Below are 230,686 nucleotides of genomic sequence, written 5' to 3'. Positions count from 1 at the left end.
GATATGCATTAGCTTTATCTCCTAACCCAACGCGATCAAGTAAAGCTTGTCCGATTTTCTTAGCTTCATCACTAGAAGTTTTACGAACCTTAGTTTGAGCTAATGTTAAATTTTCCATTACAGTCATATGTGGGAAAAGATTAAAGTTTTGGAATACCATCCCTACTTCAGCACGAACTTCATTGAGTTTAGACTTATCAGAAAGATCCATACCATCTACAATTACCTTACCAGATGTAGGCTCTTCTAAGTAGTTCATAGTACGCAATACTGTACTTTTACCAGAACCAGATGGACCAATTATAACGACAACTTGACCTTTTTCTATATGTAAATCAATGCCCTTTAATACTTCATTTTTACCAAAGGATTTATGTACATTTTCTAATTTAATCATTTAATGCTATATTTCCTTTCAAGGTAACCAACTAATTGTGAAATTGTTACTGTCATAATAAGGTAAATAACAGCAACTGTACCCCAGATTTCAAAGGATGCATACGTTTTAGCAATGATTAATTGACCACGACGTGTCAATTCTTCGAAACCAATTACAGAAACCAATGAGGAGTCTTTCAACATAGCAATAAATTCATTACCCAATGGTGGGATAATTGCTTTGAAAGCTTGAGGCATGATGATATAACGCATAGTTTGACCCCAAGTTAAACCAAGAGATCGACCTGCTTCCATTTGACCTTTATCGATAGACTGGATACCAGCACGGAAGATCTCAGACACATATGCACCAGAGTTAATACTACATGCGGTAACAGCTGCAATAAATGGATCAATACGTTGTCCTGTAATCATTGGCAAAGCAAAATAAATCAAGAAGATTTGTACCAATAACGGTGTACCACGAATGATATCTACATAACATTTTGCTAATAATCTAACTACAGTAAATTTAGATAAATTTGCTAAGGCTACTAATAAACCGATAAAGAAACCACAGCCAACAGACATAGCTGTAATTTCTACGGTTACAAGTGCACCTTGTAATAAGAGCGGTAAATTATCCGCAATTAACCCCCAATTAAAACTCATGATCTCTCCTATTATTTAAATTCTACCACTACTGGCATATCAGCAGGTGCATCTACATTAAACCATTTTTTATATAATGTATTAAATTCACCATCAGCCTTCATATCTGCAATTGCTTTATTGATTTGTTCTTGTAAATCTTTATTATCTTTATTAATTGCTAAGCCCAAATATTCTTTTGTATTTGGATATGCCATAAATTTAATATGTTGATCTGGATGTTTAGTACTGTAATATTGAGCCACTGGCAAATCAATAACAGTTGCATCAGCACCACCATTTTGTAATTCTAACAAAGCTTCATTACTATGGTCAAACTCTTTTACAGTAGTACCTTCGATTTTATGGGCTAAATCTGCACCAGTAGTACCTAGTTGAGCAGCAATTTTCTTGCCTTTAAGATCGTCAAGAGATGTGATATTTGCGCCATCTTTATATACTACAGCAAGGGCATTTTCATAATATGGAGAAGAGAATAATACCTTTTCACTTCTAGCTTTGGTAATCGTCATACCAGATGCAGCTACATCAATATCATGTGTATTTAAAGCTGGAATCAAAGCATCAAAAGCAACATTCTTAAGCTCTACATCTTTATTGATACGTTTACCAATGGCACGAATTAAATCAATATCAAAGCCTGTGTAGTCTTGAGTTTTTTCATCTTTAAATTCAAATGGTACAAATGTGGCATTAGTACCAACAATGAGTTTATTAGAAGTTGTTTGTGTAGAAGATCCACAACCGCCAATTACAGTACCGGCCATTACTAACATACAACCACCAATGATTAATTTTTTTAACTTGCTATTTAACATCGAATCATCCTCATTTACTAAACTAACTATTTTTATTCCACTAGTATACCACTTAGTATAATTATGTCAATAATTTTGTATAGAATCATCCTAAATATCAATTAATCACTATATTTATATTTTATTTTTATACACTGATTGTATATTTATAACAATAATGTATAAAAACTTTCCCATAAGAATCGGTATTTTCACCATTTTTAAATATACAGATGTATAAAAAGAAAAAAGCACATGAGAAAAGCCTCATGTGCCCGCATACGGCTGACCTGGTCTTTGCCCCCACACTCGCCTGCTGGAGGGTTCGCTCATAAGTCCGAGACTCCCCACTACTACCCCTCTCGGTTTTACCGGCAGGACTTACACCTAAGCCGCACCATGCTCACAACCCCTTGGGTTGCTTATGTGGATCGTTTCGCCTGCGACTGGCATCGACTTTCAACCACAGACCCGTATAGACGTATTATAAAGAATAACACTATACATGTCTAGATTTATAATTATATATACATTCTTAAAATAAATAAGGCCTAACGATTAAATTATATTTCCGAACATAGCATCGTTCAGTTCTCATTGAAATGAGAATAAATTTTGCAACCCCTTTTTTGGTATGTATAGAAAATTGTCATAGAAAACCTAAAATATTCTTCATATTATTTTAATATTTATAAAATTAGTTTTTCTAGGTACTATATTTAGTACATTCTTAAAATGTCAATTATTTTTAGTATGCCAAATATGAATACAACATGTATAATAGAACATACGTATCATACACAAAATATTATTTATGGTGTATAATTTGTATACTATTAAATAAGAACGGCCTAAAGTTGTACGATATGAACATAAGTACGAGGGGTTGTACCATATGTTCTACATGTTAGTTAAAGGGGTTTATTATGTTTATGTTATCATTAATGCAACCATCTGGGTTGTACGAACTGGAGAAGGACAGTTTAGAAGCCATTAGCGCTCAGCTTTTGCAGATGATACAAATGAAAAGCTATCATCTGTACACTCATTCTATCCAAGTTTCAAACTATGCAGTTAGTATTGCTGCTAAAATGGGTTTACCATTAAATGAAATTGAACAAATTCGCCATGCAGCATTACTTCATGACGTAGGATTATTAATGGTACCTAATGCATTAATCCAAAAATCTCCATATCTTAATAAACAAGAAATGTCCAAGTATAAGCAACATGCTGCAAGTGGTGCGAATATGATCGAAAACTACCCTTGCTGCCAACAAATCTTGCCTTATATTCGTTACCACCATGAAAAATGGGATGGCTCTGGTTACCCTAAACATTTGCGTGGTGCTAACATCCCATTAGGAGCTAGAATCATTGCTGTTGCAGATTATTATGATACAACAGTTAATCCTTCTACAGAATTTTGGGCAAAAACAAAAGCTAAAGCAAAAGAAGAACTCTTTAGTGCATCCGGCTCTCTCTTTGATCCAGATGTAGTAAAAGCATTTATCGATGTTCTAGGCTAATATAATGATTAAGCGTTCACCATTCGGTGAACGCTTTTTTTGTAAATATTTAAAAACTTCCGCTGGCTAGTGTTAAAGCATCGAGTCTACTAGGATTATATGACCTAAGAACCTTTGCTACGGCTTCGATTGTTGCTCCTGTAGTATAAATGTCATCTACAATTAAAATACGCTTTGTGGAAAAATCAGTGTCTTTATACTCTGCGTTGATTACAAAAGCATTATCTATATTTTGATGTCGTTCTTTATGTGTTAAGGACCACATATCACTAGAAGTTTCAAACTTATATATACAATCTAGCCATACAAAATATCGTTTATCTATGTTCTCTAACGAGTATGCCCAATTCTTAAAAAATAAATCAACCTGATTATAGCCTCTCTTTTTCTTCTTAGTCTCACTTGAAGGTACGGGAACTATATAATCATATACAGTTTTACAATTGCCATTTAGAATATTAAACTCATCATATTTCATGTAAAAGTTGTACGATGCTAAAAAAGGAGCAGCCCCCTTGGACTGCTCCTTTTTTTCATTAAATTTTACATCGTAAATCATAGACTTTAGACCACCACAATAGTCTGCTAGCACACATACATCATCTACATAATGTAAAAATTTATGTGGTACATGACGAATATGTAATAGATCATTAAAACAAGTTTCACACCAATCCCCTTGTGTTGCTACAGAGGCACCACAATGAGGACATACAGGTGGAAATAGGAAATCCCAAAGACTCATTACGAATCACATCTCCCTTGTAGTCTTTCTTTAAACAATGTATATCGTTCATCTGCATTTACAGTACGTACAGCACGTTCTATAGCGCTTGTAGTACCCACAATGATAACCTTCCGTTTTGCTCTTGTAACAGCTGTATACAACAAATTACGCTGCAACATACCACCATAACGTGGTACAAATGGAATGATAACTACACCATACTCGCTACCTTGACTCTTATGAACTGTAATCGCATAAGCAGGCATAATCATATGAGCTTCATCAATAGGTAGACGAACATCTTTATGGATAAATCGGATACAAATATCGCTTCGTGTAATGGCGTAAATGACACCAATTTCACCATTAAAGACCTCTAACTCATAGTCGTTAAGAATTTGAATAACCTTATCGCCAACACGGTAGGTAATACCATTTACACGAGCTTCCCCTTTTAAGCTATCCGGTGGATTAACAGCTTGCTGTACATATTGAGAAATTAATGTACTACCTGCTTCACCACGGCGCATAGGAGAAATAATTTGAATATCTAATTCATCGTCTACATGCTCTTGTTCTCGTTTATACACATCAATGATAGCTTTCATCATCATGTCATAAGACTTAACAGGAATAAAAGAAAACTCTTCACTTACGCTATCCAAATTCGGCATTTCACCACGGTTAATAGCATAGGCGCTTTCAACAATAATATTACCAGAGCTTTGACGATAAATCTGGTTGAGCCGTGTGTAAGGAACACAATCACTATCGAGTAAGTCTTTTAATACAAAACCAGCACCAATAGGCGGTAATTGATCTACGTCGCCAACGATAATGACATGGGCTTCTTTAGGAATAGCTGCCATTAAGGAATAGAATAAACGAACATTGAGCATAGATGCTTCATCAATGATAATAACATCAATATCTAATGGATCATCCTCATTCTTAGTAAAATCATAGGAATCACTACCTTGAACAGGTACTAATAATCTATGAATCGTAGTCGCTTCAAACTCCGTCGCCTCTGTAAGTCGTTTTGCAGCACGTCCTGTAGGAGCGCTAAGAATAATACGTCCTAGTCCACTAAGTTGGAAGCCTTTTACTAAAGCCTTAATAATCGTCGTCTTACCAGTACCAGGGCCACCAGTTATAAGGGAAAACTTTTCAAAGAAGGATAGCTGTATAGCCTCTTTTTGGGCATCCCCAAATGTAATATGATTATCAGCTTCAAACTTTTCTATAAAGCTAGGAATATCAAGAGATATCGGATCTGCTTCTAATAAGAAATCTTTTGTATAATGAACGCTTTCCACTTCAGACACGTACATTTCTGGAGGGTAAATATATAGGATATCTTCATAATATGTACTATATAAAGCACCTTGCTCCAATAGGCTTTCAATAAAGTTAGCAATATCATCTACATCAGTTTGTAATAAATCGTCTAAACGACCGATAAGTTGATCCACAGGCAAACACGTATGCCCTTGATTATCCAAACTGCGTAGAATCCATTCCAATCCCGCTTCTAAACGGCGTGTATCACTACCTGTAATACCCAAGTGTTCTGCTAGCGTATCAGCGGTGCCAAAAAGCATATCTGGAGCCACACGTAACAAGGTATAAGGATTATCCTCGATAACAGCAATAGACTGAACACCATAATAGGTGTATACGATACGACTCCATTTAGAAGAAATATGATGGCTTTCAAAAAAGTGATTTAAATCAGATAAAATACCTTCACCAAGTAAGGTATTAAATAATTCGTCCTTAACACTTTTACGAAGTCCAGGAACATCCTTAATTTCTTCGGGACGTTCCTCCCGTAAAACTTCTAAAATACGGATACCAAAATACTCAAGAACCTTTTCTACGGACTTTTCACCAAAACCTTTAATACCTAAATTCAATAAGTAGGTCTTAGCAGCCCCCATGTTATCAGGTTTAAGTTTTTCTACACTAGTAGCATCAAATTGACGACCGTATTTTTCATGTTCTACATAACGGCCTCGAACTTCAATATCTTCTCCTTCTTTAGGAGATTCAAACTTACCAGTACAAGTAATGTATTCCTCATTATAATCCTTAAGGACAAACACGCAATACGTACGTTGTGTATTCTCATATATAGTTCGGTATACAAATCCTCGTATGGCGTCCATTATTTCTCCGTATTAGGCAAAGCTTCAATAATTTCTTGTACCGCATCGGTAATGCTACCTTCATTACCAATTTTGATATGTGCCACTTCTTCGTATAAAGGGTATCGTTCTTCATATACATTGAAGATATATTCAATACTTTCTTTTACAAGTGGACGAATTTCAAGATCCAAATCATCTAAGATATGATTCACATCACGATTAACAAATACAACAAGGCCATTATTGCGCATTAGCTTAACTGTTTTATCATAAGTAACAGTACCACCACCGGTAGCAATAACAGATGGTTTATTATGAATTAATTCCTTAATCGTGTTATATTCATATTCACTAAAAGCATCTTTACCATCATAAATAAAGATTTTTTGAACAGATTTCCCAACCTTATCTTGAATCGTTTGATCTAGATCGTAAAAATCTCGGCCTAATTCTTTAGCTAGCATTTTGCCAACTGTTGTCTTACCGGCACCTGGCATGCCAATGAGGAAAATATGCTTATGCATATGCTCTTTTAAAAACTCATTGCTCATAGACACAACAGTTTTTATATAATTTTCAATATAAGGTGCCAATGTTTTATCTTTGCAGTTTTCAGTATGCAACGCAATAATACTTTCATCACGTTCTTCATCAATGAGTGGTAAATGATGTTCATCTTTATATTTACCAATCTCTTTAATCAATGTAAGACGCTTTTCAAACTCTGTAACAAGTACGGAGTCAATACTATCTATTTGTTTGCGAGCTTCTTTAATATCCATGAGAACCCCCTTATTATGCTTTAGCTAAAACAGCTAAAGCCTGTTCTTCATCTACCTTCATTTGATCAATAAGATCTTGTAAGTTATTAAATTTTACTTCCCCTCTAAGATAGGAAATAAATTGTACAATTACTTCTTTTCCATATATATCTTGGTCAAAGTTAAATACATGTACTTCGCATCTATGGTACTGATTCTTAAATGTAGGATTATCCCCAATATTACCTACCCCATCATACCAAGTACCATCGATACACACGCGATTAGCGTATACACCATCTGGAGGTGTAGCCATTTCATTAGGAAGCAACAAATTCAATGTTGGGAACCCTAATGTGCGTCCTCGTTGATCACCTTTAATTACAGTCCCTTTAAATTGGAATGGTCTTCCAAGCCAATGAGTAGCATCTTCTAAACGCCCTTCGCGAATGGCCTTTCTAATCTCCGTACTTGAAATAGGAGTACTAAGTCCATCACAAGGCAATAAGGGCTGCACTAAAACTTGTATATTTTTATCCGCTAATACTTGTTTCATATAATCTGGATTACCAAGACCTTTAGCACCAAATGTAAAGTTTTCTCCAATTACAATAGCAGCTACATTCATATCTGTACAAAGAGCGCCCAAAAAATCGTCAGCACTCATTTTTAGTAACTCTTCAGTCATAGGCAACCGTAAAATATAGTCTACATTCAAATCTTCAAGAACGGAATCCATAATCTCTTCTTGAATGACCCGTTTAGGCACTCGCTCTGGATGTAGTATAGTTAGTGGATGATGTTCAAAGGTAATGATTATACTAACACCATTAACTGCCATTGCCTCATCAACGGCCTTGCGTATAACTCGTTGATGACCTCGATGAATACCATCAAAGGTACCTAGGGCATATACTTTTGTATCTTTGATTTGACGCAGTTCATCAAACGAATGTATTTGCTTCATACTTATCCTTCAATAAAAATATTTTTTTCCACCTTCAAAGAGTGGTTAGTTCGTTTCATAATCCCTATAAATCCATGAGGACCATAGGCTCTATAATAATGTTCTGGTTCAGTATAAGAAAATTCGTTACCAATAGGCAATTCCTTACCTTGCACAATCATCTTTAATTGTACACTATTTACCATCACTTTTGAAAGATGAGAAACGGCTGTATCCGTTGGTAACAATAGGCTTTCACCATGAAGCATCAACTCTTCAGCCATTTTAGCAGAATCAATATCAAATGGTCCTACTTGAGTACGTGCCAAGGATGTCATGGTTCCTGGTATACCTAATGAAACACAGATATCACGCAATAATGAACGAATATAAGTACCTCCAGAACAAGTTACACGAACTGTAAAATAAGGAAAACCATACGCTATCAGCTCAATATGTTTAATATGAATTTGACGTAATGGTAATTCTACAGGAATCCCTTTACGAGCATATTCATAAGCACGTATACCATTTATCTTTATAGCAGAATATTTTGATGGCCTCTGGTTTTGTGCACCAATAAAGGTATTTAGTGTATTAACTAATTCATCAAAAGTAGGTTTAAGCATAGCATCGGAAAGTTCTGAACTTTGAATGTATTCATTCAATAGAACGCCGTCTCGCAATACCATATCTTTATCAGGTAATACCGGTTGACCAGAACTATCTTCAGTATCGGTAAAAGTACCAAATTTACATTCTGCTACATAGGTTTTATCAAACCCCTCTGTATACTCAATAAGACGCGTAGCCTTACCAAGAAAAACGGGCAACACGCCATAGGCCATAGGATCTAAAGTACCACTATGACCAATGCGCTTTTCTTTTAAAATGCGACGACAAATAGCAACAGCATCATGGCTTGTTATACCAGGAGGTTTTAAAAATGGTAAAATGCCATCCATTATTTAATCACCTCAATGAGAGCCTGTTTCGCTTCTTGTAATGGTAGATTAATCGTACAACCGGAAGCTCGAATATGACCGCCACCGCCAAAATTGCTAGCAATAGCATTCACGTCGGTACCTTTAGATCGTAAACTTACCCGTGTTCTGTCATCAGCTTCAGCTTTCAATAAAATAGCTATATCAACAGTATCTACATTTCTAATAATATCCACAAAGCCATCTGTATCATCGCCGAGAATGTTCATAGCCTCGCGATTCATCTCGATGGTAGCTACTGTATTATTCTTGTAGAACTCAATAGTTTGCATAACTTGTTTTGTTAATTCCAGACGACTTGCAGACACAGCCTCAATCGTTTCAGAAATAACATTAGGTCTAGCACCGGCTGCTACACATTTAGCAGCCATTTCTAACGTATTGGCAGTTGTATTGCTAAATTTAAAGAAACCACAGTCAGTAGCAATAGCCATATATAAAGCAGTACCCATAGACTCGGTGATAGGCCAATTCCATTTTGTACATAAATCGGTAACGATTTCACCAGTAGCAGCAAAGTCAGGCTTCAAATATAGATGATCAGCAAATTCCGTATTAGAAATATGGTGGTCTATATTAAAAATAGGTGCACTCCATAGTGCACCTACTTTGCCAATTCGCTCATACGTGCTAGCATCCAATACCATTAGCATATCAATATCAACAGGGTTTGTTTCAAAATACGCTACATCATGGATGTGGTCCGTATATCGTAAGAATGAGTACTTCTCAGGAACTACATCATCCACTACCATATATACAGTTTTACCTTGCCCTACAAGGGCTTCGTAAAAGGCCACCATGGACCCGATAGCATCGCCATCAGGTCTGACATGGACGGTTAGCATAATAGAATTAGCTTCACACAGAGCCATATGTAATTGATTAATAGTAATCTTACTCATGTTCTGTATCCTTTGTGTTAATTTTTTTCTTCGTCCTTTTTGATTTCATTCAAAAGGGATTCAATATGCATGCTATAGTCTAAAGACGTATCCTTATCGAATGTGATAGAAGGAATATGGCGCAATTTAAGTACTTTGCCAAGCTCAGTACGAATATGACCTGCTGCATGCTTTAAAGCGATAAGTGTATCTTCTTTTTCCTTATCGGAACCAAACAAGGAGACATAAATCGTAGCTTCACGCAAATCACCTGTTACATGAACATCAGTAATAGTAGTGAAGCCGATGCGTGGATCTTTCAATCCGCGCATCAACATTTGACTTACCTCTTGTTTGATAAATTCTTGTAATTTTCTGACACGAACGTCACTCATATAAACCTCCTAAATTTGAGGTGCAATTTCTTCCATCAAGTACGCTTCGATTACGTCGCCTTCCTTGATGTCGCGGTAACCTTCTAAGGAAATACCACATTCGAAGGATGTTTTAACTTCTTTCACTTCGTCTTTGAATCGACGTAAAGAGTCAACCTTACCTTCAAATACGACAATACCATCACGGATCAAACGAACTTCAGAGTCGTTAGTAATACGACCTTCTGTTACATAAGAACCGGCAACGATAGCTTTAGGTGTAGAGATGACTTGGCGCACCTCTGCACGACCAACGACAACCTCTTTGAATTGAGGAGCCAACATACCACGCATCGCGGACTCAACGTCATTGATAGCATCATAAATTACGCGATATGTACGAAGGTCAACTTTTTCATTTTCCGCAGCGCGGCGAACATTAGCATCTGGACGTACGTTGAAGCCCATTACGATTGCATTAGATGCAGAAGCCAACATGATATCGGATTCATTAATAGCACCTACTGCAGCATGAACGATTACGATACGTACTTCAGGATTTTTAATACCTTCTAAGGATTGACGCAATGCTTCTACAGAACCTTGAACGTCAGCTTTAATGATGATGTTAAGGTCTTTTAACTCACCTTGTTGAATTTGGTTGAAGATATCATCCAATGTAACCTTGTGAGTTGCTTGCAATTCTTGAACACGTTGTTTGGCAATACGTTTTTCAGCAATTGCACGTGCTTCGTTGTCATCCATACCATTGATGATTTCACCCGCTTGAGGAACTTCAGAGAAGCCCAAGATTTCTACTGGCATAGAAGGACGAGCTACTTTAACTTTTTCACCGCGTTCATTTGTCATAGCACGTACTTTACCGTATGCTGTACCAGCAAGTACAGTATCACCTACACGGAGGGAGCCTTTTTGTACTAGTACTGTACATACAGCACCACGACCTTTATCAAGTTGAGCCTCGATAACTACGCCGTATGCTTTACGGTTAGGATTAGCTTTCAATTCCATAACTTCTGCTACAAGCAAGATATTTTCGAGCAAATCGTCGATACCTTGTTTTTGTTTAGCAGATACTGGAACCATGATTACATCGCCGCCCCATTCTTCTGGTAAAAGTCCATGTTCAGCCAATTGTTGTTTAACATGGTCTGGGTTAGCACCTGGTTTATCCATTTTGTTGATAGCAACAATAATTGGTACATCAGCAGATTTAGCATGGTTTATGGCTTCAATAGTTTGAGGCATTACACCATCATCAGCAGCTACAACAAGAACTGCGATATCTGTAGATTTAGCACCGCGAAGACGCATAGCTGTAAACGCTTCATGGCCAGGAGTATCAAGGAATGTAATTTTATTGTCGTTATAACGAACTTGGTAAGCACCGATATGTTGAGTAATACCACCTGCTTCGCCAGCTGTTACATTAGTTTGACGAATTACGTCCAACAAGGATGTTTTACCATGGTCAACGTGACCCATGATAGTAACAACTGGAGGACGAGGTTTTAATGTTTCTGGTGCATCTTCAATCTCGATGATATCAGTAGGATCTTCTTCAGGTTCTACTTCTGTTACAGTTACACCAAATTCTTCAGCTACGATTGTAGCAGTATCAACGTCAACCTCTTGGTTAATGCTAGCCATAACACCTAAGAGCATCAACTTTTTGATAATTTCAGATACTTCGCGGCCCATTTTTTCGGCTAATTCTTTAACTGTTAAAGGACCGGATAATTCGATTTCCGTAGCAATCGCTGCTTCAGCCTTACGTTCAGCTTCAGCTTTTTGTTGTAAGTACTGTTCATTACGATGTTTTACGCGATTCTTTTTCTTTTGCATAGATGTAGATAACAAGGATTGAGGACGGTTGTTACCACCTTTTTTATTTTTCTTGTTACGACGATCATTGTTATTAGAATTGCGGTTATCATTGTTTCGATTGTCGTTATTGCGATTATCATTATTACGCGCATCATTAGGACGACCATTGTTATTGCGGTTGTCATTATTGCGGTTATTATTGTTAGGGCGGTTGTTAGCGCGGTCACCAGATTGTTGGTTACCTTCAGATTTACGTGTAGGTTCAGAGATTTGTACATGACGTACATTGCCCTTTTTATGGTCATTTTGTTTAGATTGATCGTCTTGTTTTTGACCACCTTGTTTACGATTATCCTTTTTCTGTTCGTTAGAACGATTTGGATGTTGTTGTTTATGTGGCGCAGCTTCTTGTTTATGAGCTGCAGTTGGAGCAGATTTTTGTTCTACTTTTTGTTCTGTTTTTTGTGCTACTTTAGATGCTTCAGATTTCTTACTCAATTGTTTTTTTACAATTTCATAACCGGAATCATCTACAGAATTAACTGCTTTCGTAACATTTACATTATGTTGTTGCAAGATAGAAATGACCTGCTTACTTTCTACGCCGAACTCTTTGGCGATTTCATGGACGCGCTTTTTGGACATCTACATACCCCCTTATTATCGATCAATCTCTTTTAGTAACGCCTTTGCAAATCCATCATCTAGTACTGCGACCACTACCCGAACCTCTTTACCAATAGCAGTTCCTAAAGTTTCTTTAGTACCAATGCTACGAAGTGGGATATGATGTGTTTCTGCTAATTGATTATATTTCTTTTCATTATTGGATGCACAATCGCCAGCGAGAAGGACTAGTTTAGGTTCCTTTCTCTTCATGGCTTTTTCTACGATAAAGTCTCCAGAAATAACCTTGCCAGCTCGTTGTGCTAATCCTAAGAGATTTAAAATTTTATCTTCATTCATGTATATCGGTGATTACTCATTCTCTTGTAAATCACGTTGTAATGCTTCGTATATATCTTTCGATACACTATGCTTTAATGACCGTTCTAATCGCTTAGCCTTATAGGCTTGCTCAAAGCATGACATGGATTCGCATAAATATGCGCCACGTCCCGGTGCTTTTCCAGTGCGGTCAATACTGATATTGCCATCTGGACTTAAGGCTACGCGAATCAATTCACGTTTTGCCTTAGGCTCACCACATCCTACGCATGTGCGCATAGGTTGGGATTTCGGTTTCATGACTATTCACCGGCCTCAGCATTGCCAAAACCTGCAAAAGGTTCTTCAGCTGCTTGAGTTTCACTCTTAATATCGATTTTCCAGTTAGTTAATTTAGCTGCCAATCGAGCATTTTGGCCTGCTTTACCAATTGCCAAGGATAATTGATAATCAGGAACTACAACGTAAGAGGATTTTTCTTCTTCACTTACATCAACAGAAACAACTTTAGCTGGACTCAAAGAGTTAGCGATATAAATTGCTGGATCTTCATCCCATTTAACGATATCAATCTTTTCATCGTGCAATTCATCAACGATATGTTGTACACGTTGACCTTTAGGACCTACGCAAGCACCTACTGGATCAACATTTTCATCGCGACTATATACAGCAATTTTGGAACGCATACCAGGCTCACGAGCTACGGATTTAAGCTCTACTACACCTTCATAAATTTCTGGCACCTCTAATTCAAAGAGGCGTTTCAATAAGCCAGGATGTGTACGGGAAATCATGATTTGAGGGCCCTTCGTAGTTTTCTTAACCTCTACGATGTAGCATTTAATGCGATCCCCTTCATGATATGTTTCGCTAGCAATTTGTTCTGTAGGAGGTAAAATAGCTTCTGTTTTACCTAAGTCGATAAACACATTTTTACCTTCTACACGTGTAATAACGCCAGTGATGATATCGCCTTCACGACTATAGTATTCTTCATATACTACGCTGCGTTCAGCCTCTTTCAAACGTTGAATAAGCATTTGTTTTGCAGTATGGGCAGCACTACGGCCAAAGTTAGCTGGAGTAACATCAACTTCTACTACGTCACCAATTTCAAAACGTTTGTCAATTTTGCGAGCTTCTAACAAGCTAATTTCTGTTTCTGGCAATTCTACAGTTTCTACCACTTGTTTCTTAGCCATAACTTTATAAACGCCTGTTTCACGATCGATCACAACGTAAGCATCTGGATTAGATGTTGGTTCTTTGCGATATGCTTGCAACAATGCAGCCTCTAAGGATTCAAAAATAACCTCAGGAGCAAAACCTTTTTGCTTTGTAAGCACCATTACCGCTTGAATTAATTCTTGACTCACTCGTATGCCTCCATATATTAAAAATCAAGATGTAATCGAATTTGTGCAATGGCAGACCGTTCGAATGTCATACTTTCACCATTGATAGTAAAATCGATAGTTGTGTCTGTAAAACCTTCTAATGCACCAGTAAATTGTTTACTGCCATTAATCGGTTTAAATAGCTGAATATCAACATCACGACCATTATAGCGAATCAAGTCCTTATCCTTCTTAAGAACTCGATCTAGGCCTGGAGAAGATACTTCCAATAAATAGTTTTCCGTAATTGGATCCTTTTCGTCGAGGACAGCACTTAGTTTTTCGCTAACCATCTGACAATCATCCAAATCTACACCACCTGGTTTATCAAGGTAGACACGCAAATACCAATCGCGTTCACGAACGTAATCTACATCGACTAGTTCCATTTCGGTGCCGGCTATAATACCTTCAACTACAGAGGATACAAATTCCTCTACTGCTTCTCTCTTCATAGCCATCGCCTCCTTCATTACTACATCTTGTATATATCTCTTTTTTTCAAATACCTTAATTAGGCTAATCATAAATGAAAGAGTGGACATAAGCCCACTCTTTTAAAAGATTTATATAAAAGTCATATATAGTATATCACATTTGCTGTGTATATACAAATTCTACGCTTTCTTATGGGCTTTAACCAAACATTCCCACTTAGATTATTTCATATGAATATAAAATAACTCAAAAAATAGCATAGTCATATATAATGATTATCCTTAGTCGACGCGTTCATTTAATCCTTTTAATATAGGACCCAAATGTTCACGTAGAACTGTAGTTAAATCATCTAAATTTTTAGCATCTAGGTGATGGTCTATTTCAGGATAATTTTTATAACGAAGTTCTGCAAAGTATTCATCTCGCAATTCGTTATAATATAGCAATAATCCTGTACATTCGTCCATCTTACGATACTCACCGATAATAAAAGAACCATTAATCATCCGGATTGCATGAGCTGGATCAATATCACATACAAAGCCTTCCAGTTCTTTAGGCATAACCTCGGAAAAATCCCATTCAGGAATGCCTCGACGACGATAGGTAAAGGTAAAGTTATTCGCTGGCTCTATTAACATATTAGTTAACCCTTTGACACAGCGATCTTGTAATCCTTGCCAAAACGACTCTAAATCAGCACGCACAAAAGAAATATCAACAAAGGAAAATAGTGGCATTTCAATATGTACTGTATAATCCTCTACCTCTTTATCATATAAGGCAGACCATCGCCACCCCAAATCATTTTGATAATGGAAAATAGGTACCTTTAATACCTCTTCACCTGCTGAAATACGCTCAAGGAGTGCCGTATAATCAGCTTCATTTGACGCCACTAAGGTAAATCCCTCAATTTGCTGAGGCAACCATGAATAATCTAATGCTTTACAAGCTTCAATAATCGTTTCCATATAATGCCTCGTACTTTTCTTGATACTGTAAGACAGATTTTACATAGCTACGCGTTTCAGGAAAAGGTATGGTATCAACCATGCCATTCCATTTATTCTCATTGAGCCAAGATTCAACATGACCACGTCCCGCATTGTACGCAGCTAACGCTTGTACCTCATCACCATTAAATTCTTTTAACAAATGACCTAGATACCATGTCCCTAACTCAATGTTAGTTTCAGGCTCTTTTAACTGGCGATCTGTATAATTGCCATGTCCAACTTGTTGAGCTACCCATCGCGCTGTATCTGGCATAAGTTGCATCAATCCAAGGGCGCCTGTTTCAGATTCGGCAGTATTCTTATATTTACTTTCAGCTAAGATAACGCTAGCCACCAAAGAGGGTGGTACTTGTTCCTTATCAGCTGCAGCCATCACTACATCTCTATAGTTAAAGGGGTACGCCACTTGACGCGCTATAGGATCATCTAAATGAGTAAAATAAAACCACCCAAGTACGACGCACGATAGCGCCGTTGCCGTTGCACGTTTCATATATCCCCCTTTCCTTACACAATCTTTATCCGATTTTGATATCGGTACAATATAGTAATACACCTAATGGTAGGTTACTATTATATAAAATTTTATGGGCTTATTATACCATTTAATACTAATTTTTATATACCAATTTTAGTACATAATAGGTAATTATTTTGATTCTTGTAAAACTGTCTCTATACGCTCATTCCAAATAGTATTCAACTGTACTGTTAAATCATGAGGCGTACCATTATTATCAATGATTATATCTGCATAGGCACATTTATCATCAAGTCGCATTTGACTATTAATACGAGCAAGGGCATCCTCTCGCGTATATCCATTACGACTCATTAAACGTTCGATTTGAGTCATTTCATTCACATATACGAGCCACACCTCATCCATCATGGTATACCATTCCCCTTCGATGAGTAATGGAATATCATAGATTAAAATTGGTGTATTACCTTGTTCATATTGAGATGTCAATTCCATAATACGATTGCGTATATGTGTTTTTAGACAGCTATTTAATAATTGTCGTTTTTCTTCATTGTGAAAGACTATAGCACCAAGCGCTTCACGATTGAGTGTGCCGTCAGCATGTAAAACATTAGAACCAAAGGTCTCTACAATAGCTTGTAAGCCCTCAGTCCCCGGCTCCACTACTTCGCGAGCTACAATATCAGCGTCGATGTAAGGTATTCCTTTGTCCTTAAAATAGGTAAGGACTGTACTCTTGCCCGATGCAATACCACCAGTTAATCCTATTTTAAACATATATACCTTCTATTTTTAATAAACTAATATTAAGAAACTATTATTTAACTAACGCCCAATTTTCCGCATGATGTACATCTACAATAAGAGGTACTTGTAACTCCACAACAGATTGCATAGTAGTACGTAATAATTCTTCTACTGCTTCTAATTCAGAATTCACCACTTCTAATACAAGTTCGTCATGTACTTGTAATAAAAGTCGAGATTTGAAGTTTCCTTCCTCTAGCTTTTGCTCAACTTGGTTCATTGCTAACTTGATAATATCTGCAGCAGTACCTTGAATTGGTGTATTCATTGCCGTACGTTCAGCAAAGGAACGACGGTTAAAGTTGCGGCTATTAATATCAGGAAGTTCGCGTTGACGGCCGAACATAGTGCGAACCTTACCAGTTTCATGGGCCTCCTGAACCATACAATCCATGTACTCTTTAACCTTAGGATAACGGCTAAAGTATAAATCAATATAGTTTTTAGCTTCTCCCCGTGTGATACCAAGGTCGCGAGATAAGCCAAAGTCAGAAATACCATAAATAATACCGAAGTTAATAGCTTTTGCATGAGAACGCTCTTCGCTTGTTACATCCTCTTGGGCTTTACCTAGTACCTCTGCCGCAGTAAAACGGTGAATATCCTTACCATCAACAAAGGCTTTAATCAAAGCTTCATCACCAGAAAGATGCGCTAAAATACGCAACTCAATTTGAGAATAATCGGCACTCACTAATGTGTCATACCCTGCACCAGGATAGAATAAAGCACGAATTTCACGGCCTTTTTCTGTACGAACAGGAATATTTTGTAAGTTAGGATCAGAGGAACTAAGACGTCCTGTAGCTGTAACCATTTGATTAAATGTAGTGTGAATACGTTTAGTCTTATCATTAATAAGGACTGCTAAGCCTTCACAATAGGTAGATACTAATTTTGCTACAGAACGGTAGGCCAAGATTTTTTCAACGATTGGGCTTTCATTACGCAACATATCGAGTACTTCAGCATCTGTGGAGTATCCAGTCTTAGTTTTCTTAATAACTGGCAAGTTCATCTTTTCGAATAAAATAACACCTAGCTGTTTAGGAGAGTTAATATTGAAAGTTTCACCTGCCAAATCATAAATCTCTTGTTGTACTTGGGCTAATTCATCTTTAAAGCGAGCTGTCGTTTCAGCCAGCTTATTTGTATCAATATATATACCATTTTTCTCCATTACTACTAATGTATGAATCAATGGTAACTCAATAGTTTCATATAAAGACCATAACTCTTCACGTCGAGCAGATTCACAAGCTAAATCATTCATAGCAAGTAAAGCTTTCACCATAGATACGCACTCTACATCTACGCTACCGCTGGCAATGCTAGGCACAGAGAAACGTTCCGTTAAATATAGATAACCATAGTTAGTACGTGTTGGATCTAACAAGTATGCTAGAAGAGACATATCATGGATACGTGCAGTGTTATCATTATTAAACAAAGAGATTTCAGCTGGTGACTCGTCACCTAATGCTTCTATTAGTTCTTTTGTTTGAGTAGTAACAATGGCCTTAGCCCCTTGTAATACTGCTAGAACAGCCTTTGTATCATTTGTTTTAACGACAGTATCACCATTAGAAAGATAGGCAGTCTCGATAGTTCTAAATGGAGTTTTGCCATCAAGCACAACATGTACTGCTACTGTTTTATCTGTATAGAAATCAGGGGTTAGCGCCTTAGCATCAGCTAAATCGTCTAAAGAAATTTCCTCTTGTGGTGCAAAAAGAGAGCCTGGTTCACCAAAAGCTGCTTCCTCTCCGCCCATTACTTGAACGATACGAGGTGTTAATTTAGTAAAGCCTAAAGTTTCAAATAAAGGCTGTACCTCAGAGGCATGGAAATTTTGCACAAAGTCTTCTACCTTGTAAGATAAGTCCATATCCGTTTTGATGGTAGCTAACTCACGAGATAAGAACGCTAAGTCTTTATTTTCAACGAGTCGCTCTTTTAATTTCTTACCAGAAATATCTTCAATGTGGTCATATACAGACTCAAGATTACCGTATTCTGTAATCAATTTAAGAGCCGTTTTTTCACCTACACCTGGTACACCTGGAATATTATCGGAAGAATCCCCCATAAGAGCTTTCATTTCAATAACCTTATCAGGACCATAACCATAAAGTTCCTCCATGTTATCAAGAGTAACCTCTAACATGTCAGAAATGCCTTTTTTAGTTAGGAATACATGACTATGTTCTGTTACGAGTTGAAGGTTATCGCGGTCACCAGTAATAATTTTAACAGCCATTTCTGGTGTACCAAATTTCTTACTCAAAGATCCTAGGATATCGTCCCCTTCAAAACCTTCTTCTTCGATAACACAAATACCCAACGCTTTTAACACATCTTGAATAAGGCTAAATTGAGGTCGTAAATCCTCTGGTGCATCTGGGCGATTACCTTTATATTCGCTGTACATTTCTGTACGGAATGTCTGACGACCTTTATCAAAGGCTACTGCAATATAATCAGGATTAATTTCTTCATATAATTTAATGAGCATTGTTAAGAAACCGTACACTGCATTCGTCGGAGTCCCCAAAGCAGACTTCAACGGTGGTAATGCAAAGAATGCACGGAATAACAAACTACTGCCATCTATAATCATTAATTTTTTCATAAGACACCTCACTTAATTCTATCTTTTATTATAACATAAGGGAGCTAACTAACTTTTAAAATCTACATAATTAACTAATTAGAACACTAGTCAATATATTAATAATCTTGATTTCATAAAATAGGCTTATATGGTATAGTTAATTATTAGTAGAAGATCTTTTATCTTGCATACCAACAAGGAAAATATTGGGCTGAAAAGTCCTTGCGTATCAATATGTGGTATGATATAATCATTCAGGTATAAGAAACGATTTTTAAGGAGGTGACTCAATTGCCAAACATTAAATCCAGTATTAGAAGCGTAAAAACGGATGCTGAACGTCGTGCGAAAAACGCCGCTGTAAAATCTCAAATCCGTACAGCAAGTCGTAAAACCGTAGAAGCTGTTCAAGCAGGCGCAGTAGAAGAAGCAAAACAAGCACTTGTTCATGCTACTAGCGTAATTGATAAAGCAGCCTCCAAAGGTGTACTTCATAAAAACACTGCAGCTCGCAAAAAATCTAACCTTGCAGCTAAAGTAAACGCTTTATAATTTTAAAGCAAGTAAGACAGTCTCTCGGATAACCGTTGAGACTGTTTTTTTATGCCCTTTTTTTATTTTCAATAATGATCTTATCGTTTTTTATACAGTTATATTTTATTACGCCCTATGGGCAGATTAGAGGACTATTACTATGAGAACACTATTATTAATGCGTGGTGCTCCTGCTAGTGGTAAGTCTCAGTGGATTCGTGATAACAATCTTGAGGCTTACACCTTAGAAGCCGATCATTTCCGTATGCTATTACGCAGCCCTTCTCTTGGTGAAGACGGCTGGTATATTTCACAAGAGGATAATGGTCCGGCTTGGGAGCTCCTCCTAGATTGCTTAGAAAAACGAATGAGCAATGGCGACTTTGTCGTTTTAGATGCTACCCACACTACATCTAAAGCTGTTAATGCATATAAAGATTTGCTTAACAAATATAAATATACTGTATATTACTACGAACCAGATACATCTTTAGAGGAATGCTTGGCTCGTAATGCAGGACGTACAGATTACAAACGAGTACCAGAGCAAGTCATTCACCGTATGCACAAGGTAATTAAGACAACTCCATTACCAAAGTTTTGTAGAAAAATCAATTCTATCGATGAAATCAACAATTACTTTACCGTAGATTTGACGAATCGATATGAACGAGTGCGTATCATTGGTGATATTCACGGTTGTTACACGGCATTGCAACAAGCTATCTTACCTTGGGATGAAAAAATACTTTACATCTTTTGTGGTGACTATTTGGAACGCGGTATTGAAAATAAAGAAATGATGTACGAAATGATGCGTCTTAGTACATTGCCTAATACGATTATGTTAGAAGGTAATCACGAACGACATATCGCAAACTTTGCTTTCAATACAAATTTAGATCGTTCAAAACGATTTATGAAAGAAGTTGTAGCACCTATTGTTAAGGATATGACGAAAAAAGAAGTAGAATCTCTTCAACGAGAGTTACGCCTCTTTTATAAATCACTTCGTCAATGCTACCCTTTCATTTTTCATGGCAAAAAATATTTAGTTTCCCATGGTGGTCTCTCCTATGTACCTAACATGACCTTTATAGCTACGTCTACCTTTATTAATGGGTTCGGAGCTTACGAAACAGATATTGCTAAAATATATGATACTAATTACGAAAAAGGATTGTGTCAGGACTTTATTCAAATTCATGGTCACCGCGGTGTTCCCGATGGTAAGTACTCCTTCTGTTTAGAAGGCGAAGTTGAATTTGGTGGCGAGCTTAAATATATTGATATCACTGCAGATTCTTTCACTAAACATGGAATAAAAAACGATGTGTACGATAAAGATTACATGCGCCATGAATATCAAAATATGACACAACATGTTATCTTCACACAAAATGAAGATATTAATATTTTAGGTAATTCTAAATTAGTAAAAGTAAAAAAATGCTCCCCTAACCTATACTCCTTGAATTTTACCTCTCGTGTATTCCATAAACGACTATGGAATGAAAGTACCGTACAAGCGCGAGGATTATTTGTAGATCGCTTAACAGGAGATGTGAAACTACGTAGTTATAATAAATTCTTTAATCTCAATGAGAGGCCAGAAACAGAGTTAAATAATTTAGCTAACACACTCTTCTTCCCTGTTGAAATTCGAACTAAAGAAAATGGATACCTTGCTATCCTTAGTGTTATCAAGGATGAACTAGTTTTTGCATCTAAATCTACTACAGAAGGTATGCATGTAGATTTGTTTAAAGATTTATTCCAAAAATTACCTGAAGTCTTACAAGAAGAAATTAAAGAACTATTAAAGCGTAATAACTGCTCTATGATGTTCGAAGTCATTAGCCAAGAGGATACTCATATTATTAAATACGACCAAGATCATCTTTATGTACTTGATATGATTCAAAATACATTAGATGTAAATGGTAAGCATATTGATGTATCTTTTTCTAGGGAACGACTAGCAGAACTAGACTCCATCCTTAAGAAATATGACATACCATTGATATCTATTGTGAAAACAATTCAACTAGTTAATACTATGGACGAACTAGAAACCATCATGAATGAGGAACTTAATTCATTTCATGAGTCTGAAGGCTTTGTATTAGTCGATAGCAATGGCTTTATGACAAAATTTAAAGTTCCTTATTACAATACGTGGAAGCACCGACGAAATCGGATTCTAGAACCATATCAACAAAATGGTAAGATACCTTATGAAAACTGTAAAAATGAAGATGATAAAAAATTTGCAGATTTCTTAAGTACACTAGAATATGATGTAGTTTGTAAATCTACTTTACTAAATATTAAAGAAATGATGGAAAGTAAAGGATTGCTATAATTAAATAAGAAATATACTTCTATAAAGAAAAAAAAGACCAACTTATGATGTACATAAGTTGGTCTTTTTATGATTTAACTATCTATTTTAAAGATACTACCAGTTAAAACTATTTATTTTTAACTGGTAGTATCTCATATATAGCATATTATATTTATTATTTCGAAATTATGTTATTGTCGTACATAAGTAGCAATATAGTATTCTAAACCTAAATATACTAAAAACATATGAGAAAATTATTTACTAAGTTTCTCTAAAAACGATGTTCCAATGCCCCATTGTTTTAAACCAAAGTTTTCTAAAACTGTTTCCCCAATGTCTGCAAAACTTTTTCTATCTCCAAGATTTATAGGTCCATTCATTCGTGGACTATATACAAGAATAGGTACTAATTCACGGGTATGATCTGTTCCCTTCCAGGTTGGATCATTACCATGGTCCGCAGTAATAAGCAATAAATCGTCATCATTGAGCATTGGTATTAAACCACCAAGTTGGTAATCAAAATCTTCAATAGCTCGTTTATAGCCTTCTACATTTCTGCGATGACCGTAAAGGCTATCAAACTCAACAAGATTAACCATCATAAGACCGTAATCAAATGTAGCCCCTAATAGATATGGAACCATATTCATGCCATGAGCATTAGATTTTGTAGGATAACTTTCATCCCAACCAACATGGGCATAAATATCTCCAATTTTACCGACTGCTACAGTTGGAACATCCGCATCTTGTAACTCTTGTTGTACCATTTTTTTCTCCGGCATGCGACTATAGTCATGACGGTTAGATGTGCGTACAAAACTACCAAGTTCACCTACAAATGGACGTGCTATGATACGGCCTACATAGTAATCTCCAACGCAAACCTTATCACGGGTAATTTGGCATATACGATATAGCTCATCTAAAGGAATCACATCCTCATGGGCTGCAATTTGAAATACAGAATCTGCCGAGGTATATACAATAGGTTTTCCCGTTTTAATATGCTCCGCACCTAGCCGTTCAATAATTTCTGTACCAGATGCAACTTCATTACCTAAATAACCATAGCCCGTTTCCTTTGTGAAAGTATCCATTAATTCTTTTGGAAAACCTTCGTAAAAGGTTGGGAATGGAACGGTAACAGGATGCCCCATCATCTCCCAATGACCACTTGTTGTATCTTTACCAGTGCTGAGCTCCGCCATACGACCAAAAGCACCGTTAATGCTTTCACCGGTATCTGCAATATCGGCAATATGTCCTAGTCCTAAAGATTTCAAATTTGGGCAATGAATTTTACCTGCTGTTGATTCAATATGACCTAATGTATTAGAGCCTTCATCACCAAATTTTGCAGCATCCACGGCATGACCAATACCAACAGAGTCCATAACTAATAGGATAATTCGTTTAAACATATATCCTCCTATTACGTAATATTATTTGAGGTACGGCATTGCAAGCATAAGGGCTGCCAAAGATTTGCTATCCTTAATTTGCTCCGCCTTGATAGCCTCTAATAATTCAGGTAAAGTAAAATACTCAAGTTCCACATATTCGTCTGGATCCCAATTAGTTTCGCCCATAGTAAGATCTTTTGCTAAATATAAATGTAATACTTCGTTACAGAAACCAGGACTTGTAGCAATTGTGCCCAACGGAATCCATTGGTTCGCACGATAACCTGTTTCCTCTGCTAACTCACGTTTCGCACAGTTAAGAGGCTCTTCATTAGGATCTAGTTTACCTGCTGGAATTTCAAGCAAAGGCTGTTGCAAAGCATAACGGAACTGACGTTCCATTACAATTTTATTATCTTCCGTAACAACCACAATAGCTGTAGCACCAGGATGATGAACAACCTCACGCCACGCTTCATTACCATTTACATCAGCTATATCATAAGTAACTTTAATTAGTTTACCATCAAACTTCATTTCGCTAGATTTTTGTATCTCTTTGCTAATTGCCATAATAGCCTCCTTAATGTTTATAACTATTATGATACCACACAGAGAAATAAATATATATAATTCATAACTTAATATAATTATAACTAAATATAATTATAAAAAGCCGCCCAACGTCAGTTGAGCGGCTTTCACCATTCTATTCAGAATTGTATGTAATTTACATAGCACCAGTGCTACCGATACCACCTGTACGTACACCTGTGGCATCGTCATCGTTTGTGAGTAAGTATTTAGAGAATATACCTTGCGCAACACGTTCTCCTTTTTCAAGGGAAACGGTTTCTTTACCATAGTTATAGAGGGCGATCATAATATGACCTTCGTTGTCCTCATTATTGTAGTAATCGCTATCGATAATACCTGTACTATTCACAAGTGCAAGATGGCGTTTAATAGCCATGCTAGAACGGATATGAATAGCAAGATATTCGTCGTACGCCATGAAAGCTTTAAGCCCTGTTGGAACGAGTACTACTTGACCTGGTTCTAATGTAACAGCTTCAGCGCATTCAATATCATAGCCTGCGCTTTCTGTTGTTTTACGGGTTGGTAAATTGATATCTTGTTCTTCAAAAGCAGAAACTACTTCAAAGCCACGAATATCCATGTAACACCTCTTATTTTAAACAATCTTTACGGGACAAGTTGATACGGCCTTGTTTATCGATTTCGATAACTTTTACCATAATCTCATCGCCTACATTTACTACGTCTTCTACATTTTCAACGCGTTCTTTCGCAAGTTTGGAAATATGTACAAGACCTTCTTTACCTGGTAATACTTCTACAAAAGCACCGAATGCCATCAAACGAGTTACTTTACCAAGGTATACTTCACCTACTTCAACCTCTTTAGTAAGGTTTTCAATGATTTGTTGTGCTTTAGCAGCACCATCTTGATCTACAGAAGCGATGAATACTGTGCCATCATCTTCGATGTCGATTTTTGCACCTGTTTCGTCAATAATACCACGAATTACTTTACCGCCAGAACCAATTACATCACGAATCTTATCTGGATCAATTTTCATTGTAATAATACGTGGAGCGTATTGAGACATTTGTTGACGTGGTTCAGCAATTGTATCAAGCATGATACCCATGATATGCATACGGCCTTTATGAGCTTGTTCTAATGCTTCATGAAGGATTTCACGGGATAAGCCGGAAATTTTGATATCCATTTGAATTGCTGTTACACCTTTTGCTGTACCAGCCACTTTAAAGTCCATGTCACCAAGAGCATCTTCCATGCCTTGGATATCAGTTAAGATTGTGTAGTGTTCGCCTTGAGTTACGAGACCCATAGCGATACCAGCTACAGGAGCTTTAATAGGTACACCAGCATCCATCAAGGATAATGTGGAGCCACAAACGGATGCCATGGAGCTAGAACCGTTAGATTCCAACACTTCAGATACTAAACGCAATGCATATGGGAATTCTTCTTCACTAGGAATTACAGGTACCAATGCACGTTCAGCCAACGCACCATGACCAATTTCACGGCGACCAGGACCACGGGAGGAACGAGTTTCACCTACGGAGAAGGATGGGAAATTATAGTGGTGAATGTAACGTTTTTCTGTTTCTAAACCAATGCCATCAATTGTTTGAGTTTCAGACAATGGAGCTACAGTAGCAACGTTCAATACTTGAGTTTGACCACGAGTAAATAAGCCAGAACCATGTGTACGAGGTAATACACCTGTACGGCAAGAGATTGGACGAACTTCATCAAGTTTACGTCCATCTGGACGGATTTTTTCAACAGTAATCATATGACGCACGATTTCTTTTGTCATTGCGTCAAATGCTTTATTTACATCCGCCAAGTTATCTGGGTAGATTTCTTCAAAGTGAGCTAATACATCGGCACGTACTTCGCTTTCTTGCGCATCACGTTGTTGTTTATCTGCACAACGAACTGCTGCATCAAGTTTATCATGACCATACGCACGAACTGCATCAGCGATTTCAGCTAGCACATCTTTACTTTCAAATATGCGTTTTTCCTTGCCCACTTTTGCTTTCATATCTTCTTGGAAAGCTACGATTTTTTTGATTTCTTCATGAGCTGCCATGATGACTTCAAGAATAGTTTCTTCTGGAACCTCTTGAGCACCACCTTCAACCATGAGGATAGCATCTTTTGTACCAGCTACAACGATATTAAGATCTGTTGCTTCTAATTGTTCTTTTGTTGGGTTCACAACAAATTCACCGTTGATACGCCCCATACGAACGCCTGCAATAGGACCATTCCAAGGAATATCAGAAATGGATAAAGCAGCTGAAGCGCCAATCATACCACAGATTGCTGGATCACAATCTTGATCAACGGACATAACAGTTGCCACTACGTGTACTTCATTACGTACACCTTTATCAAATAATGGACGAATAGGACGGTCAATCAAACGGCTATTCAAAATCGCAGATTCAGGTGGACGTGCTTCACGTTTAATGAAGCCACCTGGTAAACGACCAACAGCGTACATTTTTTCTTCATAGTCTACTGTAAGTGGGAAGAAATCGATATCCTTCGCCTCTTTAGAACCTGTAGCGGTAACGAGTACACGAGTATCACCGTAACCAACCATTACGGCACCGCCAGCTTGTTTTGCAAGTTCCCCAGTCTCGATCGTAAGCGTACGACCAGCTAGGTCCATTTGGAATTGTTCCATTCCTATTCCTCCTAAAAATCTTCTTATATGTATACCTTCTTATTATATATCATCAGTTAAAAATAAGCTATTTTTAACTTATTATAATATACGTTAGTTCATTTTATTATGATATACTTATCACGTTGCTAACTCCTAATCTGGCAACAGAGAGGAGGTGTTTTCGTGATAGATTATTTTGTTTCCCTTATTATCACTATCATAGGTGGTGTAACTTGCCATTACATCATCAAGTGGCTAGATAGTAGATTTAAATAGCAACTAGCACAACAAAAAGGACAGAGTTGCCGCTCTGTCCTTTTTTCGTGTTTCCACAATAGATTATCGGCATTCGTTTCCCTTTGCCTAACGTTATTATAACATAGAGAAATAAAATAAAAAAGCCGTCCTATAGGACGGCTAATTTTATTATTTACGAAGACCAAGACGTTCGATAAGGGAACGGTAACGTTCGATATCTTTACGACGAAGGTAGTCAAGCATGTTACGGCGTTGACCAACTAATTTCAACAAACCACGACGGGAATGATGGTCTTTTTTGTGTTCTTTCAAGTGATCTGTTAAGTATTGGATGCGGCTTGTTAAAATCGCAACTTGTACTTCTGGAGAACCAGTGTCACCTTCATGAGTAGCGTATTCTTTAATTACTGCTAATTTAGCTTCTGTAGTTAACATTAATGTTACCTCCTAAAAAAATAAATAATCCCGATAAGCTTAAGTAACCGTTGGAGATTCGAATACTTCGCTTACGATATGTCTTACGACCTTATTTAGTATACAGTATCTTCCTTAACTTGTAAAGGTATGTCATAAATAAAAGAGGGCTTATGCCCTCTTCTATTATTTCGCACCTAGCACCATGCGGTCGCTCAATGCATTTTCCCCAGCTACTTCAAATTTTTGTAATAAATCGGCAACTGTTAATTTTTTCTTTTCTTCCCCTTTTACATCATAGATAATGCGGCCAGCATCCATCATGATGAGGCGATTACCAAAGCGCAATGCATCACGCATGTTGTGGGTAATCATGAGAGTCGTTAAGTTATGTTCAGCCACAAGTTTATCAGTCAATTGCAAAACATTTTCTGCCGTCTTAGGGTCAAGAGCCGCTGTATGTTCGTCAAGTAATAAAAGTTCAGGACGAAGCATAGTAGCCATCAACAATGTAATGGATTGGCGTTGACCACCAGATAACAATCCCATACGAGCAGATAAGCGGTCTTCAAGGCCTAAACCTAATAGTGCAAGGCGTTCTTTGAAGAATGCTTGTTCGCTATCTTTGAAAGCCCATTTAAGACCTAAGTTTTTACCACGGCGCATAGCAAGGATCAAGTTTTCCTCAATTTGCATATTGCCTGCAGTACCAACCATAGGATCTTGGAATACACGACCAATGTATTTAGCACGTTTGTATTCAGGCATTTTTGTGACATCAATATCATTGATTGTAATGGAACCTTCATCTACTGGGAATACACCAGCGATGGAGTTTAGCAACGTACTTTTACCAGCACCATTACCACCGATTACAGTACAGAAATCGCCTTCTTCTAAACGAAGATCAATACCTTGAAGAGCAGTTTTTTCATTGATTGTGCCCTTAAAGAAGGTTTTTACCATATTTTTTACTTCTAACATAGTGTCCTCCTTAGCGAGCCAACCATTTTGCTTTCAATGTAGGCAAGGAAAGCGCGATGGCAACAAGAATAGCAGTGAATAATTTCAAGTCGTTTGGTGGCATACCCATATAGAGTACAGCCGCAATAACGATACGATATACGATAGAACCAAGTACTACAGCGATGAGGCTACGTACAAAGGATTTTGTACCAAATACTACCTCACCGATAATTACGGACGCCAAGCCGATTACGATAGTACCAATACCCATACCTACGTCGGCAAAGCCTTGGAATTGACCAATCAATGCACCAGACATACCAACAAAACCGTTGGAAATCAAAAGACCAAGAACGATCATGTTGTCAGTATTTACACCTTGGGCACGAATCATTTGAGGGTTAACACCTGTTGCACGTAATGCTGTACCAATTTCAGTACCGAAGAACCAGAATAGTAATAAGCAAACTACAACAGCTACGATGATACCTACGATAGCTGCAGACCACATATTTGCTGTATGAAGTACACTACCGATAATTGTATAAATTGTATCCATACGAAGCAAAGATACATTAGCTTTACCCATAATATGAAGATTAATGGAGTATAAAGCAATCATTGTTAAGATACCAGCTAGCAATGCAGGGATCTTCAATTTAGTATGAATCCAACCTGTTACAGCACCTGCGGCCATACCGCCAATGCCGGCAATCAAGATAGATAGGATTGGGTTCATACCACTTGTAATTAAAATTGCAGAAATGGCCGCCCCCATTGGAAACGTACCTTCTACGGTTAAGTCAGCCACATCTAATACACGGAAGGTGATGAAAACACCAACCGCTAACAAAGACCATAAAAGGCCAGTTGTTATGGTGCCTACCACTAAATCTAACATCAAAATCTCCTCTATTGTTTCATATCTTTACGAAGTGCTTCAGGAATTGTGATACCTAATTTTTTAGCACGTTCTTCATTAACAGTTAACTTAATATCTTTTTGTGTTTCAATGGCTAAATCAGAAATTTTAGCTTCACCAGAAAGCACTTTTGCAGCCATTAAACCAGTTTGATAACCTAATTTATAGTAGTCAACAGAATATGTTGCCACACCACCAGTCATTGTCATGCCTTCATCGGCAGCAAATACTGGAATTTTAGCAGCATCAGTAATTTGAGCTAAGTTAGCCATAGCAGATGCCAATACATTATCAGTTGGTGTATAAATAGCTTGTACATCTTGGTTTACAAGATTAGTAGCTGCTTGTTGGATATCATTTACGTTAGAAACAGTTGCTTCTACAACAGTGATACCTTTAGTAGCTGCATAAGCTTTCATTTTTTCAACTTGAAGTTGGGAGTTGATTTCAGAAGATGTGTAAATTGCACCAATACGTTTTACATTTGGTACTAATGCAATAATAAGGTCAACCTCTTTTTCTACAGGTGTCATATCAGATGTACCAGATACATTACCACCTGGATGTTCGTTAGATTGAACGAGTTTCGCTGTAACGTAGTCTGTAATAGCAGTACCCATGATAGGAATATCATGAGATGCATTTGCCATCGTTTGTGCTGCTGGCGTTGCAATGGCTAATACTAAATCTTTTTTATCAGATACAAAGCGTTGAGCAATACTATTCAAATTAGATTGGTCAGCTTGAGCATTTTGTTGGTCTAATTTGATGTTTTCCCCATCTTTATAACCTTTAGATGCAAGGCCATCAACAAAGCCTTTATTAGCGGCATCAAGAGATGGATGTTCTACCAATTGAATAACTCCGATTTTCTTTTGATCATTAGTTGCTGTATTGGAACCGCAACCAGCTACCATTGCCATAATAGAGATAGCACTAAGTGCTACTGCAATACCTTTTTTCCAGTTCATATGTAACTCCTTACCAGTTGTGTATTAAATCATAGTTGCTTTGTTCATCAATTCTTCTGGTAATGTGATGCCCAATTTTTGTAATTTATCTTTACTTACAACTAATTTAAATTCTTTTTGCATTTCAATAGGCATATCTTCAACTTTAGCTTCACCAGTTAAAATTTTAGCTGCCATTAAACCTGTTTGGTATCCAAGTTTGTAGTAATCTACGGACAAGGACATTACAGCACCACCTTTTACGTGGTTATCTTCGCCGCCAAACACAGGAATTTTTGCTGGGTCGGTAATTGCTACAAGATTGCTCATCGCAGAAGCTACTACATTATCTGTTGGCACATAAATTGCGTCTACACGTTGAGACACAAGATTTTGTGCTGCTTGTTGAATATCGTTTACGTTAGAAACGGTAACTTCTTCAACCTTAACACCTTTTGTAGCTGCGTAAGCTTTCATTTTCTCAACTTGTATTTGAGAGTTTACTTCACTAGAGCTATAAATAGTACCAATTGTCTTAGCATTTGGTAATACTTGTAAAATTAAATCAACTTGTTGTTCTACTGGGTTCATATCAGATGTACCAGATACATTACCACCTGGTTTTTCATTAGATTTAACAAGTTTTGCTGCTTCGTAATCAGTAATAGCAGTCCCCAAGATTGGGATATCATGAGTTGCATTCGCCATAGATTGAGCTGCCGGTGTTGCAATCGCTAAGATTAAGTTTTTACGATCAGATACAAAACGCTGTGCAATACTGTTCAAATTAGATTGATCAGCTTGTGCATTTTGTTGGTCAAAGGTAATTTTATCTGCCAAGCCTTTTTCTTTTAAAGCATCAACAAAACCTTTGTTTGCTGCATCAAGTGCAGGATGTTCAACCAGTTGTACTACGCCAACCTTGTATTCACCATTAGATGTTGTTCCATTTGAGCCACAGCCTGTAAATGCCATCAATGCTGCCGCCGTGAGCGCTAGGGCAATACCTTTTTTTAAATTCATGGGGATTTCCTTCCTATCTGCAATGACTATAATACATCTATTATAAACAAATTTCTTTACTACATCAATGTAGCAGATTAAAGTATTTTACATTTGTCCATTTATAGGACACATAAAAATGTGAAATCCTCTTATTTTTCAAGAGATGTTAACATGTCTTCTGTTAGCTCATTGGCCGCTAAAATATAGTCTTTAAGGGTCCCTTTATCAAGAGCTACCTTCATAACGGGCACTTCAAATGGATCGAGGATGACACACATTAAAATTTCACCCGTTACATAATAACCAACTATAGCCTCCCCTTCTTCAGGATCTAAAGTTTCACGCTTTACCGTTACACAGTAAGGCTTCATTACCTGTGTTGCAGCTTCTGCTACTTCTTCACGATTAGAAATATATTCTTTAGCCTTTGTTTCAGGAATATCAAAAATATCGACTTTTACAGTCTTAACCTCTGTTGCCTCTCCCTTCGCTGCCTCTATGGCTGCGCCTAAATCTGTTTGATTCATATATACCTCACATAGAATGGACTTTCACCATTGGTGAAAGCCCCATAATTTTAGATTGATTCATCAGCTGCATTTAAGAATGCCACATAGCATTGTTTAGCCTCGTAAATATCCGCCTTGGATGTAACCTCCCATGGAGCATGCATACTAAGCACAGCCACGCCACAGTCGATAACATTCATACCGTATAAGGCCATGATATAAGCAATGGTACCACCACCGCCGAGATCAACCTTGCCAAGCTCTGCAGTTTGATATGTTACATTGTTAGATTCCATGACACGACGAATAAAGCCCATATATTCAGCATTGGCATCATTAGAACCAGATTTACCACGAGAGCCTGTAAATTTATTGAATACAACACCCATACCTAGGTAAGATGCATTTTTCTTTTCGAATGCAGATGCATATAAAGGATCATAGCCAGCACTAACATCGGAAGATAACATACGAGAATTTTCCAAGGTCCGTCGTACACTTACAGAATTAGGTTTACCCATAAGTGTGAGAACTTCTGCTACTGCATTTTCAAAGAAACGAGATTGCATACCAGTGGCGCCTACAGAACCGATTTCTTCTTTATCTACAAGCAAGCAACAAGTAGTACGTTTAACATTGTCTACTTCAAGCATAGCTACTAAGGATGTATACGCACATACGCGATCATCTTGTCCATAGGCCATAACCATGGAGCGGTCAAAGCCCATATCACGAGCCTTGCCTGCTGGTACGATTTCGAGTTCCGCAGATAATAAATCACGTTCTACAAAGCCATATTCTTTTTCAAGAAGGTTGTTAATAAATTTAGTAACCCCTTCTTTTTCTTCATCTTTTACAGGACGACTGCCTATGAGTAAATCAAGGGCTTCCCCTTCAATTACCTTAGCTGCATTCTTTTGCATTTGCTCTTGTCCCAAATGCGGTAACAAGTCTGTAATGCAGAATACAGGATCATTTTCGTTATCCCCAATATTGATGTTGATACGAGTACCATCTGTTTTTACTACAACGCCATGAATAGCAAGAGGCATCGCAACCCAATGGTATTTTTTAATGCCTCCATAGTAATGAGTATCCCAAAATACAAGATTGCTATCTTCATATTGTGGGTTTTGTTTTACATCGATACGTGGAGAGTCAATATGAGCACCTAAGATATTCATACCCAATTCAATATCATCAGTACCAATATTAAATAAAGCAATGGATTTATCCATATGTGTGTAATAAAGCTTGTCTCCTGCTTTAATTGGCGTATTGGATTTAATAATATCTTTTAAATTTACATATCCTTTTGCTTCTGCAAATTCAACGGCCTGTACAACACATTCACGTTCTGTTTTACCATTATCTAAAAATTGACGATATGTATCACTTAAGGCATATACCTTTTCCATAGTGGCATCGTCGTAATTATGCCATGCATATTTGCGTTCCATAATCTATCCTTTCTAAATGCTCACAAGCTAATAATTAAGAAACTATAGATGTGAACAGGAATTAATAAAATTATTTTTGGCGGTCCTTTTCAAGTTCCGCCCGGCGAAATTCCAAATATTTTCGCTCTTTCTCTCGATTAATTTCAGACTTCTGAGTATATAGAGAACGAATTTCGTCCGTACAATGCGTTAATACCTTTGTAACGTAGAATTTAGTACTACCGGACTTAATCGTATATTTTCCAACTTTAAGTTGCACTGCAAAATCGCCATGTTTAGGACAAACGCCTATAGCGAGATGCTTATCACCTTGCAATCGTTCTGGTCGCGTCATTTCCAAGCGGGTCTGACAATACGGGCAGAATGATAATCGAACCCTTCTATCATGAACAATGCGCTTCTTTTCAGGAAAGTTCTCATACATAAAGAACGTTAAAATTGGTGGATATAAGAAAGGATTACTACTTTCCTTTCGAATTAGATCATAATGTAAAATACCTTGTTGTATATCTAGCTTTTGACATATATGAGCCGTAAATACAGCATCATGTAATGCATTATGAGCAGATAAATGCTCCGTAGATATATTTAGGTCCTCCATGGCATGAGCCACAGAATACTGTTGACTCGTACCATATCGCTGATACGCATAAATCATCTGTGCATCTACCCATTGATCATAAGATAAAGCTTTCATCCTATGAAGCATTAGATTTTCACGCAATATGAGAATATCATCAGACCCCCAAGATAACAACATATACTCATCACCACACCAATTTTGAAAGTACTGCATAGCCGTCTTAAAGGGCACACCATGATCGAGTTCTCGTGATGTAATACCTGTCAATTCACGGACATGTTTATGCATCCGTGGCAGGTATTGTGGTTTGATGAACATTGTAAAATGATCTACAATGTCCATCTTTTCATTCAGTTTTACCGCTCCGATTTGAATGATTTCCCCAGTTAGTGGCATTTTTGTGCGCTTCATAAAGCTAATGTCATTGCTATAGGGTTGATTCCACTCTAAATCAAATACAATATAGTTCATATGTTTATTTCGATTCTGAAAGCAACGTTTCCGCTGCTTTAATGACCTGTTCTTCAGAAATTACGGACAAACCTTTGTAATTTCCTTCTTTAATAATCTTCTTCATGCTTTTACCAACCTCATAGGAGTCCATCGTTTCAAGAACGATAGCATGAGCTTGGTACGGACCATAAAAGAATGGGTTTGATGGACCGTAAAGCGCCACAATTGGCACCTTTTGGCTGATGGCCACATGCATAGGACCAGAGTCATTTGTAATCAATAGATTACAGCGGCTCATTGCCGCCGCCAATGGTCCTAACTGGAATTTTCCAGTAGCCACAATCGGTTTCGTTTCCATTTGTTCCACTACAGGTTGCACCATTTCGAGATCCATAGGGCCACCAAAGAATACCGTCTTATACCCTAAACGACCGAAATGATCAGCTACATGAGCAAATCGTTCAGCAGGCCAGCGCTTCTCAGGAACAGCACTACCAATATTAAAACCGATGAGTGTATCACTATCTGTTAAACCATGACTAGCATAGAACTCCTGAGCCTCACGGCGCCAGGCCTCACAAGTTTCAATGTGTAAACCAGAGTTAGAAATATCCGTTACACCTAATTGCTCCAGTACATTGATGTACATATCTGCAGCGTGGCGTGTTTTACGGTCTAGACGGGTGTATTTTGTCATAAATGGTCTAAATAAAAAATGACTCATACCAGTCGTAATGGGCGCATGAATCTTCCAGGCTAAATAGGAAGTACGTTCATTGGGGTGTAAATTGATAACGATATCAGGTTTACCCTTTGCATTAATCTCTCGAGCTATCTCATTGAGCCCAGAAATACTATTATGACGCCCCTTTTTATCTACAACGATAAGTTCATCAATATTTGGATTATATTGCATCACTTGTTGCAGTTTTTCATCTATTACATATGTAATATGACTATGTGGAGCCGCTTTACGTAGCACCTCTAAGAATGGAGTCGTTAAAATAACATCACCTAAGTGCATGAGAAAGGTGACCACAATGCGTTTATAATCAAGTTCCATTATAGTTCCTTTCCAATTACTTGCTCATATACAGACCACACAGCATCTACAGGAATTTGAGCCATACAATCAGGATCATCTACTAATGGCTGTTCAGGTGTAGCCTTTGATGTAGGTGAAATAATAAGATGTACATGACTCCCTCCATATGGACCAGTTCGTTTTGGAGATGTGGTTCCAAATAATGCAATCAAAGGCCGCTTCAGAGCATTAGCAATATGCAAAGGGCCCGTATCAGCACTGATGAAAATTTCACAGTGTCGAATCAACTCAATTAGCTCTGGCATGGATGTAGATCCCACTAGGTTAATGAGATTCTTATTTTTCACATAATTTTCTATGAAAGCTCCTTTTTCTGCATCATCTGGAGCACCAGCAATAACTACTTTTTTACCTGATTCACATAAGCGGATACATAGCTCACCAAAGTTAAGAAGTGGCCATTCCTTAACAATCCAGCGAGCACCTGGTACAACGACTACATATTCATCTTCTACACCATGAGATTGTAACTTATGCTTAACGGACTTTTCCGCCTCCACATAAGCAGGCATAGGAAACTCTACGCCTTCTACATCGCCTCCAAGAGCACGTACGGTATCGAGGTATCGTTCGATAACATGATCGTATTTATGTTCACCAACAAGTGCTTTATTGACTAAATTACTACCTTCACGAAGCTCCCAGTAGCCGTATTTTTCAGGCGCACCAGATAATAATGATACAATGGCGCTCTTTGCAATACATTGAAGGTCTAAAGTCATATCAAAATGACGGCTATGTAAATCCTTACGTAACTGCCATAAATAAGCAGGCTTTTTAAGTTGTTTCTTGTCGATAATGATTACATCATCTACCCATGGTTTACCTGGTAGGAGACTCTCAAATTGTTCATGAATAGCCCATGTAATATGCGCATTAGGCCAATTTTTACGCACTGCATACAAGGTAGGCAATGCATGAATTACATCACCTAAAGAACTCATCTTAATGATGAGTATATTCTTGTAATCTTTCATATAGCCTCCCAGAATACAACACAACAACTAAAAAGCCTCATAACACCGTTGAATCTAATTTAATCTAAAGTAAACATAAAATAAATAATGGACTAAATAATAGTCTTAATAAAATCTAACAAATTTGTACCTGTAAATAGATAGCCTTTTACACCAGCCGCTTCTGCTGCATCAACATCGCGCTGACTATCGCCAATAAGAAAGCTACTTTTAGGGTCTACATCATAATCCTTAATAGCTTGATTAATCATACCAGGCTTTGGCTTTCTACATTCACAATCGACAGCATAAAGAGGTATGGCCCCTTCTTTATGATGAGGGCAGTAATAGAAGTGCAAAATAGGTGCCCCACTGCGGTCTAGTTCATGAGCCATATGGTCATGAAGAATCTGTACATCAGACTCTTTGTAATAACCACGGGCCACTCCACTTTGATTAGTCACCACAATGAGGTCATACCCTTTACTGTAGGCATAAGCTAAGGCCTCTTTTGCACCGTCTACCCATTCTAAATCGCTGATTTTATATAAATAGCTAACATCTTTATTGATAACACCATCGCGATCTAAAAATAATACCTTGCGCATTAACGTAAATACCCTTCGTTATTATCGAGTAGTTCACAATATTCATTAACAGCATCTTCCATTTTATGGAACCCTTTATCATAACCAGCAGCCAACAATTTAGTCGTATCAGCCTCTGTAAAGCTTTGATATTTGCCTTTTAATACCTCTGGGAACGGAATGTATTCAATTTTGCCTTTGCCATTATAGTCGATAACAGCTTGCATAAATTGATTAAAGCTATGAGCATTACCTGTACCACAGTTAAAAGTACCAGAAATTTCAGGGTGTTCCCAGAAATAGAAGTTTACATTAACTACGTCTTTAACATAAATAAAGTCACGTGTTTGACCACCGTCTTCGTAGCCATCTGTACCTTCAAATAGATTGATAATACCAGTTTCTTTATTTTTGTAGAACATTTGACGAACTAAGGAAGCCATTTTATCTTTATGAGCCTCATTAGGACCATATACGTTAAAGTAACGTAAGCCTACTACTTGAGCTGTATATTCACCTTCATATTTACGCACATAACGGTCAAACAACAATTTGGAGTACGCATATGGATTGAGGGCTTCCTCAGCTTCTGGTTTTTCTACGAAACCATTTGTACCATTACCATATGTAGATGCAGAGGATGCATAAATGAATGGAATACGACGGTCTTGGCAATAGTGGAATAGATTTTTAGAACCTTCATAGTTGTTCTTCATCATGTATTTGCCGTTATATTCCATTGTGTCCGCACAAGCACCTTCGTGGAACACTACTTCGATAGGACCTACATCAAATGTACCATCAGCAATAGCACAATCAAAATCATCACAATCGATATAATCCAAGAATTCTAAATTTTGAATATTTCGGATTTTACGACCATCAGTAAGGTCATCAACAATAAGAATATCTGTACGACCACGGTCATTTAATGCTTTCACAATATTACTGCCGATAAAACCAGCACCGCCTGTAACGATAATCATAATTTACCCTCCTTAGCCATAGTAGCTATTTTCCCTACGATATCTGATGTAGAGTAACCTTCTTTAAATGAAAGCACCTCTACATGATCTACGGACTCACGTCCAATAATATCTTCTATCTTATAATCGCCGCCCTTAACTAGCGTATTAGGACGCAAATAAGCTAATAGTTCAGCTGGTGTATCCTCTTCGAATAAAACCACACCATCTATACAGCGCAACGCACTTAATAATGCTGCTCTATCCTCTTCACTTACGATGGGACGTGTTTCACCCTTTAGGCGTCTAACAGAAGCATCGGAATTTAAACCAATAATTAGATGATCACCTAACTGAGCAGCCTCTTGTAGATACGTAATATGCCCACGATGAAGAATGTCAAAACAACCATTTGTAAACACAACAGTTTCACCCTTATTTTGCCATTGTGTAATAAGCTGCTTCATCTCTTCCTTTGTGTATAAAGGCTTCGATTGAACACTATGCTTATAAGAATGCCATAAATCCAGTAATTCAGAACGATGAATTGGATATGTTCCAACCTTAGATACGACGATGCCTGCAGCGCCATTAGCAATATGTAAGGCTAAACGCATAGATAGGCCACTGGCAAGGCATGTCATCATCATGGATACAACAGTATCGCCTGCACCACTTACATCAAAGACCTCTTGTTGTGTGGCCGGATTATGCCATGTACGGCCGTCCTTTGCGATAACAGTAATCCCCTTAGCAGACCGTGTAGCCACAATGTACTCTAAATCAACATTAGCCAGTACTGACTTAGCAGCTTCAACAATAGTGGTATCATCATTTTCTAATTTACGGCCTACACATTCACCTAGCTCTTTTACATTCGGTGTAATACATGTGGCTCCATTATATTTAGACCAATCAGAACCCTTAGGGTCTACGATTGTTTGTACGCCATACTCCTTAGCTAAACTAAAGATCTTTTTTAGCAATGTCGGTGTACAAACACCTTTACCATAGTCAGAAACAACAATGCCATCGATACCCGCTTTACAGAGATTTTCCAACCATGTAGATAGTTTCTGTTCTTCATGGATTGTCAAATCTGTTATGGTTTCAAAATCTAAGCGCATCATCTGCTGACGATCACCTAAGATGCGCATCTTAGTAATAGTAGATCGATCGTCGCTCGTCAATAAACCTGTTGTATCAATCTTATCTGCATCAAGTAACTGTTGTAATAAACGACCATGGTCATCATTACCGGCAATAGCACCAAGATATACTGTGCAATCTAAATTTGATAAGTTCGACGCAACATTACCAGCACCGCCAAGCACTTCTTTCATCTTTGCCACGCGGTTAACAGGAACCGGTGCCTCTGGAGAAATACGACTTACATCACCAAAAACATAACGATCTACCATAACATCACCTATAACGGCAATCTTTAAATTTGGTAGTTGCTTTGTTAAAAATTGATTAATGGTAGCATTTATCATAATCCACCTATTCCTTACCACAATATACATGCATAACGACTTACATAAAATACTTGGCATCAAACATGTATCTATTTATACATAAGACCGTAACGGTTAATAATCTTCTTCAATAATTTCACACATGATATGACCAGCCAAAATGTGCATCTCTTGAATACGAGCTGTTACATTACTTGGAATGGCTAATGTAATATCACATAATTCAGCTAGCTTACCACCGCCTTCTCCGGTGAAAGCAATGGTATGCATACCAATAGAACGGGCCATTTCTGCAGCTTTCACAACATTCTTAGAGTTCCCAGATGTAGAAATACCAATAAGAACATCACCTGTACGGCCTAGTCCCTCTACTTGACGTGCAAAAACAGATTCAAAATCATAGTCATTGGCAATCGCTGTTAATGCAGATGTATCAGTAGTTAATGCAATCCCTGCAAGAGAGCGTCGTTCCTTTTTAAAGCGACAAATCAATTCCGCCGCTAAATGTTGAGAATCTGCAGCAGAACCACCATTACCACAGAATAAAATCTTATTGCCATTTTCTAAAGCAGCCTTACAGCGATAGGCAATCTCTTGAATGGTATCCATATGCTCCATCGTTCTACCAAAAACCTCAAGATGCTCGGTAAAACGATCTGCAATGATTGGATTTAAATCAGTCATTATAAAATCTCCTTTAATAGTCTATCTGCATTTTTCCAGAACAATTTCTCACATTGCTCCACAGATAAACCGGCCTCTTTAAATGCATCATATAATCGATGCATTTCAGAAGCATCTTTAATTTCTGTATCTGGCTTAATACCATCAAAGTCGGTTCCTAATGCCACAACATCTTCCCCGCCTTTATCGATGAGATATAAGCCGTGTTTTACGATATCTTCAATCCGACTTATGGGTGATGTACCTAAAAATGATTGAGCGAAATTAAGGCCTATAACGCCACCCTTATTAGCAATCAGCTTGATTAAATGATCTGGTAAGTTTCTTGTATGGGCTGTAACTTCACGTGCATTGGAGTGAGATGCTATAAAAGGTACATCTAAAATATCTCCTAATTGCTCAGTACCAGCATCATTTAAATGAGAGCAATCAACGATAATGCCTAAATCCTGCATAGCCTCCACAAATTCAACACCTTTCGATGTTAATTTTTTATGCTGCTCACCACAATGGGGCTCACCCAATCCATTTGGATAATTCCAAGTAAGCGTAATAAGTCGAACCCCATCTTGATAAGCTTGTTTTAATTTATCTAAATCGCCGCCTAGTACGCCGCCTTCCTCAATAGACATAAGAGCCCCAATCTTACCGGACACATACACGGACTCTATATCTTGATAAGAGAGCACATGTTGTATGTGCTCTCCATAATGCTGAATTTGTGATGTACATAAATTACGCATCGCTTCATAACGACCATAAGGGTCATTTGTTTCACCAAGATTGATAAAAAGTGCGAAATCTTGCACCTTGCTGTGAGCCTTTTGCAACTTTTCTATATCGATTTTCCAAGTATTACGATACAGATCCCCACTACTAGGATGGTCTATTAATTTCATTATCGTATCGCAGTGTAAATCTATCATAAAGCCTCACATATAGTATCAGTAATTAATTGCGTTTTGGTTTTTTAGCATCTAGTTTCTTTAATGCTTTCAGTTCTTCCATAAAGCTATCAATATTATCAAACTTACGATATACGCTAGCAAAACGAACATATGCAACTTGGTCAATATCTTTTAATTGTTGCAATACAAGTTCACCAATGCGATCCGTAGTTACCTCTTGATTGATTTCATTTCGAATATCGCGCTCTACATCGTTAACCACTTGTTCCATCACGGACATTGGTACGGTACGTTTATCACAAGAACGCAATAAGCCATTTAATAATTTACCGCGATCAAATAGTTCACGACGTCCGTTTTTCTTTAATACCATAAGTGGTACTTCTTCTATAATTTCATAGGTAGTAAAGCGACGGCCACAATTGATACATTCGCGGCGACGGCGAATACTATTACCTTCATCAGTCGTTCTAGAGTCTGTTACCTTCGTGTCTGTGTGTTGGCAATAAGGACATCTCATCTGTTACTACTCCTTTTTCTAATAATCACTCTAAAATAGTGCATAATACGCCCATTTTCTTTACTATATATAGTACCATGAAACCCCTTAAAATACAAAGAATCCCTAGGATTTCCTAGGGATTCTTCCATTATTCTACAGTATTTTATGTTATGAAATACTTTAGAAATAATATTTTTAATTTTACCTACAATTATAACTATCGTTTAGGAGCATCTTGGACGCGAAGCAAGCAGTCGCCAGATTCGATACGGCTACCTTCACGAACTAGAATTTCTTCTACGATACCATCGATAGGAGCTGTAATTGTTGTTTCCATCTTCATCGCTTCTGTAACGATTAATGGTTCACCTTTAACTACAGATTGACCATTCTTAACGAGGATCTTAACAACAGAACCAGACAATGTAGCACCGATTTCGCCAGGGTTGGATTCGTCTGCTTTACGACGAACAACACCAGTAGTCTTAGCATGTTTATCATGAACTTTAATGCCACGAGGTTGACCGTTGAACTCGAACAATACGATACGGTTACCATCTTCATCAGGATCAGATACACCATTCATCTTAATGATCAATGTTTTACCTTTTTCGATAGTTACTTGGATTTCTTCGCCCCGTTTCATACCGAAGAAGAATGTTGGAGTATCAAGTACAGATACATCACCAAAATCTTTTACAAATTTATTGTAATCTTGGTACACCTTAGGATATAAGCAGTATGCACTAATATCTTCATCAGTTGTATTAGCACCCATTTCACTTAATTCATGACGAACATGTTCGAAGTCTGTTGGAGGTAATACTGCACCAGGACGAACTGTAATAGGTTTAGCTCCTTTTAAGATGATTTTTTGTAACTCTTCAGGGAAACCTTGGTATGGAGTGCCAAGACGACCTTCAAAGAATTCTACTACAGATTGAGGGAAGTCTAATACATCGCCTTTTTCGTAAATATCTTTTTCAGTCAAATTATTTTGTACCATGTACAATGTCATGTCACCTACAACTTTAGAGGATGGTGTTACTTTAATGATATCGCCAAACATCATATTTACTTGATGATATACTTTTTTGATATCATTCCAACGATCACCAAGGCCTACCATCTTAGCTTGTTGTTGCAAGTTGGAGTATTGGCCACCTGGCATTTCATGTTGATATACTTCAGTGTTAGGATATGCTTCTGCTTTATCCACACCTTTGTAGTATGGACGAATGCTGCCAAAGTAATGAGACATTTCTTCCATGTAGTCAATGTTCATATCAGGTTGACGGTCATGGCCACTCAAAGCATAGTACATAGAGTTCATGCTAGGTTGAGATGTGCCATTAGCAAATGCAGAGTATGCCAAGTCAATAACGTCTACACCAGCATCTACAGCACGACCATAAGAGTAGATAGCATTGCCAGAACCTTCATGAGTATGTAAATGAATTGGCACTGTTACAGCATCTTTTAATGCAGATACAAGATTATAAGCAGCTTGAGGTTTCAATAAACCAGCCATATCTTTGATAGCAATAATATTAGCACCCGCTTTTTCAAGCTCTTTAGCCATATTTACATAGTAGTCTAAATTGTATTTAGGACGGTTGCTATCAAGAATATCCCCTGTATAGCACAATGCTACTTCAGCAATTTTGTTTTGTGCACGAACTTCATCAATAGCTACATGCATATTATCAAGGCTATTTAAGCTATCGAATACACGGAATACATCAATACCATTAGCAGCAGCACGTTGGATAAATTGACGAACTACATTATCTGGATAAGATGTGTAACCTACAGCATTAGCGCCACGAATCAACATTTGAAGCAATGTATTTGGTACTTCACGACGGAACATGCGTAAGCGTTCCCATGGATCTTCATGTAAGAAGCGATAGGATACGTCAAATGTAGCACCGCCCCAGCACTCTAATGAGAATAAGTTAGGAACACCTTTCGCAGCATGACCAGCTACGCGTGCCATATCAATTGTACGTAAACGTGTAGCAAACAAGGATTGATGAGCATCACGCCATGTAGTATCTGTAAAGAATACTTGTTTTTGGTCAGATAACCATTTACTGAAGCCTTCTGGACCTAATTCATCAAATTTTTGTTTTGTACCAGCTGCAGGAGATACATCTAAATTAGATGGCATTTGAATTGGTTCAAAATCAGGTACTTCTTGAGGGCCTGCACCAGAGTAACCATTGATTGTTACGTCTGCAATGTAACGCAATAATTTAGTACCGCGGTCACGGTCAGGTTTCAATTCGAATAATTCTGGATGATCTTCGATGAAGTTAACAGTGTAGTTACCGCTTTGGAATTCAGGATGTTCAAGAACGTTAATCAAGAAGTGAATATTTGTTTTAACGCCACGAATACGGAATTCTTTCAAGCAACGAAGCATTTTACGAATAGTTTCTTCATTGTTAGGACCAAATGCAGTTGCTTTTACAAGTAAGGAATCATAGTAAGGTGTTACTACGGCACCTGTGAAAGCATTACCAGAGTCTAAGCGGATACCAAAGCCACCGGAGCTACGATATGCCAAGATTTTACCTGTATCAGGCATGAAGTTATTTTTAGGATTTTCTGTAGTGATACGACATTGAATTGCAGTACCTTTACAAGGAACTTCATCTTGTGCAGGAATGCCTACTTCTGGGCTATGTAAGTCATAACCTTCAGCAATACGGATTTGAGAATGAACAATATCAATATCTGTAATCATTTCTGTTACAGTATGTTCTACTTGGATACGAGGGTTAACTTCGATGAAATAGAAGGAACCATCAGCAGTTACCAAGAACTCTACAGTACCAGCATTAACATAGCCTACATTTTTCATGATTTTAACGGCTGCATCACATACGGCTTTACGAGTTTCTAATGGCAATGCAAAAGCTGGCGCCATTTCAACAACTTTTTGGTGACGACGTTGTACAGAGCAATCACGTTCATGTAAATGAACTACATTACCATGTTCATCACCAAGGATTTGTACTTCAATATGTTTAGGTTCAACGATAAGTTTTTCTACATATACATCATCATCGCCAAAAGCAGCTTTTGCTTCAGATTTAGCGCGATCATATGCATCACGAAGATCTTCTTTGCGATGAACCTCACGCATACCACGGCCGCCACCGCCATTTACGGCTTTAATCATCAATGGGAAACCATGAGTATTTGCAAATTCTTCTAATTGTTCAAAATCACGCAAAGCCCCATCTGAACCAGGGATCATTGGGATATCTGCCAATTTAGCTTGTGCACGAGCATTAACCTTATCACCGAACATATTTAAATGTTCTACATGAGGTCCGATAAAGATGATACCTTCTTCACCGCAACGACGAGCGAACTCTTCGTTTTCAGATAAGAAGCCATAGCCTGGATGAATAGCATCAATATCATGTTCTTTTGCAATACGGATAATATCTTCAATATCAAGATATGCCTCAACTGGTTTTTTACCTTCCCCTACGAGATAGGCTTCGTCAGCTTGGTTGCGATGCAAGGATAATGTATCCTCTTTGGAATAAATGGCTACAGTTTTAATACCCATTTCATTACATGCACGGAACACGCGGATCGCAATTTCACCACGGTTGGCAACCAATACGGATTTAATTTTTCTCATGTATTGCCTCCTACTAGCTTCCACTAATGTGAACTATCAGCTTTCATTTTTATTAATATATGAATATTTCCTATACTTATAGTCAAAACAATATATTTGGAAAACTCATCAAAATTTATGATGAGTACAATATTCATAATTACATATAACTATTATACAATATTTTCCACATATTTAAAGGATTATATTAATTACGAAATCATAAAATACATTATTCGCTGTTCATGAGTAAAACTCATATGTCTTTTATCGATGTACATCGAACTAGTTCTATATACTATATAATTAATCACCTAAGAAATGATTCATTAATCGGTTGAGTTGTTCTTGGTCATTGGCCCCCATCAACTCACGTGCAGAATGCATTGCCAATAATGGTAACCCTACATCCATAGTTCTCATCGGCAACATAGCAGATGAAATAGAGCCAACTGTAGAGCCCCCTGGTATATCAGAACGATTTACATAAATTTGGTAGTTTGCCTCAGCTTCATCACACAAACCTTTAACAATAGCAATGGCTCTGGCATCACCTGCATAAGATTGGCTACATGCGATTTTTAAGGCTACCCCTTTATTAAGTGTAGGAATATTAGTGATATCATTTTTCTCAGGATAATTTGGATGTAAACCATGGGCTACATCAGAGGAAACCATAAATCCTTTTGAAATGAAACTTTCCATCTCTTGATTGGAATATCCCAATGCATCATATACACGTTTAATAAGGTTTGGTAAAAGCATACCTGCCCCACCTTGTTTTGTACGACTCCCTACCTCTTCATTATCAAAGAGAATCGCACAGCGTACACCATTAGCATTATGTTTACGAGCTTGAATAATCCCGGAAAGTACACCAAAACAAGATGTTAAATTGTCTAAACGCGGTGCACTAATAAAATCTCCTTCTGTGCCCAAGACACAACCTTGTTCTGTTGGATATAATGTCATTTCATAGGACAAAATTTCAGATGGATCACAATTGACTTCATCAGCTAAGAACGTAGTCCACTCATCATATTGAGTATCAGACTCTGGGAATAAACTTGGATTATTACTATCATGTAAAGATTTTGTAGATTGTTCCTCATCCTTACGCTCCATCATTAATATAGGAAGCATTTCCTTTTGGCGATTTAATTTAACCCCATCATTAACGGAACGATTCATATGTATAGCTAAATTTGGAACGATCGCAATAGGACGTTTTGTATCAACCAATACGGAATCAACATCAAAGGCATTATCACCTTTTAATACAACAGTACCAGCTGCTCCTAGAGGACGATCAAGCCATGTATTTTCAATGAGACCACCATACATTTCTACATTCAGTTTAGTGTACCCTTTTACAGAGGTAATAGGATTGGGTTTAACACGGATCGCAGGAAAATCCGTATGCGCCGAGGCAATACGTAATGTATCTTCTGGTTTTTTACCTATATGAAAGGCAAATAATGTAGTACCAAATACATTAACAACATAAGAACCAGAGTCTAATTGCCACTCATCATCCAAATTAAGTTCTGTAAATCCTGAGTCCAATAACATTTGCAAACTTGTATCTACCGTATGGTACGGAGATGTACAAGCACCAATATATTTCAATAACTGTTCATTATCAAATTTCATAGATTCCTCCTATGTAAAATAATGATGCTATTCGTATATAAACAATGAATAGTTCATTTGCGTATAATTTTACAACATATACATTAATAATATATTAACTGCTCTTATTTTATCACAAAAAAGCCGCCCCAAAGGGGACGGCTTTTCGTATATTTTGTAACCACACTATAATCAAACTATGACATATATAGTTTTTAATGTATTACAAGTATATAAAATTCTGGATATCTGGTCTTACCACATACCGATTGCTTTCATCCATACGGAACCAAGGCCCATAAAGATAATTAAGTTGATTACGGATGCGAAGAAACCTAGTTTCCACCATGTATTTTGAGGAACATAACCAGTATTGAAGATTACAGGAGATGGACCTGCAGCATAGTGAGTCAAAGACATACACAAGTTAGATGTGAATGCAATCATCAACAATGTCAACATTGGTGGTGCACCTGCAGAGATAGCAATTGCAGAGAATGCTACGAACATTGCAGAAATATGTGCAGTTAAAGATGCGAATACATAGTGGGAATATGTATTAATAAGTACAGCTATAACGAAGGCAATAATCCAAGATCCTTCTGGAATATAACCGCCTACAAGTACTGTTGCCCATTTGATGAAGCCCAATTTGGACAAGAAACCGGCAAAGCCCATTAATGTACCCATCCAAACTAATGTATCCCAAGCACCTTTTTCACTTTTAACATCGTCCCATACAAGAACACTTGTAGCAAGCAAAATAGAAATACCTAAGAATGCAACAGTTGTAGCATCAATTTTAGTAAATTGAGAAGTAGCCCATAAAACTAAAGCCAAAACAAATACGCCTAGCATAACCCATTCTTGGAAAGACATTTTACCAAGGCCTTTTAACTCTTCTTTAATCATTTGTTGTGCTTCGCGGGCATCTGTAATTTCAGGTGGATATACTTTGTAAATAAAGTACGGCATAATGATCAATGCAATAATACCTGGCACGATGGCAGCCATAGCCCAATCACCCCATGTGATACCAATACCAAAAGATTGAAGCGCCAATGCTGCAACCAATGTGTTACCAGCCATGGATGTTTGGAACATAGCAGATGTAATTGTATTAACTTGATAAATAGATTGCATCAAGAAGGAACCAATTTTACGAGGACCATCTTGAGGTTCAGAACCGAACGCTTTTGCCAAGCTAGTAGTAATCGGCATAATAACACCACCTACACGAGCTGTGTTGGATGGAGTTGCTGGAGCCAAAATTAGATCAGATAAAGCTAATGCATAAGCTAAACGTAAGGAGCTACTACCAAAAGCAGCAATCAAATTATATGCAATACGTTTCCCCAAACCAGTTTTAATAAAGCCACGAGAGAATAAGAACGCACCTACGATTAGCCAAATAGCAGAGTTAGCAAAACCCGAGATAGCTTCACCGATTTTCAAAGTACCAGTCAAAGCTGCCACAGTAATCACAACGATGGATACGCCACCAATCGGTAATGGCTGAGTAATAAAGCCTACGATTGTAGCCACAAAGATGGCGAATAAATGCCAAGATTGAGGTGTTAACCCCTCTGGTGTCGGAATAAACCATAGGCCTATACCAAAGACCGCTGGAATAATCCAGTTTAACAGTTTTTTCATACACATACCTCCTACATAGGAAAAAACTAAAATATATAACCGCTGAAATACCAAGGCATCGCAAGGTGACTATAAACACACAGTAGCCCCCTATCCTACGGTGTCTTCAGTATATATCAGTAGTATGTGAAGTGAGATATATAATTATTTCTTCTTATAATAAATATAATATATTACATCATAAAAAGAAATGAAAAAAAGCTGTGCATCACGAGGTATGCACAGCTTTCATTAACATATAAATCCTATTCTGGTAAAGATACGTTTTCTAAGTTTGTTTTCTCGATAGCTTCAATATCACCTTTATCACAAAGATTTGCAATAGTTGGATCAATTGGCAAACGATTCAACAATAATAGACCGTATTTTTGAAGGATTTCTTCAATGTGGCTTTCACCAAAGATTTGATAATCCTTACCATTATCTGGGCAATGGAAGTAAGAGTAGTTTTCCACTACACCAATAATAGGCACTTGCATTAAATCAGCCATCTTAACTGCTTTTTCAACAATCATGGATACCAAGTCTTGAGGAGATGTAACAATGATAATACCATCCAATTTCAAAGATTGATATACAGTAATTGCTACGTCACCTGTTCCTGGCGGCATATCAACGAATAAATAATCGATGTCTTTCCAAATAACATCACTATAGAATTGTTTTACCACATTGCCTAAAATAGGACCACGCCATAAAACAGGATCTGTATCGTTTTCCAAAAGGAGGTTAACAGACATAACGTCAATGCCGCCTTTAGATTTTACAGGATACATACCAATTTCGTCAGCATATGCTTTTTCCTTGATACCAAACATTTTAGGAATAGAAGGACCTGTAATATCTGCATCGAGGATACCAACTTTGTAACCTTTACGCGCCATAGTAATAGCCATTAAGCTTGTAACGGAGGATTTACCTACGCCACCTTTACCGGATACTACGCCGATTACATGTTTAACAGAACTAAGCTCGTGTAATGGAGCTGTAAGATCTTGAGGTTGTTGAGGAGCGCCGCCACCGCAACCAGAAGATTTAGATGGGCATCCGCCACAATCACTGCTGCTACCGCAACCCATAGTAAACACCTACTTTCTTTGAGGAACTACCTCACATCTATATGTAAAACTTTTATTCTATATGGTAGATACACTGTATCTACTGTTACATTGTATCATGTCATATCAAACTTTATCAATATATTACTCGCCACAGAACTCTTTGGTTAAGGCACCGAGAATTTCCATGCCCTTTGTGATTTCTTCTACTGTTGGTACTGTATAGCTTAAGCGGAATGCATGACCTTCCCCTGCTCCATCAGCCGCAAAGGCACCACACTTAATAATCCCTACGTTACGGTTCATACATGCTTCGAAGAATTCGTCACAGTCTACATCCTCAGGCATCGTCATCCATACAAACATGCCACCTGTAGGCTGTGTTAACTTAACCTTAGAACTTGCGTACTTATTAAATGCATTAAGCAAAGCTTCACATTTAGTCTTATATACTTTACGTACATTTTCTAAATGCGAATCATAATCGATTGTATCAAGAACTTTAGCTACCACCTTTTGTGTAACTAATGGCATTTGACCAGCTGTATTATTCTTTAAAGCTTGGATAGCTTCGATTACCTTTGCTGGGCCAAATAGGAAACCTACGCGTAAGCCTGCAGATAATGTCTTCGAATACGAACCTGCATATAGAACACGATTTTCAGTATCAAAAGATTTAAATGTTGGAATGTATTCACCAGCGAAACGAATTTCACCATATGGATCATCTTCATAGATGAATAAATCATATTTAGAAGCAATGGCATAAATTTCTTTACGGCGTTCCAATGGCATTGTAATACCTGTAGGATTTTGGAAATTAGGAATTAGATAAATATATTTACCCTTACCAGACTGAGCGGCTTTTTCTAATTCACTAGGAATCATGCCGTACTCATCAGTCTTAATACCTAATGCTTTACCGCCCATGTTGCGTACAGAATTGATAGCACTTGTGAAAGTAAATTCATCCATGTATACTTCGTCGCCAGGTTCCAATACAGTAATTGGCACAAGACCTAATAATTGACCTGCACCATTAGAAATAATAAGGCCTTGTCCTTCTGGATTCATCTTATGTGCTTTTACAAGACGATCTAATGTTAATTCTGCTAAACGTGCATCACCTTGCATTGGGCCATATTGTAATAAGCTCATTGGATTGGAATGAACTACTTCATCGAATGCCTTTTCAATGATTTCCACAGGAATCGCTTCTGGCGCTGGATTGCCAATACCAAAGCTGATAAAACCTTCTACGCCTACACCACGTTCAAATACTTCGCGAATAAAATTTGGACCTTTTAAAGTGACACGTTCAGGAAGAGAAAAACTCATACAATCGCCTCTTTCATATATACTAAGTTAAAAATATTACTACGTTAAAAAATTACGCATTAGGATCATGTTCTTGTTCAGCATTCTTCTTATTAATATAGTTCTTATATACTTTCCAAAGAATGAAGTATACAACACCTGCAACAAGAACAATAATTCCTAATCGCCCCATATTCTCTTGGAAGTTTACAATATCTGTACCAATAGCAACTTCAAGAGCTGTAGATGGGAATTTACCAATTAAATTTGCTAAGATGTAGTCTCTCGGTTTAATCTTACTAATAGCACCTAATGCTGTAATAACACCAGATGGAAAATATGGTAAGGATCGTGCAAATAACATGACCACAAAACCGTTTTTACCAGAGAAATCATCTACTTTCATCAATACCGTACTCTTAGCAATCAACTTATCTGCTGTATCACGCAAGAAGTAACGCATAATATAAAAGCTAATGACTACACCAATTGTTTCTGCAAGCCAAGAAATAATTATGCCTGGCCACATACCAAATACTAAACCATTTGCGGTAGATATAAATATGGATGGTAAGAAACCAACAGCATTAACAAAAATATCGAGAAGCATACTTACGACCATGGCCATAGGGCCAAAGCCTTGAATATACTCTGCTATTTCATCCATGGATCCACTCGTCGCTAAATGCCACATAGTTGGATAAAATGTAGGGTCTACTATATTGATGGCAATTAATAGAATGACAAAACCAAGGCCTGCTATTAACTGTACCCAACCTTCACCAGAAGGCTTTAATTTTCTTGTACTCATATATACCTCGTTTTATAAAAAACTAGTTCCATTATATCACGGATTCTATAGAACTGTTATAAGTAAGAATCTAAACATTCTATTTATCTAATTACTACCAATCAAAAATATTATCATTAGAACTTTCATATGTTATTTTTTAATTACTACCCGTTAAAATATTACCATTCATACTTTTTATTACCATTCATACTTTTATATGCTATTTTTCAATTACCACCAGTTAAAAATATTAGGATTATAAGTTATATAGGCTAGTTTTATAGATACTACCAGTTAAAAATAATTACTTTTAACTGGTAGTATCTATAAAATATGTATAATAGCATTAGCATAAAAATTATCGAAAGATGTATAATACTATTATAACGAGAATATTCTTAATGAAAGAAGGTATATTATGGTATCAGCAGGTCAAACAGCTACAGCGACTGTAACAGTTACAGAATCTAATATTGCTAAAACAATGAAATCCGGTTCTTTAGAGGTCTTTGCCACACCAGCTATGTGTGCATTAATGGAAGAAGCAGCACAAGCAGCAGTACAACCATATTTAGAAGATGGCGAAGGCACTGTAGGTATCGCTCTATCCATTACTCATGAAGCCCCTACTCCACTTGGTGCAACAGTAACTGCTAAAGCTACAGTTAGTGCTGTAGAAGGACGTAAAATAACCTTTGATATTGAAGCATCTGACGGCGTTGGTATCATTGGTCGTGGAACTCATGAACGATTTGTTATTAATAACGAAAAATTCATGGCTAAAGTAGTAAGTCGTGCAAAATCTAACTAATAACTAGTTTTAATAATAGTCTATAACTAATTTTACAATACCCTAATCTCTAATTTAATATAACAAAATAAGACAAAAATGGCATCTATCCAACGATAGATGCCATTTCTATTTACGTGATAAATTATATAATCTACTACATTAATCTATTAAAAGATTAGCAAATTTTAACTACCCAGCCTTCAGGAGCTTCAATTTCACCATGTTGAATGCCAAGTAATGTATCATATAATTTTTTAGTGATAGGACCCATATCATCCATACCAGCCGGTACATTAATCGTGCCTTCTAGAGTATCAATTTGACCTACTGGAGAAATAACAGCTGCTGTACCACAAAGACCCATTTCAGCAAAGTCTTTTAATTCATCTTTATGAACAGGGCGATGCTCTACAGTCATACCAAGGTAATGTTCTGCTACATACATCAAAGAACGACGTGTAATGGATGGCAAAATACTATCGGATTTAGGCGTTACTAATTTACCATCTTTAGTGATGAAGATAAAGTTCGCACCACCAGTTTCTTCTACATGTGTACGAGTAGCCGCATCAAGGTACATGTTTTCTGCATAACCTTTGTTATGAGCATCAGTGATAGCATACAAACTCATAGCATAATTCAAACCAGCTTTAATATGACCAGTACCATGAGGAGCTGCACGATCAAAATCAGTGATACGAATTTTGATTGGTTTAGCGCCACCTTTGAAGTAAGGGCCTACTGGTGTAGTAAATACACGGAATTGATATTCATCTGCAGGTTTTACACCGATAACGGAGTTTGTACCCATCATGTATGGACGAATATAAAGGCTTGCACCATAACCATAAGGAGGAACAAAGTCTTTGTTTGCTTTTACAACTTCTTTTACAGCTTCAAGGAAACGACCTTCAGGTAATGTAGGCATTACAAGGCGTTCACAAGATTGATTCAAACGAACTGCATTCAAATCTGGACGGAAGCATACGATGTGACCATCTTTAGTGTAGTATGCTTTCAAACCTTCAAAGACAGTTTGAGCGTATTGGAATACACCAGCACATTCATTAAGAACAACGTTAGCATCAGTAATTAATCCGCCTTCGTCCCATTTACCATCTTTATATGTAGTTAAATAACGGTAGTCGGTTTCTACATAACCAAAACCGAGATTATCCCAATCGATATTCTTGCTCATAACAATAACCTCCATGCTTATTAATATACTTATAATCTTAACACTATGAGCAAGTTATTTCAACATATTCTATAGAGAACAAAAATTAGACATGTAATAAGTTAAGTATACTTAAGTACAAAATATAGAATACCATTTATATTGATACCTTATAAATCATATAGATCATCAAATCTATAACAATTGGTATCATAAATAATCTCTATGTCTTTATCTATAATAAATTTTGTTCGTTTCAAATCATAAGGTACGTCGTAACGCGTATGATATGAAATAGATTCTACACGACCAGTACGAACCGCATTATCGAATCCAAACGGAACTTTTACAATATCTCCTTCATATATATCATTTCTATCAGTACGATAATAAAATTCCTGGTTTATCTTAAAAATATATACTGAACAATACGTATAAATCCTCCTATCAGATGTATGATTTGATTGTAAAAACTCTTGTAAAGATTTATCTCTTGTATGAGCATGTATAAAATTAATTAGATTTTTATACCAAGTGGGCACATACTGATCAGTTACATTCCCTATAAACAATGTATCTTCTTTATGCGCCCATTTAATACGTACTGTTACTATACCACCACGAGCAGGGTCTCTATCAAGGTCATGACTTTCACTAAGACTAAAAGAATCTAGACTATATAGCGTTTCGCCAATGTGAAAGTCAATATCTTGCTTCAATTGATGAATTATTTGATTATCTACATACTCGCTATGACTATGACTAGAGTGACCAAATTGCTTACTATTACAATCAATGGAAATAGACGGCTCATTCCAATTAAAATTCAATGTATTTACGTCACCATATTCTTGGTACATATTTTTTTGCACTTCAATATAAATCTCTTGAATTCTATCTTTTTCTCGATTTCCATCAAATAAAAGTAATGTAGACATACCTAGAATTTTTCTGAATAGTATAGACATGGCCCTCAGGGTATTATTAAAAGGAAATTCATATATAAATTCCTGATTCTCAGTGTTGATGAGCTGCACTTGGACAGCACACTCAGCCTCATCATATAGGTCAATTTCATCGGAAAATCTACGCCCCATAAGCTCTAATAGATATTGTTTTTTAGATTCGTCAATTGAGTACTCCTTAGTAGTTAAGGATTCTATTTTCCCCTCTACAGGTTTTGAAATATGCTCCCATTTAATGCCATAGGTAACACTTATGGCTTCCTTAATAGAAATATGTTGTATCTCTTTAATATAGTAATCTTTACGATTTAATTTCACTTCCTTTGGAACGCCATCTGGTAAATCACCATACCAGCTACCCGTACTTATAATGTCACAAGATGCTACGGTACCTATAAATTTATCTGTCACATTTCTATGCATATACATAGGGACTCCTCCTTTTATTACTTTGTTTAAGTTTAACAAACAGGATGTGACAAAAATGCCTCTATATAATTATTTCGGCAAAATATTCTTTACATACCGATTTATATTATAATTAACTTACAATATATGTATCTCATCTCTTAAGGAGGTATCTCTCATGATAGAATCTACTAACCGTACCCTAATTACTAATCCCAAAAACATTATCTGTATCGGTTTAAACTATGCAGACCATATAGAGGAAACTAGTCTTGCTAGACATGATTTTCCAGAAATCTTTATGAAAACATCTAATGCATTGGCGTCACATCAAGATATAGTTCCCATTCAAGATGAAAACCTTCATTATGATTACGAAGGAGAACTGGTTATCGTCATTGGTAAGGCTGGTAAAAATATATCTCGTGAACAGGCCAGAGACCATATATTAGGCTATACCATTGGAAATGATGTTTCAGCTCGTAGCTTGCAGTTTAGAGGATCCCAATGGATTCTAGGTAAATCCTTAGACAACTTTGCCCCTATTGGTCCTACTATTGTTGCACCTAATGATTTTGACTTTGAAAGTGCCACTATTACGACAACAGTCAATGGTGAAATACGTCAACAAGCAAAACTAGAACAAATGATTTTTAAACCTTATGATATTATTGCCTTTTTATCATCTTATATGACACTCCAGGAAGGTGACATCATATTTACAGGTACACCTAGTGGTGTAGTATTGGGTAAAAATGAAAGCAAATACTCTTGGTTAAAACCAGGGGATACAGTTACTGTTTCAATAAGCGGTATAGGAACCTTAGAAAACAAATTTATTTAAAATAGATACTTTATTAAAGTATTATATTTGTTCCTATTATATTTGTCCGTATTCTGATTATTACGATATCTATTTACATAACCATACCTAGTTACATTACAACTAAATAAAATAGACACAAAAAAGAGATTACCTATATGTATATCTAACTATACATAGGAGTAATCTCTTTTGTTATTATCAATATTTTATATTTACTATTACTTTATTTATGCTTTGCCTCTAAGTCTAGCATATATTGTTTTCGTTCAATGCCCCCTGCATAGCCAGTTAGTTTACCATTGCTACCGATAACACGATGACAAGGAATAATGATCGAAATAGGATTATGACCTACAGCACCTCCTACTGCTTGGGCAGACATCGTTTCTTTTCCTTGGTGCTTTGCAATCTCCTTACCGATATCACCATAAGTAGTAGTTACTCCATAAGGGATTGTTTGTAACACGGCCCATACAGATTTACGGAACTCAGTACCTTCTAGTTGTATCGGTGGCGTAATAAATGGTTTTTGTCCTTTAAAATATTGATCTAGCCACATAATAGTCACTTCAAATGGTCCTGTTAGTTGCTCAATATACTCCGCATCATCATAACTTGGTGCATAATCTTCATCGATAAAAAACAAATCTGTTAAGTATGATAATGTACCAAGCATAATCATAGTTCCTAATGGGCTTTCATAGGTGTATTTATAATTCATAGTACATTATCTCCTTCTTAAACTAACAAATCATTTATAACCTTTTGTATGTCATTATTAAATAATACAGTATTTTTATGAATTTCAAAAGGAGTATATTATTTATCCCAATAATTTATTATAGATGTCATAATCTATGTCCTTAAATACATTAAATACCACTTGGATTTTACTATTACTTTCTTCCAAATAGTTTCTCACAGTATCGACTGCAATTCGGGCAGCCTCTTCATTAGGGAATCTAAATTCACCAGTGGAGATACAGCAGAATGCAATAGAGTGTAAGTTATAAGCATTGGCTAATTGTAAACAGGATCGATAACACGAAGCTAGTTCACGTCGCTCTTTATCTGTTACAGCCTCATAAATAATAGGTCCCACTGTGTGAATTACATGCTTTGCGGGCAAATTATACCCATAGGTCATACGAGCCACACCCGTTTTTTCAGGCATTTCCATATACTCAGTCATTCTAGCACATTCCATGCGAAGCTCTATACCAGCAAAGGTATGGATTTCATTATCGATACACTTATGATTTGGAGCAAAACATCCGAGCAATTTATTATTGGCTGCATTTACAATTGCATCTACAGATAATCGAGTAATATCTCCTTGCCACAAATAAATCTGAGGCTCTCGCTCTTCCATATCACTAATCGTTACGATTCCCTTTTCATGGGACAATATATTTAAATATTCAGACTCTATCTTCATCCATTCAAGAGGCATTCCACCAGCAGGACGAATATTACATAAAGATCTAAAGAGAGTAAATTGCTCTTCTTCATTCATAGGGATCTCTATATGTTCGTTATGTCTCTCATTGTATTCTGCTACTAAGCCTTCAACCAAATAGCGTAACCGTTCTTGCTGTGTCATATGTAACTCCTTTTTTTATAGACTATACGTTCACCTAATATATAACAAAAAACTGCTAGCACATATGTATATGCTAGCAGTAACTTTACTGTGATTATATTATACTATATTATATTCAGTTTTAAGGTCTTACAAATGCTTGACCCCCATGGTTGACGAGGACATCCCCATCTAAAACCTTTGTGGTAACATTTTGTAGACTACCTTGGATTTGGCTCATCATGAATCGATAACCAGGACTATTTAAATGTTTTGTTAAGGCCTCTTGATCACTATAAATTTGGATAACATACCAATGATTTTTTACATTTCTTTCACGAAGCACATAACCTGCCTTATAACCCGCATCGTCTCGAACAGCACGTTCTATATCTAGTTGATATTGACGTTGTACTGTATCGATATCATTGCTATTAACAGTAAACTCTGTCAGAGTCACTATTGCTTTACCATCATTGACAATAGATAAAGCATCTTTTTTCTCAAACAATAGTACAGACTGTACGTCGTACATTTTACGATTTGTTAATTTAGAACCTACTTCATTAACAAAGGCCTGATAATGATCAGATTTGCGATGTGTTTCAATAGCAGCTAAATCTTTATAAACCTCTACTACATAAGACTCAGATGGATTTCCTTTTACATGCGCTACATTCATAGATAATGTATTAGGTTCTTTCTCCATAGATGCTGTTAGATTGGCAACACCTGCACTGTTATATGTGCCCTGTAACTCTGCTGGTACTTCGAATCGATACATATTGACACTAGGTGCTGTATCTACAGATTGATCTCGTTCCATAACAAGAGCCGCAAAGGATGTACTAACACCTAATACAGCAATCGTAGAGGTTACTAAAATACGTTTAAATAATTTTTTAGTCATAAATACTCCTTTACATATATCTTGATAGCTTTTCAGCAAACAAGCCAATACGCTTATAAGTTAACAGATTACATACTTTTGCTGTAAAGTGTCCAAATCTACGATAAAAGAAATTAAATGTTAAATATGCTGGTATTGTGCCCATAGTTTTAGGCATGCGACGAAATATATTTTTTATGGAATATAGCTCTTTATAGATCCAAAGATACCCTTTTTCTAATTCTTCTTTAGACATACCTAACGGTGATACAACTACATGAGACGTATTATATTTTGATAAATCATAATCAAAAATTCTATTTTGCTCTTCCATTCTCTTGTAGAATTCAGTACCTGGATATGGTGTGACAATATGTGATGTAATCGTATCAATTTTCTGGCTAATAATCCAATTTAACGTATTTTTAAAAGTCTCTGGTGTATCTCCATCTAATCCAAATACAAAGCTAGCATTAACCATAATACCACGCTTATGTAATTCGTTAATAAGTCGTTCAAACTCTTCACGATTATTTTGCATTTTATGAACACTAGATAAAGATTGAGAACTAATACTTTCAAAACCAATAAATAAACTCTGGCAACCAGTTTCTTTCATTAAATCCATTAATTCAGGGTGTTGCCCTATTTTCATAGTAACTGCTGCATTCCAGTTTAACTTCAAAGGTTTAATACGTTCTAAAAACTGTTTAGTCCAAGAAATATTGCCAATAAAGTTATCATCTATAAACATAATATGTTTTGTACCTAATTTTTTGATATCTTCCAACACATCTTCTATATTGCGATTAATATATTGGTGTGTTCCAGAACTATTATAGCAAAAATCACATCTATGAGGGCAACTTCGACTAGTAGAAACAACATTGTACCATAAGTAATCGGTCTTATCTATTAAGTCATATGCAGGTGATGCAATATCGTCTCCAGACTCTAAAGGAGCAGATACGTATTGAGATTGTAATCGACCAAGTTTAGCATCTTCTATAATTTGAGGCCATGTATTTTCTGCAAAACCTATACAAAGACTATCAAATGCCTCCTTAGGTATGGTATTGGATGCTGTCGTAATATGTATACCACCAGCTATCACCTTAACACCTTTTTCTTTATATATAGATGCAATTTCAATAGCTCTAGGTAAAATATCTACTGTAACTGCTATCCCTACCAAGTCAGGCACATCATCAAAATCAATAGCTCTAATATTTTCATTTTCAATTGTGACCTCACACTCATAACGAATAATATTAGCCACCGTTAACAAACCTAAATGTGGTGACATACGTATTTTTAAATCTGTATCCATAGGACGCTTCAACATACGCGGCTGAATTAATTTAACTTTCATGTACAACCTCTTATATAACAAATACTCTTATATTATTATAAAAGATTATTATTCTTTTTGCATATAAAAACATCCTATCTGTAGAAACAATATTAATTAATATTATTTCCCACAAATAGGATGTTGAGCTTATATTGTTATATATTCAATAGTTGTACCATGTTCTTCAATTAAGTTAACTAAGTCTTTTCCCTGTAGCCATACGGTAGCATCATTTTGATTAGGATGTATACCGATTAGATTATCTTTATAATCCGCATCAATATAGTAATGAACTTTCCGTGCTTCATCGTGAAGTAAACAGAATGGAGATACGTGACCTGGTTTAATCTTCAAAATATCCCATAGCTCTTCTTCAGAGCCAAAAGAAATCTTTTTTAGCTTATGGTCCTTACGAAACTGTTTTAAATCCACACGCTTAGAACCACGAACAGTAATCAAATAATAGTGTTCCCGCTTGTGGTCTCGAATGAATAAATTTTTCGCATCCCACTCAGGATATGGTAACTCTACATCAGGCTTGTCGTCCATACTAAATAGCGGTGCGTGATCCGTAACTTCAAAATCGATATGATGGTCACGTAAACAATCATATACGCCTTGTTTATCTAACATGTAATACCTCTAATATATAGTTTACGCTTGGTGAAAGTAATATTTATAGTCATATTACTATTATATGACCTAATTAACCCACCAAGTCTATTCTCGAACTTTATAGGTACCATCAAATACAAATAATTCAGGATGTTCATGTACGAATGTGTCTTCATAGATTCCATCATATTCATATACTACATCATCTTTTTTATCGAGGAAATCGAACAACTCCTCTTCATTCTCCCAGTCTTGTAAAATAGTCCATCGCTCAGCTCGATCAAATGAAATAGAACCGCCAAAGTAATCGATTACGGATTGTAAATTATCTGCTAATGTATCCATCTTAAAGAGGCGTAATCCAGCAAGAGCATCCTCCCATACAATGCCTGTAGAGTTATAGAAGAACTGATGATGTCCACCATTATTAACCTCTGCGAAGTACCAGGATATAGCATTGAGATAGCGTTGCTCTACAGTAAAAGGTTTTGCAGATTCTAAATAATCATCATATGAGCCATATATATTGATAGTCCAGTACATTGGCTCATTAATGGTCCACATATCGTCTGTAGCTTGTATCTCTTCAACAGTGATAGTACGATGACGAGGTACACCTTCTCTTTTCTTCTTTTTAGCTGCTACATACTCATTATAGGCAGCACATAAATCAGGATAATCAGCTTCACATTTTTCAAAGTCCATTTGCATATAGCACATATCCATGACTTCAAAACAATACGATTTTATATCATCTAGTTCCGATTCCGTAGCTAACCGTACACCCCGATCTACTAACCTTAGCATCTGCTGCATAGTATCCGATGTGTATGCTTCATTATTATCTAAAACAATAGCTCCATACGCATAGGCACAACGATAATACCAAACTGCATCACGATGCGCTTCATCAATAGACTCTAATACCTTAATTGCCTCTTTTTCATTGCCATTATTGTTATAAGCTCTACCAAGCTCACCTAACAGAGGTATAGATAAATTTTCTATGCCCACACTAGTTAACACATCAATAATAGTTTTTACGTTTCCACTATCATTAAGATCTTTAATAGTTTGTAACTGTTCAGCATCAGGCAAAGATAAAAACTGTTCAACACTTAAAGACATACAATACACGTCCCCTCATAGCACAAATATGTATATGAAATCATCTTAAGATAATTATAACAAACAACACAAAACTATGGGTTACAGATTTTAAAATAATAGTTAATGACAAAAACAGCTATTTAACTAGCTACCAAGCCATACCACAAATACAGGAGTACCTTCATCGTCATCGTCGATTTCATCGATATCGTCACCATCGAATTCGTGGTCATCATAGGCTAGATTTTCAAAGAACACATGATCACCGAGCTCTTTATTGGCCATTAAATTATGTAGCTTGAAAAGAAGCTCTTCAGTAGTAAAGTACTGTCCATTATCTGCTTTAAGGCGAGCATAGATTTCAACTTGCCACATACCGTCTTCTTTATCGTATTCTTCTAATTCATCGTCTTCGTATAAGTATTCATTAGGGTGAAGCTGACTTTTACTTTCAATCCAAGCTTCGTAGCTCACAAGAATTTCAGGCTCTACTAATGGCGGTAAATTATCACGATTAACGTTATGCTCTTCTAAGCATTCATAAAACGCCTTAAGAAACTCTTCTCTAGTATAAGTAGTTTTATTAAAAACCCAAGGAATTCCCTTAAACTCATGATAGTAACCTTCATATATTTTATTACCATCTTTATCAGTACCAAGATATTCAATCTGCTCTGCATTCTCATCCTTGTTAAACAGGTTTTTTATGGCATTAAAAATCATAAGATAATCCTCCTTGTAGTCATTTAAACAATGCTTTGATTTCATTATTCATAATATATTCCTCAATATTGTAAACTAATCTCATATGAAATAACGTAGCCCAAAGCACAAAATTATAATAATTTAATCTAATTTATTACTGTTATAAATTTCCGTGTATAGTAAAAGCCCTTCGCATAAGCGAAGGGCTAATATATTATTTCTCTATTAATCAACTACCACAGCAAATATAGAATACAGGTATGCCATCTTCATTATCTATAAGTCCGTAACCTTCACATTCATGGCCTTCGTATTCAATACCTTCAAAGAATACATGATCGCCTAATTCTTTATTGGCCATCAAATTGTGCAATTTAAAGAGCAATTCTTCTCTAGTAAAATATGTGCCATTATCAGCCACAAGATGAGCCATAATTTCTACCTGCCACATGCCATCTTCTTTATCTTCTTCCAGCAATTCTTCGTCTGTAACACGTTCATTATAAAAAAGTTGGTCTTCACTTTCAATCCAAGCTTCATAGGTTACTAGAATTTCAGGTTCTTCTAATCTATCGTCGTCATCTGCTTGATCATCATCTACATATCTTTTTACATTTTCATTGTATTCTTTGGAAAACTCTTCTCTGCTATATGTTTGCTTATTAAATACCCAATGTACTACATCATATGTAGGATAGTTATCCTCTTCGTCTTCATTAGCGTCTTCAATATGGTTATCTTCTGTAGTCTTTTTACTATTTTTATTATCAAAGACATTCTTAATGGTTTCAAATATCAAAGGATAATCCTCCTTGTACTCTTTTGGCTTGATTTGAGTTAATAAGTATTTAACAACTTCACAACACCAACCAAGTTGTTTATCTAACCCGGCTTCTTTCGTCATTTTTATGCCCGTTTCTATTAACTGTAGTGCCTTCTGTACATGTTCAGATTCGTAGCTTTCACCAATAGCTAACATCGCATGAGCATAGCCACAACGATAATACCAAGACCAATCACGATGTGCCTCGTCGATACGATTAAATAAATCAATAGCCTCTGATGCGCGGCCATTATTGTTATACATACGTCCTAAGGTGCTTAATAGTATAGGTGACAAATTATCGATACCTATGTTAGTTAATAGCTCCATGGCACGATCGATGTCTAAGTCCTCTTGTTCATTAAGGATCTTAACCTTATCCGCATCACTTAATTCTTGAAACTCTTCATCCGTAATATCTTCTATACTGATATATAAGTTCTTAATAAATTCACCAAAATTATCTGCTAAGGGAGTCATGGAGTAATCACATTCTTGATCGACCCGTACAACCTTAGGTTCACCGGTTGGACCGCACTCACGATAATCGAGGAAAATCATATCATGCCCACCAGAAATCGTATCGGCTACAACGACACCGATAGGGGGATATTTTACTTTTGAAATCCAAAACTCATTTCCCATCTCACCTAAAAGAGAGTATTTTTTATCTCTATCGATGCCATATATTCCTGTTACATATACACAATCGTCATCATCGTTAATAAAACAATTTTTCTTTACTACACCACCATTATGGTTTTTAAGTAGCTCAATATATGCAGCAGGCAATGTATAACCTAGATCTGCTTCAGCTGCTTTAATATCCTTGTCAGTAACCGGTTTACCAATATAGGATTCAAACGCATAGTCAACATCATTCCAAAATCCGGTCCAATCAAAGTCTTTTAGATTACTCATAATACTCTCTCCTAGTTTAAACCAATATAATCTAAATTTTTAATTACTCATTCATAGAATAAGTTTTGATTAAAGCTTTTACCTCACGTCGTATCAAAATAGTATCTACCATATAGGAAATAATAATATAAGGAGATGCATTTATAATCGCTATAGGGGCTAAAATAACTGCTACTCGCAATAAGTCTAGGGAATATGCATACCACTTAATATCTATGGTATTTAAAATGGGTATAACATAATCTATAACTCTTAATTCCCATTGCATTAATGGATTCAATTCCTCACTTGTTCCTACTAGCCAAGCAAAGATAATCCCAAAAAGCAAAAAATATAATATGCCAACGGGAATTAATATCTTCGCTCTCTTTTTTAATAGATTACGACAAATCTCATCTTCTTCCTCTGGTGCTATATCATATAACATATTGCACTGAATCTGAATCCGTCTAAATCGATAGCGAATATACTTATACAAAATGTTATTAGGTGTATATAACATAATAGACTCCACATATAAGTCATACTAGCAAAATCATGGAAAATATATCATCCATCTATGGCAAAATAATGTAAATCTTTGAATTCATCATCCCAAAATGTAAAAGAAAAGATATGGGTATCATCAAAGGTTTGCTCGCAATAGGTTACAACATCACGTTCTGGTTCAATAATAGGCGTACCAATGTATGATTTCACGTCATCAATAGTTACATCACCATACCAATCTCGTATTTCGTTATAAATGAAAGTTACAATTGTATCTATATTTTTATGGTAATTAACAGCCAATAACTTTGCCGTATCTAAATTAATATCTGTTGGTTTCTCATCCCAGCAAAACTGTATTCCTTCGTAGGATATGGTATATTGCCTTAACTGTTCATCATATATTACAGGATTAGTCATCGTTTGTACCCTTTAAATAGCTTTCCATCTTCGGTCTTAAATCTAACACGATTTCCCAATCATCTAATGACGGTACCTTATGATGTGCAATAAATTCTTCTATGATATGGAATGTCTCTTGAGGGCCTAGCTCATTTTTACCGTATATAATGGCACCCTGCTCACCATCATTAGTTACACTAAGCTCTATATGCAATAAATCGGTATCTTCATCATTACAGACCTGTACAAAGTTATACATTTTATTATCTATTAGGATTGCCTTTGATGGTGATATAACTACAAAATTTTGCTCTTGATCCTCAATAGCATAGAGATTTTGCTCAACCTCATTCAAGGTAATTCCTTCATACTTATAGTCACCTACATCAATTGACCAATCTGTATAAGTTTTCTCAACTGCATCTGCCATATGTATCTCCTCAACTTTACAATATACATTAGAATAAGGTTTCTAATTGACCTGCCATATCTGCTATAAACTCATCAAATTTACAAAGCTCTTGTAACTCTTGATGTTCTGTATCATAACAACCAATCTTTTTAGATTTAGGATCCCACACAACTTGCCAATGATCATATTCACCTAGCTCTTTAGATAAACGCAATAGGTTACGACGGCCTACTTTAAATGGAATTGTATCAATTAGAGGGAAAAATTCTATGGATATAAAATCAGACTCTGGCAATTCAAAATAAAGATTATCCGACTCTAAAAATGCAACTAATGCTTTTGGTAGTTTAAAAGGTTTCAATTGATCCATTTTATTCTGTAAATCATGATACTCAGCTGGTTCTAGATTTTTAAAATACTCAGCCATTTCCATATCGCCACGTTCAATAGCAATACTATAAGGACGCATACCATCCTTTTCGGTGATAGTCACATCCGCACCATGTTCTACCAAGTATTTACACATCTGTAAATCTACGTACCGAGCAGCTACACATAGTGGGGTTGGCTTAAAAGGATATACAGAATCAGGCTTGTTGTAATTAATATCCACACCATTATTAATAAAGAAATCTAAGACCTCATAATTTTCATCTGTAATGGCATTTCTGAAAGCTTTACCGCCATATTTCTGTACTGTATGGCCTAAGTCATGAATCAGTTGTAAGTTCTCATATTTCTTGCCATATAAGGCAGCTTGAAAAGCATCTACATCCACAGAGTTCAAAGCATGAATATTAGCACCATGCTCCACAACATAATCTATTACCTTTTGGTCAGCATACCGAACAGCTAACAAGAAACTTGGATTTTCTTTATCATTTAAATCTACGCCATGTTCGACCAACCATTTTACACTTGGCAAACAGTCCATTACTAACGCTAATTGTAGAGGTGAATACTCACTATATTTACCAATTTGTACAGGTTCATCTATATCCCAACCACTATTTAATGCGCTTTCAAGTGCTGTTATATTTCCATTTATAATATCTGTCACTAACTTCGGTACAGATTCAAAACTGCCTAAGTCCTTAAGATGTATCATATCCCTCTCTCCTATATAATATTTACTTATACAACAACTGGTATAAACTTCTCTTCAAAGGCAGTTAATATACCTAGCAGTTTAGTATCTAAAAACGATAGAGCCTGTTTTCTAATATCCGTTGGAATACCATAATATGCCTGTGCTACACCGCCACAAATAGCAGCAACAGTATCACTGTCACCACCTATTGAGATGGCATTGCGAATGGCATCTCCAAAATCAGTAGATTCAAAAAAAGCTTGCAATGCTTGTGGCACGGTTCCTTGACAACTTTCATTAAACCTATAGGTATCTCTGATTTCATCCAATGTGAAATCCATAGTGTAATAATGCTGATTAATATAATCTCTGATTTCTTGTATATCTTTACCAATTTTAGCTAAGTATACGGCAACTGCTGTCGCCTCTGCACCTTTCATGCCTTCTGGATGATTATGAGTAACCTCAGTAACTAATTTAGAAAGAAGCTTTGCTTCGTCCAAACTATGTGCTGCCAACCCAGCAGCACTAACTCTCATAGCTGAGCCATTACCATAACTATTATATGGCTTTGGATTCTCTGAAAAAATCCATCTATAGAACCGATCACCATAACCATAACCTGGATAGCATCTCCCAATCGTCTGCATACATTCCACTGCATTTTTTGAAAGATTTCTGTAATTTGGTTGGCTCATAAGAATGGCCTTTGCTACAGCAAGTGTCATGATACTATCATCAGTTAACACACATTGATCTGTAAAGAAATCAAAGTCCTTCCGTCTAATATTATTAAATTCGAATCGTGAACCAACTATATCACCAATGATTGCTCCTAACATGTTAATCCCTCCCTGAATTTCTTGAATTTAATTATTTAGCTAATTTTTATCGTATTAACTATATACATAAATGTTCCACCAATACTATCCATTTAGTTTAATTATATTACATTTATAAGTATGAGTGTATAGTAAAAGCCCTTCGTATAAACGAAGGGCTAATCTATTATTTCTCTTGTACTTGTTTACCACTCATATGTTCAATGGTGATTTCAAACATTTGAACTGCTCTACCAGCATGAGCAATATTTTTGTCTACAAGCTGCTCACTAGGATAATATTTCATAGCAAATTCTTTTAATCGATCTATAGATTCTGAACCTGCCTCTAGCAAACGACATCTTCCAAATACGACTACACTTTGTACATACGGCGCCCAGGATTCAGATTCATCAATTCTCTCATTACCATATACGGTAAAACATACCTTATCTGAAGTTTTCAATGACTCTACTTTATGACCAGCTTTAGCTCCATGAAAATAAATCTTTTTATTATCACAATCATAAAAATAATTAATAGGAATAGCATAAGGATAACCCTCAACACCATTCATGGCAATAATTCCACGACGATTAGATTGTAATAAAGCTTCTGTAGCAGCACGATCTATTTCATTTATCTTTATACGAATAGGTTTAAACATAATATATCTCCTAATTTTATTTACTTATCCTATTTACAAAATACATAAAAGTACCGCTATTAGTATCATCAACTTTAGAATATTCTTTCCAATTTATAGGATATATCCCAGTTAATTCTATAGGTGCTTCCATTCCACGCATTGTTCCTTTTCCTGTATTAGCGGCCCAACTCATACACCCAGTTTTTATAGAACCATCCTCAATAGAAAATTCGGCGTATGTACAATCATTAATATATTTTTCATCTCATACCTCACATTTACATCGAACATAATATCTGATAACATTTGTTTGTTTACATGCTTATATTAGCACACGAACGAATGTTCGGTCAAGTGTTTTAGAACAAATGTTTGCAAAAACTTTTAAAATTGCCTATTTACTTTTGTCGGAGGCTTTAGATAAGATATTTCACTAGTTATCTTAATTGTATAACCTTCAATAAACTTATTACTCTTATCCCTAAATTCCTCTATACGCATTATATCTTTTAAGTAGTTATAACAACCTTGATCCTTAGCACCTTGCTCCTTCAACACATACACTTCATCATTTATAGTTTTAATACATTTTTTTGTCGTATATTTAAGCTCAATAGGAATCCATTTACCATCTAATATAACAAGAATATCAAGATGTAAATTAGGATTAAATTCAGGTACAAACTCTAATCTAATATCACAATTTGGATATTGTTCTTTAATCATCCAGGCTAAGCTAAACTGAAAATCTGCTTCCGAATGAAATATTGGTCGCCAAATACTCAATTGGTGCATTACCTCATAAATATCTAAAATTAATCCCATAACAAATACCTCATCGAATACAATACATATATTTATTTTAATTATATTACATTTATAAGTATGAGTGTACAGTAAAAGCCCTTTGCATAAGCGAAGGGCTTTTAGTCTAGACAACAAAATATCATTATTGATTATTTTAATATTCACGATATTCATGCAATAAGTAAGATAATTTATTATTCAACTCTATAAAATTTATCAAATAATGCTCATCTATATAAAATTGTTGATTGGTAATTCTATCTTTTGTAGCTAAAATTTGCTCATTTTTAGATGAAGTGATTCTAAAACTATGAATGATACGATTGCGCCTATAAACAATATCTGAAAATAACTCAGCTATTTCTCCACCAGCATTTTTCGTAATTGTTTGAGCAATAGGCGATTTAAGTTGGCCTAATTCTTTATCAATCAAGTCATACCAAGAATAATCACTATCTGTATTAATAATGTTCTCTATAATAAAACCATTATTAGAGATAAATACTGAAATAGCCATCCCCAACAAGTAAACATATTCGTCCTTAGGTAAAGATATCCTAGCAAGTGATCGAAGCTCCATTGTCTTACTCCTTTAAAAGATACGGCTTATATTATTTATCCACCAAAAAAATAATCTCATAATAGTTTATAAAATATCAATTTAAAATAGATATTTGTCTATCACTATATATTTTTGTTTCAAAGTAACCATAGCCTAAATTTGAAGGTTTCCAGTCTCCAGCAACTATAATAATTTTATCTTTATTTTCAAATACCATATTTCTTATCTTGTTATAAAGGTTTATATCAGAAATAGATAATATAAAATGATAATTAGGATTTGCTACAGGAGCTACTAAATAAATCTCATTTTTATCACTATCGTAAAAGCGACCTTTTACACAAGACTCAATTATTTTAAAGCCGAAAACACCTTTAGGATACCAGTATGCAGTTCTATCATCTAAAATCATTCTTCCAATTTTCTCATTTCCATATGAGTAATTAGGATGGAATCGTTTACATATAGAATATATCTGCTTTATTGTACTGAGTGTGAGATTATAATGTTCACCATATGAAGATTTTTTAGAATTCCCACTTGAATTTTTCGGATTCTTCTTAACTAAAAGATTTTGCATTGCATTTTCAAAAGAAAAATTTAACTCATTAAATTTATTGTCATCAAAAGCGACTGAACTATTTGCATAAGGACAATTAGCAATATGTTTATACGCAGATTTAGTTGCTCTAAAATATGCTTTCCGAGAGCCATCACCAGCACATACAAATAATTTACTATTACATAGCGGATATGGACAATAAAAAGACTTATCCCTATTTTCTTCAAGAGCCTCACTTGCTAGTATTATATCTCGTCTTTCTTTATCTCTATATGCATGGTTAGCCAAAGAATCATCTCCATTTATAAAGTAACCAACTTACCAACTCCATTATAATCTCCCTTATAAAGTATACGCTCGGTTTACTTTATCACACGTAAAATGCTATAGCCCAATCTATGTGATGTCAACCAATCGTTGTTGATATACTACCTTCTTACCTCTGAACTAATTATCCCCATTACATACTGTACTAATATTTATAACCTTATTATATAAAAAATCAGACATTCTGAAAATTATTTACTAAATAAACCTTTGGAAATAGTCTTAATGTAAAAAAGGTGTAAAAGAATGCGGTTTTACTGCATTCTTTTACACCCTTTTATTATATTAGAAGTAAGCCATAAAAGTTTTGGATTTATAAAAATGTAAAATAACATTCTTAATAAAACATTATTTCTTATCAATAAAAACTGCATCACCTCTATAAAGTGAATATGAGTCATCTAAAACATACTTATTAGACGCATTTAATGGTAGGAACTGAATTACTGCCTCTCCAACCTTAACCGCATCAGACTTAATATGAACTTCAAAAGGACTATTAGTATCAATCTTAGATAATTCAAATAATGATTGATAACCTACTGTTACCCACATACCAGGACCTTCATATTGATCATCGCCACGTACTGTTTCTATTGGATAATATGTATTTCCATTTTGTACTATAGATATAACGACATTATTAGTATCATTATACATCTTACTTTCCGGCATATAAAGGAAAGATCTAACCTGTAATATATTAGTAGCATTTCTTGTTGAATAAGTACTTGCTACACCTCTAGCATCCTCCAATGCCGTATTTGCAAAAATTGCGAATGGAGTTTGAACATATACGATACCTTGCAATTCATTTCTTGGGAAAATTCCACCATAACGTCTTTTAATAAACTTTTTCTTAGCAGTAGATATCATTTTGATATTTTTCTTTTCTACTAAAGACTGTCCATAAGATGTTGCTGATGCAATATCTTCATTTGTAATTTGGTGTTTCTCAATAACTTGAGGATTATAAGTGCTAATATCTTCAGCAGATACTGCCATAACAGACATAGCTAAAATTGAAAATAAAACAATTTGTTTCTTAATGTTCATAGTCTCACCTACAAAACATATACTTTTAAAAATAAGCTTTTCCATAAATTTTGGTCATCTCTAATATGAGCCATTCTAATCCTCACTACATCGCTTTGCTTCTAGTGAGTAAAGCCACTGCTTCAACATGCGCTGTCATTGGAAACATATCCACTGGTTGTACTTCTTTTAGTTCATAGCCGTAGTGTGTAAGGATTTCAATGTCTCGAGCCATGGTAGCTGGGTTACAGGATACGTAAACAATGCGTTTTGGTTCCATCCCTGCTGCAGAGGTTAGTACTTCTTCTTTACAGCCTGCTCGAATTGGATCGAATACGATGACGTCTGGTCGTACGCCAGCCTTGTAGAGTTTTGGCATTTCTACAGCCGCATCAGCGACGATGAATTCGGTATTATCATAGCCATTGCGTTTCGCATTTTCACGAGCATTAATAATGGCTGGTTCTACGATTTCAATACCTATTACATGTTTAGCTTTATGCGCCAAAAACAATGAAATTGTCCCCGTACCACAGTACGCATCGATAACGGTTTCATCCCCTTTAAGATCTGCATACTCAAGAGCTTGGTCGTAAAGTACTGTAGTTTGTTCTGGATTAACTTGAAAGAATGAATGTGGGGACAATGTAAACTGTAGGTCCTTAATATGGTCTGTAATCGTCCCATCACCATAAAGGATATTATTTTTAGGGCCTAAGATAACATTAGTACGCTTACCATTAACGTTGTGAACGATAGTTTCTACTTGAGGGATGCGTTCAGTTAATTTTTCTACCCACTTCTCTTTATACGGCAATTGTTCTATTGCCGTTACAAGGATAATCATCCATCCAGATTGTCCAATGCGTCCAATAATATGGCGCAGTACACCCTTTCCTGTATATTCATCATACGGTTCAATATCAAACTCTTTAGCGATTTGGTAACAAGCTTGAGCGATGATATTATTCCCTTCATCTTGAATAGGACAGTTTGTGCCTTGCACGATATCGTGAGATCCCATCGCATAGAATCCCATTTGAATATCGCCTTTAGTGCCGCCTACAGGCATTTGCATCTTATTGCGATATGCCCATGGTTCTTTAGGTCCTAATGTAGGCTTAACAAGGTCTGGATTTTGATGACCAATACGTTCGATAACGTCCTTTACCTTTTGTGTTTTTAGTGAAAGCTGCCCTTCATAGGTAATGTGTTGTAGTTGGCAGCCTCCACAGAATCCATAAAGATTACAACTTGCATCGATACGATTGTGAGCCATCGTAACAATTTCTAAGAGGCGCCCTGTAGCATAGGTTTTTTTAACCATATCAATAGCTACTTTCACAGTTTCTCCAGGTAAGGCAAAAGGCACAAAGACAGTAAAATCGTCTACACGACCTACCCCTTCACCGCTGCTACCGATGCCATGAATAGTTACCAATACTTCATCACCAAACTTAACAGGCGCATTTAAAATAGCCTGTTGTTTTTTAGATAATTGGCCGCTTATAGCTTGCGGTGAATTAGAGCGATTACTTCTTCTATGTTGTTTAGATTGTTTTTTACGAGATGTACGATTAGTACCGTTCATTACGCGTCTCTTTTCTTCCAAATTTTAATCATACCTGTCACAATAAGAACGAAGAATACAGTGCCGAATTTAACGAGTAATTCTTCACCTTGAATATATGGCATAAGAAGTGGATCTTCCACAATCATTTCGCCTGCAACCCAACCAAGGAGTGCACCACCAGCCCAAAGAATGGCAGGGAATTTATTAATAATTCGAGCAAATAATGTAGAGCAAAATACGATAATTGGAACAGTAATTAACATACCTGCAATAACAAGCTCTAAATGACCTCTAGCGGCCCCTACTACACCGATGACATTATCAATACTCATCATTGCGTCAGCTACAATAATCGTCCAAATGGCACCCATTAATGAATTCTTAGCTTCGATATGTGCATCTTCATCGCCACCTTTTAATAATTGAATGGCAATCCATACAAGTACAAGGCCACCACCTAAGTGGATAAGAGGAATTAAAGTAAGAGCCTCTACTAAAAGGGTAGCAAATACAAGGCGCATTACAATGGCACCTACTGTACCCCAAATTACGGCTTTCTTTTGTAGTTCTGGAGCTAGCTTACCTGCTGCCATACCAATTACTACAGCATTATCGCCAGCCAACAAAATATCAATCAAAATAATTTTACCAATGGTTACCCACGTGGCAACTTCTAAAAATTCCATTCTGTACATACCTCAATTCAAACGAGTAATTCAATAACTATCCCTTAACTATACCATAATTTTTCTATTTTCTCACCTAAAAAGAGAGCTATTAGTTTACATAAAAAAATCTCTCCTCCTATGATTAGGAGAAGAGATATATTCTATTATTTCTTGAGTTTTTTAGCTACCAAAGATGCCCCTACTACGAGGATTGCTGCAGCAATTTTGATGAACAGTGCATATGGCTCAACACTATGAGCAATCAATGTATCCTCTACTGCCATACCAGCACCTACCCAGCCAAGGATACCGCCGCCAACGTATAGGATAATTGGGAAATGTTCGATGACTTTTACAAATAAAGTACTGCCATAAATGATGATTGGTACAGTTATGAGCATACCAATGGCTACCATTGTCATATGACCACCTGCAGCACCAACTACACCGATAACATTATCGATACCCATGATACCGTCAGCAATAACAATAGTTGTAATGGCTGCGCGTAAATTATCCTTAGCTTCGATATTATGCTCGCTTTCATCATCGGCAACGAGCTTGTATCCGATCCATAAGAGGAGAATACCACCTACTAAACGAAGTGCAGGAATATTGTTCAATGCCTCTACAAATAGGAATGCCATAACAAGACGTAAAATAATAGCGCCGGCTGTGCCCCAGAAGATGGCTTTCTTCTGTAAATGTGCTGGCAAGTTACGAGCTGCCATACCAATTACAATGGCATTGTCGCCAGCAAGTAAGATATCGATAACGATGATCTGAAGCATCGCTAATAAACCTTGTACAGATAAGATGTCCAATGTATCCTCCTTAGAATTAAACTATAGTATATATATTATAATCGATATAGTTAGGTAGTGTAAAATTCAATTATTAACATATATATACATTTTTATCATACATCCTTCACCTTAACAAGTAAGAATTCATAACTATTTTTATTCTCAAAATCAACAATATAATCGCTATGTATTAATAGATTTAATTCCTATTATTTCTAGGTTTTATCTATTAAATCAAGCGATTTTATGATATCGTATAGTATATCAATAAAAGGGAGGTTAGTATGTATCAAACAAATACAATATTACAAAAAATATGGTTATTCATAAAACTATTTACTCCTATGTGCATAACTCAATTTTCCCTTATAGGTGGTACATTTATCGCCATCTTTTTAACGGGACAATATAGTACGACAGATTTAGCAGGCGTCGCAACGGGGTATAATTTGTGGCTTCTCTTCTATATCTTTGCACAAGGGACGTTAATGGGTATCACACCGATCATTTCTCAGCTATTGGGAGCTAAGAAAACGGATGATATTTCCACAATTTTCCATCAAGGTCTTTTCATTGGTACAGGTCTAGCATTTATAATTTTAATCATCGGTATCTTGGGTCTTCGCCCATTACTGACGACATTAAATTTAGAACCTGCTGCCGCTGAGGTTTGTATTAATTATCTGAAAGCTTTTGCTCTTGGTTTGTTCCCTCTACTTTGGGTAAATACCTTGCGTAATACAGTCGATTCCCATGGGTTAACACATTACTCTATGGCCATCGTATTTACAAGCTTTGTGATTAATGTATTCTTAAACTATGCACTCATCTTTGGCCACTACGGTTTTCCTGAAATCGGTGGTGTTGGTGCTGGTTATGGTATTGCTGGTGCTTGTTGGACCAACTTTATTCTCTTTAGTTTAGTCATTCTCTTCCATCCTAAATTAAAGGGATATAGAATTTATAAAGACTTTAAACGCCCAAGCTTCCACTACATTCGTGAACAATTACAAGTGGGTATTCCTATTGGTGCTTCCATCTTCTTAGAAGCCAGTATCTTTAGTATCGCTGGCCTCTTGATGGTTCACTTTGGATCTGCCGTAGTAGCAGCTCATCAGTCGGTTATTTCCTTTACTAATGTATTCTACTGCTTACCACTCAGTATTGCTATGGCCTCTACTATTGCTGTTGCTTACGAGCTCGGTGCAGGGCGTAAAAAAGAAGCCATTCAGTATTCTTACATCGCTCGTGTAATGGCCATCATCATTGCGTTACTCATTTGTGCCTTTACGTTCACCAATATGGACAATATTGCAGACCTATTCACAAATGATGACGAAGTATATGGTCTTATTTATCAATTCCTTGGATATGGCGTATTCTTTGCCGCTATCGATGCCATCGGTACTCCATTACAAGGTATTCTAAGAGCTTACAAGGATGTAAAAATAGTACTTTACATCTCTCTCATATCGTATTGGGGCGTATGTTTCCCTACCGCTTATATCCTTGCTAAAAATCCTAATTATGGACCATTTGGCGTATGGATTGGGTTACTCGCTAGCGTACTAGCAGCAGGTGTATTATTTACTTGGCGTACTTGGTACATTCAACGTCAACAAAAATAAATAACATACTTATACAGCAAAAGAGCATCTTAATAAGATGCTCTTTTTTATTTCAACATATCTTGTTTTTCTGCCTTAGACATGCGGAAGAAATTATATAGTGTTTCTGCCGTCTTATAGTTCATAGATTCCACCTTTGAAAGCTCATCAATAGATGCTTCTTTCATGGCTTCTAAACTATTAAAGTGAGCCCATAATGCCTTTCGACGTTTAGGGCCAATACCTTCAATATGATCTAAAATAGATTCTAAATTACGTTTCCCACGAAGCTTACGATGGTACGTAATAGCAAAGCGATGGGCTTCATCGCGTATTTGTTGGAGTAATTGAAGCTCTGGTGAACGGTGACTTAGGATAATACTTTCAGATTGTCCTTCTACAAAGACCTCTTCAATACGTTTAGCTAAAGAGATAACAGGCACATCTGTAACACCTACACCGCGAATCAACGGCAGTGCTGCATTGAGCTGACCTTTACCACCATCGATGATGATGAGATCAGGCATAGGCCAATCTGTTTCCTTACCGTACCGTCGTTCCATGATTTCTGCCATAGACTTGAAATCATCAGGTTTACCTTGTGTGGTTTTTAATTTAAATCGGCGATATTCTTTCTTCGCTGGTTTGCCACCTTCAAAAACAACCATAGATGCTACCGTTTCAGCCCCTTGGGTATGAGAGATATCAAAGCATTCCATACGCTCTGGCAAGCGTGGTAAGTCTAGAACTTCCGCTAATTTCTTAACGGCTCCACCGGTCTTATCTATTTGGTGTTGCCACTGACGACGGCGCTCTTCTAAGAAGGTTTCCGCATTCTCATGGGCCATCTTGATCATATCCATCTTATAACCACGCTGTGGCACAGATACGTCTACATTCTGGCCTTTAAGCTGTGTAAACCATTCCTTTAACAAATCTCTATCGGTGCTATCCATAGGTAATAATAATTCCTTTGGAATGAAGTTTGTATCTCCATAGTATTGCTTGATAAAGTCCGTCATGATAGTTTCTTGACTATCTCCATCATGTTGTACAAAGTAGTTCTCACGGCCTAATAGTCGGCCACCGCGGATAAATAATAACTGTACACAAGCCATCGAGGTATCCACTGCAATACCTAACACGTCTAAGTCGCCACGCTGTGTAACCATGCGCTGCTTTTCTTGTATCTTTTCTATACTAGTTAGCTGATCTCGATAACGTGCTGCATCTTCAAAGCGTAAGTCTTCTGCAGCTAGTTCCATCTTCTCTTTAATTTCCTTCAGCAAAGGGATAGGCTTACCTTCAAAAAGCTCTATGATTTCATCGATATACTTTCCATAATCCGATACGGAAATCTTATTAAAGCACGGTGCTTCACAGTAGTGCATATGATATTGCAAACATGGTCGCTCTACCTTCATAGACTTACATGTCCTGAGTGGATAGTACTGGCGTATTAATTTCAATACTACATGTACAGATGTAACATCTGTGAAAGGGCCAAAGTACTTGGCTCCATCCCGTTCTAGTCGGCGCGTCATATATACCCGTGGATAGTCCTCTTGTACTGAGATTTTTACATACGGATACGTTTTATCATCACGAAGCCTAATATTGTATTTAGGCTCATGCTCCTTAATAAGCGTATTCTCTAAGATAAGTGCTTCCATCTCTGTCTTTGTTTGAATAATCTCCACATCGACGGCACGCTTCATCATAGCCGCAACCTTCGGCGCTCGGTTCGCATCATTACGCACATAGGAACGCACACGGTTGCGCAAGTTAATGGCTTTACCTACATAGATGATACGATTATATTGATCGCGCCATAAATACACACCCGGTGTGGTCGGCAAATGACTGACCTTCTCTAGTAATTCTTCAGATGGCATATGTCCTCCTTTCCTCTTAGATTTTTAAGCTTTGTACTCACTACTATTTCTTCTTTTGAGCTGCTTTCATAAATTTCTTAGTCTGTTCTAATACAGGGCCTAAGAATTTGCCGGTATAGCTTTCTTTCACCTTCACGATTTCCTCAGGTGTACCTGTAGCTACGATAGTACCACCCCGATTACCGCCTTCAGGGCCAAGATCGATGATGTGGTCTGCCATCTTAATGACATCTAAATTATGCTCGATAACCACAACGGTATCGCCACCCTCTACGAGTTGTTGCAATACGTGTAATAACTTACGAATATCTTCGGCGTGAAGACCTGTAGTCGGTTCATCTAGGATGTACAATGTTTTACCTGTGCTGCGACGAGCTAATTCAGTAGCTAATTTAACCCGTTGAGCCTCACCACCAGATAGGGTTGTTGCGGCTTGACCTAAACGAATATAGCCTAAACCTACCTCTTGTAAGGTAACCATCTTACGATGAATTTTAGGGATAGCGCTAAAGAATTCTACTGCATCATCTACGGTCATATCTAATACATCGGCAATGGATTTGCCTTTGTATTTAACCTCTAAGGTTTCTCGGTTATAACGGGCTCCCTTACAAACCTCACAAGGTACGTACACATCTGGTAAGAAGTGCATTTCAATTTTGATGATACCATCACCACGACAAGCTTCACAGCGGCCACCTTTTACGTTAAAGCTAAAGCGCCCTTGTTTGTAACCGCGCATCTTTGCTTCTGGTGTTTGACTATAAAGCTCGCGTATAGCATCGAATACACCAGTATAGGTAGCTGGATTAGAGCGCGGTGTACGACCGATAGGACTTTGGTCTATATTGATGATTTTATCGATATGTTCAAGGCCACGGATTTCTTTATGAGCTCCTACTTTGTGGTTAGAGCGATATAATTGATTAGCTAAACCTTTGTAGAGAATTTCATTAATCAAGGTAGACTTACCAGAACCGCTGACACCAGTAACAACATTGAATAAGCCAATAGGGAATTTTACATTTACATTTTGTAAATTATTTTCCTTTGCACCGCGAATTTCAATGCAGTTCTTACCTGGCTTACGGCGTTCTTCAGGAAGAGCGATAAATTTACGGCCACTCAAATACTGACCAGTAATAGAGTCTTTTACCTTCATCACTTCGTCTACTGTACCAGCTGCAATAATTTGACCTCCATGCTCACCTGCACCTGGCCCGATGTCTACGAGATAGTCAGCCGCACGCATCGTATCTTCGTCGTGTTCTACAACGAGCAAGGTATTACCTAAATCACGCAAGCCTTTCAGCGTATCGATGAGTCGATCATTATCTCGTTGATGTAGACCTATGGACGGTTCGTCTAGGATGTACAATACACCTACCAAACCAGAGCCGATTTGCGTAGCTAGACGAATACGTTGCGCTTCACCACCAGACAAAGTACCTGCACTACGGTTCATAGTAAGATAATCCAGGCCTACATTATTGAGGAACCCAAGACGAGCATTGATTTCCTTCAAAATTTGAGCCCCAATCACTTGTTCCCGCTCTGTTAACTGTAACTTACCAAAGAAATCGAGTGCTTCTTTAATGGTCAATTGGGTCACTTCATTGATGTTCTTATCCCCTACGGTTATAGCTAATACTTCAGGTTTAAGACGAGCTCCATGGCATGTAGTACAAGGCTTAATGGACATAAATTTTTCAAACTCTTCACGCATAGAATCTGTAGAGGCTTCACTATGACGGCGTTTTACCATCGGTAAAATACCTTCGTACTCAGTAAAGAATTCCTTTACTTCGCCGCGCATATTTTCGTACGTGAAAGCAACCTTATCTGTAGTGCCATACATTACTTTTTTCTGTAATGCTTTTGGTAATTCATCATAGGTAGAGTCTAAAGAATATCCATTAGCTTTTAACAAACCTTCTACTTGGCGCATAAACCATGCATTAGGGTTAGAACTCAACGCTTGTACACAACCATCGGCAAAGGTAATAGATCCATCTGGAATAACGCGTTCTTCGTCTACTTCCATGGTAGAGCCAATTCCCAAACAAGCTGGGCAGGCACCAAATGGACTGTTAAAGGAGAACATACGTGGCTCAATTTTCGGTAAGGAAATATGGCAATCTGGACATGCAAAGTGTTGGCTATACATGTGTTCAGGTCCATCTACCTCTTGGATAACTACAATGCCTTCTGCCCATTTTGATGCGGTCTCCATAGAGTCTGCTAAGCGAGATTCAATACCTTCTTTTACAACGAGACGGTCTACTACGATATCGATAGAGTGTTTTTTATTTTTTTCTAATACAATCTCTTCATCTAATGTACGTACAGCACCATCTACACGGGCACGAACAAAACCTTCTTTTCGAAGTTGATCAAAGACGGATTTATGCTCTCCTTTTTTCCCTTGAATCATAGGGGCTAATACTAAAATCTTAGTGCCTTCTGGGAAGTTCATTACATCATCTGTCATTTGTTGTATCGTTTGCTGTGTAATAGGCTTACCACATTCAGGACAATGAGCATGGCCTACGCGAGCAAATAATAGACGCAAGTAATCGTAAATCTCCGTCACAGTACCAACTGTAGAACGAGGGTTACGGCTTGTAGTCTTTTGGTCGATAGAAATAGCTGGTGACAAACCTTCAATATAGTCTACATCAGGTTTATCCATTTGTCCCAAGAATTGACGTGCATAAGCAGATAAAGACTCTACATAGCGTCGTTGCCCTTCTGCATAAATCGTATCGAATGCCAAGGACGATTTGCCAGAACCACTGAGGCCTGTCAACACAATAAACTGGTCCCGTGGTAAGGATATATCTATATTTTTAAGGTTATGCTGACGCGCACCTTTTACTATCAATTGATCTTTCATTATGTTCCCTATTTAAAGAGATGATACCAATCGGCATCATCTCTTTGTTTACTAACATGAAATAATATATGTATATTATCGCACATATAGTCTATATAATCTATGTGTTTTATTACAATCTATTTACTCTTTGAGCTAGTCCGCTTTCTACCTTTAGTTGATGCAGGTTTTTTTAACTTGCTTTCACCTGCACTATGCATATCGGACCATTGTTGACGTAGTTCCCCTAATTGATCACGAAGTTTTGCAGCCTTTTCAAATTCAAGCTGCTTTGCAGCGGCCTTCATTTGACGATCAAGCTCTTCAATTTTATTGAATAACTCTTCCGGAGTTATATCTGCCACCTTAGGACTAGATATATCTTGTACATATGGTTCGTGTCCATGGTCCATACCCGTTGTAGAGGATTTCTTTTTCCCTTTCTTCGGTGAAAAGTCCTTTCCATCGGTGACCATATCTTCTTCAATTTTCGTTAACTCAATAAGCTCTTTTACATCTTTAGAGACAGACTTAGGCGTAATATTATGTTCAATGTTATAAGCCTCTTGTACGGCACGACGACGATCTGTTTCATCAATGGCGCGCTGCATAGAACCTGTTATATGGTCTGCATACATGATAACGTGACCATTCACATTACGAGCGGCACGCCCGATAGTTTGAATCATAGCCGTATCAGAACGTAAGAAACCTTCCTTATCTGCATCTAAGATAGCTACTAAAGAAACTTCTGGCATATCTAAGCCTTCACGGAGCAAATTAATACCAACCAGTACATCAAAGACACCGGCCCGTAAATCACGAATAATCTCAGCACGCTCAATGGTAACGATATCTGAATGAAGGTAACGAACACGGACGCCCATTTCCTTCAAGAACTCTGTTAAGTCCTCTGCCATCTTCTTCGTTAAGGTCGTAACGAGAACACGTTCATTCTTAGCTGCACGCTTATGAATTTCACCGAGTAAATCATCCATTTGTCCCTTAATAGGACGAATCTCAATGGATGGATCAAGTAGACCGGTAGGACGAATAATTTGCTCTACCACATTCGTTTGTACTTCCATTTCGTATGGACCAGGCGTTGCCGATACATAAACAATTTGATTGATACGCTCCACGAATTCATCGAATTGAAGCGGTCTATTATCAAGCGCAGACGGCAGACGGAAGCCATATTCGATGAGTGATTCTTTACGTGCACGGTCACCATTGTACATGGCACGTACTTGAGGAATGGTTACATGAGACTCGTCCACCATGATGAGGAAGTCATCTGGGAAATAGTCTATCAATGTGTATGGTGCCTCTCCAGCCTTACGTTCAGACATGTGGCGGGAATAGTTTTCGATGCCTGAGCAATAGCCCATTTCTTGCATCATTTCTATATCGTAACGGGTACGCTGTTCAAGACGTTGAGCCTCCAATAGACGGTCAGCAGCTTTCAACTTAGCTAACTGTTCTTCTAACTCAGCCTCAATACGCTCTACAGCAATACGCATCTTATCTTTCGTTGTTACATAGTGAGATGCTGGATAGACCGCAACGTGCTTGCGTTCAGCAATCACTTCACCAGTCAAAGCATCTACCTCAACGAGGCGATCGATTTCGTCGCCGAAGAGCTCCACTCGAATGGCTCTTTCACTATACGCAGCAGGGAAAATCTCAATAGTATCCCCTTGTACACGGAAGGTACCGCGGATAAAGTTCATATCATTTCTCGTATATTGAATATCCACGAGTTTAGACAGAATTTCATCGCGAGATTTCGTCTGACCTAAGCGCAAAGACAACACGAGTTCAGAGTAGTCCTCAGGGTCACCTAAGCCGTAAATACAGCTAACAGAGGCAACGATAATCACATCGCGGCGCTCAAAGAGGCTCATCGTAGCGCTATGTCGCAGTTTATCGATTTCATCATTAATAGACGCATCTTTCTCGATATACGTATCGCTAGAAGGAATGTACGCTTCTGGCTGATAGAAATCATAGTAAGACACAAAGTATTCTACCGCATTATTAGGGAAGAAGCTTTTAAACTCACTACATAGCTGGGCAGCTAAGGTTTTATTATGAGCAATAATCAGAGTTGGCTTTTGAACTGCCTCGATAACCTTAGCCATTGTGAAGGTTTTACCTGTACCAGTGGCACCGAGCAAAACTTGGGCCCATTCACCGCGTTCAATGCCTTCTGTTAAAGACTGAATCGCAGTTGGTTGGTCCCCTGTAGGCGTAAAGGGCGCCTCCACTTTAAATGGTTGGCCCCCTTCGTAATTATATGTATTATGTTTCATTCCTGTTCATCCTGATGTTTACGGATAGCCTTTAATTCTTCCTCCGATAGACGACGACCTGCATTTTCCGCTTGGTTCAACGTATCCTCACCTTCTAATACTTCAATGAGCATAGCAATGGAGAAACGATCTAATGTAGGCGTAGTCTTTTGGATTTCATCAGCCATCATCCAATCTGACTCAGTATAGTTATTAATACGTTCTGTAATCTCTTCCCAATTTGAAAGTAGCAATCTTGTAATAGGACGATATAATTCAATGCCGAAATACTCGATTAAGCCAACAATCTTTTCCATATTTTCTAGGCTAACATTACATTCATTTTTTTTATTTTCAGATTCTACATATTCAAGTAAGAATTCCCGGTTATATTTATTTGTCACCTTGAATCATTCCTTTATTAAATAGTGCATTAGCAAATTCTTTCGCATTAAATGGACGCAAGTCATCCATGCCTTCGCCAACGCCGATCCAGCGAACAGGTACGCCTAATTCCTCTTTAATAGAGATAACTACGCCACCTTTTGCTGTGCCATCAAGCTTAGTCACAACAATACCATTTACTGGTACTGCTTGACCAAATAATTTAGCTTGGCTTACTGCATTTTGACCTGTAGTACCGTCTAAGACGAGCAATGTTTGATGTGGTGCCCCTTCTACGTGGTTATTCGCTACGCGGCCCATCTTTTTAAGTTCTTCCATAAGATTAACTTTAGTGTGTAAACGACCTGCAGTATCTACAATAACGAGGTCTGCATTACGAGCTTTAGCTGCTTCCATTGCATCGTAAACAACAGCTGCAGGGTCAGCCCCTTCTTTATGTTTAACGATAGGTACACCTACGCGATCTGCCCAGATAGACAATTGATCAGCCGCAGCGGCACGGAATGTATCACCTGCAGCGATAATAACCTTTTTGCCTTCTTTAGTGTAATAGTTAGCTAACTTAGCAATGGTCGTAGTTTTACCAACACCATTTACCCCAACTACAAGGATAACCTCTGGGTGGTGAAGTGTAATTTCATCTTCTTGGTCAACTAACATTTCTGTGATGCGGTCTTCCATGAATGGCATTACATCACCAGTATTGTTAATAATACCTTCTGTTACACCACGACGAATTTCTTTCATCAAATATTCTGTCGTTTTAGGACCAAGATCACTAGTAAGCATAACTGCTTCTAAATCATCTAAGAAATCATCATCAATTTCTGCATAACCAATGATAACTGTCTCTACATTTTTTACAAAGGACTTACGAGTTTTTTCTAAGCCCTCTTTGATTTTATTAAAGAATCCAAATGCCATTATGCTAGATCCTCCTTCACATCTTCAAATGCTACTGTTAATAATCGCGATACGCCTCGTTCAACCATGGTCACCCCTTGTAATACTTCGGCAGCTTCCATCGTCTTTTTACGGTGCGATACTACGATAAATTGTGTTTCTTTATTTACCCGATTTAAGTAAGAACTAAATCGTTCTACATTGGCTTCATCAAGGGCTGCGTCAACTTCGTCAAGCACGCAGAACGGCGCAGGACGATAGTCTAGGAACGAGAACAATAAAGCAATAACCGTAAGGGCACGCTCTCCACCGGATAACAAGGTCAATTGTTGACGCTTCTTCCCTGGCGGCTGAATATAAAAGTCGATACCACCAGTTAAGATATTATCTGGATCAGTCAATACAATTTGAGCCGTACCACCACCAAATAGTTGGCTAAATACCTCTTGGAATCTACGACCTACTACATCTAATACATCGTATAGCTGTGTACTCATAGCCTTGTCCATTTCAGCAATAACCGCTTGCAATTGCTCTTTCGCTGTATCTAAATCTGCTAACTGAGTACTTAAGAAGTCATAACGCTCTTTAGTTTCTTCGTATTCTTCAACAGCGTTCGGATTGACTGGGCCCAGTTCGGCAATTTCTGCCATCAAGCGAGCCTGCTCATCCTTCCAATCGTTTACAGAGCCTTCAACGCGAAGAGCCTGCGCATCTTCTAAGGTAAAGCCTAACTCTTGTAGTTCTTCTACAAAGCGCTCACAATCCATGCGATGACGTGTAATCTTACCTTCCATATCGACGAGTCGACCTTGAACGACTTTATATCGTTGGTTCAATCGATCTTGCTCACCGAGGATAGATTCCATCTCTTCACGTCCTGTAGATGTTTTATCATAAGCCTCATCGCGAAGTGCACGCAATCGTTCAACCTCCGCTGTAGCAGAAGCCAATTCTCGGTCTGCCAATTCTTTAGCCTTTGGTAGCTCCACTTCATAGCGCTCTGTAGTGCTAATTAACAAATTACGTAACGGTGTTAGTCGCTCTACAATGTTAGCAATGGATTGATTACGTTGTTCTCGCTGAGCTTCGCGTTCCTTAATGGTTTGTCGCAACGTATCACAGGTGAGGCGTGCCTCTGTGAAAGCTTCATACGCCTCTTGCTGTATCTTTTGCAATACAGTTAAACGCTCCATCAAGGCCCCTTGATTGCCCTCTACACCATGATTTTCTTGTAAGGATGCCAATGCTGCTTCTTGATCTTTCAAGTTAACCGATGTAGTAGCTAAATCAATATCAATTTGAGCTAAACGTTGCTCTTCTTCAGAAAGGACACGTTTCTTACGATCCATTTGATTTTGTATATTTTGTACCTTTGTTTCGCTCGCTACATAGAGTAAGTTCGTATGTTGATAGCTTTCATCAAGGGTAGCTCGTTCTTTTTCAGCCTCTTCAACCCGTTTTTCTAAATTTTCTAAGCTAGCTGTTAAAGAATGGATTTGTTCTTCAATTTGTACAAGCTCTTGTTCAAGACTAGTAGCCTCTTCCTTACGGCTTAATACGGAGGCACGCTTGCGCTTTGTAGTACCACCCGTTAAAGAACCACCTGGTTGGAATTGTTCCCCTGTAAGGGTTACGATACGCAGTTGTTGATTATATTTCTTCTGTAATCCAATGGCCTCATCCATAGAGGATACGACTAACGTACGGCCCAATAAATATTGGAAGATATGGGCGTACTTATTATCAAAGGAAATACAGTCAACGGCTGTACCTATAACACAACTTTCACGTAACGCTGGCGTATCATAGGGCTTACCTTTTACGGAATCCATCGGTAAGAAGGTTACGCGGCCCCCTTGGATAGATTTCAAATAATTTACCCCATCTGCAGCAGCGCGAGCAGTAGTGGTCACAACATGGTTAACACTACCGCCTAATGCCGTTTCAATAGCTGTTGTATATTTGTCCTCTACCGTAAAGAGATCACCTACGGCGCCCGTAATATGTTCGCGCCAAGATCCTTTACCATTAAGAATATTCTTAGTGCCTTCTAAATAACCTTCATGCTGCTCTTCCCATTGAGCTAAGAGCTCTAAACGGCCCTTAGCACGTTGTTCTTGGGTACGAAGTTTTTGTAACTCTTTGCGTTCCTCACGAGCTTGTAAGGCTGCTTCTTTACCGCCATCAACGAGGGCTTGTCGTTGGGCAGAAATAGCATTAAACTGTTGGCCTAATATGTCAAATTCACCGCGAGCTGCTTGTAATTCACTATCTACTTGACCTATTTCATCCTTTAAAACTTCACATTGTTTCGTAGACTCAGCCTTACGAGATTCTAAGCTGCGAATGCTAGCCTTTGCTGTTTCAATAGCACTCACAATTTCTAATTGATGTTGCTCAAAGGCTTCTCGATTAGACTGTAAGGACTGGAACTTAGCTTGCTCAGCACTTACATCTTCAACAGCTTTTTTATAATTAGATTCTAACTCTTCAAGCTTAGACTCTTTTTCTACTAATTGAGCACTTTCATCTTGAATCAATTGATTTAAAATGCGCAATTGTTGTTCTTCGCCCTTTTGCGTAGCTTCTAATTCGCTAATACGCATAGATGTTTCATCTAATTCACGACGAGCTGTCTTCAACTGCTCGTCTAACAGACGTAAATGACCGGCTAAACGTTCTTCATCACGTTGCTTTTCCGTATACTGAGCCTCCCACAACTTGAGTTGTTCTTGCTCTTTTGTTGATGCGGATTGCAAGGTATGACGGCGCGCTTCCAATTTAGACAATTCAGTTTGAAGCTCAATCTCTTCATTCTTAAATGCAATATTATCATTTTCGAAACGCGTTAATAAACGATCAGAGGTCTTATAATTGTGAAAGCCTAATGCCCCATCATAGTCGCGCTTTGTACGACTTAAGGTCATATACTTTTTAGTCTTTTCCGCCTTTTCAGACAAAGGTCCTAGTTGTTCTTCGATAGTAGCCATTACGTCGCGTACGCGTTCCATGTTTCGGTCTGTACTAGCAATACGACGCAATGCATCTTCTTTATTGATTTTAAAACGAGAAATACCTGCTACATCTTCAAAGATCAAACGACGCTCTTCAGGCTTTGAATTCAAAATAGCATCAATGCGATTTTGACCGATAATAGCCATTGAATCTTTCCCAAGGCCTGTATCAGCTAATAAAAGGTGAATATCCTTTAAACGACAAGAGCGTTTATTGATAAGGAACTCACTTTCACCAGTACGATAAATACGGCGTGTAATAGCAACCTCAGCCATATCTACATCTAATTGATGGTCACTATTGTCAAATACAAGTGTAACCTCCGCAGCACTCATAGGCTTGCGCTTTTCCGTACCAGAGAAAATAATGTCCTCTGCTTTTTGACCACGTAAGTTACGGACATTGGATTCCCCTAACACCCATTTCATAGCATCCGTAATATTACTTTTACCACTTCCGTTAGGCCCAATAACGGCAGTCATTCCTGGTGAGAATTTTACAACCGTTTTATCTGCAAACGATTTAAAGCCCTTTAATTCTAACCGAAGTAATTGCATGACTGCCTCCTTTCTACTAACAACCCCAATTAATCATATCTTTTATTATAACATATATTGTAGGCCATCAATACAGCAACGAACAGTATTTCTCGTATTATCTTCACACCAATCTATACTAAATTGAGGATACGTTTCTTGGAAATATAAAATATTGCGATTTTTGAGACCTCGCACCTTTGATGTGCTGCTTCTAGGATAAGAAATTACAATCCTATGTTTCATCAAAATATCACCACTATCCGAATAAAATCTACATCCTACCTTATGGGTATGGTAACAATTGAAATGAGAAAAATTGTAATCATTTTGCTTTCCTAACAAATTTTCTGAAGAAAGATGTTCATCAATACATCTTTCAATACGTTGTTTATATTGTTCATTTACAACGAGCTCACCCATAGCAGGTTCATAGGGACCTGCTACCAAACTATTGCCTGAATCAAGCTCGTCCGTGCTTTGTAATCCTGTACGTATAACTTCAATATTATGCTGTTCAAACCATTCCTTTAAGAATGCACAATATTTAATAGCTTGCTCAGTACTTAATGGCTCATATTCACCAGATCTATATTGATCTGCTAGTTCCGTATTTTCGATAACAAGAACAGGATAGATTCGTACAAAATCTGGTTCTAGTTTAACTACAGCAATAGCGGTTTCTAGAATGGTTTCCCAAGTTTCACCTTTTAATCCCGGTAAAAGCTGAACACCTACAGTCATTCCACGCTGCTTTAATCGTGTAACAGCATCTACTACCTCTTGTGCGGTGTGGCCGCGCTTAGCATCGACTAAAACATCGTCATTCATAGACTGCACACCAAGTTCTACTGTTTTTACCCCGTAAGACTGTAACAAGGTAATTGCTTCGTCACCTACAGCATCAGGCCGCGTTGAACAACGTATACCATCAATTATGCCGCGCTTAAGCATCTCAGAAGCAGGAGCTAATAATTGATGTTGTAACTCTTTATGGATAGCTGTAAAGGAGCCCCCATAAAAGGCGACTTCCCAAAACTTATCGTTTCGTTTACTTCCCACATACTCTGTAATCGTTGCTTTAATATAATCCGGTGTTAGGTGACTAATACCCGATTGGCCTGTAATACGGGACTGGTTACAAAATGTACATACATAAGGACACCCTACATGAGGTATAAAAAAAGGTATCATACCAAATGGTTTCATAGTCACTCTCCCTTCTTATATAAAGTAAACTCAGTCAAAACCTTTTTTATTAATATATTAATATCCATGTATTTATTCCTTATGATAAGTAATTAATATATTAAGATATAAGGCTTTCGATACAACGATCATAAGATAAATATATTTACTATTCTATATACTATTATACAGAAAAAAGCGCCATTAGGCGCTTTTCTATTTAGCCATTAACTTTTCTAACGTTAATTGAGCCGCATGTTGTTCTGCAATTTTTTTACTTTTACCAGAGCCGGCCTCGTAAGTAACACCATTGATTTCGACCACCATATGGAAGGTCTTAGCATGGTCGGGACCACTTTCACTGAGCAAATGATAGACGATATGTTTATCACCATCCCGTTGCACATATTCTTGTAATAAGGTTTTATAATCCTTGCCCCGTTTACCTTCTAAAGCTTGCTTGATATAAGTAATGAGATGTTTTAAAACGAAGTCCATCGCCGTTTGGTATTCTGTAGAAATATAAATAGCACCAATGAGGGACTCAAAGGTATCTGCTAGTATAGAGTTACGATCATTACCACCGGAAGCACGCTCACCATGACCGAGCAATAAATATTGCCCCAATTGTAAAGAACGACTTACAGATGCTAAAGAATCCTCACATACTGTAGCGGCCTTAATTTTCGTCAAATCACCTTCGGCCATGTCTGGATAAGTCTTAAATAGGTATTCCCCAATAATAAGATCCAAAACAGCATCGCCTAAAAACTCTAATCGCTGATTGTGATTAATATGCTTTGATTTATGTTCATTCGCATAAGATGTATGTGTAAAAGCACAATCTAAAATGGATATATCTGACACAGGTATGTCTAAACGAGCAACAAGCCCATGAAGAGATTCTTCACGAGCTTGTGTCATCTTACTCTTATGCGCTTCAACAGCTACCATTAGCCTTCATAACGGCGTACGCAAAGTGTACCGTTATGACCACCAAAACCGAAAGAGTTGGAAAGAGCACATTTAACTTGAAGGTCACGTGCACCTTCGCGAACATAGTCAAGATCCAAACCTTCATCAGGGTTGTCACAGTTGATTGTAGGATGAACTTTGCCAGTTTCGATAGCCATCGCCATAACGATAGTTTCGATAGCACCAGCAGCACCTAACAAGTGACCTGTCATGGATTTTGTAGAGTTAACAGCGATGTCTTTAGCATGATCGCCGAATAATTCTTTAATAGCCAATGTTTCATTTTTGTCATTAAGGCCAGTAGATGTACCATGAGCATTGATGTAGTTAACGTCTTTAGGATCGATACCTGCATCTTTAATTGCTAATTCCATACATTTACGAGCTTGTACACCACCTGGAGCTGGTGCAGTAATGTGGTAAGCATCGCCATTAGTACCATAACCTACAACTTCAGCGTAAATATGAGCACCACGAGCTTTTGCGTGTTCTAATTCTTCAAGAACAACGATACCAGAACCTTCACCCATTACAAAACCATCGCGATCGCGGTCAAATGGACGAGATGCTTTTGTTGGTTCGTCATTACGTGTAGACATAGCTTTCATAGCTGCGAAACCAGCTACAGCTGCAGGAGATACAGCTGCTTCAGTACCACCAGCAAACATGATATCAGCATCACCACGTTGGATAATACGGAAAGCATCGCCAATAGCATTTGTACCAGAAGTACAAGCTGTTACGTCTGTAATAACAGGACCTTTAAGGCCAAGACGAATGGATACACGTGCAGATGTCATATTGGCAATCATCATAGGAACTGCAAATGGACTTACACGGCCAGGACCTTTTTCGAATAATGTTTCATATACTTCATGGATGGAGTCGATACCGCCAATACCAGTACCAACTACAGTACCACAACGATCTAAATCTTGTTTATCTAAATCAAGATCAGCATCTTCACAAGCAAGAACAGCAGCACCGATAGCCAATTCTACAGAACGGTCCATACGACGAGCTTCTTTCTTGTCTACGCCATAGTTTGTAACATCAAAATCTTTTACTTCACCAGCAATACGCGTTGCATATTCAGATGCATCAAAGCGTGTAATTGGCCCAATACCAGATTGACCTGCCAATAACGCATTGTAAAAGTTCTCTTTACCGATACCTACAGGCGTCACTGCCCCTAAGCCAGTAATTACTACACGTTTTTCCAATTATTCCACCTCTTATAGCTATACAGCCCTTTTAAATTAATCAATCTCTGCTACTTGCTGTTTTAGTTGAGCAAAGATATCTTTAACTGGCATAATCTTGTCGACTTTTCTCATATTATTGCCAGAGAACACCAAACCTGTTTCCACATCACCTTGTTGTGCACGAGAAAGGGCACGGATGATACAGAATTTATGGGAACAATGTTTTAAACAGTTATCACACACCGTTGGAGGTGCTACAGTACCGTCTAATACAGATTCAGCAAATTTATTTTTAATTGCTTGTCCAGGCAAACCTACAGGACTTTGAATCAATACAATATCCTCAGGATTAGTAGCCCGTACATACATTTTTTTCAATTCGTCAGATGCATTACATTCATCAGAAGCAGCAAAACGGCTACCCATTTGAACGCCACTAGCACCTAATTTCAACATTTCTACGATGTCGCGACCATCAAGAACACCACCAGCACCAATAACTGGAATGTTTTTAACAGCAGCTACAACCTCTGGAACGATTTCTCGAGCGGAACGATCCGTCCCCAAGTGGCCACCAGCTTCACAGCCTTCTACGATTACTGCTGCTGCACCTAAACCTTCAGAAATGCGAGCTAATTTTGCGGACGAAACAATTGGTACGATTGGCGTACCAGACTCTTTGCCCATTGCGAACATATCTCTTGAAAAACCAGCACCTGCTACTACAAGATCAATGCCCTCTTCGATGGCAGTTTTAACTAAGCCAGCAAATTGTGTTGCGGCTACCATCGCATTTATACCAATAATACCCGTAGGTGATAATTTTCTAGCTAATTGTATTTCGTATCGTAATTCATCAAACGGCAAACCGGATGCTGCAATAAGGCCGATACCACCTTCATTTGCAACGGCTGCCGCCAAGCGAGCTGTAGACAATCTAATCGCCATACCACCTTGAATAATAGGTACTTTGGCCACTAGATTCCCAATGCGAAGTTCAGGGAGCTTCACTATCAAATCCTCCTGTAAATAAAACCGGTTGGGAGGCCACTCGGCCTCCCGTACGGCTGAATTGTCAGCTTTACAGCTTATTTAGCAGAATCAATATATTCTACTGTATCCTTAACGGTTTTGATTTTTTCTGCAACATCGTCAGGGATTTCAACATTGAATTCTTCTTCGAATGCCATGATCAATTCAACGATATCTAAGGAGTCAGCGCCTAAGTCGTCGATGAATGTAGAATCAATGGTAACTTCAGCTTCATCAACGCCTAATTGTTCCACAACGATTGCTTTTACTTTATCGAAAGTGTTCATTGGTGGTTCACCTCCTTTCAAAATGTATTTATATATAGTCTAATTTTGAAACTACATCACCATACCGCCATCTACATTGATAACTTGGCCTGTAATATAGTTAGCAAAATCGCTAGCAAGGAATGTTGCTACTGTTGCTACTTCTTCAGCATTAGCCATACGGCCCAATGGAATTTCTGCAACCATAGCTTCTTTAACTTTTTCTGGCAATACATCAGTCATATCAGTATTGATAAATCCCGGTGCAATAGCATTAACAGTAATGCCACGACTTGCTAATTCTTTAGCACAGGATTTAGTAAAACCAATTACACCAGCTTTAGATGCTGCGTAGTTAGTTTGACCCGCATTACCCATAACGCCTACAACAGATGTCATATTGATGATATGACCAGAACGTTGTTTCATCATGATTTTAGATACTGCTTTAGTTACTAAATATACACCTTTAAGGTTAATATCTATAACAGCATCAAAATCTTCGTCTTTCATACGCATCAACAAACCATCACGCGTAATACCCGCATTATTTACGAGAATATCAATGTGACCAAACTCTTTGTGAGCTTCTTCCACCATAGCTGCAACTTCATCAGCATTAGCTACATTAGCTTTAATTTTAATGGCTTTACGGCCTAAAGCTTGTACAGCTTCAACAGTTTCTTGAGCTGCACCTTCGCTACCGCTATAGTTAACTACCACATCAGCACCAGATTGTGCTAAATTGATAGCTACAGCGCGACCAATGCCACGGGATGCGCCTGTTACAATGGCTACTTTACCCTCTAAATGCATTTTATCGAACCCCTTTCAAAAATTCAAGCGTTTTCTCTAAGGATGCAATGTCTTCAACATTGGCTAATTCCATATCTTTATTGATCTTTTTAGTAAAGCCAGTAAGTACTTTACCAGGACCTACTTCAACGAATCGAGTTACACCAAAGTTAACCATTTCAGCTACGCAGTCTTCCCACAATACAGGGTTTGCAGCTTGTGTAACTAAGGATTCTTTAATATCGTTTGCATTAGTCAAAATTTTACCTGTCACATTTGCTACTACAGGAATTTGAGCATCGCTCACTTGGATTTTATCCAACTCTTCTTTTAAACGAAGAGCTGCAGGTTCCATCAAACGGCTGTGGAATGGAGCACTTACAGGAAGCATAACAGCACGTTTTGCACCAGCTTCTTTCATTTTTTCTGCTGCAGTTTCTACCGCTGCTATTTCACCAGCAATAACAATTTGACCTGGGCAGTTGAAGTTAACTGCTTGTACAGAACCAACAGAATCGTTAACCTCTTTACAAATTTCTACAACTTGTTCACGAGGTAAAGCTAGAATTGCTGCCATAGCACCTTTGCCCAATGGCACAGCTTCTTGCATATATTCACCGCGTTTATGAACAACATACACAGCATCTTTAAAGTTCAATACACCTGCCGCTACAAGAGCACTGTATTCACCAAGGCTATGACCACCTACGATATCAGGTGTAAAGCCTTGTTCTTTAAGAACTTCATAGCAAGCTACAGATGCAGTTAAGATAGCCGGTTGTGTATTAGCTGTTTTAACAAGTTCAGTATCAGGACCTTCAAAGCACAATTTGGAAATAGAATAGCCAAGCGCTTCGTCAGCTTCTTCAAAACGTTGTTTTACAATAGGATATGCATTGTACAAATCTTGTAACATGCCTACTTTTTGGGAACCTTGACCAGGAAAAACAAATGCTGTTTTCATAAGGGCCTCCTTATTTACCAAGACCTTGAAGTTTTTTAATTACAGTTTCAGTTTCAGCCATGATATCTTTGATAATAGTTGCACATGGTTTAACATCTGTTAACATGCCAGAGATTTGACCGATCATTACAGAGCCTTCTTTTACATCACCTTCAATAGCAGCTTTACGAAGTGTGCCTGCACCTAAGTTTTCTAAATCTTCTTTGGAACCACCGCTAAATTCAAGGGATTTATATTTATGAGCTAATGCATTATCAATGATACGTACAGGATGACCTGTTGTTAAACCAGTCATAACAGTAGCACGATCTTTTGCTTTCAATACTGCATTTTTATAATTTTCATGAGCAATACATTCTTCGGATAATACGAAGCGCGTACCCATTTGTACTGCTTGAGCGCCTAATGCAAAGGCTGCAGCCATACCACGGCCATCAGCAATACCACCAGCTGCGATAACTGGAACATCTACAGCATCTACTACTTGTGGAATCAATGCCATAGTAGTAATATCGCCTACGTGACCACCAGATTCTGTACCTTCTGCGATAATTGCATCAATACCACCGCGCAACAAGCGTTTTGCAAGTAATACGGAAGCAACTACAGGAATTACTTTAGTACCGATTTCTTTTAAAGCTGGAATATACACGCCAGGATTACCAGCACCTGTTGTAATGACAGGAACGCGTTCTTCCACAACTACTTCCATAACTTCTTTAACAAATGGAGACATGAGCATAATATTACAACCAAATGGTTTGTTTGTGCGCTCTTTTAATTTGTGAATTTCATTACGGAAAATATCAGGAGGCATATGACCAGCCCCAATGATACCAAGGCCACCCGCTTCGGAAACAGCTGCCGCTAATTCTGCAGTACCGAGCCAAGCCATACCACCTTGTAAGATTGGGTACTCAATCTGCAATAAATCACAAATGTCAGTCTTAATCATCTTGATGTGTCCTCCTTAATACCATTTCAAGACAAGGCTAGCCCATGTAAGGCCTGCACCAAATCCTGCAAACGCAACATTATCGCCGCGTTTGAAACGCCCTTCACGATTAGCTTCGTCCAAAGCTATCGCTACAGACGCGGCAGATGTATTACCATACTTATGTAAATTAACAAATACTTTTTCCATCGGCATATGTAAGCGTTTTGCAGCCGAATCAATAATACGAATATTTGCTTGATGTGGAATAAAGAAATCCAACTCATTAAGTTCCATTCCAGCTCGTTCTAAAGATTTTAAAACAGTACGCCCCATCGTTTTAACAGCAAATTTATATACTTCAGAACCATCCATATGAATGAATGTTAAACCTTCTTCAATGCGTTGGTCATTGGCAACTACGGCTGTACCACCTGCAGGAATACAAAGAGATGGACCACCAGTACCGTCGGCACCCATATCAACACCTTTAATGCCATAACCTTCAGGGACTTCAGATACTACTGCGGCACCAGCGCCATCACCAAAGAGGATACTTGTACTACGATCGTTCCAATTTACTCGACGGGAGAGAATTTCAGCGCCCACAACGAGCACCTTTTTGTATAAACCGGAGCTAATATAGCTAGCTGCAGTAATCAATCCATATACAAAGCCAGAGCATGCAGCTTGTAAATCATAGGCCGCTGCATTCTTAGCGCCTAAATTCGCTTGTAATACACAAGCGGCTGAAGGAATAATCATATCCGGTGTTAAGGTAGCAAAAATAATCACGTCTATATCTTCGGCACTAACCTTAGCCATTTGCATAGCTTTTTTTGCTGCCTCAGTCGCCATATAGGATGTATTCATACCTTCCGGTGCAATGCGTCGTTCCTCAATACCAGTACGTTCTCTAATCCATTGGTCATTGGTATCAACCATTTTTTCTAGATCAAAGTTTGTTACTACATTGTCAGGAAGGAAGCTCCCAGTACCAATGATTCCAACCGGTTTACTCATCATAGTCATACTTCAAGGCTCCTTCAATATCCATTGTTTCTCTTATGTGTTGAATAATTTTACGTTCCACTAAATCACTAGCAATTTCAATAGCAGTTTTGATCTCTTTAGCTTTGGAGCTACCATGAGCAATCATAAACACCCCATTAACCCCTAAGAGTGGAGCACCACCATTTTCTGTGTGATCTAAGCGTTTTGCCATCTTTTTTAAAGCTGGCTTTACAAGCATAGCACCAATTTTGGCAAAAATACTACCTGCCATAATGCTATCCTTTACTAATTGTGTAAGACCTGTTACCAAGCCTTCTGCGAATTTAAGTACCACATTACCGACAAAACCATCGCAAACAACAACATCTACGACCCCTTTGGGAATATCACGGCCTTCAATATTACCTTTGAAGTTAATAGTTTTCATACGTTCCAAAATTGGATATGTGGCTAGAACGACATCGTTCCCCTTAGTGGCTTCTTCGCCAATATTTAATAACCCTACTGTAGGTTCTTCTTTACCTAATAAAAGTTTTGCATATTCAGAACCCATCAATGCACCTTGTACAAGATGTTTTGGTTTACTATTTGAGTTAGCACCAGAATCTAACATAACAGTAATACCACTAACTGTTGGCATCGGAGTTGCAATAACTGGGCGATCAACCCCCTTAATACGACCGAGACCAAACAATGCAGCTGCTACAGCTGCACCTGTGCTCCCAGGAGCAATCACGGCATCGCAAGCATTATCACGAACTAAAGATGTTGCTACCACAATGGATGCGTCCTTTTTCTTACGCAATGCTTGTCCTGGATGCTCATCCATACCGATAACTTGACTGGCATGGTGTACAGAAATGCGTGGATTCTTAGCTTCATTCCTAGCTTCTAATATATTAAAAATTTGCTGCTCATCGCCGACGAGCACCACTTCAATGTGTTCATTTGCTCGTACGGCTTCAATGGATCCTAGTACAGTCTCCAATGGAGCAAAGTCGCCACCCATGGCGTCTATTGCAATTTTCATAATCTACACCCTATTCTCTACGGATTCCATAATAAATTTTGCGCGAAATACTTCTTTTATTTTATCTCTTATAATGACCCAAATAAAGAACTTATTACCACGGCGACGCACAATTTCTGCTTTTGCCACCAGATTAGTACCAGCTCCAACTGGGTTTTTATATTTTATATTTCCAACCTCCGCAGAACAAACAGTAGTCCCCATGACTACCTTTGCGAGGGAATTTGCTTGAGCATATAAATACTGTGGCTCTACATGTCCAAATCGATCTTCCATGTCAGAAGTAGTACGTAGCATTGATAATGCTTGTTGTCCTTCCGTAACATCGATCAGTTCACCAACCACTTCGTACGGTACATGTTCTACCGCTTCTTGTGATTGACCTGTAGCCATGACGCGTATGCGTTCACGCAATTCAGGAATCCCCAACTCTAGTCGATCAAGACGAATAGTTGGCACACTTACATTAAAGTGTGTTGCCAATTCTTCATCAGTAAGAAATGGCGTAATATTCAGTTTTTCTTGTAACTGCTTTTGGCGCTCTTGCTTCTTTAACCGACTCATGGGACCACCTTTTATGACCTAGTATTAATATTACATCCTAAGTATATACAATAATTCCCCTATTGGCAAGGCTTTTCATACATATAGTAACAGATTTTCCTCATATATACTAAATATAGTTATTATTTTATATTTAGGTATCTTTTTGTTTATAAAAGTATAAAAAATGCCACTATTCTACAGCTTTATATTACTATAAAATAATGGCACTGACTAATGCATATCAAGTATATTAAGTTATATATTACTAAAAGTATACAAAAAAGACGCCTACTACAGTAGGCGTCTTTTTTTAGCTCACATATTAAGCATTAGCTACTACTTGCTCACCTTTATAGTGACCACATGTAGGGCAAACACGATGAGGCATCTTAGGTTCGTGGCATTGTGGGCATGCTACATAACCAGGAGCTTCTAATTTCCAATTAGCACGACGGCGATCGCGACGGCATTTAGACAATCTACGCTTAGGTACTGCCATTATCTGCACCTCCTTAGTACAATCATTAGGACAATCTATCATCTTTCTCATCAAGCAAAGCACGTAACTCTGCAAATCGAGGATCCACCACAAAGGATTCACAAGAACAAGGTGAAACATTTAAATTTGCTCCGCAATGAACGCACAATCCTTTGCAATCATCCTGACATAACACTTGAGAGGGCTCATTGATGATTAATGTATCCCTAATTAGTTCGGTTAAGTCAATTTCCTCTCCATCGAAAGGAATCACATCTTCAGTAGCCTCTCTAGAGTCACTAAAGATTTCCTCAAAGGAATCCTTACGATTTTGCTCTGTTGTAGTTAAACAACGAGAACATTCGTAATCGCCTTTAGACTCTATCGAACCTTGAACGATGTAATTTTGACCATCAAACCAAAACTCACCATTAATGGTTATATCATGACGGCTCCAAGGAAAAGCAGTTACGTCACCAAGCTTAGAGGATGGTATCGTATAGCTATAAGGAAATTTCTTTCCTATATGTTCTTTTGCTTGCTCTACTTGCAGTTTCATAATCTTACCTCGACTCATAATATTATAAACATGACATAGTGCTTTGTCAAATAAAAAAGACTATCTTAAGCGGACTCAAGATAGTCTTTTTGGTAAGTCAATTACATTTTTTCGAATTGGTCTTTACCAACACCGCAAATTGGGCAAACATAATCAGCTGGTTGATCTTCGAATTTTACGCCTTCAACAGCTTCATCATAAACCCAACCACATACTACGCATACGTATTTTTCCATGTGTATTTCCTCCTTCACTTGAAAATTATTGTTTAATGTTTATCTTTTATAATTCAGATACTCTATCTGTAATGTAGTATATCAAAGATATCGAAACTTTTCAATACTCATTTTCTTAATTTCTCATTTTTCCCAATATTTAAAAAGCATATATAATATGCGGATTTGTGCTACATATTAATTTGAAATCTATTATCATTTAGACGCTTTTAGATTCAATTTTCCAAAAATTTTCTTCATCACTCCCCCTCTATCAATATAAAATAATAGACTTTATTCTAACAACAGTTTTTGTAGTATTAACGAAAATATGGGCCTAAGGTGTACATAATTTATATATTATACTATTATATATAAGAGAATATAGTTACATTATATTTCAAAACAAATAAACTAATAACTTATTATATAAGTATGTACTTATGAACACTTACTTCTCTATGCGATATACGTATAATAAGAATTATACTATCTTACTATGAACTATTGATTAGAGAAATCATCATTTATTTTGTTATCATAGGAGGATTTATGAGAACAGCTTTAACGGAACTTTTACAAATTGAATACCCTATCATCCAAGGTGCTATGGCTTGGGTATCTGAACACAAATTAGTATCTGCCGTTGCTAATGCTGGCGCAACAGGCGTTATCGCCCTCGGCGGTCGTGATGCAGAATGGACTCGCAATGAAATTCGTGCATGCAAAGAATTAACAGATAAACCATTCGGTGTTAACCTTATGTTAATGGCTCCTAATAAAGATGAGTTAGTAGATGTTATCATCCAAGAAAAACCTGCTTTTGTAACACTTGGTGCTGGTAACCCTGTACCATATATCAAACCTCTTCAAGAGGCTGGTATCAAGGTTATCCCTGTAGTTCCTTCCCTTAAATTAGCTAAACGTATCGAAGAAGCTGGCGCTGATGCGATGATCGTAGAAGGTATGGAAGCTGGTGGCCACATCGGTAGCCAAACAACAATGTCTTTAATGGAAAACATTTTACCTGAAATCTCTATCCCTGTAGTAGTAGCTGGCTCTATCGTTGATGGTCGCGGTCTTGCCGCTGCATTACTCATGGGTGCACAAGGTGTACAAATGGGCTCTCGCTTCTTACTTGCTGAGGAATGCCAAGCACACAAAAATATGAAAGAAGCCATTATCAAAGCTACAGATACTGATTCTGTTGTAACTGGTCTTCTCTCTGGCCACGGTGGTGTTCGTAGTTTAAAAAATGAATTTACTACTCGCTATTTGGCCGCAGAAACTGATGGCGTTACTACCCCTGAAGAACGTACAAAAATGTCTCAAGGCACTAATAAACGTGCTGCTATTGATGGCGATGTTGTAAATGGTGCTGTACAAGTCGGTCAAGCATTGAATCGTCTTGTAGCTATTGAGCCAGCTCATACAATCGTTCAATCTGTAATGAACGAAGCTATTATGTCTATTCGTAAGGCTCAACGCCTTCTTGAAATTGTTTAATGAATTAGGAGTACCATATGTTACCATTTCATGGAAAATATCCAAAATTAGATCCTAAAAGTTGCGTCATGCCCGGTGCAGAACTTGCTGGTGATGTAGAACTTAAAGAATATGCTTCTATTTGGCAAAACTGTGCACTTCGTGGTGATGTAAACAAGATTGTAGTAGGTCGTTACTCTAATGTACAAGACAACTCTGTATTACATGTAGACGACGATAAAGCATGTATTCTTGGCGATTACGTAACAATCGGCCATGGTGCAATTGTTCACGCTAGCACAATTGAAGACAATGTTTTAGTTGGCATGGGCGCCATTGTATTAAGTGGTTGTCATATCGGCTCTGGATCTATTATTGCAGCCGGTGCGGTAGTAAAAGAAAACACTGTCATCCCACCTAACTCTTTAGTAGTAGGCATTCCTGCTCGTATTGTTCGCACAGACGAAACTCAAATCGAACGTATTCACAACCAAGCTTTAAAATATAAACACTTATGGACTATTGAATACGGTATGCTTCCTGATGCAGGTGGCGAGGAATACGATAAAAACGCTAAAATCGTATAATTACATATAACAAAAGCGGATAGTTGATCACAACTATCCGCTTTTATTTTTTATTCACAAGCTTAATATACCTTTATATAACTAAATATAGCATTATACCTTTATAGTATTTCAAGGTAATAAAAATATGTAGTCATACACATTTATAAATACTCTAGTTAATAACTATTTACTAGTCTTTAATTTAGCCTGAACAATTTGTTCTACCATAAGTGCTGTCCCCATGGTCAATGCTATAGGGAACAACATCTCTACAGAAAACCTAGATAACTCAAGCATAAATACACAAGATGTCATCGGCATCTTTTGAGCAAGGCCAAGGAATGCTACGGCACCAATGAAGGCTGCCATGCCTAATGATATAGGTGCTACAGCAATAGACCAAATGGTACCAAATACTATGGCTAACGTACTGCCCAACATCATAGATGGAGTAATACGACCACCATACGCACCTGCTGCTAATGCGAGTAATACTGCTGCCCACTTAGAACCAAATAATCCTAATGCATAAGTCCATGTAATATCATTGGTAAAGGTTAATTCGTTCCCGGCCTTACCATTCCCAAGTATTTCAGGAAAATACATAGCTAAGGCACCAATAATTGTAAATGCAACGATAGATATGGGGATCATAACAGGACTGCTACGATGAATAGAAGGTAACTTACCTTGAGTAATATTAAATAAAACTACACCTAAAGCAACAATAGCGCCCAAGGCGATAGAGAATTCTACATAGTGACTGCCCAAGCTAGGTTGAGCCATTGTATATTGAATAACATCCCCTACACCTGCCTGTCTCGTAACAAAGGTTGCTAATCCACAGCATATAAGAGCAGCACTCATAGCGCGTATATTCCATGTAAGAAGCAATGTTTCCAACGTAAAAATCGCTGCCGATAACGGTGAATTATAAACTGCTGCCAAGCCAGCACCTGCTGCACAAGCAATCAATAGTTGGCGATCTTCTTGTTTAATATCAAAATGTTTAACTAAAAAAGTTGTAATCCCTGCACTGGCTTCACGTGGTGCAACTTCTCGCCCTAATGGTGAACCAATACCTACGGTAATAATTTGTAAAGTTGCATGTAAAACAGTAGTAATAGGATTCATATCCATTTTACCAGATACAGCCGTTTTAATATCTACAACACCTTTACCATATCGGTGAATAAGTACCCAACCAACACCGCCTATAAGACCGCAAATAATCAATGGTATCAATCGCTCTACCGGAGATACACGAGCTACAGCAGCGCCAAAACTCATATGATCAGCAGAAGAATAATGATATACAAAGTGCTGAATTCCATGTAATAAATGTGTATAAGAGGCCCCTACTAATCCCGCTATAAATCCAACGATAATTATGAGGCCTATTAAACGTTTATCAAATGCCATACTTACTCCATTGCTAATACGACTTCGCCTGTTTCTAATGTTTTCTTAACGTCTATAATACGTTGATTAGATGACCCTCTAAATCGCAATGCTGGATCTTTTAGTTCATCTACAAAGCGACCGTCTACGAGAATATCAATTTCATGTAATAAAGCGCTTCTCAACTCATCTTCTAAGATATCATCTATTGTATAACCTGAATAGGCCCAAATTTTCTTTTCTGGCGCCGCCGCACGAACTGCCCGCACCACCGGTAATAAGCCTTGTACATTTTGGAACGGTTCCCCACCTAACAAGGTTAAACCTGAGCATGTTGGACTTTTCACATAGGATACAACTAAATCAGTTTCAGATTGAGTCCATTCCTTACCGGCATTAAAATTCTGGTATTCTTCATTAAAACAGTTATAGCAACAATGTGTACAACCGGTTACGAATATAGATGTACGAATACCTTCCCCATTGGCAATATCATATTGTCTTATTTGCCCATATCTCATAATTACCTCCATAATAGTGGTTATCAACTTTGATTAACACCATATAGATATATTTCAATTTCTCATATATACAGTAAAAGCTGTGCCTTAAGCACAGCTTTTACCATGTATTTATAGTAACTATAATTCTAATAATTTTAAATATGCATTACACGATCTTTGATTTCTTTCGTACGACCTTCATTCCAGAAGTTTTCACCTAAATAACCACAAGTACGACGAATTACAGTTAATTTATCGCGGTTTGTGTTGTGGCAACGAGGACATTCCCATTCATTATGTTCATTGACCTTAATTTCACCATCAAAACCACATTCGTGACAGTAGTCGGACTTGGTATTAAACTCAGCATAAGAAATATGATCATAAATATATTGAATCATAGTCAAAACAGCTGGGATATTGTTAGTCATATTCGGAATTTCCGCATAGGAAATACAACCACCGGTCGATTTCTTTTGGAATTCAGATTCAAAATTAAACTTATCAAATACATTGATTTCTTCACGAACATTAACGTGATAACTATTAGTGTAATACCCTTTATCAGTAATATCTTCAATTACACCAAAGCGAGCACGATCTAGAGAAGAGAATCGATTTGTTAAGCTTTCAGCAGGTGTACCATATAAACCAAAGCCAAGATTATGTTTATCATGCCATAGATTGATGGCATCATTTAAACGATCCATAATTTTCATGGCAAATACACGACCTTTTTCACCTGTGTTAGACTCACCGGTAATCAATCGAGTTGCTTCATAAATACCGATGTAGCCAAGAGAAATTGTTGCATAACCACCAGTAAGGAAGCGAGCGATTTTCTCTCCTTTTTTTAGGCGCGCAATAGCACCGTGTTGCCAATGAATTGGCGATACATCACTCACTACATCCTTTAATAAGTTGTAACGTAACAGTAATGCTTTTTCCGCTAATTCAAGACGTTTATCTAAAATTTCAAAGAATCTTTCTTCACTACCGCGAGCTAAGATACCAATTTGAGGTAAGTTCAAACTTACAACGCCCATATTAAAGCGCCCATCAAACTTATAGTTCCCCTTTTCATCCTTCCAAGGAGATAAGAAAGAACGACATCCCATTGGGCTAAATACATTACCCTCATAGTTTTCCTTCATCTTCTTAGCGGAAATATAATCTGGATACATGCGTTTAGCAGTACATTGTGCAGCAAGTTCAGTTAAATAGTAATATGGACTATCAGGCGTTACATTATGTTCATCAAGAACATAAATCAATTTAGGGAATGCTGGCGTAATATATACATCAGCTTCATTTTTTACACCCTTAATACGTTGGCGCAAAATCTCTTCTGTAATAAGAGCAGCCTCTTTAGCATATTCATAATCAGGTTTAAAATACATGAACAATGTAACAAATGGAGATTGACCATTTGTAGTCATCAATGTATTGATTTGATATTGGATAGTTTGGATGCCATCCTTAACCTCTTTACGCGTACGTTTCCACGCAATTTCACGGGCTTTTTCCATATTTGGTTCCATCCCGTAAATCTCAACTTGTTCTTCAATAACATTGTTGAGGATTTTTTCGTAAGATTTACGTACGAATGGCGCCAAAATGCGATCGATACCATTGATACTTTGACCGCCGTATTGACCAGATGCAACTTGTGCAATAATTTGCGTTGTTACTGTACATGCAACTTGGAAGGATTTAGGTGTATCAATTTTCTTACCATTGATAACCGTACCATTTGTTAGCATATCTTCCAAATTGATCAAGCAACAGTTAAACATAGGCTGGATAATGTAATCCATATCATGGAAGTGAATAGCACCACTATCATGGGCTTCTAAAATATCTGTAGGAATTAATTTACGACGAGCAATATCCTTAGATACTTCACCGGCAATTAAATCACGTTGTGTAGATACAATAGCAGCATCCTTATTAGAGTTTTCATCGAGAACGCTGACATTACTGCGATCTAATAAACCGATTACATCATCATCAGTAGTATTTTGACGGCGTTTAAAAGCTTGAACAGCTTTGTAACCTTCATAGGCACGTGCCGTTGCAGGATTATGATACTCAATCAACTTATAATACACTTGATCTTCAATAGCATAAATTGTCATGTCTTTTTGGAGCTTTGTAGCATATTCTTCAATTTCATCAGCAATACGCTGTGCCAACCCCTCTTCGTACAACCCTGTACTACTATGCTCAGCTTTTTCTATAGCCAAAGCAATCTTATTCTTATCAAATGGTACCTTTGTACCATCCCGTTTAATGACCTGCAACATATTGGCAACCTCCCCATTTTGTTACCGCTGAAATATATGTTAAGACATAGAAAAAAGTATGGTATACCATACTTTTTATAAATTTATATGTAAAAATGTAAAGAATTATGACTAAACTCTCTATTTTTACCGCTAACTCAGTATACTATATATGGTGGTTGTTTTCAAGAACAAATACAATATAAAGTAAAAATAGGCTCTTTTAGCCATGCCAATACAGCATGAATAAAAGAACCTATATAAATTATAATGTAAAACCAAATAGACGTGTCAAGAAATTGGATTTTTGACCTACCCAACTAGAAGGAACCGCTGGATAGAATGTGCGATCAGCTAAAAGATCGCGTTCATTGAGATGAATATTCGGCAACAAATCTTTTTTGTACGTACTATCTAATTTAGAAATAGCTTCTACGTAGCCTTGATGTGCTTGTACATCACTTTCATTACAGTAACCAGTACCAAAGAAGTGAATTAGACCATTGCGATATAATTCAATAGCTCTATGATAGTTAGCATTGCTATGATTAAAGGAAGCCATATTACATTGAATTAGTATCCCTTTATCTACCCATTCCAACAATTGCTCTGGTTTAGTAAACAATTGACGATGTGTCTCTACTTCACTAATGATAGGAACAATCCCCATATTAAGCAAAGCTAGCAACCATGCATTAATGTGATGGACTTTGCTATTTTCAGGAATGGACACTAACATAAAATGGCTATTTCCCAATAGATATTGATTGCGATGAGAAGCAATATATTCAATCATTTCATCACAAAGCAAAACTCGAGCACCACCATGAATAGTTACATCCACTTGTTGTTCCCCTACAGCAAGCTTCACATCATTCAATGTTGTTTCCATCTCATCCCATGTATTCATATCCATAGATACGGTTACATCAGGTGTACTAAAAATATCTGTAATACCTTGTTCAGCCAAAGATTTTATCATTTTTACTGATTCTGCCATTGTTTGTGGCCCTTGAGGCCCTAACACAGCTGGCAAAATGCAACCATGTAAGTCAACCACGCGATTCATATTCTTTCCCTTCTACTTACGATAATCCCTTACAGAAATCGTTCTCTTTATAAAGTTCATGTTTATCTCATTTATTTTTCATTTTCTATTCATGATTATATCAAGGGAAAAGTGGCTTGTACAGTGGTTTTTATATAAAAATAGATAAATTATAATATGTTCATTTAATATATTTTTTATATTTTCATGTTATCTTCATTAAAAATACCTCATAATCGCTAAGATTATGAGGTATTTTTACATATTTGTATATTATTAACAATTTAATTTTTAAATGTACTTCGTTTATACCTGATGTAATGAACTAGCTTCACTATTAGAATACCAATAACAACACCAACAGTATCAATCAAAATATCAGAAATCTGAGAGCTACGCCCTGGTGAAAACAATTGTATAAATTCATCAAGACTAGCTATCAACATGCCTAAACCTATGGTCTTTATTACGGTACCGTATGTAATATATCGACGTAGAATCGTATATAAAACACCACCAAGGATTGTAAACTCTGTAAGATGGGCTAACTTTCGAACAATCCTATTCAAGGTCCATATATTTCCATGAAAGCCTAACTTATTTACTATAGGAGCAAAGATCTCTGCAAAGAGCAAGCTAATTCCATCTGAAGATCCGCCATTTTGCATCGAATTATCCCATATAAAAAATACAATTAGACCTAATAGAATATATAGTATCCAACGTTTCATATTACTCTCCTAAACGCCATAATACATATCTATCTTAATCGCGGTCAAAAATATCTCTTGTATAAACTTTACCCTTCACATCTTCTAAGCTCTTATCCCAACGATTAGCCACTATAACGTCACTAACACGTTTAAAGTCTTCAAAGTTGCGAATAACAGGTGAATTAAAGAAATCTTCTGCATCAAGAGTCGGTTCATAAACAACTACAGCAATCCCCTTTGCCTTGATACGCTTCATTACACCTTGAATTGCAGATGCTCTAAAATTATCAGAATTCATTTTCATCGTCAAGCGATAAATACCAACAATTTTAGGATTCTTCCCTATAATAACATCTGCAACATGATCTTTACGAGTTCTATTAGCATCTACAATAGCAGAGATTAAATTTTGTGGAACATCATTATAGTTAGCTAATAATTGCTTAGTATCTTTTGGCAAACAATACCCACCATAACCAAAGGATGGATTATTATAGAAGTCTCCAATACGAGGATCTAAACAAACACCATTAATAATTTGACTTGTACTAAGGCCACGAACCTCAGCATAAGAATCTAACTCATTAAAGTATGCAACGCGCAAAGCTAAATACGTATTAGCAAATAATTTAATCGCTTCTGCTTCCGTAGAATCTGTATATAATTGAGGTACATGTTCCTTAATAGCACCATCAGCTAAGAGTTGTCCAAAACGGCGGGCCCGTTCAGAGTCTTCCCCTACTACAATACGGGAAGGATGTAAATTATCATATAAAGCTTTACCTTCGCGTAAGAACTCTGGAGAGAATATCAAGTTCTCTGTATTAAATTCCTTACGCATTTGAACGGTGTACCCAACTGGCACAGTGGACTTAATAATCATAACAGCATCTGGATTAATATCTAATACTGTTTTAATAACTTGTTCTACAGAAGAGGTATCAAAAAAGTTCTTTTGAGGATCGTAGTTAGTAGGCGTTGAAATAATAACATACTCAGCACCTTTAAAAGCTTCTACAGGATCTAATGTAGCTTTAAAGTTTAACTTCTTAGTAGCTAAATACTCCTGCAATTCCGCATCTACAATAGGCGACTCTTTGCGATTTAGCATTTCAACCTTTTCAGGGATAATATCGAGGGCCACCACTTCATTATGTTGTGCTAATAAAACACCATTTGAAAGGCCTACATAGCCTGTACCAGCAATTGCAATCTTCATTTATTTGCCCTCCGTCATGTAAAACGCTTTATACCATATAGCAAATTTCCGTAACCCTTCACGTAAAGATGTATTTGGCTTGAATCCAAAATCTTCTTCTAGAGCACTTGTATCTGCATAGGTAACAGGTACATCGCCTGGTTGCATCGCCACTAATTCTTTATGGTCTTCAAAATTATAATCCTCTGGTAATACGCCCGCAGCAACTAATTCCTCTGAAAGAATACGCACAAAATCTAGAAGATTTTCAGGATGACTATTGCCAATATTATAAATAGCATACGGAGGAACCGGTAAACCATCGGCACCGTTGCGACGTTCTGGAGCTGCACACATTACCTTAGATACGCCCTCTACTATATCATCGATATAGGTAAAGTCACGTTTACAGTTACCATAGTTAAAGATTTTTATAGTGCCACCGTTCCGCAACGTATTAGTAAAGCCAAAGTATGCCATATCTGGACGACCTGCTGGACCGTACACAGTGAAGAAACGAAGCCCTGTACTAGGAATGTTATATAACTTGGCATACGAATAAGCCAATAATTCATTTGATTTTTTAGTAGCCGCATACAGAGAAACTGGGTTATCTACTTTATGCTCTGTAGAGTATGGGATTTGTTTATTCGCACCGTATACGGAAGAAGATGATGCATAGACTAAATGCTCTACTCCACTTTCACCGTTATCATACGAATGACGACAAGCCTCTAATATATTGTAGAAACCAATAATATTAGACTCGATATAAGCATCTGGGTTTGTAATAGAGTAACGAACACCAGCTTGTGCTGCTAAGTTAACAACAACACGTGGTTTATAGGTATAAAAGATTTCTTCAATAAAAGCCTTATCTGCAATATTACCTTTTTTAAAGATCCACGTATTTTTATTATCTTTGCTCATCTCATCAATTTGTTGCAAACGATAATCCTTTAAAGCCACGTCATAGTAATCATTAACAGAATCTATGCCGATAATTTGAGTTCCTTCTGCTTCAGATAAAAGGGACATAACGAGATTAGCCCCTACAAATCCAGCGGCTCCCGTTACTAGGATCACCGTATTGTTTAAATCTACATTTTTTGAAAGCATATGTACTCCTTTCATAGTTCTGTTAATTATGAGCGTCTTACTTTACGTAACACTTTATTAACGCCAGAAGTAATAATGGTACGCTCAGATGGAATGATACATAAAATAACCACATATAGTATTACGCATAACATCATACAAACTATAGTCCACCACACCGCATCATATATATGTAAAACACTATACGCAATAGCGCCAACAATAGATGCGGTAACTAGATATACACCTATATTAGTAATCACCCGGAGAGCACTCATATGTATAAATAATGCTAAGAAAATCATAGCAACCATTAACATTTCCATGCGTACTATTGAGCGAGCATAGACAAATGTACTAAAGTCATACTGAATACAAATATAAATGACTGGTATTAATACAACTAAATGTAATATTTGAGTCCAGAATGATAAATTAGGAACTCCTTTTGCACGAAATATTTCGGAAATGAGATTAGCCGTAACAGTCATAATAGCTGAGCTTAATGCCCAAGAACCTAATACGATACCTGCCAATTTCCATTGTGGTCCCAGCAATAGATTCACAACAAAATCTTGGAATACAAACAATCCCACCCCTATAGGCACTAAGAATAGAGCCATATAGCGTTGGAAGGTAAAGAATGTATTTGAAAATGCTTGTTGATCATTCTGAACTCGACTTAAGGCTGCAAATAAAACCGGTGCCAATGATGAAGTGGCCATAGCCATAACAGTCGTTACAATAGCCATAGGCATTTTGTATATTCCTAAATAATAGGCGTCTAAGAAGCGACTAATAATGAAGGTATCCACCCAAGCGGTAAGCCATATTGAAAATGCCTCTGCTAGTGACCATGCACTATAGCTGAACATCTTCATAAAGACCTGCCCACTAAAGAATAAATGGATTTGATTCTTCCTGCTCTTTAATAAGGCCAAAGCCGTAAACAACTGAGCCCCTAACATACCGGCGATTAACGACCAATAGTCATATCCCATGAGTGCCATAGGTATCGATATCAATATAGGCGTTAGAATTGTAATGAGCCGGATATTAAGAAGAAACTTAAAATTAAAATCCCGTCTGTATAATGCCATCTGTACACTGCTAAAAGCAGATAGCGGAATCATGGCCCCCATTACAGCTAACGGTATACCTAAACCATCATTACCGACCAATATAGCCAACTCATCACGACCGACTATAATAGCCCCCCATAAGACTAGAGAAAGCACTAAGTTGGCAATAAAAGCTACATCTGTAGCCTCCTGTTTCTCTTTATCACTTTCAAATTCATGCTGTACAAGAAACTTTTGAAATCCTGCATCAGCAAGCATCTCTGCAAAGGATATAACCATCATAATCGTTGCCAATATACCAAACGCCGTAGGCGCTAGCATATGGGCCAATATTATATTTGTTAGTGGTGTAATAAGCTTTGCTAAAACTTCTGTTATGACAGACCATTTAGCAGCAGCTACTATTTTAGTATCCATTATTTTCTATTGATATTCTTAATGCCCCGCAAGAATAATTCATGGTGAGCTTCACATTCTAAGTAGTTTTGGATTGCCAAATAACTTGTTTTTCCTAATAGGAGTTGCATTAATTTTCGACCAAATAATGCATTGATTGCACGTATAATAAATGATCTACCAATAAATTCACGTAAATAACGCTTTACATGTGTATCGGCAAAATCTTTATAGGCTTGTACTACAAAATGAGCATCTCTAATGTGTTCACTTCGTTGTTTATAGGCTGTCAAAGTTTCATCTGCTTCTGACTCAGTAGCTAAACGCGTTCCCATTTCCGTACTACGAATTGGCACTTCAGAGATAATAAAACTATCCTTTGTTGCCTCTACATTGATTAATAAAGAGTCTTTAACAAACTCCTTATGCTGTATATAGAATTCGGAGTTAAAGATAAAGTTACCTTGACCATAAATAATAGTCCCATTGCCATAGTCTTCACGAGAGCCTATACAATGACTATGTTGACAAACGACAAGGTCTGCCCCTTTATCAACAAATTTACGGCAATATCTCTGTAGCATTGGTGATGGATAGCGATAAAATTCCTTCCCACCATGATATAAAACGATGACATAATCACAGGTCTTCTTTAGTGCTTCAACATCATCAAAGCTTTCTAATACATCAAAGGGATTGGCCCCCATTGTATGACAAGAGGCAACGGTAAACTCATGTTCTGCACACATATAAAACCCTATGCGTATACCGTCCTTTTCAAAGATAAACGGCTTTTTAGCTTCCTTTACATTAGCACCAGCACCGGCATTTTTAATATCATGCTTTTTTAATAACTCCAATGTAGTAGTTAAGCCTTCCACACCATGGTCTAAGGAGTGATTATTAGCCAGTGTTAAAAATATAGGTTCTAAAGCCTTATAACCGTATATTGTTTTCGTAGGCGACTTTAAATTATTACCAAATTTATCAATCGGTGTAGATGCATCAGTTAAGGGTACCTCTAGATTAAACACATTTAAATCAGATTGCTTAAAGAGTCCTAATAATTCTTTACCAACTAAAGCTTCTATATTACCAGTTTCAAATAATACTCTATTTATATCCGTAGGAACAAAATCAGCTCCGATGTACAGTTTCAAGGTGTAACCACTCTCCCAATTCATAATCTTTTGATATAGGACGAAACTGTTCTAATCCCGCACCAGGGAAGAACGTTAACTCTCCAATATACAGTCGTCCCTTTATTTCATAGAAATCAACACGTAAAAACGGGCAGTCTTTACTAAGTTCCGTAGCAAGTCTTAACATCTCATCATATGTTTCAGGTCTCGGGAACTCTGTTGGCAACGGTGGATAATGACCAAAATGAATACCCATAGGTTTCCAATCAATATCATAGAAGTTCATACGCGTTCCAGTTTTAGAAAAACGGTCAGAACAAACTACTGTCATCTTTGGTTCACCGTGGAAACAATACATCTTATAATCTAAGATTTCATTGCTACCTAATTCAGATAAGTATTCCTCTGCGATAATCCGACGAGGAACCTCCTTATAAGGCCACTCCCTAGCAATACGTGAATAGTCCCGTTTTAAGGATGTTCTTAATTTAGCTTTGGCGGCTTCCCGATCAAGGGATGACTTATCTTTACAAATAACGATGCCCCCACTATCATGTGTACACTTCAACACAAACTGATTAGGCAACGCATCAAAATCAATATCCTCTACGGAGTTCCAAACAGCAAGGGTGGGAATTATATATTGATCACCTACACGGTGAGCAATAAAATTTTTAGCCTCATGCTTATCTACCATGACCGTTTGTACAGGCTCTCTATAATTAACCTTTAGCCATTGTAACTTTTCGCTGAAAGTTTTTGGATTCTCTAAATCTAAAGGATATCCCATGTATTTAGGAAATACCTTCTTTAAAAACTCTTCATCAGATAAAGAGTCATAATAACCTAATTTGATCAATACTCTCGTGCGATAGTAAGGTTTTGTTAAAAAGGACATGCCAACTTTACACAACTTGCTGAGCTTCATTTTTACGTCCTTTCCGGAGCAATTGCACCTCTAAATAAAACATCATCATATAAAAATATGTACTTTTACTTTCATAAGAAACCATGCCCATATCCATAACAATTTGAGAAAGGAATAGAATCAGTACCATTACGTATTCATTACTATGAAAGTTCCGATAACGAATTAAGTTATAGGCAATGTATATATACATTGAGTAATACGCCAATAAGCCAATTACACCTGTACCTGCTAATAGTTCAATATAGTTATTATGTAAGTAGTAATTCTCTTTACCGTATACGAAATAGGTAAATACTGAAGGGTTATTTACGCCAACCCCAGTTATAGGGGATTGATAAAATAAATCCCATCCAATATCAACCAAAGCCATACGGATAATAGTTGATGAATCGCCACCAGTACCAGAAAAGGCATCCACCATACTCGACATACGGTCTAGTACCTCTGAAAACATAGGCAATTGTAAAACTGCAATACCAATGATAGTAAGAGCTAACAATGACCCAATAATCTTAGCAATAGAATTCACTACATTAGCACTGCGTAAACTTTTAAATACAAATAGTAAGACTGTACCAACAACAACGAACACTAACGCTTTACGACTGCCGGTAGCCGCTAAAATTCCCAATGTAGGTAAGGCTATAATATTCCACCAACGAGGACGATCATACAACATATAATACAATGTCATAACGATCGCATTGGCCCCTAATAAACCTACTGTATTCGCATTTAATGCATCATTGGCAATTCGAGCAGAAGATGACAAAACGGTAATAAAATAATCTAAACCATAGAAATATACAGTATAAAAACAAACTATATAGCCAGTCCACATACCAATCTTTAATAATGTGTCTACCGATTTTTTATCTTGATAGCACATATATAGAATGATAAGCATAAAGAATATCTTGACGATATCAAAGCTTCGACTGAGTGCTACAGATGGCTCTATAGCATTAATAGTACTCAGATAACAGGCTCCAATGAAGAGGAGCATATAACCATGCAACCAAGTAAGCCTAAATTTAATAACTCCCCGCTCTCGAATGAGATAACAAATAATAAGTCCAAATAGGCATACAAATAATACATAAGCACCATAATTCGCATCGCCAAGGGCAAAGGAAATGGTCAACGACAACACTAAAAAAATTAGAGTTATGAACCATATCATGCGGTCAGCAATAGCCGTAATATTTAACTTCAATGGTTCTCCTCCTTACAACTCATAAAACATCTAACCAACGTTTAGCAATTTTGCATAGTGGGAATTTGTCACGCACCTTAATGGCTTCTCGGGAAAGTTTAGCTGCTAGTGCAGGATCTTTTAGAACGCTACGCATGGCTTCATACATAGCCTGTGTATCTCCTACAGGCACCAAGATACCATTCTCTCCACTTGTTATGACCATACGAGCCCCACCTACTGGACAGTCTGTAACAACTGTAGGCAAGCCCATGCCTAACGCTTCAAGCATAGAGTTTGAAATACCTTCAAAATCAGATGACGAAACATACATAGAACAAGGTGCGACCTTCTCTAAAATATTACTAGCAAAGCCAGGCAATAAAATTCTATCCTCTAAATTAAGAGACTTAATTTGAGCTCGTAGTTCATCCTCTAAAACGCCTTGGCCATAAATGACGAGTTTATACTCTGGGAACTCATCTGCTAGCATACTAAATGCATTGATCATCATAGGCAAGTTCTTCTGAGGATGTAATCGACAAGCTGTAACGATCGTCTTTTCACGTTCCCCCTCAATTGGTGGTGGCAATTTACCATTAATAGGATTTGGAATGATAACACCACGCTTTTGTACAGATTCAGGGAAATATGAACGAGCATCCTCCGTTTGGAATACTAACGCATCAGCAAAGCGAAAGGCAAAATTACGCAATGCTTGTTGATGCCAACCAATAGGCACCTTGCGCGGATTATTTCGCTCCGAAAAGACGATGCGATTCTTCACAAACCAAGAGCTAATGGCGAGAATAAAGCTCGATGCTGACAAAAACGATAAGCATGTTGCGTTAGTTCTTGTCTTCAAAATCTTGATCAGCTCTTTAATTTCCTGAATAAAGCGAATTACTTTATTAGAGCTTGTAGTATGAATCTGAATTTGTTCAATACCTTCCTCTAAAGCATATTCATTACCATAACGATTAGGGCTTGTTTGGATAACCGTAATATGGTGACCATCATGCACCCACTGACGAGCTAACTCTGTTAAAATGCGTTCAGCCCCATCGTTACCGAGGGAGATGGTAACAATAATTATTTCCTTTTTCATAAGCCTTCCTCTTGGATATATTCTGCAAGTCTTACATAGGCTTGTGCCATTGACACTTTAGGCTGCCAACCTAAAGATTTCAACTTCTTAGAGCTTAAGAACATGTGAACTGTCGGTGCGTATCCCAAACCCTGTACATCTTCTGGAATGTCAAAAACTACTTCACTTTTTCCATGACTTACATGCGTAGCTACTAGATGCGCAATACTTGCTATGGAGCGAGTTTCCTCATCATGGCATACATTGTATGCTTCACCAGCTTCGCCGTCCTTCATAAGGGTTAAAATGCCCGTTAATGCATCCGTAATATAGCAATAATTAGACATAGAATCGCCCTTTGTATGAAGTACAATATTTTCATTTTTTAGAGCACTTTTAGTGAATTGCATAAATACGCGATTATCGGAAATTGGAACACCTGGTCCAAAAGTTTGAGCAAGTCTAGCTATAACAGCAGGAACTCCAAATTCTACAGCATAGGACTTACAATAACACTCACATAATCTCTTACTTTCAGAATAAGAGCTACGCACATTTAAATGATCTAAATAACCTAATCGTTCTTCAGTCATTACTTGTCCAGATTCATAAGGCACACCATACTGTTCCATGCTCGATAGGTATACAAGTTTCTTTACCGTTTTATGACGGCCTAGTTCAAGCATAGCTTCCGTACCATGAATCGAAGTACGAATCGTTTCTACAGGATGCTCCATAAAGAACTTAGATTGTGTTGGTGCTGCACCATGTAAAATATAGTCACAAGGCACATCAATAGATTCTAAAGAACCATCGATAAGTGTAATAGAATCATTATCTAAATAGTCACCTAGAATAGCCTGTGCTTTGTCATGACTACGAACATGGCCTATTACCTTTATATCCAGATTATATGTCTCATTGGCAAGTATAAGCAGTTTTATAAACATAGAGCCAATGAGTCCCGTCGCACCTGTCACTAAAACACGCTGATGGCAGAGGAAATCAAAGTACTCTTTATCTTGTAGTAAAGCTGCTAACTCGCGTTTAATAACGGAATTACTCATCTTGTAATCCTCCTAATTCGCGGTTCTTAATAATACCTGTGAACATATAATAATCAGATGGTGTCGTAATCTTTATATTTTCCGTCTCCCCTAATACTGGATATAGAGTGTAGCCATAATGCATCATCATGGACGCAGAGTCTATAAAATTATGAGTACCTTCTGCTTTTGCTCGATCATGAACCGATAGAATATCGTCTAGTTTAAAGCTTTGAGGTGCTTTTGCCATAAGGCATTGACTACGATTTAATATTCGATTGATAGAACCATTATCTGTAATCATAACGGTTTCAATAGCAGGTGTAACAGTGATAGCAGACCCCTTTGTTTCTACAGATTCGATATTTCTCTCTATTGTTTCCTTATCTACAAGCGGTCTAACACCATCGTGAATCAATACGGTAACATCTTCATTAGGAAATAAACGCTTCGCTTCTGCCAATCCATTATATTGAGAATCTAAAGCACTTTCTCCACCTGGAACAATGGATAGAACCTTTTTTAAACCAGCCTCTTTGATGAGGTTCTTGGTGTGATCAATCCACTCTGCTTTGCAGGCTAGAACAATGCCATCAATTAAGTCCGTTTGTTCAAATACATCTAAAGTTTGTATCAAAATAGGTCTACCGTTCCATTCAAGAAACTGTTTTGGCGTCTTGCTGTTATTCATACGAGCACCTACGCCACCCGCAAAGATTACTGCTATTCGTTTCATAGGCCCTCCTTAAGGTTGAGCTTCGTTTTTGGCATAATGTTTGCCTCTATACTCCTTGTAAGGTGTATGCAAATCAGCAAATACAGCATCATGTTTAGCTACGCGCTGTTCTACTGGAGGTAATTGCATATAATCGCCCCAAATGAGACGCAAATATCTTTCATACCCTTTCATAACTGGTATTTGATGACCTTCAAAGTCCTTATATACAACAGATTCGAAGTCTTCTCGAGGATGACGCAACTTCATCCCTTTCAAACTACCAATTAGTTCAGTACACTCCTTACTCGTATTGAAATCGTATTTAGTCATTTGCTTTTCCGCAAAACTCCAAATATGATAACGTAACGACTGACTAGAAAATACCTTGTAAATACATCCTGCTAATGCACGATACATCGGTCCTTTATTATCAGGCAATCGTTGAGCATTAAAAAGTGCAAAGGTCATGGCCCACATCAATTGCAGTGTACGACTAATTTTTCCTGGTGCACATCCATCAATAGGCATAATTTCAAGAGCCAAACCATGACAAATATCTTCGTGCATACTATGACGATTAATAAATGTCGTGTTGTTATCTCGAATAGAAGCACCCGCATCATGATAGATATGATTTCGATCAGTTCGACAATAAGTATACCGTTCTGTATCTGCATATTTAGGCCATAATTCAGCTAATTTTTCATAATCGGGACGTGGCATAAATAAATCTAAATCATCATCCCAAGGGATAAAGCCATTATGACGTATAGCCCCAATGAGACCACCGCCACAGAGGTAAAAGCGCAAATTATGTTTGTCGCAAAACTCTTTAAAGTACAGCAACATAGCAAGCTCTTTTTCTTGTATTTCCTTTGTCATAGATGTACTCATAGGGACCTCTTTCAACGTAATACAGCTAGTACTGTATCAACCATCGTTTTAATATCTTGTAGAAAAGAAAATTCTTTAATACTCTTTAAATTCCAAGCCATCTTGCCTGGTAATACCTCATTAATATAGACTTCATCAACATTTTGCGCATTTTGTAAAAGTTGATCTTCATCTTTATAAGCAATGCTTGCCACACTAGTTACCCCAGCTGGTAATAATAGGGTTGCCTTCATTTCATCGGTATAAGCCGCCACATAGCGAGGCACTTCTGGTCTTGTGCCGACAAAGCTCATATCGCCTAAAAGGATATTGATAAGCTGAGGCAATTCATCAAGACGACAACTACGAAGCATATTTCCAACCTTAGTAACGCGCATATCATTTTGTGATGTTACTTGAGCACCTAATGATTCCGCATTTTTTACCATTGTGCGGAACTTATAAATACCAAAGGTACGACCATACTGTGTAACACGTGTTTGACGAAAGAAAACCTCTCCTTCGCTATCCCGTTTAATCATAATGGCTAACACAAGAAATACAGGGCTCAATATAATGAGCATCCCTGCGGCCATAAGGCGGTCAAAAATACTTTTACATAAAAGGCTCCCACGCTTTTGATTTAACAATTCAAAATAAGGACGCACAGCTTCACACTGCAGCTCTTTTGGGAGATCGTGAAAGTTTTTTACTAGCATTCCGTAATAATCCTTTTAAACTGTTTAATGATATATTGCACTTCTTCATCTGTTAGCAATGTATGAAGAGGCAATGTGATTTCATTTTTAAACTGATTATAAGCATTTGGATAATCATCGATGGTAAATCCGAAATTCTTATAAGCCGTGTGCATCGGAATTGGTTTGTAATGTACATTCGTTGCAATGCCAGCTTCAGCCATAGCTTCAATTACCTTGTTGCGATATTCAGCATCTTGTCCATCTAAACGTACTAAATACAAGTGCCCACTACTTTGATGTTCATCAGTATAATGATGTAGCAATGTAACCGGTAAGTCTTTAAAAGCTGCATCATAAGCTTCGATGATTTCTTTACGACGTGCTAACAATTTTGGGTATCGCTCAAATTGAGCTAATCCAATAGCCGCCATAATATCGGTCATATTACATTTATAATAGGTACCTTTAATATCATATTCCCAAGCGCCTGCTTTTGTTTTAGCAAGAGCATCCTTATCTTGACCATGCAAAGATAATAATTGGAATTGCTTATAAATAGCTTCATCATCGATACCATCTATGTGTCGCCATGTAGCACAGCCCCCTTCAGCAGTTGTAAAATTCTTTACTGCATGGAAGGAAAAACTACTAAAATCAGCTACATTACCTGTTGGTGTACCTTTATATGAAGCCCCAAAGGAGTGTGCACAGTCCGCTACAATAGGAATATGTGCCAATGCTTTTTGAATATCATTAGATGGTGTAAATAGAGATTTCTTTTCTTCTACAATGGAACGCAAACGATCGTAGTCACAAGGGACCCCTGCAATATCTACTGGAATTATAGCTTTTGTTTTTGGCGTAATAACACGAGCCACAGCATCGTAATCCATTTCAAATGAATCTTTTTGGGTATCTACAAGAACTAGTGTAGCCCCCACATGAACAACAGGACTTGCACTAGCGGTATAGGAATAAGCACTAGTAATTACTTCATCACCGGGGCCAATACCTAATACACGAAGAGACATCTCAAGCGCCGCGGTAGCAGAGTTTAAACAAACAGCTTTAGGTGTACCTAACTGTGCCGCAATTTTTTTCTCTAATTCTTTTGTACGCGGACCAGTTGTAATCCAACCACTTTTTAAGGCTTCTACAACTTCATTGATTTCTAACTGTGTAATATCTGGAGGGGAAAAATTAATTTTCATATACATCACCTCATGACTTTCTGTACCTTATGGATACGCTTGATTTATCAAATCAAATTTATATTAATTACTATTACGCATCAATTACGATGGATCCTAGTAGAGGAATACCAACCTGAGTCAGTCGTTTTTTTGCTTCTATTAGATCTTTAGGACTAGCTACTTCATTTTTAACAACAAGCATAACGCCATCGGATTTTTCCGCTAATACAATAGCATCCGTAACATCTAATACAGGCGGTGTATCAATGATAACCACATCGTATTCATCGCGAATATATTCCCAAATTGTAGATAACTTACTAGAATCTACTACTTCAGAAGGATGCTCAACTATCTCGCCCGCAGTAAGCACATCCAAATGAGGAATTATATTACGATGAATCGTCAAATCTTCATCCATGATAACTGCATTTGTAAGACCTTTATTTTGTACATTGAATGCTACATGCTGTACTGGATTACGTAAATTACCATCTACTAAAAGAACTTTATTATTATTCTTTGATAGAGCTATTGCCGTATTAGCCGCCACCTCAGAGGTACCTTCTCCACTAGTAGCAGCTGTAATACAAATTATCTTACTTTTATGTTGATTGCATACGTATTGTAAATTGCTGCGCAATGTACGATATGCCTCTACAAGTGGTGTATCACCACGTTCATTAGAAATTAGTCTTATCATATTAACCTCTCACTTTGCGCCACAATGCTACGATACGATTACTAGGTTCTTCATATTCCTTTTCTTCATGATTTGGAATGACACCTAAGTTTTCAATACCAAGAATCTCATTGATTTCTTGTACGGATTGAACCTTGCGATTACAGAAGAACTGACCCAATGTGTAAAGGCAACCAAGAATAATTCCTAAAATTGCAGAGCCTAATAAAATAAGTACTTTACGAGGAGCAATAGCTTTTTCTGGCAATGTAGGAGCATCTACGATTTGCACTTCATTTGGCACCATTACTTCTGCTACCTTGGCTTCTTCTAAGCGTTTAGATAGCATTTCGTAAATATCTTGTGCTACATCTACATCACGTTTGGCTTGAATATAACCACGTTCTTTTTCTGGTAAGTTTTTCATAGCCTCTTCGTTTTCTTTATCAAGTTCAGCCAATGTAGACTCTTTGCCTTGTGCTACGGCTAAAGCCGCTTCATTTCTGAATTTATCTGCTAATAAACCTTGCTGTGCAGAGTTGCTAGATGGTGCTTGTTGGGATGCAATAGCATTAATTTCAGCATTTAAACCACTCTTAGCTTCTTCGATTTGTTGGTTAATCTCTTTCATTGCCGGATGCTCATCAGTATATTTACCAACATAGGAAGCCTTACGAGATTCTAAGTCAGCTAATTGTCCTTTATATGCTTGAACAGTTGCACTATCAGCAATACTTTTACCTGCAGAGCCTAATTGTTCATTAATACTGCCTAAAGCGGCTTGCGCCGTTTCCAAATCCAATTGGTTTTGAGCTTTCTCACGATCAATAAGGGTAATCTTATCTGTTAGCCCCTTCATTTGATCCGCCGTGGAATATACCTTATTGTCCACTTGGAATTGTTGTAATTTCTTTTCTGCTTGACCCAATTCTTCTTTTGCAGTTACCACACGTTTTTGTAAAAATTCTCGTGTCGTCCGTTGCTCAACATGGGAAATATCTGCCAAGCGCTTTAAGAATGTATCAATTAATAATTGATTGGCCTCTTGTGCTTGTTCTGGACTTTTACCAGTTACACTAACTTGTAATAATTCAGTTTCTTTATATGGTTTTGTTTCAATACGCGTTTTAACAAACTCTTCGTATGTAGGTGCTTTACCTGTTCCTTCTGGATCTTCAATCGCTGCAATAACAGGTTCTACAACATTATGACTCTTTAAAATTTCAGCATCTGTATTCATCAATTGACGTGCCATAGAGTCAGAGTAACCATTAGTACTTGATAAAACAGAATTACTTAATCCTTGAGATTGTTTAATGCGCAACATAGATGTAGATTGATATGTAGATGGTGCTAAGAGACCATATGCACCACCCAATACTATACATGCTACCGTAATATTGATAATCTTACGACGTCGTTTAACGAGGACTCTACCGACCTCTTTTAAATCAATAATTTGTTCCACCCATATACCCCTTTCTGTGAAAGTATACAAACAACAGGGTCTCTCCCTCTTAGGAATCGTTACTGTATATCTCCCTCTCACGTAGACTACAGCTCTAAATAAATGATTGTAACTAAATTGTTATACATTATGATTTGGATGATATGTAGGAACGATGTCTTGTAATACATTGATTACATCCAAGTCAGATTTACATGTTTCAAAGCGATCAATTTCACGGCTTAACCATTCTTGATCTACATCCTCTAAGGCAGCTTCAAAGATTTTCTTATGTGTAGTTGTATTAGTACCTTCTTCAGCAGTTAATAATTCTTCATATAGCTTTTCACCTGGACGCAAGCCAGTAAATTCAATGTGAATATCTTTATCAGGCTCAAATCCAGAAAGGCGAATCATATTTTTCGCTAAATCAACAATTTTTACTGGTTCACCCATATCTAATAAGAACACTTCACCACCATTCCCCATTGCACCAGCTTGTAATACAAGTTGGCTTGCTTCTGGAATAGTCATAAAGTAACGAGTCATTTCAGGATCTGTAACTGTTACAGGTCCTCCAGCTTCAATTTGTTTGCGGAATAATGGAATAACAGAACCGCGACTACCAAGAACATTACCAAAACGAACGGTAATAAACTTTGTATCGTACTTGTGATTCATACCAAGTACAACCTTTTCTGCCACCCGTTTCGTAGCACCCATAACACTTGTTGGATTTACCGCCTTGTCTGTGGAAATCATAACAAAACGTTCAACACCATGTGCCCCTGCTACATCTGCTACATTACGAGTACCATAAATATTATTTAGCACCGCTGCAATTGGTTGGATTTCCATAAGTGGTACATGTTTATGAGCTGCAGCATGGAATACTACATCTGGTTCATAGTCAGTAAAAATTTGGTCTAACTGATTTTTATCTCGAATATCAGCAATAATGGGAACCAAAGTCCCTTCAGGTACAATGGATCGTAACTCTTGGTGAATAAGATAAATACTATTTTCACCATGTCCTAGTAACAATAGTTTTTTAGGTTTTACCCGCAGTACTTGACGACAGATTTCAGAACCAATAGAACCACCTGCACCAGTAACAAGAACTACTTTATCCTTAAGATATGGTTCCACCTTAGATGTATCGAGATGAATTTCATCACGCTCTAATAAGTCCTCGATAGAAACAGGATGAAGATGGGATACAAGGACTTCGTCATCTAGTAACTGGTACATCCCCGGCAATGTATTAATCTTACATTTAAGAGGAGAGCAGATTTCCATAATCTCACGAATGACATCGCGCTTTACAGATGGCATGGCAATGATAATTTCTTCAACCTTATATCTTGCTACAAGCATTGGAATATCTTCACGATTCCCTAAAATTCTAAAGCCATTCATAAGACGGTTATGTTTAAACATATCATCATCAACAAACCCAATGATTCTTCGAGACCGCTTATGATAACGTTCGATTTCACGAGCTATCGTTGCACCGGCATCACCAGCACCTATAATGAGTGTATTTACTTGGCCACTTTCACCATCGTCCCCATTACTATAATGAAGTGCCACATAATGAAGTAACATACGTCCCATACCAACGGTACCGGTAGTTAAAAACCATGTAATAAAATAGATAGAACGTGGTAAAGATTTGCCAAAAGCAAACATGGAGGAATAAAAGATTGCTGTACCAATAGTTGTAGCTACAAAAACAGCTAGAACCTCTCTCATCCCTGCATAACGCCATATGCGCGTATATAGATGCATAACCAAGAACATCAACATATATGAAACCAATAATAATGGTAATGCGTCTACCATTTGATCAATATATCGAGGTTCTATATAACCATCAAATCTAATAAATAAACTGATAAATGCAACAATAACAATCGTCGCAATATCGGCAATAAACAGTATGGCTGGTAATAAATATGAACGCAAAAGAACGCCCCCTTATATGTGAGATAAACCCTATCCTTAATCCTTACCGATACGTGATACCATGTATGCACCAGTCAAAATTGGAGCAATATCACGAGCAAAGTTAATACGACTATTTTTAGTCAAGTAAAGAACATCCCCTTCTCGCATAATATAGTTTTCGGACATATCTCCAGTTTGTAACATGCGATTTAAATTAATAGGAATTGGTTTTTCAGGATTGTCTTGATGAATTAAGTAAATTTTCTTTTTAGCTGTATCCCAGTTAAAGCTACCAGCAGCACCAATCGCATCAATAACAGTACTAGACTTAGTCAATGTATAAGCACCAGGCTTATTAATCTCACCGAATACGTACACCCGAACTCCTCCGAGTTTTGTAACATTTACAGTAATTTCCGGATTAATAATGTACCGAGATAAACCTTGCTGTAATTGGGCGGTAAACTCATCGACGGTTAAACCATCTGCTTTCACTGGTCCCACCATAGGGAATGATACATATCCGTCAGGGCGAACAGTGTACATAATATCGTTACCATTACGTGTACCAAGATCTGCTTGTTGTACAACTTGAATAGTTAGTTCATCACCTTGTCGTAGACGATACACCTTATCAGAGCTCACTACAGATGCACTAGTTTCTAGTGGTGCGTGTCCTTCAGTTTGTAATATTTTAGAATCGTAAGACTGTTCAGTTGTTACATTAACAGATGCAGCCATGGATGTTGTTGTGGCACATAAGAATGCGGCCATCATCATATACTGTTTTTTATTCATATTTTACCTCTTTGATTTACATTCAACTCACTCAATACAACACTTTATTTTTTTAGAATTATTAATCCTAAAAAATCGGTTAAGTTATTTTATCATTATTTTAAACTTTCTTCCATAAACACAGCCCGTTCTGAGCTAACTTCATTAAACCTTTAAGAATAAATCGCGTAAATATCAGGTTTTCACCATTTTATTATGTGTATTTTTTTACGCATTTCACTCATATTTCACTCGATTTTTTCATTAAATTTAGATACATAAATAAAAAATATATAAACTCAATTCATAGTCGATTCATAAAATCATCAAATTCTCATCAATTTTATTGATTAAACAAAAAAATAAGGTGTATATACTAGTTTTCTAGTATATACACCTTATTAAAAATTTTAGATAAGTCTATTGACTTAAAGTATTAATTATTCAACACGACCGCCTAAATATGCTTCCATAACGCGAGGATCATGACGTACTTCGTCAGCAGGACCAGATAATACCATCTTACCTGTTTCCAATACATACGCATAATCAGCTATTTTTAATGCTTGTCGCACATTTTGTTCTACCAAGAGAACAGTAGTTCCTTCAGCACTAATCTCTTTGATAGTTTCAAAGATTTCGTTTACTACTAATGGTGCAAGACCCATAGATGGTTCATCCAATAATAACAATTTTGGACGTGCCATAAGGGCGCGACCAATAGCCAACATTTGCTGTTGACCACCAGATAGTGTACCACCTAATTGATAACTACGTTCATCAAGAATTGGAAAGCGTTTAAATACTTTTTTGATATCTTCTTCAATCTCATTATCGTTACGGATATAAGCACCCATTTCTAAGTTTTCATAAACGCTCATATCTTGAAGGATTTGACGACCTTCAGGAACTAAAGAAATACCACCATGTACAATTTGATGTGTTTTATGACCAGTAATATCTTGGCCTTCAAATAATACTTTACCAGATGTTGGCTTTACAAGGCCCATTATGGTCTTCATAGTTGTAGACTTACCAGCACCATTAGCACCAATCAAGGATACAATAGAACCTTGTGGTACTTCTAAACTGATATCTTTTAAGGCTGTAATATGTCCATAACCAGCCACGATGTTTTCTAGCTTTAACATATTACGCCTCCTCTTTCCCTAAGTATGCTTCAATTACAGCCTCATTATTTTGAATTTCTTGAGGTGTACCTTCAGCAATCTTTTTACCAAAGTTGAACACTACCAAACGATCACAAATATTCATCATTAATTCCATGGCATGTTCAATAACTACAACAGTAATACCAAGGTCGCGAATTTTACCAATCAATTGGCGTAACGCTTCTGTTTCACTATCATTCATACCTGCTGCTGGTTCATCTAGCAAAATTAATTGAGGATGTGTAGCCAAGGCACGAGCAATTTCAAGGCGACGTTGCTTACCATATGGCAATGATGTAGCTACCTCTTCAGCATCTTCTTCAAGACCTACAAGTTTTAAAAACTCATAAGCAATACCACGACAACGTTCTTCTTCAATACGTTGGCGTTTTGTCTTTAAGAAACTAGACAAGAATCCAGACCCAGTACGACAATGCATGCCGGTTAATACAGTTTCAAGAGCTGTCATATTGCCGAAGAGACGAATATTTTGGAATGTACGGGCAATCCCCATTTCTACCGTTCTATGAGGCTTGATGCCTACAACAGACATACCATCAAATACGATTTCGCCAGAACTTACAGGGAATACACCAGTAATCAAGTTAAATAATGTAGTTTTACCAGCACCATTTGGCCCAATAACACCAAATACTTCACCTTGTTTTACACCAAAGGATATACCTGTGAGAGCTGCAACGCCACCAAAGCTTTTACTTACGTCATTTAATTCTAATAGCATTCAGTTCCCTCCTATCCTTGTTTTTCTTCTTGTTTACGTTTATACGCTTCAAAACGTTCTGTTAATACTTGTGATTCAGGAATATATGGAGCTTTCTTAAAGCCTAATTTACGACTAATTTTGTCTACCATAGATTCTGTTAAAATACCATCTGGACGAACTGCCATCAAGATGACTAGTAATGCACCATAGATGATGTCCCGATAATCGGATAAGAAGCGTAATACTTCTGGCAATAATGTAAGAATGAAGGAGCCTAATACGGAACCCCATACTACATTAGAACCACCAAATACTGGGAATAATAAGATTTGTACTACCTTATGGTAGCTAAAGTCTGTAGGATTAATAAAGTTTGTAATATGAGCATACAAACCACCGCCAATACCGGCGATGAAAGCACCAATGATAAAGGCCATCATCTTGTAGTATACAACGTTAATCCCCATTAATTCTGCTGCATGATCATCAGCCTTAATCGCTGCAAAGGCACGGCCCACACGACTATTATTAATACGCACACAGAAGGCAATAATCACTACTAAGATTGCCAAAAGAATAATAATAGCCATTAGGTTGCCCCATGCAACAGCATCGATGCCCATTAAACCATCGATATCAAGTTCATAGGCTAAATTTGTTAATTCTTGAGGAATAGATGGAATACCAGAAAGGCCTAACGCACCATTAGTAATATCCAAATTCAAGAAAATAACACGCACAACTTCGCCAAAACCAAGAGTAGCAATGGCAAGATATAAACCGCGAAGACGTGTTGTTGGTAAGCCGATAATAACGGCTACAAGGCTAGCAACTAGGCCACCAACAATGATGCCTACAACGATAGGCAAATCAGCTTTCAAAGAAAGGATAGCGCCTACATATGCACCAACGCTCATAAAGCCAGCAGCCCCTAAAGAAAGCTGACCACTTGCAAGGGTAAAGTAAATAGAGATACCCATGATGGCATTGATGATGAAGAACATTACGATCTGTAGATAATACGGGTTTAATAAATCCATTACGGTCTACCCCCTTTATCTTTAGAACCAAACAAGCCTTGTGGACGCCAGAATAATAATAGGATGATGAGACCAAAGGCCACAGCATCACGGAATGTAGAGGCCCCATACGCAACAGAGAAGATTTCTGCTACGCCTAAAATGAAACCACCAACCATGGCGCCTGTAATATTACCAAGACCACCTAAGATAAGTACGGCAAGGCCTTTAAATCCAATAATAACACCCATAGTAGGCTCAATAGCATTGAAGGACAAGCCTACCAATACACCTGCAGCTGCACCCAAGGCAGATGCAATCATAACAGTAACAGATATAATCATTGTTGGATTAATGCCCAAGAGAGCCGCTGTTTCTGTGCTCATAGATACGGCACGAATAGCCTTACCAATTTTAGTTTTCTTAATAACTATATTAAGAATTAGCATTAAAATAACAGAAACACCTAAACCAATAATTTGTACCATGGAAATTTTGAAAGCTCCAAAGTCGATTAGACCACCAATATAGTCTGGTGGGAAAGATCTTGTTTGAGGGCCCCAAAGCAATAATGCCAAACTTTCAAGAAAAATAGAAACACCAATGGTACTAATAAGTGGTGCCAAGTGAGACACCTTTTTCTTACGTAGTGGACGAAGCGCCACAAATTCTAAAAGATAACCGAGGATAGCACCGACAGCCATAGCTACGATAAGGGCTACAAAAATGTTAACGTTAAAAACAGTTACCATAAAAAGACCAACGAAGGCACCTATCATAAAGATGCCTCCGTGTGCCATGTTGATGATATTTAAAACGCCAAACACAAGTGTTAAGCCAATAGCGAGTACAGCATATAAGCTACCGAGGGTTAACCCGTTAACTAATTGTTGTAAAAACACTATACTACCTCAACTTTTTATTTTTTTAATGCGTCAAATTGACCGTTTTTAATTTGTAAAACTTGAACTTCCATGGAAGGGTCACGTTTTTCGTTGAACTTGAATTGACCAGTTACACCAACGAAGTCAGCAATATTTTTCAAAGCATCGCGGAATTTTTCACGATCTGTAGTAGAACCTGCTTTTTTCAAAGCTGCTTCATAGAGGTATACAGCATCATAAGCTTGAGCTGCGAATTGGTCTGGTTCTTTACCGTATTTATCTTTGTAAGCTTTACGGAAGTCTTTTACCTTTTGATCGTCTTTGTTAGGGAACCAAGGTGTACCTACGATAACACCATCAGCTGCAGCGCCTGCAATTTTAATGAATTCAGGGCTGTTGAAACCATTAGAACCAATTACAGGTTGATTCATACCCATTTCACGCATTTTTTTCATGATTAATGCGCCTTCTTGGTAAAGAGAAGCAACTACGATAACATCAGGTTTTGCTTGTTGAATCTTAGTTAATTGTGCAGAGAAGTCAGTATCTTTATCTGCAAATGTTTCAGTATCAACAATTTGTACACCTTCAGCTTCCAATGCTTTACGAGCTGTATTATTTACAGATACCATTTGGTCATTGTTGTTGGAGTACATAATAGCTGCAGTTTTGAAGCCTAAAGTTTTATGTGCTTCTTTAATTGCAGTATCTACTGCCAAGGATTCTGGTACAGCGTTACGGAAAATGTAATCGCCGATATCTGTAATACCTTCAGCAGTTGTAGATGTGCCAAGAGCTACGATTTTGCTTTTATTTGCTACAGGACCTGCTGCCATCATTTCGCCAGATAACATTGGGCCAATAACAGCTACAACTTTATCTTTAGAAATTACTTTATTCATTGCATTGATAGCTTCGTTTTTATCACCTTTAGTATCTTCTACTAACAAGTTGATTTTCACAGCATTTGCATCAGCGTTGATTTCGCTTACTGCCAATTCTGCACCAGCTTTAATGGATTCACCATATGCCGCTGCACCACCAGTTGTTGTTGTTAACAATGCAATTTTAGCCTCATTGCTATTTGCATTACCTGCATCTTTATTACTGCCACAACCAGCAGCAACTGCCATTACACCAGCAAGACCAAAAATGGCTGCTTTTTTTAACATGGATTTATTCATGCTACACCCTTCCTTTGAAACATAAAACTTTAAATCTATATCTATATTATTAGAGTTTTCAATTTTTTGTCAATTAAAATAACTCTATAATAATATATACTATTATAAGTTATTCAGATAATCGTTCCCATTTCTCATACAATGCATCTAACTCACTTTGTGTAGATTCAATTTGTATGGAAATTTTGGACATTTCATCTAAATCTTGCTGTACTACAGGATTAGCCAATTGCACTTCATACATCTTCATGGTTGCTTCTAAACGAGCAATTTCAGATTCTACCTCAGCTAATTGTTTTTCCACCATATATGCATTCGGTTTCTTCTGAGGTTCCTCTGTCGGTTCTGATGTTGAAAGTACTGGTTCAATAACTGAAATAACTTTATTTTCAACTTTATCACTCTCTGAGTTCTGTTCATTAGCTAATGCTAATAAATCTTCTTGTTCTTTCAGCTTTTCTTTATAGTACGAGTAATTACCGAGATATTCAGTAATTTTTCCATCATCTAAAACAATGGTTTTTGTAGAAACTTGATCTAAGAAATATCTGTCATGGGAAATAATAAAACATGTACCTTCAAATTGTTGCAAGGCTTGTTCCACAATTTCGCGCGTTGGAATATCTAAATGGTTCGTCGGTTCGTCTAAGATAAGAAAATTATCACCTTGAAGGAATAATTTTAATAATGCTAAACGAGCTCTCTCACCACCAGATAAGTCACCTACAAGCTTAAATACATCATCCCCTTTAAATAGGAATGAACCTAATACATTACGGGCCTTCTCTTCAGTGTAGTTAAAGTGATTCATAACCTCTTCTACTACCTGCCAAGAATCATGTAATTCCTCATGCTCTTGTGAGAAGTATCCCACTTGTACGCGGTTGCCGATATCTACGTGACCATTCTCAGGGAATAATTCACCTACTATAGTTTTTACGAGTGTCGATTTACCAGCCCCGTTAGGTCCAATAAGGGCTACTGATTCTCCGCGTCGCACTACGAGTGATATATCATCAATGATAGGATCTTCATCATATCCTACTGATAAATGATCTAGAACAAGAACCTTATCGGCACTCATCGCAGCAGGGGGAAAAGAAAATTGTAAATGATGTGAAGTTACCGGTGCATCAAGTCGTTCTAAACGATTCAATTGAGACTGACGACCACGAGCCATTTTAGATTTAATACCTGCCCGGTATTTATCTATATAAGCCTCTGTCTTTTTGATGTACTCCTGTTGTTTCTCATAGGCTACCATATCCGCTTTCAACCGTTCATCTCGTTGTTGAATATAACGACTGTAATTACCACGATAAGTTGTAGCCTTATGGTTATCCAATTCTACAACGCCAGTGACAATACGGTCTAAGAAATAACGGTCATGGCTGACAATGAGAATCCCACCACGATAGGCAGACAAATACCCTTCAAGCCACTCTAACATGTCCATATCTAAATGGTTAGTTGGTTCGTCTAAAAATAAAAAGTCTGGACGCCGTACCAATGCTTTAGCTAAATTAATTCGAGTCTTTTGACCACCAGAAAAAGCGCTTGCTGGTTTATCTAAATCCTCATCAGTAAAGCCAAGACCATAAATGATGCGCTTAGTCTTTTGCTCGTAATCATAGCCACCTAGCCATTCTAAACGATTTTGCAAATAATCCAATCGCTGCAGATCCGATTCACTAGCTTCTTCAGACTCCAAACGCGTGGTAAGTTCTTTTAGTTGCTCCTCTAATACATGAACATCGGCCCAAGCTTTTTCAATTTCTGTAGCTAAACTATCATCTCCTAGATTTACATCTTGTTGTAAGTAACCAATACTGGCTACAGGAGACTTAACTACATTGCCTTCATCTAATTCTTCATAGCCTAATATGCATTTTAACAAGGTGGATTTCCCAGCCCCATTAGGTCCTACCAAGGCTAGTCGCTCACCTTCTTTTATCTCAAAAGACACATTGGAAAATACTTGGCGCACCCCAAATGATTTTCCAAGGCCTATCATTCGAATGCGTTCCATTCATAACCTCCTAATCATTACCCTTTATTATACCACAATTGCCCGAACTAATATTAGCATCTCTATAGAATCTTTTGTTTTTCTACTATGTCGGAATAATTTACCTAGTAAAGGAATATCTCCTAAAATAGGTACTTTTTGAATTTGATGTTGATCGCGATTATCCATAAGTCCACCTATAACGAGTACCTCTCCAGGTTGTAACCGCACCCGTGTATGTGCTTGCCGCGTACTAATTTTATAAGCTTTCATTTCGGATACCATGATAGGTGTACTTACTTCAGCGTGAATTTTTGCATCTACACCGCCATCCCCAGTAATAATAGGCGTGTAGTTTAACTTAATCCCCACCTCTTCATAACGTGTAGAACGCTTACGTTCGCCATTCACTTCGGACTCTTCTATAACAGGGATACGTTCACCGATCAAGATATGTGCTGTTTCACCATTTAAGGCCATAATAGATGGCTTAGCAATTAGCGCGGCTTTACCGGAACTTTCCATAAGACTCAACTCGGGTTTCACAAAAAATTTATAGGCTTCACCACCGGGTGTTTTACCAAAGGTAACGGCCCCGTAAGAATTAGTTTTATCTTCACCATGTCCTGTCAAGCTAAGCCACGACCACCGAATGCCTTGCTCCTTTGCATAAGATTGTTCCATAGCAATGACTGTCGCTTCTAATTGTACTTGCTTAGGCTCCTTATCTATAGCTTTAACCAGTGTTTCTACACGCCGTTTCTCTCCACTGGTCAAATGCATAATCACTTCATTTTGTTCTGAAAGTACCGCCATTTTATCATGTTTCACAACAGTGCCCATTATATTTTTTAAAGACTCTGCTGGCAAATGCTCCGGTGTTATAACATATAATTCTCTATTTTCAAGTGCTTTGTCATCTGGCTCAATAAGAATCGTATTATATTGTTTTGAAACGGAAAAATGATATAGCCTTCCTAATTCTTTTATAAGATCCTCTGGTGTTTCACCTTGCACAGTAGCCGTAATGTTACCTGTTAAAGATTCTACACCCATAACAGATATACGATAACTCCGACAAATCCCTAATACTGTTTCTTTTAGAGAAGCATTACGAACGGATATCGTAATTGATTCTTTTGATTTTCTCAGCTCGCCCTTTTCATTAATTACGTTATCCTTTTCTATGTCATTATTATTATTTGATTTACCATTACTAATTTCTCTATCTAGTGAGTCCCTATCGCTTTCTAGATTAGTAGTTACTGCTGGCCCTGTATTACTCGCTAATACTATAGAAGATTCCCCTAATGATGCATATAGAAACATAACCACTATTATAATTATTTTTAGTAGTATGCTAGCTTTGAATAATTTTTTTCTTACTATGGTCACTCTACTATGTAAGCAATCCTTGCCTAATTGATTCTTAACCACCGTGATGAACCTCCTTCAACGATTTCTACACCACTTGTACTTATATTAGAGACAGTAACGCCATGCCAAACCGTCCCAACAGTAACCATTTGCTCCTCTGTACCTTTTCGTAAAATAGCAATAATCTCATCGCCCTCAACAATACCAACAAGTTCAACAGACTGTTCCACGGTCGAAGAATTTAACCTACTATGAGACTTCGAATTAATCTGATTATTAGTTAAATCATCGCTACTATTACTAATGGTGTTGCCCCCTATATGTTTATTCTTACGCTGTGTTCTCCTGTTTTTATACCTATCAGTCTGTCCTTTATATGTATCCCTACCTGAGTACTTACTATTATTAAACCTTTTCATATCATTAATGCTATCAGCCACTTCATCTGCATCCTTAGTATCTTCAGGTCTACCATGTACATCATCATCTGGTAAATCTCTAAAAACCTCTCGCCAAGGATGCCCACGTTCCACGTTGCTCACATCATATAACAAACGGCCTTCACTTTTAGTTTTTAGATTGTCATCTTTTCTCGTTTCTATAGCATCACTATTATTGTGTTTCTGTCTATTATGTGATATTCCTTCTGATGATTCTTTTAATCTTAATCGGGTCTGATTATTTTCCCCACTATTAACATACTCAGGTTGTACATGAACACGTTCTTCTTCATGAGGATATAAAACACCAACGATTAATACGCCAACCACAATCACAAGAAAAACAGAAATAATAATTTTATAGTGACTAATAATAAAATACTGTTTATCAATCCATAATTTGATGCGTTGTATATAATCTTGTAAGTTCATATTCCACCTCCTGCTGACATATTCTAGGAGGTCCTTTTAAATTCCTACAAAAAAATGACTCTACCAGTCACCTAGGTGACTAATAGAGTCATTCATTATATTGACAAATCAAAAGAATTTGTTCTTGTTTTATTTACTGTTATAACCATCAGGATGAGATGTATGCCATTTCCAAGCATCTTTGATAACATCAGCTACATTACTGAATTTAGGATCCCAACCAAGTAATTCTTTAATTTTTTCAGAGGACGCAATCAATGTACCTGGGTCACCAGCACGACGATCACCATATTGAACAGGAATATCGATACCAGTAACCTCTTTAGCAGTTTCAATAATCTCTTTAACGGAGAAGCCATTGCCACTGCCAAGATTAAACACTTGAGATTCACCACCGTTACGCAAATAATCCATTGCTAACACATGAGCTGTAGCCAAATCATTAACATGAATATAATCGCGTACACATGTGCCATCAGCTGTATTATAATCAGTACCAAAAACAGTTATGTGCTCTCTTTTACCACGAGCTATATCCATATTGTAGAACTGTACCCCTTCAGGAATAAATTCTACATGTCCGCGCGAAAGATTATCTACAATGATAGGTGTATAGCCTGCTTATTGAAAAGCACATACTGTGTGACTTCCAATATAACCAGCCCCACCTGTTACTAAAATATTCATAGTTCCCCCTTATGAATTCTCTCCATCCTTTACGTGAGCCAATTTTGGACCGATGAGACGTTTATAAACTTCAACACCTGGTTGATCAAAAGCATCTACACCTGCAAAAATAGATTCAAAGTAAACAGCCCAACAATGCATAAACATTATTTCCCCTAAATGGAATGCATTTAATGTTGGTACAGTTATCGTCATATTAAAACGATTGTCACTAGATAAAGCCTCTCTATTAGCATCTAATGCAATATTAAGAATATCACAAATACCTATATTACCAAGTGCTTGCAATCGTTCATATTGACTATGTGTATTAGGCACTACAAGATTATGTTGCCACTCTTTAACCTTAATAAATTGAACGACCTTATTAAGGCGACCTTCTTGATGCTCTTGTACTTGAGCATGCATATCCATAGTTCCTACTGCCGCAACTGGTGTACGACCATAAGGTAAGCATGTATTACTCATCTTACCTAACGATTCGGACAGTAGTTGTACATACCAATCAGATAAGGAATGAAGGGCTTCCCCATAAGGCATAAATACCTCAATAATACGACCATAACGTTCGGACGCAATATATTTTAGCAATGCACTTAATAAAGCAGGATTTTTGAAAATATCCTCTTCTTGGCATGCAGCATCCATTGAAGCAGCACCAGCCAAGAAACCTTCAATATCAAACCCCACAAGAGCGGCTGTAACAAAGCCAACCTCTGTAAACACAGAGAAACGGCCACCTACACCATAGGGAATACTATAGGTTTTCCAATGATTTTCTAGTGCCATAGAACGTAGAACTGTAGGATGAGCATCATCAGACATATCGGTAACAGCTATTACTTCATAATTTATATTCCGATCTTGCAATGCTTTTTCCAAAATCATGAAATTAGCCATTGGTTCAATGGTAGAGCCAGACTTAGAGGTAATAACGAGCATCACCTTATAGTCGGGACCCTTTTTCTGAGCTTGGTACTCTAAGGTACGAATAAGGCCTGATAAATAATCACCATCTACGTTAAATCCAGCAAAATACATCCGTGGATATCCATTCCGTTCTTCCGTACTAAGATTATTCCAAAATGCACCGCATTGAACATCAAAAATAACCTTACTCCCCAAATAAGAACCACCAATACCTACAGATACAACTGTATCAATATTATGGCGAGCATAGTCCCGCAATTCATAAAAACGTTTTAACATTGTAGGTGTATTAATACCAGCTGCAGAAATATAAGGAAGTTGGTAAAACAATACCGGTTCAGGCAAGCCATCCTTGGAAAGATGGCCTTCTTCAAAGCCTGTAGAACGTAAAATATTGGTGTGACGCCAAACATTTTGTATAGCACGCTCAAAGTTTTTTACGTCTCGTTCTTGTATGCAACTTTCATTATATATGTTAGCGTAATCTAACTCGAACCCCGATTGTAATCGCAACATCAAATATCTCCTTCACTGACATTTTATGTACAATATTTTATTCATTATACCATAAAACAATGAATAAAATATTAGTTTATGCAATCAATTCACCCACAAACCATAACCAAACCCCACTGCATAAACAGACCATAACAATGCAATAGGGATAGCTAGTTTAAACTTGAGCTTTAAAGTCTTATGACGCCAAATAACCATGCCCAATAGCGCACCAAGGCCGCCAAAGGCAAATGCTAAAAATAATAGTGTGAACTCTGAAATCCGATTATACCCCTTAATAGCACATAGCTTATCATATCCATACATACTAAATACAATTAGATTCCATACCCCTACAGTAACCCAGAATTGTGTATCACTCATGTCCCCAAACCTTATATACCTTACTTATGATGAGCTTTAAAATATTCTAATGTTTTTTGTAAGCCCTCATCTAATGTTGTGGAAGCTACAAATCCAAAATCACGTTCTGCCTTTGCATTACTTAAACGTGAATGTTTGATATCCCCTATGCGTTCGTCTTCATAATGAACCATAAAATCAGCACCACTAATAGATCTAAATCGCGTAATCAACTCATTAACAGATGTTCCCGTATTGGTAGACACGTTATAAATACCTGTACAGCTAGTATTGCTCATAGCCTTAATATTAGCTTCTACCACATCTTCTACATAAATGAAGTCTCTTGTTTGTTCCCCATCACCATATACGGTTAAAGGCTTACCTTCAACGATTAAACGATTGAAAATACTAATAACGCCACCTTCGCCACCATCACCTTGACGTGGACCATATACATTGGCATATCTAAAACATACAGTATTTAACCCGAAAGCTTCACGATAGATACGTAAATACCCTTCTGCAGTAAGCTTAGTCAAACCATAGAAGGATGATGGCATACCACTTAGTTCTTCTGTCAATGGCAATACTGCTAAGTCCCCATACACAGCAGCCGAAGAAGGCATTAAGAATTGTTCAACTTTCACCTTACGACAGGCATCAAGTACATTAATAAGCCCTAACAAATTAACATCACAGTCATAACTTGGATTCTCCATAGAGGATTGAACCATAGTTTGGGCAGCCTCATGAAATACAATAGAGGGCTTAAACTCTTCAAAGACAGATAATAATTTTGGATCTCGTACATCCATCTCAATAAATTGAGCAGAATCATGTACAAAAGAACGCATACCTGTAGATAGATTATCTATAACGAGCACATTGTGCCCCAATTCAATTAATCGATCAACGAGATGGGAACCAATAAAACCGGCCCCACCAGTAACACATATATTCATAACACCCTCCTTTCTGAGAAAGTTAAATTCCCGCGCCTTGTTTGGCTAGTACATCAGCCATTTCATTATATGTATCGCCCGTATGTGCAGCGACCTTGTGAAAGTGTATGCGCACACGGTCTTTTATTGAGTCATAAAAAGCAGCATAATGTTGAGTGAGTGCATTATTGCGTTTCCATCGTTTGGTAGCCCACATTTCAATCCCCATATAATCATAATATAGGGAACATTCTGGAATACCATGGTCAACAGCATATTTCATAACATACATAGCAGCTAGTAGCTCACCAGCTACATTCCAAAATGATGTATATCGTTCATCATTAGAAGGAAATGAAAAAGTCTCCTTAGACCCATTCAAGAAGATAACACCACCAGCGCCAACTGTATTGGTACCTTTATTATAACTACCATCAATATAAGCAATGACATGGTTGGACTTAGTAAAATCTGGTTTCACCACATTTGGAGATACCTTATTTTGAACGTTAGAACTAAAGCCTGTAGGTCTAGAATTCATAGATTTAGACTTAACCTCTTGTGACGATTTAGGTTCGCTCCGTTTAGCACTCATAAAATCACTCAAAGATAATCCTGAATCATCTACAAAGGCACGTGCTTCTGCTTCTGTAGGGAAAGATTTGTAGATAGCACCACCAAAACCTTTTACCTGTTTCTCACAATCTGCCCATGTAGTATAAACTCCTGGCACACGTCCTTGACGAACTGCATAAAACTTCTTTGCCATACGTACCTCTTAATGATCCATTGTAAGTGCTACAAATTCAGCCTTTACAACAGAGGCCAAATCCTTTGGACTTACCTTCATCTGCATCCCTCGTAGACCAGCGCTTACATATACAAACTCTTGAGGCTCCATTGTAGCATCAAAATAGGTAGGAAATGATTTTTTCATCCCCACTGGAGAACATCCGCCCCGTAAATATCCGGTAATACCTAGTAAGTCCTTAACATGAACCAGTTCTACGGACTTATTATGACTGACACGAGCTGCTTGTTTCATATCTAACTCTTCAGCCACTGGAATACAGAATACTACAAACCCTGTTTTATCGCCCTTACCAACAAGTGTTTTAAAGACTTGTTTTTCATCGAGTCCTAAAGCTTCTACTACATGAAGGCCTGCAGCACGCTCTTCAGACCATTCATATTCGCTAATACTATAAGGTATCTTATGAGTATCTAAAATACGTAATGCATTTGTTTTTTTATGTTTCTCTTTACCCACTATAACCTCCATATACTAGCATAACAAATAAATTTAATCGTACCATAATATATTTCTATCTATAAATATATTTTTTCATTACTATTTATTTACGATTTTATTAATATTTTTTAATTCAATGCGCAAGGTTCCATCATCATTTGTTTTTATCTCAATGAACTCGCGATTTTTCATATACTCTACAGGAAAAGAAATTTCAATGCCTGTATCGGTTTTAATCTTGTGATGTTCTCCAACCTTCGTAGCAAACTCACGGTTTACAGGTAGAGGCCTCATCATATCCGCATCGGCTAATTCTTTCTTAGCCGCCTCTTGTTGAACAGGGTTTGATTTAAATACCTCTTCTACAATTCGAACAGGATCTACTGTGTCAGATACTTCTGCATTTTTAGCAATCATAGACTTTGCAGTCGTTAATTCAACGACCCCATCCGACTCATGAGCTTGAGCCACCTTGTCTACGATAGCTTTTACCTTTTTCACCGTATCTCTAGAAGATTGGTTAGTGCCTAATTGCAATACCTTATCTGCTAAGATATAGGATACTTCACCATCAAATTCACCTTTCGGTTCAAAAATTCGAACGCTAAAATCATTCAAATTAATTGATGCAAAGGCGCGTAACTTCTGTGATGGCATAGGCAGCACAGCCTTATGGGAAACAAGTTCTGTGGATAAGCTGCCATCGTCTTCACTAAATAGTTGATGAGTAAAAGCATCATGAGCTTGGCACAAAAGAATACAGATATAAGATGCGTCCGTAACAGCTTCACAAATAATCGTATCAATAACAACGGAGTCCGTCGCTTGCTTCATATAGGTAAACAAGCTTTCACCTAAATTCTTAGATAAATCTATAAACTTGAGGTCTCCATTTTTATAATCAACTAGTTGTTTACCAAATGGACTTGCATCATGCAAGGTACCTGTTCTAGCACCGGGATCTTTGAATGCCTTAACTACATGATTAGCAATATAATCATGAATGGCTTGATCACCAACCTTTAATTCATGTTCAGAGTATACGGCTAAAGAGGATGTAAAATCGAAAATCTCTAGCGCCGCTTTATTAATCTGCATGATGCCTCCTTATAATAGTAAAAACGATTACCCTTTATTATACCACTCTTTTAGCTTTCGTTTATCAACTTTTGAGCATTCCGTAAGAGGTAACATAGGAATAGAGTAAATCGACTTTGGCCATTCTATGGAAGGTCTATGATGCCGAATTATTTCCATAACATCAGCTACGAGAAGATTATCCTCCAACACCATATACGCCACAAAATCTTCCCCTTTTACATCATCTATGATATCGATAATAGCTACTTCTGAGACACCATCTATAGATTGCAAATAGGTTTCCATGGAGGGAATGGATATTTTATAGCCCCCCTTGTTTACCACATCGCCTTGGCGCCCAGTAAACATAAAATACCCCTCTGCATCTATATAACCACAATCATTAACGGTATATGTATCGGATATACCTTCAATATGATATTTTGTAGTCACATAAATAATGCCTTTATCCTCTTCAATTTGAACAGACGGAAATGGTCTTCCTACCGTACCTTCACGTTCAAGCCACTCTCGGCCTGTGCAATATGTAATATAGTTAAGCTCTGTGGCTCCATAATACAATATAAATCCCATATTAGGGCATATCGACTGTAACTGTTCCATCAGATGACGATCAAGCACTTGAGATCCAGCAATAATATAATTAATAGAAAATAGTTTACCTTTACACTGTCTTACAAGTAATCTAAGTTTTGTAGGAAGAGCATAAACATGATCTACTTCATATCGTTCTAGCAGTTCAATCCAACGAGTAGGACGCATAGAACTGGTGGTAACAATGGTTCCTCCTGCCCATAAAACAGCGATAACCATATTACTAACGCCAGTAAAACTAAAACTTCCTTGCAAAAAAATTTTTGTATCTTCGTTGATATGAAAGATAGTATTTTGAATATCAAAAAACTCTCGCCAAGATTCTTCCTTTCGCCACAATGGCTTAGGGCGTCCTGTAGTACCTGATGTAAGCACACCAAAATCAGCTGATGGTGGGACCCCTTCAGATGCTATAACGAGTCCTAATTCCTCTACATAGTCTACATCCATCTCATTATGGCATACCATAGGAATGTAACATTTATACAATGCACCTAACCATTGTACAAGTTGTTCTAGAAAGGATTGACTCTGAATTAAAAGAACTTTATTTTTTACTGATTCTTTAGCTTCAGTGAGATTTACTATATGACTACTATCATCAATATCGATTGATAGAATGGCATCATATAAATCACTATATGTATACTTTGTATCATCTATAATGAGAGCAATCTTATGAGGCTCTAATTCTTTATATTGTCGTAACCGTTCAATAATTGTCATTTTACATTCGTTCCATAATCAAAGCAGTTCCTGTACCACCTGCACCGGCAATTGCACACAAACCATAGCGTCCATTACAAGATTCTAAAGCAGCCATACAATGAAGAACTAATATAGCACCAGAACAGCCATAAGGATGTCCATACGCTAAGGCACCACCTAGTTTATTATATTTCTCTAAATGCTTAGGATAGGCCTTATTGAAGAGCACATCAATAATAGCAAAGGCTTCGTTCCATTCCACTACATCAATATCATCCATCGTTAGACCAGTGTGTTTTAAAATCGCTTCTGTGCTTTCTAAAGCTCCTTCTGGGCTAAACTGAGGGTTACCTGCCCAAGGCATAACACTATGAATTCTAAAGGGCCCTTTTTCATTAGATACGTATACAAAAGCTGCGCCATCATGAGTTAAACAAGCATTACCCGCATTTGTAATAGAATCAGGTCCTAATAAAGGCTTCATCCGTGATAATAGTTTCTCATTCATTTTAGGCCGAATACATTCATCTACACATGCTTTGCCATCGATGGTAATAGGCATAATGTAAGATTTCAAATGCGGATTATTTAAAGCTTCAGAAGCGCGTTTGTGACTGCCAATAATGTAGGGATATAAGTCTTCCTTTAATACATTATGCTTTTGAATCGTCCTCTCTGCCCCTTCTAACATAGCTAAAGGAGAACAATCTTGAGGGCTAAACTGAGCAACCTTATATAGGCCTTCACGATCATCACCAGCCGCATACATCCTATCTGGCTGCAATGAAGAACTTTCAATACCACCAGCAATAGCCGAATCCATAACCCCTGATGCAATATGTGCATAGGCCATTTCAATACTCATCAATGCTGATGCACATTGCATATCTACGGTAATCGCAGGAACAGAATTCGGTAAATTAGTCATGAGCCCCATGAGACGACCAATATTACCACCAGTCCCCACAGCATTGCCACAGAAGATTCCATCCACTTGTGAAATATCATAACGATTGATTAATTCATCAATGAGTTGAGCTCCTAACATTTCAGGTCTCATATTTCTATATTGTCCATTTAATACGCCTATAGGGGTTCTAAGCCCACCATGAATATATACTGACATATTAGCTCCTATAAGAAAATGCAGAAAAGAGGCATCCCAAGGAATGCCTCTTTTCATTATTACATTCTAAATTTTAATTTTAGTTGCTAACCAAGAAGCAACGAGACATTTTACAATATCCCCAGGAATGAATGGGAACATTACTACAGGCAATGCCGCCCAAAGTTCAGTTTTTGTTACAATCATAAAGCCTGCAACACCAAATAGATATACTACAGGAATAGTAATTACAAGGGAACGCCATGCATAAGACAAGAAACTTTTCTTAGGACCTTTAAATACGCTGAGCAATGTATATGCTATAGGCCAAGAGAAAATAAAGCCCCCTGTAGGTCCCAACAATTTACCAAGACCTGCCGTACCACCAACGAATACAGGTAGGCCAACGGCGCCTAATAAAACATATACGATAAAGACAATAAATGCATCCTTTGGTTGCAATAATAGGCCTGTTAATGTAGCCACCAAAGTCAATGCTGTTACCATGGCCGGACTAAATGGCAATGGGAAAGAAATATATGCTGAAATACATAATAAGGCTGTTAATAAAGCCATTTTTGTTAAACGTCTTGCTTCCATAATTACCTCTAACTAATACATCTTTGTTTTAAAGATGTTAAATCTTCATTTTCACCGAAAAAAGTAGCCGAAAAAGCTAATGTATCACCGATATACCCTTCTACTTGGGCATCTTTAGAATTTTCCACCAAAGTTACTTGATCATCTGCAATAACGGGTGCATGAAAATAAATAGCCATCTGCTGCGCAGATTTACTAATGTTCCAATAATTCCATAAATTTTCTAGAATCATACAACCCGGTACCACATAGGGTGCTTCACGATGAATGTCATTAGTATCATTAATATCATTTACAAATCGTATTATATCGTCCTTAGAAAAAGATATAGTACGGTCGTTTTTCTCTTGATGAATTGTAGAACGGATACGAAAATGTTTCGGCACCGGTCGTAAATCAACAATTAAAAAGCCTGATTTGTCTAGAATACCAATTGTAGTAGTTTTAGCAACTTGATATAAAATACCACAGATAGATTGATCACTACCCGAGGCATCATAATGCATATGCTTAATAACACTATGCCCTGGTAATCCAAAATCATTATTACACAATGTTGTAAAGAGCGATCTCATATAATCACATTCCTTTATTTATTCAATAAATTGATTATAATCAACATTATTTTATTAGTCAACAAAATCACCTTTGTTTTGTTGACAATAATGGAAAATATCGCTACCAATTAAAAGAACCTATGGTAGAATCCACAGGTTCTTTTAATATACATATATAGATTCACTATTTAAGATCTAGTTCTTTCAAATAAGCTTTGAAATTTTCACCTAACTCTTCATTACGAAGGGCATACTCAACAGTAGCTTTCAAATAACCTAATTTATCGCCTGTATCATAACGAATACCTTCATAAGCTAAAGCATACGTATCGGTTTTAGATGCTGCTAGAGCATCAGTCAATTGAACTTCATTACCTACACCTGGTTTTGTATGTTCCAAAATATTGAAAATATCTGGCGTTAAAATATAGCGACCTAATACAGCAAGTCTAGATGGTGCATCTTCTTTTTTTGGTTTTTCCACCAAATTATGAACGCGATATAAATTATCTGCTAATGCTTCACCGGATACAATGCCATAAGAGCTAACTTTATCTTCAGATACAAATTGAGCCCCTAAAATAATGCCAGGATGTTCGTCATAGCACTCAATTAACTGTTTAAGGCATGGATTTTCAGGATTATATACAATATCATCACCAAGCAATACAGCAAATGGTTCATCACCAATAAAAGCTTTCGCACATAGTACAGCATCGCCAAGACCACGAGGAGCTTTTTGACGAATAAAGTGAACTTTAATATCTGCTAAATCCTTAATTATAGCCAACTGTTTATTTTTACCTTGGCTTTGTAAAAGTAGTTCTAATTCAACACTGCTATCAAAATGATCTTCAATAGCGCGTTTATTACGGCCTGTAATGATTAGGATTTCTTCAATACCAGAATCTAATGCTTCTTTCACAATATATTGGATAGCTGGTGTATCTACAATGGGAAGCATCTCCTTTGGTTGTGCTTTAGTAGCTGGTAAAAAGCGTGTACCAAAGCCAGCCGCTGGAATAACGGCTTTTCTAATACGTTGCATAATTATCTCCTAATTAAAAGTCTTTGCCAACAAACTTTATCTTCCATTGATCGTTATTGCTTCTATGGGCATCTTTATATGTCAAATACATATCAAAGGAATGCAAATCACGATGCCACGTATAGTATACAGAATCAATATCACCACTCATCATATTTGTTTTTACACTTACAGAGAAGTCATCTAGACGAGTTAATTTATAGCTACCACCATAGATAAGTTCTTTCGGAAGTTCCGTAGTATCAAAACGATATGGAGAGTTGTTATATGAAATATTGCGTTGATTATAACTAACCCATATATTAGCTCGATTACCAACCTTAGAACGGAAACGAGCCCCCCAATAAGGCATACTACGAATAGTATCATTATAACCATAATAATCGCGTTGATACCCACCTAAGAATCGTAGATTAGCATTTTTACCAAGCTTAATTGGATCGTGAGATACTTCTGTATAGTATTCTTTATGAGAACCTTTTACAGAACCTTCTTTCCAATAACCAGCATTAACACCACCACGCACTGTAACTGGGGATTTTCCTACATGATATGTATGAGTATCGAGTCGAACCTCACCAATTTTTTCTACCCATACAGTTTCATCATTATATTCATTAGATTCTTTACTATACCCTATAGATGCTGTGGCCCAAGGTAAATAATGACGATATCCAATTTGTGGTTTAAAGCCATTTTTAATGTACCAACGATAGTCGATATATGCTTCACCATGCTTACCAATTGGATACTCAGTACTACCATGCAAGCCAAATCCATCATCACTATTGTACATAGGTCTCGGAATCAAAGAAAAAAGACTAAACTTCTGCTCACCCTTATCATGACGTAAGGACGCTGTATAAGAAGGTAAAGTTAAAACTTTAAAGTTTTTAATGTAAAAAGACGGTTTTTTAATAATAACTTTATCGCCAGGATATACCTTGATATCTTGACCTTCTACACGATAATCAGGTGTATGTTTAAAGGCCATCGCATGTTTTGTTGTAAGCATGCCTTTTTCCATATGACCAGTTTCACCATCAAAAGTAGCATTTTGACCTTTTACATAATAAGGATCATTCCAGCCAAAAGCTTGGTCAGCTGTAAAATGACGGTCACTAGTCCGATATGTCATATTTTGACCTGTAATATCCTTTGTTTTACCGCCATTTTCCAAAAAGCGATAACCACCAACAGTGCGGTATTCTGTAGTTTTTGTATTACCTTCTATACGTGGTGATATCAAGGTTTGATTACCTTGAGTCACTACTACATCACCTTGTGCATATACATCACCAGTGGACCCAGTATAGGACATTTTATCTGCATCAATACGAGTCGGCAATTGTTCTGTAGGTTGATCAGACTTTGCTTTTTCACCACGACGTACAACACGGATATTACTATTTTCAGGTGTAGATGCTTTAGAGATTTCTCCAAGATAGGATTGATCAACGCTATCCAATTGATCTTGATATACCGTGGTTGACTCCGTAGCGGCCCATACTGGTTGTGCTAAACAAAAAACACAAGCCGCTGCCAGCCATTGTACTTTACGTTTCCTCATGGTTACTAGAACTCCTCTTGCTTTAAGAATTTGTTAATTATTGATTACGTTTTACAACTACGATAGGTTGAGAAACATTTTCTACCGGTTCTTCTTGTTCTTCTACTGATGCTGGTTCCTCTGTTGTTGTTTCATTTTCATCAACAGCCGCTTCATTAGTGTCTACAGTCTCTTCAGATTCATCGGCCGTATTAGGTACAGTTACAGCTTCAGCCAATTCATCATCACTATGAGCCAAACCGTCACCACCAATTACAAGACCTTGAATTGTAACAGAATCTTGAGGTTGTACATAAATAGTTGCACCAGCAGGGTATTCAATATTTTTTCCCTTAACAAATGCACCGCCTACTAAGCCTACAGGTCCAAGTAAAACAGCACCAGCTACAGATGCACCAGCTGCTTTAACTTCACTACGAGTTTTGTCCTTAGATTCTTTACCTTGTACTGCAGTAAATTCAGTACCATCAATAGCAGGAATTGTATCAAATGTAATATCTAATGCACCATTACGACCAAAGGAACGAGCCTTTTTCAAGGATGTAATTGTACCAGATCCAACTGTACCTGCAGGTACCAATAATACATTGCCATCCATTACATTTTCAGCTACTGTGAAAGCAACAGTGTCGCCTTCGTGGCTAGTTTTAGAAGAAACAGCGTCATTCAAGGTAACTTTGAAGACTTGGTTGCCAGCTAATGTACCAACTTGGTTAGTAAGCGTTACATTGCTACCATATACTTTTGTTTTCAAAGAAATAATACGTTTTTGTAAAGAGCCACTACCAATACGACCATTAACGCTACGTTCCATCTTTTCTACGCGATCTACAAGAGAACCTGCGTTAATGCTATTTTGATATGTATATTCAAGCGCATCCATTTCTTCGCGCAAAGAAATGTTTGTGCCACTACCTTCTACGGAGTTATAGAGGGAATCAACACGTTTGCTCAATGTAGCAGAATTGCCATTGAAACCAGTACCATACACGGTTTCATCAAGTTGATTAATGCGGTCCACTACAGCACCATCTTGTACTGCACCATATACAGTAGTTTCCAAAACATTTGTTTTCTCTGTAACTGTGCCAGGAGCAGCAAATGCAGTGCCTGAAATCAAGGATGCCATTAAAAGTGTAAGTACTTGCTTCTTCATAAATTCCTCCACAACGTATCTAATGTATAACTGTTATACAACAGAATAAGCACGGGCCTAAGACCGTGCTTATTCCCTGAGTCTACTATTTTATATGCTCAGTGGCCATTAAATTTTCAAATCGATAATCGCAGATACACCTACGCCTTGAACACGAGATGCACCAACTGGGTTTGTGCTATCAACAGGTACTAAACCTTTAACACGAACCATACCGTTAAAGCTACCTTCTACTTGGGCAACGGCTTTAACTTGTTCAATGCTAGATGCAGGACCAGTAACTTGAGCAGCACCGATATAACCTTTTGTACCAATACTGATGATAGGTACAACTTTAGTTGTATATTCTGTGCTTAAGTTATTTTGTTTCAATAATTTATTCAAGAAAGAGTCAATTTGTGGACCGAATTTGTTGATAACAATACCGATACCACCAATTTTAGCTGCACCGCCAAGAATACTGCTAAGGCCGCCAGCTTGAGTAGTCAAGATACCGCCAAATGCAGTTGTAGTTAAACAAATCCCTAGAACAGCTGTAATAATCTTCTTTTTCATAATAAGCCTCCTATAGATACTTATATTTTAACAAATTCTATACATAGATTCTAGTGAAAGTATAAGAACTTACACATAAAGATACTAGCATTGTATAAAAGTCCGATGAACAATCAATGAATTTTACACAACTTAATTTAATGCTACCATCATAAAGAATTAGTGTCAATATCAAGTCTAACTCATACTCTATAGGCCTAAAATAGTTCTTATCTTTACATATCTTTACGACTTAGAGAAACTCAATTATATAATTAGCAGATACGAGGAACTTGATCTTCACCTAACAAATCGATTAAGCGAACACCACCAATAGCAGTTTGCAAACCAACCTTACCAATATTCTTATCTAATGTTTTGCCAATTAGCACCGATTCTTTACCTTCTTCAAAGCTGTGAAGAATAGATAGAACTTTATCTGTAACGGATGGATCTACTACGAGTACAACCTTTCCTTCATTTGCTAAATATAACGGATCATATCCCAAAATATCACAAACAGATTGTACTTCGGCGTGAATTGGTATAGCCGCTTCTTCTACCTTAATACCCACTTGGCTTTGATCTGCAATTTCTTTTAAAACAGTCCCTAAGCCACCCCGTGTAGGATCTCGCAATAGAGCTACTTGAGGTCCCACTTTATCAAGTACAGCATGAACCATGTTATTTAAAGGAGCACAGTCAGTTTTTAATGCATCAGATAAATCCAATCCAAATCGTTGTCCCATAACGGCAATAGAATGATCGCCAATAGCACCAGATAAAATAATATCCATTCCCGCTTTCACACGATGTGGACCAATATCAATCCCCTCTGGAATCATGCCAATCCCCGCTGTATTTATGTAGATTTTATCTACCTCGCCCTTTTTAACAACCTTAGTGTCTCCTGTAACAATTTGTACATTTGCAGCTTTAGCCATATCCGACATGGTATGAAGAATTTCATCTAACTCATCAAAAGACAATCCTTCTTCTAAGATGAGGCCACAACTTAAATATTGTGGAATAGCACCATTCATGGCTAAATCATTCACAGTACCACAGACAGCTAATTTACCAATATTACCGCCAGGGAAAAACGTTGGTTGTACTACATAGGAATCTGTAGAAAACGCCATACGTCCTGCTGTAACGGGAAATTGAGCACCATCATGTAAAGGAGCCAATAAATCATTTGTAAAGTATTTCAAAATAAAACGCTCGGTCAATTCATGACTAAATCGACCGCCATTCCCATGGACTAAGCGAACTCGTTCCATATTAATCCTCCCACGTCGATCCACCACTTGAATAACCGTATTTATACCACGCTGCACAACTGCCTTCTACAGATACCATGCAAGCACCAACAGGGTGGTCAGCAGTACAGCTTTTACCAAATAATGGACATTCACTAGGCTTAATAAGACCTTGCAATACACGACCACATTGGCATCCCTTCGGATCAAGAGAAGACTTTTCAAGCTGGATAGGTAATGCCCGTTCCACATCATAGGCTGCATATTCTTCCTTTAATCTTAAGCCAGAGTTAGGAATAACACCTATACCGCGCCACGCGTCATCACATACATCATATACCTCTTTGATCATCGCTTGCGCTACAGGATTCCCCTTCTGCATAACTACAGAATGATAGGTATTACCCACCACAAAATCACCTGTTTTACGTTGCTCTAAAATATTTGCTATAGCAGATAAAATCTCAAGTCCATCAAAGCCAGCAATACAAGACGGTATGTGATATTCTTCAGGTAAGAATCGGTATGGTTCTTCACCAATAATAACGCTTACATGACCTGGCAAAATAAATCCGTCGATATGCCCTTCTTGTTTATCTAGTAAAGCTCGTAATGCAGGAGGCACTAATTTATGAGATACAAGGAAGAAAACATTCTTCAGCCCTGCTGCATGAACTGCTTTTACAGTTGCACAAATAACGGCAATAGTCGTTTCAAAACCTATAGCCAGAAATACTATTTTCTTATCTGGATATTTTTTACTAAGTTCTACCACCTCTAAAGGGGTATAAATGACATGAATATGGGCGCCCTTTGTTTGAGCCGCACTAAGACTACTATAGCTACCAGGAACCTTTAACATATCCCCAAAGGTAGCAATAATAACATCATCCCGTTCAGCATAGGCTAACGCCTTATCCATATACGTTTGATCTGTTACACATACAGGACATCCTGGTCCACTTACAAGTTCAATGCCACTTGGCAATAATTGTCGAAGACCTTCACGGAAAATCGATACAGTATGTGTACCACATACCTCCATAAGCCTTACGGTTTCCCCAGGCTCATGGAGAGCATTGATGCGTTTTAACAACGCATCAGCACTGTTCTGCTTTTCCTGCAAAGTAAGCTTCTTCAAGTTCTTCTAGCTCCTTAAAGGCCTCTAATGTCTTTTGTGCCTCTTCTTCATCAACAATTTGTACAGCAAAACCCGCATGGACTAACAACCAGTCCCCTACCTTTGCTTCTGGTACGAGGAGTAAGCTGCAGTCACGGGTGGCACCTGTTAATTCAACAGTGCCAATAACATCATTCACAGCTACTAACTGTGCTGGTACAGCTAAGCACATACTATCTCCTTATATATTATATTAATAACAAATTCTATGAGTTTACTTTCGAGAAAGAAAACTCACCATATATAAATATTTCTAATATCATTGTATCACAATTGTAGTAATTATTAAGTGATACTAACTACAAGAATATATAACTATTTCTGATTACCAATCCATAGTTGACCAAAGGCTAATCCGCCATCATTGGAAGGAACTGCTTCATTCATATACAAATCGCCTACATGCCAAGCGCGATATATCAGCTCTACTAATTTGCGATTTTGAAATACACCGCCAGAAATAGCCGCATCACTAACATTATAGCGCTCCATTAAATCCGCTGCGATTTCACATAATGCGATAGCAACGGTTTTATGGAAGGATGCAGCAAGATGAGCCCTAGATTCACCATTAACTACACCATCCATAATGGATTGAACGGTAGGTGTAAAATCAAGAATTCGCCCATCATAGTTATAATCAAGCAACGCTCCTTTTTCATCCTCACATAGAGCCTCTAAGGCTATAGCAATTTGCGCATCATAGGTGTGGATCATGCCAAGCCCTAAAAGAGAGCCTACCGCATCAAATAAACGACCACAGCTTGTTGCTTGAACCATAGGCATCGTAGATTGTAAGGCTTTATCTAATATGTCCCACCCTTTAGGTAATTCTTTCATCCAATCTTGGTAAATAGGCGGAACATCAACACCATAGTAATTTCGGATATACCATAAGGCTTGGCGCCATGGCTCGGAAACAGCTTTCTCTCCCCCCGGTAATGGCGCTTCATGGATATGAGCTAATCGTTGATATTGGTCCCCCTTGCAAAGGAGAAATTCACCACCCCATACAGTTCCATCTGGTCCATATCCAGTACCATCCATGGCAATCCCCAGTACTGGGCCTTCTAGATTATGCTCTGCCATAACTGATGCAATATGAGCGTGATGATGTTGAACAGGTATAACAGGGATCTGTAAACTTTTACCAATGCGCTCTCCTAAGTGGGACGAGAAAAATTGAGGATGACTATCTACAATAATTTTCTCTGGTTGAATAGAAAACAATTCCTCATATCGGTCAATAGTCCACTCCAAAGTTGCATGAGTAGATGCATTTTGTAGATCACCAATATGTGGACCTACAAGGATTTCTGATCCTTTATTCATAGCAAATGCATTTTTGAGATCACTACCCATCGCTAGTGTCGGACTTTGCCCTGAAAGTTTACAATGAATAGGTTCTGGTACATAACCACGACTACGACGAATCAACCGAGGTTTATTATGGATGACCGTCACAACAGAGTCATCGAGAGGTGCATAAATTTGACGATTGTGCACCAAGAAATAATCGGCAACCGATTCTAACTCTTCAAAGGCTTGATCATCATCATATAAAACTGGATCACCACTTCGATTACCGCTTGTCATGACCCATGCCGCATCTGACGGTAATAGTACCTCATGCATTGGTGTATATGGTAACATTACACCAAGCATATGATTATCCGGAGCTACATGGGGACTCAAACGCACTAAACTATCAGTATTTCTTTTTAATAATACGATAGGACGTTCCATTCCCGTCAAAACATCAAGTTCTTCATCACTAAGATGAACAAGCTCGATTGCTGTATCTAGGGACCCTACCATAATTGCTAAGGGTTTATGTGGTCGATTCTTACGCTTACGCAAGCGTTGGACCGCCGCATCATTTCGAGCATCACAAACTAGATGGTATCCACCTATCCCTTTTATAGCAATAATACTACCTTCATTGATTAATTCACGGGTAGTATTCCAAACATTTACAGTATCCACAACCGTACGATTAGGTTTATATAAAGTATAATGAGGGCCACATTGAACACATGCATTAGGTTCAGCACGATAACGGCGCCCCTCTATATCTTCGTATTCAGCCTTACAAGCTTCGCACATAGGAAACTCGTCCATCGTCGTTCGTTCCCGATCATAGGGAAGAGATTTAATAATCGTATATCGTGGGCCACAATTTGTACAATTAATAAAAGGATATTCTTTTCTACGCTTGTCCTGTTGTAGTTCTTTAAGACAATCAGCACATGGCGCTGTATCGGCACTAATAAACGTGCTAACTGCTTCCCCTAATGGAGATGGCTCCACAGAAAACTCAACTTCATTATTTTTTATAGTAAGATGTTCTACTGTTTGACTGGTAATACGGCACAGTCTAGGTCGGTCATCTTGAATAGCATCTAAAAATAGCTGTAAATCATCGACACAACCTTGTACCTCAACGTAAACACCTTGGCTATCATTATAAACAAAACCAGTTAACCCCAGAGAATGTGCCCACATAGAAACAAGGGGCCGGAATCCGACCCCTTGAACTATACCGGTATAACGAATTCCCCAGCGTTCTATAGTTTGATTACTATTTTGTTTCATATAAGCTCCTACTATAGACGGAGAATTAAGGCTATTAACCTAATGCTACAGGAATACTGCCATCAATGCCAGCTTGTTCTAACTCAGCTTGAATCATAATAGCGCATTCAATACGTTTCTTTTGTAAACGGCAACCAAATTCATAAGGTGTTTCTAAATCGCCACCTAATGTAATATTGTTAGCATGACAGCCACCAGAACAGAAGAATTTCGCCCAACATTCAGCACAAGTCGGTTTAGAGAACACATGTGTATTGCGGAAATCTTTAGGAATTTCTGTATTTTTCAAACCATCATATACATTGCCAAGCACGTATCCATCTTTACCTACGAATTGGTGACATGGATAAATATCGCCATTTGGTACAACAGCCATATATTCATGACCTGCCCCACAACCGCGAAGGCGTTTAGCCATACATGGACCACGATACAAATCCATACGGAAGTGGAAGAAGTTAAACTTCTCACCCCAACCTTCCAATTGGCGTTGTAGATAAATATCTGCTAATTTTTCATATTCTTTTTCTAAAACTGGCCAATCTTCTTCACGAAGAACATAGTCCCCTTCTTCACCTACTACAGGCTCCATGGATAAATGTTCAAAGCCAAGATCAGACATAGCCATAACGTCTTTTGTAAAATCTAAATTCTTATGTGTATACGTACCACGTACATAGTATTCAAGACCATGACGTTGTTTTACAGCATTGATAAGATTTTTAGCAATATATTTATAAGACTCAGCACCACTACCCGCTACAGGGCGCATTGCATTATGCACGGATTCACGACCATCCAAAGATAATACAAGACTCATCTTATGTTCGTTTACATAATCAATTTTATCTTGTGTTAACAACATGCCATTTGTAGTCAATGTAAGCTTAAAGATCTTATTATGCTTTTCTTGAATGGATTCGATATATTCAACGGTTTGTTTTACAACATCCCAGTTTAATAAAGGTTCCCCACCAAAGAAATCAATCTCACAATGTTGACGAGGGCCACTCATTTTGATAAGGAAATCTACAGCACGCTTCGCCACATCAAAGCTCATTAACTCGCGTTTAACACCGCCGTAATCACCTTGGCTAGCAAAACAGTATTTACATGCTAAATTACAATCATGAGCAATATTTAAACACAAAGCCTTAACAATAGGTTTTTCACCTACTACAAGCTTAAACTCTTTACTCATAGGCGCAAACAATTGCTCTGCCTTAATGAGCTCATCTAACTCGTCCATAATCTCATCGAGTTCTACTGCATCTTCTTTAGCATCTAAAGCAGCATGTACTGCATCGCGATTAGTGCCATCATATATGTCAAGAACTCTATCAATGAGTTCGTCGATAACGTGAATGATACCGCTATTTACATCTAAGCAGTAATAGTTATCCTTCATCCGAAACTTATGGATCATTGGTTTTAATTCTAACATGGTACCTCCAAATAATATGTATGGTAAAAGTTCTACTATATAGAACTTTCTAGATAATTGTACCACATTTCAACGCTAAACGTTATGAAAAGAGTCATAAAGATATACCATACAAGGTATGTATTAAAAACATAAATAAAAAAGGCCCGCTAAGCGAGCCTCTTTATTATTTTTGTTTGCAAACTTGGTTACCAACTGTGCAGCTTGTTTTGCAAGCAGATTGGCAAGATGTTTGACATTCCCCACAACCGCCAGTTTTAGCAGTTTTTTGTAAGGATTCAGTGTTGATAGTACGAATACGTTTAGCCATGGTTATCCTCCTCAATACTTATCGAATGATATTTATTTTATCATATTTATGAAAAGCCTGTAAAATACTATTTAGTTATGTTTTCTTCTACAGGTTTCGTTTCATTTACTTCTACAGTTGCAGATTTATTTGTATTTGCTGCACCTGTTGTTGCTGTAGTAGATGTAACATCCTCAGATTTTGATTTCTTTGGCGTATCCTTACGTAATACCTTTCTCAATGCCATTGCAACTGGTGTCACAATAACAGCAGCAAACACTGCTTCTGGAATACCATGTGTAACAGATAAGAATACAATAGACCCTAATACTTGATCTGGGCTAAGATTCATTTTAACAGCAAACATATCTGCGTAAAGTAAGAAAATAAGTCCCATAACCATAATTGTATGGAATACGGTACCCATGAAAGCAGATACGATGATGCGTGGACCTTGCGGTGCTTTCCATAATAGTAAATATACTAAATATGCTAATACTGGGAACAATATACGTGGTAGCACAGAAATAATTGGATTAATAAATAGAGGGGATAAAATATTAGGTGCTGTAATATTTTGCCACAAGCTATAGCAACCAAAGATGAAGCCTACAAAAGCACCCACTTTAGGACCCTCTACGATAGCACCAATAAGTGTCGGTACATGCAAGGTAGTTACATTAAGCGGGCCTAATGGAATAATACCATAGCCAGAAACACCTAATGCAATAGTAATCCCCGCTAATAGACCAATAATTGTTAATTCGCGAATCGTAATGCCACTCTTCTTCTGCTTTTTGGTCTCTTTACGTTCAACTTGCTTCAGTTTTTCATTGTCTTGGATTGATACAGTTGAGTTATCATCCACTGGACGTTCAATGTTGTTCATAGATCCTCCTTCGCTCTCATTCCTTACGGATATAAGTCGAAACTAGAAATTAAATACGTTCACGGCGTCGTGAAATTATACCACGCTCTACCAATGCACCTAAAATCACGGCTACACCTGTCATGCCAGCTTCTAATAAAGTGGGAGTAACAAACACGAGCGGATTACCTTGATACGTTGGGAAAACGGTGGGAACTAAAGATACAATAAATTCTGGAATATAACCACCGTATAAAATATGGGCATTCATAGCAAGCCATAAAGCAGCGGTTAAAACAATGCGAAATAATCGTATGCCTCTATATGCTATATCTCTTGGATATAAATAAAATACAAATACCAATAAAGATATAAGCAACAACACAAATTCTGCAAACAGTATATTTACATTCATTGATGATGCATACATGAAGTATACCATTGGATCCTGTAAATCAATATACAGAAGCGAACCAATATATAAAAATGGGATTGGTATAGTATACCCGATTATATCAAGGGCTTCATCTACCATGCCCCATCGATGATTTCGATTGAAAAACTTAGTTGCCAACAGACCACAAAGTTCAATGAGTACTTGAACGATAAAATACACTACGAAAAGAAGAAATGCTGTTACAATTCCATTCTCTGTAGTAAAGCTAAAGGGCGTATGAAGAAATGAAAATACTGTCCACCAAGCCCAACTATATGCATGATAGCCCATGCTCAATGGTAGGTCGTCGTTAAATTTAGCATTCTTAAGTCTACGCACCATGAGCGGTATTACAAGAGACAATACAGGGAATACTAATATAGGTAACGCTAATGCTCCACTCAAAGTAAGAACTGTCGTTACAGCACTTACAAATAAAGCACAAACAATAGTAAATAACCAGAAACTCTTATTCATTACGGCCTCCCACTAAGCGAGTAAGACCATACGCTAAGATCAAGCTAATAGTAACACCGATATACATAGCTACTAAGAAAGCTACATCTCGGCCTGCTGTAGGCCAGCCCCATAACATCGATAAATCTACACCGAGAAAAATACCTTTATAGCTAATGCCATGGATTATAATCCAACTTACAACATAGGCAATACGGCTAATCGATTTACCATCTCCAAAGGTACTACTTTTAAATGATAAATATGCCCAAGGCATAATTAGGGATAAAAGCAAATACCATACAAGTGCTACCGTCGCACTCGATCCATTATGAATCATATACGCAATAATAGGAATTACTACGATAAATAGATTCAAGTAGATGGATCTTTTACAAATATCCATTAATGTGTTCATAAAGATCTCCTATGATATGTAATCTCTTTGTATTTTACAATAATCATAGATAAATGTCATCAAAAAAGAAAAACCTCCATATAGGTAAATGAATACCTTATATGGAGGTTTCTAATTAAGCTACTACAGAGTCAGCTGTTACATCAATTGTAGGAACAGCATCCTTTGGTTCTTCTTTTTTCAACAATGGAGTCATGCTTTCTAAGCCGATACCCAATGTGAATAGATTATGCAACCAAGCTGTTTGACTTGGCGGCATAATACCGAGTACGCCACCACCAACAAGAGCACCATTGAAACCAACGATACCATTGTAATTAGCTTTGATACGTTTCATCAATGCCATAGAAATACGGCGTAAATCTACAAGAGCTTGTAGATGATCGGAAGAAATAGTAACATTTGCAATTTTTTGAGCGATTGGCGCGCCTTCATTCATAGCGATACCAACATGTGCTTCGGAAATTGCTGGAGAATCGTTAATACCATCCCCTACCATCATAACAGTATAGCCTTCAGCTTTTGCTTGTTTTACATAAGCTGCTTTATCTTCTGGCAATACTTCAGCATGCAATTCATCGATGCCGAGTTCGTCAGCTACGCGTTGTGCATTACGTTTAGAGTCGCCAGTCATCATGACAACCTTTTTAATGCCCAATGTATGTAAATCAGCTATAACTTGTTTTGCTTCCTCACGAACAGGGTCTTTAATACAAATAACCGCTGCTAGTGTACCTCCAATAGCGAGGTAAATATGGGAAGATGAATTTGGTAAATTATTGAACTTTTCTTGTTCATCTGCAGGAATCTTTGTTTTTTCATCATCAAAGATGTAGTGAGCACTACCAATGCGTACACGGTAGCGGCCAACTTTAGATGCAATACCATGAGCTACAACGTATTCTACGTCGGAGTGCATTTCCTTGTGAGGCAAGGAATGATCCTTAGCAGCACGTACAATTGCTTTTGCCATGGAATGAGGGAAATGTTCCTCAATACATGCAGCCAATTTTAACATTTCATCTGCATCATGACCATTAAATGGAATGATTTGTTCAAACTCAGGTTCTGCTTTTGTAAGAGTACCTGTTTTATCGAATACAATCATATCTGCTTGTGCAATTTGTTCTAAGAATTTACCACCTTTAACAGTGATACCGCGTTTAGATGCTTCTTGCATAGCGGAAAGTACTGCTAATGGAATGGATAATTTAAGAGCACAAGAGAAGTCAACCATTACGAAAGACAATGCTTTCATTACATTACGAGTCAACAAGTATGTTAAACCAGCACCAATAAAGCTAATTGGAACTAATTTATCAGCCATGCGGTATGCTTGTTGTTCCATACCGGATTTCATTTGTTCAGACTCTTCAATGAGGTTAACGATTTTTTCGTAACGAGATGTTTTGGATGTGCTACGTACTTCGACAATAGCTTTACCGTCTTCAACAACAGTACCAGCATATACAGAACTGTCTTGATCGCGACGAACCGCTTCTGGTTCACCAGTCATGGAGCTTTCATTAACAAGAACAACACCATCGATAACGACGCCATCCAATGGAATCACTTCGCCTTGGCGAATGATAATTTGATCGCCTGCAACAACTTCGTTAACTGGCTTGCTCACTTCAATATCATCAACTAAAACCCATACTTTATCTACGTTTAAGGACATGCTTTGAGCAAGATTCAATACGGATTTACGGTGAGTCCATTCTTCTAAGATATCGCCAATACCTAATAGGTACATAACAGCGCCAGCTGTAGGATAATCTTTTTGAAGTAATGCAGCACCAATAGCTACACCATCAAGTACTTCGACAGTTAACTTACGTTGCCACAATGTTTTAATGGCTTTGCCGATAAATTTAATACCATCAAACCATGCCCATGCAGCTGCAATTGGTGCAGGCAACACTGCTTTTTTACCTAAGTAAAGTGCAGTGCGATTGATCATCATTTCACGGTATTTTTTATTTACCAAGCGTGGAGAATATTCGTTCAAAGCAGGTGCTTCGGACAAGTCTAAATCGCGTAGACCTAGCACTGCTTCACGCACAGCATCAACATCGCCAGTATGTTTAATGGCAACTTGATTGCTGCGAGTGTAGAAGGTTACATCTACAATTGCATCATTAAGGAGCAATGTATCCTCTACATAAGCTGCTTCAGCCTCTGTAAAACGATGACCTGTAACCTTAACATGCAAGCGATTTCTGAGTTTTTTTACTACAGAAAATTGTAACATATGTGCAATCCTCTAATTATTTGTTTTCTTCAAAGATTTCTTCGTTGCGTGCTTCGTTGATTTCTTGAGCTTCTGCCAATACGTCAGATGCGGATGCTTGTACTTTTTCAGCTGTTTCTAATACAGTTTCTTTAGCGCGAAGGCCAGCTGCTACGATACCAGCATATACTTTTTTAGCATCTTTAGAAGTTAAAACTTTAAGACCTACAGTACCCAATGCAAGACCTGCTGCGAATAAGTTAGCGTTTTTAAGATTTTTTTGATCGATGTTGAACATGATAATATTCCTTTCTACTAAATATGATAAAAAATTTAATTACTATATTTGAAAAGAGGAGCCATTATAGAGACCCCTCTTTCAAAATCAGAATTCGTATTAGCTTACTTAGCTGTACGTTTAATGCCTAGTGCCTTGTTGGAACCATCGCAGCTGCAGTTACCACCGCAACCAGAAGATTTCTTAGAGCTAGAATTGGAGCCACCGCCACCACAGCCGCAGCCACCTTTACCAGACATTTGTTTGTAAAATTTATTGCCGATATAAGCTATTGCTAATACAACTATGAGTCCTATAACAAGATTATCCATTATTATGCCTCTTTCTCAATATCTACTAAATTACAATATGTGTCTTAGTGATAAATAAGATAAAAGCAATATCTAAAGGATATTTCCTTTTTCTCATTATCATTTAACCACGAATATTGATAATTATCAAGTATTATTTTTAAATTACTTATAACAAAATCGCATTTTTTCTATTCATTTTTGTTCAAAGTATCTAAAAGTGGCTAAACTCTCCTATTTAGCGATTCTAGATTAGAAACCTAATGCGCGACCTATGTTATAGAAGATGAAACATGCAATCCAAGCAAATGTATTTTCATAGAAGAACATGAATGCAACCCATTTCCAAGAACCTGTTTCACGTTTGATAACGGCTAATGTTGCCAAACAAGGTGGGTAAATTAATACGAACAACATCATTGTTAATGCAATCAATGGTGAGAAGCTTGGATCATTTTGTAGGTAATCAGTCAATGGAGCTGGATTTTGATCATCACCACCAACAGCATAGACAGTACCTAATGTTGAGATAACAACCTCTTTAGCCGCCAAACCAGCTACTAATGATAGGCCCATTTTCCAATCAAACCCCAATGGTTCTAGCACTGGGTTGATAGCTTTACCAAAGGATGCTGCATAGGATTGTTCAATTTTTTCAGAAGCTTGTTCTTTATCAAGTTTGTCATTTTCAGCATCTAAGTTAGCACTGTTTTTATACATTGCCCATGCTGCTGGGAACAAGTCTTTATTTTCATCTTTAATATCATTGAATAATTCAGGTGCTTCAGAATCATCCTCTACTGCTACTTCAGGTTCATCTTCTCCTGCGTTCTTAGCAGCATCTTCAGCATCTTTTACAGTAGATTTCATATCTTCTACAATTTTATCTACTGCCTCTTTTTGATCATCTGTAGTGATACCAAATTGAGCTAATGTAGCAGCATCTTTTACTTCATACTCTTGTGCAACTTGTTCTTTCACTGCATCATAATCTTTGGAGTATTCTACATCCATTGGATATGCAGTGATGAACCAAATCAAGATGGAAGCAGCCATAATGAAAGTACCGGCTTTAATGATGTACAATTTAGCACGTTCATACATGTGCATCCATGTAGCTTTCAATGTAGGCAAGTGATATGGAGGTAATTCCATTACAAATGGTTCAGCTTCACCAGCAAATAAGAACTTACGGAAGATTTTTGCAAAGATAATACCAAAGATTATACCCAAGAAGTATACAGAGAATACAACTAAAGTACTATCCCAACCATTTGGGAAGAACGCATTTGCAAATAAGATATACACTGGCAAGCGTGCAGAACAACTCATGAATGGTGTAATTAAGATAGTAACCATTCGATCCTTATAATTATCAAGGATACGAGCACCCATTACGGATGGTACGGAACAACCGAAACCCAATAATAAAGGAATAAAGGATTTACCATGTAAGCCACATGCGCGCATTACACGGTCAATAACGAAGGCTGCACGAGCCATATAACCAGTATCTTCCAAGAAGGAAATACCAAGGAATAGCAAAAGAATTAATGGTAAGAAAGATAGTACGGCACCTACACCAGCAATAATACCATCGGATACAAGGGATTGTAATTGACCTTCTGGAATATATTGAGTAGCAAGTGTTTGCAATGCAGCAAAACCGTCTTCAATCCAACCTTGAGGTATTCCGCCTACAAAGTTAACGAACGCAAATAATAGGTACATAACAACCATAAAGATTGGTAAGCCCCAAATTCGATGTGTTAAGATTTTGTCATAACGGTCAGAGCGTGTTTCCAATTGAGTTGGCGCTTGTGTTAAACATGCATTATATACTTCTACAGCAAAGCGATGACGATACTCTTGGAATACGATATCAAGATCTACTTGATCTTTAATTTCTTCACGAATCGCTTCAGCTTTTTGGATAACGGCTTCTGTATTATCAAAGCGCATAACCTTGCCAATAACGTCCGCATCTTTTTCTAACAACTTAACAGCGATCCAACGAAGTGGATATGTAACAGTACCAGATTTCTTAAGCTCTTCTACAAGCTCAGCGATTTTACCTTCTAGCAAATCGCCATAGTTAATTGTTACACCAGGTGCTTTTTGAGAAGCAGCTACACTAATTGTTGCTTCTAACAACTCTTTAGTACCAATATTTGTACGACCTACTGTGCTAACAATTGTAGCCCCTGTCATTTCGGCCATTTTTTTTAGGTCGTATTTGATGCCCATTTCTTCCGCAACGTCAGACATGTTTAGAGCAATAACCATTGGCTTTTCAAGTTCCAATAATTGTGCAGCTAAATATAAGTTACGTTCTAAGTTAGATGCATCAAGAACATTAACGATTACATCTGGGTTATCATTTACGATAACATTACGCGCTACTAACTCATCCAAGGAACGTGCAGTTAAACTATATGTACCTGGTAAGTCAATAAACAATAACTCTTGGCCATCAAATTTCGTATGGCCTTCCTTTTTTTCTACTGTAACGCCAGCATAGTTACCAACGTGTTGCTTCGCCCCTGTGATATTGTTAAACATTGTAGTTTTACCACAGTTAGGGTTACCTGCTAAGGCAATGCGAATTTGCCCGTTTTCTGCCATGTGAACCTCCTATTGAACATCTACATCAATCATGCCAGCTTCGCTTGTACGAAGTGCTAATTCAAAGTTTTTTACCTTGATTTCCACTGGATCACCCAAAGGGGCAAACTTCATAACATGGATTTTTGTACCACTTACGAGACCCATGTCGATTAGACGATGCTTAACATTGCCACTGCCATGTAGAGCAACAATAAGACCAGACTCACCTGGTTTCATGTCTTTCAACTTTTTGATAGCCATACGACACCTCCTAATTATTGTACCTAACAACCTCATATTAAACACACCAAATAATAATGCGTATTAATATCTTAAATCATTATATCAAACTAATTAGGAATTTCAACAATTATTATCATTTTTGTGGTGGTTTTATATCTCATATATATATTTTTTTCTCATATTAAATATGAGAATTAATTTATTAATCCCTCACAAAACCCTATGAGGTATGGTGTTATTAGCGCTGTCACCAATAAAAAAGAATACCTAAAAAATAAGAATCACTACTAAGATAATCATTATTGATAATTTAATCATTCTCATTAATGCTTTTAAATTTTATTTTAATATGAATATTTTAATGTTTTTTATTCTCATAAACATTTATTCAAATCGTTATTTCTCAATTTATTATCAATTAGTATCTTCAACAATCGCATCATTAGTTTTACAAATTTACTATAGCGCCATGTAAAATTAGCCATATAAAATTAGTACTCTATGTAATGATTCAATTTATTTGCCCCTACTATGTGCATAAGGTATAATTAATATAATATGTATTATAGAAAGGACGATCCATGAAATCTTTTAAATCTCTAGGCGTTTGCGATGAACTCATCCAAGCCCTTCAAAAACAAGGTATCAAGGAGCCAACTCCAATTCAAGAACAAGCCATTCCTGTTGTATTTAAAGGGAATGATGTTATAGCAAAAGCTCAAACAGGCACAGGCAAGACATTAGCCTTCTTACTGCCGATTCTGCAACGTGTTCACACTGATGTGCATCAAGAACAAGTGCTCATTATTGCACCTACCCGTGAGCTTGTAAAACAAATCTCCGATGAGGCAAAAGAAATAGGTTCTATTTTAAATGTAGATATACTCCCTCTTATCGGTGGCAAAACGATTGAAGCACAATTACAACAATTAGGACGCCGTCCGCAAGTTATCTTAGGTACGCCTGGTCGCCTATTAGACCATGCTAAACGTGGCTCACTTCACTTAGATTGTATCCGTCGTGTCGTACTCGATGAAGCTGACCAAATGCTTCATATGGGTTTCTTACCAGACATTGAAAACCTCATTAGCCAAACAGATGCAAACAGACAACTTCTATTATTCTCTGCAACGATTCCTGATAAAATTAGAAATCTTGCAAAAGCGTATATGTCTAAACCGGCTTCTGTAACAGCTGAAGGTAAACATGTAACACTTGAATCTATCGATCAACGCGTGTACATGATGAACCCAGAAGAAAAAACGCAACGTCTCATCAAAATGATTGAAGAAGACAACCCATTTTTAGCAATTGTATTCTGTAATAAGCGTGAAGGTGCTGTTCGCTTATCCTATGAGTTAACTGCAGCAGGCCTAAATATTGCTGAAATGCATGGCGATTTGACACAAGGTCGACGCACTCAAATATTACGCGATTTCGCAAAAGCTAAAACACAAATCTTAGTAGCGACAGATATTGCAGCACGCGGTATTGATATTGAAGGTATTACACATGTTTATAACTACGACGTACCACGTGATGTAGACTACTATATACACCGTATTGGCCGTACTGGTCGTGCAGGCAACTCTGGTGTGGCTGTTACATTTGCTACTCCGCAAGATGAATCTTGGTTACGTCGTATTGAGCGCGCCATCCAAGCAACGCTTACTAAATACACTAAAGATGGACAAATTAAAACTAAAGGTAATGCAAGTGCAGCACCTAAACGTGCAAAGGCATCTGGCAAACCTAAAATTACTAGCTCCTATCAATCTACAAAGGCTAAAGCTCATAAAGCTCGTGGCCATAAAGGCGCTAATACACGCCAACGCCGTACATCCACATCACAAACAGGACGTCGTGGTAAACGTAGATAAAATTAAAGACGCGTACAGAAAAATCTGTACGCGTCTTTTTTATGTTTTTAACTAATATACATCTTATTATTTATTAACATAAATGCTTGGCACTCCATTCACATCGGAACATTGTGTCTTGCATTGAGATCGATTACTGCATATCCAGTTAATACGTCCTCTCACCTCTTGTTTAATAAAATACCCTTCTTTACATCGCGGGCATTTATATTGCTTATCTTCGTCAGACACAGTGATATTACTTTCACCCTTTGAAGTATCCCCCTCAACAGGTTGTGTATGTTTGCAAGCCGGATAATTGGTACAGCCTAAAAAAGCACCGAATTTACCATTACGCTGTTGCATTCTGCCCTTATTACACTTAGGACAGACCGGCAAAGAAGATAGATCTACATCAGAATTATCCATTGGACGTTTCCGATTTTGATTCGTTATGGTACGAACTACATTGGGCATCATCTGACCAGAGTTTACCTGTTTATCAAAGCTAAGCTTATCGATCAATAATTGCAAAAACTTAACTTGATCAGATAAGAAGGAATCTAATGTATCCTCCCCTTCACTCATGAGGGCCAAGCGTTCTTCCCAAACAGCTGTTTCATCAGGATATAACAATTCATCAGGCAACGCATCTACTAAAAGATAGCCCGTTTCCGTAGGTGATAGAACTTGCTTCTTACCAGATGTTTTCATAAACCCACGACTGATGAGTTCGTCAATAATATTAGCACGAGTCGCTTCTGTACCAATACCAGAAACCGCCTTTAATTGCTTTTTCAAATCTTCATTTTTTACAAACTTATGAATTTCCTTCATTGCTTGTAACAACGTAGACGGTGTAAAGCGAGAAGGCGGCTTAGTTTGCTTCGCCTCTACAGAGGAATCCGTGTAAAGCACAGAATCATTCTTCTTTACAACAGGCAAATGATCTGTTTCTTCAATAGCCTCTTTTTTAGAATCCGTTTCTGCGCCACGTTCATCAGTTAAATCAGGTTCATCAGTATCTGTCATAGATCTAGACTTTTGTCGTTTATAAAGTAATTTCCATCCTTCGTCTATAACTACACGGCCATTAGCAACAAACTCTTCTTCGCATTGCTCCACGACAATTTTAGTTTGCTCATAAATATGTTCTCCATAAAACTGAGCAATATAGGCCTGACTTATAAGGAAGTAAATATTGCGTTCCTCTCGAGACAAGCTATTCATATTACACGCTACAGTCGTAGGGATAATAGCATGATGGGCTGTAATTTTCTTTTCATTCCAAGCGCGGCTCTTAATGGAGCGGTCTGCATCCGTAGCCCACTGTGCCAATCTTTCATCTCCTGCATTCTGTAAATTATTGAGAATTGCATTGCGGTCACCATATTGATTTGGTGGTAAATATTCACAATCAGAACGAGGGTACGTAGTCAATTTCTTTTCGTATAGTTTCTGTGCTGTATCAAGTACAGTTTGCGGATCATAGGAAAAAGCTTTACCAGCTAATACCTGTAAAGATGATAGAGACAATGGTAAACGCTGTACATCTTTCTTTTTAGATTTTGTAACAGCTTTAATAACTCCATCGGGACCATTCTGTAAGCGCTCAACTAATTCATCGGCTATAGCTTTATTAATAAGGCGTCCATCTGGGTCAAGCCCCTTTTGTTCGTCTGTAGGCTGCCACGCAGCCCAGAATACACCATTCGGATGATTATATAAAACCTTTAACGTAAAATAATCGATCGGTTTAAAGGCCGCTAGTTCTCGCTCTCTGCGCACTACAAGGGCTAACGTTGGAGTCTTAACACGACCGATAGGTAATGTTACTTTATTGCCTTTATATCGTTCAGATAAGGTATAGGCACGAGATAAATTCATGCCAATAAGCCAGTCTGCACGTGCTCTAGCCAATGCAGATTGATATAGATTGTGAAAGTCTTTATTATCCCGTAGATCATTTAAAGCGGCACGAACAGATTTTTCGTCCAATGCATTTAGCAAGATACGTTGTACAGGTTTTGTATTTCCTACATAATATAATACTTCATCAACCAACAATTGCCCTTCCCTGTCCGGGTCACCTGCGTTGACGATAATGTCCGCTTTACCAATCAATTCTTTTACAGTCTCAAACTGTTGACGACTACTATCCGTAACGAGTAACTTCCACTCATCAGGCACAATAGGTAAATCTTGAGGGCGCCAGCGGATATATTTATCATCGTAATCACCAGGTTCTGCTTGATGTAACACGTGACCTACAACCCAAGTCACCACATCATCACCTTGGATAAAATAGCCATTCCGTTTTTGGATATTCTTATTTTCTGGCAAGCATTTACTAATTTCGCGAGCCATGGATGGCTTTTCCGCAATAAATAACCGCATGGTCCCCCTCCTTAACATAAAATAACGGCTATTCCCCAAGCCGCTCTTTGAAATCTCATTATACTACAATTTAGTGGTCATAACTACCAAAATCATGTATAATTTTAAAGATATGAATGGTGTGAAGATGATATATTAAAATAAGACTTTCACAAACGAAACAATAGAGGTGAACTATGACATTTTTAGAAGAAGTGCAACGTCGTCGTACGTTTGCTATCATATCTCACCCGGATGCGGGTAAAACTACATTAACAGAAAAATTACTTTTATACGGTGGTGCCATTCACTTGGCGGGGTCCGTTAAATCTCGTAAAACAGCAAAACACGCCGTATCTGACTGGATGGAGATCGAAAAACAACGTGGTATCTCTGTAACGAGTTCCGTATTGCAATTCGACTACGATGGCTGTCGTGTCAACATCCTAGATACCCCTGGTCACCAAGACTTCTCTGAAGATACATACCGTACATTGATGGCTGCCGATAGCGCTGTCATGCTTATCGACGTTGCAAAAGGTGTCGAAGCGCAAACGAAAAAACTATTTGCCGTATCTAAAGAACGCGGTATTCCTATCTTTACCTTTGTAAATAAAATTGACCATTTCGGTCGTAGCCCATTTGACTTAATGGAAGAAATCGAAAACGTTCTTGGCATTCGTACTTGCCCTATGAACTGGCCAATTGGCATCAACGGTGAATACAAAGGCGTATACGATAGAGAGCACGAAACTATCGAGCTCTTCGCAAAAGACGAAACACATGGTCAAGAAAAGTTAGCCTCTGAAAAAGGTGCTTTGACGGATCCTCGCATGAAAGAATTATTAGGTGACGACGTATATCAAGCATTGCTTGATGATATTGAATTATTAGACGTTGCTGGCGATCCATTCGATTTTGATAAGGTTCGTGCTGGTGAATTAACCCCAATGTTCTTCGGCTCCGCTATGACTAACTTTGGTGTAAAACCATTCTTGGAAAAATTCTTGGAACTGGCTCCATCCCCTGCTCCACGACAAGCCGTGGAAGAAATGGTGCAACCTACAAGCGAAGACTTCTCCGCTTTAGTATTTAAAATTCAAGCGAATATGGACCCTAATCACCACGACCGCATCGTATTTATGCGTATCTGCTCTGGTAAATTCGAAAAAGGTATGTCCGTATTACATCGCCAATCTAACAAGACGATTCGCTTGTCTCAGCCTCAACAATTCTTGGCTACCGAACGTACCATCGTAGAAGATGCATATCCTGGTGATATTATCGGGGTCTTTGATGCTGGCACAATGGGTGTAGGCGATACACTATGTGCACAAAAACACAAGGTAACATTTGGTGACTTCCCTGTGTTCCCACCAGAATTCTTCGCCCGCGTATCTCCAAAAGATACGATGAAGCGTAAGCAATTCCAAAAAGGCATGACACAGTTGGCCCAAGAAGGTGCTGTTCAAATCTTTGAACAACCAGGTGCCCTTGATTCCTTTGTCGTTGGTGCCGTAGGTATGCTTCAATTTGAAGTTCTGGAATACCGTCTAAAAAATGAATATGGTGTTGATTTATTAAATAATACATTACCATACAGTGTTGCTCGTTGGATTGATGGTGAAGTAGATATTACATCTTTAAAAGGTGTAGACAATGCGATGATCGTTAAAGATAATCGTGATCGTACTGTAGTCCTCATCTCCAATGAATGGCAAATGGGTTGGGTTCAAGAACGTAATCCTGACGTTACATTCTTAACGACCCCAAAACTTCATCACGAACTATAGTATTGACGCTTATAGCCTATCTTTCTAGATCTATACTCCGCCCTTCTAAATGCAAGATGTACTATGTAGCAGACATGAGCTTAACTGCAAATCTCAATAGTTAAGCACCCTATAAATCTCTTGATAATAACAACTGGAATATATTTCTTAATATATAAAAATTAGAAATATATTCCAGTTTATTTTTTTTATAACAGGCAGGAAAATCACAGAATTTAGTCGAATACATATAGTATGATTATGTAGGGAAGTAATTTATACTATTACTTTCTCGTATTTTTGTATATAATATAAATGTATTATAAAATGATATATACTTAATATAGTTATATATTATCTAATGGTTTTACTGTTGTTGTGAGTGTTGAAAATAAATAATATATAATTATTATACCTTATATATTCTATAGTTTTTTTCGACCATTCATGATACCATAAAATATAAGTTTTATTTTTTATTTTAAAGGAGTGATTTTATGCCACTTATTGACTTAGCGTTAGTCAACGATGTATGGACATTGAAACTGTCTATGATCCAAACTGTAGGCCTCGCTGTAATCACGTTATTCATTGGTACTTGGATTAACAAGCATTCCAAGTTCTTGCAACGTATGTGTATGCCTGCACCAGCTGTAGGGGCTTTGCCATTTGCATTCTTAACTGCCATTCTTTCTTACTATAAGATTTTGAACATTACCTTTGAAGGCTCCCTACAAACATTCTTAATGCTTGCCTTCTTTACTACTATCGGTTTGATGGCTTCTTTGAAAGTCCTCAAAAAAGGCGGTATCTTCATTATCTTCTTCTTCCTCGCTTGTGCAGTATGGATTGTTGTACAAAACACAGCAGGTATTATGATTGCTAAAGCGTTAGGTGTTGAACCAATCATCGGTATTATGGCTGGTTCCGTATCTATGATTGGTGGTCTTGGTACTGCTGGCGCCTTCGGTCCATATTACGAACAATTGCTTGGTATCCCTGGTACAGCATCCGCAGCGGTTGCTGCCGCAACATTCGGTATGGTAGCAGGTACAATTCTCGGTGCTCCTGTAGGTGAACGCATTATTAAAATGCACAAAGTTAAAACACCTTACGAAAACCCAGAGTTAATGGAAGATGAAGGCATTGACATGATTGAGGATCACGTTGAAAGTGGTGGCAAACAGTTCAATTCCCAAGATCTTTTAACAATCTGTATGTGGATTGGCCTTGCATTAGGTATCGGTACTATCGTAAGTGCTGGTTTATCTATCTTAACTCCACTTCCTGCATATATCGGCGCAATGATTTGTGCCGCAGTAATCCGTAACTACGGTGACTTCACTAAAGCTTACAAAATCAACGATGCCGCACTTGATGCAGTATCCAATGTAGCATTATCTCTATTCGTAACTATGGCTATCAATAGCTTGAAACTAGTTCAATTAATCGATCTTGCTTTACCACTTATTACAATTTTACTAGCACAATGTGTACTTATCTGTGTATTTGCATACATTATCTACTTCATCTTTGGTCGCAACTACGATGCTGTTATGCTTGGCGCTGGTGCCATCGGCTTCGGCTTAGGTGCTACACCAAATGCATTGGTTAATATGTTATCCTTAGCAAGTAAACATGGTCCATCCCCTCGTGCATGGCTCGTAGTTTCCTTGGTAGGTGCATTCTTAATCGACTTTGCTAATGCTTTCCTAATTACAACAATGGCTGGCATTCTTTACTAAATAAAAAGGACCCATTTGGGTCCTTTTTTCATGAAAAGAGCTCATTAGAATGATATGTTATCAATCTAATGAGCTCTTTTTACATTATTCTATTTAATTAAAGCAGCCCATGCATTAGCTACATCAGCAAACTCTTGAAGAGTGAATGTCTCTCCTCTTCGTTGCCCATCGATATTGGCTTTTGCTAATAGCTCTTCGATTCTGTCTTTTGATAAGCCCGTTGTTTTCATTGTATTAGCGAATGTTTTACGTCGTTGCGCAAAACCAGCTTTCACAACTCGGAAGAATAGTTTCTCGTCAATAACATCAACAGGAGGCTTGTCACGTAATACGCAGCGAATAACAGAGCTTGTTACAGCTGGAGCCGGCAAGAAAGATTTAGGCGGTACATCAAGTACAATATCTGGCTCAGTATAGTACTGTACGGCTACAGATAGTGCACCATAATCCTTTGTACCTGGCTTAGCCACCATACGTAAGGCCACCTCTTTTTGCACCATTACAACAAGGCGTTCTATCGGTAATTTACTTTCCAATAGAGACATAATAATAGGTGTTGTAATATAGTATGGCAAATTAGCAACCACTTTAAATGGTTTATGGTTCATAATGGTTGGCACATCGAGTTTCAACACATCACCATGGACAATACGTACATTATCATAAGAGGCCAACGTAGTATCTAGAACCTCTAATAAGCGACGGTCTAATTCAATGGCAGTTACATCGGCACCACTTTGTGCTAACCCCTGTGTCAATGTCCCAATACCAGGACCTACCTCTAGTACAGGTTCACCAGGTGTCAATTCCGCAGCATGTACAATTTCGTCTACAATACCTCTCTTAATAAGAAAGTTCTGCCCTAATTTCTTACTCATTTTAATATCGAAGCGTTTACATATATAATGTACTACTTCAGGGCTTGCAATTACTGATTCTAACATCTTAACTCCTATTTTAACTATTTACAGCCTCTTCAAAAGCATCTCGGCTTATACCGTAGTGATTTAAACAGTATAAAAACTGTTTCCCATTGCCATAACCAATGCCTAACTTAGCACCAATAACCGCACGGCGAGCAGCACTATCTGGCATACCTGATAACCCATGACGAACTAGATCTACCATAGAAAATTCGTTAGATGATTCCAAGGATTCTACATGTAATGTAGATAAAGCCTTTCTAATGGATTCTGGAGATGCTTGTTCTATGCCAATATCATCATTTGCAAAAGCTTCATCACGAGGGACAAAAGCATGCTGTGCATTAGGGAATTTTTTTGTTAATACGCGACGAATTCTTTCTCCTGCTGTATCAGGATCTGTTAATATGATGATACCTCGCTTTTCATAAGCTACACGAATCATATCAATAACGCCTTTACGAAGTGTAAAACCCTCTGTCGCAATACAGTCTGCTTCCACGGCTTGTGCAATACGTTGTATATCAGATTTTCCTTCTACTACGATGACTTGTTTGAGCATAGGTCCTCCTTTATTCTATTAGTACATTGTAACATATATATAACATTGCTTAAATACTTATAATCGAGTAGTATAGGTAGTGTAATATATAAAAGGAGGCCATTATGACCTTACAACAATTAAAGTATGTCACAACAATTGCAAATATAGGCAGTATTAGTGAAGCTGCTAAGAGACTCTTCGTCTCGCAACCAAGTCTAACAAAAGCTATTAAGGAATTGGAAAAGGAAATGGGCATTACCATTTTCGACCGAACCAATAAAGGGATTACTGTTTCTAAAGAAGGGGAACGTTTCCTCGGCTATGCACGCCAAGTACTAGAACAAGCCGCTTTATTGGAAGAGCAATATAAAAGCCAAAGCGGTGGTAAAAAACAATTCTCCGTTTCTACGCAACATTACTCCTTTGCAGTGAATGCCTTTGTAGAACTATTAAAAAGCGCAGGCATCGATCAATATGATGTATCCTTACGAGAAACCCAAACCTATGAAATCATCGATGACGTAGCTCATATGAAGAGTGAGATTGGTTTACTCTTCTATAATGATTTCAACAGACCTGTACTAGAGAAATTAATTCACACTAATGAATTAACATTTACAGAGTTATTTACCGCACACCCACATATTTTCATAGGCAAAAACCATCCACTAGCTAATAAAAAGGTTGTGTCTATGGACGAGTTAGAGGAATATCCTTATATCTCCTTTGAGCAAGGCGATCACAACTCCTTCTATTTCTCTGAAGAAATCTTTAGTACCGTTGTACGACCAAAACATATTCGTGTACGCGATAGAGCTTCCCTCTTTAGTTTATTACTTGGTCTAGATGGATATACCGTATCAAGTGGTGTCATAGATGAAGAAGTAAATGGGGAAAATATTATCTCTGTACCTCTTGCCGAAGAAGGTTTGATGCACATCGGTTACATTACCAATAACAAAATGCATCGCAGCCGTTTAGGGCAAGAATATATTCAAGCCTTAGAACAGTATGTAGGCAACTATGGTAGACATATTAAACTACCTGAAACAAAAGAATAATATTGTAGGATTCTTGATTATATTTCAACTGCTCTACATAATAGTTTAACTTTAAATAAAAGCACTCTCGATTTTGAACTGTACCTCGAAAAATTGTGTCCAATTTTTTGGGTACAGTTCATTTAGGAAGTGCTTTTTAATATATGTAGAAAATCTAACTACTATCAAATACGCCGAAGAAAAGCATAGGATACTCTACAATTGAGTTGATACTATATTACCTTCATATCTCGATATAACTGAAACAAAAAAAATAATCCGCTGATATAACTAAAAACTATATACAACATTAATATATTGATATTTTTATATATGCTCATCCTTAGTTATAATAAACCTATCGAATCTATCGGTTTTACCGTTTATATAAGGAGGATTATAACTATGTCCAAACAATTAGCACCATTTCATTTTGATATCGTAGGTTCCTTCCTACGCCCAGCAGAATTAAAAGAAGCTCGTGAAGCTTTTACAAAAGGAAATATTACAAGAGAAGAACTAACAGCTGTTGAAGATCGTCTCATTACAGACCTCATTCAAAAACAAAAAGCAGCAGGTCTTCCTGTTATCACTGATGGTGAATTCCGCCGTGCATACTGGCACTTAGATTTCATGTGGGGATTCAATGGCGTAAAAGAAATTGAACTTGAACACGGTTACAAATTCGTTGGACAAGAAACTGCGCCAGGCTCTCTCGCCCTTACTGGTAAAATTACAGGTACTAACCATCCATTTGTAGAGCATTTCAAATTCGTAAAACAATTTGAAGATGAACATACTACGGCTCGTCAAACAATTCCTGCTCCATCCCAATTCTTAGCTGAATTATTCCGTGAGGATAATGGTATTACAACACGCTCCTTCTACCCTGATTTAGAAGAATTAATTCAAGACATTGCTGCTGCATACCGTCAAGTAATTAAAGACCTCTATGAAGCAGGTTGCCGCAACATCCAATTTGATGATTGCACTTGGGGTATGTGCTGTGACCACGCTTACTGGACTGGTCGCCAAAAAGATAAAAACGTTACTATTGAAGGTGAAACAGCTAAATACCTTCGCTTAAATAACTTAGCACTCGAAGGTCGACCTCATGATTTGGCGTTCACAACGCATGTATGCCGTGGTAATTATAACTCTACTTGGGCTGCTAGTGGTGGTTATGAACCAGTTGCACCAATTCTATTCGCCAAAGAAAAAGTAGATGCATACTATCTAGAATTTGATGATGATCGCTCTGGTGGATTTGAACCATTGCGTGAAGTTTCTCCTAATAAAAAAGTCGTATTAGGTCTTATTACATCTAAATGCCCAGAATTAGAGGATAAAGAGGTTATCAAAGAACGTATCAAAGAAGCTACAAAATATATTCCTCTTGAAAGACTTTGCCTCTCCCCTCAATGTGGCTTCGCATCTTGTGAAATCGGCAACCAATTGACCGAAGAGCAACAATGGGCTAAACTTGCATTAGTTAAAGAAATAGCTCATGAAGTTTGGGGTGATTAAATGAATGAACATACTATATATTTAGGGGGCGGTTGTTTCTGGGGCCTTCAAGGGTATATTAGAAAAATCTCTGGCGTGATTTCCACTGAAGTAGGCTATGCCAATGGTCCTACGGAAAATCCAAGTTATGAAGATGTCTGTCATGATAGTGGTCACGTGGAAGCGCTAAAGGTTACCTACGATGCAGACATACTCTCCTTGGACCATTTGATTCAATATTTCCTACGTGCTATCGATCCATTTAGTATTAATAAACAAGGTGGCGACGTAGGTATTCAATATCGAACTGGTATTTACTATATAGATAAAGCCGATAAGGCTATTATTGAACGTACCTTAGCTCGTGCTCAATCCTTCGAAGGTAAACCATTTGCTATTGAAATATTACCTCTATCTAACTACTACTCTGCAGAGGAATATCATCAAGATTACTTAGATAAAAACCCTAACGGTTATTGTCACATTCCATTAGGCCTATCTGATGAGCCACTTATCGATGACAATGCCTATAATAAGCCTTCTGAGGAAGATCTCAAGGCTTTATCTCCTCAAGAGTTCGAAGTTACACAAAACTCTGCTACAGATGCACCATTCAGTCATGAGTTAACTGATGAATTTAAAGCAGGTCTTTATGTAGATATCACTACGGGAGAACCCCTCTTCGTGTCCGCCCATAAATTTGAGTCTCACTGTGGTTGGCCTAGCTTCATAAAGCCAATCACAAAGGATGTCATTAAATACTATCAAGATGACTCTCATGGCATGAATCGCATCGAAGTCCGCAGCCGTATTGGTAATGCGCATTTAGGCCATGTATTTGAAGATGGTCCTAATGGTTCACTTCGCTACTGTATTAACGGATCTGCTTTACGATTTATTCCTAAAGATAATTTAAAAGGTACAAAGTACGAATATTTAATTCCATATATTGAAGACTAAAAAAAGGACGCCTTAATTATAAGGCGTCCTTTTACTATATCTACTGTGATTGCTTACTAATCCTAAGATTCAATAAAAAGAGGATATACCTAATAGATATATCCTCTAAATCTTCATATTAGTCCAATACGTACACTGTAACGTCTTGACGACCAAAGTCCATAGCCTCACCATAAGAGTCCATTACAAGGTCAATTTTGTTACCCACAATGGCACCGCCTGTATCAGCAGCAATAGCTTCACCGTAACCAGGGATAAATAAACGTGTCCCCAATGGAATAACATCTGGGTCAACCGCTGCAATACCGCGTACTGCAGGTACACCCGTTGCCGTAATACCAGCACCATCACCATCGCCAGCAAGGTAAGCAGAAGCTTCCATTACGATAGCACGAGATGAGCGACCAGCAATATTACGAGATGTAGTCACTTCACGAGTACCTTCTTTAATAATAGTAGGTACCATTTCGCGTTGTGTTACTTTAGATACGTCATTTGTTTTAATAACCGTACCATTACTATATAATGTTTCACGTTGCACTCGTTCTAAACCAGGTTGACCAACTTGAACAACCTCTTCTTCACCTTGTGCCATTGTATCATCTTTTTGTCGAATTACTTGAATAGCAATTTCTTGATCAACAGTAGACAAGGATCGACTTGTTACTTGTGCAATTGTAATATGTGTACCACTTAATACAGAACCATTTGCATCGCCTACTACAGCGTAGTTAGGCATTTTGAAACCAAGTTCATTAGCAACGCCTTGTGCAGTTGTTTCTGTTGTGAAAACAGCTCTAGTCTTACCATTAACAGTTACATAAACTGGAATGGCACGTACAACAGTTAATGTTGTACCATTTTGAACAGATGTTGAGCTGGAAATAACTTTATCATTTGGATTTAATTTAACCCCGGCATCGCGTACGATACCTTCGTTAGAATTTAAATGTGTTCTAACAGTGTGTGCTGCACCATCTACCATAACGGTAACGGTTTTATCATTATAAGAAAAACCTGTCATAGTTACAGCTGTTACAATCAATCCAGCAACAACAGACGAAATATATCGTTTGTGTGTCTTATGAATTCTCATATTGTAATCCCTCCTGTAATGTAATTATTCTACTACAGATAGATATAACCTGTCAAACACCAAAGGTTAACAATAATAGATAAACCTATATAGATACTGCTTTTTTATTAATATCACTTTCTATATTTTTGTAAAAAGTCCACTGCATACGTACATATCTATATTTTTTAATACTATACAATATATTCCGAATTGTGTACATATATACGATACCACTACCATATATAGTATACCAGTTTTTTTTATAACATAAATTGTATTTTTATGTGTTTTTCAATTGTTACCAAAATTTTCTACATATCAGAAAACTTCATTTTTATCTCATTTTTAAATATGTATACATGTAAAAAAGCCTGTAAAAACAGGCTTTTTCAGTATTATATAAATGTATTAAAATTCATCATTCAACACTATGTATGAATTTCATCATTTATTCATTTTAAACATTGGTTGTAAACGCTCAATAACGGTCATCGATTCCTTGTACTCTCGAGCAATAGCTTCTTTCATAAGCTCCTCTTGAGCAGAAATTGGATGTTCTCTATCATTAATTTTACGATACGAACCATCTGCTCTCATAATATGAGCTTTTAAGGTATCTTCTAAATATAAATCTAAAATACCTTTAACGCGCTCCTTATGACATTTATCTTCAATAGGAATCATAAGTTCTACACGTTCATTTAAATTCCGTGGCATCCAGTCTGCACTAGATAGGAATAGACTTTCATTTCCCCCATTACGGAAATAAAATAAACGATGATGTTCTAAAAAACGCCCTACGACGGAACGAACCGTTATATTATCACTTACTCCAGCAATGCCAGGTCGAAGTGTACAGATACCACGAACGATGAGATCAATGCGAACACCTGCAGCAGAAGCTTCATAGAGTTTAGCGATGACTTCTTTATCGAGCAAGGAATTCATTTTGCCAATGATATAAGCCTCTTCTCCCTGTTTTGCGAATTCAATTTCACGATCAATCAATTCCATTATTTTTTCCCGCAAATTTAAAGGGGCTACAATAAATTTATTCCAAATTGGAGGATCGGAATAGCCGGAAATTAAATTAAAGAAACGAGATGCATCATCACCATATTCGTCATTACATGTGAATATGCCACAGTCCGTATACATTCGTGCCGTCTTACCATTATAGTTACCTGTAGCTAGGTGAACATAACGTCTAATACCGGTATCTTCTCTACGAACAACCATGGTAATCTTGGAGTGAGTTTTAAGACCTTTCAAGCCATAAATAACATGACAGCCAGCCTTTTCTAAGCGGCGTGCCATATGAATATTATTTTCTTCATCAAACCGTGCTTTAACCTCCATAAGTACGGTTACTTGCTTGCCATTATCGGCCGCTTTTATAAGTGAAGCTATAATAGGCGAATCGCCACTGACGCGATATAAAGTTTGTTTAATAGCCAATACATCTGGATCCGTAGCTGCTTGTGCTATAAATTGTTCTACCACCGCAAAAGACTCAAAGGGATGGTGAACAAATAAGTCTTGCTTTCCAATAACAGAGAATAGACTTTCCCCTTCATGATCTACTAATTCACTAGGAAGTTTAGGTTCAAATGGAGCATAACGAAGATGATCTAGACCTGGATAGTTACAGAAATCAAAATACATACGACAATCAAGATGACCATCTATACGATATACATCCTTTGGCTCTAATTCAACACTGGTGAGTACAAAGTCTAACAGATTATCCTTTACATCACCACAAACCTCTAATCGTACCGCATCACCACGACGTCGACGACGCAAAGATGCTTCTACCTCAGAAAGCAAATCTGTTGCTTCTTCTTCATCAATTTCCAAATCCGCATCACGAGTTATACGGAACACCATAAAATCTTCTATACCATAACCTTGGAAGAATTGAGTCGCATAATAGGTAATCACATCCTCCAAATATACAAAGCGATGCTCTTTATTGCTACGGCTAGGTATTTCAATAATACGATTTAGTACAGACGGAATTGGTAAGATTGCAATTTTATAATCTTTTGTACCATCCGGCAATACTTGAAAAATACGTACAATAGCATTGATGGTATGGTTTGTTAAAAATGGAAATGGATGTCCAGAGTCAACGGCTAGAGGCGTTACAACAGGGTAGATATGTTCTTCAAAATAGTGACGTAACCAAGCCTTTGATTTTACGTCTAACTGATCTGGATAGGTAAAATAAAATCCATGAGATTCTAATTCAGACAATACATTCTTTAGATATGTACTTTGCATCGATACGAGGCGCTGTACAGACTCATCAATAGCCTTTAACTGTGCCTTAGCATCCATATGAGCCGCATCGTACTTAACAATACCATTGACCACTTGATGACGTAACCCGGCTACACGAATCATAAAGAACTCATCTAAATTAGAGCTAGCAATAGCAATAAATCGAAGTCGTTCTAATAGAGGAGTATTGGTATCAATAGACTCTAATAAAACGCGCTGATTAAACTTTAACCAAGATAATTCACGGTTAAAATAATACTTTGCATTACTGAACATGACGATCCCCTCCCCTAACTAGTACGATTTCCATACCAAATACCTCTGTAAAGTATTCCGAATCACGGTCAAAGGTCCACCATTCTAATGAAATATCCTCATTAGTACGACAGAATACATAAAGTACATTATCTCGCTCTTCTAATGTTACTTCAGAGATTTTTTGGTTACTACCTGCATCAAGTGCACAAGCGACCCGAATAATGGCTACCAGCTTTGTAACTTGAATTTTTTGTAACTCTGTTAATGCATTGAAATATGCATCGTCATCATTTGGAGTTCCCTTGTAGTGGTAATATACAACATTAGCAACTACTTGTTTTTCTTCTTCTGAAAGCCCAAATATATCGGTCCCCATTACAATATGATACGCATGCTCCCCATGATTTCGTAAATTCACAAACTTACCGACAGAGCAAAGGATAGCTGCGATACGACATAGATAGCCCCACCGCTCTGGTAAGCCTTTATGTCGCAATGCTTTACAGAATAAAGAGCTAAATTTCTCTACCTCCGCATCATGAATTCGGTCAGTATGATATCTTGCGGCAACAGCACGTGCTAACTGTGCATTTTGTTCGCGCAATTGATACATAAATAGATTATTCTCGGTTTCCACACCGTAGAACCAACTAATGCCTTGAGAGAATGAAAAGCTACTGAAAATTAATGATTTAGGCTCTATAGCTGTAATGATTTCATTAAACAAAATCATGGTAGGCATTAAAATATTGGCCTTATATTCAGGTAATTTATAGCGATTCATCAACTTAGTAGCTGTCACACCGTCAAAAGAATTGATAAGCCCTTTGAATCGTTCTGGTTCAACAGTAATAATGTCTTCTTTATTATTTTCTTGCCCCATTAAATGAGTCATATATTGAGCTTCATCACCTGATAAGACGATGCTATCAATATTAAAAGTTTGTAATTCTTCACGAAGAGGACCTATCATACGATGTAAGTATTCTGTAATAGCCCTTGGGAATGATATGGAAGACCGTTGATTTCGATTAAATGACTCCATAACACGTAAGGACCCGCTATGCATATTGCGTTGGAACAGCAAACTTTCACCACGCCACACAGTTAAGCCTACCCCACCAGAGGTGATATCCAAGAATAATGTTGCCTTAGTAGGATCCGTCAGTTTATATTGATGCGTCATTTTGTAATACAACAAAGCATATTTGTAATATACCTCTTTCGGCATATCGATGACCTCAACGCGCATCCCCGTTTGAATGTAGATTTGATCTAGAATACTGCGACGATTAGCGGCTTCACGAATTACAGTCGTACCATATAGCTTAGAACGACTCACGCCATAGTCTGCCATTAGTTGCTTATATCCTTTTAAAATATGACAGATTTCTTCAATTGTTTTAAAGCTCAATCGAGATGTTTGAAATAATTCTTCTCCAAAGGTTACCTCTCTCGCCGCATAATCGATAACACGTACATCGTCTATGCCTTTATATTCTAATATGGTAATGCTCATGCTACTAGAGCCGACATGTAATACCGCATATCGTAATGTTTTTGGTAATGTCATTATGCCTCCTTACGAGATTCATGCCATTCTATTTCTAAGGATTTGTTGAATTCTTTTTTGAATGATTTTGAAAGTTTTTCTACCGCCGTTTTAGTGACACTCACATCGCGTCCTTCTAAATAAAACACTTTTATAACTACACTAGTGTATTTAATATTTACCTCTAACTGTTTGATAAATTGTTCGTGGCTTTCATCAAGAGCCTCTGCAATCGCTAAAATAATAGAAAGCTTTTGACCTAATGAGCGTTGTTCTTGATCTAACAATTTACCATATAAGAAATTCTTATATTCCTTTGGCGTCAAACCATGAGAATTCATGACTAAAAAAGCACTAAACGCCTGTTCAACATGAGAAATCCCATATAAATTACTATTGACGAGCATATAACAGCCATGACGAGCATGACTATAATAATTAACTCGTTTACCTATATCATGCAACAACCCCGCTGCAATCAAACATCGTCTAAAATGCTTATCGGCCTTATGAAGTGGCTCTAACGCATCATATAAAGTGGTGGCTAATTTCGTAATATACTTAGCATGTACTAGCTCATGCTTTGTCATACCTAATAGTACATTCTCTGCAGAATGAACGAGAATATCATCAATAATATTCTGTCCACCTAAATAATGATTTCCATAATAATCGTAAAACAAACCTTCACGCAATCCACAACCGCCCACAACAAGAGTCTTTGTATTAACATAATTAAAAAGCTCATCCACAATAGTAAGTCCTGCAATAATTATGTCGGCACGCTCAGATGATAGGCCACTAATTTTTTTACGGGCTTCTAAGGATTTTCCCTTTACATCTTCTAAGATTTCATGAAATCTATGATATGGTAGCTCATAGTTATGTAGTTTCGTAATGGGATATGATAGCTTACGTTGATCTATTTTAGCAATATTACGAGCTGTACCGCCAATGCCTAACAAAGGTAGTTTCACATTTTGAAGCCAAGTATGCTCCCTAATAGTTTTCTTTACAGCCTTTGTCATTTTTTCTAGTTCCTTAGGGGTATACTCATCGCCCTTTTGATAGGTTCCAGTTAAAGTAAGTGCCCCTATAGGTAAACTAGCAGCCTTCACAATCTGTCGATTTTTTACTAACGTTACCTCGGTACTAGCTCCGCCTAAATCGAAGATAATAAAATCTTTAAGACCAATTGTATTGATTACCCCAAGGAATCCAAGTCGAGCCTCTTCTTCACCGGCAATACAGTCTAAATCGAGACCTGTTCGTTCTTTTACGGCTTTAATAAAAGCATCTCCATTTTTAGCTAAACGTACTGCAGCCGTAGCAACAGCTTTTATGGTATCTACCTCCATAGCGTCAGCCATATGAACAAAGCCTTTTAAAGCACGAAGAGAGCGTTCCATAGCTTCTTTTGTTAACTCATGGGTGCCCCACATATTTTCACTTAAACGGACACTCTCTTTTTCTTGGTATATGAGACGATAACTACCGGTCTTAGAAATCTCATAGATGACAAAACGAACGGAGTTGGATCCTAAATCTATAAATGCAATACGTTTCATGCTACTAACCTCGACTTACTATAGTTCAGTATGAATATACTTTAGTATACCATAGAAAAACGCGATTCTCACCGCTAAGGGAGAATCGCGTTTTATAATTTATGATTCTAATAATTCTGAATAGATATCCTAAGAATTAGAACAATGCCATTAGACATTTACAATATTTTATTTATCAGCATTTATGTTGACTAGTATCAAAATTACTCTATACCGAATACACGTTTACCATTATTATAGGTAATCTCACAGAACTCATCTACATCCATACCTTTAAGGGTAGCAATTTCCTCTGCTACAAACTGAGTCTTGCTTGGGTCATTGCGACGGCCTCTAAATGGTGGTGGTGTCAAATATGGTGAATCTGTTTCGATAAGAATTCGATCTAATGGTACTTGTTTAGCTACTTCTTTAAGGTTTGTAGACTTAGGGAATACTACAGGGCCCGCAAAGGATATGTAGAATCCTAATTTAATAGCTTCTTTTGCCATTTCCCAGCTACCAGAGTAGCAGTGGAAAATACCCCAATTATCCTTACCTTCATTGCGCAAGATATTCATAATATCCCCATGTGCATCGCGGTCATGAATGATAATTGGTAAATCTACTTCACGAGCAAGCTCTAATTGACAAATGAATACGCGTTTTTGTGTTTCACGGTCAGAAAAATCATAGTAATAATCTAAGCCAATTTCACCGATAGCACGTACTTTATCATTATTAAGGGCTTGATCCTTATAGAACTCATAGTCTTCTTCTGTAAAATCTTTCGACTCATGAGGATGTGTACCTACAGCGGCATATAAACGATCATACTGTTCCGCCAAAGCTAGGCCTGATTCAACAGTACCTCTGTCAACCCCTGGAATCATAATATATTCTACGCCTGCATCAAAGCAAGCTTGTAACATCTCATCACGGTCGTTATCAAAACGACCGTCATTTACATGAGCATGTGAATCAAAGAGCTTCATTATTTAACCACACTTCCTGCTGGTAAAGATTCGATATTTGTTACTTCTAAATGTTCTTCCCAATCAGATGCGGACAAAATCATACCATAAGACTCAATGCCCATCATCTTTTTAGGAGCCAAGTTAGCCAAGTAAATTACCTTTTTACCAACCATAGCTTCTGGTTCATAATATTGAGAAATACCGCTTAATACTGTGCGTTCTTCAATACCGATATCCAATACAAATTTCAATAATTTCTTGGACTTAGGAACCTTTTCACAGCTTACAACTTTTGCTACACGAAGATCTAATTTTTCAAAATCATCGTACGTAATGTTTTCTTTTAATGATGGAATATTAGATGTGTCTACAGCTTCTTCAATCTTCTCTTCCACAACAACTTCTACCATTTCAGGAATTTCAAAACGTGGGTAAATAGGATCACCTTTTACAACCTTTGTACCTATTGGAATTAAGCCCCAAACTTTTGCATCCTCCAGAGTAGCATCTGTAAATCCTGCAAGTCCTAATTGATCCCAGATTTTTGGAGCACCTACAGGGATAACAGGACTTACTAAGATTGCAATGATACGCAATGCTTCTGCCAAGTGATACATAGCAGATTGCAAGCGTGCTTTGTCATGAGCATCTTCAGATTTAGCCAATACCCAAGGCATTGTTTCATCAATATATTTATTCATGCGACCAATAAAGGACCATACAGTTTTGATTGCTTTATTAAGTTCCATATTTTCCATGGCTGCTTCAAACTCTTTTGCAGTTTGAACAGCTAATGTAGATACATCACGGTCCAAATCATCCATATCATCGCATTTTGTAATCACACCACCATGGTATTTTTCAATCATAGCAATGGTACGGTTCAACAAGTTACCCAAATCATTGGATAAATCGGCATTAATTTTTGTCACAAAGTTAGGCAATGTAAAGTTACCATCATTACCGAGCGTAATTTCACTTAATAAATAGTAACGTAAGGAATCTGCCCCATATGTATCGATTAATGGAATAGGATCGATAACATTACCTAAGGATTTACTCATTTTAGTGCCGTCAACGATCATCCAGCCGTGGCCAAATACCTTTTTAGGTAATGGCAACTCAAGACTCATGAGCATCATAGGCCAAATAATTGTATGGAAACGTACAATCTCCTTACCTACTAAGTGAAGATCTGCTGGCCAGTATTTTTTATATAATTCACCATCACCATCAAATGGAGAGAGTGCACTAATATAGTTTACTAATGCATCGAACCAAACATATACGACATGTTTAGGATCAAATGGTACCTTGATACCCCAGTCAAAGGATGTACGAGATACAGCTAAATCTTCAAGGCCTTGTTTTACGAATTGGATCATTTCGTTACGACGAGATTCAGGTTGAATAAAATCAGGGTTTTCTTCGATAAATTTCAACCATTGATCTGTATATTTACCGAGTTTGAAGAAATAACTTTCCTCTTTAACGCGCTCTACGGGGCGACCACAATCTGGACATGTATGATTTTCACCTAGCTTTTGCTCAGTCCAGAATGTTTCACAAGGTGTACAATACCAACCTTCATACTCAGCCTTGTAAATATCGCCTTTTTCATACGCTTTAGTGAAAAGCTCTTGTACTACCTTCTCATGGCGTTCATCAGTAGTACGAATGAAGTCATCGTTGGAAATATGCATTTTTTCCCACAATGCTTTAAAGCCGTTTACGATATTTGTAGTATATTCAAGAGGTGTAATACCTTGAGCTTCTGCAGCGCGTTGAATTTTTTGACCGTGTTCATCAGAACCTGTCAAGAAACGTACATCATAACCAGCTAAACGTTTAAAGCGTGCAATTGTATCGGCTACAGATGTACAATAGGTATGACCAATGTGCAACTTAGCACTTGGATAATAAATTGGTGTCGTAATATAATACGTTTTTTTTGTGTCTCCCATGATGAGTCTCCTTCTAACCTTCGAATGGGAAGGTTTAACGTTCTACAATATTATATACATCCCGGCGGGAAACGTTAAAACGTTTTGCCACCTGGCGAATTGCTTCTTTTTTTTGCACCCCTGCATCCACAAGGGCTTGTACAGCATCTACATACGATACTGGTTCATCCAAAACTTCACCAGTATCGGACTCAATCGTATCAGCGCCACCTACGATGAGAACAAATTCCCCTTTATAGGTGAGCTGATTCAAATCATTTACAAGGTTTTCCAAATCGGTGCGCACAAAGGTTTCAAACTTCTTCGTTAATTCTCTTGCCACCGTTATGGACCGATTGCCAAAGGATTCATACATATCTTGTAAGACCTCTTGCAATCGATGGGGTGCTTCGTAAAACATCAAGGTGCCCGTTACCTGTGAAAGTCGTTGTAATTCTTCAACTCGATGTTTCCCCCGCTTCGGTAAGAACCCTGCAAAGGTAAAGGATTTAGTATCTAAGCCAGATGCGATGAGTGCGGTCAGTGCCGCATTAGCACCAGGCAAGGGCACTACGGTTATGCCTTTTTCAATAGCCTTCGTTACTAGGTCAGCCCCAGGATCAGATATAGCAGGCATGCCCGCATCACTAACGCAGGCAATGGACTGGCCTTCTAATAAAAGCTCCATAATATAAGCACCCTTTTCTTCCTTATTATGTTCATGATAGGAAATCAAAGGCTTCTTAATATCAAAATATTTTAATAATATACCCGTATGACGCGTATCTTCAGCAGCGATAGCATCTACTTCGCCTAAGATACGAACTGCGCGATACGTCATATCTTCTAAATTACCAATCGGTGTAGGCACCAAGTATAAGGTGCCCCATTCGTTATCGTTCATACCAAGAGGACACCTCCTTTGTGTACACATTTGGTTTCTCATAAACGATTAGTGGTGGTTCTAATACAAGGCCAGCCTGCCCTTGATAGATAGCTTCTATTAGCACGAGTTTCGCTGGTTTATCTATCATACCGTGAATAAACCGAATGCGCTTAGCTTGAAAGTTAGCTGCTTCCAGTTCATGTAGCACATATTGGAGGCGACTAGCGCTATAAATCATCCACAAGCGACCTTTACACTTAATAAAGGACCGCACTGCATTCAGAACCTCTTGTAACGATGTATGTTCATCATGAAGAGCTACAGCTCTTTCATCAGAAGTAGGCATTGCCCCACTTTCACAATCATAAAAGGGCGGATTTATAATAACACCATCAAATGGTTTGTCCTGTACATCGCGATACGACATGTGCCGATAATCACCACATACCATAGTTACCACATCTTCTTTATGATTGTGCGCTACACTGCGCTGAGCTAACTTGATAAGGGTTTCGTTAATATCAATACCCGTTATATGGCCTGCCCCTAGGGATGTGCCTATAAGTGGCATAACACCTGTTCCCGTGCCAAGGTCAACATAGGATTTACGACCATTGAAACGGCAAAAGTGAATGAGTGCAATGGCATCAAAGGAAAAGCAAAACATATCCGTCCGTTGATAAATTTGTAATCCATCTATAATTAAATCATCAAGTCGTTCTTGATCATTCATCAGGCAATGCCACCTCAGACCATTTTAAATCGATGGTACGACCCGCTTCAAGCTGTACCTTCACAGTATGTTTATGGTGATTTACCTTTAAGACCTTACCAATACCTTCATCGGTAACGACCTCTTTACCAATCCCTGGAGGTGCTACATCTTGAGGAGCTTGAGGGCGTTCCTTCTTAACATATAGGTCGCCACCCTTTTTATATAAATCATCTTCATAGTTAAGGCAACACATCAAGCGGCCACATACACCAGAAATTTTCGTAGGGTTTAGGCTCAAATTTTGATCCTTAGCCATGCGAATTGATACAGGTGTGAAATCACCTAAGAAATTAGAACAGCATAAAGGTCGACCACAAGCGCCGATACCATTTAGGACCTTAGCCTCATCACGAACGCCTACTTGGCGTAACTCAATACGTGTTCTAAATACAGTGGCTAAATCCTTAACAAGCTCACGGAAGTCGATACGACCATCCGCTGTAAAGAAGAATATAATTTTATTCATATCAAATGTGTATTCCACATTGATGAGTTTCATCGGCAACTTACGTTTACCAATTTTTTCGAGACAAATTTCAAAGGCTTTTTCTTCGCGCTCTTTATTCTTCTCGATTTGTTTTAAGTCCTTTGGTGTTGCCTTTCTAATAACAGGCTTAACAGGAGCTACAACAGTATCTTCAAAGACCTCTTTAGGTCCAATCACAACAGTACCGTATTCGACGCCACGTGCCGTCTCAACGATAACCCCATCACCAACGGATAGTTCTAATTGTTCAGGCAGAAAATAGTAAATCTTCCCCGCCTTTTTAAAGCGTACGCCAACTATGGTTAGCATTTAGTCCTCCTCCCGAGCATCATGAAGGGCGATACAAAGACCGTCCACCACGAGAGCGGTTTTTATATGTAAACGCAAAGCCCGTTCTGCTTGCAATGTTTCAGTAATCACCTTATTCAAAGCTTGCATAGACCAGCGCGGTAATAATCGTAATAATTGAGTTTTGTACATAGGTACTTGTAATTGTCCATCTTGTGCACCCATCTTAAGAGCCATCATATCTCTACTTACGAGACGCAACCAGTTCATCAACTCTGTTAGGCTTTCACGAGGCAAACTTTCACAAGCTAAGGAAATCATAGAAAACCATCGCGTTTCAAAGGCAAGGGTGTCCATTACCTTAACGGCTAACTCAAGCATTTCAATGCGACCTTGCGTAGCCAATTTTTCTACTAACTGCGGATTACCATGACCGGCTAATAAAGCTTGTTCAATATCACCTGTGATGCCACGCTCTACAAGGGCTGTGCGAATCGTATCTATATCAACACTGTTAAATCCTACGCCCATACATCTTGAAATGATGGTTGGCAATACAGTATTAATCTTGTTCGTAATAATAATGAAATATACCTGCTCAGGTGGTTCTTCAATGGTTTTTAGCATAGCATTTGCCATGACTGCATTGGCCGTGTGAAAGTCCTCCACAATGACAACGCGGTTACCATTCCCCGCTACTGACAGATGATCTTGCAATAATGAATACCACTGCTCTACCTTTAGTGTCGTCTTCATAGGGCGAATCCAAAAGGCATCTCCCTTATCCATATAGATAGGTAAACCTTCTGCTTCGATGCGTTTTTCCGTCTCACCATTGGCAAGACGTGCTTCTTTTACATCTGCTAAATACGCTTCTCCCTTTGGTTGAGAAAATACTTGGCGTCCCAACAATAGAGACGCAAGACCTATGGCCATATCTAGCTTGCCAAGACCTGCTTCACCATAAAACAAAAGGCTATGCGGTAATGCATTACGACTTACAAGTTCCGATAGGTGTGCCTTGATCGAATCTTGACCAATTATAGAATCAAAATATGTCATAGCCCCTCCTATCAATACATGCTCAATATTAATATTATATAAGAAAAAGGCGACTTTTAAAAGAGTCGCCCTATCCTAAGGTAGTAGATTTACTACTGCTTGATATACATCGTTATGAATGTCTTCAATGGTACGTAACACATATTGACCAGCACCATCTTTAATAGCACAAGGAATACGGTGCCATTGATAGCGTTCTACTAGCTCTTCATAAGCATCGTGAACAGCTACTAAATACTGATGATTTCCTTCATGAATATCCCCTGTATTACCTCCCGTTTTACCAGTGCGCTCTGCCATAAGGGCTTCACTCACTTCAAGAGGCATATCTAAGAGACATACTGCATCAGGTGTAGGCAAGCCAAATTTATTAAACTCAAAGTCTTCAAGCCAATCTAAAAATGCAGTACGTTCCTTCTGATCGTCGTATTTTACCATTTGGTGCACCATATTAGATGTCGTATAACGATCTGCAATGATGATGCCCCCATTTGTATAGAACTCTTCCCAATCAGTTCTAAAGGAAGCAAAGCGATCGATAGCGTACATGGAGCTTGCCACATAAGGATTTACATCATGCACATCTTTGCCAAATTCTCCAGCTAGATACATTTTTATAGGCATAGCAGCACCGCTATCATAATTCGGAAAGCTTACAGATTTAACTGCATGACCTTCCTTGGTTAATCGCTCTACTAATAGTTTAGTTTGCGTAGCCTTACCGCTGCCATCTCCACCTTCTAGTATGATTAAAGTCCCCATAATTACTCCTGTAACACCCAAATTGTTTCCAATGTCATATCATCAGCCCCATTCGGTACATAACCTAGAGCCTTACGATTCTCTATATATTGTAACACAGACTCACTAATCACTTCACCTACTGCTACACAAGGAATCCCTGGAGGATAATAAGCAATTGTCTCTCCTGCTATACGATGAAGTGCGTCTTGTAACCGTACTTGCTCCCGATTGGCATACATAGCATTACGAGGCGTTACTCTTACAATAGGCTCAGGCAATAAAGCTGAATCTTTGCTAAGGTTTTGCAAATTCTCATCCTTCGTATCATTTGATTCATGAGATGTACTTAACACCGTATCGCTGATAGACCGTACAGCTTGAATAAGAGCAGTTATTGACTCTTTTATATCACCAATGGTAATGAGTACTAGTATATGATGAGCCTGTACTAACTCTACCTCAATACGATGATCCCGTAACATCCGTTCAAATGCAACACCTGTAAGACCTAGTTCTTTAGCATCGATGAGTACCTTGGTACAGTCATAGTTTACCACTCGATCTTCTATGTCTCTGTATTCCATAGTAGTAATACCGGAAATCTTATGTAATTCACTACGTAAATATAAGCTCAATTCCACGGTACGACTAACGAGGTCTTCACCTACTGTAGCCAATTGATGACGCGCCATATCTAAGGATGCCAAAAAAATATAATTTGGACTTGTACTTTGTAACATTTGATGCATTTGTGTAATGCGACGTTTATTAATTCTTTCACCTTGCCCTAATAGCCACGATGTTTGTGTTAATGAGCCTACCGTTTTATGCGTGCTCTGTGCCACTAAGTCTGCACCTGCTGCAATGGCCTCGATAGGTAACGTGTTTGAAAATGGTAAATGTGGGCCGTGCGCTTCATCAACAAGAACAATCATGCCTCGTTTATGCGCTTCTTTCACAATATTTACAATATCGACACCTACACCATAATAATTTGGATACACTAAGAGAATCGCCTTAGCTTCTGGATTTGCATCCATGATTTTAACAGCATCGTCCAACGATACACCTAAGGGAATGCCCCAGCGCTCATCGAATTGGCAATCCATATAGACCGGTTTAGCACCAGATAACACAAGTCCACTAATAACTGAACGATGTGCTTCTCGAGGAATGATAATGGTTTCATCAGGACCTACAGTGCCCATAATCATCGCTTCAATTAAAGCAGTAGTACCATTAATGGAGAACCAACAATGATCAGCTCCATATAACTCAGCTGTTAAGTCCTGAGCCTCTTTTAATTCTCCTTCCGGTTCATGTAAATCATCTAAGGCATACATAACACCTAGGTCATATGGTAATGCCGGTCCCATCCAGTCTTTTAGTAGTTGAGGTGCTTCTACACCAATCTTATGGCCTGGTGTATGAAAAGGCACAAAATGTTGTTTTTTATATGATTCTAAGGCCTCTACAAAAGGCATTCTTTCTTGATTACTCATATTTACCTCGTAAAAAAGGCATGAATCTCAATGAGACTCATGCCCTTATGCATGTTATTTATCGTTGCGGACGACGCTTAGGATTGAATTGATTCATCCCTTTATCGATGCCCACCTCTAAAGTACCTAAGACTGCTTTCACAGTATCCTTGATACCTTTTTGTACCTTCTCTTGTGATTCTTCACTAAATGGTGCTAACACGTGGTCAATGACAGTCCATTGTGGTAATGGACGACCAATACCTACGCGAAAACGGGGAAAATTTTCTGTTCCTATATGGGAAATTAAAGATTTAATCCCATTATGCCCACCAGAACTACCATTTGGTCGAATACGTAATTTGCCTACCGGTAAATCCATATCATCATAAATACAATACACATCAGATGGATCAATCTTGTAGTATCGCATTAGTGGGCCTACAGATTCGCCACTTGCATTCATAAATGTTTGAGGCTTTACAAGCAATACCTTTTCACCATCTACAGTAATACTGCACACCTCTGCACGTTGTTCCTCTTTCCAAGGCGTGTGAGGTACGCTATCGGCAATGGCATCGATAACCATAAATCCAATATTATGTTTTGTCGCTTCATATTGCTTGCCTGGGTTACCAAGGCCTACTACTAACTTCAAGAATCACCTATTATTTATCAAATAAATTACTTACTGAAACTTCATGAAAGATACGCATAATTGCTTCACCCAATAATGGAGCTACAGATAGTTGCGTTACATTGTCTAATTTGCAATTTTCTGGTAATGGCATTGTGTTTGTTACGATAAGCTCTTTAATGTTGGAGTTTGCAATGCGTTCACTTGCTGGATCTGTTAATACAGCATGGGTAACAGCAGCCATAACAGATTTAGCACCAAATTCTTCTAATGCTTTAGCACCTTCTACAAGAGAACCTGCTGTATCTACAATATCATCAACGATGATACAGTTTTTGCCTTTTACATCACCGATGAGGTTCATAACTTTAGCTACGCCTGGTTCAGGGCGTTTTTTCTCGATGATTGCAATTGGCGCACCAATGCGGTCAGCCAAATCACGAGCTCTTGTAACACCGCCAAGATCTGGAGATACTACAATAACATCTTCAAGATTTTTTTCATTAATATATTTAGCTAAAATGGATGCACCATATAAATGATCTACTGGCACATCGAAGAAGCCTTGAATTTGACCTGCATGCAAGTCAATTGTTACAAGACGTGTAATACCAGAAGTTTGCATCAAGTTTGCTACTAATTTTGCTGTGATAGGTTCACGGCCACGAGTTTTGCGGTCTTGGCGAGCATAACCGTAGTAAGGAACTACAGCCGTAATATGACGAGCAGAAGCACGTTTTAACGCATCAGCCATAACCATTAATTCCATTAAATTATCGTTTACAGGATAGCTAGTTGGTTGAATGATAAATACATCTTTGCCACGTACGCTTTCATCAATCATAATTTGTACTTCGCCATTATTAAAGCGACCTACAAATGCTTCACCTAAAGGCAAACCTAAATAATCACAAATTTCCTTTGCCAATGCAGGATTCGCATTACCTGTGAAAATTTTAAGTTTTTTGCCGTCTTCAAATGCCATTTTGTTACCCTTTCATTTGTTCCTATATTGGTTACTTATCCATAATCATCCATTACAGATACACACTATTGCCTTTTTATTGTATACTATTTTGCCCAAATTGTGTTAAAAAATTATAATATTTTTTTATTTCTTTTTGAAAGTATCGTCAGTTACCCAATTTTCTTTCACAATTTGCTTGCTACGGCCCACTGCTAACGCCTTATCTGGTACATTTTTAGTAATGGTAGAGCCTGCACCTACATAGCTATAATTACCTACTGTTACAGGAGCTACTAAGTTACTATTACAGCCTACAAAAGCACCATCGCCAATGGTCGTACGATGTTTAACTTTACCATCGTAGTTTACAGTAATCGTACCACAACCAATATTAACACCAGATCCTACATCACTATCGCCGATATAAGATAGATGTGGGAACTTAGTTCCTTCTCCAACATTAGAATTTTTCACCTCTACGAAGTTACCTACATGAACCTTGTTGCCTAGTACAGTATTTGGACGTAAATGAACATATGGACCAACATCTACACCATCTTTTACTTCACAGTCATGACCATAAGTGAAGTGGATAATCGTATCATTACCAACTTTCACATTTGTTAAACGAGTATGTGGACCAATTTCACAGCGCTCACCAATTACAGTATCACCTTCGAGGATTGTACCAGGGTGCAAGATTGTATCGGCCCCTACTGTTACCTCTGGAGCTACATAAGTATTGGCAGGATCAATAATAGTAACACCAGCTGTCATTAATTCAACATTTTTACGATGCTTCAAAATAGATTCAGCTTCCGCTAATTGCAAGCGAGAATTTACGCCTAGAGACTCTTCAAAGTCCTTTGTCATATACGCGCTTACCTTGTCGCCACCATTTACAAGAATACCAACTACATCAGTGATATACAATTCACCTTGTGCATTATCATCAGATAATTGATCTAAGCAAGGCCATAATTTTTTACTATCAAAAGCATACATGCCTGTATTAACTTCTTGAACAGCTAATTCCTCCGGTTTACCATCTTTTTGCTCTACAATGCGAACTACAGAACCTTCTTCATTGCGGATAATACGGCCATAACCTGTTGGATCTGGCATATGAGCAGTTAAAATTGTCGCTGCTGCACCTGAATTTTTATGTTCTTCTAATAGTGCTTCTAAACTTTCTTTTGTAACAAGTGGTGTATCGCCACAAAGTAATAAGATAGTTCCGTCATAATCGCCAAGCACTGGTTGAGCCATTTTTACAGCATGACCTGTACCATTTTGCTCTTCTTGACGAACAAATTCAGCGCGGTCCCCCAAGTAATTTTGTACCGCATCACCGCCAAAGCCTACGATAACCACATCGCGATTTGTACCGATTGACTGAACCGTTTCAAGAACGCGCTCTACCATCGCCTTACCGCCAACCTTGTGCAATACCTTTGGCAATTTAGACTTCATGCGCGTGCCCTTACCAGCAGCTAAAATAAGGCTTGCAATATTCATAGTAATCTCCTATCTGTTATCTCTCATATATCTGACTTTTTAATAGTACTTACATCATATTAGCCCATTGTCCAATATGCGATATAAAGTCATTATATCTAACTATAATGTATCTAATATTAATTATTTATTCTTCATCAAATACTGGTTCTATGTTGATTTTCTTTGTATTTTCATCAATACCATAGAACGTAAATAGTGATTCATAATCATCGATTAATTTTGGATTTGGCTCTGCCGTTGCTACAAGAACACCGGTCCCCACAACGACACCACTCATTTCTAAAACAAGTTCTTTAAGACCTTTTGCAGTGCCACCTGCTTTCATAAAATCATCGATAATTAAGACCCTAGCATTCGGTGGAATAGCACGTTTAGTAAGCGTCATAGTTTGAATACGACCAGAGGAGCCAGTTACATAGTTAATACTAATAGCAGACCCTTCTGTTACTTTACTATCACGACGAGCAATAACGAGGGGTTTATTAAACGCTCTAGCCACCATAACAGCTAAAGGAATCCCCTTCGTTTCAACCGTCAAAATATAATCTGGATTGCGGTCCATAAAGCGAGTCATTATGATTTCCCCAAGACGTGTCATTACATGCCAGTCATACAAGATATCAGACATATAAATAAACCCACCAGGGATAATACGATCTGGTTCCATTAAACGAGCTTGCACATCTCGTAGAATATCATTTGCTTGAGTACCCTTCCGATGAGGAATAAAACGTACCCCGCCTGCCACACCAGCCACTGTTTCTAATGTGCCCAGTTGAAAGTGTTCCATAGACTGTCTAACACAGGTTAAATCTTCACTAACTGTAGATTTAGCCATGCCAAAGAAATCACAGAAATAATTTAAAGGAATCAATTTTTGCGGTGAATCAACTAACAATTTTGTCATTGCCACCATGCGTTCCACGCGCCGTACTTTATCCATAGAATTTCCTTTACCATTCATCATATAACTATTGATTACACTCATGTAACAAATGTCATGAGTTATTTCAAATATATCTATGTTTATTATACCATAATTTCCGAATATTCGAGGTTATAGAAACACTATAATTCGGCAAAATAAAAACTCTCTAGTCCTCATGTAATACTGTAAGTTTAGACCTTATAGTCTATTACACTATTATATGTACTAGAGAGTTTTTATTATAAAACGTAAACCTTCACAGTTTGACGACCAAACTGCAATGCTTCAGAACGTGAATCATAGGCTAAATCAATTCTATGACCTTTAATAGCACCACCAACATCGTCGGCTACAGCATAACCATATCCTTCAATGTATAATCTCGTACCTAATGGAATTAATTTTGGATCTACAGATACAATTCCCTTCTTCAAGCGACTACCTGTAGCCGTATAATTTCCATTTCCAGGATCTTGAGCAGAATAAGCACTAGCCTGCATAGTTAATACTCGAGAGTATTTATTCGGCACACCATCATGACTTAATGCTGTACCATGACCACCATATCGAGTCTCCAACTTTTCTAAAGCATTCATTGTTGCAGGACCAACTCGCCCATCGACAGCGAGTCCCTTTGACTTTTGAAATTTTCGTACGGCCTGTTCTGTGTTATGACCATAAATGCCATCTACAGAATCATGCAAAAACCCTTGATGCTTTAACATGGTTTGCACCTTACTTACATGGTGCCCCCGTTGTCCCTTATCAATCGTTTTTGCCAATGATACAGAAGATACCATTGTAGTCATACAAACAAGCGTACATGCAATAATTATTTTTTTTACCATATACACCTCACCTTACATTAAGTAGTATACTATACAGTATTAAATAATCTATAAACAATATTGAGATAGTAATACAAAAAATGCATGTATAATGCACTTTATTAACTACATATATATCATAGAAATCTAAGATACCAATGAAACAAAATCTCCATTATGGACTACTTTATCTAAGTAAAATGTAATTTAACATTAGATGTATGGGAGTCAATAATGGAGACTTTACTAATACTATTTAATTTTAGCAGTTATGATACAAACCAATATGGCACTCTTTACGATTAGCACCAACTATACGTAAGTATATATAACCTATAATTGCAGAAATAATAGAGCCGATTAATACCCCACCCTTAGCCATCTCTTGAGCATGACCTGGATCAAAAGCTAAAACGGAAACAAATATACTCATAGTAAAACCAATACCACATACAATGGATGTACCATAAATAAATTTCCAGTTAGCTTCTGCTGGCATAGGTACAATACCTAACTTAATCATGCCAAACATGGCACCAAAGATACCGATTTGTTTCCCTAAAATAAGACCTAGGGCAACGCCTAAAACAACTGGATGTGTTAAATCGGCTACACCAAATCCACCAAGACTTACACCGGCATTAAAGAAAGCAAAAATAGGAACAATAACAAAGCTTACCCAGTTAGATAAATAATGTTCCCAATGTTGCATTGGTCTAACATATTTACGACCAATCTTGCCCCGTTCAGGAATTGTCATCGCCAAGATTACGCCTGCCATTGTAGCATGTAAACCAGAACGAAGAATACAGTACCATAAAATTATACCAAGAATGATATAAGACAAAGATCTAACGTACCCAGACCGATTACAATAAATCAATAACCCCGTTACAACTACAGCACCGAATAAATAAAAAAGATTAAGATTTGCTGCGTAGAATATAGCAATAACAATGATGGCAATTAAGTCATCAATAACAGCTAAGGCTGTCAAAAATACTTTCATAGAGTTAGGAACTCTTGAGCCTAATGCAGTTATTACACCTATAGCAAAAGCAATATCTGTCGCAGTAGGAATAGCCCATCCATGAACGTAAACTTCACTAAATCCAGCCATAAGATAGTAAATAATAGCAGGTACTAATACACCAAATAATGCAGCAATACCTGGCATGATACGCTTAGCATTCGTATTAAGTTCGCCACTTACCAATTCACGTTTTACTTCTAATCCAACAAAGAGGAAAAAAATCGCCATTAATGCATCATTAACCCACTCCATCGTTGTTAATGGACCTAGTTTTAAATTAACCAGAGACATATATTGTGTTGCCAATGGAGAATTCGCTACGATTAATGCAATAAGTGTAGCTCCTAGTAAAACGGCAGTAGCCGAACCAGGAGAACGTAAAAATACAAATATCCGTTCCATATGATTCCTTCCTAATATAATAAGTTCATTATTTGTTCTTAATAGATCTTATTTTGTAAGCCACAATTAAAACTATAGCACCTAATAAACCAGAAATAATAGATCCTATAAAGATACCAATTTTAGACATTTCTTGAGTTACACCAGGTGGAAATGCCAATGTAGCCACAAATAAGCTCATAGTAAAACCAATACCACAAACAATGGCTGTACCATAAACCTCTGGCCATGTTGTATTAGTAGGCATCTTGATAATTTTAGATTTAACTAAAACGAAAACAGCAGAAAAAATACCAAACTGTTTACCTAAAATAAGACCTAATGAAACGCCTAGTACAACAGGATGGAATAGGTGATCAGCTGAAACATCAGCAAAGGATACACCAGCATTTAAGAAACTAAACAAAGGAATAATCAAAAAATTAACCCAATTTTTCAGTTTATCAGCCCATTTAAGCATAGGATATACTGTTTCACCATCAAGTTTACCTGTTGCAGGAATAGTCATAGCTAACACAACACCAGCGATAGTGGCATGAACACCAGACTTTAATACAAAGTACCAGAGAACTCCACCTAATACACCATATAATACAGGTCTAACATATCCCTGTTTATTAGTATACCACAATGCACCTGTAACGATAGCAGCACCAATCAAGTATGGGAAATCAACACCAGCACCATAAAAGATAGCTATAACAATAATAGCGATTAAATCATCTATAACCGCCAATGCAGAAAGAAATGCTTTCATAGCTTGTGATACACGTTTACCAAGCATCATAATAACACCTATGGCAAATGCAATATCAGTAGCTGTTGGAATCCCCCAACCATGAGTATACTCATGGACAGAACCAGCAATTAAGAAATACACTAAAGCTGGTGTCACAACGCCTGCAAAAGCAGCTAAAACAGGAAGCAGTCGTTTTGAGTTTGTATTTAGCTCACCAGAAATCATTTCAGATTTGATCTCTAACCCCACATATAAAAAGAAAAGAGCCATTAACCCATCATTTACCCATTCCAGTATATCCATAGGCCCCAAATATACGTGCATCAAGGAAAAATACTGTTCTGATAGTGGAGAATTTGCTGTAATAACACCAAGAATAGCGGCAAGTAAGAGCATAATACCGCCAGATGATTCAGACTGAATAAATGCCTTCATATGATTCATAGTAACTACCACTTTCTTTATTATAAATATAAATACAGATTTTCATACATAAAAACTATTTATTTAAATTAATTATATCATTTCATTTCGAAAATAATCAATGAACTAATGATGAAGCACGCTGAGTAGATACATGAAGAATATAATAACTTAATGATTAAATCCTCTAATTAAAGAAATAAAAAATACAACTAGAGGAATAGTTAAACAAATACCTGCTATAGTATTTATAACTGGATTGGACCAAAGAGGCATAATAAATCCAAGTAATACTAAGGTACCACAACAGATTGGTGTACGCCAAACATGTTTTATCTCAGCCGATACTTTAGATTCTGTAGCACTAGCTCTGCCAAATTTCTTTTTAATAGTCATAATAATACCAGTCACAATGCCTACAATAAGAACAATATCCCAGATGGCCCATAATATTTTAAGAGCCATCGTATTATGATTATGAATATGGAGATTAATCATTGTAGTCATGCCCATAAAATACCAGGGGATATTTTTTGTAGAATACATATCCTTAGTAGAATCAGTATATAAATTAGCATAGACTGGTTGGCCCAAGAACATAGCTGGATCATCATCATTTTCAGCACCTAAATAAAATGCATAATGATAATTATTAAATTTAGATGGATAATCTATAGATATAAGCTGACGATCTGGGTATGCTTTCATAATTCGAGAGATAGCTTCAGATGGTTGTAAAATGTCAGATTGACCAACTGAAAGTTCTTGCTTTGCAGTGTGTAGTACATCTGCATTATAGCTGTCATTAGCAATAAAAAATCCACCTATCCATACACCTGTAATACATAAGATAAATCCCCATACAGTAGCAACCATTGCAAACTCTCGATGCAATGAACTTAATTTCATATGATTTGACAATACTGCAGATTTTGCAAAACTTTTACGAAATGGACCATATAAGAAAATACCAGAAATAATCGATAAAGCACATAAAAAAGATAAAATTGTTACAATATAAATCCCAGTTTTTCCGAGATCTAATCGCGTATGTAGTTGATGAAGAGTATGTAATATACTGCGCACCCAAGGATGAGCAGATGTTTCATGATGCGTAGTAATGAGAGCTTTCGTATTAGGATTATATAATGCATAGTCACCACCCATTCCCATACGTGCTGGAGGAGCTATGGTAGCAGCTGAATCAATAATACGATAACGTAAAATATGTCCAGCCCCCATAGCAGGAGAAATATTTAAAATATCCTTAGATGGATAGGTTTGCTTAACTAATGAAGCTCCTTCATCAGCATAATTAAAAATTGACATTTCTTGTTGACTCATAGCCATAGATGATGAAGTATTGTGTGTTCCTCCTTGAGCCCATGCATTTAACTCAGTCCTAAACATAAGGATAAGCCCAGTAATACAAAACATTAAGAAAAACACTACAGATATTATAGATAACCATTTATGGATTTTATAAATCTTTGACATACATATGCCTCCTTTTCTATTACTTTATACCTCTATTGTTATAACAATACAATACAACTACCACTATAGGTATATTCATGACGACTAACTTTACTTGAATGTATAGATACATATATGATACAATATGTACATCCTGCGGGCGTAGTTCATCGGTAGAATGCGAGCTTCCCAAGCTTGAGAGGAGGGTTCGATTCCCTTCGCCCGCTCCATGCATAAAAAACCATGATGTGATATACATCATGGCCTTTTTTATATATAATGATATAATAAATATAAATTTGAATGTATTATATAATTCTTATAAGGAGCCAAATATGAAATTAAGCGCAAGAAACCAATTAAAAGGTACTATCGTAGAAATTCAAGAAGGTGCCGTAAATGCAATTGTGAAAATTAATGTAGGTAACGATAATATCATTACTGCTGACATTACAGTTCAATCTGTTAAAGAATTGGGCTTAACAGTAGGCAAAGAAGTATATGCTGTTATCAAGGCTACTAACGTAATGGTTGGTGTAGAATAATAAACCTAGAGCTGCTTAGGCGGCTCTTTTTTGTATATGATGAATTGTAAAATATATTGCGACAAATAAAAAAACTCATATTGGAGATCTCGTGTAAAATGTAAATAACCACAAATACATGACACGGAGGTCTCTAATATGAGCTATATACATCTTACCATAGAAAAACGAAGTCAAATAGAAGTTTTACGAAAAGAAGGATACTCTGTTCGTAGAATTGCTAGCTTAATCGGTGTCCACCATTCTACTGTAGCAAGAGAATTAAATCGCGTTGAAGGTGAATATTCTGCGATTAAAGCACAACAGTTAGCAATTAGTAAGTCTGCTAATAAAGGTAGACCAACAAAGTTAACACCTCAATTAGCGGCTTTAATTGAATCCAGGTTACAACAAACTTGGTCTCCAGAAGAAATAGTTGGTTCTGAATTAGTTGGGGTTCTAAGCTTTAAAACAATATATTCTTGGATCCATCGTGGTTTTCTTGCGGTAACAGAGAAAGTACTTCGCCGGAAAGGAAAAAAGCCCGGCACACAGGAAACCCGTGGACGTTTCAATGTTAAAAGGACCATTAAAGAACGACCTCAAGAAGTTGAAAACCGGGAGATTTTTGGTCATTGGGAACTAGATACAATGGTTTCTTCCAGAGGTCAAAGCAAAGGCTGTTTAGCTACATTTGTTGAACGTAAAACACGATTCTATGTGGCCATAAAAATGAATGATCGATCTAAAGATTCTATGTTTTTAGCTATTAGTTCTCTGTACAATACATTAACCAGCAAATTACTTAAAACCTTTACGGTGGACCGTGGCAAGGAATTTGCTTGCTATGAACAGGTTGAAAACGAGTTTGGAATACCCATGTATTTTGCCGATGCCTATGCAGCATGGCAACGAGGTTCTAATGAAAATAGTAATGGTTTACTTCGAGAATTTTTTCCTAAGAAAACCGATTTAACTAAAGTTACACTAGATAAACTAACAGAAGCATTAATGTTGATTAATAATCGACCTAGGAAATGCCTTGGGTTTAAAACACCATTTGACATGTTTAAACATGAGATTAGAAAATTGATTTAATTTTGTCGCATTACTTATTGCAATTCATCATATAAATAAAATCCCTAATAAGTTGTTATAAATAAGCCCTATGATTTTGTTGATATGTACCCCCTTTACTGGACAACCAGTAAAGGGGGTATTTTCATGAGATATAGTTATGAATTTAAAAGAAAAGCAATTGAATTATTCTATCAAGGTGAATGGCCCAAGACACCTAACGGTGTGAGGACAGATACATTTCATAGACTAATAAGAGACTGGGTTAAATTAGAACAGCTTCATGGCTCGGCCATTAATAAAAGTCGAGGGGCTAATAAGTATTGGTCTCCAGAAGAGAAATATAGTTTGGTATGCCAAGTCCTCTCTGGACAAGGATTGAGAACAGTAGCTATTGTAGCTGGTATTAATTCTGGGCAGCTGTATCAATGGGTTCATAAATACAAAACTTTGGGATACAATGGTCTTATCAATAAATCTAAAGGACGACCACCAAAGGATTGCAAAATGAAAGTAACTAAGACTATCTCACCTCGAAAACTCAAAGAGAGTGAATATGAGGAACTCATTCGCTTACGAGCTGAAATTGCTTATATTAAAGCTGAAAATGAAGTCATAAAAAAAGAGATTGCCTTGAGAGAAGAAAAGGAAGCTGCGCGTCTCAAGGCGAAAAAGCAGCGATTATTAAAACGCTCCGAAAGCAAGGATATCAATTAAAGCATCTTTTGAAAGCTATGCCAATGTCCAAATCTACTTATTATTTTGAACTTACTAAAGTAGATCTTGTAGATAAAAGAAATACAAAGCTAAAAGATGAAATTCAAAAGATTTTTACAGAACATAAAGGTCGGTATGGTGTGCGGCGTGTATACCAAGAGCTTCTTAATCGAGGTTTTGTAGTCAATCATAAACGAGTGCAAAGGCTTATGCATAATATGGGACTCGCAGGAAAGCGGCCGAAGGAAAAGTATCACTCTTACAAAGGGAAAGTCGGTAAAGTAGCAGAAAATATTGTCAATAGAGATTTTAGTACAACTGCACCATTACAAAAATGGACTACTGATGTGTCTCAATTTAATTTCTCGTGGGGCAAATGCTATTTATCGCCTATTTTAGATATGAATACGAATGAGATTGTTGCGTATGACTTAGCATTAAGGCCTAACTTAGAACAGATTTCTCGTATATTAGAGAAAGCCTTTAAGAAGTTTACTAATCTTTCGGGATTAATCTTCCACTCTGATCAAGGATGGCAATACCAACATAACTATTTTAGGCAAGCACTTAAAGAACATGGCATTATTCAGTCTATGTCTAGAAAAGGAAATTGTTATGATAACTCTGTGATAGAAACCTTTTTTGGTAGATTGAAAACAGAAATATATTATGGTTTTGAAACAGAATATTCATCATTTAATGCTTTTGCAGTAGCAATAGAAGAATACATTAACTATTACAACAACAAAAGGATCCAGAAAAAAACAAAAGGGATGCCTCCTGTAAAATACAGGGAAGCATCCATGTGTTTAGGCTAGTAAATAATATGTGTCCAGGAAAATGGGTACATATCATGTGATCATGGGGCTTGTTTTAATTACATAATTTAGAGTAACTCAACTGCTTTACGGTGCGATACCATTGGTGCTACGCACCGCGGTATCGGTTAGAGGTAGTTTATATCTACCACTAGTCGCGGCTTCCTATCACACTCGCCCATGGCAGTAGTTAAGACTATGCTCTAAAATAAAGAATATACCTTAAGGGCTTCGTCGAACCTGATGCAATGGACGTATGCGTCGCTGCGCTCCTTTACGCCCTATTGCCCTAGGCTTCCCAGGCCTCCTATAGGATAAAACACATAGATAATACTTGTACAACCTTGGCTGGAAACGGCTCTAGAAGAAATTGGAATGTGCTCGTTAGAGCACAAAAATAGAGGGCCAACCCTTTAGGGTTGACCCTCTATTTTATGCTTCAATCAGCGGCTTCCTATCCTCCCAGGCCGTCTCCAGCCAAGTACTTTCGGCGTTTATGAGCTTAACTACTGTGTTCGAGATGGGAACAGGTGGATCCTCATAGCCATCGCCACTGAATCTGTCAGAGTTTGTACTCTGAAAACCACATAGAAGTTATATATATTTGTTGCACATTCTGCTTAATGTTTTTGTTTAAGTAAAGCCCTCGATCTATTAGTACCAGTCAGCTCCAAACCTCACGGCTCTTCCACACCTGGCCTATCAACCATGTCGTCTACATGGGATCTTACTAGCTTATGCTATGAGAAACCTCATCTCAAGGCTGGTTTCACGCTTAGATGCTTTCAGCGTTTATCCGTCCCGAACGTAGCTACCCAACTGTACCCTTGGCAGGATAATTGGTACACCAGCGGTTCGTCCACTCCGGTCCTCTCGTACTAGGAGCAGCCCCCTTCAAGTTTCTTGCGCCCGCGATGGATAGGGACCGAACTGTCTCACGACGTTCTGAACCCAGCTCACGTACCACTTTAATCGGCGAACAGCCGAACCCTTGGGACCTACTTCAGCCCCAGGATGTGATGAGCCGACATCGAGGTGCCAAACCTCCCCGTCGATATGGACTCTTGGGAGAGATTAGCCTGTTATCCCCAGGGTAGCTTTTATCCGTTGAGCGATGGCCCTTCCACTCGGCACCACCGGATCACTAAGCCCGACTTTCGTCCCTGCTCGACCTGTCCGTCTCGCAGTCAAGCTCCCTTCTGCCTTTACACTCTTCGAGCGATTTCCGTCCGCTCTGAGGGAACCTTTGGGCGCCTCCGTTACTCTTTAGGAGGCGACCGCCCCAGTCAAACTGCCCGCCTAAGACTGTCCGGCCGGTCGTTACTCGGCCCGTTAGAAATCAATTAATGAAAGGGTGGTATCCCAACAACGACTCCCCTAAAACTGGCGTCCTAGGTTCTACGTCTCCCACCTATCCTGTACATTCATTAACTAAGTTCAATCTTAGGTTGCAGTAAAGCTCCATGGGGTCTTTCTGTCCAGTCGCGGGTAACCTGCATCTTCACAGGTACTTCAATTTCACCGGGTCCCTCGTTGAGACAGTGCGCAAGTCGTTACACCTTTCGTGCGGGTCGGAACTTACCCGACAAGGAATTTCGCTACCTTAGGACCGTTATAGTTACGGCCGCCGTTTACTGGGGCTTCAATTCAGAGCTTCGACCGAAGTCTAACCCCTCCTCTTAACCTTCCAGCACCGGGCAGGTGTCAGCACCTATACATCAGCTTTCGCTTTAGCAGGCACCTGTGTTTGTGGTAAACAGTCGCTTGCGCCTCTCTTGTGCCACTCATTCATGCTCCATGCGTTGCTGCACTTCACACTACATGAGTCCTCCTTTTCCCGAAGTTACGGAGGCATTTTGCCGAGTTCCTTAACGAGGGTTTTCCCGCGCACCTTAGGATTCTCTCCCCGCCTACCTGTGTCGGTTTTGGTACGGGCAATGTGTCTCTACCTAGAAGCTTTTCTCGACAGTGTAGGATCAATCACTTCGTCACTATCGCTAGTAACTCGTCATCACATCTCAGCTTTTAGAGTTACGGATTTGCCTATAACTCAACCTACATGCTTAAACACGCACTTCCAATCGCGTGCTGACCTACCTTACTGTGTCACTCCATCGATCAAACGATTCACACCGGTACAGGAATTTCAACCTGTTGTCCATCGCCTACGCTTTTCCGCCTCGGCTTAGGTCCCGACTTACCCTGAGACGACGATCGTTGCTCAGGAACCCTTAGGCTTTCGGTGGAATGGATTCTCACCATTCTTTTCGCTACTCATACCGACATTCTCACTTCTCATCAGTCCACAACTCCTTACGGTACTGCTTCAACCCAATGAGAACGCTCCCCTACCCATATACATTACTGCATATGACACGACTTCGGTTTTACACTTTAGCCCCGGACATTTTCGGCGCAGAGTCTCTCGACCAGTGAGCTATTACGCACTCTTTAAATGGTGGCTGCTTCTAAGCCAACATCCTGGTTGTTTTGGAAATTCCACATCCTTCGCCACTTAGTGTAACATTTGGGACCTTAGTCGGTGTTCTGGGCTGTTTCCCTCTTGACAATGGACCTTATCATTCACTGTCTGACTCCCGAGTATAAGTATAGCCATTCGTAGTTTGACTAGGTTCGGTAACCGGTATGGCCCCTAGCCCGATCAGTGCTCTACCGCCTATACTCTCAACCTCGAGGCTAGCCCTAAAGCTATTTCGGGGAGAACCAGCTATCTCCGTGTTCGATTGGCATTTCACCCCTATCCACAACTCATCCCAAAGCTTTTCAACGCTCACGAGTTCGGTCCTCCACACAATTTTACCTGTGCTTCAACCTGGCCATGGATAGATCACTACGGTTTCGGGTCTACTATTACTAACTAAACGCCCTGTTCAGACTCGCTTTCGCTGCGGCTCCGTGTTTTCCACTTAACCTCGCTAGCAACAGTAACTCGTCGGTTCATTCTTCAATAGGCACGCCGTCGTCCTGATATATATACAGACTTCGACTGTTTGTAGACATACGGTTTCAGGTTCTCTTTCACTCCCCGCCAGGGGTTCTTTTCACCTTTCCCTCACGGTACTATGCGCTATCGGTCGATATCAGTATTTTGGCTTGGAGGGTGGTCCCCCCTGCTTCCCACAAGGTTTCACGTGTCTCGTGGTACTCTGGATACAGTCCCGTGTATGCAAGGTTTCGATTACAGGGCTTTCACCTTCTTCGGCTGAGCTTTCCAACTCGATTCTTCTACCTCATTTACACTTGATGACTGTCCTCAACCCCGGTGCGGTTGCCCGCTCCGGTTTGGCCTCTTTCCCGTTCGCTCGCCGCTACTAAGAAAATCTCGTTTGATTACTTTTCCTCTGGGTAATTAGATGTTTCAGTTCCCCAGGTGCCCTCCTCATAGTCTAAGCTATAGGTGACAGTGCATAACCACTGCCGGGTTCCCCCATTCGGAAATCTACGGGTCAAAGGTTGCTTGCACCTCTCCGTAGCTTATCGCAGCTTACCGCGTCCTTCTTCGGCTGATATCGCCAAGGCATCCACCGTACGCCCTTAAAATCTTTACTTAAGATTTTATTGACATGCATTAGATACATTGTCGTTTATTTTGTAGCCGTACATTTTACATGTACGTCACCATTAAGTCAGAGAATTATTTCCTATGTGCTCGGGTCAACCTACTTAGAAATTCTAAGAGATGACCTTACAAATATATATAATTATCTTCTATGCAGTTTTCAAAGAACAAATCTGCCGATAAATTCCGTGTTATTCGTCGTTGCACTTGTCTTACTCATCTAGCATACTTCCAGTATGCGTCGATTTCGTAATCCTACGTGCGCCTAGATTAACGCGTAATTTATACGTCATATTAAATTGAGAAATCATTTACAGATCTCTCAAAACCGAACAATGTTAGGTGCCAAAGTGTCGACCTAAGTGACATCTAAGCTCTTGGCCTAGTGTATGTCTCCCTAGAAAGGAGGTGATCCAGCCGCACCTTCCGATACGGCTACCTTGTTACGACTTCACCCCAATCATCGACTTTACCTTAGACGGCTGGCTCCCGAAGGTTACCCCACCGGCTTTGGGCACTTCCGACTTTCGTGGTGTGACGGGCGGTGTGTACAAGGCCCGGGAACGTATTCACCGCAGTATGCTGACCTGCGATTACTAGCGATTCCGACTTCACGTAGGCGAGTTGCAGCCTACGATCCGAACTGAGAGAGTGTTTCTCGGGTTTGCTCCACCTCGCGGTATTGCTTCCGTCTATTAACTCCCATTGTAGTACGTGTGTAGCCCAGGTCATAAGGGGCATGATGATTTGACGTCATCCCCGCCTTCCTCCGCATTGTCTGCGGCAGTCTCTCATGAGTTCCCACCCGAAGTGCTGGCAACATAAGATAGGGGTTGCGCTCGTTGCGGGACTTAACCCAACATCTCACGACACGAGCTGACGACAACCGTGCACCACCTGTTTTCTGGCTTCCGAAGAAGAGGAACTATCTCTAGTTCTGTCCATCAATGTCAAGACCTGGTAAGGTTCTTCGCGTTGCGTCGAATTAAACCACATACTCCACCGCTTGTGCGGGCCCCCGTCAATTCCTTTGAGTTTCAACCTTGCGGTCGTACTCCCCAGGCGGGGTACTTATTGCGTTAACTCCGGCACAGAAGGGGTCGATACCTCCTACACCTAGTACCCATCGTTTACGGCCAGGACTACCGGGGTATCTAATCCCGTTCGCTCCCCTGGCTTTCGCGCCTCAGCGTCAGTTTTCGTCCAGAAAGTCGCCTTCGCCACTGGTGTTCTTCCTAATATCTACGCATTTCACCGCTACACTAGGAATTCCACTTTCCTCTCCGATACTCTAGATTGGCAGTTTCCATCCCATCACGGGGTTAAGCCCCGAACTTTTAAGACAGACTGACCAATCCGCCTGCGCGCGCTTTACGCCCAATAATTCCGGACAACGCTTGCCACCTACGTATTACCGCGGCTGCTGGCACGTAGTTAGCCGTGGCTTTCTATTCCGGTACCGTCAATCCTTCTAACTATTCGCAAGAAGGCCTTTCGTCCCGATTAACAGAGCTTTACAACCCGAAGGCCGTCATCACTCACGCGGCGTTGCTCCGTCAGACTTTCGTCCATTGCGGAAGATTCCCCACTGCTGCCTCCCGTAGGAGTCTGGGCCGTGTCTCAGTCCCAATGTGGCCGTTCATCCTCTCAGACCGGCTACTGATCATCGCCTTGGTGGGCCGTTACCCCTCCAACTAGCTAATCAGACGCAATCCCCTCCTTCAGTGATAGCTTATAAATAGAGGCCACCTTTCATCTATCCTCGATACCGAGGTTAGATCGTATGCGGTATTAGCAGTCGTTTCCAACTGTTGTCCCCCTCTGAAGGGCAGGTTGATTACGCGTTACTCACCCGTTCGCCACTAAGATTGATAGAAGCAAGCTTCCATCGCTCTTCGTTCGACTTGCATGTGTTAAGCACGCCGCCAGCGTTCGTCCTGAGCCAGGATCAAACTCTCCAAGATATCTTGAAGCTATTTGAATAGCTCATTTTATTTGTTGTCGTTACATTTAAGTAACTTTGAATTATGGTTGGTTTTGACTATGTCAAAACCCGCACTCTGGCATATGTTCAATCATATGATTGATTACCTATCATTGTTCAGTTTTCAAAGATCTGTACCAGTTTCCACGACCTCTTTCGAAGTGTTTCATCAACTGGCGACTTGATTATTCTATCAAGTTCAGCTCATTCCGTCAAGCACTTTTTCAAAACTTTTTTAGAAGTTTTTTGCTTGTCGTTTGTGCTGTGTCCTAACGACTTGTATAAGTATAGCATAAATAAAAATATCGTCAACACATAAAGTGGCCATTTTTACAACTTCATTTTATTTTCACTACACATTACAAAAATTACTTCTAATTTCGACAAATTTAAGGATTTAAATTTTATAACACTATTTTCTCTTTTATCTTTATTCATATTATTTTTAAGTACTATCTTATAAACCTATAAGCTTATAACTGTTTGATAAAAGAAAAATCCTTAGAACATACCATAAAATACATTCTAAGGATTGATTATTATATTGTGTCTAATAGTCTAATACGGTTAGTAGCTTTTACTATATCACTATATTTGTTTTACAGTTCTAGAGGCGTATACCTCTTTATCCATATATGATATAAAGCCAACGCTACAATCATTGTCACCGCTGTAAACATATAAAGATACTGATATCCTACAGCACTAGCTAACAGAGCAAGAATGACAGATCCCGCCCCCACACTTATATCTAATGCTAAAAAATATGTTGCTGTCGATACCCCAGCCCGTTCTATTGGTGCTGATTGAATGGCTAACGCTTGAAATGCTGGTTGTGCTGCACCATAACCTAAACCTAACAAAGGGGCCGTTAATATTATGGTTAATGGCGTAGTAGCTATTCCTAACGCTAATAGTCCTAGTATAAAGAGTACTAGGCCTGGGTAGATAATATATTTAGAGCCATACCGAGCATATGCTTTTCCTACTAGAGGTCGACTGATTATGATCATTACAGCAAAGATAGCAAAAAATGCACTGCCCCAAATACCAGACCCCATACTATTTAACTCAATGGGAATAAATACTAACACACCAGAATAGGTAAAGCCAATAAACAGTCCCATTAAAGCCCAAGGCAAACTTCTTTTTTCAATAAATTGAGATATATGCCACCCTTTGTGAGTAGATGGTTTAGGCATTGCTAATTCTTTTGATAAGGGAATACTATTACTCAATACTAGGACTAACCCTGTCATAATAGTTAAGAAAAGATAGAGAGCTATACTACCATATGAAGCAAGTGCATATAAGCCTATTGCAGGCCCCAACACCATTGCCACATTCGAAAAGATAGCAAACATATTGATGCCCTCCCCCTTTCGATTAGGAGGTAACACCAATACCGCCAACGCCGCCATTACAGTTGTGCCTAAAGCAAATACAACACCATGTAGCCCCCGCAATACAAAGATGGCTTCTAAAGAGGTTGTAAAATTAAAGAGCCCCATAATGATGAAAAATAAAGCAGTTGATAGTAGTAATACAACTCGTTTGTTAAAGCCATCAATCAAGCGACCTGCAAAGAGCCTACATAGAATTGTGCCTATTTGAAAATAGGTCATCGCTAATCCCGCATCTAAATCACTTCCACTTAATTCAGAGGTTATAACTATCGGCAAGGCTGCTACGAGAACATATTGTGTCATATATAAAATGCCACTGCTTATACCATAGTTTATAAAAGCAGGGCTCCATAATCGATTTGAATCCATTTATCTATCCCCTTTTCAACATTGTGTTACTTTGCTATTTTACGCCCCATATACAAAGAATTCAATAAGTATAGACCTTACTATATACATATCCTATACATATATGTATGAGTTATCCATGGTAATAATTTATTAGTAGATGATACATAAAAAGAACCTCTCTGAATATAATACAGAGAGGTTCTTATACTTTTACCAATAATAGGTAAAAGCATTATATATTATTGTTGATTGCGGATATCGTTCTTGTTGCGACTCTTCCACATAACCCATAAGGATGTAGCTACACAGATAGAGGAATACGCACCACTAGCAAAACCAATAATCATACAAAGAGCAAAGTTCTTTGTAGTGTCCCCACCGAATAGATAAAGGGATACACAGGCAAACATAACGGTAGCCAATGTATAGAAACTACGGTGAATACTTTGTGTAATAGATGCATTCGCAAGATCTGCAAATGTATCAGAACGTTTATGTGTATGTGTATTTTCGCGAACACGGTCAAAGATAACTACAGATTCATTCATGGAGTAACCTACAACCGTAAGAATAGCCGCCAAGAAAGACGCATCAATTTCTAATTGGAAATAAGAGAATACCCCAAGAACCATAATCAAATCATGGAAAATAGCAACGAGCGCAGAAATAGCAACTTTATATTCAAAGCGATAAGAAATATACAATGCTAATGCCGCAAACGCTATAACAAGATTTAACAACGCATGTTCTGTAACTTCGGAACCAATTACAGCACCTACAGTTTCAATACGTTTAACTGTATTGTTACCAATAGATTTAGTCAAAGATTCAATCACAGCGGCACTTTCACTAGGTTCAAGATTACGTGTACGAATCATTACGTCTTCGCCCGCTGTATCACCAGTAGTATCTCCAGAAAGCTGAATTTGTGCGTTTTCAAGATTATATTCTTTTAGGACGTCACGAACTTGACTAACCTCTACAGGCTGATCAAATACAACTTCAACAATCGTACCACCAGTATAATCAATACCAAAGTTAAAACCTTTAGTAAAGATGGAAATCAAACTGATAATAACAAGTGTGGAGGAAATTGCAAACCACCAACGATGATGCTTAATTACGTCTAATGTCATTTGCGTTTACCTCCTTTCAAAGATTTTGGTGCAAATGCGTCAGCACTTGTGCTTGGAGAGATATTCGCACCAAACCAGAATGGATGGTTCGTAAAGTTACAGTCAATAAGTAAGCGTAATAAGAAATGGCTCACAGTAATCGCTGTGAACATACTTACAACAACACCTACGCCTAAGCTGATAGCGAAACCTTTTACAGGGCCAGAGCCTAAGATTGTCAAGATAGCAGCAGTAATGATAACGGATACGTTCGCATCTGTAATTGTTGCTAAAGCACGACTGAAACCAGCTTCCATGGCTACACGCATGGACTTACCGGAGAACACCTCTTCTTTGAAACGTTCAAAGATAAGAATGTTCGCATCTACAGCAACACCCATGGATAAGATAATACCAGCGATACCTGGCAATGTCATAGTTGCATTAAAGCCTTTACCTAATACGAGCAATAAGAGCATAACATATACAAGTAATGCAATATTAGCTACGATACCAGAAAAACGATATAAAATAACCAAGAAAATCATGATCATGGCAATACCAGCACTGAAGGCTACAACAGATTTATCCTTGGAGTCTTGACCCAAAGAAGGACCGACTGTACGCACTTCTAATACATTAATTTTAACAGGCAATGCACCAGAACGTAATAAAATAGCCAAGTCTTTAGCTTCTTCTAAGCTTTGACTACCAGAGATTGTTGCTTTACCACCTGTAATTGCTTGTTGTACTACAGGATTAGTCAATTCTTTACCATCCAATGTAATGGCAATACGACGACCAATATTTTTAGATGTTAAATCAGCAAACTTCTTAGCCCCTTCATCGCTTAATTCAATAGCAACGAGTGGTTGTTTATTTTGACCTAACTCTTCTTTTGCATCTTTTAAATCATCACCAGTCATAACAGTTTGACCTTGGTCGTTTTTAAATTCCAAGACCGCTGTTTTACCGATACGTTTAATCGCTTCGTCAGGATCTTTTACACCTGGCAATTCGATGATAATACGACGAGCACCTTCACGTTGTACTAATGGTTCAGACAAACCCATTTCATTAATACGACGCTCTAAGATTTGCTTCGCTCGTTCCACTGCATCATTGTCAGCTGTACCAGTCGCAGAGTCCTCTGCTTCCAATACGATGTGCGTACCACCTTGCAAGTCTAGACCTTGTTTCAAAGAGCCTGCTAAAGGTTGAATAAAATACGCAAATAATCCAATGATGGCAGCAATGACTACTAAAAACTTGATAATAGCTTTACCGTTCAAAATAGTTGCTCCCTTCTACTACTATACGCAATGTATAACGCCTTGCTCCGTTACAATTTTGCTCATCCGTTGGTCCAGTTCATCCATTGGGATTGGTGTATCCCACAACTGTACTGACCAGCATACGCCCATAAATGTACGTGGTGAAAGTTCCTTGAGAAATCGATCATAATACCCATTCCCCATCCCCATGCGACCGCCTTGACGGTCAAAGCCAGCACCAGGCACTAAAATCAAATCCAAGTCATGTGGATTAATAACCTCGTATGGCTCAGAGGGAATGCGTATATTTAACACACCCCGAGTGATAGATTCTAGAGACTTAAGACGAACGGGAATCATCGTCGTCTTATCTGTACATACTGGAACATATACGGATTTACCATGTTCTAAAGCATGACGAATAACACCGTCTAAATTGGCCTCCTTGGGCATCGCCAAATAGGCCATAATGGTATTAGCTGATATATACTCAGGACTATTAACAATTTGATCTGTCAAAAGCGTAGTCCATCTATGACAATCAGCAACGGATAAAGCAGCGCGCTGGGCCTTGCACGCCCGGCGCACTGCTTCCTTTGTATTCATTATTTTTCTTCCTTGTTTTTCTTGGAAAGAACGTTAGCAATTGCAGAACGTGCAAATGTTAACTCAACTTTTTCAGATACTTGAACCTTTACTTTTTCATCGTCAAGTTCAACGATTTCGCCATAAATACCGCCGATAGTAACGATTTTTTGACCTTTCTTCAAGCTGCCTAACAAATTAGCGCGCTCTTTTTGTTGTTTCTTTTGTGGACGCCACAATAAGAAATAAAAAATTACGACCATCAACAAAATAGGCCAGCTAGTTTGCAACACTTGTAAAATATCTTCCATTTTATCCTCCTAGTGTAATAAATATGTTTTTCTTTTCTAGTATAGCCACCTAATATAGATTTGACTAGACTTAATTACTATTTTTTAAAGCTATCCCAAAATTGCATTCTAAATTGTGGGAACCGATCTTCTAAGATGGCTTGTCTCATTTGACGCATAAACTCAAGCAAGAAGTAAAGATTATGGTATGTTACGAGACGCAACGCCAAAATTTCTTCCGCCTTATACAAGTGACGAATATAAGCGCGAGAATAATTTTTACATGTATAACATTGGCAGCCTTCTTCTAAAGGACTCCAATCATGAGCAAATTGCGCATTTCGAATATTAAGGCGACCTTTCCAAGTCATAGCCATACCATTTCGAGCAACTCGTGTAGGATATACGCAGTCGAACATATCAATACCACGTGCTACGCCTTCTACAAGGCAATCCGCCGTACCAACGCCCATTAAATAACGAGCCTTGTTAGTTGGCAATAGTGGCGTAGTATATTCTAAGATTTCATTCATCAAATCATGAGGTTCCCCAACGGATAAGCCACCAATACTATAGCCTTCAAAGTCCATAGCTACCAGCTCTTCCGCACTTTGTTTGCGCAAGTCTTTGTACATACCACCTTGGACAATACCAAACATTCCTTGACAGTCATCGGCTTTACGAGCCTCTTGGCAACGATGAGCCCAACGTGTGGTACGCGCTGTTGAGCGTTTCGCATAATCATGGTCCGCAGGATACGGAATACATTCATCAAAGGCCATCGCAATATCAGAACCTAATTGCTCTTGTACCTTTGTGGCCACCTCTGGAGATAAAAACTGTTTAGACCCATCAATATGAGATCTAAAGGTTACACCCTCCTCAGTAATCTTACGCATATCGCCTAAGCTAAATACTTGGAAGCCACCGCTATCAGTTAAAATAGCTTGATCCCAGTTCATAAATTTATGTAAGCCACCTGCTTCTTCTACGAGTTCAGGACCAGGACGAAGGAATAAATGGTACGTGTTGCTCAAGATGACTTGAGATCCCATCGCCTTTAATTCCTCAGGCGTCATAGTTTTAACTGTAGCTTGTGTACCTACAGGCATAAACATAGGCGTTTGGAAGGTACCATGTGGCGTATGCAATAAACCAGCACGAGCCCCCGTGTGAGGACATGTCTTTTGTAATTCATAAGTAATACTCGGCATAGTCCCTCCTAACGTATAAACATAGCATCGCCAAAGCTAAAGAAACGATAACGTTCGCGTACAGCTTCTTCGTAGGCCGCTAAACAATGTTCACGACCAGCCAATGCACTAATCAACATTAATAATGTAGATTGAGGCAAGTGGAAATTCGTTACCAACGCATCAATCATCTTAAATTTATAGCCAGGATAGATGAAGATTTGTGTCCATCCACTAATGCCTTGTAGGACACCATCATCATTGGTAGCCGACTCAAGGGTACGCACAGAAGTAGTACCTACCGCAATAATACGGCGTCCGTTTCGCTTAGCTGCATTAATACGATCAGCTGTATCTTGAGATACCACGAAGAACTCACTATGCATTTCATGGTCCTCAATTGTCTCTGCTGATACAGGTCTAAATGTTCCAAGACCAACATGCAAAGTAACAAATTCTAACTCTACACCTTTCGCTTTTATCTTTTCTAATAGTTCAGGTGTAAAGTGAAGCCCTGCTGTTGGAGCTGCAGCTGAACCTTTCTCCTTAGCATAAACGGTTTGATAACGATCTTTATCTTCTAGCTTCTCATGAATATATGGAGGTAATGGCATTTCACCGATTTCTTGTATCACATCATCAAATACACCATCGCAAGTGAATTCAATGATACGACCTCCAAACTCAGTTTTATCTATAACGGTCCCACTTAATCGGTCATCAAATTCGATAACTTGACCAATAGGACATTTTTTACCAGGTTTAACAAGGCATTCCCAGCGATTTTCACCACATGGTGTGAGGAGCAATACCTCAACCTTGCCACCAGAGCCTTGACGTTGGCCATATAATCTCGCAGGAATAACCTTTGTATTATTAAATACAAGTACATCCCCTTCGTGAAGTTCATCTAGCAAATCGTAAAAATGCTCTTTATGCGCAACCTCACCTGTAACCTTGTCTAAGGTCAACAGTCTCGCTGTATCACGAGGCTCTACAGGATGTTGAGCAATTAGTTCCTCTGGTAATTCATAATCAAAATCTGTAACTTTCATCGCAATCCTTATTAGTACATTTTCTTTAATGTAATGCCACTATAGTAGTGACGCAAAATAGTTTGGTAATAATTTGTATCCCCTGGTGTCGCACGCTTAGCCATTTCTGCAGCGCCCCATTGAGACATACCAAGACCATGTCCCCAACCGTGGCCTTTAATATAGACAGTATCATTGCTACCAGTAAAATTATGATACGCCTTACCCGTACCTTTAGCTGGGTTATAATTTACATAAAAATCAAATAGTGTTGATTTCAAGCCTAAAATACTGCGTAAAGAATCTCCATCAATGGTCGTTTTGCCAGAGGTACCTATGAAAGTAGCACTCTTAATTCGGCCAGATACACCGCGGTCAGATGTTTGTTGACCTGGCTTGCCAAGAGGTGTCAATTGAATGCTCTTCAATTTACCAACCCCTTTACTAGCTGCGTTAAGCTTACTTTCAAGGGCCTGACGAGAAGTAGTCACTGTCCAGTTCGATGTAGATGTGCCAGTACTAAAATCCTTTACACCTTTCAAATACGGTACATCGCTACCCCAAACATTGACGCTATCTTCAGTATAACCGCCACCATCAGAATGGAATAAAGCATTAATAGGGCGTTGATTATATAACATAACCATACCCTTTGTTTTATTAACTGCATTTGTGGTAGCTTGCGTTTCACCACTAACCCCATTATAGACTTGGTGATCTGTGGACGTACTTACATCATACAGTTTACCTTTATTCTCTTCCATAGTATGAAGAGCATAAGTTCGAGCAGCTACAGCTTGTGCTTCTAGTGCAGCTGCTGGCCAAGATGGAACGACTTCTTGCGGAACTACGCCGTAAAGATAATCTTCAAGAGGTACAGAATTAATGACCATCATCTTTCCATTATTAGCACGTAATGTAAGTCCTCCACGATAGCCTTTGCCTTCAAACAAGAATGGTGCATCACTATTAGCTGGTTTTAATGTAACTACCGTATCAATAGCTTTGCCATTAACAGCAATTTTACCACTTCGAATACCAACAGAGGTTCCACGGTTTGCACTGATTGTGCTAACTTGACCATTAGCACTATTTAACACAACCATATTAGCAGTAGATGTAACTGTAGCATCGGAACTGCGACTACCCAATAACACGCGTACATTTGGTACATTTTCTACACGCTCCGTAGCAGGTGTAATAACAGAACCTACTTTATTACGCGTAATAGCAGCCGTATTAGCTTTAATACTATTGGCATCAGAAGTTTTTATAGCCTTAGAGGCAGCTGGCTTTACCGTTGTAGCCTTGGCACTAGTAACTGTAGATTTTGCAACAGGTTTTTGAGCTGTTGCTGCAGCCTTAGTTGCATTTGACTTCGGAGTCACTTTTGCCACAGGCTTTGGAGCCGGTTTAGTTACAAGTGGTCGAAAAGTTGACCGCTTCGTCGAATTTACTTTCGATACATTTGTTGTAGATACTGTTGATTTCGGCGTTGGCTTTTTAGTCACTACTGCACTTTTATGTTGCAATGTAGCCCCTTGTGCAACAGATGCACCGCCAATATTTACACCTAAAAACAAAGTTGCCATTATCATCAATTGTAATCGTTTCGTTTTCATTGTTATTTCCCTGTCTGTGAAATACCTAAATGCTCATAGGCAAGTTTAGTAGCCACCCTCCCACGCGGTGTACGTCCTAAAAATCCTAATTGCATCAAATATGGTTCATACACATCTTCGATGGTATCTCTCTCTTCGCTGATAGCAGCTGCAATAGTATCTATTCCTACCGGACCGCCATCATACTTTTCAATAATACACTCCAACACACGTCGATCGATTCGATCGAGCCCTTCTTTGTCAATATATAAACGCTGTAACGCATCATCTGCAATACTTTGAGTGATAACCCCATCACCTATGACTTGTGCAAAATCACGTACCCGTTTAAGTAGACGATTTGCGATACGCGGCGTTCCCCTTGAACGACGCGCAATTTCACTGGCCCCAGTCGACTCAATACCGATATGGAGTATTTCTGCCGCCCGAGTCACAATAAACTCTAATTCCGGTTGTTTATAATATTCCAACCGGTTAATAATCCCAAAGCGGTCCCGCAATGGTGCCGCCAAAGCCCCAGCTCGTGTGGTAGCACCTACCAAAGTAAACTTTGGCAAATCGATGCGCACCGTTCGAGCACTTGGGCCCTTACCGATGATAATATCGATTGCATAGTCCTCCATAGCAGAGTACAATACTTCCTCTACACTGCGAGACAAGCGATGAATTTCATCGATAAATAATACATCGTGATCATCTAAATTCGTTAAGATCGCAGCCAAGTCGCCTGACTTTTCAATAGCAGGACCAGATGTTATGCGAAAGTTAACACCCAATTCATTCGCAATAATACCTGCTAATGTAGTCTTTCCTAGACCTGGTGGACCATACAGCAATACATGATCTAATGCTTCACCACGCTGCTTTGCAGCCTGAATATAGACATTTAGATTGCCTTTAGCCTCTTCTTGACCAACATATTCGTTAAAGAATTTTGGTCGCAAGCTATATTGCCACATATCTTCTTCGTGCTCGCCATTTCCGACAAGGCGTACTTCTTCGTTCATCCTTATCGTCCTTTCCCAAGCTCAATCAAGCTGACCTTAATCAACTCAGATACATCACGCTTACCATCATCTAAAGACTCTACAATATCAGCCACATCTCGCTCTGAATAGCCTAGCGACACAAGAGCCTCAATGGCCTCACCGGCAGCACCACTAGCAGCAACGCCCATCGGCTGTATGGCTGCTGGTGATTCTGCAGATATATGCGTCATCTTCGCTAACTTATCCTTTAATTCAAGAACAAGTCGCTCTGCAGACTTCTTACCAATGCCCGGCAATTTCGTTAATTGCTGCACTTGGCCATTGATAACAGCTAATTTGAAAGCCTCTGGTGTCATGCCAGACAAGATGCCAAGCCCCACCTTAGGCCCTATACCAGAAACAGAAATGAGTAAAATAAACAACTCATACTCCTCTTCCGTCCAAAAGCCATAGAGTTGCATCGCATCTTCACGTACATTGAGATACGTGAATAGCATCGCCTCATGACCTTCAATCAATTGTTGTCGCGTAGTGGTCGGCACATATACACGATACCCTACGCCATGTACATCTACATAACAAGACTCTTTAAAGAGATGTGTTACGATGCCCCGTACATACCCTATCATTATACCAACCTCTTCAATCTATCATTGTGAGAACTATGAGCCGTACAAATAGCGACAGCCAATGCATCTGCCGTATCATCAGGCTTAATTTTCTCACGAATCCCCAAAATATTCATTGTCATATAAATGACCTGATTCTTATCAGCCTTGCCGTAACCTGTAACGGCTTGCTTGATTTGCAGCGGTGTATATTCATAAATAGGAATACGCTGTTGTTCAGCCGCTAATAAGATAACACCACGTGCTTGACCGACCTTGATGGCCGTCGTTACATTGCGGTTGAAGAATAATTCTTCTACCCCGAACTTATCAGGCTTGAATTCCTCTAGAATATCACTTAGGTCATTAAATAAAATTTCCAACCGCTGTGAATCTGTTAATTCCTTAGGAGTTGTAATAGCCCCATAGGCTACAGGTGTTAATTTGCTCCCCTTCACGTCAATAATGCCATAACCGCATATAGCCGTGCCTGGGTCAATACCTATAATTCGCACCTTAACCCCCTTAGTTTAAAAATGAGATAAGCTGTCGCCTACCTCCATTACATAATCTATTTTATTATAGCACAATACCACATCGAAGTTCATGAATTTCCATAGAAAAATTTATAAGAAACTCATTAATTTTCATATTCCCAATGGTTCTCTAAAAAATACATAAAAAAGGAGCACCTTTAAAGTGCTCCTTATCATAATTATTCTTCTTCGTCGTCTGGCAAAATACCATTGTGATATACGTTTTGCACATCATCAAGATCATCCAATACGTCGAGCATTTTTTGCATTTTTACAGCATCATCACCAGTCAACTCAATAGTTGTATCTGGAATCATTGTAATTTTAGCTACTTCTGTTTCAATGCCCGCATCAGCAAGAGCTGCTTCTACAGCATCATAGTCTTCAGGAGTAGTATAAATTTCAAATACATCATCTTCAGACTTAAGATCTTCTGCACCTGCTTCAAGAGCAAGCATAGTCAATTCATCTTCGTCATGACCTTCTTTATCGATAACGAAAACGCCTTTAGATTTGAACATCCAGCCTACGCAACCGCTTTCACCAAGATTACCACCTTGTTTGGAGAAAGCATGACGCACATCAGCAGCCGCACGGTTACGATTATCCGTCATAACTTCTACAGTAACGGCAACACCGGCAGGACCATAACCTTCATATACGATTTCTTCGTATGCGTTCATATCCGTAGCGCCAACGCCCTTATCGATAGCACGTTGAATATTATCTTTAGGAATATTGTTTTCACGAGCTTTTTGTAAAGCCAATTTCAAACGCATATTACCTGTTGGATCGGCACCACCCATACGTGCTGCTACAGTAATTTCACGACCGATTTTCGTAGCCAATTTAGCCTTCAATGCATCGGTTTTACCTTTTTTATGTTTAATATTTGCCCATTTTGAATGTCCTGACATAGACGCCTCCTATTTATTCCACCATGCTTCGCCCCGTAATCGATCCAAGATGATTGAAACGGCACTACGCACAGATAAATGATTGTATTCACCATGGCCATATATAGGTTCTAAAATATAGTCAAAGCTTTCCATCGTTTCTTTTGTCATACCATAACCGGTACCAAATAATACTAACACAGGGCGCCCCTCATTTTCAAGATGTTCACGCATCCGTGCATAGGAAATTGTATTATCATAGGTACGTGCATCTGTTGTCGCCACAATAGGTTTCATACCTTCTAGGTCTTCAATCATTCGCACTGCTACTGCAATAGAGTTAACCAACTCCACGCCGGTGAAAGCATCCTTACGATCTGGATTGTATGTAGAACCAAATCCAGATTTCCAATGTTCCATGATGGTGCGCACCAACTCACGCTGAGCAGGTATATTGTGAATCACAAAATATTTAGATACATCATAGGTAATAGATGCTCGTGCAATATCGTGAATATCATAATTTGTAATGGCCGTCGTAATGACCTCTTTATGCTTGTTCATAATTGGATAATGAACAAGCCCAATATATAAATTAGCCAACGCCTTAAATCTCCAACAATAATAACGATATCAATCTGATCCAGTAAATGTTAAATAAAACTATCCAAATTGAGATACTAAAACAAAACATAAAATTAAAATACTAATTAATCTACTAAAAGCGGTACAAAATATGCTTCAGTGCCGGCAATCTCTTCTGGAGAAAAACGACAACCGACTGCAGAAGCTTGATCGCCAAGCATAAAGCAAGATAATGTCAAACAGCCTTCTTTCGTACCACTATCTACGGTATGAGTAAAGTGTTTCTGCTTAATAAAGTCCTGATACATAACCTTTTTACTGTCCCGACAAACTATATCATCATAGTTATCTACAAATTTCTCCATGTATAGTTCAGCTTGATTTCCACGTTTTTGAACAACCTGAATATTTCGCCCTTCACGGCCCCAAATTTCCTTTTGAATATAAAGTCCATCATCAAGGTTCGGGAAATCACTTTCAAAATAGGACGGCGTCAAATAGCGCTCGATAATATCTCGCTCAGGGGCAGTAAAAAATTGGTTTGTTAAGTATAGAGCATACACTAAGGACATAAACGATTTATTCTGTAAAATAATCGCCTCTGGTGGATTAAATAGATTAAAGCGGTATTCATTATACAAATCTAAAAACATTTCACCTAGTGGTTCACCATCTGCTGTAGTTTCATCAATCAATAGTTCCATGGGATGTAAACGATACAGATTGGCTACATGACCACCGTCAGATAATAGAATACCCTCATCATCAATGACCATATCATAAAAGGATAGGAATCGAACATCTGCTTCTGGGCATGCTGATTTCATAGCCTGTAAGAGAAACTGTGTAGTTCCATAGTCCTCTAAATAATCATGAAAGCACCCGAAAACAAAGGGTTCTGTTTCATTATCCGTCATCATATTATGTTGTTTATTAGTCACACTATATTTTTTACGAGATGTTCCTTCATATACGCGTTTCAAAAAACGTTCAAGTTCATTATAAGCATCTATATTAGGATCTACTTTATCGAAATATCGTACCGCTACACCATTAGCATAATAACTTTCAATTAGAAAGCAGGGTGTATCCGCATTAATCTCGACCATGCGCAATTGTCCTCTATCATCAAGGACAAAGTCAAATCGAGATAACCATGTAGGTAAGCCCAATGGATTCCCACGATGTAAATAGGGAATCAAATTTTCGGGCATATCCATATTGAGAGCAAACTCATCAGGTGCCTGTTGAAATACCTTAGCGGCTTTACAAAATATTTGAAATAACATGCGCGACGCATGTCGAATTTCATCATAAAAACCAGCCGGAAAAGATTGTGTAGAAAGCGCAGGATACCGATCATCATAGCCTTCATAATCTACAAAGGGCAATATATCCGTATCAAGTTCATCTATATACGATTTCATAATATCGGCCTCCATTAGGAACTACTAGAACGTACACCTGCACTACCAAAACCAGACTTTTGACCTATAGAAGAGGCTTTTTGACTTCTACGCTTCTCATAGTCTTTATACGTACGTCGTCCTAAAGAACTATGCGTATTTGAACCTGTTGTTGTATATACATTAGGCTCCTCATAGGGTTTTAAAGGGGCTGCCACACGATAGGTCATAGTTCGTCCATCCATACGCGCTGTAGGTGGATTAAATCCATGAAAAATATAGTAGCCTGCTGCAATACTAGGTAACAGCCCCGCTAAACCAGCGTCCCATACTAAATTTCCACTAGTGTCGCGGTGAAAGGTAACAGACCGGTTATCATCATATAAAGCTGTTTCTTTACCATCTCCATGGTTTAATAGAGAATAACGATTACCTTGATTATCCTTTAATCGAACTTCCCCGTCATTTGCTTCAGGATAAATTTTATCACATACAACATAAGCAATGTCATTCCAGTATGAATACACACCAACGAGGCCCGCTACAGCGGCAAAAGCACTCGTTATGTATAGAGTTTTCTTACTTGGCTTATACATAGGACACTCCCTTAGTGCACAGCACCACTAACAACGAGAGCAAGACCTACAAAGATACCAAATACGAGGATACCTGCTGCAGTATTACCACGCATAATCTCTTCAGATAAATTATATTTTCGATGCCATAAATTAATAAACATATAGCCTGTTACAAACAATATAATGCCTAAAATAGCATATACGATACTGGCCACCACACCATGCAATAAAGATGTATCAGCAGTAGTCACTACAGGAGACATGATGACAGCGCGCAAAATTTCACCAATACCGATAAATGAACCCGCTGAGAGCCATGCTACAGCACAGTTACCACGTTTAATTTCTTCGCTGAATTTGCCGGGTACAAAGAAATCAATAACAGTATTAGCTGTTAACATTAAGAAAATTCCAAAACAAGCATAAAAAATCGTTAATAATACATCTGGTATATAAATCATAATAAGCCTCCTAATAATATAATTTTGTATTGGATGTGTTATTAGAGTTGCTGGTAGGATACAACCGTTCGCGTCCCGTATTATCCCCTAGTCGAACCATGGTCGCATAGTTATCGAGTATATGAGAGCTGATTAATGTACGATCAATAATTTTCCAATCCTCTTGTGTCAATTTTGATTGTTCACATACCTTAACCTTAGTTTGTCCATCCGTATTGGTAATGATATACACCAAGTCCCCAGAATAAAATACAATAACTTCATGTCCCTCTTCTAAGTTGTCCCGCTCATTTTTAATATCACCATTCACAGAATCAATTAAATCTAATGCGGTACTAACAGTATCCAGTGTAGACGTGTATACATAGTCGCTATCCGAATCTGTTTTTGTATAATATGCAGATGTGTCATGCATATGTTCTTTTGCTGTGTAAGGCACTCCAAACATAGCACGTATACTATGCCAAGACAAATCATTGTCCGACCAAAACAGAAATAGTAAAAATAATGCACCAATCCCTATAGAAGTAGCAACTCCTTCAAAGCGTTTTTTTAGACGTTGATTCCGTTTCTTTTTACTAATAGTATTAGCTTCCGCATCATTACAGAGACGAATATTCCTCAAAGGAACACGTGCCCCTTCGGCGAACATCTTCTCACCTTTAAACCAATTTTCTTCAAAGAATACGCTAGCGCCGCCTTCACAAGGCAATTGGTATTCCTTGTAGCCAGCCCGGTCACCTACAGAAGCACCACTATCACCATCTACAGCTACAACCTTTTCTAAACCGATTTGATGTAATGTAAAGCCCTTCGGTGCTCGTTTGCGATAAGATGTTCTAGATACAGTGCACCATTCATTATCATTGTATTCAATGGTGACCCATATTTTATCTGTTCCCTCTACAGCCTCGAGGCCATATTCGTGCCAATAATCACCAGGTGATTTTTGCATTGACGGCTTAGCTTTATAGGCCTGTTCCTGATCTGCTTTTGGAATAATCTCGTTATATTTAATTTTTTCAGTTATTACATAACGACTGCCCTGAACCTCAAGGACATCATAACAATTAAACTCCATACATAACCTCGCTCGAATAGGCAAAATCATATGGATTTCGGCCTATTTCCTCTTCAAAACGGGATTTAATGAAATTAAGCTTTAAAGTAGCCTATCCGCTCATGAATCGTTTCATTTTCAATAATGGAAATGCCATACTGCTGACCTATTGTAGCTTTTACAAGGACATTGGCCACATCAGCCGTCTTTACGGGTTCTTGGCTCATTAATATATGAGCTTTGTTGATAACACCAAATACAGCACAGCTAATGCGTTCTACCAACTTAGGTTCTTCTCGAATCAATGTAGCTGGACGAGCAATAACAATCGCTTCAAAAGGCAACTCTAAAATAACATCTTCTAATTGTCCTTTCATGGACATATAGAAGAATGGAGACTTTGGATTTGCTCCCAAAGAGGATACTAAACCATATTTTTTCACACCATTTTGAGCTGCAATGCGTGCCATTTCATACTGATACGTATAATCTACGGTCCATTGTGCTTCTTTAGAGCCCGCTTGTTTACGGTTTGTACCCATAGCAGAGAATAAAATATCCCCTGTCACTAAGTGTGCCCATTCACGAGGTTCATCAAAATTAACAATATGAACTGTTACCTTTGGAGATGTATATGTTACTGGACGACGTACAAATACATGAATGTCTTGAATCTCATGATTATCAATTAACGTGTCTACAATATGACGGCCCACTGCACCAGTGGCGCCTAATACTAACGCTTTCATTCTTCACCTTTAAGTCTTACAGACTCTTCCTCAACTATCTCTTTTAAAAGCTTAATCTCTTCTTTTGTTAATGGACGTTCTAATAAATCTGGACGTAACAACCGAGTTCTTTTAAGTGCTTCTTTTTGACGCCAAGTAGCAATATTTTTATGATGACCACTTCTCAATACATCTGGTACAGACCAGCCTCTAAATTCAGGGGGCTTTGTATATTGAGGACATTCTAACAAAGGTTCATAAAAAGAATCCTCCTGTGCCCCACTCGCTGCACCTAGTACACCTGGAATCATGCGAGCTACTGCATCGGCTACAACCATAGCTGGCAACTCACCACCAGTTAATACATAATCACCAATAGAAATCGTTTCATCTACTAAATGTTCCTCTACACGGTAGTCTACACCTTCATAATGACCACAAATGAGGACTATTTGATCGTATGTAGCTAGTTCACGAGCCTTCTCCTGTGTGAAAGGCTGGCCTGTAGGACCCATGAAAATAATACGACGTCGTATACTTTCACTAGGATTACCAATAAGACTCATTTCATCACACATCTCATCAGTAGTATAGCTACTATTAAGCGTATTGTCATATTGAGCAATAACAGATTCCACCGCTTCAAAAATGGGAGGTGCCATCATGAGCATACCAGCCCCACCACCATACGGTGTATCATCAACTTGACCATGTTTATTATGACTAAAGTCTCGAGGGTTAGTTACAGCCATAGACAATCGTTCTGCTTCGATAGCCCGTTTTATGATGGAATGACTAAAAAAGGCATCAAAAAACTCAGGAAATAAAGATACGATATCGATACGCATAGACCGTCCCCTATACTTATTAACTCACATAAACTCATTAGCATTATCTATATATAGCTATATTATATAACTTTTACCATAATATACCTATATGTAGATAAAACAAAACCGCCTAAAGGATTATATCCATTCAGGCGGATCTACGATCATTAAATTATTTTCCACGTCGATGTCCTTAACAACATCTTCAATGGCTGCAAATAATTGATCTGGTTCCCCATCTTTGGAAACCACATAGACATCATTAGCACCCGGTTGTAATACATCAGTCACTGTGCCAAGCACATTGCCTTTTGTATCTTGTACTTCGAGACCAATAATATCAAAGATGTAATAGCGACCTTCTGGCAATTCCACTAAATCTTCACGACGCACTTGAATTTCTTTCTTACCGAATAATTCAGCTGTGTTGCGATCAGGAATTTCCTTAAAGGATGCTAATACAAATTGTTTGTGAAATCGTGCGGATGCAACGTGGTATTCTTTACCATCGATGTAACAGGCATCCATATGCATAAACCGTTCTGGAAAATCGGTTTGAGGCATAATACGAAGATCACCCCGCACGCCGTGCGGGGCGATGATAACACCTATTGTGATGAAATCGTTAGGCTTCATTATTGACGAAACGCAACGATTTTACCGTCCTCTAATAGGATTTCAGCGCCCATCATGGCATCCAAATTATCCCCGATTTTAACGGTAACTGTTTGCTCTAATGTACCTTGAGGAATTTCAGTTCCTAAGGACAATTCTTGAGCGTCTTTCAATTTAGCTGTTACTTCTTCTTTGAAAGCCAAGCGTTTATTTTTCTCTTCGTCGATTTGTTGACGAATTGCAGTAAGGCTTGTAGCATCAACTTTAGCCGCATCAGCCAAAATACGTTGAGCTTGGAACTCAATTGCTTCCAAATCTTTATTCACCATATCAAGGCGAGTTTCAAGATCAGATACAATTTTCGCTTTCAAGTCTTCTGTTACTTTTGCTTTTACTGCTACAGGGACACGTAATGTCATTTCTTCCATTGGAATACTCCCTTTTAGACAATATCAACAGATATCTTTTTGTTCTCTTTAATAGCCGCCGCTTTCACCACAGCGCGAATCGCTTTCGCTATTCGTCCTTGCTTTCCGATGACTTTGCCCATATCCTCTGGGGCTACATGAAGTTCGTAAACTTCCATATTCCCCTTTTGGACCATGGTAACAGATACGGCATCAGGCTGCTTCACTAATGATTTCGCAATTAATGAAATTAATTCTATCATCACAGTATGCCTCTCTATTAATTACTTTTTAGCGTCAGCAAATTTTTGCATAACGCCTTGTTTTTTGAACAAGGAGCGAACAGTGTCAGTAGGCTGAGCACCTTTAGCTAACCAAGCCAAAGCTTTTTCTTCGTCTACATTAACGATAGCTGGTTGTTTAGTAGCATCATATTGACCAATTGTGTCAACAGGACGACCTTCACGTGGAGCACGTGCGTCAGCAACAACGATACGGTAGAAAGGAGCTTTTTTAGCACCTAAACGAGTCAAACGAATTTTTAACATGTGAAATTCACCTCCTTATACTGATATGGGTGGACAGGTTCAGCGCCCCTGCCCATGTATTACATAAACGGTAATTTAGGCATTCCAGGGAAGCCGCCCTTACCGCCACGTAAACCTTGCATGCGCTTCATCATCTTCCGCGCTTCTTCAAATTGTTTCAACAAGCGATTTACATCTTGTACCTGAGTACCAGAACCTAACGCAATACGCTTGCGGCGAGAACCATTAAGAATACTTGGATTTTCTCGCTCTGCTGCCGTCATGGATGTAATGATGGCCTCAATACGGCGCACCTCTTTACTGTTCAAATCAAGGTCTTTCAATTGATCCTTAATTTGTCCCATGCCTGGCAACATACCAATAATATTTTGTAATGGCCCTAACTTTCTCACTTGGTTCATCTGTTTCAAGAAGTCATCCAAGGTGAAATTGTTTTTCGCCATTTTCTTAGCCATTTCACGAGCTTCTTCTTCATCGATGGCGCCTTGTACATTTTCGATTAATGTTTTAAAGTCGCCCAAGTCGAGGATACGAGAAGCCATGCGGTCTGGATAGAATACATCGAAACCATCCATTTTTTCGCTTACCCCAGTGAACTTAATTGGCAAGCCTGTTACAGCTTTGATGGATAATGCAGCACCACCGCGCGCATCACCATCGAGTTTAGTGAGGATAACACCATCAACGCCTAATTTTTCATTAAACGTTTGTGCTGTTGTCACCGCATCTTGACCGATCATGGAGTCCACAACGAGTAGAATTTCATGAGGTCGAACAGCGGCTTTAATGTTGGATAACTCATCCATAAGGACTTCATCTATAGCCAAGCGACCAGCTGTATCGATGATAACCACATCTTTCAACATATGCGTGCTTTGCTCTACGGCGCGACGTGCAATGTCTACTGGATTGGCACCAGGTGTTTCATCAGCAAATACTGGGATATCGATTTGCTTACCTACAACTTGTAATTGAGTAATCGCAGCTGGACGATATACGTCGGCCGCTACGAGCATTGGATGTTTACCTTGTTTGCGAAGATATACTGCCAACTTACCAGCTGTAGTAGTTTTACCAGCACCTTGTAAACCAACGAGCATAATAATCGTTGGAGGCTTACTGGAAATCATGATACGACTTTGTGTACCACCCAATAGCGCCGTCAACTCGTCATTTACAATTTTAATAACTGTTTGTGCAGGATTTAAAGAACCGAACACCTCTTCACCAAGGGCCTTTTCCTTAATGGACTTAACAAAGTCCTTCGCTACCATAAAGTTAACGTCTGCTTCTAATAGTGCTGTGCGTACTTGACGCAACGCAAGATTGACATCATCTTCTGTAATTTTGCCCTTCCCCTTTAAGGATTGAAAGGCTTCTTGCAGTTTTTCTGACAAGCTATCAAATGCCATAATATCCCTCCATTTGCGCCAATACTTTCTGCACCTTAGTTTCAGCTAGAACCTCTTCAGGCAAGGTTTCTTTCAATTGTGAAAGCAAACCTTCACGCTGTTCATATTGTTCCACCAAGTGCAACTTTGATTCGTAATCATTTAAAATGTGTCGAGCACGCTGTAAATTATCGTGTACAGCCTGCCGTGATACGCCTAGTTCCTCAGCGATTTCTCCAAGGGACATATCGTCTTCGTGGTGAAGTTGTAAGGACATGCGTTGCTTGTCCGTCAATAATGGCCCATAGAAATCCAAGAGCAAACTTATAAGCACTCGTTCTTCCATTTCGCCACCTCCATCACTGTCAAGTCATATTACTTTACATATGGTACAGTATAAAAAAAGATGTGTCAAGTAAAAATACTTAACATCTAAATTATAGATAATTATTTTCATATTTTACTTTTATATATACTCAAATATGCTATAATAAGGATATCTAATATTTTCAATATAAAAGATAGGAGGTATTGTATGAATACCAAACATTATGATCTTATCGTCCTAGGTTTCGGCAAAGCTGGTAAAACATTGGCTGCTAAATTTGGCTCTATGGGCAAAGCCGTTGCCATGATTGAAGAAAATCCACTCATGTATGGTGGCACATGCATTAATATTGCATGTATTCCTACTAAGACGATGATTGTGGCCGCATCTAAAGGCTTATCTTACGATCAAGTACTAAACCAACGAGAGGTTGTTACATCTCGTTTACGTAATAAAAACTTCGGTATGTTAGATACAAATGAACATGTCGATGTATATACTGGACATGGCGAATTCATTAGTAATAAAGAAATCGATGTCACAGCTGGGGAAGATAAAATTGTTTTATCTGGTGACACAATTATCATCAATACAGGGGCTGTAGCCATTAAACCTAACATTGATGGTATCGATACCGCATTAGGTTTCTATAATAGTACAGAAATTCAACATTTATCCCCTCAACCTAGTACATTAGGTATTATTGGTGCCGGTCCTATTGGCCTAGAATTTGCTAGCCTATACGCTAAACTAGGTACAAAAGTTACTGTATTCAATATTGAGGCTAACATTTTAAAACGCGAAGAACCTATCGTTCAAGAATTAGCTAATGAATACTTAGCAGAACAAGGCATTACTATTTTAAACTCTGTTACACTAAATTCTGTATCTAATGACGGCAACAAGCCTATTATCACTGCTAATAATGAAAACTATACCTTTGACGCTGTTCTCTATGCTACAGGTCGCAGACCAAATACTACAAATATCGGTTTAGAAAATACTGATATCACCACTAATGAACGCGGTGCTATCGTAGTTAATGATACTTGTGAAAGCTCCGTTCCAGGTGTATACGCTGTAGGCGATGTAAACGGCGGTCCTCAATTTACCTACATTTCTCTCGATGACTTCCGCATCGTATTTGGTGCACTTACAGGTAATGGGCACTATACATTAAAAGATCGCAAAAACATTCCTTACACCACCTTCTTAACACCTCCACTCGCTCGTGTAGGCTTTACAGAAGAGGAAGCCATTAACAACGGTTATACTGTTAAAACAAAGGAAATGCTCGTAGCCACTATGCCAAGGGCTCATGTAAACGACAACCTTAAAGGGGCTTTCAAAATTGTGGTAGATGCGGAAAGCAATTTAATCCTCGGGGCTACACTCTATTCCCAAAGTGCTGAAGAATTGATTAACATAATTAAAGTAGCTATGGACAACAACATTCCGTATACATATTTCAAAAATCAAATCTTTACACATCCTACCATGGCAGAAAACTTAAATGATCTCTGTAATTTCTAGGTAAGAATAGTAACTACATAATCTAATATAATAAATAAAAGAGTCACCCTTAACTTGAATACATAAGTTAAGGGTGACTCTTTTATTTATGCCTAATGATCAATTTTAGATTACTAGTTATTAGTTAGCAATATATAGTTTTTAGTAATTTATCATTAGTTACTATAGTTAGTTCTTTGTAAATAATCTACGAACTACAGATTGCAATTTAGGTGTCAATATAATAGCCACCACAATACCTGCAGCACTTGTAATCAAGGAGTATTGAATTTTGCTAGCTGCTACGGCTGCACTTTCAAGAACAAACCACCATGCAAGG

The 230,686-nt window shown here is 38.0% G+C and carries 213 protein-coding genes, 1 tRNA gene, 3 rRNA genes and 1 pseudogene (2 of these 218 cut by a window edge); 20 read left to right on the top strand and 198 right to left on the bottom strand.

Features of this window, described 5'->3' with window-relative positions:
- The 3 genes in view from ACDF53_RS07600 to ACDF53_RS07590 are tightly spaced (at most 11 nt apart) and all read right to left on the bottom strand, a layout consistent with a single transcriptional unit that may run on beyond the window.
- Positions 1–397: the 5' portion of an amino acid ABC transporter ATP-binding protein gene (locus tag ACDF53_RS07600; RefSeq protein ID WP_005386848.1), read on the bottom strand. It extends 323 nt beyond the left edge of the window; only the first 397 of its 720 coding nucleotides appear in the window; the start codon lies at positions 395–397; its stop codon lies beyond the left edge, outside the window.
- Positions 394–1,050 (bottom strand): amino acid ABC transporter permease, encoded by a 657-nt coding sequence (locus tag ACDF53_RS07595; RefSeq protein WP_105089103.1) that lies wholly within the window; start codon positions 1,048–1,050, stop codon positions 394–396. Before ACDF53_RS07595 ends, ACDF53_RS07600 begins: the two co-directional genes overlap by 4 nt.
- A gap of 11 nt (positions 1,051–1,061) precedes the next feature.
- The gene (locus ACDF53_RS07590) at positions 1,062–1,868 is read right to left on the bottom strand and encodes a basic amino acid ABC transporter substrate-binding protein (protein WP_105089102.1); all 807 of its coding nucleotides are present in this window, start codon (positions 1,866–1,868) and stop codon (positions 1,062–1,064) included.
- 905 nt (positions 1,869–2,773) lie between these two features.
- Here ACDF53_RS07590 and ACDF53_RS07585 point away from each other — a divergent pair.
- The gene (locus ACDF53_RS07585) at positions 2,774–3,376 is read left to right on the top strand and encodes an HD-GYP domain-containing protein (RefSeq protein WP_004693025.1); all 603 of its coding nucleotides are present in this window, start codon (positions 2,774–2,776) and stop codon (positions 3,374–3,376) included.
- 49 nt (positions 3,377–3,425) lie between these two features.
- Here ACDF53_RS07585 and ACDF53_RS07580 read toward each other — a convergent pair whose 3' ends face one another.
- The 16 genes from ACDF53_RS07580 to polA form a co-directional block, all read right to left on the bottom strand.
- The gene (locus ACDF53_RS07580) at positions 3,426–4,121 is read right to left on the bottom strand and encodes a ComF family protein (protein ID WP_370815894.1); all 696 of its coding nucleotides are present in this window, start codon (positions 4,119–4,121) and stop codon (positions 3,426–3,428) included.
- On the bottom strand, positions 4,121–6,274 hold the full coding sequence (locus ACDF53_RS07575) for an ATP-dependent RecD-like DNA helicase (RefSeq protein ID WP_295794128.1): 2,154 nt from the start codon (positions 6,272–6,274) through the stop codon (positions 4,121–4,123). The genes ACDF53_RS07580 and ACDF53_RS07575 overlap by 1 nt, the downstream gene beginning before the upstream one ends.
- Complete coding sequence (locus ACDF53_RS07570) at positions 6,274–7,038, bottom strand: shikimate kinase (RefSeq protein WP_005386853.1); 765 nt, start codon at positions 7,036–7,038, stop codon at positions 6,274–6,276. The genes ACDF53_RS07575 and ACDF53_RS07570 overlap by 1 nt, the downstream gene beginning before the upstream one ends.
- 13 nt (positions 7,039–7,051) lie before the next feature.
- Entirely contained in the window at positions 7,052–7,984 is a 933-nt protein-coding gene (locus ACDF53_RS07565; RefSeq protein ID WP_295794130.1) for a bifunctional riboflavin kinase/FAD synthetase, read from the bottom strand.
- Between the two features lie 2 nt (positions 7,985–7,986).
- On the bottom strand, positions 7,987–8,928 hold the full coding sequence (locus ACDF53_RS07560) for a pseudouridine synthase (protein ID WP_370815891.1): 942 nt from the start codon (positions 8,926–8,928) through the stop codon (positions 7,987–7,989).
- Positions 8,928–9,872, bottom strand: a complete 945-nt coding sequence (locus ACDF53_RS07555) for a bifunctional oligoribonuclease/PAP phosphatase NrnA (RefSeq protein WP_370815890.1) — start codon at positions 9,870–9,872, stop codon at positions 8,928–8,930. The genes ACDF53_RS07560 and ACDF53_RS07555 overlap by 1 nt, the downstream gene beginning before the upstream one ends.
- A 17-nt stretch (positions 9,873–9,889) precedes the next feature.
- Entirely contained in the window at positions 9,890–10,246 is a 357-nt protein-coding gene (gene rbfA / locus ACDF53_RS07550; protein WP_005386857.1) for a 30S ribosome-binding factor RbfA, read from the bottom strand.
- A 9-nt stretch (positions 10,247–10,255) separates the two neighbouring features.
- On the bottom strand, positions 10,256–12,718 hold the full coding sequence (infB, locus tag ACDF53_RS07545) for a translation initiation factor IF-2 (RefSeq protein WP_295802504.1): 2,463 nt from the start codon (positions 12,716–12,718) through the stop codon (positions 10,256–10,258).
- Positions 12,719–12,733: 15 nt separating this feature from the next.
- Complete coding sequence (locus ACDF53_RS07540) at positions 12,734–13,039, bottom strand: ribosomal L7Ae/L30e/S12e/Gadd45 family protein (RefSeq protein WP_105089096.1); 306 nt, start codon at positions 13,037–13,039, stop codon at positions 12,734–12,736.
- Positions 13,040–13,051: 12 nt separating this feature from the next.
- Positions 13,052–13,321, bottom strand: a complete 270-nt coding sequence (gene rnpM, locus ACDF53_RS07535; protein WP_105089095.1) for an RNase P modulator RnpM — start codon at positions 13,319–13,321, stop codon at positions 13,052–13,054.
- Positions 13,322–13,323: 2 nt separating this feature from the next.
- On the bottom strand, positions 13,324–14,400 hold the full coding sequence (gene nusA, locus ACDF53_RS07530; protein ID WP_370815888.1) for a transcription termination factor NusA: 1,077 nt from the start codon (positions 14,398–14,400) through the stop codon (positions 13,324–13,326).
- Between the two features lie 17 nt (positions 14,401–14,417).
- Positions 14,418–14,876, bottom strand: coding sequence for a ribosome maturation factor RimP (gene rimP, locus ACDF53_RS07525; RefSeq protein WP_105089540.1), 459 nt, complete (start codon positions 14,874–14,876; stop codon positions 14,418–14,420).
- Between the two features lie 264 nt (positions 14,877–15,140).
- Positions 15,141–15,836 carry a hypothetical protein gene (locus ACDF53_RS07520; RefSeq protein ID WP_370815887.1) on the bottom strand — a complete coding sequence of 232 codons (696 nt, stop codon included), beginning with the start codon at positions 15,834–15,836 and terminating at the stop codon, positions 15,141–15,143.
- Positions 15,820–16,374: a lytic transglycosylase domain-containing protein gene (locus ACDF53_RS07515; RefSeq protein ID WP_370815886.1), complete on the bottom strand. Its 555-nt coding sequence runs from the start codon at positions 16,372–16,374 to the stop codon at positions 15,820–15,822. The genes ACDF53_RS07520 and ACDF53_RS07515 overlap by 17 nt, the downstream gene beginning before the upstream one ends.
- A 156-nt stretch (positions 16,375–16,530) precedes the next feature.
- Positions 16,531–17,145, bottom strand: coding sequence for a dephospho-CoA kinase (coaE, locus tag ACDF53_RS07510; protein WP_370815884.1), 615 nt, complete (start codon positions 17,143–17,145; stop codon positions 16,531–16,533).
- 40 nt (positions 17,146–17,185) lie between these two features.
- Positions 17,186–19,807 (bottom strand): DNA polymerase I, encoded by a 2,622-nt coding sequence (polA, locus tag ACDF53_RS07505; RefSeq protein WP_370815883.1) that lies wholly within the window; start codon positions 19,805–19,807, stop codon positions 17,186–17,188.
- Positions 19,808–20,080: 273 nt separating this feature from the next.
- On the opposite strand from polA, the gene rpsT reads away from it, so the two are divergent.
- Together rpsT and ACDF53_RS07495 are read left to right on the top strand one after the other, a co-directional pair.
- The gene (gene rpsT, locus ACDF53_RS07500) at positions 20,081–20,341 is read left to right on the top strand and encodes a 30S ribosomal protein S20 (RefSeq protein WP_009351773.1); all 261 of its coding nucleotides are present in this window, start codon (positions 20,081–20,083) and stop codon (positions 20,339–20,341) included.
- A 142-nt stretch (positions 20,342–20,483) separates the two neighbouring features.
- Positions 20,484–22,688, top strand: coding sequence for an RNA ligase (locus ACDF53_RS07495; protein ID WP_370815882.1), 2,205 nt, complete (start codon positions 20,484–20,486; stop codon positions 22,686–22,688).
- Positions 22,689–22,927: 239 nt separating this feature from the next.
- Here the strand turns inward: ACDF53_RS07495 and ACDF53_RS07490 are convergent, their stop codons facing one another.
- The 26 genes from ACDF53_RS07490 to ACDF53_RS07365 all read right to left on the bottom strand — a co-directional run bounded on the left by ACDF53_RS07490 (position 22,928) and on the right by ACDF53_RS07365 (position 52,146).
- Complete coding sequence (locus tag ACDF53_RS07490; protein ID WP_370815881.1) at positions 22,928–24,100, bottom strand: phosphopentomutase; 1,173 nt, start codon at positions 24,098–24,100, stop codon at positions 22,928–22,930.
- A gap of 21 nt (positions 24,101–24,121) precedes the next feature.
- Positions 24,122–24,655 (bottom strand): NUDIX hydrolase, encoded by a 534-nt coding sequence (locus ACDF53_RS07485; RefSeq protein ID WP_119206684.1) that lies wholly within the window; start codon positions 24,653–24,655, stop codon positions 24,122–24,124.
- 157 nt (positions 24,656–24,812) lie between these two features.
- Entirely contained in the window at positions 24,813–25,262 is a 450-nt protein-coding gene (gene dut, locus ACDF53_RS07480) for a dUTP diphosphatase (RefSeq protein ID WP_370815879.1), read from the bottom strand.
- Positions 25,263–25,272: 10 nt separating this feature from the next.
- Positions 25,273–27,342 carry a polyribonucleotide nucleotidyltransferase gene (locus ACDF53_RS07475; RefSeq protein ID WP_370815878.1) on the bottom strand — a complete coding sequence of 690 codons (2,070 nt, stop codon included), beginning with the start codon at positions 27,340–27,342 and terminating at the stop codon, positions 25,273–25,275.
- Between the two features lie 408 nt (positions 27,343–27,750).
- A complete protein-coding gene (rpsO, locus tag ACDF53_RS07470; protein WP_005386879.1) occupies positions 27,751–28,017 on the bottom strand; it encodes a 30S ribosomal protein S15 in 267 nt (88 codons plus the stop codon).
- 165 nt (positions 28,018–28,182) lie between these two features.
- On the bottom strand, positions 28,183–28,980 hold the full coding sequence (locus ACDF53_RS07465) for an ABC transporter ATP-binding protein (protein WP_024066235.1): 798 nt from the start codon (positions 28,978–28,980) through the stop codon (positions 28,183–28,185).
- Between the two features lie 10 nt (positions 28,981–28,990).
- Entirely contained in the window at positions 28,991–29,863 is an 873-nt protein-coding gene (locus ACDF53_RS07460) for an ABC transporter permease (RefSeq protein WP_024066234.1), read from the bottom strand.
- An 11-nt stretch (positions 29,864–29,874) separates the two neighbouring features.
- Positions 29,875–30,855 carry an ABC transporter substrate-binding protein gene (locus ACDF53_RS07455; RefSeq protein WP_178885117.1) on the bottom strand — a complete coding sequence of 327 codons (981 nt, stop codon included), beginning with the start codon at positions 30,853–30,855 and terminating at the stop codon, positions 29,875–29,877.
- A gap of 24 nt (positions 30,856–30,879) precedes the next feature.
- A complete protein-coding gene (locus ACDF53_RS07450) occupies positions 30,880–31,857 on the bottom strand; it encodes an ABC transporter substrate-binding protein (RefSeq protein WP_119206687.1) in 978 nt (325 codons plus the stop codon).
- 131 nt (positions 31,858–31,988) lie between these two features.
- A complete protein-coding gene (locus tag ACDF53_RS07445) occupies positions 31,989–32,366 on the bottom strand; it encodes a hypothetical protein (protein WP_295231565.1) in 378 nt (125 codons plus the stop codon).
- 50 nt (positions 32,367–32,416) lie between these two features.
- Positions 32,417–33,808, bottom strand: a complete 1,392-nt coding sequence (locus tag ACDF53_RS07440; RefSeq protein WP_195186030.1) for an aminopeptidase — start codon at positions 33,806–33,808, stop codon at positions 32,417–32,419.
- 70 nt (positions 33,809–33,878) lie between these two features.
- Positions 33,879–34,862 (bottom strand): 3'-5' exonuclease, encoded by a 984-nt coding sequence (locus ACDF53_RS07435; RefSeq protein ID WP_156719737.1) that lies wholly within the window; start codon positions 34,860–34,862, stop codon positions 33,879–33,881.
- 4 nt (positions 34,863–34,866) lie between these two features.
- Positions 34,867–35,907: a glycosyltransferase family 9 protein gene (locus ACDF53_RS07430; RefSeq protein WP_295231562.1), complete on the bottom strand. Its 1,041-nt coding sequence runs from the start codon at positions 35,905–35,907 to the stop codon at positions 34,867–34,869.
- The gene (locus tag ACDF53_RS07425) at positions 35,907–36,926 is read right to left on the bottom strand and encodes a glycosyltransferase family 9 protein (protein WP_024066227.1); all 1,020 of its coding nucleotides are present in this window, start codon (positions 36,924–36,926) and stop codon (positions 35,907–35,909) included. The genes ACDF53_RS07430 and ACDF53_RS07425 overlap by 1 nt, the downstream gene beginning before the upstream one ends.
- A gap of 92 nt (positions 36,927–37,018) precedes the next feature.
- Positions 37,019–37,513, bottom strand: a complete 495-nt coding sequence (locus ACDF53_RS07420; RefSeq protein ID WP_370815877.1) for a D-glycero-alpha-D-manno-heptose-1,7-bisphosphate 7-phosphatase — start codon at positions 37,511–37,513, stop codon at positions 37,019–37,021.
- Positions 37,513–38,478 (bottom strand): ADP-glyceromanno-heptose 6-epimerase, encoded by a 966-nt coding sequence (gene rfaD / locus ACDF53_RS07415; RefSeq protein WP_370815876.1) that lies wholly within the window; start codon positions 38,476–38,478, stop codon positions 37,513–37,515. Before rfaD ends, ACDF53_RS07420 begins: the two co-directional genes overlap by 1 nt.
- Entirely contained in the window at positions 38,475–39,953 is a 1,479-nt protein-coding gene (gene rfaE1 / locus ACDF53_RS07410) for a D-glycero-beta-D-manno-heptose-7-phosphate kinase (RefSeq protein WP_039969236.1), read from the bottom strand. Before rfaE1 ends, rfaD begins: the two co-directional genes overlap by 4 nt.
- 96 nt (positions 39,954–40,049) lie before the next feature.
- A complete protein-coding gene (gene gmhA, locus ACDF53_RS07405) occupies positions 40,050–40,619 on the bottom strand; it encodes a D-sedoheptulose 7-phosphate isomerase (RefSeq protein ID WP_005386896.1) in 570 nt (189 codons plus the stop codon).
- On the bottom strand, positions 40,619–41,545 hold the full coding sequence (locus tag ACDF53_RS07400) for a dipeptidase (protein WP_005386898.1): 927 nt from the start codon (positions 41,543–41,545) through the stop codon (positions 40,619–40,621). Before ACDF53_RS07400 ends, gmhA begins: the two co-directional genes overlap by 1 nt.
- A gap of 25 nt (positions 41,546–41,570) precedes the next feature.
- Positions 41,571–42,047: a transcriptional regulator NrdR gene (gene nrdR / locus ACDF53_RS07395; protein WP_024065834.1), complete on the bottom strand. Its 477-nt coding sequence runs from the start codon at positions 42,045–42,047 to the stop codon at positions 41,571–41,573.
- A 199-nt stretch (positions 42,048–42,246) separates the two neighbouring features.
- Complete coding sequence (locus ACDF53_RS07390) at positions 42,247–45,693, bottom strand: pyruvate carboxylase (protein WP_105089073.1); 3,447 nt, start codon at positions 45,691–45,693, stop codon at positions 42,247–42,249.
- A gap of 285 nt (positions 45,694–45,978) precedes the next feature.
- A complete protein-coding gene (locus ACDF53_RS07385) occupies positions 45,979–47,325 on the bottom strand; it encodes a M18 family aminopeptidase (RefSeq protein WP_287537057.1) in 1,347 nt (448 codons plus the stop codon).
- 234 nt (positions 47,326–47,559) lie between these two features.
- Positions 47,560–48,960: an anion permease gene (locus tag ACDF53_RS07380; protein WP_105089071.1), complete on the bottom strand. Its 1,401-nt coding sequence runs from the start codon at positions 48,958–48,960 to the stop codon at positions 47,560–47,562.
- A gap of 245 nt (positions 48,961–49,205) precedes the next feature.
- Positions 49,206–50,039, bottom strand: coding sequence for an Mrp/NBP35 family ATP-binding protein (locus ACDF53_RS07375; RefSeq protein ID WP_005386907.1), 834 nt, complete (start codon positions 50,037–50,039; stop codon positions 49,206–49,208).
- 123 nt (positions 50,040–50,162) lie between these two features.
- Positions 50,163–51,356, bottom strand: coding sequence for a PLP-dependent aminotransferase family protein (locus tag ACDF53_RS07370; protein ID WP_370815875.1), 1,194 nt, complete (start codon positions 51,354–51,356; stop codon positions 50,163–50,165).
- Positions 51,357–51,408: 52 nt separating this feature from the next.
- On the bottom strand, positions 51,409–52,146 hold the full coding sequence (locus ACDF53_RS07365; protein WP_295804280.1) for a TVP38/TMEM64 family protein: 738 nt from the start codon (positions 52,144–52,146) through the stop codon (positions 51,409–51,411).
- 400 nt (positions 52,147–52,546) lie between these two features.
- On the opposite strand from ACDF53_RS07365, the gene ACDF53_RS07360 reads away from it, so the two are divergent.
- On the top strand, positions 52,547–52,939 hold the full coding sequence (locus tag ACDF53_RS07360; protein WP_213466932.1) for a thioesterase family protein: 393 nt from the start codon (positions 52,547–52,549) through the stop codon (positions 52,937–52,939).
- Positions 52,940–53,096: 157 nt separating this feature from the next.
- Here the strand turns inward: ACDF53_RS07360 and ACDF53_RS07355 are convergent, their stop codons facing one another.
- A complete protein-coding gene (locus ACDF53_RS07355) occupies positions 53,097–54,119 on the bottom strand; it encodes a branched-chain amino acid aminotransferase (RefSeq protein WP_370815874.1) in 1,023 nt (340 codons plus the stop codon).
- A gap of 149 nt (positions 54,120–54,268) precedes the next feature.
- Positions 54,269–55,492, bottom strand: a complete 1,224-nt coding sequence (locus ACDF53_RS07350; protein WP_370815873.1) for a hypothetical protein — start codon at positions 55,490–55,492, stop codon at positions 54,269–54,271.
- A gap of 157 nt (positions 55,493–55,649) precedes the next feature.
- Between ACDF53_RS07350 and ACDF53_RS07345 the strand changes: the two genes are divergently transcribed.
- Entirely contained in the window at positions 55,650–56,315 is a 666-nt protein-coding gene (locus ACDF53_RS07345) for a fumarylacetoacetate hydrolase family protein (RefSeq protein WP_370815872.1), read from the top strand.
- Between the two features lie 205 nt (positions 56,316–56,520).
- Here the strand turns inward: ACDF53_RS07345 and ACDF53_RS07340 are convergent, their stop codons facing one another.
- The 21 genes from ACDF53_RS07340 to ACDF53_RS07240 form a co-directional block, all read right to left on the bottom strand.
- Complete coding sequence (locus tag ACDF53_RS07340; protein ID WP_370815871.1) at positions 56,521–57,018, bottom strand: methylated-DNA--[protein]-cysteine S-methyltransferase; 498 nt, start codon at positions 57,016–57,018, stop codon at positions 56,521–56,523.
- Positions 57,019–57,120: 102 nt separating this feature from the next.
- On the bottom strand, positions 57,121–57,900 hold the full coding sequence (locus tag ACDF53_RS07335) for a protein-ADP-ribose hydrolase (RefSeq protein WP_370815870.1): 780 nt from the start codon (positions 57,898–57,900) through the stop codon (positions 57,121–57,123).
- Between the two features lie 121 nt (positions 57,901–58,021).
- The gene (locus ACDF53_RS07330) at positions 58,022–58,789 is read right to left on the bottom strand and encodes an antibiotic biosynthesis monooxygenase (protein WP_039969244.1); all 768 of its coding nucleotides are present in this window, start codon (positions 58,787–58,789) and stop codon (positions 58,022–58,024) included.
- Between the two features lie 10 nt (positions 58,790–58,799).
- The gene (locus ACDF53_RS07325) at positions 58,800–60,140 is read right to left on the bottom strand and encodes a radical SAM protein (protein WP_370815869.1); all 1,341 of its coding nucleotides are present in this window, start codon (positions 60,138–60,140) and stop codon (positions 58,800–58,802) included.
- Between the two features lie 129 nt (positions 60,141–60,269).
- Positions 60,270–60,755, bottom strand: coding sequence for a prolyl-tRNA synthetase associated domain-containing protein (locus tag ACDF53_RS07320; protein WP_295822715.1), 486 nt, complete (start codon positions 60,753–60,755; stop codon positions 60,270–60,272).
- 87 nt (positions 60,756–60,842) lie between these two features.
- The gene (locus ACDF53_RS07315; RefSeq protein ID WP_295822830.1) at positions 60,843–61,865 is read right to left on the bottom strand and encodes a DMP19 family protein; all 1,023 of its coding nucleotides are present in this window, start codon (positions 61,863–61,865) and stop codon (positions 60,843–60,845) included.
- A 126-nt stretch (positions 61,866–61,991) separates the two neighbouring features.
- Positions 61,992–62,570, bottom strand: coding sequence for a hypothetical protein (locus tag ACDF53_RS07310; RefSeq protein ID WP_105089059.1), 579 nt, complete (start codon positions 62,568–62,570; stop codon positions 61,992–61,994).
- Between the two features lie 211 nt (positions 62,571–62,781).
- Positions 62,782–64,296, bottom strand: a complete 1,515-nt coding sequence (locus tag ACDF53_RS07305) for an SMI1/KNR4 family protein (protein ID WP_370815868.1) — start codon at positions 64,294–64,296, stop codon at positions 62,782–62,784.
- Between the two features lie 43 nt (positions 64,297–64,339).
- Positions 64,340–64,798 (bottom strand): glycosyl transferase family 4, encoded by a 459-nt coding sequence (locus tag ACDF53_RS07300; RefSeq protein ID WP_118353317.1) that lies wholly within the window; start codon positions 64,796–64,798, stop codon positions 64,340–64,342.
- Positions 64,799–64,845: 47 nt separating this feature from the next.
- On the bottom strand, positions 64,846–65,205 hold the full coding sequence (locus ACDF53_RS07295) for a hypothetical protein (RefSeq protein ID WP_118353318.1): 360 nt from the start codon (positions 65,203–65,205) through the stop codon (positions 64,846–64,848).
- Positions 65,198–65,617 carry a bacteriocin gene (locus ACDF53_RS07290; RefSeq protein ID WP_118353319.1) on the bottom strand — a complete coding sequence of 140 codons (420 nt, stop codon included), beginning with the start codon at positions 65,615–65,617 and terminating at the stop codon, positions 65,198–65,200. Before ACDF53_RS07290 ends, ACDF53_RS07295 begins: the two co-directional genes overlap by 8 nt.
- A 28-nt stretch (positions 65,618–65,645) precedes the next feature.
- On the bottom strand, positions 65,646–66,707 hold the full coding sequence (locus ACDF53_RS07285) for an ankyrin repeat domain-containing protein (RefSeq protein WP_118353320.1): 1,062 nt from the start codon (positions 66,705–66,707) through the stop codon (positions 65,646–65,648).
- 26 nt (positions 66,708–66,733) lie between these two features.
- The gene (locus ACDF53_RS07280; RefSeq protein WP_118353321.1) at positions 66,734–67,531 is read right to left on the bottom strand and encodes an ADP-ribosylglycohydrolase family protein; all 798 of its coding nucleotides are present in this window, start codon (positions 67,529–67,531) and stop codon (positions 66,734–66,736) included.
- A 166-nt stretch (positions 67,532–67,697) separates the two neighbouring features.
- A complete protein-coding gene (locus tag ACDF53_RS07275) occupies positions 67,698–68,177 on the bottom strand; it encodes a pyridoxamine 5'-phosphate oxidase family protein (protein ID WP_118353322.1) in 480 nt (159 codons plus the stop codon).
- Positions 68,178–68,543: 366 nt separating this feature from the next.
- The gene (locus ACDF53_RS07270) at positions 68,544–68,984 is read right to left on the bottom strand and encodes a hypothetical protein (RefSeq protein ID WP_227720717.1); all 441 of its coding nucleotides are present in this window, start codon (positions 68,982–68,984) and stop codon (positions 68,544–68,546) included.
- A gap of 136 nt (positions 68,985–69,120) precedes the next feature.
- On the bottom strand, positions 69,121–69,546 hold the full coding sequence (locus tag ACDF53_RS07265) for a hypothetical protein (protein ID WP_005386944.1): 426 nt from the start codon (positions 69,544–69,546) through the stop codon (positions 69,121–69,123).
- Between the two features lie 76 nt (positions 69,547–69,622).
- Positions 69,623–70,378 (bottom strand): hypothetical protein, encoded by a 756-nt coding sequence (locus tag ACDF53_RS07260; RefSeq protein ID WP_005386945.1) that lies wholly within the window; start codon positions 70,376–70,378, stop codon positions 69,623–69,625.
- Positions 70,379–70,765: 387 nt separating this feature from the next.
- Entirely contained in the window at positions 70,766–71,473 is a 708-nt protein-coding gene (locus tag ACDF53_RS07255) for a hypothetical protein (RefSeq protein ID WP_118353387.1), read from the bottom strand.
- An 85-nt stretch (positions 71,474–71,558) separates the two neighbouring features.
- Positions 71,559–73,043 carry a 23S rRNA (uracil(1939)-C(5))-methyltransferase RlmD gene (gene rlmD / locus ACDF53_RS07250; RefSeq protein ID WP_118353323.1) on the bottom strand — a complete coding sequence of 495 codons (1,485 nt, stop codon included), beginning with the start codon at positions 73,041–73,043 and terminating at the stop codon, positions 71,559–71,561.
- A complete protein-coding gene (locus ACDF53_RS07245; RefSeq protein ID WP_005386950.1) occupies positions 73,043–73,711 on the bottom strand; it encodes a TerC family protein in 669 nt (222 codons plus the stop codon). The genes rlmD and ACDF53_RS07245 overlap by 1 nt, the downstream gene beginning before the upstream one ends.
- Before the next feature lie 146 nt (positions 73,712–73,857).
- Positions 73,858–74,517: a TerC family protein gene (locus tag ACDF53_RS07240; RefSeq protein WP_118353324.1), complete on the bottom strand. Its 660-nt coding sequence runs from the start codon at positions 74,515–74,517 to the stop codon at positions 73,858–73,860.
- A 266-nt stretch (positions 74,518–74,783) separates the two neighbouring features.
- Here ACDF53_RS07240 and ACDF53_RS07235 point away from each other — a divergent pair, with 266 nt between their 5' ends.
- On the top strand, positions 74,784–76,127 hold the full coding sequence (locus ACDF53_RS07235; RefSeq protein ID WP_370815865.1) for an MATE family efflux transporter: 1,344 nt from the start codon (positions 74,784–74,786) through the stop codon (positions 76,125–76,127).
- Positions 76,128–76,174: 47 nt separating this feature from the next.
- Here the strand turns inward: ACDF53_RS07235 and uvrC are convergent, their stop codons facing one another.
- The 20 genes from uvrC to ACDF53_RS07135 form a co-directional block, all read right to left on the bottom strand.
- Complete coding sequence (gene uvrC / locus ACDF53_RS07230; RefSeq protein WP_370815864.1) at positions 76,175–78,001, bottom strand: excinuclease ABC subunit UvrC; 1,827 nt, start codon at positions 77,999–78,001, stop codon at positions 76,175–76,177.
- A 43-nt stretch (positions 78,002–78,044) separates the two neighbouring features.
- Entirely contained in the window at positions 78,045–80,897 is a 2,853-nt protein-coding gene (gene uvrA / locus ACDF53_RS07225; protein WP_370815863.1) for an excinuclease ABC subunit UvrA, read from the bottom strand.
- A 119-nt stretch (positions 80,898–81,016) separates the two neighbouring features.
- A complete protein-coding gene (uvrB, locus tag ACDF53_RS07220; protein ID WP_370815862.1) occupies positions 81,017–83,191 on the bottom strand; it encodes an excinuclease ABC subunit UvrB in 2,175 nt (724 codons plus the stop codon).
- A complete protein-coding gene (locus ACDF53_RS07215) occupies positions 83,188–83,574 on the bottom strand; it encodes a hypothetical protein (RefSeq protein ID WP_370815861.1) in 387 nt (128 codons plus the stop codon). The genes uvrB and ACDF53_RS07215 overlap by 4 nt, the downstream gene beginning before the upstream one ends.
- Complete coding sequence (gene ftsY, locus ACDF53_RS07210) at positions 83,564–84,499, bottom strand: signal recognition particle-docking protein FtsY (RefSeq protein WP_024066706.1); 936 nt, start codon at positions 84,497–84,499, stop codon at positions 83,564–83,566. The genes ACDF53_RS07215 and ftsY overlap by 11 nt, the downstream gene beginning before the upstream one ends.
- On the bottom strand, positions 84,499–88,053 hold the full coding sequence (gene smc / locus ACDF53_RS07205) for a chromosome segregation protein SMC (protein ID WP_370815860.1): 3,555 nt from the start codon (positions 88,051–88,053) through the stop codon (positions 84,499–84,501). Before smc ends, ftsY begins: the two co-directional genes overlap by 1 nt.
- Before the next feature lie 45 nt (positions 88,054–88,098).
- On the bottom strand, positions 88,099–89,241 hold the full coding sequence (locus ACDF53_RS07200) for an elongator complex protein 3 (protein WP_370815859.1): 1,143 nt from the start codon (positions 89,239–89,241) through the stop codon (positions 88,099–88,101).
- Between the two features lie 195 nt (positions 89,242–89,436).
- Entirely contained in the window at positions 89,437–90,174 is a 738-nt protein-coding gene (gene rnc, locus ACDF53_RS07195) for a ribonuclease III (protein WP_370815858.1), read from the bottom strand.
- Complete coding sequence (fabF, locus tag ACDF53_RS07190; RefSeq protein ID WP_024066702.1) at positions 90,174–91,418, bottom strand: beta-ketoacyl-ACP synthase II; 1,245 nt, start codon at positions 91,416–91,418, stop codon at positions 90,174–90,176. Before fabF ends, rnc begins: the two co-directional genes overlap by 1 nt.
- Positions 91,419–91,454: 36 nt before the next feature.
- Positions 91,455–92,411 carry a nitronate monooxygenase family protein gene (locus tag ACDF53_RS07185; RefSeq protein WP_005386972.1) on the bottom strand — a complete coding sequence of 319 codons (957 nt, stop codon included), beginning with the start codon at positions 92,409–92,411 and terminating at the stop codon, positions 91,455–91,457.
- A gap of 77 nt (positions 92,412–92,488) precedes the next feature.
- Positions 92,489–92,719 (bottom strand): acyl carrier protein, encoded by a 231-nt coding sequence (locus ACDF53_RS07180; RefSeq protein WP_004693441.1) that lies wholly within the window; start codon positions 92,717–92,719, stop codon positions 92,489–92,491.
- Between the two features lie 51 nt (positions 92,720–92,770).
- Positions 92,771–93,514, bottom strand: coding sequence for a 3-oxoacyl-[acyl-carrier-protein] reductase (gene fabG / locus ACDF53_RS07175; RefSeq protein WP_105085447.1), 744 nt, complete (start codon positions 93,512–93,514; stop codon positions 92,771–92,773).
- Between the two features lies 1 nt (position 93,515).
- Positions 93,516–94,457, bottom strand: coding sequence for an ACP S-malonyltransferase (gene fabD / locus ACDF53_RS07170; RefSeq protein ID WP_370815857.1), 942 nt, complete (start codon positions 94,455–94,457; stop codon positions 93,516–93,518).
- Between the two features lie 10 nt (positions 94,458–94,467).
- Positions 94,468–95,412, bottom strand: coding sequence for an enoyl-[acyl-carrier-protein] reductase FabK (fabK, locus tag ACDF53_RS07165; protein WP_105094461.1), 945 nt, complete (start codon positions 95,410–95,412; stop codon positions 94,468–94,470).
- Between the two features lie 15 nt (positions 95,413–95,427).
- Positions 95,428–96,423 (bottom strand): beta-ketoacyl-ACP synthase III, encoded by a 996-nt coding sequence (locus ACDF53_RS07160; RefSeq protein ID WP_060924752.1) that lies wholly within the window; start codon positions 96,421–96,423, stop codon positions 95,428–95,430.
- On the bottom strand, positions 96,407–97,435 hold the full coding sequence (plsX, locus tag ACDF53_RS07155; RefSeq protein WP_156719551.1) for a phosphate acyltransferase PlsX: 1,029 nt from the start codon (positions 97,433–97,435) through the stop codon (positions 96,407–96,409). Before plsX ends, ACDF53_RS07160 begins: the two co-directional genes overlap by 17 nt.
- 3 nt (positions 97,436–97,438) lie before the next feature.
- On the bottom strand, positions 97,439–97,999 hold the full coding sequence (fapR, locus tag ACDF53_RS07150; protein WP_105085443.1) for a transcription factor FapR: 561 nt from the start codon (positions 97,997–97,999) through the stop codon (positions 97,439–97,441).
- 304 nt (positions 98,000–98,303) lie between these two features.
- Positions 98,304–98,480, bottom strand: coding sequence for a 50S ribosomal protein L32 (gene rpmF / locus ACDF53_RS07145; RefSeq protein WP_004693428.1), 177 nt, complete (start codon positions 98,478–98,480; stop codon positions 98,304–98,306).
- A 25-nt stretch (positions 98,481–98,505) separates the two neighbouring features.
- Entirely contained in the window at positions 98,506–99,018 is a 513-nt protein-coding gene (locus tag ACDF53_RS07140) for a DUF177 domain-containing protein (protein WP_370815856.1), read from the bottom strand.
- A gap of 101 nt (positions 99,019–99,119) precedes the next feature.
- Positions 99,120–99,254, bottom strand: coding sequence for a rubredoxin (locus tag ACDF53_RS07135; protein WP_004693422.1), 135 nt, complete (start codon positions 99,252–99,254; stop codon positions 99,120–99,122).
- Positions 99,255–99,785: 531 nt separating this feature from the next.
- On the opposite strand from ACDF53_RS07135, the gene ACDF53_RS07130 reads away from it, so the two are divergent.
- Positions 99,786–100,739, top strand: a complete 954-nt coding sequence (locus tag ACDF53_RS07130) for a nitronate monooxygenase (protein ID WP_005386983.1) — start codon at positions 99,786–99,788, stop codon at positions 100,737–100,739.
- A 17-nt stretch (positions 100,740–100,756) separates the two neighbouring features.
- Positions 100,757–101,305 (top strand): gamma carbonic anhydrase family protein, encoded by a 549-nt coding sequence (locus ACDF53_RS07125; protein ID WP_005386984.1) that lies wholly within the window; start codon positions 100,757–100,759, stop codon positions 101,303–101,305.
- 165 nt (positions 101,306–101,470) lie between these two features.
- On the opposite strand, the gene ACDF53_RS07120 is transcribed toward ACDF53_RS07125, so the two are convergent.
- From ACDF53_RS07120 to ACDF53_RS06835, 58 genes and pseudogenes are all read right to left on the bottom strand, one after another.
- Positions 101,471–102,709 carry a chloride channel protein gene (locus tag ACDF53_RS07120; RefSeq protein WP_370815855.1) on the bottom strand — a complete coding sequence of 413 codons (1,239 nt, stop codon included), beginning with the start codon at positions 102,707–102,709 and terminating at the stop codon, positions 101,471–101,473.
- Positions 102,710–102,711: 2 nt separating this feature from the next.
- Positions 102,712–103,209, bottom strand: a complete 498-nt coding sequence (gene nrdG / locus ACDF53_RS07115) for an anaerobic ribonucleoside-triphosphate reductase activating protein (RefSeq protein ID WP_039969258.1) — start codon at positions 103,207–103,209, stop codon at positions 102,712–102,714.
- 137 nt (positions 103,210–103,346) lie between these two features.
- Positions 103,347–105,497 (bottom strand): anaerobic ribonucleoside-triphosphate reductase, encoded by a 2,151-nt coding sequence (nrdD, locus tag ACDF53_RS07110; RefSeq protein WP_060924760.1) that lies wholly within the window; start codon positions 105,495–105,497, stop codon positions 103,347–103,349.
- 244 nt (positions 105,498–105,741) lie between these two features.
- A complete protein-coding gene (locus tag ACDF53_RS07105) occupies positions 105,742–106,545 on the bottom strand; it encodes a CpsB/CapC family capsule biosynthesis tyrosine phosphatase (RefSeq protein WP_298633048.1) in 804 nt (267 codons plus the stop codon).
- 263 nt (positions 106,546–106,808) lie between these two features.
- Positions 106,809–107,255 carry a VanZ family protein gene (locus tag ACDF53_RS07100; RefSeq protein ID WP_370815854.1) on the bottom strand — a complete coding sequence of 149 codons (447 nt, stop codon included), beginning with the start codon at positions 107,253–107,255 and terminating at the stop codon, positions 106,809–106,811.
- Between the two features lie 34 nt (positions 107,256–107,289).
- A complete protein-coding gene (locus ACDF53_RS07095) occupies positions 107,290–108,456 on the bottom strand; it encodes a nucleotide sugar dehydrogenase (protein WP_370815853.1) in 1,167 nt (388 codons plus the stop codon).
- On the bottom strand, positions 108,457–109,554 hold the full coding sequence (locus ACDF53_RS07090) for an NAD-dependent epimerase/dehydratase family protein (protein WP_370815852.1): 1,098 nt from the start codon (positions 109,552–109,554) through the stop codon (positions 108,457–108,459). It lies immediately after the preceding gene.
- A gap of 26 nt (positions 109,555–109,580) precedes the next feature.
- Entirely contained in the window at positions 109,581–111,032 is a 1,452-nt protein-coding gene (locus ACDF53_RS07085) for a lipopolysaccharide biosynthesis protein (RefSeq protein ID WP_370815851.1), read from the bottom strand.
- Positions 111,032–112,171 (bottom strand): CapA family protein, encoded by a 1,140-nt coding sequence (locus tag ACDF53_RS07080; RefSeq protein ID WP_370815850.1) that lies wholly within the window; start codon positions 112,169–112,171, stop codon positions 111,032–111,034. Before ACDF53_RS07080 ends, ACDF53_RS07085 begins: the two co-directional genes overlap by 1 nt.
- Positions 112,149–113,081: an ATP-grasp fold amidoligase family protein gene (locus tag ACDF53_RS07075; protein ID WP_316061636.1), complete on the bottom strand. Its 933-nt coding sequence runs from the start codon at positions 113,079–113,081 to the stop codon at positions 112,149–112,151. The genes ACDF53_RS07080 and ACDF53_RS07075 overlap by 23 nt, the downstream gene beginning before the upstream one ends.
- Positions 113,059–114,300 carry an O-antigen ligase family protein gene (locus ACDF53_RS07070; RefSeq protein ID WP_370815849.1) on the bottom strand — a complete coding sequence of 414 codons (1,242 nt, stop codon included), beginning with the start codon at positions 114,298–114,300 and terminating at the stop codon, positions 113,059–113,061. The genes ACDF53_RS07075 and ACDF53_RS07070 overlap by 23 nt, the downstream gene beginning before the upstream one ends.
- Before the next feature lie 19 nt (positions 114,301–114,319).
- Positions 114,320–115,387, bottom strand: coding sequence for a glycosyltransferase (locus tag ACDF53_RS07065; RefSeq protein WP_370815848.1), 1,068 nt, complete (start codon positions 115,385–115,387; stop codon positions 114,320–114,322).
- Complete coding sequence (locus ACDF53_RS07060; RefSeq protein WP_370815847.1) at positions 115,384–116,433, bottom strand: NAD-dependent epimerase/dehydratase family protein; 1,050 nt, start codon at positions 116,431–116,433, stop codon at positions 115,384–115,386. Before ACDF53_RS07060 ends, ACDF53_RS07065 begins: the two co-directional genes overlap by 4 nt.
- A complete protein-coding gene (locus ACDF53_RS07055; protein WP_370815846.1) occupies positions 116,426–117,148 on the bottom strand; it encodes a 2-C-methyl-D-erythritol 4-phosphate cytidylyltransferase in 723 nt (240 codons plus the stop codon). Before ACDF53_RS07055 ends, ACDF53_RS07060 begins: the two co-directional genes overlap by 8 nt.
- A gap of 9 nt (positions 117,149–117,157) precedes the next feature.
- Positions 117,158–118,024: a phosphorylcholine transferase LicD gene (locus ACDF53_RS07050; RefSeq protein ID WP_370815845.1), complete on the bottom strand. Its 867-nt coding sequence runs from the start codon at positions 118,022–118,024 to the stop codon at positions 117,158–117,160.
- 11 nt (positions 118,025–118,035) lie between these two features.
- Entirely contained in the window at positions 118,036–118,722 is a 687-nt protein-coding gene (locus tag ACDF53_RS07045; protein ID WP_105089010.1) for a sugar transferase, read from the bottom strand.
- Positions 118,716–119,915, bottom strand: coding sequence for a DegT/DnrJ/EryC1/StrS family aminotransferase (locus ACDF53_RS07040; protein ID WP_370815844.1), 1,200 nt, complete (start codon positions 119,913–119,915; stop codon positions 118,716–118,718). Before ACDF53_RS07040 ends, ACDF53_RS07045 begins: the two co-directional genes overlap by 7 nt.
- Before the next feature lie 73 nt (positions 119,916–119,988).
- Positions 119,989–120,600 carry a CpsD/CapB family tyrosine-protein kinase gene (locus tag ACDF53_RS07035; RefSeq protein ID WP_370815843.1) on the bottom strand — a complete coding sequence of 204 codons (612 nt, stop codon included), beginning with the start codon at positions 120,598–120,600 and terminating at the stop codon, positions 119,989–119,991.
- Between the two features lies 1 nt (position 120,601).
- A complete protein-coding gene (locus tag ACDF53_RS07030) occupies positions 120,602–122,047 on the bottom strand; it encodes a GumC family protein (protein ID WP_370815842.1) in 1,446 nt (481 codons plus the stop codon).
- 120 nt (positions 122,048–122,167) lie between these two features.
- On the bottom strand, positions 122,168–123,994 hold the full coding sequence (locus ACDF53_RS07025; protein ID WP_370815841.1) for a polysaccharide biosynthesis protein: 1,827 nt from the start codon (positions 123,992–123,994) through the stop codon (positions 122,168–122,170).
- 36 nt (positions 123,995–124,030) lie between these two features.
- Positions 124,031–124,774, bottom strand: coding sequence for a polysaccharide biosynthesis/export family protein (locus tag ACDF53_RS07020; protein ID WP_303939726.1), 744 nt, complete (start codon positions 124,772–124,774; stop codon positions 124,031–124,033).
- Positions 124,775–125,193: 419 nt separating this feature from the next.
- The gene (locus tag ACDF53_RS07015; RefSeq protein ID WP_060924775.1) at positions 125,194–125,904 is read right to left on the bottom strand and encodes an ABC transporter ATP-binding protein; all 711 of its coding nucleotides are present in this window, start codon (positions 125,902–125,904) and stop codon (positions 125,194–125,196) included.
- Between the two features lies 1 nt (position 125,905).
- Entirely contained in the window at positions 125,906–126,667 is a 762-nt protein-coding gene (locus ACDF53_RS07010; protein WP_060924776.1) for an ABC transporter ATP-binding protein, read from the bottom strand.
- An 11-nt stretch (positions 126,668–126,678) separates the two neighbouring features.
- Complete coding sequence (locus ACDF53_RS07005) at positions 126,679–127,689, bottom strand: branched-chain amino acid ABC transporter permease (protein ID WP_370815840.1); 1,011 nt, start codon at positions 127,687–127,689, stop codon at positions 126,679–126,681.
- A complete protein-coding gene (locus ACDF53_RS07000; RefSeq protein ID WP_308694098.1) occupies positions 127,689–128,570 on the bottom strand; it encodes a branched-chain amino acid ABC transporter permease in 882 nt (293 codons plus the stop codon). Before ACDF53_RS07000 ends, ACDF53_RS07005 begins: the two co-directional genes overlap by 1 nt.
- A 17-nt stretch (positions 128,571–128,587) precedes the next feature.
- Positions 128,588–129,736 (bottom strand): ABC transporter substrate-binding protein, encoded by a 1,149-nt coding sequence (locus ACDF53_RS06995; protein ID WP_060924779.1) that lies wholly within the window; start codon positions 129,734–129,736, stop codon positions 128,588–128,590.
- Between the two features lie 109 nt (positions 129,737–129,845).
- A complete protein-coding gene (locus ACDF53_RS06990; RefSeq protein ID WP_370815839.1) occupies positions 129,846–131,765 on the bottom strand; it encodes an ABC-F family ATP-binding cassette domain-containing protein in 1,920 nt (639 codons plus the stop codon).
- 27 nt (positions 131,766–131,792) lie between these two features.
- Positions 131,793–133,073: a type II secretion system protein GspD gene (locus tag ACDF53_RS06985; protein WP_105089538.1), complete on the bottom strand. Its 1,281-nt coding sequence runs from the start codon at positions 133,071–133,073 to the stop codon at positions 131,793–131,795.
- A gap of 89 nt (positions 133,074–133,162) precedes the next feature.
- The gene (locus ACDF53_RS06980; protein WP_370815838.1) at positions 133,163–133,993 is read right to left on the bottom strand and encodes a hypothetical protein; all 831 of its coding nucleotides are present in this window, start codon (positions 133,991–133,993) and stop codon (positions 133,163–133,165) included.
- Positions 133,994–134,122: 129 nt separating this feature from the next.
- Positions 134,123–134,680: pseudogene (locus ACDF53_RS06975) on the bottom strand (NAD-dependent epimerase/dehydratase family protein).
- Positions 134,681–134,689: 9 nt separating this feature from the next.
- Entirely contained in the window at positions 134,690–136,126 is a 1,437-nt protein-coding gene (locus ACDF53_RS06970; protein WP_370815837.1) for a glucose-6-phosphate isomerase, read from the bottom strand.
- 84 nt (positions 136,127–136,210) lie between these two features.
- Positions 136,211–136,489 carry a DUF1294 domain-containing protein gene (locus tag ACDF53_RS06965; RefSeq protein WP_105088997.1) on the bottom strand — a complete coding sequence of 93 codons (279 nt, stop codon included), beginning with the start codon at positions 136,487–136,489 and terminating at the stop codon, positions 136,211–136,213.
- A 20-nt stretch (positions 136,490–136,509) separates the two neighbouring features.
- Complete coding sequence (locus tag ACDF53_RS06960) at positions 136,510–137,433, bottom strand: NAD-dependent epimerase/dehydratase family protein (protein WP_370815836.1); 924 nt, start codon at positions 137,431–137,433, stop codon at positions 136,510–136,512.
- A 22-nt stretch (positions 137,434–137,455) separates the two neighbouring features.
- Positions 137,456–138,181, bottom strand: a complete 726-nt coding sequence (locus ACDF53_RS06955; protein ID WP_370815835.1) for a viroplasmin family protein — start codon at positions 138,179–138,181, stop codon at positions 137,456–137,458.
- A gap of 9 nt (positions 138,182–138,190) precedes the next feature.
- Entirely contained in the window at positions 138,191–138,682 is a 492-nt protein-coding gene (gene ybaK / locus ACDF53_RS06950; protein ID WP_370815834.1) for a Cys-tRNA(Pro) deacylase, read from the bottom strand.
- Between the two features lie 81 nt (positions 138,683–138,763).
- On the bottom strand, positions 138,764–139,762 hold the full coding sequence (locus ACDF53_RS06945; RefSeq protein ID WP_370815833.1) for a nucleoid-associated protein: 999 nt from the start codon (positions 139,760–139,762) through the stop codon (positions 138,764–138,766).
- A gap of 27 nt (positions 139,763–139,789) precedes the next feature.
- Positions 139,790–141,085, bottom strand: a complete 1,296-nt coding sequence (locus ACDF53_RS06940; protein WP_370815832.1) for an AMP-binding protein — start codon at positions 141,083–141,085, stop codon at positions 139,790–139,792.
- A gap of 1 nt (position 141,086) precedes the next feature.
- Entirely contained in the window at positions 141,087–142,193 is a 1,107-nt protein-coding gene (locus ACDF53_RS06935; RefSeq protein ID WP_370815831.1) for a thiolase family protein, read from the bottom strand.
- Positions 142,194–142,259: 66 nt separating this feature from the next.
- Entirely contained in the window at positions 142,260–142,772 is a 513-nt protein-coding gene (locus ACDF53_RS06930) for a biotin transporter BioY (RefSeq protein WP_296006519.1), read from the bottom strand.
- 8 nt (positions 142,773–142,780) lie between these two features.
- Entirely contained in the window at positions 142,781–143,347 is a 567-nt protein-coding gene (locus ACDF53_RS06925) for a hypothetical protein (protein ID WP_370815830.1), read from the bottom strand.
- A gap of 166 nt (positions 143,348–143,513) precedes the next feature.
- Positions 143,514–144,377, bottom strand: a complete 864-nt coding sequence (galU, locus tag ACDF53_RS06920; protein WP_370815829.1) for a UTP--glucose-1-phosphate uridylyltransferase GalU — start codon at positions 144,375–144,377, stop codon at positions 143,514–143,516.
- Positions 144,378–144,390: 13 nt separating this feature from the next.
- On the bottom strand, positions 144,391–145,947 hold the full coding sequence (locus ACDF53_RS06915; protein ID WP_370815828.1) for an LptA/OstA family protein: 1,557 nt from the start codon (positions 145,945–145,947) through the stop codon (positions 144,391–144,393).
- A 37-nt stretch (positions 145,948–145,984) separates the two neighbouring features.
- A complete protein-coding gene (locus ACDF53_RS06910; protein ID WP_370815827.1) occupies positions 145,985–147,103 on the bottom strand; it encodes a hypothetical protein in 1,119 nt (372 codons plus the stop codon).
- Positions 147,104–147,211: 108 nt separating this feature from the next.
- Positions 147,212–147,658 (bottom strand): hypothetical protein, encoded by a 447-nt coding sequence (locus ACDF53_RS06905; protein ID WP_005387067.1) that lies wholly within the window; start codon positions 147,656–147,658, stop codon positions 147,212–147,214.
- 254 nt (positions 147,659–147,912) lie between these two features.
- Positions 147,913–148,920: a hydrogenase expression/formation protein HypE gene (hypE, locus tag ACDF53_RS06900; RefSeq protein WP_370815826.1), complete on the bottom strand. Its 1,008-nt coding sequence runs from the start codon at positions 148,918–148,920 to the stop codon at positions 147,913–147,915.
- A gap of 1 nt (position 148,921) precedes the next feature.
- A complete protein-coding gene (gene hypD, locus ACDF53_RS06895) occupies positions 148,922–150,040 on the bottom strand; it encodes a hydrogenase formation protein HypD (RefSeq protein ID WP_370815825.1) in 1,119 nt (372 codons plus the stop codon).
- Positions 150,000–150,251: a HypC/HybG/HupF family hydrogenase formation chaperone gene (locus tag ACDF53_RS06890; RefSeq protein WP_005387071.1), complete on the bottom strand. Its 252-nt coding sequence runs from the start codon at positions 150,249–150,251 to the stop codon at positions 150,000–150,002. The genes hypD and ACDF53_RS06890 overlap by 41 nt, the downstream gene beginning before the upstream one ends.
- Before the next feature lie 143 nt (positions 150,252–150,394).
- Positions 150,395–152,674, bottom strand: a complete 2,280-nt coding sequence (gene hypF / locus ACDF53_RS06885) for a carbamoyltransferase HypF (protein ID WP_370815824.1) — start codon at positions 152,672–152,674, stop codon at positions 150,395–150,397.
- A 34-nt stretch (positions 152,675–152,708) separates the two neighbouring features.
- On the bottom strand, positions 152,709–154,118 hold the full coding sequence (gene scfB, locus ACDF53_RS06880; protein ID WP_370815823.1) for a thioether cross-link-forming SCIFF peptide maturase: 1,410 nt from the start codon (positions 154,116–154,118) through the stop codon (positions 152,709–152,711).
- Between the two features lie 166 nt (positions 154,119–154,284).
- Positions 154,285–154,428 carry a six-cysteine ranthipeptide SCIFF gene (gene scfA / locus ACDF53_RS06875; RefSeq protein ID WP_004693318.1) on the bottom strand — a complete coding sequence of 48 codons (144 nt, stop codon included), beginning with the start codon at positions 154,426–154,428 and terminating at the stop codon, positions 154,285–154,287.
- 67 nt (positions 154,429–154,495) lie between these two features.
- On the bottom strand, positions 154,496–155,296 hold the full coding sequence (locus ACDF53_RS06870; protein ID WP_296006944.1) for an ECF transporter S component: 801 nt from the start codon (positions 155,294–155,296) through the stop codon (positions 154,496–154,498).
- A 49-nt stretch (positions 155,297–155,345) separates the two neighbouring features.
- Complete coding sequence (locus ACDF53_RS06865; protein ID WP_370815822.1) at positions 155,346–156,188, bottom strand: hypothetical protein; 843 nt, start codon at positions 156,186–156,188, stop codon at positions 155,346–155,348.
- Positions 156,181–156,585, bottom strand: coding sequence for a hypothetical protein (locus tag ACDF53_RS06860; RefSeq protein WP_227720807.1), 405 nt, complete (start codon positions 156,583–156,585; stop codon positions 156,181–156,183). Before ACDF53_RS06860 ends, ACDF53_RS06865 begins: the two co-directional genes overlap by 8 nt.
- A gap of 115 nt (positions 156,586–156,700) precedes the next feature.
- Positions 156,701–158,839 carry a heavy metal translocating P-type ATPase gene (locus ACDF53_RS06855; protein WP_370815820.1) on the bottom strand — a complete coding sequence of 713 codons (2,139 nt, stop codon included), beginning with the start codon at positions 158,837–158,839 and terminating at the stop codon, positions 156,701–156,703.
- 16 nt (positions 158,840–158,855) lie between these two features.
- Positions 158,856–159,116: a DUF6110 family protein gene (locus ACDF53_RS06850; protein ID WP_004697111.1), complete on the bottom strand. Its 261-nt coding sequence runs from the start codon at positions 159,114–159,116 to the stop codon at positions 158,856–158,858.
- Between the two features lie 104 nt (positions 159,117–159,220).
- Positions 159,221–159,427, bottom strand: coding sequence for a FeoB-associated Cys-rich membrane protein (locus ACDF53_RS06845; protein WP_227720809.1), 207 nt, complete (start codon positions 159,425–159,427; stop codon positions 159,221–159,223).
- Between the two features lie 231 nt (positions 159,428–159,658).
- Positions 159,659–162,031: a ferrous iron transport protein B gene (gene feoB, locus ACDF53_RS06840; RefSeq protein WP_370815818.1), complete on the bottom strand. Its 2,373-nt coding sequence runs from the start codon at positions 162,029–162,031 to the stop codon at positions 159,659–159,661.
- Positions 162,032–162,040: 9 nt separating this feature from the next.
- A complete protein-coding gene (locus tag ACDF53_RS06835) occupies positions 162,041–162,274 on the bottom strand; it encodes a FeoA family protein (RefSeq protein WP_105093013.1) in 234 nt (77 codons plus the stop codon).
- A gap of 563 nt (positions 162,275–162,837) precedes the next feature.
- Between ACDF53_RS06835 and ACDF53_RS06830 the strand changes: the two genes are divergently transcribed.
- Complete coding sequence (locus ACDF53_RS06830) at positions 162,838–164,136, top strand: DEAD/DEAH box helicase (protein WP_296006961.1); 1,299 nt, start codon at positions 162,838–162,840, stop codon at positions 164,134–164,136.
- 66 nt (positions 164,137–164,202) lie between these two features.
- Here the strand turns inward: ACDF53_RS06830 and ACDF53_RS06825 are convergent, their stop codons facing one another.
- Entirely contained in the window at positions 164,203–166,512 is a 2,310-nt protein-coding gene (locus ACDF53_RS06825; protein WP_370815817.1) for a DNA topoisomerase 3, read from the bottom strand.
- 176 nt (positions 166,513–166,688) lie between these two features.
- Between ACDF53_RS06825 and ACDF53_RS06820 the strand changes: the two genes are divergently transcribed.
- On the top strand, positions 166,689–168,284 hold the full coding sequence (locus tag ACDF53_RS06820) for a peptide chain release factor 3 (protein WP_370815816.1): 1,596 nt from the start codon (positions 166,689–166,691) through the stop codon (positions 168,282–168,284).
- 476 nt (positions 168,285–168,760) lie between these two features.
- Positions 168,761–170,008 carry a sodium/glutamate symporter gene (locus ACDF53_RS06815; protein WP_370815815.1) on the top strand — a complete coding sequence of 416 codons (1,248 nt, stop codon included), beginning with the start codon at positions 168,761–168,763 and terminating at the stop codon, positions 170,006–170,008.
- Between the two features lie 89 nt (positions 170,009–170,097).
- On the opposite strand, the gene rsmA is transcribed toward ACDF53_RS06815, so the two are convergent.
- Positions 170,098–170,952 carry a 16S rRNA (adenine(1518)-N(6)/adenine(1519)-N(6))-dimethyltransferase RsmA gene (gene rsmA, locus ACDF53_RS06810; RefSeq protein WP_005387099.1) on the bottom strand — a complete coding sequence of 285 codons (855 nt, stop codon included), beginning with the start codon at positions 170,950–170,952 and terminating at the stop codon, positions 170,098–170,100.
- 13 nt (positions 170,953–170,965) lie between these two features.
- A complete protein-coding gene (rnmV, locus tag ACDF53_RS06805; protein WP_370815814.1) occupies positions 170,966–171,493 on the bottom strand; it encodes a ribonuclease M5 in 528 nt (175 codons plus the stop codon).
- Between the two features lie 104 nt (positions 171,494–171,597).
- Here rnmV and ACDF53_RS06800 point away from each other — a divergent pair, with 104 nt between their 5' ends.
- The 3 genes from ACDF53_RS06800 to msrB all read left to right on the top strand — a co-directional run bounded on the left by ACDF53_RS06800 (position 171,598) and on the right by msrB (position 174,981).
- Positions 171,598–172,536: a LysR family transcriptional regulator gene (locus ACDF53_RS06800; RefSeq protein WP_370815813.1), complete on the top strand. Its 939-nt coding sequence runs from the start codon at positions 171,598–171,600 to the stop codon at positions 172,534–172,536.
- 384 nt (positions 172,537–172,920) lie between these two features.
- Positions 172,921–174,042, top strand: coding sequence for a 5-methyltetrahydropteroyltriglutamate--homocysteine S-methyltransferase (locus ACDF53_RS06795; RefSeq protein ID WP_370815812.1), 1,122 nt, complete (start codon positions 172,921–172,923; stop codon positions 174,040–174,042).
- Positions 174,043–174,981, top strand: a complete 939-nt coding sequence (gene msrB / locus ACDF53_RS06790) for a peptide-methionine (R)-S-oxide reductase MsrB (RefSeq protein ID WP_370815811.1) — start codon at positions 174,043–174,045, stop codon at positions 174,979–174,981.
- A gap of 118 nt (positions 174,982–175,099) precedes the next feature.
- Here msrB and ACDF53_RS06785 read toward each other — a convergent pair whose 3' ends face one another.
- The 20 genes from ACDF53_RS06785 to ACDF53_RS06690 all read right to left on the bottom strand — a co-directional run bounded on the left by ACDF53_RS06785 (position 175,100) and on the right by ACDF53_RS06690 (position 199,319).
- Complete coding sequence (locus ACDF53_RS06785) at positions 175,100–176,077, bottom strand: 3D domain-containing protein (protein WP_005387109.1); 978 nt, start codon at positions 176,075–176,077, stop codon at positions 175,100–175,102.
- A 426-nt stretch (positions 176,078–176,503) separates the two neighbouring features.
- Positions 176,504–178,621: a polyphosphate kinase 1 gene (ppk1, locus tag ACDF53_RS06780; RefSeq protein WP_370815810.1), complete on the bottom strand. Its 2,118-nt coding sequence runs from the start codon at positions 178,619–178,621 to the stop codon at positions 176,504–176,506.
- On the bottom strand, positions 178,611–180,176 hold the full coding sequence (locus tag ACDF53_RS06775) for a Ppx/GppA phosphatase family protein (RefSeq protein ID WP_370815809.1): 1,566 nt from the start codon (positions 180,174–180,176) through the stop codon (positions 178,611–178,613). Before ACDF53_RS06775 ends, ppk1 begins: the two co-directional genes overlap by 11 nt.
- A complete protein-coding gene (ppx, locus tag ACDF53_RS06770) occupies positions 180,176–181,723 on the bottom strand; it encodes an exopolyphosphatase (protein ID WP_370815808.1) in 1,548 nt (515 codons plus the stop codon). The genes ACDF53_RS06775 and ppx overlap by 1 nt, the downstream gene beginning before the upstream one ends.
- Before the next feature lie 203 nt (positions 181,724–181,926).
- On the bottom strand, positions 181,927–182,697 hold the full coding sequence (locus ACDF53_RS06765) for a TatD family hydrolase (RefSeq protein WP_370815807.1): 771 nt from the start codon (positions 182,695–182,697) through the stop codon (positions 181,927–181,929).
- Positions 182,697–184,643, bottom strand: coding sequence for a methionine--tRNA ligase (gene metG / locus ACDF53_RS06760; protein ID WP_370815806.1), 1,947 nt, complete (start codon positions 184,641–184,643; stop codon positions 182,697–182,699). The genes ACDF53_RS06765 and metG overlap by 1 nt, the downstream gene beginning before the upstream one ends.
- A 34-nt stretch (positions 184,644–184,677) precedes the next feature.
- The gene (rsmI, locus tag ACDF53_RS06755) at positions 184,678–185,526 is read right to left on the bottom strand and encodes a 16S rRNA (cytidine(1402)-2'-O)-methyltransferase (RefSeq protein ID WP_370815805.1); all 849 of its coding nucleotides are present in this window, start codon (positions 185,524–185,526) and stop codon (positions 184,678–184,680) included.
- Positions 185,516–186,241 (bottom strand): tRNA1(Val) (adenine(37)-N6)-methyltransferase, encoded by a 726-nt coding sequence (locus tag ACDF53_RS06750; RefSeq protein WP_370815804.1) that lies wholly within the window; start codon positions 186,239–186,241, stop codon positions 185,516–185,518. The genes rsmI and ACDF53_RS06750 overlap by 11 nt, the downstream gene beginning before the upstream one ends.
- Positions 186,234–187,079 (bottom strand): stage 0 sporulation family protein, encoded by an 846-nt coding sequence (locus tag ACDF53_RS06745; protein WP_119206858.1) that lies wholly within the window; start codon positions 187,077–187,079, stop codon positions 186,234–186,236. Before ACDF53_RS06745 ends, ACDF53_RS06750 begins: the two co-directional genes overlap by 8 nt.
- Complete coding sequence (locus ACDF53_RS06740) at positions 187,080–188,120, bottom strand: ATP-binding protein (protein WP_370815803.1); 1,041 nt, start codon at positions 188,118–188,120, stop codon at positions 187,080–187,082. It lies immediately after the preceding gene.
- A 75-nt stretch (positions 188,121–188,195) separates the two neighbouring features.
- The gene (locus tag ACDF53_RS06735) at positions 188,196–188,882 is read right to left on the bottom strand and encodes a dTMP kinase (protein WP_370815802.1); all 687 of its coding nucleotides are present in this window, start codon (positions 188,880–188,882) and stop codon (positions 188,196–188,198) included.
- Between the two features lie 2 nt (positions 188,883–188,884).
- Positions 188,885–190,366 (bottom strand): aminotransferase class I/II-fold pyridoxal phosphate-dependent enzyme, encoded by a 1,482-nt coding sequence (locus ACDF53_RS06730; RefSeq protein ID WP_370815801.1) that lies wholly within the window; start codon positions 190,364–190,366, stop codon positions 188,885–188,887.
- A gap of 58 nt (positions 190,367–190,424) precedes the next feature.
- Positions 190,425–191,003 (bottom strand): aminoacyl-tRNA hydrolase, encoded by a 579-nt coding sequence (gene pth, locus ACDF53_RS06725; protein WP_295231253.1) that lies wholly within the window; start codon positions 191,001–191,003, stop codon positions 190,425–190,427.
- A gap of 10 nt (positions 191,004–191,013) precedes the next feature.
- Positions 191,014–191,967: a ribose-phosphate pyrophosphokinase gene (locus ACDF53_RS06720; protein WP_005387130.1), complete on the bottom strand. Its 954-nt coding sequence runs from the start codon at positions 191,965–191,967 to the stop codon at positions 191,014–191,016.
- Positions 191,968–192,093: 126 nt separating this feature from the next.
- On the bottom strand, positions 192,094–193,467 hold the full coding sequence (gene glmU / locus ACDF53_RS06715) for a bifunctional UDP-N-acetylglucosamine diphosphorylase/glucosamine-1-phosphate N-acetyltransferase GlmU (protein WP_370815800.1): 1,374 nt from the start codon (positions 193,465–193,467) through the stop codon (positions 192,094–192,096).
- A gap of 127 nt (positions 193,468–193,594) precedes the next feature.
- A complete protein-coding gene (purR, locus tag ACDF53_RS06710) occupies positions 193,595–194,413 on the bottom strand; it encodes a pur operon repressor (protein ID WP_370815799.1) in 819 nt (272 codons plus the stop codon).
- 224 nt (positions 194,414–194,637) lie between these two features.
- Positions 194,638–195,246, bottom strand: coding sequence for a peptidoglycan-binding protein (locus tag ACDF53_RS06705; protein ID WP_060924827.1), 609 nt, complete (start codon positions 195,244–195,246; stop codon positions 194,638–194,640).
- 241 nt (positions 195,247–195,487) lie between these two features.
- On the bottom strand, positions 195,488–196,660 hold the full coding sequence (gene nhaA / locus ACDF53_RS06700) for a Na+/H+ antiporter NhaA (protein ID WP_370815798.1): 1,173 nt from the start codon (positions 196,658–196,660) through the stop codon (positions 195,488–195,490).
- A gap of 28 nt (positions 196,661–196,688) precedes the next feature.
- On the bottom strand, positions 196,689–197,843 hold the full coding sequence (gene nhaA, locus ACDF53_RS06695) for a Na+/H+ antiporter NhaA (RefSeq protein ID WP_370815797.1): 1,155 nt from the start codon (positions 197,841–197,843) through the stop codon (positions 196,689–196,691).
- 150 nt (positions 197,844–197,993) lie between these two features.
- On the bottom strand, positions 197,994–199,319 hold the full coding sequence (locus ACDF53_RS06690; protein ID WP_370815796.1) for a PepSY-associated TM helix domain-containing protein: 1,326 nt from the start codon (positions 199,317–199,319) through the stop codon (positions 197,994–197,996).
- Positions 199,320–199,454: 135 nt separating this feature from the next.
- Here ACDF53_RS06690 and ACDF53_RS06685 point away from each other — a divergent pair.
- From ACDF53_RS06685 to ACDF53_RS06665, 5 genes are all read left to right on the top strand, one after another.
- A tRNA-Gly gene (locus ACDF53_RS06685) sits at positions 199,455–199,528 on the top strand.
- Between the two features lie 105 nt (positions 199,529–199,633).
- Positions 199,634–199,843: a molybdopterin-binding protein gene (locus tag ACDF53_RS06680; protein ID WP_295826099.1), complete on the top strand. Its 210-nt coding sequence runs from the start codon at positions 199,634–199,636 to the stop codon at positions 199,841–199,843.
- A 138-nt stretch (positions 199,844–199,981) separates the two neighbouring features.
- Complete coding sequence (locus ACDF53_RS06675) at positions 199,982–200,920, top strand: IS30 family transposase (RefSeq protein WP_349224277.1); 939 nt, start codon at positions 199,982–199,984, stop codon at positions 200,918–200,920.
- Between the two features lie 126 nt (positions 200,921–201,046).
- Positions 201,047–201,616 carry a transposase gene (locus ACDF53_RS06670; protein ID WP_370815795.1) on the top strand — a complete coding sequence of 190 codons (570 nt, stop codon included), beginning with the start codon at positions 201,047–201,049 and terminating at the stop codon, positions 201,614–201,616.
- Positions 201,580–202,434, top strand: a complete 855-nt coding sequence (locus ACDF53_RS06665) for an IS3 family transposase (protein ID WP_370816198.1) — start codon at positions 201,580–201,582, stop codon at positions 202,432–202,434. The genes ACDF53_RS06670 and ACDF53_RS06665 overlap by 37 nt, the downstream gene beginning before the upstream one ends.
- Positions 202,435–202,875: 441 nt before the next feature.
- On the opposite strand, the gene rrf is transcribed toward ACDF53_RS06665, so the two are convergent.
- The 28 genes from rrf to ylxM all read right to left on the bottom strand — a co-directional run bounded on the left by rrf (position 202,876) and on the right by ylxM (position 228,852).
- Positions 202,876–202,992 (bottom strand): 5S ribosomal RNA (gene rrf, locus ACDF53_RS06660).
- A gap of 76 nt (positions 202,993–203,068) precedes the next feature.
- A 23S ribosomal RNA gene (locus tag ACDF53_RS06655) occupies positions 203,069–206,003 on the bottom strand.
- A gap of 412 nt (positions 206,004–206,415) precedes the next feature.
- Positions 206,416–207,978: ribosomal RNA gene (locus ACDF53_RS06650) — 16S ribosomal RNA — on the bottom strand.
- The 16S, 23S and 5S rRNA genes sit together here, the layout of an rRNA operon.
- A 619-nt stretch (positions 207,979–208,597) precedes the next feature.
- Entirely contained in the window at positions 208,598–209,773 is a 1,176-nt protein-coding gene (locus ACDF53_RS06645; protein WP_370815794.1) for an MFS transporter, read from the bottom strand.
- A gap of 221 nt (positions 209,774–209,994) precedes the next feature.
- The gene (secF, locus tag ACDF53_RS06640; RefSeq protein WP_005387361.1) at positions 209,995–210,891 is read right to left on the bottom strand and encodes a protein translocase subunit SecF; all 897 of its coding nucleotides are present in this window, start codon (positions 210,889–210,891) and stop codon (positions 209,995–209,997) included.
- Positions 210,888–212,162 (bottom strand): protein translocase subunit SecD, encoded by a 1,275-nt coding sequence (secD, locus tag ACDF53_RS06635; RefSeq protein ID WP_005387360.1) that lies wholly within the window; start codon positions 212,160–212,162, stop codon positions 210,888–210,890. The genes secF and secD overlap by 4 nt, the downstream gene beginning before the upstream one ends.
- Positions 212,163–212,183: 21 nt before the next feature.
- Positions 212,184–212,750 carry a 5-formyltetrahydrofolate cyclo-ligase gene (locus tag ACDF53_RS06630; RefSeq protein WP_370815793.1) on the bottom strand — a complete coding sequence of 189 codons (567 nt, stop codon included), beginning with the start codon at positions 212,748–212,750 and terminating at the stop codon, positions 212,184–212,186.
- Positions 212,750–213,040, bottom strand: coding sequence for a preprotein translocase subunit YajC (gene yajC / locus ACDF53_RS06625; protein ID WP_005387358.1), 291 nt, complete (start codon positions 213,038–213,040; stop codon positions 212,750–212,752). The genes ACDF53_RS06630 and yajC overlap by 1 nt, the downstream gene beginning before the upstream one ends.
- Positions 213,041–213,117: 77 nt before the next feature.
- On the bottom strand, positions 213,118–214,233 hold the full coding sequence (gene tgt / locus ACDF53_RS06620) for a tRNA guanosine(34) transglycosylase Tgt (protein WP_370815792.1): 1,116 nt from the start codon (positions 214,231–214,233) through the stop codon (positions 213,118–213,120).
- A gap of 8 nt (positions 214,234–214,241) precedes the next feature.
- Complete coding sequence (gene queA / locus ACDF53_RS06615; protein WP_005387356.1) at positions 214,242–215,267, bottom strand: tRNA preQ1(34) S-adenosylmethionine ribosyltransferase-isomerase QueA; 1,026 nt, start codon at positions 215,265–215,267, stop codon at positions 214,242–214,244.
- A gap of 11 nt (positions 215,268–215,278) precedes the next feature.
- Entirely contained in the window at positions 215,279–216,868 is a 1,590-nt protein-coding gene (locus ACDF53_RS06610; protein WP_370815790.1) for a SpoIID/LytB domain-containing protein, read from the bottom strand.
- 2 nt (positions 216,869–216,870) lie between these two features.
- On the bottom strand, positions 216,871–217,875 hold the full coding sequence (gene ruvB / locus ACDF53_RS06605) for a Holliday junction branch migration DNA helicase RuvB (RefSeq protein ID WP_295825065.1): 1,005 nt from the start codon (positions 217,873–217,875) through the stop codon (positions 216,871–216,873).
- A 2-nt stretch (positions 217,876–217,877) separates the two neighbouring features.
- Positions 217,878–218,486 carry a Holliday junction branch migration protein RuvA gene (gene ruvA, locus ACDF53_RS06600; protein WP_105090330.1) on the bottom strand — a complete coding sequence of 203 codons (609 nt, stop codon included), beginning with the start codon at positions 218,484–218,486 and terminating at the stop codon, positions 217,878–217,880.
- A complete protein-coding gene (gene ruvC / locus ACDF53_RS06595) occupies positions 218,486–218,980 on the bottom strand; it encodes a crossover junction endodeoxyribonuclease RuvC (protein ID WP_005387349.1) in 495 nt (164 codons plus the stop codon). The genes ruvA and ruvC overlap by 1 nt, the downstream gene beginning before the upstream one ends.
- A gap of 200 nt (positions 218,981–219,180) precedes the next feature.
- A complete protein-coding gene (locus ACDF53_RS06590) occupies positions 219,181–219,918 on the bottom strand; it encodes a YebC/PmpR family DNA-binding transcriptional regulator (protein WP_005387348.1) in 738 nt (245 codons plus the stop codon).
- Between the two features lie 9 nt (positions 219,919–219,927).
- Entirely contained in the window at positions 219,928–220,500 is a 573-nt protein-coding gene (locus ACDF53_RS06585) for an RNA methyltransferase (protein ID WP_105086229.1), read from the bottom strand.
- A gap of 107 nt (positions 220,501–220,607) precedes the next feature.
- A complete protein-coding gene (locus ACDF53_RS06580; protein WP_370815789.1) occupies positions 220,608–221,909 on the bottom strand; it encodes a glutathionylspermidine synthase family protein in 1,302 nt (433 codons plus the stop codon).
- 14 nt (positions 221,910–221,923) lie between these two features.
- Positions 221,924–222,484, bottom strand: coding sequence for a hypothetical protein (locus ACDF53_RS06575; protein ID WP_005387344.1), 561 nt, complete (start codon positions 222,482–222,484; stop codon positions 221,924–221,926).
- An 11-nt stretch (positions 222,485–222,495) separates the two neighbouring features.
- Entirely contained in the window at positions 222,496–222,927 is a 432-nt protein-coding gene (locus tag ACDF53_RS06570) for a DUF350 domain-containing protein (protein ID WP_004695577.1), read from the bottom strand.
- A gap of 10 nt (positions 222,928–222,937) precedes the next feature.
- A complete protein-coding gene (locus ACDF53_RS06565) occupies positions 222,938–224,008 on the bottom strand; it encodes a hypothetical protein (protein ID WP_370815788.1) in 1,071 nt (356 codons plus the stop codon).
- 74 nt (positions 224,009–224,082) lie between these two features.
- A complete protein-coding gene (locus tag ACDF53_RS06560) occupies positions 224,083–224,736 on the bottom strand; it encodes an NAD(P)H-binding protein (protein WP_105090325.1) in 654 nt (217 codons plus the stop codon).
- The gene (gene trmD / locus ACDF53_RS06555) at positions 224,733–225,563 is read right to left on the bottom strand and encodes a tRNA (guanosine(37)-N1)-methyltransferase TrmD (RefSeq protein ID WP_370815787.1); all 831 of its coding nucleotides are present in this window, start codon (positions 225,561–225,563) and stop codon (positions 224,733–224,735) included. Before trmD ends, ACDF53_RS06560 begins: the two co-directional genes overlap by 4 nt.
- 120 nt (positions 225,564–225,683) lie before the next feature.
- Positions 225,684–226,181 (bottom strand): ribosome maturation factor RimM, encoded by a 498-nt coding sequence (rimM, locus tag ACDF53_RS06550; protein WP_105090323.1) that lies wholly within the window; start codon positions 226,179–226,181, stop codon positions 225,684–225,686.
- Entirely contained in the window at positions 226,181–226,588 is a 408-nt protein-coding gene (locus ACDF53_RS06545) for a YlqD family protein (RefSeq protein WP_105086221.1), read from the bottom strand. Before ACDF53_RS06545 ends, rimM begins: the two co-directional genes overlap by 1 nt.
- A 14-nt stretch (positions 226,589–226,602) precedes the next feature.
- Positions 226,603–226,830, bottom strand: coding sequence for a KH domain-containing protein (locus ACDF53_RS06540; protein WP_009352618.1), 228 nt, complete (start codon positions 226,828–226,830; stop codon positions 226,603–226,605).
- A 21-nt stretch (positions 226,831–226,851) separates the two neighbouring features.
- Entirely contained in the window at positions 226,852–227,115 is a 264-nt protein-coding gene (gene rpsP, locus ACDF53_RS06535) for a 30S ribosomal protein S16 (RefSeq protein ID WP_004695565.1), read from the bottom strand.
- Between the two features lie 59 nt (positions 227,116–227,174).
- Positions 227,175–228,527, bottom strand: coding sequence for a signal recognition particle protein (ffh, locus tag ACDF53_RS06530; RefSeq protein ID WP_105090322.1), 1,353 nt, complete (start codon positions 228,525–228,527; stop codon positions 227,175–227,177).
- Complete coding sequence (gene ylxM / locus ACDF53_RS06525) at positions 228,517–228,852, bottom strand: YlxM family DNA-binding protein (protein WP_105090321.1); 336 nt, start codon at positions 228,850–228,852, stop codon at positions 228,517–228,519. Before ylxM ends, ffh begins: the two co-directional genes overlap by 11 nt.
- Before the next feature lie 189 nt (positions 228,853–229,041).
- Here ylxM and ACDF53_RS06520 point away from each other — a divergent pair, with 189 nt between their 5' ends.
- Entirely contained in the window at positions 229,042–230,367 is a 1,326-nt protein-coding gene (locus tag ACDF53_RS06520; RefSeq protein ID WP_370815786.1) for an FAD-containing oxidoreductase, read from the top strand.
- 168 nt (positions 230,368–230,535) lie between these two features.
- On the opposite strand, the gene ACDF53_RS06515 is transcribed toward ACDF53_RS06520, so the two are convergent.
- On the bottom strand, positions 230,536–230,686 hold the end of the coding sequence (locus ACDF53_RS06515; protein ID WP_119208505.1) for an ECF transporter S component. Its footprint extends 377 nt past the window's final position; only the last 151 of its 528 coding nucleotides appear in the window; the start codon falls outside the window, past its right edge; its stop codon occupies positions 230,536–230,538.

Source organism: Veillonella sp. (assembly GCF_041333735.1).
In the GTDB taxonomy this organism is placed as follows: domain Bacteria; phylum Bacillota; class Negativicutes; order Veillonellales; family Veillonellaceae; genus Veillonella.
The sequence above is the reverse complement of the archived record's forward strand: the minus strand, read 5'-3'. Positions and strand labels throughout refer to the sequence as shown.

What these genes read in the sequence shown, in the direction of transcription:
- ACDF53_RS07595 (WP_105089103.1), bottom strand. Translation starts at nt 1,050, where the DNA reads ATGAGTTTTAATTGGGGGTTAATTGCGGATAATTTACCGCTCTTATTA.
- ACDF53_RS07590 (WP_105089102.1), bottom strand. Translation starts at nt 1,868, where the DNA reads ATGTTAAATAGCAAGTTAAAAAAATTAATCATTGGTGGTTGTATGTTA.
- ACDF53_RS07585 (WP_004693025.1), top strand. Translation starts at nt 2,774, where the DNA reads ATGTTTATGTTATCATTAATGCAACCATCTGGGTTGTACGAACTGGAG.
- ACDF53_RS07580 (WP_370815894.1), bottom strand. Translation starts at nt 4,121, where the DNA reads ATGAGTCTTTGGGATTTCCTATTTCCACCTGTATGTCCTCATTGTGGT.
- ACDF53_RS07575 (WP_295794128.1), bottom strand. Translation starts at nt 6,274, where the DNA reads ATGGACGCCATACGAGGATTTGTATACCGAACTATATATGAGAATACA.
- ACDF53_RS07570 (WP_005386853.1), bottom strand. Translation starts at nt 7,038, where the DNA reads ATGGATATTAAAGAAGCTCGCAAACAAATAGATAGTATTGACTCCGTA.
- ACDF53_RS07565 (WP_295794130.1), bottom strand. Translation starts at nt 7,984, where the DNA reads ATGAAGCAAATACATTCGTTTGATGAACTGCGTCAAATCAAAGATACA.
- ACDF53_RS07560 (WP_370815891.1), bottom strand. Translation starts at nt 8,928, where the DNA reads ATGGATGGCATTTTACCATTTTTAAAACCTCCTGGTATAACAAGCCAT.
- ACDF53_RS07555 (WP_370815890.1), bottom strand. Translation starts at nt 9,872, where the DNA reads ATGAGTAAGATTACTATTAATCAATTACATATGGCTCTGTGTGAAGCT.
- rbfA (WP_005386857.1), bottom strand. Translation starts at nt 10,246, where the DNA reads ATGAGTGACGTTCGTGTCAGAAAATTACAAGAATTTATCAAACAAGAG.
- infB (WP_295802504.1), bottom strand. Translation starts at nt 12,718, where the DNA reads ATGTCCAAAAAGCGCGTCCATGAAATCGCCAAAGAGTTCGGCGTAGAA.
- ACDF53_RS07540 (WP_105089096.1), bottom strand. Translation starts at nt 13,039, where the DNA reads ATGAATGAAGATAAAATTTTAAATCTCTTAGGATTAGCACAACGAGCT.
- rnpM (WP_105089095.1), bottom strand. Translation starts at nt 13,321, where the DNA reads ATGAAACCGAAATCCCAACCTATGCGCACATGCGTAGGATGTGGTGAG.
- rimP (WP_105089540.1), bottom strand. Translation starts at nt 14,876, where the DNA reads ATGAAGAGAGAAGCAGTAGAGGAATTTGTATCCTCTGTAGTTGAAGGT.
- ACDF53_RS07520 (WP_370815887.1), bottom strand. Translation starts at nt 15,836, where the DNA reads ATGGAAACGATTATTGAAGCTTGTAAAGCATTAGATTATTCATGGTTG.
- ACDF53_RS07515 (WP_370815886.1), bottom strand. Translation starts at nt 16,374, where the DNA reads ATGAAACGTGCAACGGCAACGGCGCTATCGTGCGTCGTACTTGGGTGG.
- coaE (WP_370815884.1), bottom strand. Translation starts at nt 17,145, where the DNA reads ATGTTTAAAATAGGATTAACTGGTGGTATTGCATCGGGCAAGAGTACA.
- polA (WP_370815883.1), bottom strand. Translation starts at nt 19,807, where the DNA reads ATGAAAAAATTAATGATTATAGATGGCAGTAGTTTGTTATTCCGTGCA.
- ACDF53_RS07495 (WP_370815882.1), top strand. Translation starts at nt 20,484, where the DNA reads ATGAGAACACTATTATTAATGCGTGGTGCTCCTGCTAGTGGTAAGTCT.
- ACDF53_RS07490 (WP_370815881.1), bottom strand. Translation starts at nt 24,100, where the DNA reads ATGTTTAAACGAATTATCCTATTAGTTATGGACTCTGTTGGTATTGGT.
- ACDF53_RS07485 (WP_119206684.1), bottom strand. Translation starts at nt 24,655, where the DNA reads ATGGCAATTAGCAAAGAGATACAAAAATCTAGCGAAATGAAGTTTGAT.
- dut (WP_370815879.1), bottom strand. Translation starts at nt 25,262, where the DNA reads ATGGATATTCGTGGCTTTGAAGTAGTTTCTGCTTTTGAAGAACAAGAT.
- ACDF53_RS07475 (WP_370815878.1), bottom strand. Translation starts at nt 27,342, where the DNA reads ATGGAACAATTCCAAATGGACCTAGCTGGTCGTACGCTTACGATCGAG.
- rpsO (WP_005386879.1), bottom strand. Translation starts at nt 28,017, where the DNA reads ATGTTAACTACAGAAGCTAAATTAGCAGTAATTAAAGAATACGCTACT.
- ACDF53_RS07465 (WP_024066235.1), bottom strand. Translation starts at nt 28,980, where the DNA reads ATGTTAGAAGTAAAAAATATGGTAAAAACCTTCTTTAAGGGCACAATC.
- ACDF53_RS07460 (WP_024066234.1), bottom strand. Translation starts at nt 29,863, where the DNA reads ATGTTAGATTTAGTGGTAGGCACCATAACAACTGGCCTTTTATGGTCT.
- ACDF53_RS07455 (WP_178885117.1), bottom strand. Translation starts at nt 30,855, where the DNA reads ATGAACTGGAAAAAAGGTATTGCAGTAGCACTTAGTGCTATCTCTATT.
- ACDF53_RS07450 (WP_119206687.1), bottom strand. Translation starts at nt 31,857, where the DNA reads ATGAATTTAAAAAAAGGTATTGCCCTAGCGCTCACGGCGGCAGCATTG.
- ACDF53_RS07445 (WP_295231565.1), bottom strand. Translation starts at nt 32,366, where the DNA reads ATGAATCAAACAGATTTAGGCGCAGCCATAGAGGCAGCGAAGGGAGAG.
- ACDF53_RS07440 (WP_195186030.1), bottom strand. Translation starts at nt 33,808, where the DNA reads ATGGAACGCAAATATGCATGGCATAATTACGACGATGCCACTATGGAA.
- ACDF53_RS07435 (WP_156719737.1), bottom strand. Translation starts at nt 34,862, where the DNA reads ATGAACTATATTGTATTTGATTTAGAGTGGAATCAACCCTATAGCAAT.
- ACDF53_RS07430 (WP_295231562.1), bottom strand. Translation starts at nt 35,907, where the DNA reads ATGGAACTTGATTATAAACGCATTGTGGTCACCTTTCTCATGCACTTA.
- ACDF53_RS07425 (WP_024066227.1), bottom strand. Translation starts at nt 36,926, where the DNA reads ATGAAAGATTACAAGAATATACTCATCATTAAGATGAGTTCTTTAGGT.
- ACDF53_RS07420 (WP_370815877.1), bottom strand. Translation starts at nt 37,513, where the DNA reads ATGCGCAAGGTATTATTTTTAGATCGCGATGGTGTTATCAATAAAGAT.
- rfaD (WP_370815876.1), bottom strand. Translation starts at nt 38,478, where the DNA reads ATGATTATCGTTACAGGCGGTGCTGGTTTTATCGGCAGTAATATTGTG.
- rfaE1 (WP_039969236.1), bottom strand. Translation starts at nt 39,953, where the DNA reads ATGATAAATGCTACCATTAATCAATTTTTAACAAAGCAACTACCAAAT.
- gmhA (WP_005386896.1), bottom strand. Translation starts at nt 40,619, where the DNA reads ATGACTGATTTAAATCCAATCATTGCAGATCGTTTTACCGAGCATCTT.
- ACDF53_RS07400 (WP_005386898.1), bottom strand. Translation starts at nt 41,545, where the DNA reads ATGATAGATTTACACTGCGATACGATAATGAAATTAATAGACCATCCT.
- nrdR (WP_024065834.1), bottom strand. Translation starts at nt 42,047, where the DNA reads ATGAGATGTCCTTATTGCCAACACACAGACACGAAGGTAACAGACTCT.
- ACDF53_RS07390 (WP_105089073.1), bottom strand. Translation starts at nt 45,693, where the DNA reads ATGAGAAAAATTAAATCCGTATTGGTTGCCAACCGTGGTGAAATTGCG.
- ACDF53_RS07385 (WP_287537057.1), bottom strand. Translation starts at nt 47,325, where the DNA reads ATGAAATTTGATAATGAACAGTTATTGAAATATATTGGTGCTTGTACA.
- ACDF53_RS07380 (WP_105089071.1), bottom strand. Translation starts at nt 48,960, where the DNA reads ATGAAAAAACTGTTAAACTGGATTATTCCAGCGGTCTTTGGTATAGGC.
- ACDF53_RS07375 (WP_005386907.1), bottom strand. Translation starts at nt 50,039, where the DNA reads ATGGGTTGCGGTAGCAGCAGTGATTGTGGCGGATGCCCATCTAAATCT.
- ACDF53_RS07370 (WP_370815875.1), bottom strand. Translation starts at nt 51,356, where the DNA reads ATGAGTTTTTCTCTTCCTGAACGTGTCACTTTAAAAGGTCCAAATTTT.
- ACDF53_RS07365 (WP_295804280.1), bottom strand. Translation starts at nt 52,146, where the DNA reads ATGAGTACAAGAAAATTAAAGCCTTCTGGTGAAGGTTGGGTACAGTTA.
- ACDF53_RS07360 (WP_213466932.1), top strand. Translation starts at nt 52,547, where the DNA reads ATGGTATCAGCAGGTCAAACAGCTACAGCGACTGTAACAGTTACAGAA.
- ACDF53_RS07355 (WP_370815874.1), bottom strand. Translation starts at nt 54,119, where the DNA reads ATGAGCAAGAATATCGATTGGGATAATCTCGGTTTTGGTTATGTAGAA.
- ACDF53_RS07350 (WP_370815873.1), bottom strand. Translation starts at nt 55,492, where the DNA reads ATGTATATGCATAGAAATGTGACAGATAAATTTATAGGTACCGTAGCA.
- ACDF53_RS07345 (WP_370815872.1), top strand. Translation starts at nt 55,650, where the DNA reads ATGATAGAATCTACTAACCGTACCCTAATTACTAATCCCAAAAACATT.
- ACDF53_RS07340 (WP_370815871.1), bottom strand. Translation starts at nt 57,018, where the DNA reads ATGAATTATAAATACACCTATGAAAGCCCATTAGGAACTATGATTATG.
- ACDF53_RS07335 (WP_370815870.1), bottom strand. Translation starts at nt 57,900, where the DNA reads ATGACACAGCAAGAACGGTTACGCTATTTGGTTGAAGGCTTAGTAGCA.
- ACDF53_RS07330 (WP_039969244.1), bottom strand. Translation starts at nt 58,789, where the DNA reads ATGACTAAAAAATTATTTAAACGTATTTTAGTAACCTCTACGATTGCT.
- ACDF53_RS07325 (WP_370815869.1), bottom strand. Translation starts at nt 60,140, where the DNA reads ATGAAAGTTAAATTAATTCAGCCGCGTATGTTGAAGCGTCCTATGGAT.
- ACDF53_RS07320 (WP_295822715.1), bottom strand. Translation starts at nt 60,755, where the DNA reads ATGTTAGATAAACAAGGCGTATATGATTGTTTACGTGACCATCATATC.
- ACDF53_RS07315 (WP_295822830.1), bottom strand. Translation starts at nt 61,865, where the DNA reads ATGTCTTTAAGTGTTGAACAGTTTTTATCTTTGCCTGATGCTGAACAG.
- ACDF53_RS07310 (WP_105089059.1), bottom strand. Translation starts at nt 62,570, where the DNA reads ATGATTTTTAATGCCATAAAAAACCTGTTTAACAAGGATGAGAATGCA.
- ACDF53_RS07305 (WP_370815868.1), bottom strand. Translation starts at nt 64,296, where the DNA reads ATGAGTAATCTAAAAGACTTTGATTGGACCGGATTTTGGAATGATGTT.
- ACDF53_RS07300 (WP_118353317.1), bottom strand. Translation starts at nt 64,798, where the DNA reads ATGTTATATACACCTAATAACATTTTGTATAAGTATATTCGCTATCGA.
- ACDF53_RS07295 (WP_118353318.1), bottom strand. Translation starts at nt 65,205, where the DNA reads ATGACTAATCCTGTAATATATGATGAACAGTTAAGGCAATATACCATA.
- ACDF53_RS07290 (WP_118353319.1), bottom strand. Translation starts at nt 65,617, where the DNA reads ATGGCAGATGCAGTTGAGAAAACTTATACAGATTGGTCAATTGATGTA.
- ACDF53_RS07285 (WP_118353320.1), bottom strand. Translation starts at nt 66,707, where the DNA reads ATGATACATCTTAAGGACTTAGGCAGTTTTGAATCTGTACCGAAGTTA.
- ACDF53_RS07280 (WP_118353321.1), bottom strand. Translation starts at nt 67,531, where the DNA reads ATGTTAGGAGCAATCATTGGTGATATAGTTGGTTCACGATTCGAATTT.
- ACDF53_RS07275 (WP_118353322.1), bottom strand. Translation starts at nt 68,177, where the DNA reads ATGTTTAAACCTATTCGTATAAAGATAAATGAAATAGATCGTGCTGCT.
- ACDF53_RS07270 (WP_227720717.1), bottom strand. Translation starts at nt 68,984, where the DNA reads ATGGGATTAATTTTAGATATTTATGAGGTAATGCACCAATTGAGTATT.
- ACDF53_RS07265 (WP_005386944.1), bottom strand. Translation starts at nt 69,546, where the DNA reads ATGGAGCTTCGATCACTTGCTAGGATATCTTTACCTAAGGACGAATAT.
- ACDF53_RS07255 (WP_118353387.1), bottom strand. Translation starts at nt 71,473, where the DNA reads ATGAACATTAAGAAACAAATTGTTTTATTTTCAATTTTAGCTATGTCT.
- rlmD (WP_118353323.1), bottom strand. Translation starts at nt 73,043, where the DNA reads ATGAACGGTACTAATCGTACATCTCGTAAAAAACAATCTAAACAACAT.
- ACDF53_RS07245 (WP_005386950.1), bottom strand. Translation starts at nt 73,711, where the DNA reads ATGGAATTTTTAGAAGTTGCCACGTGGGTAACCATTGGTAAAATTATT.
- ACDF53_RS07235 (WP_370815865.1), top strand. Translation starts at nt 74,784, where the DNA reads ATGTATCAAACAAATACAATATTACAAAAAATATGGTTATTCATAAAA.
- uvrC (WP_370815864.1), bottom strand. Translation starts at nt 78,001, where the DNA reads ATGCCATCTGAAGAATTACTAGAGAAGGTCAGTCATTTGCCGACCACA.
- uvrA (WP_370815863.1), bottom strand. Translation starts at nt 80,897, where the DNA reads ATGAAAGATCAATTGATAGTAAAAGGTGCGCGTCAGCATAACCTTAAA.
- uvrB (WP_370815862.1), bottom strand. Translation starts at nt 83,191, where the DNA reads ATGAAACATAATACATATAATTACGAAGGGGGCCAACCATTTAAAGTG.
- ftsY (WP_024066706.1), bottom strand. Translation starts at nt 84,499, where the DNA reads ATGGCATTTGGATTCTTTAATAAAATCAAAGAGGGCTTAGAAAAAACT.
- smc (WP_370815860.1), bottom strand. Translation starts at nt 88,053, where the DNA reads ATGCAATTACTTCGGTTAGAATTAAAGGGCTTTAAATCGTTTGCAGAT.
- ACDF53_RS07200 (WP_370815859.1), bottom strand. Translation starts at nt 89,241, where the DNA reads ATGAAACCATTTGGTATGATACCTTTTTTTATACCTCATGTAGGGTGT.
- rnc (WP_370815858.1), bottom strand. Translation starts at nt 90,174, where the DNA reads ATGGTAGCTGTTGAAGCGCATAAGAGTAAGATGACACAAGCTCGTGAA.
- ACDF53_RS07180 (WP_004693441.1), bottom strand. Translation starts at nt 92,719, where the DNA reads ATGAACACTTTCGATAAAGTAAAAGCAATCGTTGTGGAACAATTAGGC.
- fabG (WP_105085447.1), bottom strand. Translation starts at nt 93,514, where the DNA reads ATGCATTTAGAGGGTAAAGTAGCCATTGTAACAGGCGCATCCCGTGGC.
- fabD (WP_370815857.1), bottom strand. Translation starts at nt 94,457, where the DNA reads ATGAAAACAGCATTTGTTTTTCCTGGTCAAGGTTCCCAAAAAGTAGGC.
- fabK (WP_105094461.1), bottom strand. Translation starts at nt 95,412, where the DNA reads ATGATTAAGACTGACATTTGTGATTTATTGCAGATTGAGTACCCAATC.
- ACDF53_RS07160 (WP_060924752.1), bottom strand. Translation starts at nt 96,423, where the DNA reads ATGACTATGATGAGTAAACCGGTTGGAATCATTGGTACTGGGAGCTTC.
- plsX (WP_156719551.1), bottom strand. Translation starts at nt 97,435, where the DNA reads ATGAAAATTGCAATAGACGCCATGGGTGGCGACTTTGCTCCATTGGAG.
- fapR (WP_105085443.1), bottom strand. Translation starts at nt 97,999, where the DNA reads ATGAGTCGGTTAAAGAAGCAAGAGCGCCAAAAGCAGTTACAAGAAAAA.
- rpmF (WP_004693428.1), bottom strand. Translation starts at nt 98,480, where the DNA reads ATGGCAGTACCTAAGCGTAGATTGTCTAAATGCCGTCGCGATCGCCGT.
- ACDF53_RS07140 (WP_370815856.1), bottom strand. Translation starts at nt 99,018, where the DNA reads ATGAAACTGCAAGTAGAGCAAGCAAAAGAACATATAGGAAAGAAATTT.
- ACDF53_RS07135 (WP_004693422.1), bottom strand. Translation starts at nt 99,254, where the DNA reads ATGGAAAAATACGTATGCGTAGTATGTGGTTGGGTTTATGATGAAGCT.
- ACDF53_RS07130 (WP_005386983.1), top strand. Translation starts at nt 99,786, where the DNA reads ATGAGAACAGCTTTAACGGAACTTTTACAAATTGAATACCCTATCATC.
- ACDF53_RS07125 (WP_005386984.1), top strand. Translation starts at nt 100,757, where the DNA reads ATGTTACCATTTCATGGAAAATATCCAAAATTAGATCCTAAAAGTTGC.
- ACDF53_RS07120 (WP_370815855.1), bottom strand. Translation starts at nt 102,709, where the DNA reads ATGGCATTTGATAAACGTTTAATAGGCCTCATAATTATCGTTGGATTT.
- nrdG (WP_039969258.1), bottom strand. Translation starts at nt 103,209, where the DNA reads ATGAGATATGGGCAAATAAGACAATATGATATTGCCAATGGGGAAGGT.
- nrdD (WP_060924760.1), bottom strand. Translation starts at nt 105,497, where the DNA reads ATGTTGCAGGTCATTAAACGGGATGGTACAAAGGTACCATTTGATAAG.
- ACDF53_RS07105 (WP_298633048.1), bottom strand. Translation starts at nt 106,545, where the DNA reads ATGAATCGCGTGGTTGACTTACATGGTTGCATTTTGCCAGCTGTGTTA.
- ACDF53_RS07100 (WP_370815854.1), bottom strand. Translation starts at nt 107,255, where the DNA reads ATGAAACGTTGGATACTATATATTCTATTAGGTCTAATTGTATTTTTT.
- ACDF53_RS07095 (WP_370815853.1), bottom strand. Translation starts at nt 108,456, where the DNA reads ATGAAGATTGCAATTGCTGGTACAGGCTATGTAGGCCTTTCAAATGGT.
- ACDF53_RS07090 (WP_370815852.1), bottom strand. Translation starts at nt 109,554, where the DNA reads ATGCTTTCAAAAAATGTAGATTTAAACAATACGGTGATCCTAGTAACG.
- ACDF53_RS07085 (WP_370815851.1), bottom strand. Translation starts at nt 111,032, where the DNA reads ATGGATACTAAAATAGTAGCTGCTGCTAAATGGTCTGTCATAACAGAA.
- ACDF53_RS07075 (WP_316061636.1), bottom strand. Translation starts at nt 113,081, where the DNA reads ATGAAGCTCAGCAAGTTGTGTAAAGTTGGCATGTCCTTTTTAACAAAA.
- ACDF53_RS07065 (WP_370815848.1), bottom strand. Translation starts at nt 115,387, where the DNA reads ATGAAAAAGGAAATAATTATTGTTACCATCTCCCTCGGTAACGATGGG.
- ACDF53_RS07060 (WP_370815847.1), bottom strand. Translation starts at nt 116,433, where the DNA reads ATGAGTAATTCCGTTATTAAACGCGAGTTAGCAGCTTTACTACAAGAT.
- ACDF53_RS07055 (WP_370815846.1), bottom strand. Translation starts at nt 117,148, where the DNA reads ATGAAACGAATAGCAGTAATCTTTGCGGGTGGCGTAGGTGCTCGTATG.
- ACDF53_RS07050 (WP_370815845.1), bottom strand. Translation starts at nt 118,024, where the DNA reads ATGAGTACATCTATGACAAAGGAAATACAAGAAAAAGAGCTTGCTATG.
- ACDF53_RS07045 (WP_105089010.1), bottom strand. Translation starts at nt 118,722, where the DNA reads ATGCTAGTAAAAAACTTTCACGATCTCCCAAAAGAGCTGCAGTGTGAA.
- ACDF53_RS07040 (WP_370815844.1), bottom strand. Translation starts at nt 119,915, where the DNA reads ATGAAAATTAATTTTTCCCCTCCAGATATTACACAGTTAGAAATCAAT.
- ACDF53_RS07035 (WP_370815843.1), bottom strand. Translation starts at nt 120,600, where the DNA reads ATGATAAGACTAATTTCTAATGAACGTGGTGATACACCACTTGTAGAG.
- ACDF53_RS07020 (WP_303939726.1), bottom strand. Translation starts at nt 124,774, where the DNA reads ATGAATAAAAAACAGTATATGATGATGGCCGCATTCTTATGTGCCACA.
- ACDF53_RS07015 (WP_060924775.1), bottom strand. Translation starts at nt 125,904, where the DNA reads ATGTTAAAGCTAGAAAACATCGTGGCTGGTTATGGACATATTACAGCC.
- ACDF53_RS07010 (WP_060924776.1), bottom strand. Translation starts at nt 126,667, where the DNA reads ATGCTATTAGAATTAAATGACGTAAGTAAAAGCTTTGGTGGCGTTGCA.
- ACDF53_RS07005 (WP_370815840.1), bottom strand. Translation starts at nt 127,689, where the DNA reads ATGGATTTATTAAACCCGTATTATCTACAGATCGTAATGTTCTTCATC.
- ACDF53_RS06995 (WP_060924779.1), bottom strand. Translation starts at nt 129,736, where the DNA reads ATGAATAAATCCATGTTAAAAAAAGCAGCCATTTTTGGTCTTGCTGGT.
- ACDF53_RS06990 (WP_370815839.1), bottom strand. Translation starts at nt 131,765, where the DNA reads ATGGAACGCATTCGAATGATAGGCCTTGGAAAATCATTTGGGGTGCGC.
- ACDF53_RS06985 (WP_105089538.1), bottom strand. Translation starts at nt 133,073, where the DNA reads ATGTTTCTATATGCATCATTAGGGGAATCTTCTATAGTATTAGCGAGT.
- ACDF53_RS06980 (WP_370815838.1), bottom strand. Translation starts at nt 133,993, where the DNA reads ATGAACTTACAAGATTATATACAACGCATCAAATTATGGATTGATAAA.
- ACDF53_RS06970 (WP_370815837.1), bottom strand. Translation starts at nt 136,126, where the DNA reads ATGTTGCGATTACAATCGGGGTTCGAGTTAGATTACGCTAACATATAT.
- ACDF53_RS06965 (WP_105088997.1), bottom strand. Translation starts at nt 136,489, where the DNA reads ATGAGTGATACACAATTCTGGGTTACTGTAGGGGTATGGAATCTAATT.
- ACDF53_RS06960 (WP_370815836.1), bottom strand. Translation starts at nt 137,433, where the DNA reads ATGAATATATGTGTTACTGGTGGGGCCGGTTTTATTGGTTCCCATCTC.
- ACDF53_RS06955 (WP_370815835.1), bottom strand. Translation starts at nt 138,181, where the DNA reads ATGGCAAAGAAGTTTTATGCAGTTCGTCAAGGACGTGTGCCAGGAGTT.
- ACDF53_RS06945 (WP_370815833.1), bottom strand. Translation starts at nt 139,762, where the DNA reads ATGCAGATTAATAAAGCGGCGCTAGAGATTTTCGATTTTACATCCTCT.
- ACDF53_RS06940 (WP_370815832.1), bottom strand. Translation starts at nt 141,085, where the DNA reads ATGACAATTATTGAACGGTTACGACAATATAAAGAATTAGAGCCTCAT.
- ACDF53_RS06935 (WP_370815831.1), bottom strand. Translation starts at nt 142,193, where the DNA reads ATGTCAGTATATATTCATGGTGGGCTTAGAACCCCTATAGGCGTATTA.
- ACDF53_RS06930 (WP_296006519.1), bottom strand. Translation starts at nt 142,772, where the DNA reads ATGGAAGCAAGACGTTTAACAAAAATGGCTTTATTAACAGCCTTATTA.
- ACDF53_RS06925 (WP_370815830.1), bottom strand. Translation starts at nt 143,347, where the DNA reads ATGAGATCGCTCTTTACAACATTGTGTAATAATGATTTTGGATTACCA.
- galU (WP_370815829.1), bottom strand. Translation starts at nt 144,377, where the DNA reads ATGCAACGTATTAGAAAAGCCGTTATTCCAGCGGCTGGCTTTGGTACA.
- ACDF53_RS06915 (WP_370815828.1), bottom strand. Translation starts at nt 145,947, where the DNA reads ATGAGGAAACGTAAAGTACAATGGCTGGCAGCGGCTTGTGTTTTTTGT.
- ACDF53_RS06910 (WP_370815827.1), bottom strand. Translation starts at nt 147,103, where the DNA reads ATGAAGAAGCAAGTACTTACACTTTTAATGGCATCCTTGATTTCAGGC.
- ACDF53_RS06905 (WP_005387067.1), bottom strand. Translation starts at nt 147,658, where the DNA reads ATGAAAAAGAAGATTATTACAGCTGTTCTAGGGATTTGTTTAACTACA.
- hypE (WP_370815826.1), bottom strand. Translation starts at nt 148,920, where the DNA reads ATGGAACGAGTTCGCTTAGTCCATGGGAATGGCGGTCGATTTAGTCAT.
- ACDF53_RS06890 (WP_005387071.1), bottom strand. Translation starts at nt 150,251, where the DNA reads ATGTGCTTAGCTGTACCAGCACAGTTAGTAGCTGTGAATGATGTTATT.
- hypF (WP_370815824.1), bottom strand. Translation starts at nt 152,674, where the DNA reads ATGAAACAAAATAGTAATCAAACTATAGAACGCTGGGGAATTCGTTAT.
- scfB (WP_370815823.1), bottom strand. Translation starts at nt 154,118, where the DNA reads ATGTTAGAATTAAAACCAATGATCCATAAGTTTCGGATGAAGGATAAC.
- scfA (WP_004693318.1), bottom strand. Translation starts at nt 154,428, where the DNA reads ATGGCTAAACGTATTCGTACTATCAACACTGAATCCTTACAAAAAACT.
- ACDF53_RS06870 (WP_296006944.1), bottom strand. Translation starts at nt 155,296, where the DNA reads ATGAACAACATTGAACGTCCAGTGGATGATAACTCAACTGTATCAATC.
- ACDF53_RS06865 (WP_370815822.1), bottom strand. Translation starts at nt 156,188, where the DNA reads ATGAATAAGAGTTTCTGGTTATTTACTATTGTTTGTGCTTTATTTGTA.
- ACDF53_RS06860 (WP_227720807.1), bottom strand. Translation starts at nt 156,585, where the DNA reads ATGAACACATTAATGGATATTTGTAAAAGATCCATCTACTTGAATCTA.
- ACDF53_RS06855 (WP_370815820.1), bottom strand. Translation starts at nt 158,839, where the DNA reads ATGTTACAATTTTCTGTAGTAAAAAAACTCAGAAATCGCTTGCATGTT.
- ACDF53_RS06850 (WP_004697111.1), bottom strand. Translation starts at nt 159,116, where the DNA reads ATGTTCAACATCGATCAAAAAAATCTTAAAAACGCTAACTTATTCGCA.
- ACDF53_RS06845 (WP_227720809.1), bottom strand. Translation starts at nt 159,427, where the DNA reads ATGGATAATCTTGTTATAGGACTCATAGTTGTATTAGCAATAGCTTAT.
- feoB (WP_370815818.1), bottom strand. Translation starts at nt 162,031, where the DNA reads ATGGCAGAAAACGGGCAAATTCGCATTGCCTTAGCAGGTAACCCTAAC.
- ACDF53_RS06835 (WP_105093013.1), bottom strand. Translation starts at nt 162,274, where the DNA reads ATGGCTATCAAAAAGTTGAAAGACATGAAACCAGGTGAGTCTGGTCTT.
- ACDF53_RS06830 (WP_296006961.1), top strand. Translation starts at nt 162,838, where the DNA reads ATGAAATCTTTTAAATCTCTAGGCGTTTGCGATGAACTCATCCAAGCC.
- ACDF53_RS06825 (WP_370815817.1), bottom strand. Translation starts at nt 166,512, where the DNA reads ATGCGGTTATTTATTGCGGAAAAGCCATCCATGGCTCGCGAAATTAGT.
- ACDF53_RS06820 (WP_370815816.1), top strand. Translation starts at nt 166,689, where the DNA reads ATGACATTTTTAGAAGAAGTGCAACGTCGTCGTACGTTTGCTATCATA.
- ACDF53_RS06815 (WP_370815815.1), top strand. Translation starts at nt 168,761, where the DNA reads ATGCCACTTATTGACTTAGCGTTAGTCAACGATGTATGGACATTGAAA.
- rsmA (WP_005387099.1), bottom strand. Translation starts at nt 170,952, where the DNA reads ATGTTAGAATCAGTAATTGCAAGCCCTGAAGTAGTACATTATATATGT.
- rnmV (WP_370815814.1), bottom strand. Translation starts at nt 171,493, where the DNA reads ATGCTCAAACAAGTCATCGTAGTAGAAGGAAAATCTGATATACAACGT.
- ACDF53_RS06800 (WP_370815813.1), top strand. Translation starts at nt 171,598, where the DNA reads ATGACCTTACAACAATTAAAGTATGTCACAACAATTGCAAATATAGGC.
- ACDF53_RS06795 (WP_370815812.1), top strand. Translation starts at nt 172,921, where the DNA reads ATGTCCAAACAATTAGCACCATTTCATTTTGATATCGTAGGTTCCTTC.
- msrB (WP_370815811.1), top strand. Translation starts at nt 174,043, where the DNA reads ATGAATGAACATACTATATATTTAGGGGGCGGTTGTTTCTGGGGCCTT.
- ACDF53_RS06785 (WP_005387109.1), bottom strand. Translation starts at nt 176,077, where the DNA reads ATGAGAATTCATAAGACACACAAACGATATATTTCGTCTGTTGTTGCT.
- ppk1 (WP_370815810.1), bottom strand. Translation starts at nt 178,621, where the DNA reads ATGTTCAGTAATGCAAAGTATTATTTTAACCGTGAATTATCTTGGTTA.
- ACDF53_RS06775 (WP_370815809.1), bottom strand. Translation starts at nt 180,176, where the DNA reads ATGACATTACCAAAAACATTACGATATGCGGTATTACATGTCGGCTCT.
- ppx (WP_370815808.1), bottom strand. Translation starts at nt 181,723, where the DNA reads ATGAAACGTATTGCATTTATAGATTTAGGATCCAACTCCGTTCGTTTT.
- ACDF53_RS06765 (WP_370815807.1), bottom strand. Translation starts at nt 182,697, where the DNA reads ATGAAGCTCTTTGATTCACATGCTCATGTAAATGACGGTCGTTTTGAT.
- metG (WP_370815806.1), bottom strand. Translation starts at nt 184,643, where the DNA reads ATGGGAGACACAAAAAAAACGTATTATATTACGACACCAATTTATTAT.
- rsmI (WP_370815805.1), bottom strand. Translation starts at nt 185,526, where the DNA reads ATGAACGATAACGAATGGGGCACCTTATACTTGGTGCCTACACCGATT.
- ACDF53_RS06750 (WP_370815804.1), bottom strand. Translation starts at nt 186,241, where the DNA reads ATGAATGATCAAGAACGACTTGATGATTTAATTATAGATGGATTACAA.
- ACDF53_RS06745 (WP_119206858.1), bottom strand. Translation starts at nt 187,079, where the DNA reads ATGCTAACCATAGTTGGCGTACGCTTTAAAAAGGCGGGGAAGATTTAC.
- ACDF53_RS06740 (WP_370815803.1), bottom strand. Translation starts at nt 188,120, where the DNA reads ATGACATATTTTGATTCTATAATTGGTCAAGATTCGATCAAGGCACAC.
- ACDF53_RS06735 (WP_370815802.1), bottom strand. Translation starts at nt 188,882, where the DNA reads ATGGGGACTTTAATCATACTAGAAGGTGGAGATGGCAGCGGTAAGGCT.
- ACDF53_RS06730 (WP_370815801.1), bottom strand. Translation starts at nt 190,366, where the DNA reads ATGAGTAATCAAGAAAGAATGCCTTTTGTAGAGGCCTTAGAATCATAT.
- ACDF53_RS06720 (WP_005387130.1), bottom strand. Translation starts at nt 191,967, where the DNA reads ATGGCATTTGAAGACGGCAAAAAACTTAAAATTTTCACAGGTAATGCG.
- glmU (WP_370815800.1), bottom strand. Translation starts at nt 193,467, where the DNA reads ATGAATATTGCAAGCCTTATTTTAGCTGCTGGTAAGGGCACGCGCATG.
- purR (WP_370815799.1), bottom strand. Translation starts at nt 194,413, where the DNA reads ATGGATAAAGTACGGCGCGTGGAACGCATGGTGGCAATGACAAAATTG.
- ACDF53_RS06705 (WP_060924827.1), bottom strand. Translation starts at nt 195,246, where the DNA reads ATGGTAAAAAAAATAATTATTGCATGTACGCTTGTTTGTATGACTACA.
- nhaA (WP_370815798.1), bottom strand. Translation starts at nt 196,660, where the DNA reads ATGGAACGGATATTTGTATTTTTACGTTCTCCTGGTTCGGCTACTGCC.
- nhaA (WP_370815797.1), bottom strand. Translation starts at nt 197,843, where the DNA reads ATGAATCATATGAAGGCATTTATTCAGTCTGAATCATCTGGCGGTATT.
- ACDF53_RS06690 (WP_370815796.1), bottom strand. Translation starts at nt 199,319, where the DNA reads ATGTCAAAGATTTATAAAATCCATAAATGGTTATCTATAATATCTGTA.
- ACDF53_RS06680 (WP_295826099.1), top strand. Translation starts at nt 199,634, where the DNA reads ATGAAATTAAGCGCAAGAAACCAATTAAAAGGTACTATCGTAGAAATT.
- ACDF53_RS06675 (WP_349224277.1), top strand. Translation starts at nt 199,982, where the DNA reads ATGAGCTATATACATCTTACCATAGAAAAACGAAGTCAAATAGAAGTT.
- ACDF53_RS06670 (WP_370815795.1), top strand. Translation starts at nt 201,047, where the DNA reads ATGAGATATAGTTATGAATTTAAAAGAAAAGCAATTGAATTATTCTAT.
- ACDF53_RS06645 (WP_370815794.1), bottom strand. Translation starts at nt 209,773, where the DNA reads ATGGATTCAAATCGATTATGGAGCCCTGCTTTTATAAACTATGGTATA.
- secF (WP_005387361.1), bottom strand. Translation starts at nt 210,891, where the DNA reads ATGACATTAGACGTAATTAAGCATCATCGTTGGTGGTTTGCAATTTCC.
- ACDF53_RS06630 (WP_370815793.1), bottom strand. Translation starts at nt 212,750, where the DNA reads ATGAATACAAAGGAAGCAGTGCGCCGGGCGTGCAAGGCCCAGCGCGCT.
- yajC (WP_005387358.1), bottom strand. Translation starts at nt 213,040, where the DNA reads ATGGAAGATATTTTACAAGTGTTGCAAACTAGCTGGCCTATTTTGTTG.
- tgt (WP_370815792.1), bottom strand. Translation starts at nt 214,233, where the DNA reads ATGCCGAGTATTACTTATGAATTACAAAAGACATGTCCTCACACGGGG.
- queA (WP_005387356.1), bottom strand. Translation starts at nt 215,267, where the DNA reads ATGAAAGTTACAGATTTTGATTATGAATTACCAGAGGAACTAATTGCT.
- ACDF53_RS06610 (WP_370815790.1), bottom strand. Translation starts at nt 216,868, where the DNA reads ATGAAAACGAAACGATTACAATTGATGATAATGGCAACTTTGTTTTTA.
- ruvB (WP_295825065.1), bottom strand. Translation starts at nt 217,875, where the DNA reads ATGAACGAAGAAGTACGCCTTGTCGGAAATGGCGAGCACGAAGAAGAT.
- ruvA (WP_105090330.1), bottom strand. Translation starts at nt 218,486, where the DNA reads ATGATAGGGTATGTACGGGGCATCGTAACACATCTCTTTAAAGAGTCT.
- ACDF53_RS06590 (WP_005387348.1), bottom strand. Translation starts at nt 219,918, where the DNA reads ATGTCAGGACATTCAAAATGGGCAAATATTAAACATAAAAAAGGTAAA.
- ACDF53_RS06580 (WP_370815789.1), bottom strand. Translation starts at nt 221,909, where the DNA reads ATGAAATCGTATATAGATGAACTTGATACGGATATATTGCCCTTTGTA.
- ACDF53_RS06575 (WP_005387344.1), bottom strand. Translation starts at nt 222,484, where the DNA reads ATGTATAAGCCAAGTAAGAAAACTCTATACATAACGAGTGCTTTTGCC.
- ACDF53_RS06570 (WP_004695577.1), bottom strand. Translation starts at nt 222,927, where the DNA reads ATGATTTATATACCAGATGTATTATTAACGATTTTTTATGCTTGTTTT.
- ACDF53_RS06565 (WP_370815788.1), bottom strand. Translation starts at nt 224,008, where the DNA reads ATGGAGTTTAATTGTTATGATGTCCTTGAGGTTCAGGGCAGTCGTTAT.
- ACDF53_RS06560 (WP_105090325.1), bottom strand. Translation starts at nt 224,736, where the DNA reads ATGAAAGCGTTAGTATTAGGCGCCACTGGTGCAGTGGGCCGTCATATT.
- trmD (WP_370815787.1), bottom strand. Translation starts at nt 225,563, where the DNA reads ATGCGTATCGATATCGTATCTTTATTTCCTGAGTTTTTTGATGCCTTT.
- rimM (WP_105090323.1), bottom strand. Translation starts at nt 226,181, where the DNA reads ATGAAGCCTAACGATTTCATCACAATAGGTGTTATCATCGCCCCGCAC.
- ACDF53_RS06545 (WP_105086221.1), bottom strand. Translation starts at nt 226,588, where the DNA reads ATGGAAGAAATGACATTACGTGTCCCTGTAGCAGTAAAAGCAAAAGTA.
- ACDF53_RS06540 (WP_009352618.1), bottom strand. Translation starts at nt 226,830, where the DNA reads ATGATAGAATTAATTTCATTAATTGCGAAATCATTAGTGAAGCAGCCT.
- rpsP (WP_004695565.1), bottom strand. Translation starts at nt 227,115, where the DNA reads ATGTTAAAAATTCGTTTGACTCGTTTAGGTGCTAAAAAAGCTCCTTTC.
- ffh (WP_105090322.1), bottom strand. Translation starts at nt 228,527, where the DNA reads ATGGCATTTGATAGCTTGTCAGAAAAACTGCAAGAAGCCTTTCAATCC.
- ylxM (WP_105090321.1), bottom strand. Translation starts at nt 228,852, where the DNA reads ATGGAAGAACGAGTGCTTATAAGTTTGCTCTTGGATTTCTATGGGCCA.
- ACDF53_RS06520 (WP_370815786.1), top strand. Translation starts at nt 229,042, where the DNA reads ATGAATACCAAACATTATGATCTTATCGTCCTAGGTTTCGGCAAAGCT.